Here is a 162881-nt window from a genome sequence, read left to right as displayed (position 1 = left end):
CCGGACCGCCCGCGTCGCCCGGGCGCCCGGGCCGGCCGGACCGCCCGCGTCGCCCGGACCGCATCGGCCCGGGGAGCAGGTCAGTCCAGGCGGCGCGGGCCGCCGAGGAGACCGGCCTCGATGTCGGTCGGCTGCATCTTGACCAGCTTCCGGTACTGGGGCGTGCACCACAGGACCATGTCGTCGCCGAGCTGGGACAGCGCCTCCGCGTTCGCCCGGGGCAGGCGCAGGATGCGGCCCAGGACCGCCGCCTCCTCCGGGGAGACCCGCTGGATGCCGACCAGCCCCGCGTGCTCCACCAGCTTCGGCGCCGCCGGGCCCAGGAACGGCAGCAGCGTCAGCACGGACTGCCAGGGGCCGGGCGCCAGCCGGCTGCGCGGGGGCCGCATGCCGCAGTCCCGGACCACCAGGACCGGGCTGGTGACCGAGGCGCCCTGCGGCCCCACCTGCTTGACGTCGTGCACCGTCATGCACTGCTGGCCGCCGCCCGCGGCCTGCGCGAGCCCCGCCCACGCCTGCGGCCGGGCCGTCTCGACGGCGACCCGCGCCCCGGTGCCGGCCGTGCGCAGCGCCAGGACCTGCGCCGTCCACACGCTGCCGATGACCACGACGTCGAGCTGGACGGGGCGGAAGAGGCCGAGCACCGCGGGCTGCCCCTTCGCGTCGGTGCCCGCCACGACCCCGTCGTCCCCGAGCGGCAGTTGCAGGGCGGCGAGCTGTTCCACGGGCAGCGCGTGCCGTTCGCGGCGCGGGCCGAGCAGCCCGCGCCCGGCCCGGGCCCGGCCGGCCGCCGGCGGGGCGGAAGCAGCGGGGCCGGTGGCGCCGGCCGGGCTCGTACGGTGGATGCTCAACGGGTACCTCCGAGCGGCAGGGTGGCGAGCACACCGGGCAGTTGTTCGCGGTCCAGCCGCACCAGGCCGACCTTCACTCCGCGTGCGGCACGCTCCAACTGCCGCCGCACCCCGACCAGTTCGTCGGCCCCGCGGGCGGTGAGGCGGACGTGCCCGCTGACGGCCGGCGTACCGCCCGTGCCGCGCGACACCGTCAGGCTGAAGGTGCTGACCGGAGCCGGCATCGACGTCAGCAGCGCCACCACCTGGGAGGACGCCGCCGCCCCCGCGCCCAGGTGCGGCCAGCGGCCGACCCAGTACGTCGTGTGCCAGCGGTCGTCGCAGCGCCAGGTGCGGGTGGACTCCGCGGTGCGCCGCTCCGGGGTGTCCGACCGCACCGCCAGTGCGCTGGCCTGCGGGTTGACCCCGGCGGACGTCGCGAGGGCGGACGTCACCTGCGCCTCGGTCAGGATCGAGGCGTCGAACCCGGCCGCCGTCAGCCGGCTCGCCAGCTGGTCCGCGGCCCGCAGCAGCGCGCGCTGCGCCCCGCCGAGCCCGCCGCCGCGCGCCTGCACCGCCTCCGGGCACAGCTTCGGGTCGAGCTTCAGGGCGATCCACGTCAGCCGGATCGCGGGGGTGCCGGCCTGCGCCTGGAGCGGCGCGTACGAGCGGGCGGCGGCGGCCTGCTCCGGCAGGTGCGGGCCGGGCGCGGGCTGCGTGTGCTGCACGACCTGCACCGACTCCAGCCGGATGCCGTCCACCTCCAGGGCGTCGTGCAGCAGACCGAGCTCCAGCGGCCGCGCCTCACGGGCCGTGCGCAGCGGTTCGTCCCGGGGCTGCACGAGGAGCAGGGCCGTCAGGAACGTACCGTCGCCCACCATCCCGACACCGCGCTCGCGCTGCCGGTCGGTGTAGGTGTACGTGCGCAGCGCCCCCTCGCACTCCAGGACCGGTGCCAGTGCGGGGTCGACGCCGTCGGCGGACCACGGCCGCCGCGCGGCCCTCAGCCGTCCGCGCAGCGCCAGGAACGCCTTGAGCCACTCCAGTACAGGCCGGCCCCGCCACCGCAGGGCCGCCAGCACCACCAGCACCGCCGCGACCAGGCCCATCGGCACCAGCAGGACCCTGTTCGTCACCCACGCGATCAGCACCAGCGCGCCGGCGACCTCCAGCAGCACCACCTGGTGCAGCCGCACTCCACCGATCCGTCCAGGCCGCGGATGCAGCCTCGTCACTGCGGTCGTCGTGCTGCTCATCCCCCGGTATGTCCCTCCGTGTCACGGCACTGCGGCGTGTGCGAGCCGGACCCACGCTATCGGCACACCGACCCGCGACCGCCCACTGTCCCACGCCCGGCGGCGAACGCTTCGAAGGGGGCCGGGCCCCGTCCCGCCCCCGAAGCCCGCACCCGGACAGCGGCGGACGAGAACAGGCGGGCATAGTGGAGGCGGTTCGCGAGGCGTCCACAATCACGGGGAGAAGTCGGGCAGATGGCATCACGGCGTGACGAACTCAATGCCTACACCTTCGCGAAGAAGAGACTGGTCGCCGCCTTCCTGCAACCCTCGGCGGCCGGTACGGACGAGGCGGCGCCGCGCCCGCTGCGCGCCGTGGTGCCGGGTGTGGTGGTGGGCGCCCTGCTGCTGGCGGGCTTCGGGGCCTGGGGCATCTTCAAGCCCAAGGTCCCCGAGGGATGGGCCGACCCCGGCGCCCACGTCATCGTCGGGAGCGAGTCGACCACCCGATACGTGGTGCTGGAGACCAAGGGCGTCAAGCGCCTGCACCCGGTGCTGAACTTCGCCTCGGCCAAACTGCTCCTGGACCCGGCCAACTCCTCGGTGATGCAGGTGCCGGAGTCCGAACTCGACAGCGGCAAGCTGCAGCGCGGCCCGATGCTCGGCATACCGTACGCACCCGACCGGCTGCCCGGCGCGGACGAGGCGGGCCGCAGCAAGCTCTGGGCGGTCTGCGAGCAGCCGGGCGCCGGCTCCGGCGACACCGTGCAGAAGGCGGTCTTCCTCCTCGCCGACCGGGAGGCGGACAAGGTCGGCGGCAAGCGGCGGCTGCACGACGGGCAGGCCCTGTACGTCGAGGCGGACGGCGGGGACGGCACCCGGTACCTGGTGGACGCGGACGGTACGCGGCACGCCATCGGGACCACCGGCGGCGACAAGCCCTCGGCCCGCGACGAGGTGCTGCGCCGGTCCCTGTTCAGCGAGGGCGCCCGGCCGCAGAAGGTCACCAAGGACTGGCTCGGCACCCTGCACGCCGGTTCGGCCGTCGACTTCCCGAAGCTGCCCGGCAAGGTCGGCGACCCGGCCGGCGTGGACGGCCTGGACCCGAACCTGAACAAGGTGGGCACGGTGCTCAAGGCCGTCGCCGGCACCGGGATGCAGCACTACGTCGTGCTGCCGGGGGCGGTCTCGCCCGTCTCCGACCTCGTCGCCCGGCTGCTCCTGACGAGCCCGGAGGCGGAGGCGCTGGGCCAGAAGGCGCAGGCCGCCGAGGTCGCACCGCAGTCCTTCACCTCCTCCCCGGATGAGTTCTACGCGGCGAAGGGCTGGCCGAAGAGCGTCCCCACCCAGGCCAACGACACGTCCGCCGGGACCGGGACCGTCTGCAACGTGCTGCACGGCGTCGACTCCAAGGGCGTGCCCGAGCTGACGACCTGGGCCGGGACCCGCTACCCGGTGAGCTTCCTGGACGGCGCCACCAGCGCGTACGTCACACCGGGCAGCGGTGTGCTGTACCGGCAGTTCAGCGGGGCGTCACCGAGCACCGGGTCGATCTTCCTGGTGACGGACACCGGGCTGCGGTACGCCGTGCAGACCAACAACGACAGCAGCGCCGACCCCTCGAAGATCGGTGAGACGGCCAAGCCCGAGTCGCCCGAGGAGCAGGTCGCCGAGGTCAACCAGGCGCAGATCAGGCTCGGCTACAAGGACGTGAAGCCGCTGCCGGTGCCGGAGAACTGGTCGAGCCTGCTGCCCAAGGGGCCCCGGCTCGACACCAACAGCGCCAAACAGCCGCAGAGTTCCTGACGACGGAAGAGGGGGAAGCGCGAAATGATCACCCGTAATGCATTCCGTTCTTCGGCTCGTTCTTCGGCTCGTGCTTCGGTTCGTGCTTCGGTTCGTTCTTCGGCTCGTTCCTCGGTTCGTTCCTCGGTTCGTTCCTCGGCCGTCGTACTGCTCCTGACATGTGCGGCAGGCATCGGACTTCCGGCGTTCTCGGCGGTGCCTGCGGCAGCAGAGGATTCCGTTCCGCAAACGGGTTCCGAAGGCAGCGGCGAGTGCACCTTTCCGATGCCGAAGCAGATCCAGGGCCGCCCCTGGTCGCTCCAGCGGCTGGTCTACGACCAGCTGTGGCAGGACACCAAGGGCGAGGGCATCCGGGTCGCGGTGATCGACACCGGGGTGGACGACACCAACCCGCAGCTGAAGACCGCCGTCGACCGGAGCGCCGGCACCGATCTGCTCCCGGCCGGCAAGACCTCGGGCGGTTCGAAGGCCAAGGTCAAGGGGGGCGGTGACGGCACGACGGACGTCGTCGGCCACGGCACCAAGGTCGCCGGCATCATCGCGGCCCGCCCGCGCACGGGCACGGGGTTCGTCGGTCTCGCCCCGGAAGCGACGATCATCCCCATCCGGCAGAACGACGACAAGGGCACCGGCACCGCCGCGACGATGGCCGCGGCCATCCGCCACGCCATCAAGAAGCACGCCCGGGTCATCAACATCTCGCAGGACACCGCCCAGCCCCTGCGTGCCGACTCCGACCTGGCGCTCGCGGTGCGCGAGGCACTGAAGAACGACATCGTGGTGGTGGCCTCCGCGGGCAACGACGGGTTGGCCGCGCAGGTCAAGGAGACCTACCCGGCGGCCTATCCGGGCGTCCTGGCGGTGGCCGCGTCGGACCGCAACGACGAGCGGGCGCCGTTCTCCCAGACCGGCGACTTCGTCGGGGTCGCGGCGCCGGGCGTCGACATGGTGTCCACCGTCCCCAAGGGCGGCCAGTGCGTCGACAACGGCACCAGCTTCTCGGCGCCGTACGTCGCCGGGGTGGCCGCCCTCATCCGGGCCAAGCACCCGCGCTGGACGCAGGCCCAGGTGGTGGCCCAGATCGAGCAGACCGCCGAGCGCGCGGTGAACGGGCGGGACGAGTTCATCGGGTGGGGGGTGGTGGACCCGGTGCGCGCCCTCAACGACGACGAGCACCCGGTGAACGCTCCCACCCCGGACCGCGCGGTCTCGAACGGGCCCGTGGGACCGGAACCGGTGGCGCTCCAGCTGCGTGAAACCAGGCAGGAGCGGATGACCCGGATCTCGACCTACGTACTGGCCACGACGGGCCTCCTCGTCGCGGTGATCGCGGGGATCGCGGTCATGGTGCGGGGCCGGAGTCACCCGTGAATAGGTGAATGAAAAACAACTTGCTGCAAACGAAAGTGAGTTGGAATCGTTGGCCATCACAGTTAAAGTGACAGTCGCAAAAATGCGGTCCGATCTGGACGTGCTAGCCGGCGGCCCGACAGCCCGCAACATCCAATTCATGGGGGAAGGTGCGCTATGGGAGACAAGCTCAAGGTTTCAGCCGGAGAGATCAACCAGCTGATCAAGGATCTCGGCCACATGCAGGACACGCTGGAGAGCAGGATCACCGCGCTCAACGCGGTCATCGACTCCGTCGAAGGCCACTGGAAGGGTGTCGCGGCCAACGCGTACAACGGCCTCCAGTCGCAGGTGAACCTCGATGTGCGCAACCTGAAGGACCTCCTGGCCTTCACCCACGAAGCCGTCCAGATGAGCCGCGACGGCTTCGACGCCGAGGAGGTCGAGCGGCTGAACAGCTTCAAGGGCATCGACGGCGCCGACCACACGGGCAGCAACGGCATCCTGGACCGGTTCCAGGTCTCGTAACAGCCGCCCGCCCCGCCCTCATTCCGCACCTTCGCGTCAGGAGACCGTTCCATGGAGATCACGTACTCCGGGGTCGTCGAGGCCTCTAACCAGGTCAAGACCACCGCCAACACCATCAAGGGCCAGCTGGACGACCTGAACAAGCGGGTCAAGGCCGTCGTCGCCACCTGGGACGGTGAGACCCAGCGGGCCTTCTACGACCGCCACAGCGGCTGGGACGTCAAGGTCAACCACATGCACGCGACGCTGCTGCAGATCTCGACCAAGCTCATGGAAGCGACCGAGGGCTACCACGCCAACGACCTGGCGCAGTCCCGCCGCTTCCACGGCTGATCCAGGCCCAGATGAATCACGTCGGAACCGGCACGCCGTGGGTGCGGGACGCGGACACCGCGCCCCGCACCCACGCCCGCGGGCCCACGGCACTCTAGGGAGGCGCTTCCATGGGATCCCATCTTCCGGACGACCCGCCGCTGCCCAGCAACAACGGCAAGGGCTCACCGGACCTGGACACGCCGAGCGAGTCCCTGAAGAGCTTTAAGACGCGCGTGGACAAGCTCCTCACGGCGCTCGACGGGTCACCGGCCGCGCACAGCCGCATCACCGAGCAGAAGGTCACCGCCGACGCGTACGGCACGGGCTTCCCGGAGGCACTCGTGCTCTCCGCCTCCTACGACGTCGTCCACTTGCGCCTGACCCAGCTCTCCAAGACGCTCGGCGAGCAGTTGGAAGCGATGGGCATCACGGTCGACTTCGCCGACCGCGGGTACCAGAACGTCGACCAGGAGTACGCGGAGCGCCTGCAGGCCATCCAGAAGCGCGTCGAGGCGGACCACCAGAAGCCGGAAGTCGACCCGCAGACCGGGCTGTTGCCGAGGCCCGACAAGTCCACCGGTGCGGGCTCTGCCATCGATCAACACGACTGGTAGGAACGGGAAGTGAACGGGGGAGAGGGATAACCATGGGGGACAAGGGCAAGCTGCCGCCGCTCGACGCCAAGTACGCCACGACCGACTTCGAGAACATGTCGTACGAGGACATGCTCGCGATGGTGCGCAGCGTGGACCCCACGGCGATCATGGGCCGGGGCACCGCGCTGATCGACGCGCAGACCGAGATCGAGAAGATCGGTACCGAGCTCAAGGAGCACGTCAGCCGCACCACGTGGAAGGGCAAGGGCGGCGACGCCTTCCGCGAGTGGGGCGACGACTTCGCCAAGCAGACCATCAAGCTGGCCGACTACGCCGGCGCCGCGGGCACCTCGCTGCAGACGGCCGGCCAGGCGCTCAGCGAGGTCAGCAAGGTCATCCAGGGCCACTCCGACGCCACGTCCATGTGCTACGCGGACGAGGAGAAGGAGAAGGCCCGGCTGAAGGCCGTCGACAAGGCGCGGAACGAAGCGATTCCGCAGATGAACAAGCTCGCCTCGTACTACATGATGGCGCAGCAGACGATCTCGTCGCAGGAGGAGCCGGTCTTCAAGCCGCTGCCGGCGGCGGCGCTTCCTGCCACGGACTACGACAACTCGAAGTCCGGCTACGGCCCTTCATCCGGTAGCAACCCCGCCACGCACTCGGTGTCCGCAGTGCCGAGCACCGGCGGCTCGTCGGGCACGTACCACCACGTCACCGCGCAGCCCGACGGCAGTTCGTCCTCCATCACCAACGTCTCCACCCCTACGGCGCATCACGTCGGCGCGGTGCCCGTGACGCCCGGCGTCCCGGACACCACGGGCACCAACATCGACACGGTCACGATGCCGGACGCCCCACCGATCACGTCGACACCGCCCACGGGCGGCCCTCCGGTCACTCCGGTCGGCGGCGGCGGGCAGAACAACATCCCGCCCGTGGTCCTGCCCACGCAGTCGCTTCCGAACGGTCCCGGGGGCGGTGGAAACCGGCGGACGATTCCGGTTGCCCCCGGTACAGACGGCGGCCCCCGGGCGAACCCTGTCGGCCCCGTTGCCGCGGGGGACCGGCGCACGATGCCGGTCGGCCCGATGGGCAGGGGCGGCGGCGAGAGCGTGCGTGCTCCCGGCATCCACGGCGGTACGCCGGGCCGGCCCATGACCGGCCCCGTGGCGGGCGGACAGCGCGGAACGGTCATCGGCAACGAGCGCCCCGGGGTCGGCCGCTCGATGATGGGTGGTCACGGCATGGGCGCCGTCGGTTCGCCCATGGGGCGTGGCGGAGTCGGCGGAGCCGCCGGTTCGCGGCGCCTGGTCACGCAGCCCGGCGGCACGGTGGGGGAAGCGCGCGGTGGCGGCGCGGGACGGGAGTTCACGCCCGGCGGCAGCGGCCTCGTCCGCGAGACCGCGCGCCCGGGTGCCACGGGTCCGATGGGCGGTGCGATGGGCGGGTCCCAAAGCGCTCGCAGGCGCCCCAAGCGGCGCGACGGCGAGAACCCGGACTACCTCGAAGAGGACGAGGAGACCTGGGCCACGGGGGACGACGTGGTCCCGCCCGTGATCGATTAGCAGCCGGTATCCGAGCACCGACGCCGGTGGGGCGGACAGAACACGAGTGGGTGGCATGAGGTCAACGGTCTGGCGACGGCGCGGTCGGACGTCGGCGGTGGTGTCCGCGCTGGGCGCCCTGCTCCTCCTGGGCGGCGCCGTCGCCCCGGCCGCGACCGCGGACACCATGCGCGATCGCCAGTGGTACTTGGACCGCATGCAGGCCCCGGCCATGTGGAAGGTCAGCACCGGCAAGGGGATCACCGTCGCCCTGCTCGACACCGGGGTGATCCCCTCCGTCCCCGAGCTGACGGGCAAGGTGCTCAAGGGCAAGAACTTCGTGGAGCCCGAGCGGGGTGCGCACAAGGACAAGGACGGTCACGGCACCGCGATGGCGATGCTGATCGCCGGCAACGGGGTCAACGACCAGGGCGTGAAGGGCCTCGCCCCCGACGCGCGCATCCTCCCGCTGACTGTCTTCGGCTCCTCCAAGGAGTCGGGAACCAACAGCGTTCCGGCGGTGATCGAGGCCATCCGGTACGCCGCCGACAGCGACGCCCAGATCATCAACCTGTCGTTGGGTTTCGAGGATTACATGCTTGAAACCGGCGAACGGGAAGAGATTCAGCAGGCGGTGGATTACGCCATTGACCGCGGGAAGCTGCTTCTGGCGGCCACCGGCAATAGTGGCGACAAGGACAATGATCCCTCGTACCCGGCGGCAAGCGTTGGTGTCGCCGGGGTCGGAGCGATCGACAAGACGCTCAATGTGACGAAGTTCTCCGTGTGGGGTTCGGAAGTGGCGCTCGCCGCGCCCGGGGACGAAATCCCGATTCTCTGTGGCGGCGGGGTGTCCGGGTACTGCAAGAGCAACGGCACCAGCCAGGCAACCGCCATCGCCTCCGCGTCCGCCGCCCTCATCTGGTCCATGCACCCGGACTGGACCGGCAACCAGGTCCTGCGCGTCCTCATGAACACCGCGGGCAAGCCGTCCGAGGGCAAGATCCCCAGCCGCTACCTCGGCTACGGCGCGGTCCGCCCCAGGTTCGCCGTCCTCGGCGGCAAGGTCGACCCCGGCCCCCCCGACGTGAACCCTCTGGTAGCGGCCCGCGCAACCGCGTCCCCGTCGCCCAGCGCCTCCGCTTCCGCGTCCCCCTCGAAGAAGCCCGAACCCTCCGCCACCCCCGCGGCGAAGGACGACGACGGACAGGGCGGCGGCACGGACACGGCCGTCTGGATCGTCGTCGGAGCGTTCGCGGCCGTGATCGTCGTCGGCGGTGCGGTGCTCCTGGTGCGCCGGAGGAGTACCGGCCCCGGGTACTAGCCCCGTCCGAACTCACCCATGTGCGAACCGGCAGGAGAAAACGTGAGCGGCGACATGTTCCAGGATCTGCAGCAGTTCCAGGAATACATGAACAAGATGCAGGAACTGATGTCCGAAGTGCGCGAACAAATGCCGCAGAGTGCCGAGGGTGAGGACGCGCAGGGAGCCGTCAAGGTCCGGTTGATGGCGGGCGGGATTCCGGATTCGATCACGGTCGCATCGGACTGGCAGCGCAGGCAGCCTCCCGAGAGTCTCGGTGCGGCCGTTGTCGAGGCGTACGGCTCCGCGCTCAGCGAGTGGATGGAGCGTTGGTCGGGTGGCCTCGCGCAGTCGAACTGGGAGGCCCGGGCCCAGGAGATCGAGGGCAGTCTTGACCGGCCCGCGCCGGCAGAAGCTGCCTCGGCACACCCAGAAGCCTTCGAGCGGGACGTGAGGCACGTCGTTTCGCGCCCGATCGAGGAAGTGGCCGAGGACGTGCTGACGGCCTTCGACGTGGTCGAGCGGCAGGGCCCCGAGGCGTACGCGCAGCCCGAGGTGAGCGGGGACTCCGCCGCACGACGGGTCGTGATCACCCTCGGTCCGCAGGGGGTCACCTCGTGCGCGGTAGAGCCGGAATGGGCCGCACGGCAGTCGGTCGTTCGACTGAATCAAGCGTTTGCCGAGGCGTTGGCCGACGCGCGCGCCAAGCTCAGCAGTGCTGAGACCAGTGGCCCGGACGCTGTCGCCGACCTGAACCTGGGGGGCCTGCTGGACGAGGCCATGGCAATCATGAAAAATCCGCGTCACTTCATGTAGGACGAACCCTGAGGGGCTGATAGCCATGGGAAAAGATCTTAAAGTCATTACCGACGCGATACGCACTGATGTGGGCATGTGGGACGAGCAGGCAAAATCGATCGGTGAGGTGTCCGCCTCCATCAAAGGTATGCATCGGAGTCCGACCCAACTCGGACTCTTCGCTCCGCTTTTTACTGCCTATAACGGCGTCATTGACCATCTCTCGAGTCGATGCAGTGAAGGGCAGGTCGAGATGTCGAAAATCGCCGATGAGTTGATCAGGAATGCGAAGGCTTACGACGATCACGAGGTGGAAACTACCGAATCCGTTAAGGGTGCTTACTAGGTAGGCATTCAGGAAGGAGGGCTTCGCATGGCATTCAATCCCGAGCAATTTCAGGCCATCATCGATAAGTTGAACGCCGGCCTGGAGACGATATCGAAGTTTGTGACCGAGATCGGCCCAAAGGTCGAGTCCGCGGTGAATCATTGGTACATTCCTGACGCTGTCGCGCAGGCGTGCGTCTGGGTAGTGGACAAAATCATCAAGGCCGTGAACTGGGTCATTGCCAAGCTTGTGGACATTATGATGGGGTCTTACGCTCCCGCCATTGTGTTCTATAACTCTGTGACGTGGCAGGGTGAGGAGATCCGGGGGAAGGCGTCCGGTGTGGCGTCCTCCACGCAGAAGTTCAACCTCACAGCTCCGAAATACTGGGAGGGAGAAGGGGCGACTGCGTATACAAACGCTGTCTTCCCCCAGTCTGCCGCTTCTGCTCAAGTGGCGTCCAGTGCGGGCACCGTGGCGGACTGCCTCGCCGCCTGTGGGATTGCGGGATTTGCCTTCTATGCTGCCGTGGGGATCTTTTTGGCTCAACTGATCCCGGCCCTTGCTGCTTCGGCCGCCGTGGTTCCTACCGTAGTGGGCATCCCCGCCGCCGGGACTGTTGCTGCGGGGGAAGCGGCTCTCGGACCCGCGGTCATCGGAGGTGCGGCGGTCGCCGTGCTGGCCATCATCACTGCCGAGAGCAAGACGTTTTCCGAACTCACGGGTGAGAGCACCGACAAGAGCGCCTTCCCGAACGGGGGTCACTGGCCGGTCGGAACGGTCTGAGAGATCAGCTCCGTCACGGGCCGCCCCGATTCTGAAAGAGTGACCGGTGTTGCTTCTTTCGTGCTCTGGAGGATGTGGATGTGAAAAAGACTCGCGTAGTCCTCTGGGGTGGTGCACTGGCGTCGTACGTGTGGCTGTTGCTGCCCTTGCTCACGTCCGACATGGACAATCTTCCTCCCAAGGGTGCGATCGGCATCCTTTGCCTTCTGGCGGTCTGCTGCCCTGTGCTCGCAGAGGTCCTTGAAGTGCGTCGGAAGACACGCCTCGGGGAGAGGGGGACATCGGAGCCGAGCCGGCCCCGGGCGGCGGCGGACAGCCCGACATGGCGACCTGAGGGGCCAGTTGGACAGCGCGTTTTCTCCAGCCGAGGAGCAGACACCGTGCCCGCAGCCCATGGTGCGTACTCCGAAGAGCTGTTCATCCCCGCCGAGGGGGCGCGCCGAGGTGGGGTCTACCTGCTGGTGACGCTCGCGTGTGTGCTCGGCCTGGTGGTTCTCGAAGCGCTCACCATATTCGTGCTGATCGGGAGTGAAGGCGTAGGGCGGATGGGCCTGATCGGTGTCGTTGTGTGCCTCGGCCCGCCCTTGTTCTTCGCAGGGGCGTTCCTGCTGCCGATGGCGGTGCTCATGCGGCTGCTCCCGGGCATGCGCATCGACGCGACCGGCGTGACCAGGGTGTGGCGCAAGCGTAGTCAGACCATTGGCTGGGCCGACATCGACCAGGTCCGGTTCAACAGTCGGCGGAGCTACCTGATGATCGTGCTGAAGCCGGGTGTGAACCCCGGGAAGCCGAACGACGGCGGTGGACCGCGCGCGGTTCTCCACTCGCTCGGGCACGCCGTCTGGCGCCGCCGCAGGCCCGGCCGGGCCGAGCTGATCATCGAGGCTGTCGAGCGCTTCGCCCCGGGTACGTACATCCCCGGCCAGTGGCCCGTGGGCAACCAGGGCCGCGCGCGGGACGGGCGCTTCGGCGTAGCGGAGCGGACGCGCAGGGCGCCGTGACCGCACGGCCGGCACCGGATGGGCTGCCGGAGTCCATCACGGCCGCTACGGACTGGCAGCGCAGGCAGGGCCCGGAAGCCATCGGAGGCGCCGTGGTCGATGCCTACGGAGTGGCCATGAGCGAACAGATGTCGGGATGGGTCCTAGCCTTGGAGCGGAGCGACTGGCAGGCCAAGGCCGACCGTCTCGACGGACCGATCGGTCAGCTCGGCCCTTCGTCTGTTCCCGCGACCGACAACAGCGCCTTCCCGGGAGGTAAGTGGCCGTCCGCGACTGTTTGATGCGGGTGCGGCGCTGTCGAATTGGTTTCGCAAGCTCGGCAGTGCTTGATGATGCCGGGAGGCAGGTTCTCTGAAAGACAGGTGATGGTTTCGCATGTACTGGATTCGAGTACCGCTTTGGTGTGCCTCCCTGGCCTGCTTGTATGTGGTGTTCGCTGTTCGGCCTCATAGTCTGCCGCTGACGATCCTTCTTTACGCCCTTTTCGTTCTCCTTCCGAGCTTGGGCGAGGGATACGCGCAGCGGCGGCGCCAGAAGGACTGGTACGGAAAATTCGGGTCCATCGACGCATTGCGGTCGATCGTGACGGACGAGGCGGAACTTCGTCGGATCCGTGATGAAAAGGGGTTGCTGGTGGCTGCCCGCCGGTTCAGGCGCCAATTTCCTCGGTGTCCCTTGCCCGAGGCCCTGAAGCTGGTTCAGTCGCTGTGACCACTCCCGCCCACCCCCTCGGCGTCGCGATCGTGACGTTGGGTTGTGCCCATCTCGGAACTGGGCGCGTGGACTTCTCGGATCAACAGGCAGGTGGGCCTCATGTACGTGTGGCGGATGGCTCTCTGGACCGCTGCGAGCGCAGCCGCCGGAGCGGCGATGCTTCTCTTCCACGGAGCGGACACCGGTTCGTCGGTGCTGCCGTTCCTGCTCTGTCTCGTGCTGGCCTTCGTGTTCGTGCTAGCCGCTGAGCTCTATGCGACTGGCCGCAAGCGACGCGAAGCGAGGAAGAACTTTATCCAGAAGTTCGGATCGGTCGACGAGTTGAGGCAGGCCGTCGATGGACCGGGGCTCCGGCGTATGCGTGATGAGGATGGGCTGCTGAGCGCCGTGCGCGAGATCAGGCGCCAGTATCCAGGGATACCGATCGACATGGCCACGACCCTGGTCAGGGAGTCGTGAGCCCGCGAGCTGTGGGTACGCACACCGTAGAACGGCCCTGTCCGATGTGGCCCACGCCGAGCGACGGGTGGCGTTGCTTTACATGCCCAAGCACGCTCCGTTCGCCGCGAGTTGTGCGATCTGTGCGCGCCGCACGATGCTCGATGAAGGGAACACCCTACCTGTTGCTCGTGCTGAAACCGGGTGTGAACCCCGGGAAGCCGAACGACGGCGGTGGGCCGCGCGCGGTTCTCCACTCGCTCGGGCACGCCGTCTGGCGCCGCTGGAGGCCAGGTCAGGCCGACCTGATCATCGAGGCGGTCGAGCGCTATGCCCCGGGTACGTACGTCGCCGGGCCCTGGCCCGTGGGCAACAAGGGCCGCGCGCGCGGGACGGGCGCTCCGGCGTAACGGAGCGGCCGCCCGGGCGCGGCCCGCGCGTCACCCCTCCTCCGGCTCCAGCCACCCCGTCTGGATCAGCGCCGGGTTGCCCCGGCGGGCGACGAACATGCCCCGGCCGGGCGGCAGCGGGCGGCCCTTCACGGTGCCGAGGAGTTCGCCCTCGTTGGGGTGGCCGGACAGGACCACGCCCTGCGCGCCCAGCTCCTTGAAGCGCTGCATGAACGGTTCGTACGAGGAGCGGCCGGCGCCCGCGCTGCTGCGGGCGATGATGAAGTTGACGCCGGTGTCCCGGGCGAACGGCAGGTTGTCCACCAGCTGGGCCAGCGGGTTGGCGGAGGACGTGGCGACCAGGTCGTAGTCGTCCACGATGATGAACGCCCGGGGACCGCGCCACCAACTGCGGTTGCGCAGCTGCTGCGGGGTCACGTCCGGCCCCGGGGTGCGGCTGCTGATGAGGGTGTTCATGTCGCCCAGGTACGACTCGAACGCGTTCTGCGTCGTCGCGTAGCCGACCAGGTACGGTTCGGGCACGACCTCCAGCAGGCTGCGCCGGTAGTCACCGACGCAGATCAGGGCCTCCTGCGGGGTGTAGCGGGCGGTGATCTGCTTGATGAGCAGCCGCAGCAGGGCCGTCTTCCCGGACTCCGACTCGCCGAACACCGCGAACAGCGGGTCGGTGTCGAAGTCGACGTACACCGGCGCGAGGTTCATCTCGTCGATGCCGATCGCGATGCCGCCGCGCGTGGCGTCGGGCCCGCTCGGCAGCTCCCGCGCCGACAGCATCCTGGGCAGCATCCGGACGGCCGGGGCGTGCGGGCCCGGCCAGTTGTCGGTCGTGGCCTTGACGAAGGCGGCGGTGGCCTCGGACAGGTCGTCGCCGCCCCCGCCCGCCGAGTCGTCGATGCGCGGCAGGGCGCCCATGAAGTGCAGCCTCTCCGCCGTCAGACCGCGGCCCGGGGTGCCGACGGGGACGTTCTTGGCGACCTTGCGGTCCAGCTCGGAGTCGGCCGGGTCGCCGAGGCGCAGCTCCAGGCGGTTGAGCAGTTGGTCCTTGAGCGCGGCGCGCATCTCCATGTACCGGGAGACGGTGGCGACCAGGTGGACGCCGAGGCCGAGGCCGCGGGCGGCGATGTCGGCGACGACGGGCTCCAGGAACTCGTAGTCCGTCTTGAAGGACTGCCAGCCGTCGATGACCAGGAAGACGTCGCCCCACGGCTCGCCCGGCAGCCGGCCGGCCGCGCGCAGCCGGCGGTAGGTGGCGATCGAGTCGATGTTGTTGTCCCGGAAGAACGCCTCGCGCCGGTTGAGGATGCCGGCGACCTCGGCGACCGTACGGCGGATCTTCTCCGGGTCGAGCCGGGAGGCGACCCCGCCGACGTGCGGCAGGCCGTCGATGGCTGACATGCCGCCGCCGCCGAAGTCCATTGCGTAGAACTGCACTTCGTGCGGGGTGTGGGTGAGGGCGAAGGAGCCGATGAGGGCCCGCAGGAGGGTGGACTTTCCGGAGCGCGGGCCGCCCACGATCAGCATGTGGCCGGCGGCGCCGGAGAAGTCCCGGACCAGGGTGTCGCGGCGCTGCTCGAACGGCTTGTCCACCAGGCCGAAGGGGACGACGAGCGCGCCGTTGCGCTGGTACTCGGGCGCGTGCAGGCCGCGTTCGGGCGTGACCGCGAGCGGCGGCAGCATCTGGTCGAGCGAGGGCGCTTCGGTGAGCGGCGGCAGCCAGACCTGGTGGGCGAGGGGCCCCTGGCCCTCCAGACGGCGGGCGATGACGTCGAGGACGGTGTCCGCGAGCGCGTCGGGCGTGGCCTGGCCTGGCACGAAGGGGACGTTCGGCTCGGGCTCGGGGTAGTGGACCGCGACCGGGGCGGCGGTGAACAGGACGGGGCGGCGGTCGATGGCCGGTTCGCCGTTGCCGGAGACCGGCGCCACCCCGGGCCGGTAGGTCCCGGACACGTAGGCGGCCTTGAAGCGGGTCATCCCCTCGGTGCCGAACTTCAGGAACCCGGAGCCGGGCACCGACGGCAGGTGGTAGGCGTCGGGCACGCCCAGGGCGGTACGGGACTCGGCGGCGGAGAAGGTCCGCAGACCGATCCGGTAGGAGAGGTAGGTGTCCAGGCCGCGCAGGCGGCCCTCCTCCAGGCGCTGCGAGGCCAGCAGCAGGTGCACGCCCAGGGACCGGCCGATGCGGCCGATCTGGATGAACATGTCGATGAAGTCGGGCTTGGCGGAGAGGAGTTCGCTGAACTCGTCGATCACCAGGACCAGCGAGGCCAGCGGCTCCAGCGGGGCCCCGGCGGCGCGCGCCTTCTCGTAGTCGGTGAGGTTGGCGTAGTTGCCCGCCGACCGCAGCAGCTCCTGGCGGCGCTGGAGCTCACCGGTGATGGAGTCCCGCATGCGGTCGACCAGGGTGAGGTCGTCCGCCAGGTTGGTGATGACCGCGGCGACGTGCGGGAGCTCGGACATCCCGGCGAAGGTGGCGCCGCCCTTGAAGTCGGCCAGGACGAAGTTGAGGGTTTCGGAGGAGTGCGTGACGGCGAGGCCCAGCACCAGGGTGCGCAGCAGTTCCGACTTGCCGGAACCGGTCGCCCCCACGCACAGCCCGTGCGGGCCCATGCCCTCCTGCGCGGCCTCCTTGAGGTCGAGCATGACGGGGGCGCCGTCCTCGCCGACGCCGATCGGGACCCGCAGCCGGTCGGCCGTCGAACGCGGCCGCCACACGGTGCTGGTGTCGACCGCGGCGGGGTCGCCGATGCCCAGCAGGTCCGTGAAGTCCAGGTTGGCGAGCAGCGGTTCGTCGTCCTCCGCGCCGCTGCCCATCCGGAACGGGGCGAGCTGGCGGCCCAGGGCCTCCGCGTTCTCGACCGGCAGGAGGTCGGGCGTGCCGTGGTAGGAGACGCCGGCCGACTCCAGCCGCAGCCGGCCCGGCCGCACGGCGATGTGCAGCCCGCCGCGCGGCTCGTCCAGCTCCTCCGGGACGACCTCCACGACGGTGACGCCCTGCAGCCCCTCCGCGGAGGCGAACAGCGAGTCCTGGGGCACGACACCGCCGTCCAGCACGAGGACCACGTGCGGCTGGTCCAGGAGCGGTGTGCCCCCGCGGTTGAAGCGGGAGCGGCCGTCCAGGGTGCTGTGGAGCAGCGCCTCGACCTCGGTCAGGTCGTCGCTGAACAGCCGTTTGGTGCCGGCCCCGTCGGACGAGCCGGGGACCTGGGTGTGCGGGAGCCACTTCGTCCAGTCCCACTGGTCCGTCACGTCCGTGGACGCCACGACCGCGACCACCAGGTCCTCGGGGGAGTGCAGCGCGACCAGTCCGGCGACCAGCGCGCGTGCGGAGCCGCGTACGGACACCGGGTCGCCGGAGACCACGACGTGGTAGAAGGCGCGAAGGGACACCGCCATCGGGAGCCGTTCCAGCGAACCGTGGATCGCCAGGAACCGGTGCATGGCACCGGCCGACAGCGGTTCCAGCTCCTCCACGGGTGCGGTGGTCGGCGCGACCAGCGGGGTCCACAGCTGCTGCGGGCCCAGGCCGACGCGGACCTGCCCGAAGTCGTCGTCGGCGATCCGCCGCTCCCACAGCCGCTCGCCCTCGGCGACCAGCGACCACAGCTGGTCCGGGTCCGGGTGCAGGTAGAACTGCGCGTCCCGCTGGGCGCGCGCGGTGCGGCGCACCTTGCGCCGGGTCTGCGCGAGGTACTTCAGGTAGTCGCGGCGCCCCTCCGCGGCCTCGCCCTGGGTGCCCTTGCGGTACCGCATCATCTGGGCCACGGCCATCGCGACCGTGGACAGCAGCATCATGACGCCCATGATCTTCATGAACGGCTGGGAGCCGGGCATGAAGAAGAACACCACCGAGGAGCCCATGCCGAGCATCGGCAGGAGCTGCATGGCCATGCCCTCCTGCTGTCCGCGCGGCAGTTCAGGAGGCGATTCGAGGCGCAGCTCCGTCGCGGACGTCTCGGGCGGCAGCGCGCGGGGCGGGCGCTTGACGACGATCTGGGTCACCGGCGAATCAGTCCCTCGATGCGGCCCGGAGAGTTGTGGGCCGGCACCCCCGTGGCAGCGACCTACCTCCGCGCGCCGATCATCCTAATGTAGGCACGGAAGGGGTCCCCGATAGGGTGACGCCCTGCGGCCGTAGGACGGGACTATGCCGACACGGCCGGACCCAGGAGCGCGGCGTGCAGCGAACGAGGGGACCCCACAGGTGAGTTCGACCCTGACAACCACCGGCTTTTGCCGCATAACGGTCGTGGCGCCGGACAGCCGCATCGACGTCGCCCTGCCGGACGACGTCGCCGTCGCCGATCTCCTCCCGGAGATCCTGCGGCTGACCGGCCAGGAAACACCCCCGGGAGCACCCCCCGGCTACCACCTGACCCGCCGCGACAACACCGTCCTGGACGCCACCCACACACTCGGCGTCCAGCGCGTCCTGGACGGTGACGTGCTGCGGCTGCGGCCCTTCACCGAATCGCTCCCGCCGGCCGTCTTCGACGACGTCGCCGACGCGGTCGCCTCCGCCGTCCGCCGCGACCGCGCCCTGTGGAGCGACCAGCTGCTCGGCGTCGCCGGCCTCTTCGGCGGGGCGCTCCTGCTCGTCCTCATGGGCTTCGTGGTCTGGTTCGCCGACCCGGTCCGGCACGACATGCACGGACTGCCGGGCATCGTCGCCGCCGCCGCAGGCATCCTGCTCGCCGCGCTCTGCGGTGTCCGCGCACGGCGCTACGCCGACCGGGCCTCCGCCGTCGCGCTCGGCCTCGCGGCCCTGCCGCACGTGATGATCGCCGGATCCGGCGTCCTCGCCCTCGACCCGGGCACCGGGATCGGACGCCTCCAGTTCATGCTGGGCTGCGCCGCGGTGCTCCTCGTCTCCGCCGGGCTCGTCGTCGCGATGCCGACCGGCGACGCCCCGTTCGTCGCCGTCGTCTTCGCCTCGGCGGTCGGCACCCTCGCCACGTTCCTGTCGATCGTCACCGAGGCCCGCCCCCGCGACACGGCCGCCGTCTGCGCGGTCGTCGCCATCGCCGCCATCGCCTTCCTGCCCGGGCTCTCCGCACGGGTGGCCCAGCTGCCGATCGGCTACGCCGCCCCGCGCCCCACGACGGACGCCGACCTCGACCGCGATCCCGGCCTCGGCGACCCCGACCCCGTCGACACCGAACGCATCGCGGCCCAGGCCCGGCGCGGGCACGAACTGCTGCTCGGCCTCGTCGGAGGCTGCTGCGTCGTGGTCGTCGCCTCGGCCGCCGTCCTGGGCTTCTCCTCCGACGTCTGGGGCCAGACCCTCGCCCTGGTCGCCGGACTGGCCATGCTGCTGCGCGCCCGGCTCTTCCGCTACACCTCCCAGGTCGCCGCCGTGCTGAGCGCGGGCATCGCCGCCCTGGGCCTGCTGGTGCTCGGGCTGGCCCTCAACCCGCCGGCCGACGCCGTCGTCAAGCTCCTCACCGAGCACGACCGGGGACCGCTCGACATCCGTACGCTGTGGCTCGCCGCTGCCGTCACGGCCGGCGCCGCCCTGCTCACCGGCATCGCGCTGATCGTCCCCAAGAAGGGCCTCTCCCCCTTCTGGGGCCGGCTCTCCGACCTGGCCGAGGTGCTGCTCCTGCTCGCCCTCGTCCCGCTCTGCCTGGCCGTCCTCGACGTGTACTCCAAGGCACGCGGCATGACCAGCTGAGCGGCCGCCCTCAGCGGAAGGCGTCGTGGTCGGCCAGGACCGCGTCGATCACGCGCCTTTCGCGCGCCGCCCGCACCGGGTCCGACCCGGCGTCCCCCGTCAGGTTCAGCAGCGCCTTCCACAGCGCCCAGCCCCGGGCCCGCGCCCAGGTCCCGGCGTCCTGGCCGACCGCGCCCCAAAACGCCTCCCGGCTCGCGCCGTCGAACATGCCCCAGGCGATCACCAGATCACAGGCCGGGTCGCCGACCCCCGAGGTGCCGAAGTCGATGACGGCCGACAGCTCGCCGCCGTCGACCAGCAGGTTGCCGGGGGCGATGTCCCCGTGGAACCACACCGGCGCCCCGCGCCACTCGGAGGCGAGCGCCGCCTCCCAGACCGCCCGCGCCCGGCCCGTGTCGACAAGCCCCTCCAGCGCGGCCAGGCAGCGCCGGGTCTCCTCGTCGTAGTAAGCGGGCGAGGCACCCCGGTACCAGCTGTGCGCACCGGCCGCCGGACCGCCGGCCGCATCGCAGCGCTGGAGGGCGCGGACGAACTCCGCCACCGAGACCGCGAACCGGGACAGGTCCCCGATCCGGCCGCGCGCCGCCGTCTCGCCCGGGAGCCAGCGCCGGACCGACCAGGGGAACGGGTAGCCCTCACCCGGTTCGCCCAGGGCCAGCACCGGGGGCACCGGCACGGGCAGCGAGGGGGCCAGCCTCGGCAGCCAGTGGTGCTCCTTCTCCACGGCGGGCACGTACCCGGCGGCGGTGGGCAGCCGGACCGTCATGGCGTCGCCGAGGCGGTAGGTCCGGTTGTCCCAGCCGTCGATCTCGACCGGGACCACGGGCAGGCGGCTCCACTGCGGGAACTGAGCGGCGAGCAGACGCTTCACCAGGGCGGCGTCGATACCGGCGCGGCCGTCGGGGCGGGGTGAGGGCATCGGGCGATCATCGTGCCGATGACCGGCCGCCGCAACGGAATTCGAAGCCCGCTCGGAGCCGTACAAACCGTTCATGCCGCTCGGCCGACGCACCCGTTCGATTACAGTGCTGCGCAGTTACCGCGCAGTCGCACAGAGGAACGAGTCACGGCGGACGGGGAGGTGCGCGTGAGCACAGGAGCCACAGCCGTCTGGGGCCGTGCCGAGCAACAGGACTTCCGCAGCCGGGTACGCGGTGCCCTGCTCGGCGGCGCCCTCGGTGACGCACTCGGGGCCGGCGTCAGCACCCTCTCGCTGGAGGAGATCCGCGCCGCCCACGGGCCCGACGCCGTCACCGGCTTCGTCCCCGCCCACGGCGCACGCGGCACCGTCACCGCCGCCACCCAGCTCACCCTGTTCACCGTCGACGGACTCATCCGCGCCCAGGTCCGACGCGACACCGGTGCCTGGCACCCGCCCACCGACGTGCACCGCGCCCACCTGCGCTGGGCCGCCACCCAGCACGACTGGGGGCCCGACGAACGCCGCAAGGACAACGGCTGGCTCGCCGCACAGGAATGGCTCTACGCCCGCCGCGCCCCGACCCGGGAATGCCTGGGCGGCCTCGGCGACGACATCATGGGCACCCTGGACCGCCCCAAGAACCCCGCCGCGCACGACGCGGCCGCCGCCACCCGCTCCGCGCCCTTCGGACTGCTCGTCGGCTGGGAACCGCACCTCGTGCTCCAGCTCGCCGTCGAGTGCGCCGCGCACACCCACGGCCACCCCACCGCCCTGCTCTCCGCCGGCGCCTTCGCCGTCCTCGTGCACGGGCTGGCCCGCGGCGAGACCCTGGACGGCTCCGTGCAGCACGCGCTCGGGCTGCTCGCCGAACGCCCGGGCCACGAACCCGTCACCGAGGCGCTGCGCCAGGCCCTCGGCACCGTACGCCAGGGCATTCCCGGCCCCGCGCTGGTGGAGTCCCTGGGCGCGACCGGGTCGGCCGACGAGGTGTTGGCGGCGGCGGTCTACTGCGCCCTGGTCGGGGAGGACGTGCGGCACGGGCTGCGGCTGGCCGTGAACCACGGGGGCCCGTCCTCGGCCACGGGGGCGCTGTGCGGGGCGCTGCTCGGCGCGATGCACGGCGAGACCGCGCTGCCGCCGGGCTGGGTCGCCGAGCTGGAGGGGCGGGCCACCCTCCTCGAACTCGCCGACGACTTCGCCATGGAGACGACCCAGGGGCCCGCCCTGCACAGCCCGGCCACCGCGGCCCCGGGCTGGCTGGCCCGCTACCCGCGCGGCTGAGGGGACCTACTCCTTGGCGCCCTCCGTCACCGCCGCCTCCCCGCGGCCGCCCTGGGCCGGTACGGCCGCACCGGCCTCCGGGCCGCCGCCGTCCGAGTTGATCCGCTCGATGAGCGCGTCCCGCTCCGGGGTGTCCTCGGGTTTGACGAAGCCGATGACGATGTAGAGCACCAGCGAGATCGCCAGCGGCAGCGCCACCTGGTACTGGAGCGCGACACCGTTCTTGACCGAACCGTCCAGGTCGTAGTTGGTGAAGTAGAACGCCAGCAGCCCCGCCGCCCAGCTGATGAGCGCAGCCGTCGGCCCCGACCTGCGGAAGCGCCGCAGCAGACCCAGCATGAACGGGATCGCGATCGGGCCCATGAGACCCGCGACCCACTTGATGACGACGGAGATGATGTCCTTGAACGCCGGCGAGTTGATCTGGGTCGCCAGCGCCATGGACAGGGCGAGGAAGCCCAGCGTGGACAGGCGCGCGGCCAGCAGCCCGGCCCGGCTGCTCCAGTCGCGGGCGGCCTTGGAGAACACCGGGACGATGTCCCGGGTGAAGACGGCCGAGATGGCGTTGGCGTCCGATGAGCACATGGCCATCGTGTGCGAGAAGAAGCCGACGACGACCAGGCCCAGCAGGCCGTGCGGCAGCAGCTGTTCGGTCATCAGCGCGTAGCTGTCCGAGGCGTCCGGCTTCTGCGCGTCGACGAGCAGCGGGGCGCACCACATCGGGAAGAACAGGACCGTTGGCCACACCAGCCACAGGATGGCGGAGAGCCGCGCCGAACGGGTCGCGGATGCGGCGGAGTCCGTGGCCATGTAGCGCTGGGCCTGGTTCCACATGCCGCCGTTGTACTCGAAGGTCTTGATGAACAGGTACGCCAGCAGGAAGGTCACGGTGTACGGGCCGGCCGTCGGGTCCGCGTGGCCCTCGGGCAGCTTGTCCCAGACCGTCCACAGGGTGCTGAAGCCGTCCAGTTCGTGCATGGCGGTGATGAGCATCGCGAGGCCGGCGAACAGCTGGATGACGAACTGCCCCAGCTCGGTGAGCGCGTCCGCCCACAGCCCGCCGACCGTGCAGTAGACGGCCGTGATGATCCCGGTGATGAAGATGCCCTGGGTGAGGGTGATACCGGTGAAGACGGAGAGCAGGGTGGCGATGGCCGCCCACTTGGCGCCGACGTCCACGATCTTCAGCAGCAGCCCGGACCAGGCGAGCGCCTGCTGGGCCGGGATGTTGTAGCGGTTCTTCAGGTATTCGAGCGGTGAGGCGACGTACAGCCGTGAGCGCAGCCGGTTGAGCCGGGGCGCGAAGAGCTTGGCGCCGATCCCGATGCCGATGGCGATCGGCAGCGACCAGGTCACGAAGGACGTGACGCCGTACTGGTAGGCGATGCCCGCGTAGCCGGTGAACATCACCGCGCTGTAGCCCGACATGTGGTGCGAGATGCCGGACAGCCACCACGGCATCCGGCCGCCGGCCGTGAAGAAGTCGCTGACGTCGTCCACACGCTTGTGGGACCAGAGCCCGATCGCGATCATCACGCCGAAGTAGCCGATGAGCACGACCCAGTCGAGACTGTTCATGTGTCCCCTCCCGGGGTCCGCCTTGTGAACGGGTGCGCACTTCGTCGGTACGGCCGCGCTCAGCGGTGTCCCCGTGCGGGAGCGGGGACTTGGGGATTGAACCGTCTGCCCGGTGCCCCGGTCAAGGACTCCATCGGTCAGAGATGTGAACGCAGGTCAGCAAGACGAACGATTTTGCCGGTTCTTGACGCACGGAAGCGTTGTCGTGAACGTGACGGCGGCCACACGATGAGCGGGCACTTCGTCAGGGCGTGCGTTCAGCCTGCGCGTACGGAGGAGACGCGAAAAGACCGCACGGGATGCGGGTCCCGTGCGGCCGGTGAGGAGGGGGACCGCCGAAGGGGCGGTGGGCCGGCGGTACGTCGGTCAGCGGCGCTGACCGGGGGCCGGCGGGGGTGGTGCGGTGAGCCCCCTCGGCCAGGACGGCGAGCCGGACGAGAGGGCTACCGAGGGCACCTGGAACGGTGCGGTGATGCGGCGTGAAGGAGGCATCGGTCAGGCGTTGACGGCACCCTCGGCCACATCGCGCACGAACGCGTTCCAGGCGCCGGGGATGAAGGTGATCGAGGGGCCCTCGGGCGCCTTCGAGTCACGCACGTCGATTGCCTGGACGAGAGGGGACTTGACTTCGACGCAGGCGCCGTTGCCCCCGGAATACGAAGACTTCGTCCAGCTTTCCGTAGCACCCTGACGAATGGCCATGTTCACTCCGGTTCAGAGAGTTGTGTGAGGCGCCAACGACGTTCCCGCTGGCGTGATCGACGCTACTCGCCAACTTCCTCCAGTGAAGGGGCCGTTCACTCGTCCGGGTGATGTGTACCGCGTAGACCTTCCGTGCGATGGCGGCGGCGGTGTACCGTGCCGCCGCCCCGCCCGTAACATCACTCATTTCTCGCATAACGGGCCTCGTCGCCCCGAGGGTTCAGGCGCCTCTGCGGCCGGATCTCATTCCGGGTTCAGCCGGGTGTACTCCTTTGCGATCCTCTCGATGAAATTGCGGGTCTGCTCCACGTTCAGCGCCTGTGCGCGCAGGTGTTCGTACATGACGCTGTACCGCTGGACGTCATTCGCCTTCTCCAGATAGAGATCGCTGGTGACGCCCTCGATGTAGACCACGCTCGAATCCGCCGCGTCCGGGAATTCCAGAATGGCGTACTGCCCGTTGATGCCCGGGTGCGCGCCCATCTCGAACGGCAGCACCTGCACGGTCACGTGCGGCAGGTGGGACAGCTCCACCAGGTGTTCCAGCTGCTCGACCATCACCTGCTTGCCGCCGACCAGCCGGCGCAGCGCGGACTCGTCGATCACCACCCAGAGCCGCAGCGGGTGTTCCGGGTCGGTGATCCGCTCCTGGCGCCGCGAGCGGACGCTCACCCGCTTGTCGATGTCGGACTGCGGCGCCTCCGGCAGGGCCCCGCTGATCACCGCCTCGGCGTAACTCCGGGTCTGCAGCAGGCCGGGGACCACCTGCGGCTCGTACACCCGGAGGGATTCCGCGTCGGTCTCCAGACCGATGTAGACGCTGTACGGGATGTCGCCGAAGGCGTGCCACCAGCCCTGCTGGCGGGAGTCCTTGGCCATCTGCATCAGCGAGTCCACGACGCGGTGGTCCGCGACCTCGTACACCCCGCAGAGGTCGCGCACATCGCGCTGGCTGATGGAGCGGCGGCCGTTCTCCAGGCGGCTGATCTTCGACTGCGAGACCAGCAGCCGCTCCGCCACCTCCTCGGCCGTCATGCCCTTGACCTCGCGCAGTCGGCGCAATTCCTGACCCAACCGGCGTCGCCTGACGGTGGGATTGACGTTGGACGGCACGGAAACGGCACCTCCGGCTATGTAGCTGTGCGTATCTACTGCTGAGCAGATTGCCACCCCTGCCCCCGGCCGCGCTGGGAAATGGCCACACGCAGCGGCGCGGGGCAGCCGGTGGTATCCGACTGCCCCGCGCCTGGTGCGGCTCCCGAACCGGGTCCCGAGGACGGCGGTGCGGCGGTATTCGGTTGTTGACGCGGCGGTGCGAGAACGGTGCGTCGTGATGCGAGCGGCGCGTGTGCGCGGTCCCTAATGGACCGCGGTCTGCGCCATGCTGCCGCGGCGTGACTGCGACTGCGCTTGCGGTTGCAACGGAACGCCGGCCGCCTGATTGCGGCGCGGCTGCGCGACCGCCCCGTTCTGGACGTCCATCACGGCGTGCGCCACGAGACCGCCCATCGGGTCGTGCCTGATCAGGTCCCGGAGCCGGGAGCGCGATGAACGCCCTTCGTTCCCGGGGTACAGGTGCTTGCCGAGTCCGACCGCGTGGGCCAGCGCGGCGAGCGCCGCGGTCCGCGGGTCCGGCGGTACGCCGGTGCGGATCGCACTGTCCAGCCTGGCTCTGATGTCCCGGCTGATCGCCGTGTCCGTCGCCTGGTAGCGAGTCGTCGGCAGCACTCCGCACATCTGGCCCGCCACGGCATGCACCATGCCGCACCGCTCCAGATGAGCGAGGTAAATCTGGCGGAGTCCCAGCCGGGGTCCGCCGATCCAGTGGACGGCCCGGACCGGGCTGCCGCGCCTGCGCAGCAGTTCCAGTGCGGAGTCCAGGGTCGGATCTCCTGTCGGCCGTGGCATCACCACGGCGATACGATCCCCGTCAGGGGCTATCCGTCCTGCCAGGGCCAGCTCTACTAGCTGGGCTCCGGCGAGGCCGAGGTCGAGCGACTGCGGCTGCGCTGTGGTACCCGTGGTCGGGTCCAGAGCGAGCAGCAGAAGCTCCTCCGGAATTGTTCTGCGGCTCCTGCCCATCCATGCCTCCCCGCGTGGATGAATGACAGGGTGACCCCTCTCACATCCGTCTGTCGAGGGTGCCTGGGGGCTTTGTACGGGAACCAGTAGGTATGTCGTTCTCGTCTAGCAGCCCGGCCAAGGGTTCACACGGGACACTGGTAGACGGTTCGGACAGCGCGGGGGTTCCCCGCGCCGCATGGAGGAGGCATCGGTGGCGGGCGAGTCCCCCGACAGGTCGAAGCAGCAGAAGTCGTCGGGAACGACTCGGACCGAGCGCGATCCGCGGCTCGACGTCTTCCGCGAACCCGCTACCGGGGGTGCCGAGGCCGCTGAGAGCGCTCCGAGCCCCGCTGAGGACGCGCAGGAGGCTCCGGAGACGGCTCAGGCCGCCCCGGACAGCTCTGAGGCCCCGGAGGCGGCAGGAGAGGCCGCGGAGCCCGCCGAGCCCGAGGAGGGCGACGCGCGACTCCGTGCGGCGGTGGCCGCGTGGGTGTCGAAGCCGGACGCCGACGGCGACGACGACGACGGTGACGAGGCCGACGGCGACGACACGGCGTCCGAGGAGCCTGTCGCCCGGGTGCCCCGGTCCCGCGAGGAAGCGGTTGCGGAGCCGGAGGCCGGGTCGGAGACCGAGTCGGAGGCCGACGCCCCGGCGAGGGCCGCGTCCGACGAGGACGACCAGGGCTCCGAGTCCGAGGGCGCGTCCGCCGATACGGCGACGCCGGTGGTGGCCCAGAGCGCGCCGGAGAGGACCGCTCCGGAGAAGGCCGCTCCGGAGAAGGCCGCTCCGGAGAAGACCGCTCCGGGGAAGCCGGCGGTCGACGAGGAGGAGCCGGAGAAGGCGGAGCCCGAGCCGGACGCGACCGCCGAGGAAGAGCCGGACGCCGCCGCGGAGGAGCCCGCCGCCGATTCCGGCGAGAAGGCCCCCGGGCCCGCCGCCGAAAAGCCGGAGGCGGCGGCCGACGAGCCTGAGGCCGACGAGCCGGACGCCGAAAAGCCGGAGACCGAGCGAGAGGCCCCCGAGCCCGCCGCCGCAAAGCCGGAGCCGGACGCCCCCAAGCCCGCCGCCCCCGAGCCCGCCGCCGAAAAGCCCGACGCCCCCGACCCCGGCGCCGCCCCCGACAAGGCACCCGTGGTCGATCAGCCGACCGCCGTCTTCAAGGCGCCCCGGCTGCCCCAGGTCGATCAGCCGACCACCGCGCTGAAGATCACCCGGTCACCCTCGGGCAAGCCCGAGCTCGCCTCCGAGCCGGAGTCCCTCACCGAGCGGACCAGCAGGTTCGTACCGCTGCGCACCGACGACGTACGGCCCGCGCCGCGCAAGCCCGATGGCCCCGCGCCGGAGCCCGGCGTACGGCCCGCCCCCGGGCGCCCCGCGCCCGCCTCGCTCAGTGGAGCCGAGCGGACCCGGCAGCAGCCGATGCCGCCCAAGCCGCCGCTCGACCTGCTCGCCGAGCTGACGAACACCCCGCCGCCGCCGGAGACCCCGGTCCGCACCGCGGTGCGCCGGGTCAAGATCTGGACGCCGCTGGTCCTGCTCCTGCTGATCGTGTTTGCGATCGTGCAGATGGTGCGCCCGCTGCCGGACCCGTCGCTCACGATGACGGCGAAGTCGACGTACAGCTTCCGGGGCGACACCCCGAAGCTGCCGTGGCCCGACCAGGGGCAGGGCTACATGGCGGCCACCGGCCTCGGCAAGGTCGACTCGTTCGGCGAGCAGAAGCCGGTGCCGATCGCGAGCGTCGCCAAGGCGATGACCGCCTACCTCGTGCTCAAGAGCCACCCGCTCAAGCGCGGCGAGGACGGCCCGGACATCAAGATCGACGCCAAGGCGGAGTCGGACGGCAAGCTCTACACCGAGGGCGAGTCCACGCTCAGCACGGTGAAGGAGGGCGACGTCCTCTCCGAGCGCGAGGCGCTGACCGCGATCATGATCCCCTCGGCGAACAACATCGCCCGGCTGCTCGCGCGCTGGGAGGCCGGCTCGGAGAAGGCGTTCGTCGCGAAGATGAACGCCACCGCCGACGAGCTGGGCATGAAGAACACCACGTACACCGACCCCTCCGGGCTCACCGCCTCCACGGTCAGCACGGCCGAGGACCTGGTGAAGCTCGGCGAGAAGCTCGTCGAGTTCCCGGCACTGATGGACATCACCAAGCTGCCGGAGTGGAAGGACCCCTCGGGCCACGTGTGGCGGAACTACAACACCCTCGTGCCGTTCGACGGCGCCCTGGGCATCAAGACCGGCTCCACCACCAAGGCGGGCGGCAACCTGCTCTTCGCCGCGCACAAGATGATCGACGGCACGGACCAGCTGATCGTCGGCGCGGTGCTGGGGCAGTACGACAAGGACTCGATCATCGACGAGGTGAACCGGGTCAGCAAGAAGGTGATGCTGGCCACGCAGGACCTGCTGGAGGGGTCCGGGATCGTCAAGAAGGGCGACGTGGTCGGCGTGGTGGACGACGGCATGGGCCACACCACGCCCGTCGTCGCGACGAAGGACGTGAAGGCGATCGGCTGGCCCGGCCTCACGGTCAAGCTGGAGCTGACCGACGACGGCAGGACCATCCCGCACGAGGCGGTGACCGGCACCCACGTGGGCACGCTCACCGTGGGCGAGGGCGCCAGCCAGGTCAAGGTGGCGGTCGCGCTCCAGAGCGACCTGGAGAAGCCGTCGACCGGGTCCAGGCTGACCCGCCTGGGCTGAGGGAACGGGGCGCCCCGCGGGCCTCACCGGCCCCGCGCGGGCGCCCCGGCACACCCCCCGACCGCCCCCGCACATCTCCCGACCGCCCCCGCTTCCGGCCCTGGCCGGGACCGCTTCCGGCCCCGGCCGGGACCGCCTTCCCGTACGCCGGAAGGCGCCGCGTGTTAGCGTCCCGGGGGCAACGCGTGGACCCTGGAACGCGTCTTCCGGCCCATGAGACCCGAGCAGGAAAGCCGGCGGAAACCACGCGTCCGGGGAGGGACGGGGAGAGACGCAGTGACCACTGCCGAGCCGACACGGGCGGACGACGAAGCCCCCGGCGCGGGCTCCGCCGTCGCCGGAGCCGAGGCGGGCGCAGGTGCCGGAGCGGCGTCCCGGTCCGCCGGTGGGAGCACCCCGGGCTCGCCGGGGGCCGGCCGGTTCAGCCGTCTCAAGGAGCAGTGCCTGCTCCACCCGGTCCTGCTGACGACCGCGGTCGCGGCCGCCGTCCACATCCTGTGGGTCTTCTTCTTCGCGAACAGCGGCGGCGACATCGCGGCCCAGGACGCCTGGGCCGAATTCGTCGGCCGGCACCCGGGCACCGCGTACAACCTCGCCTGGTACGGGGGCATGCACCCCGTCTCGTACAGCGTCGTCTCGCCGTATCTGATGTCGCTGCTCGGTGTGCGGACGACGATGATGATCGCCGGCACGGTCTCGGCCGGACTGACCTCGCTGATCCTGTACCGGGTGAAGGCGGTCCGCAATCCGCTGGCCTGCTCGATGGCGGGCGTCTTCGCGTACCTGTGCAACGCGCTGTCGGGCCGGGTGACGTTCGGGCTCGGCATGATGTTCGCGATCGGCGCGGCGGCGGCGGTGTTCTGCTGGCCCCACCGCTGGCGGTACAAGCGCTGGGCGAAGGCGGTCGTCGCCGCCCCCCTCGCCGGCCTCGCCACGGCCGGCAGCCCGGTGGCGGGCCTCTTCCTCGGAGTGGTCGCGGCCGCGCTCTTCCTGAACAAGCGGCGCCCGGGCGCGTACGCCCTGGGGCTCGCACCGGTCGTGGTGGTCGCGCTGTCCGCGTGGCTGTTCCCGTTCTCCGGCACGCAGCCGATGTCCGTCGCCACGCTGTCGGGGCCGTTCATCTTCGCGTGGCTCGTCTTCTTCCTCGTACCGCGCGACTGGAAGACGGTACGCACGGCGTCGGCCGTCTACGGCACCGGGACGCTGCTCACGTACGTCATCGACTCGCAGATCGGCTCGAACGTGTCGCGGATGGCGATGCTGTTCGCGGGCGTCGTGCTGCTGGCCGCGCTGCCGTACACCGCGCCCCGCACCCGCCGCTGGTACGCGCTGGTCCTCTCCTTCGCCGCGCTGAACTTCTGGATCGGCTTCAAGGGCGTGGACGACATCGTCAGGACCGCCCCCACCGCCTCCTGGACGCGCTCGCTGGCGCCCCTGGTCAACCAGCTCCAGAAGGTCGGTGCCGAGCGCGGCCGGGTCGAGGTGGTTCCCCCCAGCAGCCACCGCGAGGCGTCCGCGCTGCCGGCTTCGGTCAACCTGGCCAGGGGCTGGAACCGCCAGGCCGACATGAAGCGCAACCCGCTCTTCTACGACGACACCCTGGACGCCGTCAACTACCGCCAGTGGCTCGACCGCTGGGCCGTGCACTACGTGGTGCTCCCGCAGGGCGCCCCCGACTCCAGCGGTGCCCGGCGGGAGGCCGAACTGGTCGGCAAGGGGCTGCCGTACCTGAAGGCGATCTGGTCCAACGCCGACTGGCGGCTCTTCGCCGTCGACAGCCCGGTCCCGCTGGCCGATCCGCCGGCGACGGTGGAACGCGCGGACGAGGGGGAGCTGACCATCCACGTCAAGAAGGCGGGCCGGGTGCTGATCCGCATCCCCTATTCGCCCTGGCTCGCCGTCGTCGACGAGGAGGGCCACGGCCTGGAACGCCCGCAGGAGACCGAGGCGTCCAAGCAACGCGCGGACAAGGACACCGCGAAGAGCTTCGCCAACACCAACGGCTGCCTGATCAAGGTGGACGAGAACGAGAACGGCGACGAGTGGACGGAACTCCTGGCGCCCCGCCCCGGCACCTACCGCCTGGGCGCGCCGTACCAGCTCCCACCCGGCACCCCGTGCCCGGACGAACTGCGGTGACGGGCCCCGGCGGGTCGGTCGGCGGGACCGGGGCGACGGACTTGGGCGGCCCTCCGTACGCCGTGCGGGCCGCCTGGCGCAACACCACCCACGACTGCGCCGCCACGGTGGACCACGCCCACCTGGAGCTCATCCGCCGGGCCCCGGCACGTACGCCCCCGGCGGCGTCCGGCACCTGATCCTGGAGGCCCTCGCCTACGCGGCGGACGAGGCGGAGTGCACCGGCGGGGGCCGCGCCGTCGTCACGCCGCACACGGACGGCTCGGTCTCCGTCACGGACGACGGCCGGGGCACCGACACCCGCCTCACGCGGCACGGCCGCCCGGTGAAGAAGCCGGTCATGGCCACGAAGGACCTCCGCTTCTCCGACACCCCGGGAGCCGAGGCCCCCCGACGGCCGCCCGCGCCGGGGCGTGTCCGTGGCCGCCGCGCACCTGCTCCAACGCCCCGCCCCCTACTCCACTTCGATGCCGTAGTCCTGGACCAGTTCCTCCAGGCCGCCCGGGTATCCCTTGCCGCCGGTGACGAACTCCCAGTCGCCATTGGCGCGGCGGCGGAAGGAGCCCAGGACGAGAGCGGTCTCGCCGGGCCGGCCGTCGGAGACGTCCAACTGGTCGAGGGGGTCCCGCTCGGCGTCCAGCAGCCGGATACCGGCATCGGCGAAGCCGGACAGGTCGGCGTCCGGGTTGGCGACGGGATCGACGGCGGCGATGATGACGAGCCGGTCGGCGCGGGCCGGGAGGGCGTCGAAGTCGACCTGGATGGCGGCCTTGTCGGGGGCGACGGGGATGAGCTCGCGGACCGTGCCGTCGGGGGTGCGCGGGTTGTTGTAGAAGACGAAGTGGTCGTCGTCCAGGACCCGGTTGCCGTGGCAGACGAGGGCGCAGACGTCCAGGGCGACACCGCCCGACCAGTACATGCCCAGCACGTTGTGGTCGCCGCCGCGGCTCTCGCTCTCCGGTGCCGTCCGCTGGGCCGGTACCGGCTGCTGCTCGCCACTGCCCAGCCGCCCGCGCAACCCGTGCCGGTGCAGCAGATCGACGAGTTCCCCGCCCGCCACCAGCTCCAGCGGCTTGCCGTTGGCGAAGGTGTGCGAACCGGGACCGAACTTGGACGTGGTGACCAGGACGCCCTTGTTGGCGCCGGCGTCCTGGACCGTGCCGTACAGGTCGCGGACGGCCGTGGGCGGCACGGTGTTGCGGTAGCGCTTCACCTGGACGACGATCTTGCCGCCGCGGATCGGGGCCGGGTCCAGCGCGTCGACGTCGACGCCCCCGTCGTTCGAACGCTGCGTGGTCACGGCCTGCATGCCCATGGCCCGGAAGAGTTCGGCGACGAGCGCCTCGAAGGCCAGCGGGTCCATCGCGTACAGGTCCGGCTCCTCGTCGCCCCCGTGGGTGACGACGCCGTTGCCGACCTCCTCGGGCACCCGGCCGGGCCGCACCGGCGCGTACTGGTCGGGGCGCGCGGACAACTGCCCGCGCAACCCGTCCACCAGGCAGTTGACCGCGTTCACCTGCTCCAGGTGCAGTTCGGCGAAGGCCGCGCGCGAGGCCATGACCGTGCCGAGGAACATGGGCGCCCGCCGCCCGGTCGCCGGATCGTGGTCGTCCACGAACCCGTTCAGCGCGACCGACTCCAGCGCCCCGAACTCGTCGGCCGCGAAGAGGTCCCGCAGAACGAGAAGCAGACACTGGGCGAGGACGTCCCGGTACAGGGCCCGGCGCTGCGTGACCGGCCGCGGCGACTCCTTCTCCTCATCCGCGTTGATCATGTACCGCACGGACTTCGCCTCCGGCACGACGTCGTACTTCGGCAGCTCCCAGTTCAGCACCAGCTGCCGCGCCCCCGAGTCGTACGCCGCGGACACCTGGCGCGGCAGCTCGTCGGGCCAGCCGGTGGAGGCGTAGAGCGCGGCCGAGAAATACTCCACCGCCGCCTCGGCGTCCCCGTTGCGCAGCCCGGCCGTCATCTCCGCGATGCCCGCGTTGTGCCGCCGGATCTCGCCCAGCTGCGCGTCGGCCCACTGCTGGTACTGCCGCTGGTACGTGGCGAACTGCGCCTGCCGCTGCGCCTCCGCGGCCTGCGCCGCCTGCCAGTCCCGCTCGAACCTGGCCCGCGCCTCCGCCTCCGCCTGAGCCCGCCGCCCAGCGGTCCACCCGCCACCCTGCGCCCGGTACTGCTCCGGGTCCGGCATCCGCACGGGATGCGCCAGCGTCCCCGGCGCGAACGCCTCGACCCGCTCGGCCCGCATCAGCGCGGACGCCCGGAACGCCGGTGCCCGGCACCCGGCCGCGAGCAACCCCTGCAACGCCTCGACCCGCGCATCCAGCTCCCGCGTACGCCGCCGCGCCTCCGCCTCCCGCTGCTCCCGGTACGCCGCCTTCCGCTCCCGCTGACTCCGCGCAAGCTCCCGCTGATACGCCCGCTGGTCCCGCTCCTGATCCCGCTGATACCTGGCTTGCGCCTCACGTTGACGTTGCTGTTGGCGCTGCGCCTCGGCCCAGACCCCGACCAACCCATTGGAGCGACGACTCATCCCTCGCAGGCCCTCCCCACCAGGACGTCAGGTGCGCGTACGCACGGCGAGCCCCGGCCCCATAACCAGCAGTGATGGGACAACTTTAGTGCGCAACGAACGCGGGGCCCATCCACTTGACGGTTCTGTCCCGTAGTCGGTGGTGACGCCGAGTAGCCGTCCTTGATCATGGCCGTTTGAAGGATGTCAATTCCCTTGTGGCGAGCGTTTTCTGGTCTGTCCGCGCTGGTCATCGACGATGTGACGGATGGCGGTGACATAGTGGTGGTCACGGCCCGCACCGGGGAGGATGCGGTGCCGTGTCCGGTATGCGAAACGCCGACGGCGAAGGTGCACGGGTATCACGGCCGGACCGTGACGAACGTGCCGGTCGACGCCCCTCAGGTCGTCGTGCGCCTGTGCGTACGACGGCTGGTCTGCCCTGTCCTGGAATGTGGGCGGCAGACTTTCCGCGAACAGATCCCCGGGCTGCTGGAGCGTCATCAGCGCCGCACCATACGGCTGGCGGGCCAGATGTCGCAGGTGGCACGGGAGCTGTGCGGCCGGGCTGACGCCCGCCTCACCGGCCTGCTGGCCGTGCCAGTCTCCTGCGGCACCGCACTGCGCCATCTACGCTGCCTGCCGTTGCCGAAGGCACCGGTCCCGCGGGTGACAGGCGTGGACGATTTCGCCCTGCGGCGTCGCCACTGCTACGCCACGATCATCACGGATGCCGAGACCGGCAGGCGCCTCGCGGTGTAGATCATAGCGGTGGTGCCGATCGGCAGAGTTGTTGTAATTCGCGGCTGTACTGCACACGATTTTGGAGGGGCCTTGTATTTTCCGCAGCTTGCATGCTCATAGCTGCGGAAGAGGGTAGCCAAGACTGCGTGTCCACAAATAAGCCGCCTGAGGAGGTCACCTCAGGGATTACCGGGAAATCAGGTCTGGAATATTTTACCGCCTCGGCTGGCGGAGCTGCGCCCCCCTTGCAGGATACTCGCTTACCGGGATGTCCTGGAATCGTCAATTTCGATGTGGCGCAGTGGTGGTCTCATTAATACAATGCGCAGCTTGGGGTCAATGCGGAGCGATTGCGTGCGAAGGTATTACTGCATTCGATGCTTAAGACTTGTTCGGGACGGTGTAGAATACGGGATGGCGCGTCGGTGCATCTCCGGGGTTGCCGCTAAAAGTGCGGAAAATGAAAAAGTGGGGAGTAGCTTCCAAACCATGGGTGCACCAAATTGCGTGTCGGTCTTCTCGGGCGGGATGGGGCTGGATCTCGGACTGGAGCAAGCCGGGTTCGATATCCGTTTTGCCGCGGATAGCATGTCCGCTGCCGTCGCCACGGCTCGGGCCAACCGTCCGCTCCTTCCCTACTATGACAGTGATATCAGGGCACTCTCGGCAGATCATATCTGGAAGTTGACTGGATTGCCCGAAGGGGGAGTAGACCTACTGGCCGGCGGCCCACCTTGTCAGAGTTTCAGCACTGCAGGCAAGCGGCTCGGTCTCGACGACTCAGAAAAAGGGCCACTCGTATTTGAATTCGTTCGCCTAGTGAAGGAATTGCAGCCCAAGGCGTTTCTTATGGAGAACGTCAAGGGTTTGCTGTCTGCTTCTGTTAGATGGCGACAGCTTCCATACAACAACAATGGTAAGATTATCGATGAGCTGCATGGGTCGCTCCTCCGTGAGCTCTGCTCTCAGCTAGAGAAGCTTGGTTACAGCATCAAGTATCGCGAATTTAATTCGGCTGATTATGGAGTACCTCAAGCTAGGCAGCGGGTGTTCTTGCTTGGATATAGGGATGGTGCGTCTGTGACCTTTCCTGAACCCACGCACGCGAAGGAACCAAGCCTTTTCTTGGAGCCTTGGCGCACCATCGGCGATGCCCTTGAGGGCCTGGTTGATGATGATTCGTACTGCGCAAAATTCAGTGAGCGTAAGTTGAAATATCTGCGAATGGTTCCTGAAGGCGGTAACTGGAGGCATCTCCCTGAGGAAATTCAGAAGGAGTCCATGGGGCGCGCCTTCTACGCCAAGGGGGGACGTTCGGGTTACTGGCGGCGTCTATCTTTCAAGTCTCCCTCTCCGACCATTCTCACCGAGCCGCAGAATGCGAGTACCGCCCTTTGCCACCCCGTAGAAGATAGGCCACTCACTGTTCGGGAGTGCGCCCGGATTCAGACCTTCCCTGACGATTGGAAATTTCACGGCTTGGGCCGGGAGCAATACAAGCTTGTAGGGAATGCGGTCCCTGTGCTACTTGCTCGGGCCATCGGTGAGCACGTGAAGTCGACGCTAGATGCGGGCGCAGCCGTAACTTCCGCTTAGACTGACGGCAGGAGCGCCATTCCAGCATGGATAGGAATAGGCGATACTCGCACTCAGTTGGTTACTTGTTCACTCTGCGAAAAAGTTTTGCATAGTCGATCTGGCCTTCCCGATCCCCAATCTCCGGTTGTGCCGCATGGGTAAGTCTCTCCAGCAGGTTAGGAACCAAGGTGTCGAGCACTTCGGACCGAAACTCTGAGCACAGCAGAGCGCAAACCTCTCCCACTCTCACATCGTAGTCGGGTTCCCCGTCTCCGACCTGACGCCAAAATTCTTTACTGGCAAGCGTAATGTATTCCTGGCCAGGTGGTTTTGTGGTTTTAGCCCTTCCGTAGCAGGGGGCGAAATATCCCACGAAGGATTTTCCTTGGCTTCGGTACTGCTCTTTCACTCTGACGATGGTGTTTGACAGGTTCTTTCGTGAGCTCATAGGCATGCAGTCCCAGCTCATCTTGACCTGGTATCCATGAATCACATCGCTTGATTCGATGCTTTCGAAGTCGAAATCGTCGGGAAGTGCAGGTTCCGTCGCCCCCGGAAAGCAAGTCTTAATAATAGATTCGAGGAGATGCCCGACGGCTTCCTCCTCCGAAGCATACAAGGCGCTCTGCACTTGAAGCGTTGCCCAGTCGAGGACTGTTTCTGCGCCACGAATTCGCAAAAGAAACGGATTGGTTCTCTTGAGGCGTTCGGAAACCTTGAGCTTAGAGAACCTTTCACGCATGCGATTCACATAGAGACGCTCAGATTCGGCAACTATGAATTCTGCTCGCTCTCGATCCACCCGGAGGATGGTTGAGACCTGCTCGGCCAGTTCCTCGTTCGACGTATGACGCTTACGTTCGTCGTCGAAAGTGAGGGGTTCCTGTGCTGCCGAGGCTAGCTCTTGGGTTGTGGTAGGCGCTGTGATGTCTGGGCACATGCGGCTCTTAATATCATGATACTGATCTGTGCGAGACCACGTTCCAGGATGGGCCATGGTGACCTGACGCCGCCTCGGGCCGACTGGGAGCGGAGGGGCTTTGGCCGGTGGCCTTCCCGGTCTCGGGCCGAGCATGACCAGGGGAGGGCCGTAAGTTGCCGAACAGATGCCAAACGTGGTTGGAGCGCCTCGGGCTTTCGCGAGGTGGGTTGTCCGATGCTTGATCAAATAAGCGGAGAGTGCTCCTGACCTGCAACGATGGGGCTTGTTTAGGGTCCAGTCAGCCGCAGGAAAGAAGCACTCTCCAGGTGAGTGAGCGTATCGGGTTGCACCCGCGTGTCCACGTGGAGGGCGAGGGCAGCGGGACGGTCTCGCAGGCCGGAGCGGTGCTGCTGGTCGAGACGGTCCGCAGGTGTGGTCTCGACACCGCGATGGTGGCGGCACTGGAGCCGTGGCGTAAGCCGCGTGCGGTGCATGATCCGGGCAAGGTTCTGCTGGATGTTGCACTCGCGGTGGCTCTGGGCGGGGACTCAGGGTCTTTGAGAAGTTATCTTGTGTCCGGGTTCGTCATGCCAGGCCGAGGGTGGTGAGGGGCCGCAGGTGGTCGCGGGCGGTTCGGCGGAGGGCGGCGGCGATGTTGGTGTGGCCGTCTTGGCGGTGGACGCCGATGGCGAGGTTGCGCGGGCCGGCCATGACGCGGGGTAGGTGGCGGGTGCGGATGTGTGAGGCGTCCGCGTGGAAGGTGCGGTCGCGGACGTGGTCGAGCTGGTTCTCGATGCGCCAGTGGCCGCGGATCCAGGCTGCGAGTTCGCTGCCGTCGGCCGCGCCGGGCGGCAGACTCGTGACCAGGTAGATCCGCTCGATCGTCAGCTTGCCCGTTCCCAGATCGCGTCTCCAGCGCACGACTTGGAGGGCCTGGCGGGCGTGCGGGTAGTCGATGTGGGCGGAGGCGGCGGTCTTCAGGCGGCGGATCTCGTTGCGGTGATGGGCCCGGGCGCGCTCGGCGTGGTCCAGGCGGATCTCGCGCCAGGGATGGCGGCGGATGCGCTCATGCAGTCCGGGATGGTTCCGCTTCACGACGGCCAGGCAGTGAGCCCCGCGTTCGTGCAGGTAGGCCGCGTGGTCGTGCTGGGTGTGCAGGGCATCCGCCGTGATGAGGGCATCGGTCAGGTCGATGCCGTTCAGGAGCGGGACGAAGGCCGGGATCTCGTTGCTTTTCCCGTCGATCTGTCGTTGGGCGAGGACCTCGCCGCTGTGGGTCATCGCGGCGATCAAAGCGGTGGCGGGCCGGTTGGCGGTCCGGGTGCCGCGGAGTGTCTTGCCGTCGACAGCGATGACCTTCCGTCCCGAGGATGGGGCCGGGGCCTTGCGTTCCTGGAGGAAGTCACCGATGGCGCGGTCGAGGGCGTCACCGTCCGCAGAGGCGAGGACGAGGCGGACGGTGGTGGCATGGGGCGGGTGAACCAGGCCGGTCAGCGGGTCGGGGCGGAACCCGAGCAGGGCAAGGATGCGCTGCGGAGCGTCGGCAACCCACTCGCCGATCGCCGTGACCGAGGCGGCGCCGGCCAGAACGGCGGCGGCCGCAGCGGTGAGCAGGGCCGCCCAGGGATAGCGGATGCCACGACGGGCCCGCGGATCAGGCACCGCGGCCAGATAACTCCGCAGGTCAGCGACTGTCTCCAACGGGGCTGGGACGGAGGCGTCCCCCAGTTGCCGGAGGCACGACGGCATGCGGGAAAATGGGTGCGCAGGCATGGACTCGCTCGGTGCTCATACGGACTCGACACCCACATGATCACCAGCGGCCATGCCTGTTCCGCGTCCAGGGTCGCCGCCGACAGAAGTCGACAAGCCGTCACACCCAGGGCTCAGCAGGCAAACTGCCCCACCTCTCCACTTCTCAAAGACCCTGACCACCGTCCACACCGAGATCAACGCATTGCCAAGCCCACCAGATGGCTAACCGAACGGCATTGCGACTAGCTCTGCAAGACCGTCGCATTCAGGATCAGCTGAATGTGGTAGCCCTCGGACTGCGGCTTCAGAGCCGCCCGCATGATCGATTCGAGTCGGCCGATCTGCTTATCTTACCGCCGCCGGGCCAGCTCATCCTTGACGGCATCCTGCTCAGCTCCCCACCATTCGTGCGCGCACGGCAGGTTGTGCCATATGTGTGCTGCGAGCGCGGGAGTCCTCCCGGCCGCTGGACGAAAGGGCTCCTGACCTGGTGTTTCTCTGTGCCCCCGGCAGGATTCGAACCTGCGACACCCGCTTTAGGAGAGCGGTGCTCTATCCCCTGAGCTACGAAGGCTGGGATCTGTCCAAAGTGTGTCGAGTGGGCCCCGTGCGCGGAGCCGGTTCTTGACGTGTCTGGGCAGGTTGGCGATCGACCTGCGAGGGTCTGCTCGCCGCCCGCCAGTGTAGCGGGTGGCGTTCTCGGCGCACGGGGGGTTCGGATGGCTGGGGATCTTGTCACGCCCGGGCCCGGCTCGAACCGTCCGACGACGACCCGTACCTCTATACGACTGTACGGTCACCGCAGTCGAGGCGCCCGTTCGGCAGCTGCCTCGGGCGACCGTGACAAGGGACCCGGAGGGTAGGCGCCGCCGGGGATTGTCGGGTGCCTCCGCGGGGCCCGCCACGGTCGGCTGGTGGTGGTATCGCCGGCCGGAGCCCATCCCTTGGGGCAGTGGCCCCGGCCCTCAAGGCCGCGTCACCTGCACCCGGTAGTCGCCCTTCGCGTCCTTCTCCAGCACCGAGATCCGTATCCCGTTGGCCCGGTCCGTGAAGGTCTGCCCCGGCTGGAACGCGGCGTCGGAGAGTTCGGCGTGGACGTTGGGGAGGCGGGTGCAGCCGGGGCTGTCCTTGGTGCTGTCGGCCACCGAGACCGGGCCCTGGCCCGTGTCCACGTTGGAGTTCACCTTGTAGATGAGGACGCCGGGGCGGCAGATCGCCTGGTCGTTGCCCGCCTGGGTGCGGACCTCCACGGCGTAGCCGGATTCGGCGGTCAGGGGGACGAAGGCCAGTTTCAGGCCGCCGCGGGTGGCCAGGGGTTCCAGGACGTGGTCCGTGGTGCCGGGGCGGGCGGCGCAGCTGACCTGGTCGTTGTCGAGCCAGCCGAGCTTCCACTTGTGCCAGCCCAGCAGGTCGTTGTTGGCGCCCCAGTCCTCGGACATGATGTCCCAGTGCCCGACGGAGCCGCCGCCCTCCATCGTGTAGAGGTCGGGCAGGCCGAAGACGTGGCCGTTCTCGTGGGGCAGCACGCGGTAGCCGGTCTGGGCGTACGAGCCGGAGCCGTCGTCCTGGCGGCTGTAGACGAAGGACGTGTTGGCGAGTGGCACCCCGTCCGCGAGCGGGGCGTCGTCGTTGCCGGAGAAGGTCACCGACAGCACGGTGTCCAGGGCCGAGGGGCCGGCATTCGGGGTGACCAGGATGTTGATCAGGTCGTACTCACCGAAGTCCACCTTCGGGTCGGCGGCGGCCACGATGTCCCTGACCAGGTGGCGGTAGCCCGGTTCGTACGGGGAGCCGCGCTCGATTCCGTACTCCGCGAAGGGGAGCGGCATCCGCAGCCACGAGGTGATCGGGGCCTCGGGTATGTAGGTGAGCCGGCCGTAGGAGCTCGTGCGGAACCAGTCCGTGGTCTGCGGGAAGAACTCGGCGAGGCGGTCCATCGCCGGCTCCGGCCCCGGCGCGTCCGGGAAGTCGATCATCAGGTTCAACGCGTGGATCCGGCCGGTGGAGCGTGAGTAGCCGGGCTGGGTCGGCATGCCCTCCGACATCTGCACGCCCATGGCCGACGCGATCCGGCAGGGGCCGAGTCCGGTCGCCAGGGGGGCCGTCGCGGCGGGGCCGGCCGACGCGGGGCTCTGCAGGGGCAGCGTGCTGCTCGCCGTCGCCAGGGCCGCGATGACCAGGGCAGTTGCAGCGCCGAGAGCGACCGGGCGGCGGTGCTTGCGTATCCGGTGGCGGGGCTGCTGCATAGAGGCGCCTTCCGGTCCGCGGCAGTCGGCCGACCCTGACTGCGCTCTGCCGTCAGCCTCTGCCGGGTGATCGCCGGGCGCGCGTTGGGTGCGCCGATCGGTTGGTTTTTGTCATCCCTGGTGTGAGGTGACGCAGGTCACGAAGCGGGGAGGAAATAAGTGGGGACGCCCTCCCCGTTTGTACTCGTGTCCCCGCGAAACGGGGAGGCGGTCCCCGGTTCTCTTCCGGTCGCGGCTGCCCCGGAAGAGAAGGAGCGCCGCTGTGGTCACCGCCGCCCGTAACGCCACCGCATCCGCGCAGCCGCGTACGCCCAAGCCGAGGGCCGACGCGCTGCGCAACCGGGAGCGGATCGTGACGGCCGCGCGCGAGATCTTCGTCGAGTTCGGGCCGGACGCGCCGCTCGACGAGGTCGCCCGCCGCGCGGGCGTCGGCAACGCCACCCTCTACCGGAACTTCCCCGACCGGGACGCACTGATCCACGAAGTCGTGCTCTCGGTCACCTCACGCACCACCGATCGCGCCGAGGAGGCCGCCGCCGAGGAGGCGGACCCGTTCGCCGCCCTCAGTCGCTTCGTCCACGCGGCGGCCGACGAACGCATCGGGGCCCTGTGCCCCATGCTGTCCGGCGGCTTCGACAAGGACCACCCCGAACTGCTCGCCGAGCGCCGGCGCCTCGAAGAGGCCGTCGAGGGGCTCGTCGCGCGCGCCATGTCCGCGGGGCGCCTGCGTACCGACATCGCCGTCGGAGACGTACTGGTCGCCCTCTCTCAGCTCACCCGGCCGCTGCCGGGCATCGCCTGCCCGAACATCGACCGGTTCACCCACCGCCACATCCAGCTGTTCCTGGACGGACTGGAGGCCCCGGCCCGGTCCGTACTCCCCGGAACAGCGGCGACCTTGGAGGACCTGCGGCGCCGGATGTGACGTGATCCGCGCCTGCCTTTCTCCCTTTTCCCTCACCTGAAGCCCGACGACACTCCGCCTGACCTTCCCGCCTGACCTTCCCGCCAGACCTGCCCTCAGCCGTGCCCGTGACCGGCGGCACGCACGGTTCGCGATCTCTTGCGCCCTCGCGCGCCCCTAGGTGGCTACTCCCATGTCAAAAACAGCTGATCTCCGACTCCCCGACCCCAGCCGCTGGAAAGCGCTGGCGTTCATCGCGCTCGCGCAGTTGATGGTCGTGCTCGACGCCACGATCGTGAACATCGCCCTGCCGCACGCGCAGACCGACCTCGGCATCACCGACGCCGACAAGCAGTGGGTCATCACCGCCTACGCCCTCGCCTTCGGCGGGCTGCTGCTCTTCGGCGGGCGCATCGCCGACCTCTGGGGCCGCAAGCGCACCTTCGTCGTCGGACTCGTCGGCTTCGCGCTGGCCTCCGCGCTCGGCGGCGCGGCGCAGAACCAGGGCATGCTGTTCGGCTCCCGCGCGCTCCAGGGCGTGTTCGGCGCGCTGCTCGCGCCGGCCGCGCTCTCGCTGCTCGCGGTGATGTTCACCGACGCCAAGGAGCGCGCCAAGGCGTTCGGCATCTACGGGGCGATCGCCGGTGGCGGTGGCGCCGTGGGCCTGATCCTCGGCGGTCTGCTCACCCAGACCCTGAACTGGCGTTGGACGTTCTTCGTCAACATCCCGTTCGCGGTCGTCGCCGCCGCCGGTGCGTACTTCGTCATCCGCGAGCCCTCCGGCAGCCGCAACCGCTCCTCGCTCGACATCCCGGGCGTCGTACTGTCCGCGCTGGGCCTGGTCTCGCTGGTCTACGGGTTCACCCGTGCCGAGTCCGCGGGCTGGTCGGACGGGCTGACCATCGGCACGTTCGTCGCCTCCGGCGTCCTGCTGCTGGCCTTCGTCCTGATTGAGTCCAAGGTCAAGTCCCCGCTGCTCCCGCTCCGCGTCGTGATGGACCGCAACCGCGGCGGCGTCTACCTCTCGCTGGGCCTGGCCGTCATCGCGATGTTCGGCCTGTTCCTCTTCCTCACGTACTACCTCCAGGTCGTCAAGGGCTACTCGCCGATCAAGACCGGCTTCGCCTTCATGCCCATGATCGCGGGCATGATCACCGGGTCCACGCAGATCGGCGCCCGGCTGATGACACGGGTCCCGGCCCGCAAGCTGATGGGCCCCGGCTTCCTGACCGCCGCCGTCGGCATGCTGCTGCTCACGCGTCTGGGCATCGACTCCTCGTACGCTGCGGTCATCCTGCCGGGTCAGCTCCTGCTGGGTCTGGGCATGGGTACGGCGTTCATGCCGGCCATGTCGCTGGCCACGCACGGCATCGAGCCGCGTGACGCGGGTGTCGCCTCCGCGATGGTCAACACCTCGCAGCAGGTCGGCGGTGCGATCGGTACGGCCCTGCTGAACACGATCGCCGCCTCGGCCGCCACGGCGTACGCCACCTCGCACGCCGCGCTCGGCGCCAGCGACCCGGAGCTGCTGAAGCTCCAGTCGATGGTGCACGGCTTCACCGGTGCCATCTGGTGGGCCGTCGGCATCCTGGTGGTGGCCGCCGGGATCGCGCTGACCTTCATCAACGCCGGCCGTCCGGCCGCGACCGGTACGTCTGCGGGCTCCGGTTCCGCTTCCGGTTCCGGTGACGCGGACGGTGTCGAGGACGAGGTCAGGATTCCGGTCGTCGCCCACTGACCCACTCGTCGCCCACTGATCCACCACTGATCCACGCCTGCGCGGATATGTTTCTGCCCCGGTTCCGTCCTGCGACACGACGGAACCGGGGCAGAAGTGCGCCGGGGCGGGCCGGGGTCAGCGCAGCCAGGGCAGATCGGCGTCCGCGCCCTCCGGCTGCAGGCCGGCGGCCAGGACCTGCATGATCTCGCCCAGCGAGCGCACCTGCTCCGGGGTCAGGCGGTCGAACATCGCCTGGCGGACGGCCTTCACATGGCCGGGCGCGGAGCGGCGGAGCATCTCGTGGCCCTCGTCGGTGAGGACCGCGTTCTGGCCGCGCTTGTCGGAGGGGCAGTCCTCGCGGCGCACCCAGCCGTTCTTCTCCAGCCGGGCGACGGCGTGCGAGAGCCGGGAGCGGGTGATCTTGGCGTCCTTGGCCAGCTCGGTCATCCGCTTCCGGCGGCGGGGCGCCTGGGAGAGCTGGACGAGCAGGCCGTAGTAGATGTGCGGCATGCCGGCATCGCCCTGCAACTGGCGGTCGAGGTGATCCTCCAGAAGCGTGGTGGCGTGCAGGTACGCCCGCCAGACGCATTGTTCTTCGTCGGTGAGCCAGTGCGGCGCACCGGTTGATGCCGTGGTCATGTACTCCACTGTACGACCTTTTCTTGAAAGTTGAACAAGATAGAGCTAAGGTCTCTGAAGGTAGGAGCTTGAAAATTAAAGCATCCTTCTTTCTGAAGCCTTCAGTAGAAGACTTACCTTGAGTAGCAGCGGATGGGGAGTGCCATGACTGTCACCGCGGAGCGCATGCCCGCCCTCTATCTCTCCCACGGCGCCCCGCCCCTGGCCGACGACCCCGTCTGGCCCGGCGAGCTGGCCGCCTGGTCGGCGGAGCTGCCGCGCCCCACCGCCGTCCTCATGGTCTCCGCGCACTGGGAGGAGGTCCCGCTCGCCCTCGGTGCGACCGAGACGCTTCCGCTGGTGTACGACTTCTGGGGGTTCCCCGAGCACTACTACCAGGTGCGTTACGCGGCCCCGGGCGCCCCGCGCCTGGCCGAGAGCGTGCGCAAACTGCTGCGCGGCGCCGGTACGCCGGTCCAGGACATCCCGGACCGCGGCCTCGACCACGGGGCGTACGTGCCGCTGGTCGAGATGTTCCCGGAGGCCGACGTTCCGGTGCTCCAGATCTCCCTGCCGACGCTCGACCCGCAGAAGCTGATGGACATCGGGCGCAAGCTCGCGCCGCTGCGCGACGAGGGCGTCCTGATCATCGGCAGCGGCTTCTTCACCCACAACCTGGCCGCCCTGCGGCACACGGGCGGCGGCACCCCCGGCTGGTCGGCGGAGTTCGACGACTGGGGGCACCGCGCGCTCCAGGAGCAGGACATCGACGCGCTCCTGGACTTCGAGCACAAGTCCCCGGCGGGCCGGCTCGCCCACCCGCGCACCGAGCACTTCGCCCCGCTCTTCGTCACCCTCGGCGCCGCCGAGCAGGAGCTGGACCGGGGGCGCAGCGTGATCGACGGCTTCTGGATGGGGTTGGCGAAGCGCTCGCTGCAGTACGGGTGAGCGGCGCCTCCGGGGCGCGGGGCCGGTTCAGGGCACCGGCCGGTTCAGGGCACCGACCGGTTCAGAACGCCAGCCGGTTCAGAACACCGGCCGGCTCGGCTCCGCCGAGCGCAGCGCGGTCGTCAGCGCCGTCGCGTCGCCCACGTCCAGCGCGGTGTCCGTGAACTTGACGGTGTGGTCGTCCCCGTGCGCCGACGCGGGGCAGAGCAACCGGGGGCCGATACCGGGCGTCTTGCTGGGTACTAGCGCAGCACCAGCGCAGTACTAGCGCAACGGAGCAACCACAGAGCACCGCCAAGAGCGCAGCCGAGGCCCGGGAGCGCCCCGGATATCCGCTCTGACCTGCACGTTCGTGCCCAGTCGCACCAGGTGGCCGCCTCGGTGGTGGGACAGGGTACTGCATGATCGCGAAATTGAATGCCGGTCATGGGAATTCTGTCCCGATTCCAGTCGTTGTTTCCAACGGATGCAGGGCACCCGAGAGGGTGTCGCGACCTACTCAGCAAGGGAGCACGCATGGCAACCCGTGCCGTCGCCCGCCGTTCGTCCGCCACCGGCGGGACCAACCGGGCGAGCAGTGTTCGCGCCGTGGGCGGAGAGATCGCCGATCGCGACCTGGTCGGCATGTACCTGGACGAGATAGCGCGTACGCCGCTGCTCGACGCCGCCAAGGAGGTCGAGCTCTCGCAGTCCGTGGAGGCCGGCGTGTACGCGCGCCAGATCCTCGACGGCGAGGTGGAGAGCGAAGCCGGCGGCGCCTCGCGCGAGGAGCTGGAGGCGCTGGTCGCCGAGGGCGAGCGCGCCAAGGACGTATTCATCCGTTCCAACCTCCGGCTCGTCGTCGCAGTCGCCCGCCGCTACCCGCGGGCCGGGCTCCCCCTGCTCGACCTGATCCAGGAGGGCAACGCGGGCCTGGTCCGCGCGGTCGAGAAGTTCGACTACGCCAAGGGCTTCAAGTTCTCCACGTACGCCACGTGGTGGATCCGCCAGGCCATCACCCGCTCGATAGCCGACCAGTCGCGCACGATCCGGCTGCCCGTCCACCTGGTGGAGGAGCTGGGCCGTATCCGCCGCGTGCAGCGCGAGTTCAACCGCGAGCACGGGCGCGACCCGGAGCACGCGGAGATCGCCGCCGAGCTGGACTCCACGCCGGGGCGCGTCGGCGACGTCCTGGACTGGGCCCGTGACCCGGTCAGCCTCAACATGTCCGTGGACGACCAGGGCGACACGCAGTTCGGCGACCTCCTGGAGGACACCTCCGCCGTCTCGCCCGAGCAGTCGGTGCTCACGCTGCTGCGCAGCGAGGAGCTGGAGGAGCTGATCGGCAAGCTCGACAACCGGACCGCGTCGATCATCCGCATGCGGTACGGCATCGAGGACGGTCGCGAGCGGACCCTGACCGAAGTGGGCAAGCAGCACGGCCTCACCCGGGAGCGCATCCGCCAGATCGAGAAGCACGCGCTGCTCGAATTGAAGCGAATGGCTCACGACACGGGCTTTGACGCTGCGGCGTGAGCCTGAGTCCAGTAACCTCCGAATTGGGCCGCTTCACCCGGCCCCCCTGAGCTGAGTCCCGGCGCCCACCCCCCCTGGCGCCGGGGCTCATCCTTTTGCGCCCCGCCGGGCCCGGAGACGTCAGGAGTCCGCAGCGCGGATGAGCCGGGCGCCCAGGTCCTGCAAGTACGCCACCAGCTGCGGCGGCTCGTGCACGGTGAACTCGCAGTCCACCAGCGCCAGGCGCAGCGCCACCCACTCCACCGAATCCCGCAGCACACCCCGCAGCCGGCAGCCGTCCTCACCCTCCGGCTCCAGCGGACCGATCCTGCCGGGCAGTCGCGGGGAGACGAACTCCGCCGGAGCCGCGAAACTCACATCCACCGCCAGCTCCGGCTGCCGGCGCGCCATCGAAGCGCTCAGGAACTCCGCCGCGTCACCCGCCGGCAGTTCCCTCGGCGTGAACCGCGCCCCCGTCGCGAACGGCTCGCTCACCCGGTCCACCCGGAACGTCCGCCACGCCTCCCGCTCCAGGTCGTACGCCACCAGATACCAGCGCCACCCGGTGCTCACCAGCCGGTACGGCTCGACCTGCCGCCTCGTCTCGGCGCCGTCCCCCGCCCGGTACGCGAACCGCAGCCGCTCCCGGCCGGTGACCGCGGACGCCATCACCGTCAGCGTCTGCGGATCGATCGTCGAGCCGTCGCCCCTGGCCAGCGGCACCGTCGCGTTCTGGAGGGTGGAGACGCGGTGGCGCAGCCGGGAGGGCAGCACCTGCTCCAGCTTGGCCAGCGCGCGTACGGAAGCTTCGTCCACGCCCTCGATGGCGTGCCCGGCGCCGGCCCGCAGCCCCACCGCGATGGCCACCGCCTCCTCGTCGTCCAGCAGCAGCGGGGGCATGGCGGTGCCCGCCACGAGCCGGTATCCGCCGACCGAGCCGCGCGAAGCCTCGACCGGATAGCCCAGGTCACGCAGGCGGTCGATGTCGCGGCGGATGGTGCGCGGGCTGACGGCGAGCCGGTCGGCCAGCTCGCTGCCCGGCCACTCGCGCGGTGTCTGGAGCAGTGACAGGAGGTTCAGCAGTCGTGCCGGGGTATCGGTCATGTCACTCAGGATGCGCGCCCATTGGGTCATGAACTGACCTAGTGGCCGTTTAAGTTCTTTCCATGACTTCCTCCGCACCTCTGCCGTCGCCGGCGGCCGCCGCCGGGGCTGCCCCGGCCCCGTCGGACCGCCGCCGGTGGTTCGCCCTGGCCATCGTGATGACCGCGGCCTTCATGGACCTCGTCGACGTCACGATCGTCAACATCGCCATCCCCAGCATCGAGCGGGACACCGGCGCCTCGTTCAGCTCGATCCAGTGGATCGTCGCCGGTTACGCCCTCGCCTTCGCCGCCGGGCTGATCACCGGCGGCCGGCTCGGCGACATCTACGGCCGAAAGCGGCTCTTCCTCATCGGGATAGGCGGCTTCACCCTCGCCTCCGCGCTCTGCGGATTCGCCGCCAACCCGGAGATGCTGGTCGCCTCCCGCTTCCTCCAGGGAGCGACGGCGGCGCTGATGGTGCCCCAGGTGCTGTCGATCGTGCACGCCACCTTCCCCGCCCACGAGCGCGGCAAGGTCTTCGGCCTCTTCGGCGCGATCGTCGGCCTCGGCGCGGTCTCCGGACCGCTGCTGGGCGCCCTGCTGACCGAGTGGAACATCGCCGGCCTGGAATGGCGCCCGATCTTCCTGATCAACCTGCCCGTCGGCATCCTCGGCCTGGTCCTGGGCAGCAAATTCATCACCGAGTCCAAGTCGCCCAAGGCGCTGCGCCTCGACCTGCCCGGCGTGGTGCTGGTGACGCTCGGCATGCTGATGCTGATCTACCCGCTGACCCGGGGCCGCGAGCTGGGCTGGCCGCTGTGGGGCTACCTGTCGATGGCCGGAAGCGTCCTCGTCTTCCTCGTCCTCGTGCTGTTCGAACGCGCCAAGGGCAGCCGGGACGGCTCGCCGCTGGTCGAGCTCTCGCTCTTCCGGGTCCGCAGCTTCGCCGCGGGCATCGCCGTCCAGCTGACCTTCGGCGTCGGGCTCGGGATCTTCTTCCTGGTCTGGACGCTGTACATGCAGCAGGGCCTCGGCTGGAGCGCGCTGAAGGCCGGTACGACCGGCATCCCGTTCTCCGTGTCGGTCTCCGTCGCCGCTGGCCTGTCCGTGCAGAAGCTGGTGCCCCGCTTCGGCCGAAAGGTCCTCCAGGCGGGGGCGCTGCTCATGGCCGCCGGCCTGCTGCTCTACATCTGGGAGTCCGGCCACTACGGCATGGGGATCACGCCCTGGCAGATGGCGCTGCCGCTCGTGGTCATGGGCGTCGGCATGGGGCTGATCGTGGCCCCGCTGGCCGACGCGGTGCTCTCCGAGGTGCCCAAGGAGCACTCCGGTTCCGCTTCCGGTCTCTTCAACACCGTCCAGCAGATGGGCAACGCGCTCGGGCTCGGGCTGGTCTCCGTCGTCTTCTTCGGAGCGATCAGTGACCGGCTGACCCCGGCGCAGGTGGGCCCGGCGTTCGCCGACGCCTTCGAGCAGTCGCTGTGGTGGGTGGCCGGGGTGCTGCTCCTGATCTTCCTGGTGATGTTCGCGCTGCCGGCCAAGCCGAAGCAGCACGTGGAGGGCGCCGACGAGGAGGCTGCCGAGGGCCCGGCCGGTGAGCCCGTGGGCGGCCCCGTGGAGAACGACGCCGCCGGGGAGCCCGCGCTGACGCACTGAACCACCGCGTTACGAGGCAGAGGCGCCGGTGCCCGCATCCCCTCGGGGGACGCGGGCACCGGCACGCGCGGCCCGGGGCGGGGGCGGTCCGGGCGGTGAGCGGGTGCGCGGGCGGCGGTCGGCCGATCCTGCGGGCGCCGGTCAGCAGATGCGCGTACGGCTCTCCATCGCGCCGCGCGCCGACGCCTCGTCGCCGTACACCTCGCACATGTGGCGGCCGTCCGGTGTCGCCGTGTGCTCGACCTCCCACAGGCTCGTCTCGCTCCCGTCGAGCAGCAGGAACGCGTGCTCGTAGAGCGTGAAGCCCGCGTTCCGGCCGTCGACCTGGTACTGGCGGCCGAAGATCTGCGTGATGTGGTGGGCGAAGGCGGACCGGAGCAGACGGGCGGTCTTCTCGCCCGGCACGTCGCCGTTCTCCGCGCGGCGCAGGACCCGGCGGGCGTGGTCCGCGGAGTTGTCCGGGGCGTACATGCGGGGGATCGGGGCCGGGGGCGCGGCCATCAGGGCGGACAGGATCTCCAGATCGGCCTGCGCGCCGGCGTCCCCGAAGCCGGTGGCCTCCCAGAGCCCGCCGGACAGCCGGGCGGCGGCGATGTGCGCGTCGGCCTCGTCGTCGTACAGCTCGTGCTGCCGGGTGTCGGGATGCCCGGCCCCGCGCGGACCGCCCCGCACCAGCTCCCACAACGTGAGCGCCGAGCCGTCGCTCAGCAGATACGTGTGCCGGTAGGTCTCGCGGTGCAGAGTGGCACTGTGGTGCGAGGAGTGCAGGGAACTGCTGTGGGCCAGCGCGGTGCCCAGCCGTTCCACCGTGCTGTCGGGCAGGTCGAACGAGTTGAGAGCCCGTCGCAGGATTCGCTCGAGGTGCTGCTCGGTTGTCTCGTACGGATCGCTCAAGGTGCTGTCTCCAGGCCGTCGCCGCGTGTGACTTGATGCGTGCATAACGTAGCCCCTGGGACTGACATCGGGACCGGGGTTCAGAAAAACGTACGGCGCACACCGAAGGTTCCGCGTGTCCACCCGAACTTCCTTACGCGGACGGCGACTCGGTTCCCCCGCCGCAGCCGCCCGCCGCGTGCTCCGTGCGCGGGCGTGCCCCGTAGAGGTCGCTGTACGCCGGGTAGGCGCCCCCGCCGTCCCCGCCATCGGTGCCCGTGGCCGCCCGGACCGCCTTCACGATGGCCCGTGCCACGGCCTCCGCACCCGCCGCGAGCAGCGGATTGAGCGCGACCGGGCTCTCCGCGTCCAGCGCCTGCCGGCCGGTGGCCAGCGCGAAAACGGTGTCCCCGTCGGTCAGCAGGTGCACGGGCCGGATGGCGCGCGCCAGCCCGTCGTGGGCCGTGCCCGCGAGCTTCTGGGCCTGCGCACGGCTGAGATCGGCGTCGGTGGCGACGACGGCGAGCGTGGTGTTGAGCGGGGGGCGCGTGTCCGCGTCGCGCGCCTGCGGCAGGCGCCGTTGCGCCGCCTCGTGGACCTCGGCCGGCGGGGCGACGGCCGGCTCGGCGGCGCCGTACTCCCCGTACAGCACCCCGGTACGGGGATCGAGCACCGAACCCGCCGCGTTCACCACGACCAGCGCGCCCACGGTGCGCCCGGACGGCAGCAGCACGCTCGCCGTGCCCACCCCGCCCTTCAACTGCCCCGCGACCGCCCTCCCGGCGACCCGCAGACCTCCGGCTCCCGGACCCCCGGCCCGCGCTACTCCGGGTACCACCCACGGCAGCGCGCGGGCCGAGCTCAACCGGCCCGTCCACGAGCGATACCCGCAGATCCGGCCCACCAGCGGTTACGGAGACCCCCGCGTCCGCCACACCGGGCCCGGGCCCGGAGCAGGCACGGACCAGGAACCGGAGCGGTCCGCCAAGCTCACGGCCCGGCTCGTCCTGGCCATGAGCGTCGTCATCGGGCAGCTGCGGGGTCTGACGGTGATCACCGACGAGTGGATGGAGGGCCACTCCGGCACCGCGTGGTGGGGTGCCGGTTTCCTCTGCCTCTCGTTCCTCGTCGTCCCGGGGCTCTGGCTGCTCGACCCCGAGGACCGCTGACCGTCCGCTGGGCCCGGGGCGCGGTCGCACCCCGGCCGGCAGTCGTACCCTGGATATATGAGTACCGCCCCCGCCCCCGGCCCGCGCGATGCGGAGCCGACCGCGCCGGACCGGCCCCGGCCCAAGCCGGCGCTGATCTTCGACGATCCGCTGGACCAGCAGTCCGCGGACGACACGGACCAGGGGTGGGGCGAGCGGGCTCCCTCGGGCGGCAGCGCCGCCGACCTCGCGCGCTTCCTGGACGAGAAGCCGCCGCACCACATCTGAGCCCCCGCACCCCGGGGCGGCAGCGGCAGCCGGACCGGCCGGCCGTCAGCGCGCCTCATGCCTGGTGGCTGCCGCCGCGCTGGGCAACCAGGGTGTCGCGGATCTCCTTCAGCACCTCCAGCTCGCTCACCTCGATCGTCTCCTGCACGCCTTCCTTCGCCGCCTGCGCCGCAGCCCGCCTGGCGAGGTACTTCGCCATCGGCAGGACCATCAGGAAGTAGACGACGGCAGCGGTGATCAGGAAGCTGAGCGTCGCGCTGAGGACCGAACCCCACAGGATCCGGATGCCCTCCGTCGCCTCGCCCGTCGCAGGGTCCACCCTGCACGGGGCCTTCAGGCAGGAGCTGTAGTTCTCCAGGTCCTTGGTGCCGAACGCACCGACGAGCGGGTTGATGATCCCCTTGACGATCGCGTTCACGATGTTCGTGAACGCCGCGCCGATGACGACGGCAACCGCCAGATCGATCACGTTGCCACGCATCAGGAACGCCTTGAAGCCGTCCAGCAGGCTGACCTTCTTCGTCTCGCTCACGGGTGCGCCGTCCTCCGTATGTGCCGCAAGGGGAGTGAACTGCCTTGCAACCTACGGCAGTACATGGGGTGAACGCCCCATCCAGGCTTGTCGTCAGGTGACGTGATGGGCCGTCAGTACGAATCAACACAGGATCACCGCGAATCCACCCGAGATTCCGGCCCCCGCCAGATCGGCCGCCGTCGCCCTCGGCACGGCCAGCACGATCAGCGCCCCCTCGCGCGACGCCCCCTCGGCGGACACCGACGGCACCTCCTCCACTCGCGCCCCCTTGGCCAGCACCCGGGCCCGCGCCCCGGCGCCCTCGGACGCCACCACGTCCACCCGGTCGCCCGGCCGCAGCAGCCGGACCGTCGCCGCGTCCGCGATCCGCACCGGCGCCGACACCAGCCGCACCGGCGGCGACGCCCGCCCCGGGGCCGGCCCGTGCGCCGCGCCACCGCTCTCCGGGCCCCCGCCTCCGCCGAACCCGGAAACGGCCAGCGCGGCCGCCGTCAGCGCCAGCCCCGCCGCCATGGCCCGACGCTGCCGCCACACCGCCCGGCGCAGCCGGTGGCCGGAGCCCCCGCGCACCCGCAGCGGCAAAAACGCCGGCACCCCGCACGGCGGCGGAGCTGGCAGCGGCCCCGGGCCCGCTGAGGGGGCGGCGGAACCGGGCAGGGGAGAGAAGGGGGAACCGGGCGTGAGCATCGCTAACACCGCCTGCGTCAGGGAGTCGGTCGGGTGGGTGGATCTCCTGGGTCATGCCGTGCCGCGGCCGGAATGCCGACATCCCGGCCGCCGCACAGACCTCACGATCCACCAACCGGCTCGTCCCCGCCGGGCCCTGTGGACCGTCCACCCGATGTGGAAAACTCCTTCACCCGCAGGACGACAGAACAACCCCCTGGGCGGATCACCCCCCGGGCGGAACAACCCCCAGGGCAACAACCCCCAGAGCGGAACAACCCCCAGGACAGAACAACCCCCGGGACAGAACAACCCCCAGAGCGGAACAACCCCCTGGGCAGAACAACCCCCCTACGGCAGCGCGATCCCCAGAGCGGAACAACCCCCTACGGCAGCGCGATCCCCGTGTCGATCCCGTCCAGCGCGTGCCCGCACGGGCAGTCCCGGCCCGCCTGGGCCGGCAACGCGGCCACCGCGTCGAAGAGGACCGTGCGCAGCCGGTCCACATTGGCGGCGAACACCTTCAGCACCTCCTCGTGGGAGACGCCCTCGCCGGCCTCCGCCCCCGCGTCCAGGTCCGTCACCAGGGTCATCGTCGTGTAGCAGAGGCCCAGTTCGCGGGCGAGCACCGCTTCGGGGTGGCCCGTCATGCCGACCACCGACCAGCCCATCGCGGCGTGCCAGCGCGACTCGGCGCGGGTCGAGAAGCGCGGCCCCTCGACGACCACCAGCGTGCCGCCGTCCACCGCCTCCCAGCCGCGCCCCCGCGCCGCGGCCAGCGCGGTCTTGCGGCCCTCGGGGCAGTACGGGTCGGCGAAGCCCAGGTGCACCACGTTCGGCACCGCCCCGTCCACCCGGGTCTCACCGTCGTAATAGGTCTGGACGCGGGTCTTCGTACGGTCCACCAGCTGGTCCGGCACGAGCAGCGTCCCCGGCCCGTACTCCGGGCGCAGCCCGCCCACCGCGCACGGGCCGAGCACCTGGCGTACGCCGACCGAGCGCAGCGCCCACAGGTTGGCGCGGTAGTTGATGCGGTGCGGGGGCACGTGGTGGCCGCGGCCGTGCCGGGGGAGGAAGGCGACCCGGCGGCCGCCGATCTCGCCGAGGAAGACGGAGTCGCTGGGCGCTCCGTAAGGGGTCTCCACGCGGACCTCGGTGACGTCCTCCAGGAAGGAGTAGAGCCCCGAGCCGCCGATCACGCCGATCTCTGCGTTTGCCATGCGGTCACAGTAGGCGTTGGTCCTCGGCCCCCGGCAGAGCGGTCGGGGAGCACCGGCCATCCCCCGGCGAAGCGGTCGGCGAGCACCGATCGACCCCCGGCGAAGCGGTCGGCGAGCACCGATCGACCCCCGGCGAAGCGGTCGGGGAACGCCGACGACCCCGCCGAGCGGATCGGCGGGGTCGTGGAAAAAGCCTGGTGGGCGGCCGGTCAGGCGGCCGAGGAACCGCTCGTCGAAGAGGACGAGGCGGTGGACGACGAGGACGTCGAAGCCGTCGAGGACTTCGTGTCCGACGACGTCGGGGACGAGGAGCCGGCGGAGGACGACGATCCCGAACCGGAGGTCTTCGCGGCGGCGGGCGCCGGCGTGCTGCTCGACGAGGAGCCGCGGCTGTCGTTCCGGTAGAAACCGGAACCCTTGAAGACGATGCCGACCGCCGAGAACACCTTCTTCAGGCGTCCGTCGCAGTTCGGGCACACCGTGAGGGCGTCATCGGTGAACTTCTGCACCGCTTCGAGGCCCTCGCCACACTCGGTGCACTGGTACTGGTAGGTCGGCACTTTGTTCCTCCTGGCACTCTGACTCGATGAGTGCTAACGACGCTCCATAGTGACGTATTCCGCTGGATCAGTCCACCGTGACCGGCCCGCGGTGACCGATACCACGCGCCACGGTGCGGCCCACGCCGGCCGGCAGGAGCCGCGAACGCAGCGCCACCAGGGTGATCAGCGCCAGCACCGTACCCACCAGCGGCACCAGGAATCCCGCGCTCGCCCCGTGTGCGTCCGCGAGCCGGCCGGCGACCGTCACCGCGCCCGCCTGGCCGAGCGCGACCGCGCCCGTCAGCCAGGTGAACGCCTCGGTCCGCGCGGACGGAGGCACCAGCGCCTCGACCAGCGTGTAGCCGCTGATCAGGGCGGGGGCGATGCACAGGCCCACCAATAGACCGAGCCCGGCGAGCAGCGGCACCGAGTGCACCGCCCACAGGCCCGAGGCGGTCAGCGCGAGGGCCGTGTACCCGGCGATCAGGCGGCGGCGGGGGCCGGACTTCCAGGCGATGGCCCCGCAGGCGATCCCGGCCAGCATGTTGCCGGCCGCGAACACCCCGTACAGCACACCGTTCGCGCCCGGGTTGCCGATCTCCTCGGCGAACGCGGTGATCGAGACCTGCATGCCGCCGAAGACCGCGCCGATCCCGAGGAAGGCGACCGCGAGAACGCGTACTCCGGGTATGGAGAGGGCGGAGGCGTGGCGCGGGGCGCCGGGGAGGGCCGTGGCGCGTACGGGCGGCTGGGTGGCGCGCTGCGCGGCGAAGAGCAGGCCGCCCACCAGGGTGAGCGCGGCCTCGGCGATCAGGCCCGCGGCCGGGTGCACGCCCGTGCACAGCGCGGTGGCGAGTACGGGGCCGATGACGAAGGTGAACTCGTCGGTCACCGACTCGAACGCGGTGGCCGTCGCCATCAGCGGCGAGGCATCGCGTCCCGGGGCCGCGCCCAGCACGGCGGCCCAGCGGGCCCGCACCATGGGGCCGACCTGCGGGACGGAGGCGCCCGTGGGGACGGCCGCCGCGAACAGCGCCCACAGGGGGGCGTCCGCGAGGGCGAGCGTCACCAGGAGCGAGCCGGCGGCGGCGTGCACCAGGACGCCGGGCAGCAGCACGGAGCGCTGGCCGAACCGGTCGGCGAGTTTGCCGGTCTGCGGGGCGAACAGGGCCATGGAGACCCCGGTGACGGCGGCGACGGCGCCCGCGCTGCCGTACGAGCCGGTGGTGTGCTGGACGAGCAGGACGATGCCGATGGTCAGCATCGCGAAGGGCTGCCGTGCGGCGAAGCCCGGGAGGAGGAAGGTCCACGCACCGGGGGTGCGCAGCAACTGCCCGTATCCGGGGCGGTCGGAGACCGTGGACGCCACGGTCCTTGCCTTTCTGCCGCCTGGTGGCCGTGCTCCCGGGGGCGGCCCCGCAGGTGTGTGCGGGGCCGGGCCGGAGCTGCCGAGAGCTGTCCTCTTCGCGCGGGACTGCGGTAGATGCCGGGCGCTCGCCACCGGCGCGCTGCCGGTCCGCGGGACGCCACGACCGCCATACGGTCGCGCCAGCTCTGCGTCAGGCAGAGTTGGTCGTCGATCGGTTGATCAACTGGTCGATCGAAAAACGGTGGAGCTGGGTTTCCTTCATGCTACAGGCAGAAGGCGCGGCGTACCTGTGATTGTGTGCACGCTGCCTTTCGTCGCCTGTGAACACCGCGTGTTGTCAGTGATGTGCCTTCGCGTTGCGCTTATGGGTCCCGTTCTTGTCGGTTTCGCGCTTCTTCGCGTCGTCCGTCCTGCCGAGCTTCTTGACCGCCTTGAGCGCACCGGTGACGTGGGGCCCCGTCAGGTCCTCCTCGCCTCCGCCGTGCCCGCCCGTGCCCAGCCAGCCGGCCAGCTTGCCGCCCTCGCCGACCGCGCGCAGCCGTGCCTCGGCCGAGTCGCGCACCGGGTCGGTCGCCACGACCAGGAGTTCGTCGCCGCGCCGCAGCACGGTGGACGGGGTGGGGACGAAGCTCTTGTCGTCGCGGACGACGAGGGTGACGGCGGCGCCCGAGGGCATGCGCAGTTCCCCGACCTCGACGCCGTGCATCTTGGACTTCGCGGGAATGGCCACCGACAGCAGGTGTCCGCGCAGCCGTTCCAGGGGCGCCGATTCGATGCCCAGGTCCGCCGCCTCGGAGGGGTCGTCGGCGATGTTCAGAGCCTTGGCGAGCCAGGGCAGGGTGGGGCCCTGGATGAGGGTGTAGACGACGACCAGGACGAAGACGATGTTGAAGACCCGGGTGGAGCCGTCAATTCCGGACACCATCGGAATGGTCGCCAGAATGATGGGTACGGCGCCGCGCAGCCCGGCCCAGGACATGAGGGACTTCTCCTGCCAGGGCAATCGGAAGGGCGCCAGCGAGATGAAGACCTCCAGTGGCCGTGCCACCACGGTCAGCACCAGGCCGACGACGACGGCGGGCCAGAAGTCGTCCAGCAGATCGTGCGGGGTGACCAGCAGGCCGAGCAGGACGAACATGCCGATCTGGGCCAGCCAGCCCAGCCCGTCGGCGAAGCCGCGGGTCGCCGGCCAGTGCGGCAGCTTGGCGTTGCCGAGGATCATCGCGGCGAGGTAGACGGCGAGGAAGCCACTGCCGTGCAGCATGGCACCGGCCGCGTACGCGGAGACCGCGATGGCCATGACCGCGATGGGGTAGAGGCCGGACGCGGGCAGGGCCACATGGCGCAGCCCGTACGAGCCGAGCCAGCCCACCGCGAGGCCGACGGCTACGCCGATGGCCAGCTCCAGGGCTATCTCGCCGATCAGCACGTACCAGCTGTCGACCTCGCCGACGGTCGAGAAGGCGACCACGAGGATCACCACGGGGGCGTCGTTGAAGCCGGACTCGGCCTCCAGGACACCGGTGACGCGGGCGGGCAGCGGCACCTTGCGCAGCACGGAGAAGACCGCGGCGGCGTCCGTGGACGAGACGACGGCGCCGATGATGAGCGCCTGCCGCCATTCCAGGCCGACCAGGTAGTGCGCGCCGGCGGCGGTCACGCCCACGCTCACGCCGACGCCGACGAGGGACAGCATCACGGCCGCGGGCAGCGCGGGTCTGATCTCTTTCCACTTCGTGCCGAGGCCGCCCTCGGCGAGGATCACGACGAGCGCCGCGTAGCCGATGACCTGCGTCAGTTCCGCGTTGTCGAACTTGACGTCGAAGAAGCCGTCCTGACCCATGGCGATACCGATGCCGAGGTACAGGAGCAGGCTGGGGAGCCCGCTGCGGGACGAGATGCGTACCGCCGCGACGGCGACGAGCAGGACGAGTGAGCAGACGAGCAGGAGTTCGTTGAGCGTGTGGACAGTCAGTGGCCGGTCCTTCCCTGCGTACGCCTGCCGGATCCTCTTCCGGTGGCCGGTACTTCGTTACCTTACCTAATCTTTAACGTTTTCTTGATGCGTTCGAGTATTCGTACGATCGCTACGCAATTCGAGCCATCCTGATACCGCGTCCGAGTGGCTTACGCGCTGCGCCTATGGTTGCTCCTGCACTCCCAGGACCGCCCTGCCCTCGAAGGACAGCGATGCCCGCCACAACAACCGCCTCTTCCGGATCCACCGGTACCGCCGGTGGCGGGCCGCGCAAGAAGAAGAAGGGGCGCCGCGCCCGCCTGATCGTGATCGTCCTGGTGCTGGCGCTCGTCGCGGGTATCGGTTACGGAACGTACTGGTCCGTATCCACCGTGCGCGCCTCGTACCCGCAGACCAACGGGACCATCCACCTCGACGGCCTCTCCGGCAACGTCGAGGTCAAGCGCGACGGCTACGGGATCCCGCAGATCTACGCGGACTCCGACGCCGACCTGTTCCGCGCGCAGGGCTTCGTCCAGGCGCAGGACCGCTTCTGGGAGATGGACGTCCGCCGCCACCTGACGGCCGGCCGGCTCTCCGAGATGTTCGGCTCCGGCCAGGTCGAGACGGACTCCTTCCTGCGCACGCTCGGCTGGCGCAAGGTCGCGCAGGAGGAGTACGACACCGTCCTGTCCGCGGAGACCAAGAAGAACCTCCAGGCGTACGCGGACGGCGTGAACTCCTACCTCAAGGGGCGCGACGGCAAGGACATCTCCGTCGAGTACGCCGCCCTCGGCTTCACCAACGACTACAAGCCGTCGAAGTGGACCCCGGTCGACTCGGTCGCCTGGCTGAAGGCGATGGCCTGGGACCTGCGCGGCAACATGCAGGACGAGATCGACCGCTCGCTGATGACGAGCCGGCTCGACGGCAAGCAGATCAAGGACCTGTACCCGGACTACCCGTACGACAAGCACGAGCCGATCGTCACCGGGGGCGCCATCTCCTCGCTCACCGGCAAGTTCGACCCGAAGGCGACGGACTCCGAGGGCAGCGACGCGGCCACCGTGGAGGGCGCCACCCAGGGCCTGACCACGCAGCTCGGCGCGCTCTCCGACACCCTGGACGAGATCCCCGCGCTGCTCGGCCCCAACGGCACCGGGATCGGCTCGAACTCCTGGGTGGTCTCCGGCAAGTACACGACCACCGACAAGCCGCTGCTCGCCAACGACCCGCACCTCGCGCCGATGCTGCCGTCCCTCTGGTACCAGATGGGCCTTCACTGCCGGCAGGTCTCCGAAACCTGCAAGTACGACACGGCCGGCTACACCTTCTCCGGGATGCCCGGTGTGATCATCGGCCACAACCAGGACATCGCCTGGGGCTTCACCAACCTCGGCGCCGACGTCACCGACCTCTTCCTGGAGAAGATCTCCGCCGACGGCTACCTGTACGACGGCAAGACGAAGCCGTTCACCACCCGCGAGGAGACCATCAAGGTCGCCGGCGGCAAGGACCGGCACATCACCGTCCGCGAGACCAACAACGGCCCGCTGGTCTCCGACCGCAGCAGCGAGCTGGAGAAGGTCGGCCAGAAGGCACCCGTCGCCAACTCCGCGCCGGACCGCGCGGACGGTTACGCCGTCGCCCTGAAGTGGACCGCGCTGGACCCCGGCCACTCCATGGACGCCGTCTTCGAGCTCAACCGCGCCAAGGACTTCACGACCTTCCGCGCGGCGGCCCAGCACTTCGAGGTTCCCTCGCAGAACCTCATCTACGCCGACACCAAGGGCAACATCGGCTACCAGGCCCCGGGGAAGATCCCGGTCCGCAAGCAGGGCGACGGCACCACGCCCAGCCCCGGCTGGTCCTCGTCGTACGGGTGGAAGAAGGACCCGATCGCCTTCGACGAGCTGCCCTACGAGTACAACCCGAAGCGCGGCTACATCGTCACCGCCAACCAGGCCGTGATCGACGAGGACAAGTACCCGTACCTGCTCACCAAGGACTGGGGCTACGGCAGCCGCAGCCAGCGGATCAACGACCTCATCCAGTCGAAGATCAAGGGCGGCGGCAAGATCTCGACCGAAGACATGCAGAAGATGCAGATGGACAACACCAGCGAGATCGCCGCGCTGCTGGTGCCCGAACTGCTGAAGATCAACGTCTCCGACAAGGACGTCCGCCAGGCGCAGAAGCTGCTGGAGGGCTGGGACTACACCCAGGAGGCCGACTCGGCCGCCGCCGCGTACTTCAACGGCGTCTGGCGCAACATCCTGAAGCTGGCCTTTGGCGACAAGCTGCCCAAGGAGATGCGCGTCGAGGGCGAGTGCCTGAACGTGCGCCCTGCCAACAGCTCGGGCCCGGTCGACGAGCAGGACCGCCTCGTACGCGAGTGCGGCCAGCGCTCCCCGGACTCGGCGCAGCCGGACGGCGGCGACCGCTGGTACCAGGTCGTCGCCAACATCATGGACAAGCCGGACAGCGACTGGTGGAAGTCGCCCAAGAGCCGCAAGGACAAGGCGACCGAGACCCGTGACGAGCTGTTCGCCCGCGCCATGGAGGACGCCCGCTGGGAGCTGACGGCCAAGCTCGGCAAGGACATCACCACCTGGAACTGGGGCCGGCTGCACCAGCTGACCCTGAAGAACCAGACCCTCGGTACGGAAGGCCCCGGCTTCCTCCAGCGGGTCCTCAACCGCGGCCCGTGGAACCTCGGCGGCGGCGAGGCCGCGGTGGACGCCACCGGCTGGAACGCGGCCGGCGGCTACGAGGTCGTCTGGGTGCCGTCGATGCGGATGGTCGTCAACGTGGGGGACTGGGACAAGTCCCGCTGGATCAACCTCACCGGCGCCTCCGGGCACGCCTTCAGCGCGCACTACACCGACCAGACCGACAAGTGGGTCAACGGTGAACTGCTGCCCTGGGCCTACGGCACGAACGCCGTGGCCGGGGCGACGAAGGACACGCTGACCCTGAAGCCGTAGAAGGTGCTCCGGCGTTTCAGCCCGCGCTGAAGCGCCGGGGGCCCTCCGGCGTCACCACCGCGTCCACGGGGTGGTCGTGCGGTTCCTCCGGGACCCGGGCGGCCACCTCGTTCGCGTACAGCAGGACGACCAGCGCGGGCGTGGCGCCGGCGGCCGTCAGGCGGGCCAGTACCCGGTCGTAGCTGCCGCCGCCACGCCCGAGGCGCATCCCGCGCGCGTCCACCGCCAGGCCGGGCAGCAGCACCGCGTCCGCCTCCAGGACGGCGTCGGGGCCCAGCCGCCCGCCGACGGGTTCGAGCAGCCCGCGGCCCGCCTTCGCGAGACCGCCCGGCCCCTCGTAGGGCGCCCAGTCCAGGTCGTTGTCGGCCAGGAGCACCGGCAGCAGCACCCGTACGCCCCGCGCGCGCAGCGCGTCCAGCAGCGCGCGGGTGCCCGGCTCGCGCCCCACCGAGACGTACGCGGCGACGGTACGGGCCTCGCGGAGCTCGGGGAGGCCGAGGGCGTGCCGGGCGAGAACCGCGGCGGCCCGTGCGACGTCCTGATCCGTCAGGAGGCGGCGCGCGGCGAGCAGTTCACTGCGCAAGAGTGCCTTTGCGGACAACTCGGTGTTCACGGGGCAGCTACCGGCCTCTCGTACACGGCTATATGAGGACAAAGTTAACCGGAGGCTCATCTTCCGCCCATGTGTCCCGGTTAAGGTTCAGGCCATGACCCAGTCGCACCCCAGGATCAGCAAGGCCGTCATCCCGGCGGCGGGCCTCGGCACCCGCTTCCTGCCGGCCACCAAGGCCACTCCCAAGGAGATGCTGCCTGTCGTCGACAAGCCTGCCATCCAGTACGTCGTCGAGGAAGCGGTGGCCGCCGGGCTGCACGACGTCCTGATGATCACCGGCCGCAACAAGCGTCCCCTGGAGGACCACTTCGACCGGAACTACGAGCTGGAGGGGGCGCTGACCCGCAAGGGCGACGCCGACCGGCTGCGCAAGGTCCGGGAGTCCAGCGACCTCGCCACCATGCACTACGTGCGCCAGGGCGACCCCCGGGGCCTCGGCCACGCCGTGCTGTGCGCCGCGCCGCACGTGGGCGACCAGCCGTTCGCGGTGCTGCTCGGCGACGACCTGATCGACCCGCGCGACCCGCTGCTGTCCCGCATGACCGAGGTCCAGGAGCGGGAGGGCGGCAGCGTCATCGCGCTCATGGAGGTCCCGCCCGCGATGATCCACCAGTACGGCTGCGCGGCCGTGGAGGCCACCGCCGAGGCGGACGTGGTGCGCGTCACCGGCCTGGTCGAGAAGCCGGATCCCGCCGACGCGCCCAGCAACCTCGCCGTCATCGGCCGCTACGTCCTGGACCCGGCCGTCTTCGGGATACTGCGCCGGACCGAGCCGGGCCGGGGCAACGAGATCCAGCTCACCGACGCGCTCCAGCTGCTCGCCGAGGACGAGAAGGCCGGCGGCCCGGTGCACGGCGTCGTCTTCAAGGGCCGGCGCTACGACACCGGCGACCGCAGCGACTATCTGCGTGCCATTGTCAGACTCGCGTGCGAACGTGAAGACCTGGGGCCGGAGTTCCGCAGCTGGCTCCGCAGTTACGTCACCGAGGAGATGTAGCACGTTGAGCAGCACGATCTGGTCGGTGGACGAGCACCTGGAAGACATCCTCGCCGCGGTGAAGCCGCTCGAACCCATCGAGCTGCAACTGCCCGAGGCCCAGGGCTGCGTCCTGGTCGAGGACGTCGTGGTGGAGATCGCCCTGCCGCCCTTCGACAACAGCTCGATGGACGGTTACGCGGTCCGCGTCGCCGACGTCGAGGGCGCCACCGAGGAGTTCCCCGCCGTCCTCACCGTCATCGGGGACGTCGCCGCCGGCGACGACGGCCTCGGCGCCGGCAAGCGCGTCGGCCCCGGCGAGGCCGCCCGCATCATGACCGGCGCCCCGCTCCCGGAGGGCGCCGAGGCCGTCGTCCCCGTCGAGTGGACCGACGGCGGTACGGGCGAGGGCCCCGCCGCCACGATGCGCGCCCACAGCGACGCCCCCGAGGGCGCGGGCGGCGAGGTCCGCGTCCACCGCCCGGCCGAGGCCCGCGCCCACGTCCGGGCCCGGGGCAGCGACGTGCGCCCCGGCGACCTGGCGCTCAAGGCGGGCACGGTCATCGGCCCGCCGCAGATCGGCCTGCTCGCCGCGATCGGCCGCTCCACCATCAAGGTGCGGCCCCGCCCCCGCGTCGTCGTCCTGTCCACCGGCAGCGAGCTCGTACAGCCCGGCGGCGAGCTGACCGGCGGCCAGATCTACGACTCCAACAGCTTCGCCCTCACCGCGGCCGCCCGGGACGCCGGAGCCATCGCCTACCGCGTCGGTGCCGTCGCCGACGACGCCGAGACCCTGCGCGCCACGATCGAGGACCAGCTGATCCGCGCCGACCTCGTCGTCACCACGGGGGGCGTCAGTGTCGGCGCCTACGACGTGGTCAAGGAGGCCCTGTCCTCGGTGGGCGACGAGGACGAGCCGGGCGGCGGTGTCGACTTCCGCAAGCTCGCCATGCAGCCCGGCAAACCGCAGGGTTTCGGCTCCATCGGCCCCGACCACACCCCGCTGCTCGCGCTGCCCGGCAACCCGGTCTCCAGCTACGTCTCCTTCGAGCTGTTCGTCCGGCCCGCGATCCGCACCCTGATGGGCCTGCCCGAGGTCACCCGCCCCACGGCCAGGGCCACGCTGGCCGTCGACAAGGCCCTGACCTCACCGGCCGGCCGCCGCCAGTTCCTGCGCGGGACGTACGACGCCGAGGCCGGCACCGTGACGCCCGTCGGCGGTTCCGGATCGCATCTGATCGCCGCCCTCGCCCAGGCGGACGCGCTGATCGTGCTGCCCGAGGACGTCACCTCCGCCGAGCCCGGCACCGACACCGAGGTGATCCTGCTCCGCTGACCGCGGGCCGGTGGCGGTACGGTATCTGCCGCTGCGCCATCGGGGGACGCCCCCCGGACCCCGGTCCCGCACCCCGGTGCGGCACCGGGGAATCGGCGCCCTACCGCTAGGCGGAGTGAGTTGAGTACGCAGAACAGGCTGACGCACATCGACGAGGTGGGGGCCGCCCGCATGGTCGACGTCTCCGGGAAGGACGTCACCGCGCGCGTCGCCCGCGCCAGCGGCCGGGTCCTCGTCTCGCCGCGTGTCGTCGAACTGCTCCGGGGCGAGGGGGTCCCCAAGGGCGACGCCCTCGCCACCGCCCGGATCGCCGGGATCATGGGCGCCAAGCGCACCCCGGACCTCATCCCCCTCTGCCACCCGCTGGCCGTCTCCGGCGTGGGCGTCGAGCTGAGCGTGGCCGACGACGCCGTGGAGATCACCGCCACGGTGAAGACCACCGACCGTACGGGCGTCGAGATGGAGGCCCTGACCGCGGTGTCGGTCGCCGCGCTCACCGTCATCGACATGGTCAAGGCCGTCGACAAGTCCGCGGTCATCACCGACGTCCGCGTCGAGGCGAAGTCGGGCGGCAAGTCCGGCGACTACGTCCGCACTCAGCCGTCCGGAGCCGACGCGTGAGCGCCGCCGGGCCCCCGTACCGCGCCCTCGTCGTGACCGCGTCGAACCGCGCGTCCGCCGGGGTCTACGCCGACAAGGGCGGACCGCTGATCGCCGAGGCGCTGACCGGACTCGGCTTCACGGTCGACGGCCCCGAGGTCGTGCCGGACGGCGACCCGGTCGAGCAGGCCCTGCGCGCCGCGGTGGCCGCCGCGTACGACGTCGTCGTCACCACCGGTGGTACGGGCATCTCGCCCACCGACCGCACCCCCGAGGCCACCCGCCGCGTCCTGGACCACGAGATCCCCGGCATCCCCGAGGCCATCCGGGCCGAGGGCCGCGACAAGGTCCCCACCGCCGCGCTCTCGCGGGGCCTCGCGGGCGTCGCCGGCCGCACCCTGATCGTCAACCTGCCCGGCTCGACCGGCGGGGTGCGCGACGGGCTCGCCGTCCTGGAGGGGCTGCTGGTGCACGCCGTCGACCAGCTGCGCGGCGGCGACCACCCCCGACCCGGGAGCCCGAGCTGAACGTCGCGACCTGGCCGGTGATCCTGGCGGACGGCGATGTCGCCCTCCGGCCCATCAAGCTGCGCGACCAGCGCGAGTGGCGCGAGGTCAACCGGCGAAACCGGGACTGGCTGCGCCCCTGGGAGGCGACCGTCCCGCCGCCCGCCCCCGGCGGCCCGGTCGCCCAGCGGCCCACGTACCGCCAGATGATCCGCCACCTGCGCGCCGAGGCCAACGCGGGCCGGATGCTGCCGTTCGCCATCGAGTACCAGGGCCGGCTGGTCGGTCAGCTGACCGTCGCCGGGATCACCTGGGGCTCCATGTGCTCGGGGCACGTCGGCTACTGGGTGGACCAGGAGGTGGCCGGGCGCGGTGTGATGCCCACGGCTGTCGCCCTCGCCGTCGACCACTGTTTCCGCGTGGTCGGACTCCACCGCATCGAGGTCTGCATTCGCCCGGAGAACGGTCCGAGCCGCCGCGTCGTCGAGAAACTCGGATTCCGCGAGGAAGGGCTGCGACCCCGTTATCTGCACATCGACGGGGCCTGGCGGGACCACCTGATCTACGCGCTCACGACGGAGGAGGTGCCGGACGGGCTGCTGCGCAGATGGCACCGGGCCCGGCCGGACCGGCCGGAGCACCCCGCGAAATAAAACGCATGTTCGAATTAGATCGGGATTGTCCGCGCCGAAGGCGAAGCGTGACCGCTAACGAACACGCAAAGACCCACTGTTGATCTGAACAATCACAAAAAAAGGCCGCGATATCAGCCGGATCGTGCGACACACCGCGCCAATTGGCGGATGCCCCCGCGCAAACCCCTCTACGGTGTGAGATGTGAGCAGCAGCGGCCTCATCTACGCAGTCATCGTCGGGGCCTGGGCCGCCTACTTGGTGCCGATGTGGCTCCGCAGGCAGGACGAACTCAACGAAGCGCGTCCGACGGAACGCTTCAGCACCGCCATCCGGCTGCTGTCCGGCCGGGCGGCGATGGAGCGCCGGTATGCCAAGGGGCTGCAGGAGCGCACCGACGACGAGGCGGCGCCCGACGCCGACCCGGACGTGAGCACGGACCGAATGGAATCCGTCGACGTCCGGGCCTTCGCCGCGCCCCCGGCGCACACCGAGATCCGGATGCACGACCCGGCCGGTACGCCGGAGCGCGCCCCGCGCAGACGACGCGACCGGGACGCCGTGCCCGCCGAGTCCGCCGCCCCCGGCCCCGCCCGGCGGCGCGTGCGCCCCGGCGGGATCGACGCGGAGCGCGCCCGGCGCGCACAGCGCCTCCAGGTCCTCGCGCGCCGTCGGCGCACCACCGTCGTCCTCTTCCTCGCCTTCACGCTCGGCGCGATCGTCGCGGCGGTCGGCGGCCTCCGCTTCCTGTGGGCCCCCGCCGTCCCGGCCGTCCTGCTCAGCGCGTACATCGCGCATCTGCGGGCGCACGAGCGGCGCAGGTTCGCCTTCACCATGGACCAGCGCCGCGCCGAGGTGGCCGCCCAGCGGCTGCGCGAGAACCGCCCGCGCCGCCACCAGCCCGCCGCGCCGGCCCCCGCCGACGCCGACGAGGACTCCGAGGCGCGCCACCCGGCCCCCGAGCCCACCCCCACGGTCTCCCCCCAGGAGGCCGGCCGCCGCGCCCTGGTCGAGCAGACGGACCACGCGGAGTGGGTGGACCAGCAGCGCGAGCGCGGCCGGGTCCAGGGCGACAGCTGGGAGCCCGTCCCGGTCCCGCTGCCCACCTACGTCACCGCCCCGGTCGCCCCGCGCGCCACGGGCGGCGTCGAGGTCGGCAACCCGGAGACGTGGAGCGCGGCCCGCTCCAGCACCGCCGAGCCCGCCCAGGACGCCGAGACGCCCCCGGTCGACCCGGCCCCGCGCCAGCGCTCGGCCCAGTCCCGCCGCTCCCGCGACCGGGGCCGCACCCCGCTCTTCGACCAGTACGAGGACGGCGACCGCCCCCGCGCCGCCAACGAGTGATCCGCTCGCCGGATCCGCCGCGACACCGCCACGGCTGACCAGCGCGGAACGGATTTCCGAGCACCCCGTCGAGGGTGCTAGAGTTTCACTCGTTGCAAGGGCCTGTGGCGCAGTCTGGTAGCGCACCTCGTTCGCATCGAGGGGGTCTGGGGTTCAAATCCCCACAGGTCCACCGCACAGCGAAGGTCCCGTCCGATCGGAAGATCGGACGGGACCTTCGCTGTTTCCGCGATGTCAGAGGGCCAGGGCCCCGACCAGCTCGCCCACCTCCGCCTGCCAGACCCGAACCTGTTCGTGTGTGGGGCCGATCTCGTATTGGTGGTAGTGGCACCCCAGGCACAGGTGTGACCAGACTGCGGTGGTGCGGCGAGCGGTCTCAGAAGGGGCGTAACAGCGAAGGCACAGCATCTTGGCCCGCATCGTGGTGCCGGCGAGTCCCGGAACCGCGGCGTCGAGCGCGGCGTCGACGGAAATCTCCAGGGCGGTTCGCAGCGCGAGTGAGGCTCCTCGGTGGCAGCCGGCGGACGTGGCGCCCAGACCGGCGGCAAGCAACCGGTCAGCGGTCAGGAGGAGTTCCTCGACAGAGGGAGGGGGAGTGCTCATCACGCGGCCGCCCCCGGCGTGCGTACCTTCTGCGTCATGGTCTCGATGTCGTCGACGAATCGGTGGGGGTCGATGATTTGAGCCCCGCCGGCGTGGGCGCCGTTCTGGCACTGCTTGATGAGTGCCACCGCACGAGGCCCGCAAAGGGCGCGCAGTTCCCCGTACACATCACCGGTCCGCCCGGCATCGCCGAACAGGGCCAGCGCCGCCACCTTCAGGAGCTTGTCCGCTTCGCCGACGGCTTCCTGCAGCGCGTGCTCGGGCGCCCCGGAGCGGTGGTGCCGGATCCAGGCGGCCTCCAGGAAAGCGTTCTCCAAGGCGATACGGCACAGGCTGGGCAGCACGTGGGTTCGTGCGGCGGTCGGCAGGTCACCGGTACTGGCGAGGGCCCGCGCGTCGTCGAGGGCCTGCCTTACCGGGTCGGTCACCGGCTTGACCTTCACCTTGGACGCCTTCGCCCGCTCGACCTCGAACACCGTCACAGGAAGATCCTGGCTGGTGAACGCCCGCTGGAGCCGGGTGTCGTGGGTGAACACAACGACCTGTCGGTGCTCGCCGAGCTCGTGCAGGACCTGGGCGAGTCCGTTCACCTTGGCCGGGTCCATGGACTGTACGGGGTCGTCGATGACAACGAAGCCGAACGGGCTGTCGGCGGTGGCGGCCCGGGGCAGGAACAGCGAGAGTGCGAGGGAGTGCTGCTCGCCCTGGCTCATGACACTGAGAGCCGAGGCATCCTGGCCGTCTACGGAGACGTCCATGACGAGCTTGCGGACAGTGGCCTTCTCACTGCCCTTCAGGCTGACAGCCTTGAGATCGATGTTGCTCTCCTGGCGGAGCCGCTCCCAGATCCGCTGAGACTGTTCCGCGAAACCCTCCATACGCCGGCCCCGCAATTCGGCGGTCAGCGCCTTGATCCAGGTACTCGCCTTCCTGATGTCCCTCAACTGCGACTTGTTCGCTTCCACGGCCCGGGCCTTCTCGGTCCAGCCCGCCAGGCGGAGAACGAGGCTGCGCCAGCGTTCGTCCCGCTTCTCCAACTCCCTGACGGCACGCTCCTTGACCGCGGCACAGGCATCGGCCAGCGGGAGGACGACGTCAAGGGCGCGCCGAGCGAGCTCGTCCGGATCGCCGATCGACCGGCACGCGGTCCAGGCGCGCCACGGGACGGTGAGGGAGGCGGGGATCCGCAGAGGCGTGTGAACGAGATCCTGCACGGCTCGCGTGGCCGACCGGAGTTCGCTGCGCGCGCCTGCGGCTGCCTCCGCTTCCTGCCGCAGGGCGGCGATCTGGACGGTGGCGTCCGCAGCCCATGCCGCGTCCAGCACCCCGGCGGTCCCGCACACGGAGCAGGAGGCATCGTCGGGGTGCCGGTCGTGGTGCGCGACAGCCCGTTCGAGGAGTTCCGCACGCTGCAGAGCTTCCTCCGCACCCGTGCCGTGCAGGTCCTCGATGCCGGCGAGAGCCTTTCGCAGGCGACCCACGGCGATGCGAACCTGTGCCACATCGGGTGCCTGTACATCGGCCTCGGCACGCAGCCCGGCGATCAGGTTGGCGTCCGCGCCGCCGGGCAGACCGGTGACCAGGGCATCCAGGGCTTGGAAGTCGGGGGCTCCGACTGTGTCGATGGCCACGAGCGCCTGGATCGCGCGATCGTCGTCCTCCAGCTCGTACAAGGCATTTTTGAGGCCCGGCAACTCCGCCTTCACCACCTTCTCCGCGTCCTCAAGCGCCTTGGCCTCCGCACGGAGTCGGCTGTCGGCGGTGCTGAGCTGCCCCAGACCGAGGATGGTGGCGATGGCGTCGTACATCTCCGAGGGCTTGCCGCTGATCATGCGATCGAGATCGACGTACGACAGGAAGGGGCGGAAGTCCCGCAAGTCCTGCTGCCAGTCCAGCTGGTCGAGGCTTGCGCGGCCGTGTCCCGGGCGCCTCAGTTCCGCCTGGGAGTCTCCGAACCCGTCGCCTTCCCAGGTGCGTGTGAGGGTGCTGCGGCCGGCGTCCCCCTCAATGGCCAGCTTGACCTCGATCTCCGGCCTGCCGCCAGTGTCGTGGAGGTTGCGCCAGTTGCTGCTACGCGTCGCGTGCTGCCCCTGCCAGCGCATGTTCACGCCAGTGAAGGCAGTCTCGATGCCCTCGGCAATGCTGGACTTGCCGGACCCGTTGCGGCCCACGACCAGGTTCACGCCGGGCCGGGGGCTCAGCTTGAGCCAGGCACGCGGTCCGACGCCGCGGAAGCGGGTGACGGCGACTGATTCGAGGTAGACCCGGCCGATCGTGGAGACTCCTCGGACCTCGCCGGCGCCCAGCGCCTCCTCCAGAAGCAGCCTCACGGACTCGCTGAGAGGCGACTCGGCGAGGCGCCTGCGCGTGAGGGCTTCCACGGTTACGGGCTGGTGCTCCTGGTCCGACCGGGTGGCTTCTTCGGAGGAGTGCGCGTTCCGCTCGGGCTGTTCCGTCATGAGGTGCCTCCCGGGGGCATTGAGTCTGTGGATGACGCGAGCGGGGCGCTGCCTGCGACTTCTGCCGCGCTGCTCGTCAACGGAACATTAGGGAGACGGAGATGGGTTTTGGCCGACGGATACTGATAACCGGGGTTATCAAGTTTCGGAATCATGGGTGATTCGCGTCGTCGTCGCGAAAGCAGCACAAGCGGGCCCGCAGCGAGCCGATGCGCAGCAAACCGGCCGGCTCTACTCTCCTGCCCGGTCAGGCGCCGATGCGACGGGCCCCGATCACCGAGATGTGACTTGCCGGCCGCAGCGCTCGAAGTACTCTGCGCGGCGAGGGCTGTTCGGACCCGGTTGGAGGCTGACGGGATTGTCTGCGCCATGTACTGGATGGATAGGCGAACTCCGAGGACACACCCTCATGTTCACCGGAAGGACCCTGGTGGACGGTGAATGGCTCGTCCGTAGGGACTGCTTCTCTCGTTCGCAGACCTCTTCTGTTCGGAGCTCCGGCTCGCTGCCGGGACCTCAAGGCGCAGGGCGATCACGTGATGGTGGTGCCTGAGGTCGGAGACGGTTTCCTCGGTGGACCGTTCGACAGGCTTCATCTGCGCACCCGGGGGCTTGGTCGGTTCGAGGCAGGTGTTCTTGGGCGCGGCACGCCGCGACACGAAAAGTCGTCGTCGCGTCTGGTCGAGCAGATCAGTGCTCGGACGGCACTCGACGTCCGCGGCGCGACGCGCCGCGGTCCGCACTTCGACCTCGGCTGGATCGGCGAACAGGCGGCGTACGGCGCGTGGGTCGCGGTTCCCCGGCAACCTGCGGACGAAGGGGGCCATCCGCCTGGCGGAGGTCGTCGAGTACGTCAGCAGGCCGGTCCGTTCTGTTCCGAGTCACGGCACGGCCCGGCCCGTAGTGGTGCTTGAGGACTCGGGCCCGCCGAGGCCGCAACGTGGACCCGATGCCGTCCCTACGTGGCGTCGGTCCGGGGGTCGTCGTCCCGGTCGGTCGTCAGTGCTGCCGGCAGCGGCAGCCCGTACTTGTCACAGAGAAATCGGGTCTGGCAGTACCGTTGGGCGTCGGCGGCCACCCTGCCGAGGATCGCGGAATTCATGCCGGCACCGATGAGGACGCCCACGACCGGCACGACCTTGGCGACGTTTTGAACCGGCACCCTGGTGCCGGCCGGGCCCAGCTGCTGCATCAACTTCTCAAGGGCAGCCAGAAGGTGGTGGTCCTGGCGGAGCTTGTTCGACCACTTCATGCGTCCCTTGACCGCGTTCGCCGCACGGGCGGCGTCACTCAACGGCTTGGCCTTGGCCGCCTGTGCCATGAAGGACCGCTGCACCAGGCGTTGGATGAAGATCTGCTCGTCGGGGTCTTTGGCGTCGTAGCCGTAGGAGTACGCGATGCGCGACGCGATCGACGTGCTCAGCACCTGGATGACGAGGATGTCCGCTGTCATCGCGGCGGGAATACCGGCGACGGGGACCATGGCAAGCAGGCCCATTGCGCCACCTTCGAACGCACCGGCCGTGCGCCACCTGAGGGTATTGCGGGACAGCAGCCGGTCGCAGACCTTGAGGTCCTGCTGCCGTAGGTCGGTGAAGCTGTCGAGTCCGACACCTTGCTTGCGGACGAGCTTTTCGACGTTCTTCGGGTCGTTGAGCTCCAGGGCCCAGTCGTTGACCAGCTCGAGCAACGCCGCCGCGGCTCCGAGCGCCGGTCGCATGGCCTTGTCGGCGACAGCGCCGCCTGCACGGCGGATCGGTTCCGCGACCGCGTCCGGCACAGCGTCCGTAACCCGTCTCATGGCGTTTCCCGCGACCTCGCCGGTGCGGCCGAGCGCGGCGTTCGCCCAGTTCGGCAGAGCACGGCGGTTGTTTCGGCGCTGCCAGTGTGCGTTGAGCGTGTCCCATACCTGCCCCTCGTACGCGCTCATCGGGGTTGCACCGTCGACGAGTGGGTCGGCGTACGTGCTCATTGAGGTTCTCTCCTCCGGAACTGGTGGGCTGAGCCCTTACCCGGGCTGGGACGCATCACAGTGCACTTCTGCGACATGGATGAGGCGGGGAACAGTGATAACCCCGGTTATCAGACCGATGTGTCGACGAATCAAGCCCCCGCTGTAGGGTTCTGCCACCTGCCGCCGAACCGAGATCCAGGGGATCCGACCGGCTCGATGCCAGGAGAAGGAGAAGGAGAACGTCCGTATTCAAAGGGGGCAGGGCTCATGACCAGTGCGCGCGAAGCGACAGCGCCCATCGTGCCCGAAACGCCGACCTGGCGGATCACATACGCCGAAATCGCCGGCCTCGCCCAGGTGAAGCGGCCCGTTCCCACCACCTGGAGCCGCCGGCACCCGGACTTTCCGGCGCCGATCGCCCACGAGGGCGGCCGTCCCCTGTTCGACGCCCACGCCGTCGTCGACTGGCTGACGGAAACGGGCCGGGGCAATGCGGACCCCCGCCGCCTCCGCGCCGAGCTCGCCCTGCACACCCTCGCCGCCTGGCGGACCCCCACTCTTGCGGCGTCCGTCCTGGTGGGCGCGCTGACGGCGCTGATCTGTCTGCGACAGCAGTACGACGCTCCGGTCGCCGGCCAGGACTGGGACACCCTGTTGGCCAAGGCAGCCGAACTGGACTCCGAGGACCAGTTCATCCTGGCGGAGCTGCACGCCGTGCCCACCCCGGACCCCACCGGCCCGGCCCTCGCCGCGCTCGCGGACGAGCTGACCGAGGCCGCGTTCACCCCGGCGGAAGCCTTCGACTGGGTGCTGGAGGCACGGCGGCGTCTCGGCTCCCACGATCTGGCCGTCGACGAGCCGGCCCCGGCGGTCGTCCGCGCCCTCGCCGCCGTGTCCGGCATGGACACCCTCCGTGAGGAGTCCGTCGTCGCCACCCCGCACGCTCGCGCCGGTGACCTCCTCGCCGCCCTGCACGACCAGGCCACCGAAGACTCCGGCCACACCTACCTCGCCGCCGACCCCGACCCGGCCCGCGTCCGCCTCGTGCGCCGCCGGATGCTCGTACGGGGGGTGTACGAGTTCCACCTCGACGTCATGGAGGGGGCGGACCTGTCGGCCTCCGTCGACGAGTGGGGGTATCCGGACTTGCTGGTGTGTGCCCTCCCGTACGAGGCCGCGGAGACCCGTCGGCCGGAGGCCGTCCTCGAACAGGTGCAGGCGCTCACCGACTACCTCGAAGCCGGCTCCACCGCCATCGTCCTCGGACCGGCCGACGTCCTCGTACGTCCGCTGCCCCGGCACGGCGAGGCCGACCGGCTGCGTCGCTCCTTCCTCGACACGGGCCTGCTGAAGGCCGTGATCAGCCTGCCCGACGGCGCCATGCCGTACCGCCCCGGCTACCGCACCGCGGTGTGGGTCCTTTCCCGCACCCCCCAGGAGGAGCGCGCCGGCCGGATCCTGCTCGCCGACCTGTCCGCGCGGCCGCTCACCGAGCCGGCGCTCGACACGCTCGCCGAGGACATCGCCATCTGGCGCGCGTCCGGCTGGCGCGGGGACCGGCGGCACGAGCCCCGCCACGGCGTGGTCGTCCCCGCGAAGGAACTCGACGACAGGCCGGGCACCGCTTTCTCCCCGAGCCGGCGGCCCGTCGAGGCCCGCTATGGCCGTGCCGTCGTCGAACGCCCGGCCCGCATCAGCGCTCTTGAGCAGCGCTTGACGGATCTCCAGCAGCAGTCCCGCCTGCACGCCGACCTGCGCGCGGCGATGCGCATCCGGGCGGAGCTGCGGCCGGAGGACCAGCCGGTGCGGCGTACCACGGTCCGACGCCTCCTTGAGGAGCGCCGCTTGCGCCGCCGTCCCGGTCACCGCATCGCGCCCGGGCACCTCACGACCGGCGGGCACTACGTGGTGCTCGGTCCGGACGAGATCCTCGGCACCGCCCGGCTCGGCAGCCGCACGATCGACCGCGGCCTGCTCCTCACGGCGTACGAGCATGCCCAGTTCACCGAGCCCGGTGACGTCGTCGTCACCACCAGCCCACGCTTCGGCGTCCACGTCGACACCGGCGGCCTGTCGGTGGTCGCGGCCCCGGCCCGCATCCTGCGCGTCCACCCCGATGCTGATCCGCCCGTCCGGCCGCGGGTGCTGGCCGCGCTGCTGGGAGCGGCGGCCGCCGAGTACACGCGCACCAGCGGCGCTGTACGGGCCTCCCGCAGCATCGAGGACCTCGACATCCCCGACCTGGGGCGCGAGGAGGCGGAGCGGTACGACGCCGCGCTCGCCGAGATCGAGCTCCGGGCGGCGCTGCTGCGGGAGCAGGCCGCCGCCCTCGACGATCTGACCCGCATCACGGCCGCCGGCCTCACCGACGGCACCCTGACCATCCAGGACCTGCCCGGGCTTCCGGGAACCGACGACTGAAGGAGACGGTCTGCCCGATGGCTACCGCTGCGAAGAGGCCCACCGACCAGGCGGAGCTGTTCAGCGCCTCCACCGCCAAGGAGATCCAGGCGATCCTGTGGAAGGCCGCGGACAAGCTGCGCGGCTCCATCGACGCCGCCCAGTACAAGGAGTTCGTTCTCGGCCTGATCTTCCTGAAGTACGTCTCCGACGCTTTCGACGAGCGCCGGAGCGAGCTGGCCGCGGAGCTTGCCGACGACGGCATCACCGAGGAGAGGATGGACGACTTCCTGGAGGACCGCGACGAGTACACCGGCGCGCACGTCTTCTGGGTCCCGGAGACCGCTCGCTGGTCGTGGATCGCGGCGAACGCCAAGAGCCAGGGCGTCGGCAAGCTGCTCGACGAGGCGATGGACGCCGTGATGGCGGAAAACGCCTCGCTGAAGGGTGTCCTGCCGAAGATCTTCAACCGCGACAGCGTCGACCAGAAGCGTTTGGCCGAGCTGGTCGACCTCATCAGCGACGCGCGTTTCGGCGGCAGCGAGGACAAGCCGGCGCAAGACGTGCTGGGTGAGGTGTACGAGTACTTCCTCGGCAACTTCGCCCGTGCGGAGGGCAAGCGGGGCGGCGAGTTCTACACGCCCCGGTCCGTAGTCCAGCTGATCGTGGAGATCCTGGAGCCGTATGAGGGGCGCGTGTACGACCCGGCGTGCGGCTCGGGCGGCATGTTCGTCCAGGCGGCCAAGTTCATCGAGGCCCATCGGGGGCGCGGCCACAAGGCCGACCTCTCGATCTACGGACAGGAGCTGAACGAACGCACCTGGCGCTTGGCCAAGATGAACCTGGCCATCCACGGCATCGACGGCAACCTCGGCCCCCGCTGGGGCGACACCTTCGCCGAGGACAAGCACGCCGACCTCAAGGCCGACTTCGTCATGGCCAATCCGCCGTTCAACATCAAGGACTGGGCGCGGGACGAGGGCGACCTCCGGTGGAAGTTCGGCGTCCCGCCGAAGAACAACGCCAACTACGCCTGGCTCCAGCACATGGTCTCGAAGCTGGGCGTGCGGGGCACGGCCGGCATCGTTCTGGCCAACGGCTCCATGAGCTCCCAGTCGAGCGGTGAAGGCGACATCCGCCAGGCGATGGTCGAGGCGGATCTGGTGGCCTGCATGGTGGCGCTGCCATCCCAGCTCTTCCGTACGACGCAGATCCCGGCGTGTCTGTGGTTCCTGACCAAGGACAAGAGCCCGCAGGGCGCGAAGGGCCTGGAGGACCGGCGTAACCAGATCCTCTTCATCGACGCCCGAAGGATGGGCGAGATGGTCGACCGGACGGAGCGCACTCTGACGCAGGCCGACCTGGTGAAGATCGCTGCCGCGTATCACGCGTGGCGAGGCACGGCATCCGCGCGCGCAGAGGGACTGGCGTACGAGGACGAGCCCGGGTTCTGCTTCTCGGCCGACCTGGAAACGGTCAGGGAACACGGGTACGTACTGACGCCGGGGCGGTACGTGGGGTCCGTTGCGGCGGAAGAAGAGGGCGCGGAGGCGGTGGCGGAGAGGATCACCAAGCTGACGGAAGAGCTGTACGAGTTGTTCGAGGAGTCGGCGTCGCTGGAGAAGACGGTCCGTGACCAGATGAGGAACATTGATGTCTGACTGGATCCAGGTTCGGCTTCGCGATATTTGCTCATCGGTCGACTACGGTCTCACCGCCAGTGCGACGGAAGCTCCTGTCGGGCCGCGATTTCTCCGCATCACGGACATCGTGCATGGATCACTCTCCTGGAACCGGGTTCCGTTCGTTCAGGCAAGTGCGGAACAGGCGGAGAAGTACCGGCTCCACCCGGGAGACGTCGTCATCGCCCGCACCGGTGCCACAACAGGGGCCAGCAAGTGGATCGAGAGCCCCCCGGACGCTGTGTTCGCGTCCTACTTGGTTCGCCTGAAAATTTCGAACGCGGTGGATTCCCGCTTCGTCGGGTACCTGTTGAAAGACAGCCAGTTCACCGAATACGTGCGAGCGGTGACCGGCGACAAGTCGGCGCAGCCCAACGCCAGCGCCACCACGCTGGCCAACGCCCGGTTGCGCGTTCCTTCGGCGAAGGCGGCCCAGCAGGCGATCTCCGCTGTGCTTGGAGCGCTGGACGACAAGATCGTCGTCAATGAACGACTTGCTGCCACAGCCGAAGACCTGTCCCTGGCCCTCGCATCCGGAGAACGCTGGGAGGCGCGCGTCCGCCTCGAAGAGGTCTGTTCGTTGCGAAGGGAGCAGGTTTCTCCGCAGGGGATCACCGATGACGCTGTCGACCTCTACAGCCTCCCGGCGTTCGACGCGGGGAAATCGCCTGAGCGCACAGCCCCGGAATTGATCAAGAGCGGTAAATTCTCTGTCGCTGAACCGGCTGTGCTGCTGTCGAAGCTGAATCCTGATATCCCTCGTGTGTGGAACGTGGCGCCGAAGCCCGGCACTACTTCGCTGGCCTCGACCGAATTCCTTGTCCTGACCCCCCGCGGTACCGTGACCTCCCACGAATTGTGGGCGGTCACGGCTCAGCAAGCGTTCTTGGACGAGCTCGCCTCGAAGGTGACAGGAACCTCGAAGAGCCATCAGCGAGTGCGCCCGGCAGAGGTACTGGCGACCCAGGTGGTCGATCCCCGCCGGTTCGGGGAGACGGGCCGGCAGATTCAGAGCCTGGGCAGCCGTGCGGCGCTCGCGCGGCGGGAATCGCAGACCCTCGCCACCCTCCGCGACACCCTCCTCCCCCAGCTCATGTCCGGCCGCCTCCGCGTCAAGGACGCCGAGAAGATTGTCGAGGACAACACATGACGCACCCCGACGACGATGGCCAGAACCACCGCCCCCACGAGTCCGATTGGGAACTGCTCGCCCTCGAAGAGCTCGGCGAGCTCGCCTGGGAACACACCCCCGGCAACCAGCTCGCCCCCGGTTCCGGCCACCGCAAGTCGTGGGACGACCTCATCCTGTACCCGGACCTCACCGAGGCCGTCGAGCGGCTCAACCCCGCCCTCCCCCCGGACGCCGTCCGGGACGCCGTCGCCGCCGCCGCGACCCCGGCGTCGCAGGACACGTACGAGGAGAACCGCACCGCCCACGGCTACCTCACCGCCGGCATCCGCTCCGTCACGTACACCGACGCCTTCGGCGCCGAGCACAACCCGACCATCCGCCTCGTCGATCTGGACGACCCCGAGGCGAACGTCTACCGCGCCGTCAACCAGGTCACCGTCATCGACGGCGAGAAGAACCGCCGCTTCGACGTCGTCCTCTACGTCAACGGCCTGCCCCTCGCCGTCCTGGAGCTGAAGCGCGCCGGAGACGAGGACGCCACCCTCCAGACGGCGCACTCGCAGATCACCCGGTACGTGGAGGAGTTCCCTACAGCCTTCCGCCACAACTCGGTGGTCCTGCTCTCCGACGGCATCACGGCGAAGTACGGCACACCCTTCACCCCGTACGAGCACTTCGCACCGTGGAACACGGACGAGTTCGGCGCGCGCGTCGACCCGTTCGACGCCGAGGGGATAGCGGACTCGGGCCAGAACCTGGCCGTGCACGGCCTGTTCACCCAGCCGCGCTTCCTCTCCCTCATCCGGTCCTTCATCAACTTCGTCCCATCGAAGCGGACGAAGCGCATCGCCAAGCCCCACCAGTTCCACGCGGTGACCCGAGCCGCGGAGGCCGTCCGCGAGGCATCCGCGAGCGACGGGAAGGCCGGCGTCGTCTGGCACACCCAGGGGTCGGGCAAGTCCGAGGAGATGGTCCTGACCACCACCATGGTGATGAAGGACCCGGCACTACTGAACCCGACGGTCGTCGTCATCACCGACCGCACGGACCTCGACGACCAGCTGTACTCGACGTTCCTCGAGAGCGAGATCCTCCCGGAAGCGCCCAAGCAGGTCCTCACCCGGGCCGAGCTGCGCGAGGCGCTCGCTGCCAAGCGCGTCGGCGGCATCCTCTTCACCACGCTGCAGAAGTTCGGCCGTACCAAGGAGGAGAAGGACGCCGGCGCGGACCACCCGCTGCTCTCCGACCGCCGCAACATCGTGGTCGTCGTCGACGAGGCGCACCGCAGCCACTACGACTCCCTCGACGGCTACGCCCGCCACCTGCGCGACGCGCTCCCGCACGCCACGCTCCTGGCCTTCACCGGCACCCCGATCTCCGAGGCCGACCGCAACACCCGCGAAGTGTTCGGCGACTACATCGACGTCTACGACCTCAAGCGGGCCGCCGACGACGGCGCGACCGTCAAGGTGTTCCACGAGAGCCGCGTCATCCAGCTCGTACTGGACGAGGACGTCGACCCGACGACGATCGACGAGGAGGCCGACCGCATCACCGACGGCCTCGACGACACCGAGCGCCGCCGGGTCGAGCAGGCCGTCGCGACGATGAACGCCATGTACGGCGCGCCCGCCCGTGTGAGGGACCTCGCCGCCGACCTCGTCGAGCACTGGGAGGCACGGCGGGAGCGGATGCAGCCGTTCGTCGGTGCCTCCGAGACGGGTGGCGCGGCCGGCAAGGCGATGGTCGTGTGCGCGACCCGGGAGATCTGCGTCCGCGTCTACGACGCCCTGCGCGAGCTGCGGCCCGAGTGGCACAGCGACGAGGTCGACAAGGGCGCCATGAAGATCGTCTTCTCCTCGAACTCGCGCAAGGACCCTGCCCACCTCCTGGCCCACGCCCTGAGCGACAGCAGGCGCAAGGCGGTCGTCAACCGCGCCAAGGACCCCGACGACGAGCTCGAGCTGCTCATCGTCAACAACATGCTGCTGACCGGCTTCGACGCCCCGCCGGTCCACACGATGTACCTGGACCGGCCGCTGAAGGGCGCCAACCTGATGCAGGCCCTGGCCCGCGTCAACCGACGCTTCCGCGCGAAGGAGGACGGCCTCCTCGTCGGGTACGCACCGCTGACCGAGAACCTCCAGCGTGCCATCGCGGAGTACACCGAGGCGGACCAGCAGGACCGCACCCTCGGCCAGGACGTCGACCGGGCCCTGGACGAGCTGCGCAACGAGTACGACATCCTCGCCGACATCCTGCGCGGCTTCGAGTGGCGCAAGCGGCTGGAGACGCCGTCGAAGACGGCGTTCATCGACGCCGCGATCAAGGCCGCGAACTACCTGCGGGACCCGCGCACAGCCGGCAACAACCCGGACGGGCTCGACGACCCCCGCCGGACGCTCGGCCGTCGCTTCCGCGAGCACGCCCACCGCCTGGAGCGCTTCTACGCGCTGTCCGCCAGCGCCAAGAACATCGGCGAGCGCTTCCCGGACCACCTGGCCTGGCGGCGGGACGTCCAGTTCTTCGTCGAGGTCCGCGCCTATATGGCGAAGTACGACGCGATGGACCGTGAGGCCCGCGGCCTGCCCGTCGCCCGCGACATCGAGCTGTACCTCTCGCAGCTGACGTCCTCGGTCGTCGAGACCAGCGGCGTGACGGACCTGTTCGCCGAGGCCGGCCTGGAGACCGCCGACCTGACGCACCTGAACGGCGCCCTCGCCGCACAGCTGCAGAACAGCGAAACCCCGCACCTGGCCGCAGAGGCGCTGCGGCGGCTCATCGAGCGGAAGATGCGTGAGGTGACGCGGCACAACGTCGTCCGGCGCACCACGTTCTCCGAGCGGCTGCAGGACCTGATGGTCCGCTACATGCGGCAGCAGTACACGAGCGCCGAGCTCATCGCCAAGCTCGTCGAGATGGCGAAGGAGGTCATGGACGACGCCCGGCGCGGCGAGAAGTTCGAGCCGCCGCTGGACTGGCGCGAGCTCGCCTTCTACGACGCTCTGGCCGACCATGGTACGGCGCAATCGGTGATGGGCGACGACGTACTGGCCGGGGTGGCCCGCGAGCTGGTCGCGGAGGTCCGCAGCAAGCTGAAGCCGGACTGGATCGCCCGCGAGCCGGTACGCGCCCGCCTGCGCAGCGCCATCAAGCGCCTCCTGGCCCGCCGCAACTACCCGCCGGACCAGGCGCCGGAGGCCATCAACCTGGTCCTCAAGCAGATGGAACACTTCGCCAACGAGTGGTCCACGAAGGAAATGAAGGAGGACTGAGCCGCAGTCCCACTCGCACGTGTGCGAAGTGCCGCAACTTTGTCCAGGCCGACCAGGCAGCGGCTGCCGGTCCTCTCGGATCTCGAAGTCCATGCCACCCCTTGAGCTGGGGTGTTGCGACGACGCCTAGCACCCGACAACCCGGCGGACTCACGTCGGGCCATCCCGTCGCCTCCTTCGCTCAGCGGTCCGTCGGGAGGTTCGCGCCGCCCGTGCAGTCGAGTACGACGCCGGTGACGAAGCCGTTCGTCGCGAGGGAGTGGATGGCCTGGGCGACGTACGCGGCGTGGCCCACCCGGCCCGCCGGGGTCGTCTTGGCGAGGCCGTCGAAGAGTTCCGTGACCGGGCGCCGGCGCAACGAGGCGGCGCGACGTGCCATCCTCCGCCGCGTTGCGCCTGCCCGGGGAGGCGGAGGGCGACTCGGTGAGCGTCGAGACCACCGCGCGGGAGGCCGGGGTCGGGAAGCAGGCGCTCTACCGGTGGTGGCCCTCCAAGGGGGCCGTCCTGCTGGAGGCGCTCGGCGAACGCGCCCAGCAGGCGGTGCCCGCGCCGGACCACGGGGACCTGCGGGACGATCTGCGGGCGGTCGTCGCGGCCACGTTCGCCGGGGCCCAGCGGCCCCCCGTGGGGCCGGCGCCGCGGACCCTGGCCCGGGGAGCGGCCCGCGACCCCCAGGTGGCCGTGCCCATGCGGGAGTCCACCGAGACCCGCCGCGCGGCCCTGCGCGAAGTGCTGGAGCGCGGCCGGGAACGCGGCGAGCTGGAGCCGGTACGCGACCTCGACCTGATGGTGGACCAGGTCTACGGGGTCTTCTGGTACAGGTTCCTGCTCGGCCACGCGCCCCTGGACGAGGCCACCGCGACGGCGCTCGCGGACTCGCTGCTGCCGTGAGGGCCGTTACGGATTGTTCAGGTAGGCCAGCACGGCGAGCACGCGGCGGTTGCCGGTGCCGTCGTCCGTGATGCCGAGCTTGCCGAACAGCGAGGTCGTGTACTTGCTGATCGCGCTGTCGCTGAGGAACAGGCGTTGCGCGATGGCCTGGTTGGACAGGCCCTCCGCCATCAGGGCAAGCACGGAGTGCTCGCGCTCGGTGAGCCCGCCGAGGCGGCGGTGGGACGAGCCGCTGGAGAGCAGCTTCGCGATGACCGCCGGGTCCATGGCCGTACCCCCGGCCGCGACCCGCTCCAGCGCGTCGATGAACTGGTCGGCGTCGAACACGCTCTCCTTCAGGAAGTAGCCGACCCCGCCCGACCCGTCGGCCAGCAACTCGCGGGCGTACAGCTGCTCCACGTACTGGGACAGGATCAGCACGGGCAGTCCGGGGAGCTCGGTGCGGGCGATGAGGGCGGCTCGCAGGCCCTCGTCCGTCTGCGTCGGGGGCATGCGGACATCGACCACGGCGAGGTCCGGCCGCCACTCGCGCAGGGCGGCCAGCGTCTCGGGACCGGTGGCGGCCGTCGCCACCACCTCGTGGCCGTACGCCTCGATGAGGCGGACCATGCCGTCACGCAGGAGATACAGGTCCTCGGCTACAACGATGCGCATGGCACCATGATCCTCGCCCGGGTCGGGCCGCCGGCCGGGCTCGTGATGTCCAGGGTGCCGTCGAAGACCGCCAGGCGCCGCCGCAGCCCGGCGAGTCCGCCGCCGTCCCGGACGACGGCCCCGCCGCGCCCGTCGTCCTCCGTCTCGGCCACCAGGCCGGCCCGGTCCTGGACGAGGGAGATCCGCAGCCGGGTCGCGTGGGCGTGCTTGACCGCGTTGGTGAGCAGTTCGGCGATGCCGAAGTACACGGCCGACTCGACGGGCGCGTCCAGTCGCCCCGGCACGTCGGCGCTCACCTCCGTTTCGAGCGGGCTGTCCAGGGCCAGGGCCCGTACGGCGTCGACCAGGCCCCGGTCGTTGAGCACGGGCGGGTTGATGCCGTGGACCAGGTCGCGCAGCTCGGCCAGTGAGGCGGTGGCGCCGGCCCGCGCCTCGCGCATCAGCGCCCTGGCCCGGTCCGGGTCCGTCTCCATCAGCTTCTCCACCGTGGCCAGCGAGAGCCCGAGCGCGACGAGCCGGGCCTGCGCCCCGTCGTGCAGGTCGCGCTCGATGCGGCGGATCTCGGCGGCCTGCGCGATCGTCGCGTCCGCGCGCTGGCCGGTCAGTTCGTCCACCCGGTCCGCCAGCGCCATCCGCGCGGACGGCCGCAGGAAGCGAACCGCGGCCGGGGTGAGGGGCCGCCAGGCGTACGGGGCGGAGGCGACGGCCACGGCGAGGCCGATGACCCGGCCGGCGGCCCCCGTGCCGAACCCGGCGGCTGCCAGCACCACCCCCGCCGGCGGGACGCACGCCACGAGCCCCGCAGCGAACGGGGCGATCACCGTGAACCGCAAGTCACGCCAGTTGGCCGGGTCCTTCCAGCGCAGCCGCCACCGCTGGTCCATGAGGGCGTCGCGGCGGGTGCGGTGGTAGTCGAAGCCGTTCCACCAGTGGCCGGTGGCCATCCGCGTCACCGGCGGGGCCTCGCGGTAACCGGACGCGATCCCGGTGCCCGACCAGCGGGCGGCCAGGAAGCGGACGGCCCGGCAGACCGGCCGCGACAGGAGGAGCGAACCCTTGCCCACCAGCAGAACGGGAGCCACCCACGACCACGGGTTCGCCGGCCCCCACCACACCCCCAGCGCCACCGCCCCCGCCCACACGGCCGGGACCAGCAGCGTGACGGCGGCGACGGCGCACGCCCGTACGAAACCCACGCCCGCCCGGGCCGGCCACGAACCCAGCACTCTCATCGTCCATCCCTCCGCGTTCTCTCCGGTGCCCCCACTCTGCACCGCACGGAACGCCCCGAGGCCCTGCTCGGCGCAGGAGTGGGTCCAGCCCCACCCCCTTGTGCGCCCAGACGCATACCGAGCCGGACCAGCGGTTCATAGCGTCGTCGGCATGGACTTCCAGACGAACACCCGGCCCGCAGAGAATCCCGCCGCCCGACGGGCCCTCGAATCGGCGCGGAGCAGTGTCAGGCTCTACGGGGTACTCGGCGCCGCCGCTCTCGTCGCGGTCGTCGTGGTGGCGGCCACCGGCCACACGGTGAACACCTTCATGTGGGTCCGCGCGGCCTTGCTGCCGGTGATCGCCTACGTGATCCTCCGGATCACCGCATCCGCCGCCCAGGGCTCCCGCCGTGCCTTCGAGCGTGTGAGCACCCTCGCGGTGATCGTGCCGGTCGCGATCATCGGCGTCGACCTGATCCCGGGCGTGTGCCCGCCCTGGTACGCGGTGGTGCAGACGCTGTGCGTGCTGCCCGTGATCCGCGTCGCGTTCCTCACCCGGGGGGCGGCCCTGAAGGCGGCGTTCCCCAAGAGCCCCAAGAGCCCCAAGAGCCCCAAGAGCCCCAAGGCGCCCGAGGCGGGCTGAGAGGCCCGCACGGCCCCCTGGGACGCACCGGCCAGGGGGAGGTCACCGCCGTTCGGTGGCCGTGGCAGGGAGTGTGGCCGTTGGAGTGCGCTTCAACGCAAGCGGACGCCCCGGTCAGGCCGGCCCGCTCTCCCGCAGGGGCTTCGCGTAGCAGCGGCTGCTGTCGTACGTGCGGTAGTGGCCGAACTTCTCGCACGGGGTGTAGCCGCTGGAGAGGTACAGGGCGATCGCCTCCGGCTGACGGTCGCCGGTCTCCAGGACCATGCGGGTGCGGCCGGCGGCGCGGGCGTCCGCCTCCAGGGCGGCCAGGATGCGGCGGGCGAGGCCCTGGCCGCGGCCTTCCGGTATGACGTACATCCGCTTCAGCTCGGCGTCGCCGTCCGAGTAGCCCTCCTCATTGCGCTCCTGGGAGCGCCAGCCACCCGTGGCCACCGGCTGCTCCCACGCGTCGTACGCGATCAGGTACAGACCGTGAGGCGGGTCGAACATCGTCGCGTCCAGCGGTGTGATGTCGCCCTCGTCGCCGTAGCGCTCGGCGTATTCGAGCTGCACGCGATCGTTGAGTTTGACGGCATCGGGATGGTCGAAGGCCCGGACCTGGATATTCATGCGGGGTATCGTACATGTATGCGGCATCGTTCGTCGGTATCGTGCCGGAATGCTCACTGTGACCTCCGACAGTGTGCTGCGCACTCTCTGAACGCCTGTGAACCTTAGGAGCATGTTTTGCTCACCGTGACCTCCGTGAATGTAAACGGTCTCCGCGCCGCGGCCAAGAAGGGCTTCGTCGAGTGGCTGGCGCAGACCGACGCCGACGTGATCTGCCTCCAGGAGGTGCGCGCCGAGCCCGAGCAGCTGCCGGCGGAGGTCCGTGAGCCCGAGGGCTGGCACACCGTCCACGCACCGGCCGCCGCCAAGGGCCGGGCCGGGGTCTCGGTCTACTCGCGGCGCGCCCCGGAGCGGGTGCAGATCGGTTTCGGCGGTCACGGGCACGCCGGGTGCGAGGAGTTCGACACGAGCGGGCGGTACGTCGAGATCGACTTGCCCGGCGTCACGGTCGCGAGCCTCTACCTGCCCTCGGGCGAGGTCGGCACCGAGCGGCAGGACGAGAAGGAGCGCTTTATGGCGGCCTTCCTGCTCTACCTCGTCGGGCTCAAGGCGCGCGCCGCCGCCGAGGGACGCGAGGTCGTCGTCTGCGGCGACTGGAACATCGCCCACCAGGAGGCGGACCTCAAGAACTGGCGGGCCAACCGCAAGAACTCCGGCTTCCTGCCCGAGGAGCGGGAGTGGCTGACCCGGGTCTTCGCGGAGGCCGCGTACGTCGACGTCGTACGCGCCCTGCACCCGGACGTGGAAGGCCCGTACTCGTGGTGGTCCTACCGCGGGCGCGCCTTCGACAACGACACCGGCTGGCGCATCGACTACCAGGTGGCCACCCCCGGACTCGCCGCCCGCGCCGTGAAGGCATGGGTCGAGCGGGCCGCCACGCACGGCGAGCGGTGGAGCGACCACGCGCCCGTGACGGTGGTGTACGGGCAGTAGGGGCGGGGTACGGCGAGGGCGGTGTGCCCCTACCAGTTGCTTACCCGGACGAGGGCCGGGTCACCCGCGCACCGCCCGCCTGCCCTTCCCCCGGCTCCGGCTACGGTTTCCCCGGCCCCGCCTACGCTTCCCCCGGCTCCGGCTACGGTTTCCCCGGCCCCGGTACGGCTTCCTCCGGTGCCGGCTTCGGCCCCCGCACGGCTTCCTCCGGTCCCGGCCCCGGCTCCGGCACGGCTTCCTCCGGTCTCGGTTCCGGCGCAGAGTCCTCCGACCCCGACCCCGACCCCGACCCCGCCTCCTCCGACCTCTCCCGCCGCAGCCTCCGGTCCAGGGCCATCGACAGTTCCGCGTCCATCACCGCGCGGGCCAGGGGGCGCAGTTGGGGTGGTTCGGTCTCCGGCTCCGTGCTGTACTCGCGCAGCACCGAGACGAACAGGTCGGCCAGCGCCTCCGCGTGCTCGCGGACGCGGCGGCCGGTGGCGAGGACCGTGGCGAGCGGGACGCCTTCCCGTACCAGCTCGGCCGACACCTCCAGCAGGCGGCGGCTGATGTGGACGATCTCCTCGCCGTCCGTGCCGAGGTAGCCCAGCTCCAGGGCGGTCGCCAGGTTCTCCGGGGTGGACTGGTCCTCGAAGTAGTCCGCCAGCTGCTCGGGCGTGAGCCGGACCGGGACCTCCTCGGTCGGCTCGCCCAGGCCCAGCACCTCCGCCACATCGCGCCCGCTCTCGAACGTGCGGGCCAGGTCGGCGATGCCGGTCAGGGTGTGGCCGCGCTCCAGGAGCCCGGTGATCGTGCGCAGGCGGGCCAGGTGGTGGTCGTCGTACCAGGCGATGCGGCCCTCGCGGCGGGGCGGCGAGATCAGGCCGCGTTCCCGGTAGAAACGCAGGGTCCGTACGGGGATGCCGGCCTCCTCGGCCAGCTCCTCCATGCGGTACTCGCGGTGCTCGCTTCCTTCTGCCACCCCCGCACCCTATCCGCCTCCCCGGTGCGGAAGCCGCATGTTGTACCGCCGGTAACTTTCCCGCGTCCGCCCCCTACCCATCGGTACGAAGCTGCTCTAGTCTCCCAACAATGCCAGTGATTGCTGGCAGAGTCGTGTGACGTACCGCGGGAGGCGGCAGCATGGCCCAGCACGAGCATGTACGCGTGGCGGTGATCGGATCCGGATTCGGGGGCCTCGGAGCGGCAGTCCGGCTGCGCCGCGAAGGCATCACCGATTTCGTGGTCCTGGAGCGGGCCGGTTCCGTCGGCGGCACCTGGCGCGACAACAGCTATCCCGGCTGCGCCTGCGACGTACCGTCCCACCTCTACTCCTTCTCGTTCGCCCCCAACCCCGACTGGCCGCGCACCTTCTCCGGGCAGGAGCACATCCGCGCCTACCTGGAGCACGTCGCCGACACCTTCGGGCTGCGCCCGCACATCCGCCTCGACCACGAGGTGACGCAGATGCGCTGGGACAACGACGAGCTGCACTGGGTCATCGAATCCGCCAACGGCACCACCGTCGTCGCGGACGTCGTCGTCTCCGCGACCGGCCCGCTCTCCGACCCGAAGATGCCCGACATCCCCGGTCTCGCCGACTTCCCCGGCAAGGTCTTCCACTCCGCCCGCTGGGACCACGACGCCGACCTCACCGGCAAGCGCGTGGCGATGATCGGCACCGGCGCCTCCGCCATCCAGATCGTGCCCGCGATCCAGCCGAAGGCCGGAAAGCTCACCCTCTTCCAGCGCACCCCGCCCTGGGTCATGCCCCGCATGGACCGGAAGATCAGCGGCTTCGAGCGCCGGCTGCACCGCGCCCTCCCCGCCACCGGCACCGCCCGCCGCGGACTGCTCTGGGGCATCCGGGAACTCCAGGTCAGCGCCTTCACCAAGCACCCCGACCAGCTCGGCCTGGTCGAGCGGATAGCCAAGTCCAACATGGCCCGCGCCATCAAGGACCCCGCCCTGCGCGCCAAGCTCACCCCCTCCTACCGCATCGGCTGCAAGCGCATCCTGCTGTCCAGCACGTACTACCCCGCCCTCGCCCAGCCCAATGTCGACGTCGTCGCCTCCGGCCTCGCCGAGGTCCGCGGCTCGACGGTCGTCGCCTCCGACGGTACGGAGGCCGAGGTCGACGCGATCATCTTCGGCACCGGCTTCCACGTCACCGACATGCCGATCGCCGAGCGCGTGACCGGCGCCGACGGCATGACGCTCACCGAGTCCTGGAAGGACGGCATGCAGGCGCTGCGCGGCGCGAGCGCGGCCGGCTTCCCGAACTGGATGACGATCATCGGCCCCAACACCGGCCTCGGGAACTCCTCGATGATCCTCATGATCGAGTCCCAGCTGAACTACATGGCCGACTACCTGCGCCAGCTGAACGTCCTCGGCGGCAAGGTCGCCCTCGACGCCCGCCCCTCCGCCGTCAGCGCCTGGAACCGCCGCGTCCAGGACCGCATGAAGCGCACCGTCTGGAACACCGGCGGCTGCAACAGCTGGTACCTGGACGCCAACGGCCGCAACACCACCGTCTGGCCCGGCACCACCGCCGAGTTCCGCAAGGCGACCCGGACCGTGGACGTCTCCGAGTACCAGGTCCTGCGCCCGGCCCTCCCGGCCCAGCGCACCGCGGGCGAGGCCGTCGCCGAGGAGGTGGCCCGATGAGCCGCCCCCTGCCCGTCGCCGGCCGCCGGCCCGTGCCCGCCCGCGAACTCCTCGCCGTCTCCGCAGACGGCTCCCGCATACACATAGAGGTGCACGGCCAGGAGGGCGCCCCCGCCGTCGTCCTCTCCCACGGCTGGACCTGCAACACCCACTTCTGGGACGCCCAGACAAGGGACCTGGCCGTCGACCACCGCGTCATCGCCTACGACCAGCGCGGCCACGGCACCTCGCCCGCCGCCGCCCGCGACGGCTACAGCACCGACGCCCTCGCCGACGACCTCGAAGCGGTCCTCGCCGCCACCCTCGCCCCCGGCGAGAAGGCGGTACTCGCCGGACACTCCATGGGCGGCATGACCATCATGTCCGCCTCGCGCCGCCCCGAGCTGCGCGAGCACGCCGCCGCCGTCCTGCTGTGCAGCACCGGCAGCTCCCGGCTCCTCGCCGAATCGCTCGTCGTCCCGATGCGGGCCGGTGCCGTACGCACCCGGCTCACCCGCGCGATCCTCGGCGCCCGCGCCCCCCTCGGACCGGTGACACCGATGTCCCGCCGGATACTCAAGTACGGGACGATGGGAGCGGGTTCGGCCCCCGACCGGGTCGACACCTGTGCCCGTATCGTGCACGCCTGCCCCCGCATACCCCGGGTGGCCTGGGGCCACGTCCTCGCCGACCTCGATCTCGACGCGGGCGTACGGGAGTTGCGCGTACCCACCGCCGTCATCGCGGGTACGGAGGACCGGCTCACCCCGCCCGTCCACGCCCGCGCGCTCGCGGCGGCGCTGCCCGACTGCCTGGGGCTGACCGAGCTCACGGGCATGGGCCATATGACTCCGGTGGAGGCGCCGGAGGTGGTCACCGCGAAGATACGGGAACTGGTGACCACGTACCTCCCGGTCCTCCCGGAACGGGACACCACTGACGTCGAGGGCAAGGAGGAGGTCGCATGAGCGGCAGGGGAAATCTCGAAGGACAGGTCGTCGTCGTCACCGGCGCGGCCCGCGGCGTCGGCGAACTGCTCGCCCGCAAACTCTCCGCCCGCGGCGCCACCCTCGCCCTCGTCGGCCTGGAACCGGACGAGCTGAAGAAGGTCTCCGAACGCCTCCACGGCGACAGCGACCACTGGCACGCCGACGTCACCGACCACGAGGCCATGGCCCGCGTCGCCCAGGAGGTCAAAGCCCGCTTCGGCAAGGTCGACATCGTCGTCGCCAACGCCGGCGTCGCCACCGGCGGCCCCCTCATCGACTCCGACCCCGTCGCCTGGCGCCGGGTCATCGAGGTCAACCTCATCGGCGGCGCCGTCACCGCCCGCGCCTTCCTGCCCGTCCTCATGGAGAGCCGCGGCTACTTCCTCCAGATCGCCTCCCTCGCCGCGATAACCCCGGCCCCGATGATGAGCGCCTACTGCGCCTCCAAGTCGGGCGTCGAAGCCTTCGCGCACAGTCTGCGCGCCGAGGTCGGCTACCGGGGCGTGAAGGTCGGCGTCGGCTACCTCTCCTGGACCGACACCGACATGGTCCGCGGCGCCGACGAGGACGACGTCATGCGCGACCTGCGCCAGCGCCTCCCGTGGCCCGCCAACCGCACGTACCCGCTCGGCCCCGCCGTCGACCGCATCGTCGCCGGCATCGAGCGCCGCTCCGCCCACGTCTACGCCCAGTGGTGGCTGCGCGGCATGCAGTCCGTACGCGGCTACCTGCCGACGCTCATCGGCGTCGTCGGCCAGCGTGAGATGCGCCGCTTCGGCCCCCGCCTGGAGGGCATCAGCAAGGGCCTCGTCGGTGCGGGCGGCGCTGCTGACCAGGACGAACGCTCGGCGCGTACGCAGCGTAACTGATCGACATGCGGGGCGTGTCGGGCCGTGTGAATCTGGTCGAGGCCCCACCGGGGCCGTCCCCCACGCACCACATAGGAGTGAACAGCATGGGCATCGCCGACCAGTTCAAGGACAAGGCCAAGGACCTCGCCGACCAGGCGAAGAGCACGGCGCAGGACCAGGGCCAGAAGCAGTCGAAGGACCGCAAGGGCGGCGAGGGCCGCGACAAGGCCCGGAACACGGCCGAGCAGGGCCGCGACCGTGCGCAGGGCACCGCGGACGACATGCGGGAGCGCTTCGACCGTTGACCGGTCGACGGTTGCCTTACGCGCCGAGGGGCGCGCCCGGATCACCTCCGGGCGCGCCCCTCCTGCTGCCTGACGTTCCGTGCTGCGGGGCGGTCAGGCGGCACTCCAGTGCTGGTTGTCACGGCCGTTGCACTCCCAGAGCACGATCTGGGAGCCGCTCGCCCCTCCGAAGAGATCCAGGCACTTGCCGGTGGACGCGGACACCAGCGCCGTACCCGAAAGGCTGATGCGCTGCACGGAAGACCCGGTGCAGCCGCTCAGGACGACCGGAGTACGGTCCTCGGTTCCGGTGAGCGTTGCGCAGAGGGCTCCCAGCCGCAGACTGCCGTCGCGATCGAGAACCCAGGACTGGCCGGACGAACCGTCGCAGACGGACGCCACGAGCTGCGATCCCGAGCCCGCGCCGGTCAGGCACTTGCCCGACGCCTCGACGGCCAGAGGGAAGCCGCGGACCTCGGTCGAACCGCCGCCCTTGCCGCTGCCCGGTTTGGGGGCGCCGTCCGTTCCGGAGCCGTCCGCGTCCGACGACGCTCCGGATCCGGCGGAGGCGGTGCTCCTGCCCGGACCGGGCGTGCTCCGGGGCTCCGTGCCCGATGACGAGGAGGCGGTGGCGGACGGGGTGACGGCAGGGGACGCCGACTGCTCCGCCGTCGAAGCCCCCGGCAGCGGCGACCGGTCCCCGGCTTCCTCGGCCTCGCTGTCGGGCCGTACGGGACCTTCGGCAGGCGCGTCGGCCCGAGGGCTGGAGCTGTCGGAGCCCCCGCCGGCCGTAACAGCCACACCCGCGACGACAGCAACGGCCACCACTCCGACGACCGCGGCCAGGATCCGCGTCCGTCGCGAGAACGCCCGGCGACGAGGGGCGGCGGCCGGCGATATCTCATGAGCCGACTCCGCGGGCGGCTGCGTGGTGCCGGGGTCCGCGGGGTCTGCGGGGCCCTGCGCCGGTGCGCTCCGGCCCGCCTCGTTCTCGGCGTTCTCGGCACGCTGCGCCGCCATGGCGCGAGCCAGTGCGGCACGGGCGGAATCGAGGTTCGCCGCATCGTTGTTTCGAAGGGGCTTGGCCGGCCGCGAGCTGACGGGCCTGGTGACGTTTCGTTTCGGCAGCTCTGGCATTCGGCTGTACTCCTTGAATATGAGGTCGAGCCCCGAGTCGTGCCCTGGAACGAAGGGGCGTCCCGTACCAGTGGACGGCGGGCTTCGGGACGAGTTGAGGCGGGGCGCAGTGGATCAATCCTCATCCAATCGCCGCATGACCTGATAAAGGAAGGCGAACACGCCGGGGGCCGCCGTGTGTTGGCGGGAGCGCTTTGCGATGGGGCCAGGAACAAGAAGAGCGCGCCCGGTCGTTCCGGGCGCGCTCTTGCTGCGTGGGTGTTGCCTCAGGCGGCCTTGACGGCCTCGATGAACGGCGTCCAGGCGGCTGCATCGAGGATGAGGGCAGGCCCGTCGGGCCGCTTGGAGTCCCGGACGGGGACGAGTCCGGGGTGACCGTCGGCTACTTCGAGGCAGTTGCCGCCGCTGGTGTTGCTGTAGCTGCTCTTGCGCCAGCTGGCGAAGTCCTGGGCCACTTCGAGGCAGTTCCCGCCAGAGCCGTTGCTAAAGCTGCTCTTGCGCCAGCGCGCGGCGCTGAGATCAAGGGTGGTGCTGGCCATGCCGGAACTCCTCAGCCGCCTTCTCTAGCAGGGCGAGGGACACCTCTGGCGGCAGCGCGGCGGCCCTGAGGCGATCGTATGTCTTGCGGTACTGCTTAACGAGCCCCGGATCGTCGATGGTCTGCCCGTGGTAGGGGCCCTCGGTGTAGAGCAGCGGCGGTTCGTCGTCGAAGTCCATGAGTAGCAGCGGCAGCTCGCTGATGGGGCGGGTGGCCGCATTCCACGGAAGGATCTGCACAACGACCCGGCGGCTTCGCACCATGGCGGCGATGTGGTCCAACTGTTCGGCCATATCCGCCGGTTCGAGCAGCGGATGGCGGATCAGTGACTCGTGCAGTACCACCCAGTACTCGGGCTTCTTGGGGTCGCCGAACAGCTTGCCTCGCTCGTGCCGGGCATCGATCTTGGCCTGCACCTCCTCCGGCGTGTCCAGGGGGTGCGTCGCCTGGATGACGGCTCGCGCGTAGGCCGGGGTCTGGAGGAGCCCCGGGATTAGAGTGCCCGACCACTCGTTGATGGCCCGGGCACGGAGCTCCGCTTCCGCGACCCCAGCGAAGAACGGGGCATGGCCCTTGCGGCGAGCTTCCCGCACGTCTTCACAACGCCTCGTGAAAAAGTCCGTGCCCAGCACGCGGTCCACGTGCTGCGCGAGCTCCGGCGGCATGCGGCGGTTGCCGTGTTCGACCTCGCTGAGCATGCCGATACCGAAGAAGCTGCCCTCTGCCAGCTTCTCCAGCGTCAGGCCCGCTTCCTCCCTCTGGTACCGGAGCTCCTTCCCGTAGAACTGCGGGACCCCCGCCGAACCATCGATGTCCTTGGCCACCGCCGACCGCCTTTCACACTTCGCTCTGTGGAGCGGAATCCCCTTTCAAGGTAGAGGTCGATGCGGCAGCGTGTGAGGTGTTCGTCACAGCAAGCAACCGAAAGGTGGACCGGCCCTCATGGATCACGCCCCGTACGACATCGGCCCCGACATCGACGCACTGCGGGCGGCGCTCAAGGCGCACGAAATCACGCTGCCGTCACTCGGAGTTGACCCGCTGACACTCGCCGGCTGGACGACCAGGCCGCCGCTCGTCGCGCTCGGTAACTGCAACACGGAGACCGCGCGCCGGCTGGCCGAGGTGCTGCGCGAGGCGGCGGGGGGATGAGCGGGCTGCCGCTGACGTGGGAGTTCCTGGCGGTCCCGCAGGCGGTGCCGAAGGTGCGGCGGATACTGCGGGCACGGTTCGAGGGCGACGACGCGGGCGATCTCGTGTTGTGCGTCAGCGAGTTGCTGGCGAACGTGATCACGCATGTGGGGGAGCGCACGCCGGTGACGTTACGGGTGAGCGCGACGCACACCGGGCGGGTACGGGTGTCGGTGAGCGACCCCGCGCCGACGGTGTGGCCGGTGCTCCGCGAGAGCGGGGCCGAGGGCACGTCGGGGCGGGGGCTCCAACTGGTGGACGCGGTGGCGCTGCGGTGGGGCGTGGAGCAGGCCCCGTACCGCAAGACGGTGTGGTGCGAGCTGCGGGCGCCGGGGGTCAGGCGGTGGGCGCTGGCGGGATCGGGGACTCACCGCGGCGCTTCGTAGACATCCTCCTCCATCTCCATCTTGTGGCGGTGGACGCGCTCGATGTCGGTGAGGCCGAGGAGGAGCCCGCCGCCGGAGAGGACGCCCGGGCGCCCCAGGGCGACGAGGGGCGCGTGGTCGTCGGGGTGGCGGCCGGCGTCGGGGTCGTTTGCCAGGAGCCACCGGCGCAGGTCCGCCGGCAGCTCGACGCCCATCCGCGCTTCGGCCGCGCTGATCGCCGCGTGGCGCCCCCGGCCGCCGAGAGCGGCGAAGACGTCGGGGGCGTGCTGTTCGAGCCAGGCGGTGACCCGGCCTCATTCCTGCTGAACGTCAGCCATGCGCAGACCGTATGCGCCTCCCCTGGGCGGCCCTCAGCGGACGACGTCGAAGACGTTCTTCTGGATGCCGTTGGCGTACGCCTCGTGCTCGACCAGCTTCAGGTGCTGGGTGTCCTTGTCGCTCGCGCTGAACAGCCGCTTGCCGGCGCCGAGGAGGAGCGGGAAGACGAGGAGGTGGTAGCGGTCGATGAGGCCGGCGTCCGAGAGGGCGCGGTTGAGGGTGGCGCTGCCGTGGACGATGACCGGGCCGCCCTCGGTCTCCTTGAGGGCGGCGACGTCATCGAGGGATCGCAGGATGTGGGTCTCGCCCCAGTTCGTGGCGAGCTCGCTCTCGGTGAGGGTGGAGGACGCGACGTACTTGGGCATCGCCTTGTACCCGGCGAAGTCCGCCATGTCCGGCCACACGGCGCTGAACGCCTCGTAACTGACCCGGCCCATCAGGAGCGCGGTCGCTTCCTCCTGCTCGCGGCCCTTGATCTCGAACGCCTCGGGGAGGAAGTCGATGCCCTTGAAGGTCCAGCCGGAGTTGCGGTAGCCGGGCTCGCCGCCGGGGGCCTCGACAACGCCGTCGAGGGAGATGAAGGCGGTGCTGATCAGGGTGCGCATGGTGAGGTCCTTGGGGTGTGTCCGGGGTGGGGTGGCCGGTGCGGCTTCTGAGTCTTCTGCGTCTTCTGACTGCCGGGCGCGGGAAAGGTCATCGGCCGGCCGCCACCTGCCAGGTCTTCGACTCACCGCACGGGAAAGCCGAAAGAGTACCCCTGCTCCCTCAGCCAGGGCAGGACTTGGTGCAGCGCGGCCAGGGTCTGGGAGCGTTCCCCGCCCGCGTCGTGGAAGAGGACGGTCGGTCCGTTGGATATCTCGCTCTTGACGGTGGCGACGATGGTGTCGACGCCGGGGTGCTCGAAGTCCTTGGTGTCGACGTTCCAGCCCAGCGGCCGCATCCCGTGCGAGGCGGCGAGCTTGCGGCTGAACGGGGTGAACGCGCCGCCGGGGGCGCGGTAGTACTGCGGCCGGACGCCGCCCGACGCCTTGGTGATCATCCGTTCGGCGTCCAGGATCTCCTTGGACTGGTACGCCTCGGACTTGGTGTCCATGGTGACGTCGTGCGAGACGGTGTGGTTGCAGAGGCGGTGCCCGGCCGCCACGACGTCCTTGACCAGGTCGGGGTACGCCCGGGCCTGCGTGCCCACCATGCAGAACGTGGCCTTGACCCCGTTGTCCTTGAGCAGTTGCAGTACCTGGGGCGTCCAGGTGGGGTCCGGGCCGTCGTCGATGGTGATGTTGACACCCTTGGCGCCCTGGTCCGAGGCGTGGGCGATGTCCTCCGCGACCTTTTCGGTCGCGGGACGGTCGTCGTGGTGGGAGGCGGACGGCGACGACACGGGCGCCGGCGACTGCTGCCCGTCGGCGGTGCCGGCCTGGGCGGTCCATACCGAGGTGGCCGCGGCCAACGCCGTGACCCCGAGAGCCGCCGCGAGAAGCCGGCTGTGCCAGGCCCTCCCCTTGTGCTTCGCCATGTCCGCCCGCCCCTTTTTTTACTTCGCCGTCGCTGCCGATGCCGTGCCTGCCCTGCCTTGCCCCCACGAGGACATACGAAGTCGGCCCGGAGGATGCCTCTGTTACCGATCGCGGACAAATCTGCGGGAGACCGGCGACAAACGCGGCCGGAACCCGGCTGCGTGTGGGGGTACGGGTGCCGCTGCGCCTCCCGTGCTGGCAGAGTCGGCTCACATGACTGACGACTACGCGAAAGAGCGCCTCCACTACAACCTGCGGAAGGCGCGCGAGGCAGTCCTCTGGAAGCTCGACGGGCTCGGCGAGTACGACATCCGGCGGCCCCTGACGTGGACCGGGACCAACCTGCTGGGTCTGGTGAAGCACCTGTCGCTCTGGGAGGCCCGGTACTTCGGCGACGTCTTCGACCGGCCGTTCCCCGAGCCCCTGCCCCGGTGGGACGACGACGACGCACGCGGCGCGGACATGTGGGCGACCGAGCAGGAGACCCGGAGCGAGATCATCGACCACTACCGCCGGGTCTGGGCGCACACGGACGCGACGATCGCCGCCCTCGCGCTCGACGCTCCCGGCCACGTGCCCTGGTGGTCCAGCCCCGACGTGCAGCTGTTCGACATCATGGTCCACATGCTCGGCGAGACCGCCCGGCACGCGGGGCACGCCGACATCCTGCGCGAAGGACTCGACCACGCGACGGGGACGACGGCCGCGTCCGCGCTACCGCAGCCGGACGCGGCGGCCATGGACGCGTACCGGGCGGAGATCGAGGCGGCGGCGAAGGCGGCGGCCGGGGACGCGTAGGGGCGGGGCGGCGGCGCGGTGGGGTCACCGCGTCCGTACGCGTACGCTTCTCTGCTTACTGCGTTCCGCAAGACCAAGATGCGCGTAGAGCGCGTTGCCGTCCATGAACCCAGCTTGGCGGCTCCCCCTTACGGGAGGCTCAAGCCGGTCGGGCCGGAGCCCGTCCCCCTACCTCGGCGGCAACACCGGCCGCCGACGATTCGGCGCAGTCTCATACGTCGGGGGCGTGGCCGGCGGGTGCGCCGCCAGTAGGTCCAGGGCGATGCGGACCGCGTCGTCCAGCACCGCGTGGCGGCCCTCCGCCCAGTCGAGGGGGGTGCGCAGGGCCTCCTCGTCCGGTTCGACGCCGTGGTTCTCCACCGACCAGCCGTACGTGTCGAACCAGGCCGCGTTCATCGGGACCGTGATCACCGTGCCGTCGCCCAGGCGGTGGCGGCCGGTCATGCCGACGACGCCGCCCCAGGTGCGCTGGCCGACGACCGGGCCCAGGTTCAGCAGGCGGAACGCGGCGGTGATCATGTCGCCGTCGGAGGAGGTCGCCTCGTCGGCGAGGGCGACCACCGGGCCCCGGGGGGCGTTGGAGGCGTAGCTCACCGGCTGGGCGTTGCGGGTCAGGTCCCAGCCGAGGATCGTGCGGGTGAGCTTTTCGACCACCAGTTCGCTGATGTGGCCGCCCGCGTTGCCGCGTACGTCCACGATCAGGGCGGGGCGGGAGACCTCCATGCGCAGGTCGCGGTTGAACTGGGCCCAGCCGGAGCCGCCCATGTCCGGGATGTGGAGGTAGCCGCACCGGCCGCCGCTCAGGCCGCGTACGACCTCGCGGCGCTTGGCGACCCAGTCCTGGTAGCGCAGCGGGCGCTCGTCGATGAGGGGGACCACCGCCACGCGGCGGGAGCGGCCCTGACCCTCGGCTGGGCGGAAGGTCAGCTCGACCGTGGTGCCGCCCGCCGCCGCGAGCAGGGGGTAGGGGCCGGTGACCGGGTCGACCGGGCGGCCGTCCACGTGGGTGAGGACCGCGCCCTCGCGGATGCCCGTACCGGCGAGCGGGGAGCGGGCCTTGGAGTCGGAGGAGTCGCCGGGGAGGATGCGCAGGAGGGTCCAGTCGCCGTCCCGGCAGGCGAAGTTGGCGCCGAGCAGGCCGATCGCGCGCTGGTAGTGCGGCGGGCCCTCGTTGCGGCGGGCGGGGGAGACGTATGCGTGGGAGGTGCCCAGCTCGCCGAGGACTTCGCGCAGGAGGTCCGCGAACTCGTCGGGTGTGGCGACGCGTTCGACCAGGGGGCGGTACTGGTCCAGGACCGCCGGCCAGTCGATGCCGCACATGTCCGGCTCCCAGAAGTAGGAGCGGATGATGCGGCCCGCCTCGCCGTACGCCTGGCGCCACTCCGCCGCCGGGTCCACCTCGTGCAGGATGCGGCGCAGGTCCAGGTAGACGGTCGAGTCGAGGTCGCCGGGCTCGGTCGCGGGGACCGCGCGCAGTTCGCCGTCGTCCATGACGACCAGGCGGGAGGCGTCGCCGCTGACGGCGAACCAGTCGAGATGGCTGACCAGTTCCGTCTTCTTCGCCTTGGCGATGCTGAAGTGCTCCAGGGTCGGCCGGCCCGACATGTCCGCCGGGTTGGCGAACGTCTCCCCGAGCGCGCCGGAGATCGGCCAGCGCAGCCACACCAGCCCGCCGCCGCTGACCGGGTACAGCGCCGAGTACTTGGACGCGGCGACCGGGAACGGCGTGACCCGGCTCTCCAGGCCCTCGAACTCGACGGTGACCGTCGAGCCCTCCGCCGCCCCGGCCTCGGCGGTGTCGATGGGGTCCAGGCCGCCCGCCGCGGGCCGGCCGTCGGGGAGCAGGGCGAAGGGGGACGGGGTCGCCGAGGAGAGCGGGACCAGGTAGGGGCGGCAGCCGAGCGGGAAGGACAGGTCGCCGGTGTGCACGTCGTACACCGGGTCGAAGCCGCGCCAGGACAGGAAGGCGAGGTAGCGGCCGTCGCCCGTGAAGACCGGGTTCTCGTCCTCGAAGCGGCCGTTGGTGACGTCCACGACCGCGGGGTCGCCGGGGCCCATGATCCGGGCCAGCTTGATCTTGCGCAGCGAGCGGCCGATGCCGGGGTGCGACCAGGTCAGCCAGGCGCCGTCCGGGGAGAAGGCGAGGTCGCGGACCGGGCCGTTGACGGAACGGATCAGCTCGGTCGGCTCGCCGGTAGACGTCTCCTCGTCGGTGTCCAGGAGGAGCAGGCGGCCGTCGTGCGAGGCGATGGCGAGGCGTTCGCCGTCCGGATCGGCGACCAGTTCCTGGACCCGGCCGATCAGGCCGGAGGCGAGCCGGCGGGGCGGGCGGTCGCCGCTGGCGCGCGGCAGCTGGGCGATCTCGATCGCATCCTCGCCCTCCGCGTCGGTGACGTACGCGACCTGGCCGCCGCTGCCCAGCATCTCCGGCAGCCGCACCCGGACGCCGGGGGTGTCGGAGATGGTGCGGGCGGGCCCGTCGCGGTGGGTGAGCCAGTACAGGCTGCCGCGTACCGACACGGCGCTCGCCCGGCCCGTCTCGTCCACGGACAGCGCGTCCACGTTGCTCGCGGCCGGCACCTGGTACGTACGCCGCCCCGCGCGCGGGCCGCCGAGGCGGACCTCCAGCCTGCGGGGCACGGCGTCGGGGGACTCCAGGTCGTCCACGAGCCACAGCTCGCCCGCGCACTGGTAGACCACGCGCCGCCCGTCGCTCGCCGCGTGCCGGGCGTAGAACGCGTCGTGGTCGGTGTGCCGGCGCAGGCCGGTGCCGTCGGGGCGGCAGGAGTAGAGGTTGCCGACGCCCTCGTGGTCGGAGAGGAACGCGATCCGGCCGCCGACGAACATGGGGGAGTCCAGGTGCCCGCCGATGTCCGGGAGCAGCCGCTCGCCGTGCAGCCACAGCCGGCCCGTGGCCCCGCCCCGGTAGCGCTTCCAGGCGGCCGGTTCGTGCGGCGGGGTGCCGGTGAGCAGCAGGGTGCGGCGCTCGCCGTCGATGTCGGCGACCGCGATGTCCGAGACCGGGCCCCAGGGCAGCTTGCCGCCGGGGCCGCCGTCGGTGGGGACGCTGTAGGCCCAGGAGAAGTACGAGAACGGCTGGTTGTGCGAGGAGACGGCGAGGATCTGCGAGGCGTCGCCGGGGTCGGGCGTCCAGCCGCGCACCCGGGCGTCGGTCGAGCCCCAGTAGGTGAGCCGGCGGGACGGGCCGCCGCAGACCGGGGCGAGGTGGATCTCGGGGTCGAAGCTGCGCCACGTCGTGTAGGCGATCCGGGTCCCGTCGGGGGAGAAGCGCGGATGGCTGACCCGGGTGCGGTCGACGGTCACCCGCCAGGCCCGTCCTGGGCGCTCCCCCTCGGCGGCGAGCGGGGCGACCCAGAGATCGTCCTCGGCCGCGAAGCAGAGCAGATCCTCGTGGAGGTGCGGGAACCGGAGATACGAGACGTCGTCACTCACCCCACCCATGCTTTCCGCGCGCGGGGGCGGCGGCAACTCAGGGAGACCCCGCGCAGGTGGACCCCGCGGCAGGGAGACCCCGCGCAGAGGGACCCCGCGGCAGGGAGACCTCTGTGGTGCGGGCCACAAACGAAACTGTCCCGTTTCGCTGGGGCGGTGCAGTACCGTTCTCGTGTACGAAACAGTTTCGTTCGATTTGCTTATACGCAGCTTACGCCCCGCCCGCCGGTCCCACGGGAACAGGAGGTCGACCCATGGCACGCACACGGCTCACGCCCGAGCGTGAGAGCGAGCTGTACGCCGCCGTGCTCGACCTGCTCCGCGAGGTCGGCTACGACGCCCTCACGATGGACGCCGTCGCCGCGCGTACGCATTCCAGCAAGGCCACCCTCTACCGCCAGTGGGGGAACAAACCGGCGCTCGTCGTCACGGCCCTGCGGCACAACAAACCCGGCACCCTCGGCGACGTCGACACCGGCTCGCTGCGCGGTGACTTCCATGCCGTCCTCAGCCGCAGTGACGACTGTCAGATGGAGAAGGACGCCGCGCTGATGCGGGGTCTGAGCCATGCCGTCCACAACAACCCCGACCTCCTCCAGGCCCTGCGCGAACTGCTGGTCGAGCCCGAGATGACGGGTCTCGACACGCTGCTGCGCCGAGCCGTGGACCGGGGAGAGGTGAGCCCGGACAACCCGGCGCTCAGATACGTACCGCACATGCTGATCGGCGCCTTCGCCACTCGGCAGCTGGTCGAGGACCGCCCCGTCGACCAGGCGTTCCTCCTCGACTACGTCGACTCCGTGATCCTCCCCGCTCTCGGAGCCTGACCGCATCGGTCCCCGCGCGCTTTCCCGTACGGCCCCTCCCCAAGCCCCACCTGACACGCCGCTCTCGTCGTCGGGCTGGTTCCCCACGCCCCCTTTCCACTCAACGACCTGACCGGGAGTACGCCCCCGTGGCCACATTCCTCTACAAGCTCGGACGGCTCGTCTTCCGGCGCCGCCGCTATGTCGCCCTGATCTGGGTGGCACTGCTGGCGCTCGCCGGATTCGGCGCGGCCTCCGCGTCGACCGCCACCTCCAGCTCCTTCTCCATCCCCGGTACGGAGGCCCAGAAAGCCTTCGACCTGCTGGAACAGCGCTTCCCGGCCGCCAGCGCGGACGGCGCCACCGCGCGCATCGTCTTCAAGGCCCCCGAGCACGAGAAGATGACGGACCGGGCCAACAAGGCCGAGGTCAACAAGATCACCCGCGAGCTGAAGGACGGTTCCGACCAGATCGCCTCGGTCGTCGACCCGTACTCCGGCAACGCCGTCTCCAAGAACGGCTCGACCGCGTACATCTCCGTCACCTACAAGGTCAACTCGATGGAGCTGACCGACGCGACCCGCGACGCCCTGGAGGACGCGGGCGAGGCGGCGCAGAAGAGCGGGATGACCGTGGAGATCGGCGGTGACGCGCTCCAGGTGATGCCGGAGACCGGCGCCACCGAGGTCATCGGCGTGGCCATCGCCGCGGTCGTGCTCGTCGTCACCTTCGGCTCGCTCATCGCGGCCGGGCTGCCGCTGCTCACCGCGCTGATCGGCGTCGGCATCGGCGTCTCCACGATCACCGCCCTGGCCAACGTGCTCGACCTGGGCAGCACCACCTCCACGCTCGCGATGATGATCGGCCTCGCGGTCGGCATCGACTACGCGCTGTTCATCGTCTCCCGCTACCGCGCCGAACTGGCCGAGGGCCGGGAGCGCGAGGAGGCGGCGGGCCGGGCGGTCGGCACGGCCGGGTCCGCGGTCGTCTTCGCCGGGCTCACCGTGGTCATCGCCCTGGTCGGCCTGGCCGTCGTCAACATCCCGATGCTGTCCAAGATGGGCTTCGCCGCGGCCGGGACGGTCGCGATCGCCGTCCTCATCGCGCTCACCCTCGTCCCGGCCCTGCTGGGCTTCGCGGGCAAGCGGGTCATGGGGCGCAAGGCGCGCAAGGCCGCCGAGGCGGAGAACAGGCCCGAGGCGAAGCCGAACATGGGCACCCGCTGGGCCCGGTTCGTGCTGCGCAAGCCGGTGTGGGTGCTGCTCGTCGGCGTCCTGGGCCTCGGTGCCATCGCCGTACCGGCCGCCTCGCTGGAGATGGGCCTGCCGGACGACGGCTCCCAGCCCACCAGCACCACCCAGCGCCGCGCCTACGACCTGCTTTCCGACGGCTTCGGCCCCGGCTTCAACGGCCCGCTGCTGGTCGTCGTGGACACGGCGGACAGCTCCGACGGCAAGGCCGCGGCCAAGCAGGTCGGCGACGAGATCGCCGGCATGAAGGGCGTCGTCGCCGTCACCCCGGCCACCTTCAACAAGGCCGGCGACGCGGCGATGATCACCGTCGTACCCAAGGACCGGCCCAGCTCCGTCGAGACGGAGAACGTGGTCCACGCGATCCGCGACGCGGGCAAGGACATCAAGTCCGACACCGGCGCCGAGGTGCTCGTCACCGGCTCCACCGCGATGAACATCGACTTCTCGCAGAAGATGAACGACGCACTGCTGCCCTACCTGGCGCTCGTCGTCGGCCTCGCCTTCCTGCTGCTGATGATCGTCTTCCGGTCCATCCTGGTGCCGCTCAAGGCGGCGCTCGGCTTCCTGCTCTCGGTCGTCGCGGCCCTGGGCGCGGTCGTCGCGGTCTTCCAGTGGGGCTGGCTCGCCTCGCTCTTCGGGGTCGAGCAGACCGGCCCGATCATGTCGATGATGCCGATCTTCATGGTGGGCGTGGTCTTCGGCCTCGCGATGGACTACGAGGTCTTCCTCGTCACCCGTATGCGTGAGGCGTACGTCCACGGCGAGAAGCCCGGCCAGGCCATCGTCACCGGCTTCAAGCACGGGGCGCGGGTCGTCACGGCCGCGGCCGTGATCATGATGGCGGTCTTCTCCGGCTTCATCGGCTCCAGCGAGTCGATGATCAAGATGATCGGCTTCTCGCTGGCCATCGCCGTCTTCTTCGACGCGTTCGTCGTCCGCATGGCCATCGTGCCCGCCGTCCTGGCGCTGCTCGGCAAGCGCGCCTGGTGGCTGCCGCGCTGGCTGGACCGGGCCCTGCCCAACGTGGACGTCGAGGGCGAGGGGCTGCGCAAGGAGCTGGACGAGCCGTCGACCGGCGACTCGGGCCCGGACGGCGGGGGCGAGCGCGAGCTGGTCCGCGTGTGAGTCCCACCGGCTCCGGGAGCCGCTGAGCTCCGAAAGCCGCTGAGCTCCGAAAGCCGCTGGACTCCGGGGCCGCGTCTGAGCGGTGCGCGGCCCCGGGAGCCCGGGTTACCTGTGGGGACGGGGGGCCGGGGCGACGAGAGCCCCCGTGCATGAGTGCACGGGGGCTCTCGCCATGGCCGCGCTCAGGCGCGGGCGGTCTCGGGCGCCGTGGCCTCGTGGTGCGTACGCCGTATGAAGCGGACCATCGGGGCGCAGTCGAACTGCACCACGTCGACACCGGCCGCGTCGTGCCGTTCCACGACCACCTGCACCCGGCCGCACGGCCATATCCGCCAGCCGTCCTGCTCGACCGGGTAGCGCAGCCCGCGCTCCAGCAGCTCGCGCTCTACGGCCCACTCCGTACCGCCGGGGAAGGCGACACGGACGGCGGCGGGGGTGTCGGAGCTGTCGTACCGCAGCTCGACGGGTACGACGGGCAGGTCGCGGGCGTCGGTGACGAGCCGGGCTCGGGCATGTTCATGGATCACGGGGGACATGGGCCGGCTCTCCTCCTGTGCGTACATCTGCGTACACCTTTGTCCTCTAATGTCCCATATTTTACGTAAAGGGCATTGCGGAAGTCCTGTGCAGTTGTGGCCCACGCGCTCTTGCGAACGCTTTGCAACAAGGCCCTATCATTGAGAGGTTCATGACCCCGCGCACCCGGCGCAGCTATGCAGGAACGCAGGAAGCGGAGCCTCCCCCATGCATGTACCCGACGGATTCATCAATCCACCTGTCTCCGCTGTGGCGGGCGTCATCGCCGCCGGTGCCGTCGCCGTCAGCCTGAAGGGGGCACGCCGCGAGCTGGACGAGCGCACCGCGCCGCTCGCCGGGCTCGTCGCCGCCTTCATCTTCGCCGTGCAGATGCTGAACTTCCCCGTCGCGGCCGGCACCAGCGGCCATCTCCTCGGGGGAGCACTGGCCGCGATCCTCGTCGGGCCCTACACCGGCGTGCTCTGCATATCCGTCGTCCTGCTGATGCAGGGCATCCTCTTCGCCGACGGCGGGCTCACCGCGCTCGGGGTCAACGTCCTCGACATGGGCATCGTGACGACCGTCGTCGCCTACGCCCTCTTCCGCGGCCTGGTCGGCGTGCTGCCGCGCACCCGCCGCTCCATGACCGTCGCCTCCTTCGTCGCCGCGCTGGTCTCCGTACCGGCCGCCGCCTGCGCCTTCACGCTGATGTACTGGATCGGCGGCACCACGGACATCCCGATCGGCAAGGTCTTCACCGCCATGGTCGGCGTGCACGTCCTCATCGGCATCGGCGAGGCCCTGATCACCGCGCTGACCGTCGGCGCCGTCATCGCCGTCCGCCCCGACCTGGTGCACGGCGCCCGCGGCCTCGCCGCCCCGCTCAAGCTCCGTATCGACGGCGAACTGGTCGACGCCCCCGCGCCCACGCCCGAGCCCGCCCCCGCCCACCGCTCGACCCGTGGCCTGTGGGCCACCGGCCTGATCACCGCCCTCGTGCTGGCCGGAGTCGTCTCCTTCTACGCCTCCGCCAACCCGGACGGCCTGGAGAAGGTCGCCACCGACCAGGGCATCGACAAGGAGGCCAAGGAGCACGCGGCCAAGGACTCCCCGCTCGCCGACTACGGCGTCAAGGACGTCCCCAACGCCCGGCTGTCCGGCGGACTCGCCGGCGTGATCGGCGTCGGCGCCACCCTCGTCGCCGGCAGCGGCGCCTTCTACGTCGTCTCCCGCCGCCGCCGCACGAAGGACGAGACCGGCGCCGGCACCCGCACCGACGAGAAGGTCTGACATGGGTGCGGGCCACGCCCACAAGCTCTACCGGCACGGGCACTCACCGGTCCACGACCTGCCACCGCACTGCAAGCTCGCCGCCGTCTTCTGCTTCGTCGTGGTCGTCGTCTCCACCCCGCGCGAGGCCGTCTGGGCCTTCGGGCTCTACGCGCTGCTCATCGCAGGGGTCACCGCGCTCGCCCGCATCCCGGCCGGCTTCCTGCTGAAACGGCTGCTCATCGAGGTGCCGTTCGTCGCGTTCGCCGTGCTCATGCCGTTCGTCGTGCCCGGCGAGCAGACCCACGTCCTCGGCCTCTCCGTCAGCGTCCCCGGCCTCTGGGGCGCCTGGAACGTCCTGGCCAAGGGCACCCTCGGCGTCGCCGCCTCCGTGCTGCTGGCCTCCACCACCGAACTGCGCTCCCTGCTGCTCGGCCTCCAGCGCCTGAAGCTGCCGCCGCTCCTCGTCCAGATCGCCTCCTTCATGATCCGCTACGGCGACGTCATCACCGGCGAGATGCGCCGCATGTCCATCGCCCGCCGCTCCCGCGGCTTCGAGGCGCACGGCGTACGGCAGTGGGGCGTCCTCGCCAAATCGGCCGGTGCCCTGTTCATCCGCTCCTACGAGCGCGGCGAACGCGTCCACCTCGCCATGGTCAGCCGGGGCTACACCGGCTCCATGCCGGTCATCGACGAGGTGACCGCCTCGCGCACCCAGTGGGCGTACGCATCGGCCCTCCCGCTGCTCGCCCTCGCCGTGTGTCTGGTGGGATGGACCGCATGAGCCCCGACCCCGCCCCCGTACCGCCCTCCCTGGAGGTCAGCGGCCTCGCCTACGCCTACCCCGACGGCCACCAGGCGCTCTTCGGCGTCGACCTGACCGTCGAGCGCGGCGAACGCGTCGCACTGCTCGGCCCGAACGGCGCCGGCAAGACCACCCTGGTCCTCCACCTCAACGGCATCCTGGAAGCGGGCGCCGGATCGGTGCGCGTCGCCGGACTGCCGGTCGGCAAGCGCGACATGGCCGAGATCCGCCGCCGCGTCGGCATCGTCTTCCAGGACCCCGACGACCAGCTCTTCATGCCCACCGTCCGCGAGGACGTCGCCTTCGGCCCCGCCGCCGGCGGGCTGCGCGGCGCCGAGCTGGAGGAGCGGGTCACGGAAGCGCTGAAGCAGGTCGGCATGGAGGAGTACGCGGCCCGCCCGCCGCACCACCTCTCCTTCGGCCAACGCCGCCGCGTCGCCGTCGCCACGGTCCTCGCCATGCGGCCGGAGATCCTCGTCCTGGACGAACCCTCCTCCAACCTGGACCCGGCCTCCCGCCGCGAACTCGCCGACATCCTGCGCTCCTTGGACGTCACCGTCCTGATGGTCACGCACGACCTGCCGTACGCGCTGGAGCTGTGCGGCCGCGCGGTCATCCTCAGCGACGGGGTCATCGCCGCCGACGACCGCACCCAGGACCTCCTGTGCGACGAGGCCCTGATGCGCGCCCACCGCCTGGAACTCCCCTTCGGCTTCGACCCGCGCTCGGTGACGGTCCAGGCACCGTGAGGTCCGGGCAGGCTCGCTCGGTGGCGGTCCGGCCTCCGCGACGACGTACGGACCGCCCGTGCCATTTGTTCCGTGACGGTGAACTTGCGGTGACCCGGCCCACCTTCCACCTGCGGTGCCGTGCACCATGGGGGGATGAGCGGGAGCGGAGCAGGGGTGGACGTACGGGGTACGGCGGCGCCCGGATTCGAAGCGGTCCGGGACGCCTTCGTCCGCAACTTCGAGCAGCGCGGTGACCGCGGGGCCGCGGTCACCGTGTACCGGCACGGGCGCAAGGTCGTCGACCTGTGGGCCGGCACCAGAGACGTCGACGGCACCGAACCCTGGGCCGTCGACACCGTCCAGGTCGTCCGCTCCGCCGGCAAGGGCATCGCCGCCGCCGTACCGCTGCTGCTGCACCAGCGCGGCCAGATCGACCTGCACGCCCCGGTCTCCACGTACTGGCCCGAGTTCAAGGCGAACGGCAAGGAACGCGTCCTCGTCCGCCACCTCCTCGCCCACCGGGCCGGAGTCCCCGCCCTGGACCGGCCGCTGACCCCCGAGGAGGCCGCCGACGGGGTGAGCGGGGCGCGGGCCGTCGCCGCCCAGCGCCCCGCCTGGGAGCCCGGCACCGCCCACGGCTACCACGCGCAGACCTACAGCTGGCTCGTCGGCGAACTCGTGCGGCGCGTCACCGGGCGGACCGTCGGCCGCTGGGTCGCCGAGGAGATCGCCCGCCCGCTCGGCCTGGACTTCTGGTTCGGCATCCCGGACGACGAGGCCCACCGGATCGGCCGGATCGGCCCGGTCGATGCGCCGGCCGACGCGAACACGGGCGCCCTGCGGATGCGCCCCAAGCGCTCGGTCGTGGACGCCTACCGCGACCCGGAATCGCTGACCCGGCGGGCGTTCGGCGCCATCGACCCGTTCCCCGACGAGAACGACCCCGCCTACCGGGCCGCCGAACTCCCCGGCTCCAACGGCGTCGCCACCGCCCGCGGCCTGGCCCGCTGCTACGCGGCGATGATCGGCCCGGTCGACGGCCACCGGCTGTTCGCCCCCGCCACCCTCACCCTCGCCCGCACCGAGGAGTCGGCGGGCCCGGACCGGGTCCTCGTCGTCTCCACCCGCTTCGGCCTCGGCTACATGCTGCACGGCCCCGCCGCCCCGCTGCTCGCCCCCGGCTCCTTCGGACACCCCGGCCGCGGCGGCTCGCTGGGCTTCGCCGACCCCGAGTCCGGCATCGCCTTCGGCTACGTGACCAACGGCCTCCAGAAGGGAGTCACCGCCGACCCCCGGGCCCAGGCCCTGGTACGCGCGGTACGGTCGGCGCTATGACTCCTGCTGCCCCCGCCGCCCGCGCGCGCTTCGACGGATACGCCGTCCTGATCACCGGCGCGGGCCGGGGCATCGGCGCCGCCACCGCCCGCCTGCTGGCCGCCGAGGGCGCCCGCGTCCTCGTCACCGACCTGGACGGCGACCGGGCCGAGGCCGTGGCCGCCGAGATCCGGGACAGCGGCGGCACGGCCGAGGCGCTGGCCTGCGACGTGGCGGACCGGGGCGCGGTCGAGGCGGCCGTCGCACGCACCGTCGAGGCGTTCGGCCGGCTCGACGTCCTCGTCAACAACGCGTACGCCTGCACCGTCGACAGCACGCTCTTCGAGGACGAGCCGGACGAGACCTGGCACCGCGACCTGGACATCACCCTCGGCGGCGCCTACCGCTGCTCGCGGGCCGCGATGCCGCACCTCGCCGCGTCCGGGCGGGGCGCGATCGTCTCCATCGGCTCGGTCAACGGCACGCAGGACTTCGGCAACCACGCCTACAGCGCCGCCAAGGCGGGCCTGGCGAGCCTCACCCGTACGCTCGCCGGGCACGCCGGGCCGCGTGGCGTGCGGGCCAACATCGTCGTACCCGGCACCATCCGCACCGACGCCTGGGCGGGCCGCGAGGCCGAGCTCGACCGGGTCAGCTCCCTCTACCCCCTCGGCCGGGTCGGCGAACCGGAGGACATCGCGGCCGCCGTCGCCTTCCTCGCCTCCTCCGACGCGGCCTGGATCACCGGCACCTCCCTGTGCGTGGACGGCGGGCTGACCGCGGTGAACACCGGCTTCCGGGCGGCCGTCACCGGGTAGCCGGGCGGGCTGGACGCCGAACCGCGGGCGGGCTGGACGCCGGGCCGCGTACCCCGCCCGGCCCGTGGGCGCGGGGTGCTGCCGCGCCCACCCGGGCCCGCCCGCGAACGCTCACCCCGCCGATGTGCAAGTACGGGGTGAGACCGCCGCCCGGCGGGCTCGGACAGGAGACTCCATGGACCCGGACGAGGATCTGCTGGCTCGCTCCGCACGCGAGCCAACGGCCTTCGAGCCGCTGGTCGCCCGGCACTCCCAGGCCCTGCACGGCTACCTCGTACGCCGCGCGCCGGGAGCCGCCGACGACCTGCTCTCCGAGGTGTGGCTCCAGGCATACGCCCACCGCAAGACGTTCGACGCCGCGCGCGGCTCCGCCCGGGGCTGGCTGTTCGGCGTCGCCGGCAACGTACTGTCCCGGCACCGGCAGGCCGTGGCACGCGCCGCCGCCCGCGAGCAGCAGCCGCACCCCGACGCCACGACGGCCGACCCCTGGCAGGCCGTCGACCAGCGCCTCGACGCGGCCGCCGTCGGCCCGGAGCTGCGCAAGAAACTCGCCGAACTCCCCGAGAACGAGCGCGAACTGCTGCTGCTCGTGGCCTGGGAGCAGCTGACCCCCGCCGAGGCCGCCGCCGCCGTCGGCGTGCCCGCGGGCACCGCACGTTCCCGTCTGCACCGGGCCCGTACCCGGCTGCGCGACGGACTTTCCAGAACCACCCGTACGACCCTGACGGGAGACTTCGCATGACGCACGAGGACCAGCACAAGGACCTTCTCGACTTCCCCGGCGCCGCCGCCCTGGAGCGCGCCGGCCGGACCGAACCGCTCGACCCGGCCGTCCAGGCCCGGGCCCACTCCCTGGTCCTGGGGGCCATCGCGGCGGACGCCGCGGACGCCCAGGACATCGTCCCGGCCAAGGTCGTCAAGCCCCGCTTCGGCCGTAACCGGGTGTTCGCCCTCGCCGCCGCGGTCGCGGCCGTCGCGGTGGGCGCCGCGATCCTCCCGGTCACCGACATCGGCGGCGACGGCCCGGCGGCCAGCGCGTCGGCGTCCGAGGTGTTCACCACCATGGCCGATCACATCAGCACCGAGACGGTGGCCGAGCACGTCTCCAACGAGGACGTGACCGCCCCGTACTGGAAGACCGTGGTGACGGGGTGGGTGGAGGGCAACCGGGCCTCCACCGACACCATCTACCTGAGCCGTGACTCGATGACCATCAAGAGCGAGGACGGGACGACCGCCGTCAAGCAGTTCGACTCGGAACGCGAGTGGGCCGTCGGCAAGGGCTGGGTGGACTGGGACCACCTCAAGAACCTGCCCGCCGAGCCGGACGCACTGCGCCGCGCACTTTCCGCCGGAACCAAGGGGAGCGACGCCGCCGCGGAGCAGACCGTCCGGCAGGCCGGTGAGCTGCTGATCAGCGCGCCCATCACCAACAAGGTGCGAGCCGCGGTCTTCCGCGTCCTGGCGAAGACTCCCGGCGCCACGGTGAAGGAGGGCGTGAAGGACGCGGTCGGCCGCTCCGGCACCCGGATCACCTGGAAGTGGGACAAGCGCTTCACCGAGCAGAACCCGAAGGACTGGGGCTTCAGCCCGGCCACGGAAGGGAAAAACCCCAAGGGCTACAAGCTGGAACCCGGCCCGATCCTCCGCCAGCACTGGATCGTCTCCCCGTCCGACGGCCGCATCCTGGAGGTCGACCACGACGAGCACGACAGGCCCGGCCACGTCGTCCGCCGCTCGACCTACCTGAGCGTGGGCCCGGCGAAGACCACGGGCTGACACCCGGCCCGGCACACGGCCTCCCGGGGGCGGACAGCCCCCGGGAGGCCGTTTGTTCCCCCTTCAGATCCGCCCGGTGGGCACGACCTGCCCCGGCTCATCGAGCCAGAAGCCCTGTCCCTCCGGCGTCACCGTCACCCCGAACCGCTCACGCTCCGGAGACCCGTGCGCGGCGAACCACGAGTGAGCGTGCTCCACCGAGTCCCAGAGGGCGCGGGGTCCGCCCTGGCGCACGAGCCCGTCCTGTACGTGCGCCCACGAGCCGTCCCGGCTCCACACGCGGTAGCCGTTCGGCCGGCCCAGGGCGTCCAGTTCGGTCGCCTCGCCGATCGCGCCCAGCACGAGAGACTGCACGAAGCCGAACCCGTCCGACCGCGACGCGGACAGGTCGATTGCCACGGCCCGCTCGCTGACGGCCTCCGGCTCACCGGGGTACGGGACAGCGCCCGTAGCGCCCTCCTCGCGCACCTTCATGAAGTACGAGCCCCCCGCCAGGAAGTGACCCTCCAGCCTTCCGTCCGCCTCAGCGGTCAGCCGGGCGTTGCCCCACCCGAGCGGACAGACGATGACACCACCCGGCCGGACGTTGCGGGCCAGCGCGTACGGGAAGGTGTCGAAGCCGCATGTGACGATCACGCGGTCGAACAGATGCTCCCCAGGGAACCCGGCCCTCGCGTCGCCCGTGAGCACGGTCGGGGCATGGCCCACCTCCCCGAGACGGGCCCTCGCGAGACGGGCGAGCCCCGCGTCGACCTCCATCGTGGAGAAGTTTTCGTCCCCGACCCGATGGCAGATCAGCGCGCCGTTGTACCCGGTCCCGGTGGCGACCTCCGCCACCTTGTCCCCGTCCTCGACGCCGAGCGCTTCGAGCATCTGCACCATGAGGCCCGGCATGCTCGACGACGACGTGGCGGCCCCGTCCGTCACCTGGGTGGTGAGCGCGGTGTTGCCGTAGACGGCGTCGAAGTAGCCGGCGTCACCGGCGCCCACGGCCTCCCAACCGCCCTGCGCCTGACGGTAGAAGACCGGCACGAAGACGTGTCTGGGCGTGTCCTCCACAGCGTTGCGCCACTCCGGGGAACGGAGGTCCCCCTCGTCGGCCAGTTGCTGCGCGAGCGCGGAACGCAAAGCCTTCGTCACCTCGGTGTCCGGGTAGCTCAAGAGACCGCTCCTTGCAGCAGGGAGGCGTGCGCCTCGGCGATGGGAAGGTCCGTGGCCTTGGCGATGAACTGCCATTGGCCGGCCGGGTTGCACTCGAAGAAGACCCACTGACCGTCCGGTCTGACGGCGAAGTCGAACGCCCCATAGTTGAGCCGGTGAGCCGCCATGAAGCGGCGCACCCCGCAGGCCACTTCCTCCGGGATCGACACGGGCTCGTACTCCAAGGCGTCGTAGTCACTCCGCCAGTCCGTCCTCGCCCGCTCGGAGCGGGCATGGATGGCCACGGGGAACATCCGCTGACCCACGACAGTCAAGCGGACCTCGAAGTCCTTCGGGACACACTCCTGAAGATAGTGAGCGGTCAACTCCAAGGACTCGTCCAGCTCCGATACGTCGAGCTGCCGCGTAGGCAGCATGCTCGGCGGTGCATCCGGCAGGTTGATCGAAGCCGCGGCGATCGGCTTGCAGACCAGCGACCCGCCGATCCTCTCGCCCCACGCCCGGGCGGCGGCCAGGCTGTTTCCCACGAAGGACCGGGGCACTCGCAGGCCGGCCGTTGTGGCCGTGACGAGCTGCCCCGGCTTGTGCGCGCTGGCACGGTACACGTCCGGATGGTGCATCCATACGACGGGAAGGGACGAGAGGATCTGCACCATCCCTACGACTGCCTGGGACAGCGCCCAGTTCTTGTAGGCGTCGAGGATCTGCGGCGACACCACCGGCAGGCCGGGCCGCCTGTAGTAGATGGCCCGGACCTCCTTGAGCTGCGCCGCGCGCCGACCGCTCGACAACTCGCCGCTCCATCCGGGAGCCTCGTCCCGGTGCTCTGCGGAGAGGACGATCGACTGAGGGAACTCGGCCAAGTCGAACCGCAGCACGGGCACCTTGAGAGCAGCGAGCGCCTGAACCACGAGATCGGCTGTCGGGTCGAGCTGTTCGGCGACAACCAGCACCTGCCCGCGCGGCGAGATCACGGTTTACGCCGCGGACCCGGCAGGCGCGAGCAGGTGGTTGCTCGGGGCCGTGCCGGGATCGATGTCCGGAAACGCGTAGGGGTCTTGCTGCTCGTCGGGCGGATTGCCCGGCTGGGTGTCGTTGTTCGTCGCCGTGGACGACGCCGCGATCGGCTCATCCGCCCATAGGCGGCCGTCCGGCAGAATGTTCAGCTGCCGGTCTTCGTCGTAGACGAACGTGCTCGGATCGATGGTCACCACGAACGTGGGAGACGGTGCCTGGGCACCGAAGGGGACGCGCGACGCAGTCACGGGGAACTACCTCCGATTTCGAGTGGCAGGGATCGTGCTGACGAATACGTAACCGCACGGACACCCGCAGCGATACGTTGAGTGCTGCGTCAGGACTCAAGAGCCTTAAGAACGGTCGCGGACCGGGGGGTGGCAGGCATGGTTGCGATGGACCGGGCCGGGGGACTGGCCAGACTGCTTACCGAGAGTCAGTGGACTTACAGCCAACTAGCCATGGCCATCAACCGCGCGGGTACCGAGGCCGGCATGCGCCTCAAGTACACCGAGGCGTCGGTGCATCAGTGGCTTACCGGAAGCAAGCCGCGCAAGAACGTACGGCCCTTGATCCGCGAAGCCTTTGCCCGCAGACTCGCTCGACCGGTGACCGTGGCGGAAGTCGGCTTCGCCGAGAGCGACGAGCCTTCAAGCACCACGGATACGGTGGAAGACCTGGTCGATCTCGGGAGGCTCGACATGGACCCGTCTCGGAGGAGTGTCCTCGGCGCGTCACTGTTCTCCGTCGCCCTGACGATCCCCGGCTGGCCGGACCTAGTGGGCAGGGCCGAGGCGATCCAGACCGGGCACGGCTCCCGCATCGGCTGGGGAGAGGTGGACATGGTCATGGCGATGACCGAGCGGGTGAGTGAGCTGGACGACCAGTTCGGCGGTCGGCACGCACGGCCCATGGCGGCGTCCTTCATCGTCAACACGGTCGCCGCTTACCTCAAGGCCGATGCCCCGGAGGATGTGCGGAAGGGCATGCTCTCAGCGGCTGCCGACCTCTGCTACCTCGCGGGGTACATGGCCGTGGACGAGGGTTATCACGGCTTGGCCCAGCGGTACTACCTCCAGGCGCTCGAACTGGCGGGCCACGCCGACGACCACCTGACGTACTGCACCACCCTTCGGGGCATGAGCCTGCAAGCGGTGGACCTCGGCCATGGCGCACGAGCGGTCCGGCTCGCCGATGCCGCAGCAGCGGCCTCCCCGCAGGCCGGTCCTCGCATGAGAGCCTTCCTCGCCGGGCAGCAGGCGCATTCGTACGCCCAGACCGGCGAGAAGGCGGCTGCCCTCCGATTTGTGAAGGAGGCAGAGGCAGCCATGGAGAAGGCGGAGTCCGGCGAGAGGGCCTTTGGCTCGTACGATCCATCCGCGCTCACCTACCACGTGAGTCAGGTCAGGTACGAGCTGGGCGATACAGCCGGATCTGTCGCATCCATGGCGGAGTCCAACGCCCTGCGGAATTCGGTCTACCGGCGGAGCCGGGTGCGTCATCACGCCGTACTCGCCGAACGGCAGTTGAGGCTCGGACACCTCGAAGAGGCTTGCGCGACGTGGAATACGGCCCTGGACGACTACCCGATGGTCCAATCGGGCCGGTGCGATGAACGAATCGATGAAATGCAGGCCCTGATCAGGCCGTACCAGGGCAACGTGGCGGCACGAGACCTCTTGGAGCGGTCCCGAGCCATGGGCAAAGGGGCGCACGGCTCGGGAGGGCTCGGGCGGAGCTACTTCACGTCGACGTAGTCCACCGCTGAGGAGACCGCCGGCGTGGTGCCGTGCCGGCGGAGGGGTAGCGGAAGCAGCCGGGTTCCGGAATCCGGCACCTGCCGCTGATGGGGGTGGGGTCGCGAGGCCGGGGGTGTCCCCCGAATGGCCTCCCGGGGGCAGTCCCGGGAGGCCGTCGGTGGCGTGTCCGTTCCCTCAAACGGGCACGCCCGGGTGCTGCTCCTGCCGTGTCCCCGTGTCCTCCCGGGTGGCTCCGCGGGAGGTGGTGAGGAGCCGGTCCGCGGACAGGGCGCCCGGGCCGGTGAAGGCCAGGAGCAGGAGGGCCCAGCAGAAGAGGGCCGCGGATTCGCCGCCGTTCTCGATCGGGAGGAGGGCCGCCCGCTGGTGGACGTCGAAGTACGCGAACGCCATGGAGCCGGAGCCCAGGAACGCGGCCGTACGGGTACCGAGGCCGAGTGCCACCAGGAGGCCGGCGGCCAGTTGGATGACGGCCGCGTACCAGCCGGGCCAGGCGCCCGCCGGTTCGGGCGCGCGGCCCAGGGTGCCGAAGACCGAGGCGATCCCGTGGCAGGTGAACAGCAGCCCGATGACGATGCGGAACAGACCGAGCACGTAGGGCCGGGCGCGGTCCAGGCGAGTGATCATCATCATTGGTGCCGTCCTCCGGTCAGCTGTAGACGCCGAACTCGTAGAGCGAGTAGCCGTAGCCCGAGCCGCGTTCGGTGCCGTTGACGCGGACGTAGCGGCCGGTGCCGGTGACGTCGAGGTCGTCGATGTCACCGTTGCCGTCCGTCACGGACTTCACGGTCGTCCAGTTCTGGCCGTCCTCGGACGTCTGGATCTCGTAGGACCTGGCGTACGCCGGGTCCCAGGCGAGCTGCACGTGCTTGATGGCCGTGGAGGCGCCCAGGTCGACCTGGAGCCACTGCGGGTCGCTCCAGTCGCCGGCCCAGCGGGTGTCGAACCTGCCGTCCACCGCGTTCTCCGCGCCGCACGGGCAGCCGCCCGTGGGGTCCGTCTGGAAGGAGGAGGCCGTGGCGGGCTTGCCCTGGGCGACGTTGGTGCCGTCCACCTTCGGCGGGACCACCTTGAGGGACTTGGTCTCGATGCCCACGTTGCCGTGGCCGTCCGTGGCCTTCACGTACACCTTGTAGACGCCGGTCCTGCCCGGGGCCTTCGCGGTCAGGGAGCCGTCGCCGTTGTCCGTGGTCTCGGCGGGGACGAGCGCCTTGTTCTCGTCGATGTAGTTGCTGCTGAAGAGGACCTGGTAGGTGATCGCGTCACCGTCCGGGTCGGTGGTGCGGGTGGTGACGTGTACGTCGCTGCCGGTCGGGACGCCCTCGGTGGCGTTGTCCACGGCCATGTCCGTGATCACCGGCGGGGTGTTGTCGCCCGAGGTGTCGGCGCCGTACGCCTTCTTCACCGCGTAGTACGAGAGCCGCTTCTCGCCGCCCGGCAGCAGGTTGAACCAGACGCCGCCGAAGTCGTCCTCTACGCCGTAGTGGAACAGCGTGGCGCCGAGTGCCACTCCGGTGTGGCCCGTGACGCAGCCCCACGCCTTGGTGTAACCCTCGGCCTTGGCGGTGTCGGTGGGCTCGTCCGGTACGCCGTTGGCGTCGTCGTCCACCTCCCACTCACCGGCCGGTCCCGTCTCCGTGACGATGTAGGGCTTGTCGTACCCGCCCTGCTCCCAGTCGGATTTCACGTTGCACACCGCGTCGTAGGCGTTCACGGCGTACAGGTCGAGGTCGGGGGCGTTCTTCTTGTAGTACGGCCAGGCGCCGGTCCAGGCGTCCGTGGAGGTGACCGGGTGGTTCGGGTCCACCTCGTGGATCTTCTTGGCGATGTCGTTGACGAAAGAGGTGTACGCGTCGCGCTGGGCCTCCAACTCGTCGCCGCCGTAGCAGTTCTGGAGGCCGAGCGTGGACTCGTTGCCGACGTTCCACATGAGGACGCCGGGGTTGTCCTTGTAGGTGTCGGCCCACTTGGGGAACTCGGCGAGCATGTCGTTCTTGTACTGCGTGTCCGTCAGGTAGTTGACGCAGCCGCCGCTGCCGGGGCCGCCGCCGGGCTGGAGCCAGAAGCCGGCTATCACCTTGACGCCGTTGGCCGCCGCCGTGTCGAAGAGCGGCTTGCTGGTGGCGTCCGTGCCCCAGGTGCGGATGGTGTTGACGCCCATCGACGCCACATCGGGCAGGTACTTCTCGGCGTCGGCGACCGAGGGGCCCCAGGTGAGGCCCTTGACCGTATACGGCGAACCGTCCACCGTCAGCTGCCAGTCGCCCTGCGAACCGGTGACCTTCACGACGTTGCCGGCCGCCTGGGCCGCGGGCGCCTGGAGGGCGAGCAGTCCGCCGCCGAGCAGGGCGGCCGCCGCCACCGGTGCCACGAGGCGCCGGGCGGTACGGGTGGGGGGATGGTGCATGTGACGCTCCTTGCGGGTGGGGGGAGTTGGGGGGAGTTGGGGGGAATCGGAGGATCGGAGGATCGGAGGGCTGGGGGGATGGTGAGCGGGTCAGGTCGCGCGTGGTCCGGGGCCGATCTTGGAGAGCGCTCTCCGGCGCGGGCCGAAAAAAGGCCCCGGACGTGGGGGTGCGCGAGGTGCCCGCTACGGCAGCCGGTAGTTCCCGTCGAGCACCGCGCCCTTGTCGGGGTGGTTCTCGTCGTATCCGTGCGGGTCGCACTGGAGGCCGCCCTTGACGCAGTGGGTGACCATCGCGTCGAGCGTGGCGGTGTCCCAGCCGTTCATGAAGTCGTAGTGGAACGAGTAGCCCGCTCCGCTCGCCAGCCTCACCTGTGACATGTCGCCGTTGACCGGCCAGGCCATCTTGAACTCGATCATCGGCAGCGCGACCGGGTGGTCGGCCGGGCAGGAGTTGTAGTTGTTGCCCGAAGCCACCGGGTAGGCCATGTGGCTCGTGTGGTCCGGCGTGTCCAGGTGGATGCCGTCCCAGCAACTCGGCGCCTGGAGGCGCAGGTTGAGCTGCACGTCCCGGCGGTCGGGGCAAGTGGCGGGGAAGTTGTAGTTCTTGAAGGAGTCACCGCACTCCCAGCCTTCGACGGTGCCCTTGAGGTTCTTGAACTCCTCCTGGCTCTGCATCGGGCTGCCGACGACGTACCGCAGGCCCTTGGGGAAGGGGCGGACGCTGGTGTAGTCGGTGACACCCGACTTGTAGTAGATGGTCTGGACGCCGTCCGGGAGGATCTTCGTGTCCCCCTTGAACAAGCTCGGCATCCAGTAGCCCGACTTGTCACCGGGCGCCAGGCACGTGGTGTTCCCGGACTCCAGCGAGGCGGCGGTGGTGTAGGCGTCGGTCGTGGTGTTGCCCATGAACGTGTGGTCGTGCGACTTGCCCGGCCGGCCCGGGTAGACGATCGGGTCGTCCGGCGCGGTGTGCGTGGGGGCGCACTTGGCCTGGAACTCGTGGAAGTACGCCTGCGGCGGGACCGCCGTCGAGGGCACGACCCCGGCGACCGGCGGGTCGGCCATGATGTAGCCGTCCCCGTCCGGGTCGTCGCCCGACGCCTGGGTGGACGCCGGCATCCCGGGCATCCCCGGCATGGAGTACGCGGCGTGCTCCGCGTGCGCGGAGGCGGCCGATGCGGCCGTTTCGGTGGATGCGTTCGCCGTCGCCGCGATCCCGGCGATGCCCGCCGTGGTCAGGCTGAGCGAGGTGAACAAGAGCAGTCCGGTGAGGGTTCTGGACCTCCGTGGCATGGAGAGACCTCCTGCTGCGTCGTGGGGGAGTGTGGGGTGGGAGAGCGTGGGATCGGGGAACTGCGGGAGAACTCCGAGGTTCTGGGAGAGCGCTCTCCCGCAGTGGAGTGTTCCGCTCCTGACAAGAGCGTGTCAATACTTCGCGTCATCACTTCATGAGTCCTCCGCGTCCGTTACGGGGATGCCGAGCGCCTCCAGGAAGGCCGTCGCGGCGGGCGTGCGGCCGGACCGGCTCCAGACGACGTGCTGGACGCGGACCGGTGCGTCGGAGACCTCGATCGCGATGACACCGGTCAGCCGCACGGCGTACGCGGGCGGCAGCATCGCCACCGCGAGGCCGGGGCCGACCAGGCCGGCGATGTAGTCGGCGGTGCTGACCTCGAAGGCGACGTCCCGGACGAGCCCGGCGGCCGTGAACGCCAGGTCCGTCTGGGCGCGGCCGGCCGTGCCCGCCGGGAAGTCCACGAACACCTCCGAGGCGAGGCGGCGCAGGTCTACCGAGGGCGCCCCGGCCAGCGGATGGTCCGGCGCGACCACGGCGACGAGCCGGTCGCGGGCGAGTTCGTGGCGGCCGACGCCCCGGGGCTCGGCGGTCGCGGGCAGCCCGAGGAAGGCCACGTCGAGCGCCCCCTCGCGGACCTGCTCGGTGAGTTCGTCGCTGGCGCCCACCCGGAGGCCGACGCGCACCTGGGGATGGCGGAGGCGGAAGTCGCGCAGGGCGGCCGGGATGTCGACGGCGGTGACCGTCGGGATCAGGCCGACCGCGAGCCGCCCGCGCACCTCGCCGACCGCCGCCGCGACCTCGGCGGCGGCGCGTTCGGCGGCCTCCAGGCACTGGCGGGCGGCTGGCAGGAACGCCTCGCCGGCCGGAGTGAGCCGCACCCGGCGGGTGGTGCGCTCGAAGAGGCGGGCGCCCAACTCCCTTTCCAGTCGGGCGATCTGGTGGCTGAGGGCGGACTGCACGACCAGGCACCGCTCGGCGGCCCGGGTGAAGCTGTTGGTTTCGGCCACGGCAATCACGTAACGCATCTGCTGGAGCTCCATGGCTGCATCGTTCATCCATCGCGGTTCGAGATCAATGACGTGACAAGCATGTGTTGGACTCATCAATGGGTCCGGCACAAGACTTCGGTCCATGACAAGCCGACCCACGCGGGGGGCTGCCGGGGCGTTGCCCCGTACCGCCCTGACCGCGCTCGCCCCGGCGGTGTGGGGCACCACGTACATCGTCACGACGGAGTTCCTGCCGGCCGGGCACCCGCTGTTCGCCGGCTTCCTGCGCGCCCTGCCCGCCGGGCTGATCGCCCTCGCCGTCACCCGCACGCTGCCGCGCGGGGCCTGGTGGGGGAAGGCGGCGGTGCTCGGCGTGCTCAACATCGGGCTCTTCCTGCCGTTGCTGTTCATCGCGGCGGAACGGCTGCCGGGCGGTGTCGCCGCCACGCTGGGCGCCGCGCAACCGCTCGTCGTCGCCGTCCTCGCGGTGGCCGTCCTGCGCCAACCACTGGCCGCGAGGCCCCTGCTGTGGGGCGCTACGGGGGTGCTCGGCGTCGGCCTGGTGGTGATCGGGCCCGGGGCGCAGCTCGACGGGGCCGGGGTGGCGGCCGGGCTCGCCGGGGCGGCCACGATGGGCCTCGGCGTGACGCTCACCAAGCGGTGGGGCCGCCCCGAAGGGGTCAGCCCCCTCGCCTTCACCGGCTGGCAGCTCACCGCCGGGGGCCTCTTCCTGGCGCCGCTGACCTTCCTCGGGGAGGGCGCGCCACCCGCGATCGACGGGCGGGCCGCGCTCGGCTACCTCTGGCTGGGGCTGATCGGCGGGCTGCTCACCTACGCCCTGTGGTTCCGGGGGATCGGCGCGCTGCCGGTGACCTCGGTCGCCGTCCTCGGACTGCTCTCGCCGCTCGTCGCGGCGAGCCTGGGCGCGCTCCTCCTCGGCCAGACGCTCGGCCCGGTCCAGCTCGTCGGGTTCGCGCTCGCCCTCGCCTCGATCGTCGTGGGCCAGCTCCCCGCCCCCTCCCGTACCCCCTCAGCCCCTCCAACTCCCGTACCGGAAAGGACTTCTCGATGAGGATCGCCGTCATCGGAGCCGCAGGCATGGCCGGCTCCCGCGTGGTCACCGAAGCCGCGAACCGGGGCCACGCGGTCCTCGCGGTGTATCGCCGCAACCGGCCGGACGCCCTGTCGCCCGGCGTCACCGCGACCGAGGGTGACGCGGACGACCCCGACGCCATGGCCGCCCTGTTCGACGGCGTGGACGCGGTCGTGGCGGCGACCCGGCCCACCGCCGGGCACGAGCACACGATCGCGGCGACCACGACGTCCCTGCTCGACGCGGCGGCCAGGACCGGGACGCGCATCCTCGTCGTCGGCGGCGCCGGCCCCCTGACGGCCCCCGGCCACCCCGCACGCCTCGTGCTCGACAGCCCGGAGTACGTACCGCCGCAGTGGCGCGCGGTCGCCGCCGCCAGCTCCGCGCAACTGGACGCCTGCCGCGCGCACCCGGCCGACTGGGTCTACCTCAGCCCGCCCGCCGTACTGGAACCGGGCACCCGCACCGGCACGTACCGCCGCGGCACCACCACCCTCCTCACCGCACCCGACGGCACCTCCCGGATATCGGCGGAGGACCTCGCGGTGGCGGTGGCCGACGAGCTCGAAGTGCCGTATGGGGGTCGGCACTTCACGGTCGGCTACTGAGGGCCCGGGGCCCGCAGTGCGGCGGCGATCATGTCGTGGACCAGGAAGTCCCCCGAGGCACAGTTCTCCTTGAACCGGGCCAGGTCCTCCGGCCCGAACCAGTCGTACGCGGTGTTCTCGGACCACTCTTCTGTGCGAAGGCGCGGCCCCGCCGGTCGCGGATCACCGCGCCGACGGCCCAGGTCTCGCCGTCGGCGGGCCGCGGTACGCCGACGCCGGGGTCGACGTGGAGGCCCGGACGGGGCTCAGGTGCCGTCACGGCCGCACTCCCGGAACGCGGCTTCGCCGCCCCGTCACGGGCCCGCGCGCAGGACCTCCGCGACGACCGGGCCCGCCGCGTCGCCGCCGTGGCCGCCGGACTGGACCAGCGCGGCGGCCGCCAGGTCGTTGCTGAAGCCGGTGAACCAGCTGTCGGACGTGGCGTGCCCGTCGACCTCCGCCGAGCCCGTCTTGGCGCCCTTGTCACCGCCCACGCCCGCCATGGCCTGGGTGGCGGTGCCCTCGCCGCTGGTCGCGGTGTAGCGCAGCATGTCCTTCAGCTGGGACGAGACCCCGGGCGGCAGCGGGCTCGCGGTGGCGAAGGTGCGGTTGTCGAGGTCCTTCGGGACGATGTAGGGCTGAAGGAACTGGCCCCTGACCGCGGTCGCGGTGACGGAGGCCATGTTCAGCGGGTTCATCTGGACCTTGCCCTGGCCGATGTACGAGGCGGCGGTCTCGGCGCCGGCGGACTCCGGCACCTTGCCGTCGACCGTCACCATGCCCGTCTGCCAGTTGAGGCCGATCCCGAAGTACTGCTTGGCCTCGATGCCGAGGGCGGTGTCCCGCTTGCCCTTCAGGGGCAGCACCGGCTTGATGAACGCGGTGTTGCAGGACCTGGCGAACGCCCGCTTCAGCGTGGGGTTGTCCATCATCGAGAAGTCGTCCAGGTTGTGGAAGACGACCCCCTCCCAGGGGACGGTGGACGGGCACTCGACGGGCGCGTTCGCGCTGCCGAGACCGTTCTGGATGATCATCGCGGCGGTGATGATCTTCATCGTCGAGCCGGGGGCCACCGCGCCGCTGCGGGCCGTTTCGAAGCCGGTCGGCGGGTTGTTGGCAATGGCCCGGATCGCACCGGTCGACGGCTCGACGGCCGCGACCGAAGCCTTCTCGAACTTCTTCACGCCCCGCTCGGCCGCCGCCTGGATCTTCCCGTCCAGCGTGGTCTGCACCCGGCCCGGCTTGCCCTTGACCAGCGTCAGCAGCGTCTTGTCCGCGCCGTCGGCGTTCGCGCTGTTGATCCAGGTCTCGATGCCGGCGGTGCCGCCGGCCTTCTCACCGTACTTCTGGCGCAGCTCCGCCAGGATGCCGCCCAGCGACGGGTACTTCTCGGTGGTGAGCACCTGGCCGTTGCGGTCGACGGCCTCGATCGCCGCGGACGACGCCTGGCCCGTCTCCAGCGACTCGCCCTTGGCGAGTTCCGGATGGATGACCGAGGGCTCCCAGTCGACCAGCGCGTGCCCGGTCGTCAGCCCGCGTACGACGGTCAGTTTCGAGGCGTACGACCAGGGCTTGGACGTGCCCCGGTACGAGACGGTCGCCTTCACGGTGTACGGGACGGTCGAGCCGGTCGCCGCCCCCGGAGTGATCACGGCCTTCGTGACGTGGGCCGATTCACTGAAGCCGGTCAGCGCGGGCTCGGCGTCGCCCTTGTTGTTGGTGAGTGCCGCCGCGACCGTCGCGTCGCCCTTCGCCCACGCGGCGAGGAACTTCTTCGACGTCTCGGCTATCTCCTTCTCGGTGACCGGGCCCGTCCTCACCTCGGACGAGTCGGCGGCGGTGCTCGTAGCGTCACCCGTGCCGTTCCCGAGCCCGTCCAGGACGTTGTACGCCCCGTACCCCACCCCGCCCAGCACGAGCGCGAACGCCCCGCCGACGATGCCTATCTTCGCTCCACTTCGCATTCCCTGCTGTCCCCATCCCCCGGAGCCTCCCTCTTGAACGCGTTCAAGAAGGCTGTGCCAGGCACCCTACGGCAGGGTAGTGACAAGGAACTCGGTTGTTATCGGAATGCGATACGGAGAGCGCGAAAGGGCGGGAACGGGCCGCTCAGATCCAGGTATCCAGCCACATCCGATCCCGCCAGGAATCCTCCGGAATGGGAGTTCCGGTGTACAGCGGCCAGAAATAGATGAAATTCCAGATGATGAGCAGAACCAGTACACCGGCCGCCACCGCCCCCAGTGTCCGGCGCCGTTCGCCCGAGGGATCGGGTTTTGCCAGGCCGAGTTCATAACGCGTCCCGGAGTTCGCCGCCGGGCCCAGCATCGCGCCGATCATCATCGTCACCGCGAGACACAGGAACGGCACGAAGACGACCGCGTAGAAAAGGAAGATGGTGCGTTCCTGGTACAGGAACCACGGCACCCAGCCCGCGGCCACCCCGCAGGCGATCGCGCCCGCCCGCCAGTCGCGGCGGAAGAACCAGCGCCACAGCACGTACGCCAGGGCGAAGCAGGCGGCCCACCACAGCAGCGGGGTGCCGATGGCCAGCACCTCGCGGGAGCACTTGCCGGTCGCCGACGCCGTGCAGCCGTTCTGCTCCTCGTAGAAGTACGAGACGGGCCGGCCCAGCACGATCCAGCTCCACGGATTGGACTGGTACGTGTGACCCGAGGTCAGGTTCACGTGGAAGTCGTAGACCTGGTTCTCGTAGTGCCACAGGCTGCGCAGCCAGTCCGGCAGCCAGGTCCAGCTGCCGCCCCTGCCGTCGGTCGCCGCCCAGTCCCGGTAATAGCCGTGCCGGTCCGGGTCGTCGCGGACGATCCAGCCCGTCCACGACGCGAGGTACGTGACGATCGCGACCGGCACCGTCGAGACGAACGCCGGGACCAGATCCCGCCGCAGCACCGCCGTGTACGGGCGCATGGCGCCGGCCGTGCGGCGCGCGCCCGCGTCCCACAACACCGTCATCAGGCCGAACGCCACCAGGATGTACAGCCCGTTCCACTTCGTGCCGAAGGCCAGGCCGAGCGAGATCCCGGCCGCGATCCGCCAGGGGCGCCAGCCGAGGCGCAGGTTCTCCGCGACCCCGGCGTCCGGGCGCAGCACGCCCTCCTCGTCCACCGGCAGCGCGGCCGCGAGCCGCCGCCTCGCCCAGTCGCGGTCGATCAGCAGGCAGCCGAACGCGGCCAGCACGAAGAACATCAGCACCAGGTCGAGCAGCGCGGTGCGGCTCATCACGAAGTGCAGCCCGTCCACCGCGAGCAGCGCGCCCGCCAGGCAGCCCAGGAACGTCGAGCGGAACAGCCGGCGGCCGATCCGGCACAGCATCAGCACCGACAGCGTGCCGAGCACCGCCACCATGAACCGCCAGCCGAACGGCGTGAACCCGAACATCTGCTCACCGAGGCCGATGATCCACTTGCCGACCGGCGGGTGCACCACATAGCCCGGGTCCGTCGGCACGGACACCTGCGAGGGGTCGTTCAGGATGAGCTTGTCGACGTCCTTGGGCCACGCGCCCTCGTACCCCTGGTTGATCAGCGCCCAGGAGTCCTTCGCGTAGTACGTCTCGTCGAATATCACCGCGTGCGGGCTGCCCAGCTTCCAGAAGCGCAGCACCCCCGCGACCGCCGCCACCAGGAGCGGGCCGCCCCACCCCGACCAGCGCACCAGCCGGTCCGCGAGCAGCGGCGGCACGCCGAGCACCGCCCACAGCTGGTTCCCGGGCCGCGTGTACGGCGGAATCAACCGCTCCCGCAGCCCGATTCCGGGGCGCGGGTAATGGCCGAAGCGGCGCAGTCGCTGCTGCCAGGAAGTCGGCTCCGGGCCGTGCTGCTCCCCGGCGTCTTGGCCCTGCCGGGCTTCGGGCGCTGTACTCGTCACCGCGCCATCGTAGGGAACACGGCTGTGGGAGGGATGCCGCCCGTGCTGGGAGGATGGGCGTTGTGACTGGAACGACTGGAACGCTCGTGCTCGCAGGGACCCCCATCGGCGACCTGGCGGACGCCCCGCCACGCCTCGCCGCCGAACTGGAGGCGGCCGACGTCATCGCCGCCGAGGACACCCGCAGGCTGCGCCGGCTGACCCAGGGGCTCGGCGTCCACACCACGGGGCGCGTCGTCTCCTACTTCGAGGGCAACGAGACCGCCCGTACGCCCGAACTGGTCGAGGCGCTGGCCGGCGGCGCCCGGGTCCTGCTGGTCACGGACGCCGGCATGCCGTCCGTCTCCGACCCCGGCTACCGGCTCGTCGCCGCCGCCGTCGAGCAGGACATCAAGGTCACCGCCGTGCCCGGCCCCTCCGCCGTGCTCACCGCGCTCGCCCTGTCCGCGCTGCCGGTCGACCGGTTCTGCTTCGAGGGCTTCCTGCCGCGCAAGGGCGGCGAACGCCTCTCCAAGCTCCGCGAGGTCGCCCGCGAGCCCCGCACGATGGTCTTCTTCGAGGCCCCGCACCGCCTGGACGACACCCTCGCCGCGATGGCCGAGGTCTTCGGCCCCGACCGGCGGGCCGCCGTCTGCCGCGAGCTGACCAAGACCTACGAGGAGGTCAAGCGCGGCCCCCTGGCCGACCTCGCCGCCTGGTCGGCCGCCGAGCAGGTGCGCGGCGAGATCACCGTCGTCGTCGAGGGCGCGGCCTCGGGCGGCGAGCAGCTGGACGCCGAGGAGCTGGTACGCAGGGTGCGGGTGCGCGAGGAGGCGGGGGAGCGGCGCAAGGAGGCCATCGCCGCCGTCGCCGCCGAGGCGGGGCTGCCCAAGCGCGAGGTGTTCGACGCCGTCGTCACGGCAAAGAATGCTGCTCGGACCGGCCACGCGGACGGCAAAGGACTATCGTGAAAAGCAAAGCGAGAGCCGCGTACCGGGCCGTTTCGCCACGACAAGGCCAAAACCGCTCCAACACTCGACAGGGCCCGGTGCGCTCCCGCCGGTAAAGGCGTCCACTGGATCCAGGGCGCATTCTCCGGAGTGCTTGTCCGGCGGACAAGAGGAGCAGGCATGAGCGACATCGCAGAAACCACCGTGCACGAGGCATATGCCTTCGCCTGCATGAGGTGCGGACACGGCTGGGAGCAGGCGTACGAGATAGAGCACCACGTCGACGCCTCCCAGCACGCCTACGTGGTCTACAAGGCGGACGGTGAGCGGGTGCCCTCCCCCCTCTCCACCCCCACCTGCGCCAACTGCGGCGGGCACGTCGTGCGGATCATGCGGGCCGGCCGGGTGTCGACCGTCCAGCAGCTCCTGCGCGACCGGAACCCCACCCAGGCGCCGGCGGGGCCGCTGCCCGCCGAGGAGCCGCGCGAGGAGCCCGTGGCCGCGACCGCCGTCCCGGCCTCCGGCCACCACTGGCACTTCTCCGACCTCCTGCACCCCTTCCGCAAGTGACCTCGTAGGGCGGCCCGCCGCGATCCTCGTACGATCGTGGCCATGAGCCGCACCGAAGCCCCGCCGCTGCCCGAACCCCTCCGGGTGCCGGTCGCCGATTCGCACACCCACCTGGACATGCAGGACGGCACCGTGGAGGAGGGCCTGGCCAGGGCCGCCGCGGTGAACGTGACGACCGTGGTCCAGGTGGGCTGCGACGTGAAGGGCTCCCGCTGGGCCGCAAAGACGGCCGCCGCCCATCCGAACGTGCACGCGGCGGTGGCCCTGCACCCCAACGAGGCGCCGCGCATCGTGCACGGCGACCCGGAGGGCTGGTCACGGCAGGGGGCCCGGGAGGCCGGCGGCAGCGCCGCGCTCCACGACGCCCTCGCCGAGATCGACGCGCTCGCCGCGCTGGACCACGTACGCGGGGTCGGCGAGACCGGCCTCGACTACTTCCGGACCGGGCCCGAGGGCATGGCCGCCCAGGAGGAGTCCTTCCGGGCCCACATCGAGATCGCCAAACGCCACGGCAAGGCGCTCGTCATCCACGACCGCGAGGCCCACGCCGACGTCCTGCGCGTCCTCGCGGAGGCGGGGGCGCCGGAGCGGACCGTCTTCCACTGCTACTCCGGCGACGCGGAGATGGCGCGGGTCTGCGCGCGGGCCGGGTACTTCATGTCGTTCGCCGGCAACGTGACCTTCAAGAACGCCCAGCCGTTGCGCGACGCGCTGGCGGTGGCGCCGGTGGAGCTCGTCCTCGTCGAGACCGACGCGCCCTTCCTGACCCCGGCACCGTTCCGGGGCCGCCCCAACGCCCCGTACCTGATCCCGGTCACGCTGCGGGCGATGGCGGCGGTGAAGGGGCTGGAGGAGGACGTGCTGGCGGCTGCGATCGCGGACAACACGGCGCGGGCGTTCGACTACTGAGTTACCCCGGTCCGGGGCAAGCAACGGCAGGCCCCCCGCCCCAAGGGCCGTACGCTGAGTACGTGAGCACCACAGAGCCCGACGCCCTTCTGGGCCCCGCAGACATCCGCGAGCTGGCCGCGACCCTGGGCGTACGTCCCACCAAGCAGCGCGGCCAGAACTTCGTCATCGACGCCAACACGGTCCGCCGGATCGTGCGGACGGCGGGGGTCCGGCCGGACGACGTGGTGGTCGAGGTCGGGCCGGGGCTCGGCTCGCTGACCCTCGCACTGCTGGAGGCGGCCGACCGCGTCGTCGCCGTCGAGATCGACGACGTGCTCGCCGCCGCCCTGCCCGCCACCGTCGCCGCCCGGATGCCCGACCGCGCCGACCGGTTCGCGCTGGTGCACTCGGACGCCATGCTCGTACGCGAACTGCCGGGCCCGCCGCCCACCGCGCTCGTCGCCAACCTGCCGTACAACGTCGCCGTGCCCGTCCTGCTCACCGTGCTGGACCGCTTCCCGAGCATCGAGCGGACCCTCGTCATGGTGCAGGCCGAGGTCGCCGACCGGCTGGCCGCCCGGCCGGGCAACAAGGTGTACGGCGTGCCATCCGTGAAGGCGAGCTGGTACACCGACGTCAAGCGCGCCGGGTCCATCGGCCGCAAGGTGTTCTGGCCGGCGCCGAACGTCGACTCCGGGCTCGTCTCGCTGGTGCGGCGCACCGAACCCGTCGCGACGACGGCGAGCAAGCAAGAGGTCTTCGCGGTCGTGGACGCGGCGTTCGCGCAGCGCCGCAAGACGCTGCGCGCGGCCCTGGCCGGCTGGGCCGGCTCCGCACCGGCCGCCGAGGCCGCCCTGCTCGCGGCGGGCGTCTCGCCGCAGGCGCGCGGCGAGTCGCTGACGGTCGAGGAGTTCGCCGCCGTCGCCGAGAACAAGCCCGCCCAGAACACGTCCGGGAGCGCGGAATGAGTGTCACCGTACGGGTCCCCGCCAAGGTCAACGTCCAACTCGCGGTCGGTGCCGCGCGCCCCGACGGCTTCCACGACCTGGCGAACGTCTTCCTCGCCGTCGGCCTGTACGACGAGGTCACCGTGACGCCCGCCGAAACGCTGCGGATCACCTGCGCGGGGCCGGACGCGGGGCAGGTTCCGCTGGACGCGTCCAACCTGGCGGCGCGGGCCGCGACCGCCCTCGCCGCGCGGTACGGCATCGCGCCGGACGTGCACATCCACATCGACAAGGACATCCCCGTCGCGGGCGGCATGGCGGGCGGCAGCGCGGACGGGGCCGGCGCCCTGCTGGCCTGCGACGCGCTGTGGTCGACGGGCGCGAGCCGCGATGAGCTGCTCGGGATCTGCGCCGAGCTGGGCAGCGACGTGCCGTTCAGCCTGACCGGCGGCGCGGCGCTCGGCACCGGGCGCGGGGAGCGGCTGACCCCGGTCGAGGTGGGCGGCGCGTTCCACTGGGTGTTCGCGGTCGCCGACGGCGGGCTGTCCACGCCCGCGGTCTACCGCGAGTTCGACCGGCTGACGGCCGGGACCCGGGTCCCCGAGCCCGTCGCGTCGGACGCGCTCCTGGACGCGCTGCGCACCGGCGACGCGAAGGCCCTGGCCGGTGCGGTGAGCAACGACCTCCAGGCCCCCGCCCTCTCGCTGCGCCCGTCGCTGGCGGACACCCTGGCGGCGGGCACCGGGGCGGGCGCCCTGGCCGCGCTGGTCTCCGGCTCGGGGCCGACCACCGCGTTCCTCACCGAGGACGAGGCGACGGCCCGCGAGGTCGCCGCCGCGCTGACCGCGTCGGGCACCTGCCGCACCGCCCGCACGGCGGCCTCCCCGGCACCGGGCGCGACGGTCCTGTAGGCGGTCAGCCCACCCGTACCGTCCGCTTCGCCAGTTCGTACGCCGGCAGCATGTCCTTGTGCTCGGCCGAGTCCAGGCCGCCCAGGTGGACCACGACCGGGCCCTCGGGCGTCGAAAGGGCGAAGGCGTGGGTGAGGCGCGGACCCTCCATGAGCACGCTGTGGAACGTGTAGGTCACCTCGGTCATGGCCTGCTTGCCCGTCGTGACCTGCGCGTACGTGACCTTGGACGTGTTCTCTTCGTCCTTGACGAAGCCCTCCAGCGTCTCGCGCGGCGAGGCGTCCTTGTCCTTCCCCTGCCACACCCGCAGGAACCCGATGTGCCCGGCCGGCTTGGCGTCGATCTCGCAGATCACGGTGACCGGGCCCTGCGTGGTGAAGTCGCCCAGTTCCGAGTCCGGGTCGACCGGCAAGACGGCTGCCGGCTTCCAGTCCTTCGCCAGCTCGAACGTCACCGGCAGCTCGCAGCCGGAACCGGAGGCCCCGACCGTGGCGCCCTCGGCCGCGGTCTTCGCGGCCGGCGCCCCGGCGGACTTCTCCGCCTTCGCTCCGCCGTCGGTGTCCGGCCCGGACGAGCAGCCGGTCAGCGCGGCCGCGGCCAGCAGTGCGGGCACCAGCCCGCGAACGGTACGACGCGTCATGAACATCCCCACCCCTTGATCGTTTGCGCGCAACGTACACCGGGCCGGGCGGGCGCTCGTACCGAGGCCCGCGCGGCGGCGACTACGCTGAAGGTCTGAGTCTTCCTTCGAGCTGGAGCGTTCGTGGCCGTCAATCTCGTCAATGTCGAGCAGGTCAGCAAGGTGTACGGCACCCGTGCCCTGCTCGACGGTGTGTCCCTCGGCGTCTCCGAGGGCGACCGGATCGGTGTCGTCGGCCGCAACGGCGACGGCAAGACGACCCTGATCCGGATGCTGGCCCGGTTGGAGGAGGCGGACACCGGCCGCGTCACGCACAGCGGCGGACTGCGCCTGGGCGTGCTGACCCAGCACGACTCCCTCGACCCGCAGGCCACGGTCCGCCACGAGGTCATCGGAGACCTCGCCGACCACGAGTGGGCGGGCAGCGCCAAGATCCGCGACGTGCTCACCGGCCTCTTCGGCGGGCTGGACCTGCCCGGCTTCGAGCACGGCCTGGACACCGTCATCGCCCCGCTCTCCGGCGGTGAGCGCCGCCGGATCGCCCTGGCCAAGCTCCTGATCGCCGAGCAGGACCTGATCGTCCTCGACGAGCCGACCAACCACCTGGACGTCGAGGGCATCTCCTGGCTCGCCGGCCATCTGCGGGCCCGCCGCTCGGCGCTGGTCTGCGTCACGCACGACCGCTGGTTCCTGGACCAGGTCTGCACCCGCATGTGGGACGTCCAGCGGGGCACGGTCCACGAGTACGAGGGCGGCTACAGCGACTACGTGTTCGCCCGGGCCGAGCGGGAGCGGATCGCCGCGACCGAGGAGACCAAGCGGCAGAACCTGATGCGCAAGGAGCTGGCCTGGCTGCGGCGCGGCGCCCCCGCCCGCACCTCCAAGCCGCGCTACCGCATCGAGGCGGCCAACGAGCTGATCGCCGACGTGCCGCCGCCGCGCGACACCAGCGAGCTGATGAAGTTCGCCAACGCCCGGCTCGGCAAGACGGTCTTCGAGCTGGAGGACGTGACCGTCCAGGCGGGCCCCAAGACCCTGCTCACGCACCTCACCTGGCAGCTCGGCCCCGGCGACCGGATCGGCCTCGTCGGGGTGAACGGCGCGGGCAAGACCTCGCTGCTGCGGGCGCTCGCGGAGGCGGCCCGTACCCAGGGCGACGAGCAGCCGGCCGCCGGGAAGATCGTCGTCGGCAAGACGGTCAGGCTCGCCTACCTCTCCCAGGAGGTCCACGAGCTGAACCCGAACCTGCGGGTGCTGGAAGCCGTCCAGCAGGTCCGCGACCGGGTGGACCTCGGCAAGGGGCGGGAGATGACCGCCGGGCAGCTCTGCGAGAAGTTCGGCTTCACCAAGGAGAAGCAGTGGACGCCGGTCGGTGACCTCTCCGGTGGTGAGCGGCGCCGGCTCCAGATCCTGCGCCTGCTGATGGACGAGCCCAACGTCCTGTTCCTCGACGAGCCGACCAACGACCTCGACATCGAGACCCTGACCCAGCTGGAGGACCTGCTCGACGGCTGGCCCGGCTCCATGATCGTGATCTCCCACGACCGGTTCTTCATCGAGCGCACCACGGACCGCGTGATGGCCCTGCTCGGCGACAAGTCGCTGCGGATGCTGCCGCGCGGCATCGACGAGTACCTGGAGCGCAGGCAGCGCCAGGCCGAGACGGCGGTGCCCGCCGCGCCTGCCGCGCCCCGCGCGCAGACGGCCCAGGCCCCGGCTCCGGCGGTCTCCGCGCAGGCGTCCCGCGCGGCCAAGAAGGAGCTGCAGAAGGTCGAGCGGCAGCTCGACAAGATGTCGACCCGCGAGACGACCCTGCACGCCCAGATCGCCGAGCACGCCACCGACTTCGAGAAGGTCGCGAAGCTCGACGCCGAACTGCGTGAACTGGTCGCGGAGCGCGATGTGTTGGAGATGCGCTGGCTCGAACTGGCCGAGGACGCCTGAGCGCTGAACCATTCGCCGTCGCAACTGTGCTGTGACGGGTGTGACTGCTGGGGCCTGTGAGGCGGGTGGTAGAAAGAAGCCTTGCCCGGTGCGGCGTACGACCACGCCGCTTCACAGGTGACAACGGAACAGGGGGACGGGCCGATGAGCCAGCCGCCCGGACAGCAGCCGCCGCCGCAGGGCGGGTTCGGAGCACCGTACGACCCGCAGGCCGGCCCGGGGGCCGGCACCGGAGGGCCCGGTCCCTCCCCGCAGCCGGCCGGCCCGTACGACGCCCCCGCCCAGCCGGCCGGCCCGTACGGACAGCCCCCGCAGCCGGCCGGCCCGTACGGACAGCCCCCGCAGCCGGCAGGCCCGTACGGACAGCCCCCGCAGCCGCAGCCGGGTTACGGCTACCCGCCCCAGCCGGGCCCGTACGGGCAGCAGCCCCCGCAGCCGCCCACCCAGCCCGGCTACGGCCACCCGCCCCAGGGCTACGGCTACCCGCCCCAGGGCTACGGCCACCCGCAGCCGGGGGCCGGGCAGCTTCCCCCGCACCAGACGCCGACCCAGCAGTACGGCGCGCCGCCGGGCGGGCCGCAGGGCGGGGGCGGTCGGTTCCGGAGCGGGACCGCGAAGATCGTCGGTGCCGTGCTCGCCGTGGCGCTCGTGGCCGGCGTCGGAATATGGTTCGCCGTCGGCGGGGACGGCGGCGGCAAGGAGCCCGTGGCGGCCCCGACCCACTCCGGCAAGCCCACGGCCTCGCCGTCGCCGACCGGGAGCAAGGCCATCGGGAAGCCGGTGGTCAGCCCCGAGGAGGAGACGCGCACCATCAACGCCGGTGCCAAGCCCGGCGAGGCGAAGGTCCTCTGGCTGCAGAAGGGCGGCGTGGACCTGCCGCCCAACGGCGCCGACGTGTTCGGGCCCTGGTTCGCCGGGGACACCGTCGTGAAGGCCATGTTCTACACCGTCTCCGGCTACTCGGTCTCCGACGGCACCCTCCGGTGGAGCTTCCGGCTCCCCGCCCAGGTGTGCGCGGCGCCCTCGCAGCCCACCGCCGACGGCAAGATGGTCCTGGCGATCAAGCACGACACCGCGAACGACGCCTCCTGCGACACGTTGCAGATGATCGACCTCAGGACGGGCAAGCCGGGCTGGCGCAAGGCGTTCGTGCGCAAGGGCGTCTGGGACGAGCTGTCCAACCTCTCGATGTCCATCAACGCCGGCACCGTGACCGTGGGCCGCGCCAGCAGGTCCGAGGGGTTCCGGGTCAGCGACGGCAAGCAGATCTTCCGCGGGCAGCCCGGCAAGTGCCAGCCGTACGGCTTCGCCAGCGGGCCCGTGGCCATCGCCGCGACGAGCTGCCTGAACGACGAGTACGACTACAAGGACCAGCAGGTGCAGCGGATCGACCCCGCCACCGGCAAGGTCCTGTGGACGTACAAGCTCAAGAAGAACTGGGAGGTCTCGCAGTTCTACTCGATCAGCCCGCTCGTCGTCTCGCTGAAGCAGCCGGACAAGTGGGGCATCCTGGTGCTCAACGACGACGGCACCTACCGCAGCCAGCTCTCCGGCGGGCCCGGCGACTACGAGCCCAAGTGCGACGCGGAACTGCTGTCGGTCAGCAAGAATCTGGACAACTGCATGGGCGTGGCCGCCGACGCGAACACCTTCTACATGGGCACCAAGACCGGCATGGGGACCGAACACAGCAACAAGATCGTCGCCTTCGACCTGACGACCGGGAAGTACCGCTGGTCGGCCGACTCGCCTCAGGGGCAGACGGCCATCCCGCTGCGCGTCGAGAACGGCAAGCTGCTGATGTACGTCAACCCGACCCTGAAGAAGGGCGGCGGCATCGCCTCCCTCCCGCTCACCGGCGGCACCTCGCAGATCGTCCTGCGGCACCCCGCGTCGGGCGCCGAAATGGAGCTCGGCCTGATCGGGCCGCGCATCGCGTACGTGGGCGGACGCACCGTCCTGATGCAGGCGAGGCTCAGCGGCATCACCGGGGACGAAGAGGTGGACGCGCGGTCCATGGTGGTCTTCGGGAACTGACGGTCCGGAGCATCACGGCTCCATCACGGCCCGGTCCTCCCTTGGGAACAGGGGCGGACCGAACCGGGAGCGGGCCTGGGGCGGGTGGTACAAAGAAGTCCCGCTCGACTGACGTAACACTGCGGGATCCATGCCCGATTCGCTCCATTTCGCCGTGGTCCAGGGGGTCTTGACCGACTCGTGGAGCGCCGGCGGGATCGCGGGGGAGTCCGGAACGGGCACCGGACCGCACGAAGGGGGACGCGCTGATGACCCAGCCGCCCGGACAGCAACCGCCGCAGGGAGGCTTCGGCGCTCCGCAGGAGCCGCCGCACGGGGTACCGCAGCCGCCCCAGGGCCCGCCGCAGACGCCTCCGCCGCCCGCCCAGCCGCCCCAGGCCCCGGCCGCTCCGCCGACCCCGCCGCCCGCGCAGCCGGGCTACGGCTACCCGCAGCAGCCCGGCCCGTACGACAAGCCGCAGCAGCCGGGGCCGTACGGTCAGCAGCCCGGGCCCTACGGCCAGCCGCAGCAGCCCGGTCCTTACGGACAGCCGCAGCCCGGCCCGTACGGGCAGCAGCCGGGTCCGTACGGCCAGCAGCCGCAGCCCGGTTACGGCTTCCCGCCGCAGCAGTACCCCGGCGCCCCCGTGCCCCCCGGCCCGGGCGGTTCGGGCGGCGGCCCGTTCAAGGGCAAGCCCGCCGCGATCATCGCCGCCGCGGTCGCCGCGCTCCTGGTCATCGGCGGCGGCGTCTACTTCGCGACGAGCGGGGGCGACGACGACGACAACAAGCCCGTCGCGAAGAAGAGCGAAGAGGTCCAGAAGCCGTCCGGCTCGCCCTCCGTGGACGAGGGCGACGGCAACGGCACCGGGCGGGAGGACGACGACCTCAACAGCGGCCGCAAGGACGGCGAGGCGAAGGTCCTCTGGCTGCAGAAGAACGACGTCGACCTGCCGCGCAACGGCGCGGACGTGTACGGGCCGTGGATCGTCGGCGACACCATCGTCAAGGGCATGTACCGCACGGTGTCCGGTTACTCGGTGGCCGACGGCACGCAGAAGTGGACGCTGAAGCTGTCCACGGACATCTGCTCCGCACCCGAGCAGACGACCTCGGACGGCAAGATCGTCATAGCGGTCAAGAACGGCACCACCGAGAAGGCCGACTGCTCGGACCTCCAGCTGATCGACCTCAACACGGGGAAGGCGGGGTGGAAGAAGGAGGTCAAGAAGAGCGGGCTCTTCGACATGATGTCGGACCTCTCGATGGCCATCAGCGGCGACACCGTGACGGCCGGCCGCACCGGCGCCTCCAACGCCTACCGGGTCAGCGACGGCAAGGAGCTGTTCGGCAAGCGGAGCGGCACCTGCCAGCCGTTCGCCTTCGCCGGCGGCGCCAAGCTCATCGCCGCGACCAACTGCCGCACCGGCGATGCCGACAACCCGCAGCACGAGATCGAGGAGATCGATCCCACCACCGGCAAGCCCAAGTGGACCTACAAGCCGGCCCGCGGCTGGGAGGTCGACAAGGTCTACTCGGTGAGCCCGCTCATCGTCTCGCTCACCAAGGGCAGCAGCAGCGACGACAAGAAGTGGAGCATCCTCGCCCTGCGCGAGAACGGCACGCTCCGCTCCCAGCTGGTCGGTGACAAGGACGACAAGTTCGCCCCCGAGTGCGGTGGCCGCTTCACCATCTTCGGCCAGCGGCTCGACGGCTGCACCGGCGTCGCGGCCGACGCCAACACCTTCTACATGGCCACCCAGGACGACACCAGCGGCTCCGCCCGCACCAACCAGGTCGTCGCCTTCAACCTGAACACCGGCAAGCCGAAGTGGAAGGCGAAGGCCCCGGCCGAGCACACCATGAAGCCGCTGCGCATGGAGGGCGGCGACGTCCTGCTCTACGTGGAAGGGGGCTACGGCAAGGGCGGTGGCATCGCCACCCTCTCCCCGGCCGGCGGCAGCCCGAAGGCGGTGCTCCAGCACCCGGACTCCACCTCGTCGATCGAGAGCTCGTTCTACAACCCGAAGATCGTCTACGCGGGCGGCCGTTCGTTCATCGCGAGCGGGCGGGTCAGCGCGAGCAACGACAAGGAAGAGCTGGAGACGAAGACCATGATGGCCTTCGGCAACTGACGGCTCACCGCGGCATCCGCACCCGGCCGGCCGCGGGCGGCAGCACCCCGCCCGCGGCCGGCTCCGGCCCACCGACCGACCCCCTCCCGTTTCCCCGAGGTACGCAACGCCATGACACAGCCGCCCCAGCAGCCGCCCAACGATCCGCCCCAGGGCCCGCCCCCGGGCGGCTTCGGCGCCCCGCAGGACCCCCCGCCGGGCGGCTTCGGCGCCCCGCAGGACCCCCCGCCCGGCGGTTTCGGGGCCCCGACCCCGCCGCCCGCCGACCCGTTCGGCAAGCAGCCGGCCACCCCGCCGCCCCCGGCGACCCCGCCCCCCGGCGGCTACGGCTCCCCGCCGCCCCCCGGCCCGCCCCAGCAGCAGCCGGGCTACGGCTACCCGCAGGCGCCGCCGCCCCAGCAGCCGGGTTACGGCTTCCCGCCGGGCCCGCCGCAGGGCCACGGCTACCCGACGCAGGCGGCGTACGGCTACCCGGGCCAGCAGGCCCACGGCTACCCGACCGCCCCGATGCAGCCGGCCCACCCCTCACCGCAGCCGGGCGGCAACGGGCCGAAGAAGTTCTCCACGCAGGCGCAGATCATCGTCGCCGCCGTGGTCGCCGTGGCCCTCATCGTCGGCGCCGGCGTCTGGTACGCCTCCAGCGGCGGCGGCGGCGACGGCGACAAGAAGGACGAGGCGGGCTCCTCCTCCGGCACCACGGGCGAGGGCAAGGGCGGCAAGGACGAGAAGGGCGCCACCGGCGGCAGCGGCAAGGAGAAGGCCCCGGCGAACGTCACGTCCACCGTCGGCTTCCAGCTGCCGCACCCCAAGGTCACCGACGTCACCACCGTCGCCGGCTCCTGGATGACCGACAAGGCGTACGTGAAGACGGGCGTCAACGAGATCGTCGGCTACGACCGGGACCAGGGCACCAAGCTCTGGACGATCCCGCTCGACGGCCAGGTGTGCGCCGCCACCGCGCACATGACCAAGGACTTCAAGACGGCCATCGCCTTCGAGGAGACCAAGCGCACCAAGACCACCAAGTACGCCAAGTGCACCCAGGTCGGCGCCCTGGACCTGGCCGCCGGCAAGCTCACGTGGAGCAAGTCGGTGACCGCGGCCACCAGCGGTGACCGCCCGGTCCAGTTCGACGAGGTCACCCTCAGCGGCACCACCGTCGCGGCCGGCGGTCTGGAGGGCGGCGCCGCCTTCGACCTGAACACCGGCGCCGAGCGCTGGAAGCCCAAGGTCAGCACCGACGGCTGCTACGACAAGGGGTACGGCGGCGGCGATGCCCTCGCCGTGGTCCGCAAGTGCGGTACGTACGACGACCCGCAGCTCATCATCCAGGCGCTGAACCCGACCACGGGGGCCCCGCTCTCCTCGTACAAGATGCCGGCCGGCGTCGACTACGCGAGCATCGTCTCCACCAAACCCCTCGTGGTCGCCGCCGACGTCGGCGACACCGCCGGTGACGGCAGCGGCATCTCGGACTTCTTCTCGATCGACGCGGCCACCGGGAAGCTGATCATCCGTATCCCCGCCGACGCGGAGAAGTACGCGGCCAGCTGCCGGTCCACCAAGGTCGAGAGCTGCCAGCACCTCGCCGTCGGCAACAACCGGATCTACCTGCCCACCGAGGAGCACGACGGCGCGGGCGAGGACTACAACCGGACCAACGAGATCGTCTCCTTCGACCTCACCACCGGCAAGCAGACCGGCGACCGGGCCGACGCGGGCGACCGCTACACGCTCTTCCCGCTGCGCATGGACGGCGACGACATCATCGCGTACAAGAAGCCCCCGTACGACAAGGGCGGCGAGGTCGTCTCGATCGACGGCAGCAGCTTCAAGGAGACCGTCCTGATGCGGAACCCGGGCGACGAGGCCATCCGGGACGCGGAGACGAGCTTCTCCTCCAACTACGCCGAGTACCGCTACGCGGAGGGCCGGCTGTACATCTCCGAGACGATGGTCAGCGCGCCCCGCAAGAGCTCGCTGGACGACAAGGAGTACCTGGTGGTGTCCTTCCGCACCAGCTGAGCCCGATTCGCGGATGTGGGGGTGGAACCGGCCGGTTCCACCCCCACACGCGTACCCGGCCGTGTAACTTGCAGGCCCTGGAGGGCCGGGGGGCCTGGTGCCGTTGTACGGGGGGACAGTTCGATGAGTGTCCGGCTCATGGTGGTCGACGACCACCGCCTGCTCGCCGAGGCGCTCGCCTCGGCGCTGAAGCTGCGCGGCCACCGGGTGCTGGCCGCCGCCGCCCCCACCTCAGGCGCGGCGGACCTGGTGGTCGGCCGGGCCCCCGAGGTCTGCCTGTTCGGCACCGCCGCCCCCGCCGTGCCCGGCACCTTCGACCCCGTCGTCCGCATCAGGCGCGAGCGCCCGCAGACCGCGGTGGTGGTCCTCGGCCCGGTGCCCAGCCCGCGCGGGATCGCCGCAGCGTTCGCGGCCGGCGCCGCCGGTTACGTCCGGCACGACGAGCGCATCGAGGGCGTCGAGCGCGCCATGGTCAAGGCCCGCGCCGGTGAGGCGGCCATCGCGCCCCAGCTCCTCCAGGGCGCCTTCGCGGAACTGCTCGACCCGGTGAGCCAGCCCGACGACGAGGGCCGGCGGCTGCTGCGGCTGCTCACCCCGCGCGAGGTCGAGGTGCTGGTCCGGGTCGCCGAGGGCGAGGACACCCGGCTGATCGCGGCCGGCATGCGGATCGCGCCGAGCACCGCCCGTACGCATGTGCAGCGCGTCCTGATGAAGCTCGGCGTCGGCTCCCGGCTGGAGGCCGCCGCCCTCGCCGCCCGCACCGGGCTGCTGGAGCGGGCGGCGGTCACGCGGCAGGGGCCGGACCCCGTCGGGTGACGGTGTCCGGCCCCTGCGGCGCGGCGGCGTTTCAGCCCTCCGGTGTGTCCTCCGGTGCGGGGGCCGGGGCCTGGGCCGGGCGCAGTTTCAGCCAGACCAGGAAGAATAGGCCGAGCGCCAGCATGGCGAGGCCGGTCCAGAGGTTGATGTGGACGCCCTCGGCCTTCTTCAGGTCGGCGTCGGACGGGTTGATCCCGGCGATCGTCACGATGATCCCGTAGACCACGAAGAGGCCGCCGATGATCCGCCGGATGTCGAAGAGGCGGGCCGCCGTGGCGGACTTCTGCTCCAGGTCGGAGACTTCCTTGTGCAGGTCGGACATGGTGGGTGACTCCGATCAGAACGAGTAGGGGACGTAGCACAGGGCGGCGAGCACGATGGCTCCCCAGCCCAGGAGTGCGGGCCTGCGGTACCAGGCGCTGTCGCCCTCCTCGGGCACCTCGGCGGCGTCCGGGGACTCGGTTCCGTAGACGAGGCCGGCGAGTTCGGCCTCGGGCTTGGGAGCGGTGAAGAGCGTGACCGCGATCATGACGACCGCGCCGGCGACGAAGCCGACGATCGCGGAGACGAAGTTGGCGCCCTGGTCGCTGGGGATGTCGATGACGCCCTGCTTGTAGATGACGAAGTAGTTGACCATCGCGGCGGTGGTGCCCGCGACCAGGCCCCAGACACCGGACTTCATCGAGGCGCGCTTCCAGAACATGCCGATGATGAAGACCACGAACATCGGGACGTTGAAGAACGAGAAGAGCGTCTGGAGGTAGCTCATGATGTTGGAGAAGCTGGCCGCGATGAACGCCGTGCCGATGGAGGCCAGCACACCGATCGCCGTGATGAGCCGCCCGAAGCGCAGGTAGTACGCGTCCGGCTGGTCCTTCTTCACGTACCGCGCCCAGATGTCCGTGGTGAACACGGTGTTGAACGAGGAGACGTTGGCGGCCATGCCGGCCATGAACGCGGCCAGCAGACCGGTCACCGCGATGCCGAGCACACCGTTGGGCAGCAGCTCCTGCATGAGCAGCGGGATCGCGTCGTTGTACGTCAGGTCCGAGCCGCCGGTGCCGATCTTCGGGACGAGGACGGCGGCGACCAGGCCGGGGATCATCACGAGGAAGACGATGAACATCTTCGGGAACGCGGCGATCAGCGGGGTGCGCTGGGCGGCCGAGAGGTTCTTCGCGGACAGGGCGCGCTGCACCTCGGCGAAGTTCGTCGTCCAGTAGCCGAAGGAGAGCACGAAGCCGAGGCCGAGGATGATCGTCAGCCAGTTGGCGCCGAGCGGGTTGGCGTCACCGATGCCGGTGCCGCCCCAGGCGGACATGAAGTCGTGGCCATGGCTCTTCTCCAGCGAGCCGGTCAGCCCGTCCCAGCCGCCGACGCGCTTGAGGCCCAGCAGGGTCAGCGGGATCAGCGCGGCGAGGATGACGAAGAACTGAAGCACCTCGTTGTAGATCGCGGAGGAGAGGCCGCCGATGGTGATGTAGACCAGCACGAAGAGGCCCGCGACCACGATCGCGACCCACTGCGGCCAGCCGAGCAGCGCCTCCACGACGATCGACAGGGCGTACAGGTTGACGCCCGCGATCAGGATCGCCGCGAAGGCGAAGAGTATGGAGCTCAGCAGGTGCGCGGACTTGTCGAAGCGCTGGAGCAGGAACTCCGGCACCGAGCGCACCTTGGAGCGGTAGTAGAACGGCATCATCACGAGGCCGAGGAAGACCATGGCCGGGATGGCGCCGATCCAGTACCAGTGCACCACCGCGACGCCGTACTGGGCGCCCGTCGCCGCCATGCCGAGGATCTCGGTGGCGCCGAGGTTCGCCGCGACGAAGGCCAGACCGGTCACCCACGCGGGCAGTGACCGTCCGGAGAGGAAGAAGTCGAGGCTGGTCTTGACACTCGCCCGGGCGGCGAAGCCGATGCCGAGCACCACGACGAAGTAGATCGCCAGGATCGTGTAGTCGAGCCCGTTCGTGGGGAGCCGGAGCCCTGCTGCCAGATATTGCATGTGGGGGATCTCGCTTCGTTGCGCGAACTGAACCCGAAGGAAACTACGCTCTTGTGTTCGGAAAGTGAACAGTCCCCAAGAGGTTCTTTGTTTGTTTGTGATCGTATTGCCCGGAATCCTGAGCGCCACGCCCCGAGGCCCTGGCTCTCACCGCCCCTCTGCCCGTCGGCGTCGGCTCATTGACGCATCTGTTGACTTGTGGTTCATTGTGTTTGCTTATGTTCGGTGGGAGGAGTCTGGTGAAGAAGACGGTTACGACGCTCGCCGACGGCCGGGAGCTGCTCTACTACGACAGCCGTGACGACGTCGTGCGCGAGGCGGCCGACCCGCGCCCCCTCGACGCCGTCTCGACCGCGTCCGAGATCCGGCGCGACCCGCTGCTCGGCGACAGCGTCGCCATCGCCTCGCACCGCCAGGGCCGCATCTACCACCCGCCGGCCGACGAGTGCCCCCTGTGCCCCTCGCGCGACGGCCGGCAGAGCGAGATCCCGGAGGCGGACTACGACGTCGCCGTCTTCGAGAACCGCTTCCCCTCCCTCGCCGGCGACTCCGGCCGCTGCGAGGTCGTCTGCTTCACCTCCGACCACGACGCGTCCTTCGCCGACCTCACCGAGGAGCAGGCCGGGCTCGTCCTGGACGCCTGGACCGACCGCACCGCGGCCCTCGCCCAGCTCCCGCAGGTCGAGCAGGTGTTCTGCTTCGAGAACCGGGGCGCCGAGATCGGCGTCACGCTCGGCCACCCGCACGGCCAGATCTACGGCTACCCCTTCGTCACCCCGCGCACCGAGCTGATGCTGCGCTCCGTGGCCGCCCACCACGCGAAGACCGGCGGCAACCTCTTCGACGACGTGGTGGCCCGCGAGGAGGCGGACGGCTCCCGGATCGTGCTCGCCGCCGAGCACTGGATCGCCTTCGTGCCGTACGCGGCGCACTGGCCGTACGAGGTGCATCTGCACCCCCGCCGCCGCGTCGCCGACCTGCGGGAGCTGGACAAGGCGGCGCGCACGGAGTTCCCACAGGTCTATCTGGAACTGTTGAGGCGATTCGACCGGATCTTCGGACCCGGGGAGCCGCCGACCCCGTACATCTCCGCCTGGCACCAGGCGCCGTTCTCAATCCCGGGGCGTGAGGACTTCGGGCTGCATCTGGAGCTTTTCACCATCCGACGGACCTCCGGCAAGCTGAAGTTCCTCGCGGGTTCCGAGTCGGGCATGAGCGTGTTCATCAACGACGTGCCGCCGGAGACCGCGGCCCAGCGACTGCGAGAGGTAGCGAGCCAGTGAGCGAGTCCCCGAAGAAGTACCTGGTGACCGGTGGTGCCGGCTACGTCGGCGGCGTCGTGGCCCAGCACCTGCTGGAGGCCGGCCACACCGTCACCGTCCTGGACGACCTCTCCACGGGCTTCCGCGAGGGCGTCCCGGCCGGCGCCGACTTCATCGAGGGCCGCATCCAGGACGCCGCGAAGTGGCTCGACGCCTCCTACGACGGGGTGCTGCACTTCGCCGCGTACTCCCAGGTCGGCGAGTCCGTCACCGACCCCGAGAAGTACTGGGTCAACAACGTCGGCGGCTCCACCGCCCTGCTCGCCGCGATGCGCGACGCCGGGGTGCGCACCCTGGTCTTCTCCTCCACCGCCGCGACCTACGGCGAGCCGGTCTCCAGCCCCATCACGGAGACCGACCCCACCGCCCCGACCAGCCCCTACGGCGCCACCAAGCTCGCCGTCGACCACATGATCACCGGGGAGGCCGCCGCGCACGGCCTGGCCGCGGTCTCGCTGCGCTACTTCAACGTGGCGGGGGCCTACGGCGCCTGCGGCGAGCGGCACAGCCCCGAGTCCCACCTCATCCCTCTGGTCCTCCAGGTCGCCCTCGGGCAGCGCGCGTCGATCTCCGTCTACGGCGACGACTACCCGACCCCGGACGGCACCTGCGTCCGCGACTACATCCACGTGGCGGACCTGGCCGAGGCGCACCTCCTCGCCCTGGAGGCCGCCACCCCCGGCGAGCACCTGATCTGCAACCTCGGCAACGGCAACGGCTTCTCGGTCCGCGAGGTCATCGAGACGGTCCGCGAGGTCACCGGCCACCCCGTCCCCGAGACCGCGGCCCCGCGCCGCGGCGGCGACCCGGCCGTCCTCGTCGCCTCCGCCGCCACCGCCAGGGAGCGCCTCGGCTGGCAGCCGTCCCGCTCCGACCTGGCCGGAATCGTCTCCGACGCCTGGACGTTCGCCCGCCGAGAGGAGCCCACCGCACCATGACCGACGACCACGCTGAGCTGACCGCCTCCTTCACCGAGCTGTACGGGAGCGCGCCCGAGGGGATCTGGGCCGCACCCGGCCGGGTCAACCTGATCGGCGAGTACACCGACTTCAACGACGGCTTCGTCATGCCGCTCGCCCTCCCGCACACCGCCCGCGCCGCCGTCTCCCGCCGCACCGACGGCGAGCTGCGGCTGCACTCCACCGACGTGCCCGGCGGCGTCGTCCGGCTCCGCGTGGACGAGCTGGACCCCCACGAGGGCCACGGCTGGGCGGCCTACCCGGCCGGTGTCGTCTGGGCGCTGCGCGAGGCCGGCCACCAGGTCACCGGCGCCGACATCCAGCTCACCTCCACCGTCCCCACCGGCGCCGGGCTCTCCTCGTCCGCCGCCCTCGAAGTGGTCACCGGCCTCGCCCTGAACGACCTCTTCGGGCTCGGGCTCAGCCACGCCGACCTCGCGGTGCTCGCCCAGCGCGCGGAGAACGCCTTCGTCGGCGTCCCCTGCGGGGTCATGGACCAGATGGCGTCCGCCTGCTGCACCGAGGGCCACGCCCTGCACCTGGACACCCGCGACCTCGGCCGGCGCCAGGTCCCCTTCGACCTGGCCGCGCACGGGCTGCGGCTCCTGGTCGTCGACACCCGCGTCAAGCACGCGCTCGGCGACGGGGCGTACGCCGAGCGCAGGGCCGGCTGCGAGGAGGGCGCGCGCCTGCTCGGCATACGCACCCTGCGCGAGCTGCCGTACGAGGAGCTGGGCGCCGCGCTCGACCGGCTGGCCGGGGCGGGCGCGGACGAGTCCGTCGTGCGCTACGTGCGCCATGTGGTCGGTGACAACCAGCGCGTCGAGCAGGTCATCGCGCTGCTCGACGCCGGTGACGTGCGGGCGGCCGGGCCGGTCCTCACGGCGGGGCACGTCTCGCTCCGGGACGATCTGCGGGTGTCCTGCCCGGAGCTGGACCTCGTGGTCGAGACGGCGAACGCCGCCGGGGCGCTCGGCGCGCGGATGACCGGGGGCGGCTTCGGCGGCTCGGCGATCGTGCTGGTCGAGGAGGCGCAGGCGGACACGGTCACCAAGTCCGTGCTGGAGGCGTTCACTTCGGCCGGGTACGGGACGCCGGGCGTCTTCCCCGCGGTGCCGTCGGCGGGCGCCCGCCGGCTCGTCTGAACGGCCGGGCGGCCGTCAGGCGAGTTCCTTCGTGAGGGTGAACTCCGTGACGCCCGGCGGGTAGTCGTCCACCTGCCCGCGCACCTCGTAGCCCCGCTTCCGGTAGAAGCCGGGGGCCTGGAAGTCCCAGGTCTCCACCCGGGAGCGGGTGCACGAGCGGTCCGCGCGCGCCACCCGTTCCGCCTCGGCGAGCAGCCGCGAGCCGAGGCCGGAGCCCCGGTGCCGGGCGTCGACCCAGAGCAGGTCCACATGGAGCCAGTGCGCCCAGGTCCGCCCGGTCAGCCCCGCCGCGACCCGGCCCTCGGCGTCCAACGCCCAGACCTCCAGCGGAACTTCGTGCGCGTCGGGCGTCTCGCGCAGGGCGCTGATCTGCGGTGAGCGCGCGGTGTTGTCGTCCCGCAGCAGCCTGTTCAGCAGCGCACGCCGCTCCTTGTCCACTTCTGTCTCAAGATGGAACATGCACCACAGACTAGGCCGCACTCCGCCCCGACTTCGGTCAATACCCTCCCACCCCGGCCCGCCGCCCGTACGCTGATGCGGAGCGCCGGTGGGGGCCTGCGCCGCATTCAGGGGTTACGAGACAGCCGGGCCGCCGCACCCGCGCCGGTCCGGCCCCGTCGGGGGGACGCACGCTTCGGGGCGCCCCAGAAACACAGCATGGGGGTGCCTGTGGGCCGTATCCGGGTTCTCGTGGTGGACGACCACCGGATCTTCGCCGAATCGCTCGCCGCCGCGCTCGCGGCCGAGCCGGATGTCGAGGTGGCGGCGGCGGGCAGCGGCCCGGCCGCGCTGCGCTGTCTGGAGCGTGCGGTGGCGGAGGGCCGCGGTTACGACGTGCTGCTGGTCGACGCCGAGCTGGGCAACCCGGTCCCGCAGGCGCGCGCCGGCGCCGTCCCGGTGCCCGCCCCGCGCACCGGGCAGCCGGGCCCGGTGGACGGGATCTCCCTGGTCGGCGCGGTCCGCACGGCCCGTCCCTCGGTCCGTACGGTGGTGCTCGCCGAGAAGGACGACCCGGGCCGGGCCGCGCTCGCCCTCCAGGCCGGGGCCTGCGGCTGGGTCGCCAAGGACAGCTCGCTGCAACGGCTGCTCGCGGTGATCAGGGGGGTGCTGCGCGACGAGACGCATCTGCCCGCCGCCCTGCTGACCGGGGTGCTGCGCGAGCTGCTGGCCGACCGCAAGCACCGCACGGAGAGCGAGGAGCTGGTCGAGTCGCTGACCCCGCGCGAGCGCGAGGTGCTGCGGTGCATGGTGGCGGGCCTGGGCCGCAAGGCCGTCGCGGAACGGCTCTTCCTCTCCCCGCACACCGTGCGCACGCACATGCAGAACGTGCTGGGCAAGCTCGGCGTGCACTCGACGCTGGCGGCCGTGGCCCTGGCCCGGCGCGCGGGCGTCGGCCCGGTCGATCTGGAGGACCCGCGGCTAGCCGGGGATGTTGTCGAACGGGGCGGTCAACTGGCGTAGCAGCCCGGCCAGTTCGGCGCGCTGCTGACGGGAGAGCTCGCCCAGGATGGCGCGCTCCTGGGCCAGCAGCCCGGCCAGCGACTGGTCGGCCTTGTCGCGGCCCTCGGCGGTGAGCCGGACCAGGACCCCGCGCCGGTCGCTGGGGTCGGGGAGCCGCTCGACCAGGTTCTTCTTGGTGAGGCGGTCGATGCGGTTGGTCATCGTGCCCGAGGTGACCAGCGTCTGGGTGAGCAGCTGGCCGGGGGAGAGCTGGTAGGGGGCGCCGGCGCGGCGCAGCGACGTGAGGACGTCGAATTCCCACGGCTCCAGCTGGTGCTCGGCGAAGGCGATTCTGCGGGCCCGGTCGAGGTGGCGGGCCAGGCGGGAGACGCGACTGAGGACCTCGAGTGGTTCCACGTCGAGGTCGGGGCGCTCGCGGCGCCATGCAGCGACCAGTCGGTCGACCTCGTCCTCCATGTGGATCAGTGTAGAGGGTCTGTCGACATGAAGTCTCTTGAATTCAAGTGTCTTGACATCAAGATAGTTGCGGATGATCCTGGGAACCATGACCGCACCCGTCTGGGATCCGCAGCAGTACCTGCGCCACGCGGACCACCGCACCCGCCCCTTCCACGACCTGCTGGCCCACGTCCCCGACCCGCCCGGCGCCCCCGCCCCCCGCGTCGCCGACCTCGGCTGCGGCGCCGGCAACGTCACCGCGCTGCTCGCCGAGCGCTGGCCCGACGCCCGGATCACCGGCTACGACAACTCCCCGCAGATGCTGGAACGGGCCCGCGCCCACGCCACGGACCTGCTGGACTTCGCCGAGGCCGACGCCGCCACCTGGACGCCGTCCGAGCCGTACGGCCTGATCATCTCCAACGCCCTGCTCCAGTGGGTCCCCGGCCACGCCGACCGCCTCCGGGACTGGCTGGACGCCCTCCTCCCCGGCGGCACCCTCGCCCTCCAGGTCCCCGGCAACTTCGACCAGCCCAGCCACGCCCTGATGCGCGAACTCGCCGAGTCCCCGCGCTGGCGCCCCCGCCTGGGCGGCCGGCTGCGCCACGCCGACGCCGTGCTGAGCCCCGCCGGTTACCTGGACCGGCTGGCCGGCCCCGGCGTCGCCGCCGACGTCTGGGAGACCGCCTACCTCCACCTCCTGCCGGGCGAGGACCCCGTACTGGACTGGGTGAAGGGCACCGGGCTGCGGCCCGTCCTGACCGCCCTCGCCGACGACGAGGAGGCCCGGGACGCCTTCCTCGCCGAGTACCGCGACCTGCTGCGCACGGCCTACCCGCAGGGCCCGCACGGCACGGTTTTCCCCTTCCGCCGCATCTTCGCCGTCGCCCACCGGGAGAAGTGATGATCACCGCCCTCGACCACATGCAGCTCGCCGCCCCCGAGGGCAGTGAGGAAGTGCTGCGTACGTACTACACCGATGTCCTCGGCATGACGGAGATCCCCAAGCCGCCCGTGCTCGCCGCCCGGGGCGGCTGCTGGTTCGCGGCGGGGCCGGTCCAGCTGCACCTGGGCGTCGAGGCCGACTTCCGCCCGGCCCGCAAGGCCCACCCGGGCCTAAGCGTCACGGACATCGAGGCGTACGCGGCCCGGCTCGTGGCGCGCGGCACCGAGGTGGTCTGGGACGGGAACCTGCCGGGCCACCGCCGCTTCTACAGCCACGACCCGGTGGGCAACCGGCTGGAGTTCCTGGAGCCGGTGGCCGGCTGAGCCGCCGGGACCGGCAGCGCCCCGCCCCCGCGAGTGCGGGGACGGGGCGCCGTGGATACGCGGGCTGCTCAGTACAGGCCGTTGTAGGTGTCCCAGCCGTAGCCGATCTTGACGCGCTTGGTGAGCTGACCGGTGCCGGTGGACGTGTAGCGGTACACGTCGCCCTTGCCGTCGACGCCGATCAGGTCGGCCCTGCCGTCGCCGTCGATGTCGCCCGGCGCGGCGAACTGCTTGTAGATGTTGTAGCCGGTGCCGATCTTGGTGCGGGCCGAGAGCGGCTTGGCGGCGTCGCCCGTGCCCTTGTACAGGTAGAGCGTGCCGTCCGTGGCGCGGGCCACGACGTCCGCGATGCCGTCGCCGCTGAGGTCGCCGGCTCCGACGATCTTGTTGTACGTGTTGTAGCCGTAGCCGACCTTGACCTTGGCGGCGAACTTGGTGCCCAGGCCGTTGCCCTTGTACAGGTACAGGTCGCCCTTGGTGTCGCGGGCCAGCAGGTCGCCCTTGCCGTCGCCGCTCAGGTCGCCCGGACCGGTGAGGCTGTTGTAGGCCTGCCAGCCGGACCCGATGTACTCCGCGCCGACGTAGAGCTGGCCCTGGTACTGCTGGACGAGGTCGCCCCAGCCGTCATTGTCGAGCGAGGAGGCGAGCGACAGGCTCACCTGGTTCCAGCCGGTGTCGGAGCTGTCCAGCTGGCGGGGGAAGAACTGCCCGTTGTTCCGGGCCTGGTACCAGTAGAGGCTGCCGCCCTTGGTGCGGCCCTCCACCTCGTGCTTGCCGAAGTCCGGGTTGCCGCCCGCGCCGACGAACAGCGCGGCCGCGTTCCACCCGCTGCCGGCGGCGACGCGCGGCTCGAAGGTGCCGTACCCGGTGGACAGGTAGGTGTAGACGTCGCCGCCGGGCTTGCGGGCGAGGATGTCGCCGAGCCCGTCGCCGTCGATGTCGTCGACACCGATGAGCTGGTTGTAGATGTCGTAGCCGTAGCCGGCCTTGACCCGCGCCTTGAACGGCTTCGCCGGGTCGCCGGTGCCCGCGTAGAAGTACAGGTCACCGGCGGTGGTACGGGCGATGACGTCGCCGAGCCCGTCGCCGTTGACGTCGTTGGCGCCCACGATCTGGTCGTAGGTGTTCCAGCCGTAGCCCACCTTGACACCGGCCTTGAAGGGCGCGCTGTCGACCTTGCCGGTGGCGATGTAGGCGTAGATGTCGCCGGAGGGCGTACGCGCGATCAGGTCGCCGAGCCCGTCGCCGTTCAGGTCGCCGGGGGAGACGACCTTGTTGTACTTCTGCCAGCCGGTGCCCGACCAGGTGACGTAGCCGGTGCCGTCCGCGCCCCAGCTCTGGTAGAGCGAGAGCGTGCCCGACGCCGAGAGCGTCAGGACCTCGGCCATGCCGCCGCCGTCGAGGTCGCCCGGCGTGATGATGTCCTTGGGCGTCTCGAACTGGTCGTCGCTGTTGATCGTGTACGGGTGCGAGCCCGACGCGTCCGTGATGGTGTACAGGTTGCCGTCCAGCGCCCGGTACAGCGTGTCGCTGTAGCCGTCGCCGTCGACGTCCATGCGCGGGTTGGCCGGAATGGCGGCGGCGGTGGTGGTGCCGGCGCCCGGCGCGCGTGAGGCGCCGGACTTCTTCTTCGCGGTGCGCTTGGGCAGCGTGAGCGTCGGCTGACCGCCGGACTCCGGGGTGAACTGCGGGGTGGCGCCGCGCGGGGCGGGCGCCGAGTCATCGGCCGAGGCCGGGGCCGCCAGCAGCATGCCGGCGGAGAGAACGAGTGCGGTGCAGGCCGCGAGCCGCCGCGCGCGCTTGGAGCGCGGAACAGAGCGGCTGGGTTCCACAGAAGACAAAGCCCCCCCAGGGGTAAGTGGTGGAACCGGGAGAATCGCCTTCACGGGTGCACGTCATGCAGCGGTGAAGCATTCCCGGGATGTTCACAGACTCTACAACTGGGCACAGCGGTACTGAAGTGGTTTAGCAATTGATCAAGGTTGCGGCTTGGCCACACCGGCCCCGGCCGGCCCCCCCAGGCCCCCGGTCCGGCTCAGCTCTTGCGGTGGCCGATCAGCCGCGGCTTCGACTCCAGGTTCTCCAGCCCGTGCCAGGCCAGGTTGACCAGATGGGCGGCGACCTCCGCCTTCTTCGGCTTGCGCGCGTTCACCCACCACTGCCCCGTCAGCGCCACCATGCCCACCAGCGCCTGCGCGTACAGCGGGGCCAGCTTCGCGTCGAAGCCCCGGGCCTTGAACTCCAGCCCGAGGATGTCCTCCACCTGGGTGGCGATGTCGCTGATCAGCGAGGCGAACGTGCCCGTGGACTGGGCGACCGGGGAGTCCCGGACCAGGATGCGGAAGCCGTCGGTGTACGTCTCGATGTAGTCCAGCAGCGCGAACGCCGCCTGCTCCAGCAGCTCCCGCGGATGGCCCGCGGTCAGCGCACCGGTCACCATGTCCAGGAGCTGACGCATCTCCCGGTCCACCACGACCGCGTACAGCCCCTCCTTGCCGCCGAAGTGCTCGTAGACGACCGGCTTCGAGACCCCCGCGCGGGCGGCGATCTCCTCGACCGACGTGCCCTCGTAGCCCTTGTCGGCGAACAGGGTGCGACCGATGTCCAGCAGTTGCTCGCGGCGTTCCTTCCCGGTCATCCGCACGCGGCGGGCCCGCCGGGCGGAAGGTGCACGGATGTTCTCGCTGCTTGCGCTGGAGTCGGTCGCCACGTCGTCCATCATGCCGGGTCGGCCGCCGCGCGGTTGCGCCGGGACTCGATACGGGCGGAGTCGGGCCAGCGCACGTCGTACGCCCAGCCGGCCTGCTCGAACCACCGGATCAGCCGGGCGCTCGAATCGATCTGACCCCGCATCACCCCGTGCCGCGCGCTGGTCGGGTCCGCGTGGTGCAGGTTGTGCCAGGACTCGCCGCACGACAGGACCGCCAGCCACCACACGTTCCCGGACTTGTCGCGGGACTTGAAGGGGCGCTTGCCGACCGCGTGGCAGATCGAGTTGATCGACCACGTCACGTGGTGCAGCAGGGCCACCCGTACCAGGGAGCCCCAGAAGAACGCCGTCGCCGCACCCCACCACGACATCGTCACCAGGCCGCCGACCAGCGGGGGGATCGCCAGCGAGACGATCGTGAAGGTCAGGAAGTGGCGCGAGATGCCGCGGAGTGCCGGGTCCTTGATGAGGTCCGGCGCGTACTTCTGCTGCGGCGTCCGCTCCTCGTCGAACATCCATGCGATGTGGGCCCACCACAGGCCCTTCAGCAGCGCCGGCAGCGTCTCACCGAAACGCCACGGCGAGTGCGGATCGCCCTCCGCGTCCGAGAAGCGGTGGTGCTTGCGGTGATCGGCCACCCAGCGCACCAGGGGACCTTCGACGGCCAGCGAACCGGCCACGGCCAGGGCGATGCGGAGCGGACGCTTCGCCTTGAACGAGCCGTGCGTGAAGTAGCGGTGGAAGCCGATCGTGATGCCGTGGCAGCCGATGAAGTACATCGCCACCAGCAGGCCCAGGTCGAGCCAGCTCACACCGCGGCCCCAGGCCAGCGGCACCGCCGCGACCAGCGCCACGAACGGCACGACGATGAACAGCAGGAGCGCGATCTGCTCGATGGACCGCTTGTTGTCCCCGCCGAGCGTGGCGGAGGGAAGAGGCTGATCACCGGCCGCCGGGGCGGCCTCGATCACTTCGGGGCTGGTCTTCATGGGGAGTCCCCTGAGGGTGAGAACGGGTCGGACAGCCGGGGTTACGCATCCGTAACCTACGGCTTCGTAAGTATGTCAGCGCGAAGGCCCGCCCACGAGAGGACGAAACACCGCGCACAGACGGACGAATACCGGGTAGACACAGACCGCGTACCCCGCCTGGACACGTCACGAACCGAAGACACCTTCCGGGGCGCGAACAGCACCGAGAGCACGGACACCTATCCTGGAGAGGTCGGACAGCGCGGTCCGCACCCTGCTTTCCGGGGTGGCGTCGGCATCCGCCGACCGCGGTCCCGGGTCCCGTGCACAACCACTGCAAGGAGCCGCACACTGTGAGCAGTGCCGACCAGACCCCCGCCGCCAGCCCCGAGCTGCGCGCCGACATCCGCCGCCTCGGCGACCTGCTGGGCGAAACCCTGGTACGCCAGGAGGGGCAAGAACTCCTCGACCTCGTCGAGCGCGTCCGCGCCCTGACCCGCACCGACGGCGAGGCCGCGGCCGAACTCCTCGGCGACACGGACCTGGAGACCGCGGCCCAGCTCGTCCGCGCCTTCTCCACCTACTTCCACCTCGCCAACGTCACCGAGCAGGTCCACCGCGCCCACGAGATGCGCGACCGCCGCGCGGCCGAGGGCGGACTCCTCGCCCGCACCGCCGACCGGCTCAAGGACGCCGACCCGGAGCACCTGCGCGCCACCGTCAAGAACCTCAACGTGCGCCCCGTCTTCACCGCGCACCCCACCGAGGCCGCCCGGCGCTCCGTCCTCAACAAGCTCCGCCGCATCGCGGCCCTCCTCGACACGCCCGTCATCGAGGCCGACCGCCGCCGCCAGGACCTCAGACTCGCCGAGAACATCGACCTCATCTGGCAGACCGACGAGCTGCGCGTCGTGCGCCCCGAGCCCGCCGACGAGGCCCGCAACGCGATCTACTACCTGGACGAGCTGCACGCCAACGCCGTCGGCGACGTCCTGGAGGACCTGGCCGCCGAACTCGAGCGCGTCGGCGTCGCACTGCCCGCCGGCACCCGCCCCCTCACCTTCGGCACCTGGATCGGCGGCGACCGCGACGGCAACCCCAACGTGACCCCCGAGGTCACCTGGGACGTGCTGATCCTCCAGCACGAGCACGGCATCACCGACGCCCTCGAACTCGTGGACCAGCTGCGCGGACTGCTCTCCAACTCCATCCGCTACACCGGCGCCACCGATGAACTCCTCGCCTCCCTCCAGACCGACCTGGAACTCCTCCCCGAGATCAGCCCCCGCTACAAGCGGCTGAACGCCGAGGAGCCCTACCGCCTCAAGGCCACCTGCGTCCGCCAGAAGCTCGTCAACACCCGCGAGCGCCTGGCCACCGGCCGCCCCCACCGCCCCGGCTGCGACTACCTCGGCACCGCCGAACTCGTCGCGGACCTCGCCCTCATCCAGGACTCCCTGCGCCGGCACAAGGGCGGCATCGTCGCCGACGGCCGCATGGACCGCACCATCCGCACGCTCGCCGCCTTCGGCCTCCAGCTCGCCACCATGGACGTCCGCGAACACGCCGACGCCCACCACCACACCCTCGGCCAGCTCTTCGACCGGCTCGGCGAGGAGTCCTGGCGCTACGCCGACATGCCCCGCGACTACCGGCAGAAGCTCCTCGCCAAGGAACTGCGCTCCCGCCGCCCGCTCGCGCCCACCCCGGCCCCGCTGGACGCCGCCGGCGAGAAGACCCTCGGCGTCTTCCACACCATCAGCCAAGCCTTCGAGCGCTTCGGCCCCGAGGTCATCGAGTCCTACATCATCTCGATGTGCCAGGGCGCCGACGACGTCTTCGCCGCCGCAGTCCTCGCCCGCGAGGCCGGCCTCATCGACCTCCACGCCGGCTGGGCCAGGATCGGCATCGTCCCGCTCCTGGAGACCACCGACGAGCTGCGCGCCGCCGACGTCATCCTCGACGAGATGCTCGCCGACCCCTCCTACCGCCGCCTCGTCTCCCTGCGCGGCGACGTCCAGGAGGTCATGCTCGGCTACTCCGACTCCTCCAAGTTCGGCGGCATCACCACCTCCCAGTGGGAGATCCACCGCGCCCAGCGCCGCCTGCGCGACGTCGCCCACCGCTACGGCGTACGGCTGCGCCTCTTCCACGGCCGCGGCGGCACCGTCGGCCGCGGCGGCGGCCCCTCGCACGACGCGATCCTCGCCCAGCCCTGGGGCACCCTGGAGGGCGAGATCAAGGTCACCGAGCAGGGCGAGGTCATCTCCGACAAGTACCTCATCCCCGCCCTCGCCCGCGAGAACCTCGAACTGACCGTCGCGGCCACCCTGCAGGCATCCGCCCTGCACACCGCGCCCCGCCAGTCCGACGAGGCCCTCGCCCGCTGGGACGCGGCCATGGACACCGTCTCCGACGCCGCCCACGCCGCCTACCGCAAGCTCGTCGAGGACCCGGACCTGCCCGCGTACTTCCTCGCCTCCACCCCGGTGGACCAGCTCGCCGACCTGCACCTGGGCTCGCGGCCCTCCCGCCGCCCCGGCTCGGGCGTCTCGCTCGACGGCCTGCGCGCCATCCCGTGGGTCTTCGGCTGGACCCAGTCACGCCAGATCGTCCCCGGCTGGTTCGGCGTCGGCTCCGGCCTCAAGGCCCTGCGCGAGGCCGGCCTCGACACGGTCCTGGAAGAGATGCACGAGCAGTGGCACTTCTTCCGCAACTTCCTCTCCAACGTGGAGATGACCCTCGCCAAGACCGACCTGCGCATCGCCCGGCACTACGTGGACACCCTCGTCCCCGACGAGCTGAAGCACGTCTTCGACGCCATCGAGGCCGAACACGCGCTCACCGTGCAGGAAGTCCTCAAGGTCACCGGCGCCACCGAACTGCTCGGCACCAGCCCGGTGCTCCAGCAGACCTTCGCCATCCGTGACGCCTACCTGGACCCGATCTCCTACCTCCAGGTGTCCCTGCTGGCCCGCCAGCGCCAGGCCGCCGAACGCGGCGAGGAACCCGACCCGCTGCTCTCCCGCGCCCTGCTGCTCACCGTCAACGGTGTCGCCGCGGGCCTGCGCAACACCGGCTGACCCGCACGGATCGCGGGCGGGGCGCGCTCAGCGCCTCACAGGGCGATGAACGCCGCCATCAGCAGCGCCCCGCCCGCGATCCCGGCGCCCCACGCCGTCCGGGTCAGCCGCAGACCCCCGCCGATCACCAGCGCCGCCAGCACGAGTGCCCCGCCCAGCGGCACCCACGCATGGAAGAACCCGGCCGCCCCGGTGCGCACCACCTCGGCCGTGCCCGGCTTCACCACGACGGGGAAACGGTCCCCCTTGCGGGCCGCCACCGACTTCTCCACCGACACCCGGGACCGCGCCCCGGCCCCCTCCGACGGCGCGAACGGGCCCGTGCAGACCTCGCTGCCGCACCCCGTCACCGTCATCGTCCCGTGCTCGCGCCCCTTGGCCAGCACGATGTGGTGCGCCGCGTCCCACGACGACAGCACACCCGCCACCAGCAGCACCAGCACGACGCAGCCGAGCGCCGCGCCGCGGCCGTAACCCAGGGCACGGCGGGCGGAGCTCCGCTTCGCGCCGCTCACGTGTTGTACGCGGACTGCGCGCGCTCCAGGCCCTCCGCCAGCAGGCATTCCACGGCGTCGGCCGCCCGGTCCACCTCGTAGGCCAGCTCCTTGCGCTCGGTGGACGAGAAGTCCTTCAGCACGAAATCGGCCACCTGCATCCGCCCCGGCGGCCGGCCGATCCCGAACCGGACGCGGTGGTAGTCCGGGCCCATGGCCTTCGTCATCGACTTCAGCCCGTTGTGCCCGTTGTCACCGCCGCCCAGCTTCAGCCGCAGCGTCCCGTAGTCGATGTCCAGCTCGTCGTGGACCGCCACCACGTGGTCCAGGGGCACCTTGTAGAAGTCCCGCAGCGCCGCGACCGGCCCCCCGGACAGATTCATGTACGACATCGGCTTCGCGAGCACCACCCGCCGGCTCAGCGGTCCCGGCGGACCGATCCGCCCCTCCAGCACCTGCGCCTGCGCCTTCGGGGCACGCTTGAACTTGCCCCCGATCCGTTCGGCGAGCAGGTCGGCGACCATGAAACCGACGTTGTGCCGGTTCGCCGCGTACTCGGGGCCGGGATTGCCCAGCCCCACGATCAGCCAGGGGTCGGTGGCGTCGGACATCGCGCGAAGTCTCCTCGTTCGTACACGTACGGCGGGCGTGGACAGGAAAACGGGGCGGCGGCTCCCGGAAGGGAGGCCACCGCCCCGTCAGTCAAGCAGGCGGGCAGGCTCAGCCCTCGGCGCCCTCGCCCTCGGCGCCCTCGGCGGACGGCTCCTCGGCCTGCGCGGCGACGACCTGGAGCACGACCGCGTCCGCGTCGGCCTCGGCCAGCACCGAACCGGACGGCAGCGGGATGTCCTTGGCGAGGATCGACGCACCGGCGTCCAGGCCCTGCACGGAGACCGTGACGGACTCGGGGATGTGGGTGGCCTCGGCCTCGACGAGCAGCGTGTTCATCACGTACTCCAGCAGGTTGCCGCCCGGGGCCAGGTCGCCCTCGGCGTGCACCGCGACCTCGACGTTGACCTTCTCGCCGCGCTTCACGGTCAGCAGGTCGACGTGCTCGATGTCGCCCTTGAGCGGGTTGCGCTGCACGGCCTTGGGGATGACCAGGGCGTCCTTGCCGTCGATCTCCAGACCGATCAGGACGTTGGCGGTGCGGAGCGCGAGCTGCAGCTCGTGGGCCGGCAGCGTGATGTGGACGGACTCGGCGCCGTGGCCGTAGACGACCGCGGGGACGAGGTTGGCGCGACGCGCACGACGGGCGGCGCCCTTGCCGAACTCGTTACGGACCTCGGCGTTGAGCTTGATCTCGGCCATGACGGCACTCCTCGTAAGGTGACGGAACTGCGGATGGTCACCCGGCCCACGACAGACCTGCTACGAAGAGCGCGCCGATAACGGACCGCCGTACCTATGAGTACGGCCTCCCTCGCCGAGCAACTCGTTGAGTCTACCCGGCGGGGAGGCCGCACCCCAAAGTGGATCAGTGGCGACGCCGTCGCCCGCTTCCTACTGCTCCTCGAACAGGCTCGTGACCGAGCCGTCCTCGAAGACCTCGCGCACCGCGCGCGCGATGGTCGGCGCGATCGACAGCACCTTGATCTTGTCGAGCTCCAGCTCACCCGGCGTCGGCAGGGTGTCGGTGAACACGAACTCGCTGACCTTCGAGTTCTTCAGCCGGTCGGCGGCGGGACCCGAGAGGACACCGTGCGTCGCCGTCACTATGACGTCCTCGGCGCCGTGCGCGAACAGGGCGTCGGCGGCGGCGCAGATCGTGCCGCCGGTGTCGATCATGTCGTCGACCAGGACGCAGACCCGGCCCTTCACATTGCCGACGACCTCGTGGACGGTCACCTGGTTGGCGACGTCCTTGTCCCGGCGCTTGTGCACGATCGCCAGCGGGGCGTCCAGCCGGTCGCACCAGCGGTCGGCGACCCGTACCCGGCCGGCGTCCGGCGAGACGATCGTCAGCTTGGAACGGTCCACCTTCGCGCCCACGTAGTCCGCCAGGATCGGCAGCGCGAACAGGTGGTCGACCGGGCCGTCGAAGAAGCCCTGGATCTGGTCGGTGTGCAGGTCGACGGTGAGGATGCGGTCGGCACCCGCCGTCTTCATCAGGTCCGCGATCAGACGGGCCGAGATCGGCTCGCGGCCGCGGTGCTTCTTGTCCTGGCGGGCGTAGCCGTAGAACGGCACGATCACCGTGATCGAACGGGCCGAAGCGCGCTTCAGCGCGTCCAGCATGATCAGCTGCTCCATGATCCACTTGTTGATCGGAGCCGTGTGGCTCTGTATCAGGAAGCAGTCCGCGCCACGTGCCGACTCCTGGAAGCGGACGTAGATCTCACCGTTGGCGAAATCGAAAGCCTTCGTCGGCACGAGGCCCACACCCAGCTGGTGCGCGACCTCCTCGGCCAGCTCGGGGTGGGCGCGGCCGGAGAAGAGCATCAGTTTCTTCTCGCCGGTCGTCTTGATCCCGGTCACAGCACAGTCTCCTCAGACGTGTTCCTGGCGCTGCACGCAGATGTCCCGATGTGCAACGAGCCAGCCGAAATGGGGTGAGCATCTATCACGGTACGCGGTGCGCGGCGCACCTGTTTCCGGTCAGCTTTCGCCGGCCGAGTCCTCCGCCGCCGCCTGAGCCGCCTGTGCGGCGGCGCTTCCCGGACGCTTGCGCGCCACCCAGCCCTCGATATTCCTTTGCTGGCCCCGGGCCACGGCCAGCGAACCGGACGGCACGTCCTTGGTGATGACCGAGCCTGCGGCGGTGTACACGCCGTCCCCGACCGTGACGGGCGCCACAAACATATTGTCCGACCCGGTGCGGCAGTGGGAGCCGATCGTGGTGTGGTGCTTGGCCACCCCGTCGTAGTTCACGAAGACGCTCGCCGCACCGATGTTGGTGTGGTCGCCGATGGTCGCGTCCCCCACGTACGACAGGTGCGGGACCTTCGTCCCCTCCCCGATCGTGGCGTTCTTCATCTCCACGTACGTACCGGCCTTGGCCTTCGGCCCGAGCTTCGTGCCCGGCCGCAGATAGGCGTACGGACCCACCAGCGCGCCCGGGCCCACCTCGGCCCCGTCCGCGACCGTGTTGTCCACCCGCGCGCCCGCGTGCACCACGGTGTCCGTGAGGCGCGAGTTCGGGCCCACCTCGGCGTCCTCCGCGAGGTGCGTGCTCCCCAGGAGCTGTGTCCCCGGGTGCACGACGGCGTCCCGCTCGTACGTCACCGTCACGTCGATCAGCGTGGACGCCGGGTCGATCACGGTCACCCCGGCGGTCATCGCCCGCTCCAGCAGGCGCTGGTTCAGCAGCCGGCGGGCCTCCGCGAGCTGCACCCGGTTGTTGATGCCCAGGATCTCCCGGTGGTCGCCCGCCACCGACGCGCCGACCCGGTGCCCGGCCTCGCGCAGGATCGACAGCACGTCGGTGAGGTACTCCTCGCCCTGGCTGTTGTCCGTCCGCACCTGGCCGAGCGCGTCCGCGAGGAGCTTCCCGTCGAACGCGAACACCCCGGAGTTGATCTCCCGGATCGCCCGCTGCCCGTCGCTCGCGTCCTTGTGCTCCACGATCTCGGTCACCGCACCGCTCGCCGGGTCGCGCACGATCCGCCCGTACCCGGTGGCGTCGGGGACCTCGGCGCTGAGCACGGTGACGGCGTTGCCGTCGGCGGTGTGCGTCGCGGCGAGTGCGGCCAGCGTCCCGCCGGAGAGCAGCGGGGTGTCCCCGCACACGACGATCACGGTGCCCTCGACGGTCCCGCCCAGCTCGTCGAGCCCGACCCGCACCGCGTTGCCGGTGCCCTTCTGCTCGGCCTGGTGGGCGGTGCGCACCTGGGCGTCCGCGGCGGTGAGGTGCGCGGTGACCTGCTCGCTGGCGTGGCCCACGACCACGACGAGGTGGAGCGGGTCCAGTTCGCGGGAGGCGGCGACGACATGACCGACGAGCGAGCGCCCGGAGATCTCGTGCAGAACCTTGGGGGTCTTCGACTTCATGCGGGTGCCCTCACCCGCTGCGAGGACGACGACGGCTGCCGGGCGTACGGAGCTCACGGATAGGCCCTTCGGCTTCGGGTGGTGGACATCCGCAGGATACCGGGGGCGTATGAGCCGGACATGGGCGCGGGCCCCGACCGGTTGGGTCGGGGCCCGCGTGACTGAGCTCCCCCGCCAGGACTCGAACCCGGACAGATGGCACCAAAAGCCACAGTGCTGCCAATTACACCACGGGGGAACAACTCCGACTGAAACGGACATTGGTCCGGCTCGCCGGATCGGCACCCAACACTATGCCGTACCAAGCCCCTTGTACGCGACGAGGATGCGGTTGCCCCCGGTCGAACGTACGACGTGCTGCGCAGGTCCCCCGAAAATGAGATGCGGCCGCCCGTACGCTGGATGCCATGACCGCAACGGGGGAAGACCGGGAAGCGGCGGGACCGACCACCCGCGGCTACTGGTGGTGGGAACGGCGACGGAGCGTCGCGCTGGACGTGGGGCTCGCGCTGGTCTCGGCGCTGGAATGCGGGCTGGAAGGGGTGGACTTCGCGGGGGACACCGGGCTGCCGGTGGCCTTCGGGGTGGTGTTCGGGCTCATCGCGGGGGCCGTGCTGCTGGTGCGCCGGCGGTGGCCGATCGCGGTGGTGCTGGTGTCGATCGCGACGACGCCGGCCGAGATGGGCTTCCTGATGGGGCTGATCGGCCTGTACACGCTGGCCGCCTCCGAGGTGCCCCGGCGGATCACCGCGGTGCTGATGAGCATGTCCCTGGTGGGGACGTTCATCGTGACGTACGTACGGCTGCGGCAGGGCGTCGACGAGAACGCCGACTTCGGGCCCGGCGACTGGTACGTCCCCATGCTGTCCCTCTTCATGGCCGTCGGGCTGGCCGCGCCGCCGGTGCTGTTCGGCCTCTACATAGGGGCGCGGCGGCGGCTGATGGAGAGCCTGCGGGAGCGGGCGGACTCGCTGGAGCGGGAGCTGTCGCTGCTCGCCGAGCGGGCCGAGGAGCGGGCCGAGTGGGCGCGTACGGAGGAGCGGACCCGGATCGCCCGCGAGATGCACGACGTGGTGGCCCACCGGGTGAGCCTGATGGTGGTGCACGCGGCGGCCCTCCAGGCGGTGGCGCCGAAGGACCCGGCGAAGGCGGTCCGCAACGCCGCCCTGGTCGGGGACATGGGGCGCCAGGCGCTGACGGAGCTGCGCGAGATGCTGGGCGTGCTGCGGGCGGGCGAGCCGATGACGGCCCGGGTCGCCCAGGTGCCGCTGGCCTCGGTGGGCCGGGGCGCGCCGGCCGCGGCGGAGGACGGGCCGCGGCTGGACGAGGTCGAGGCGCTGGTCGGTCAGTCGCGGGCCGCGGGCATGACGGTGGAGCTGTCGGTGGAGGGCTCCACCCGGGCGTACGCGCCCGAGGTCGAGCAGACCGCGTACCGCGTGGTGCAGGAGGCCCTGACGAACGTGCACAAGCACGCGGCGGGCGCCAAGACGTGGGTGCGGCTGGCGCACCGGGGCGCCGAGGTCGCCATGCAGGTGGAGAACGGCCCGTCGGACGCGGCGACGGCGGACGCGGGGCTGCCCAGCGGCGGCAACGGCCTGGTGGGGATGCGCGAGCGGGTGCTCGGCCTGGGCGGCGTCTTCGTGTCGGGGCCGACGGACGCGGGCGGCTTCCGGGTGTCGGCGGTGCTGCCGGACGGCGGGGGCGCTTCCGGCCCGTGAGGCGGGGCATTTCCAGCCCGTCCGGCGTTTGAGGACGGAAGCGTGGCGGTGGTGACCGGGCAAGGTTGCCGTGGGCCCGGGTGTGTCCGGCCCGTCCGGCGTTTGAGGACGGAAGCGTGGCGGTGGCGTCCGGGCAAGGTTGCCGTGGGCCCGGGTGTGTCCAGCCCGTCCGGCGTTTGAGGACGCAACCCTCGCGGTGGTGACCGGGCACCCGGCGTGAGCCGGTCACCGGTCACCGGAAGACCCGGCGCCTCCGGCGCCCCCTCAGCCCGAGACGAGGCGTTCCGGCTGGATGCCGGTGACCAGGGTGGCGAGGGCCGCGTCGATGTCCTGGCCGAGATACCAGTCGCCGGTGTGGTCGATGCTGTAGACCCGGCCGGTCAGGTCGATCGCGAGGACCGCCTGGTTCTCCCCCTCCTCGCCCAGCGGCGCGACCTCGGTGTCCAGGGCGCGGCCGAGGTCTCCGAGGGTGCGGGCCAGGTGGAGTCCGCTCAGCGGGTCGATGCGGACGGCCGGGGGCGCGATCTGGCGGCCCGGGGCGGTGGCGGTGATGTGCAGGCCGCCGAATTCGGCCCACGCCTCGACGGCGGCCGGGAAGACGGCGTGCTGGTGGCCGGCCGGCGAGGCGTGCGAGCGCAGGGCGTCGGCCCACTCCTCGGCCTGGCGGATGACCCAGCGGCCGGGCTGCCAGCCGGCGGCGCGCAGGGCGGCGTCGACGGCGACCGGGAAGCGGGTGGCGGACTGGCGGTCGCGGGTCGCGGGCCCGGCCTGCGCGGGAAGGTCGGTGCGGTCGTGCATGGGCGCGGTCAGCTCTTCTCTGCGGTGGTGGCCGCGCCGGTCGCGTTGAGGTCGACGGGCCGGACGCCGAAGTGGGCGAGCATGACGGCGCAGGACCGGCAGGGGGCGGCGTAGCTGCCGTGCAGGGGGTCGCCGTCCTCGCGGATGCGGCGGGCGGTGAGGCGGGCGTGCTTGAGGGCGCGACGCGCCTCGCCGTTGGTGAGGGGCTTGCGCTGGGCGCGCTTGGAGCGTCCGCTCTCGGCGGCGGTGAGGTGCCGGGAGAGCAGTATGGCCTCGGGGCAGCGGCCGGTGAACCGTTCGCGCCGGTCGGTGGGAAGCGTGTCGAGGAAGTCCTGCACGAGGTGGTGCAGGACGGGCGGCTGGTCGCCCTTGCCCGCGGTGCAGGTGAGCGTCTCGCCGCGTACGGACAGGGCGGCGGCCACGGCCGGCAGGATGCCGTCGCGGCGCTGGGCGAGGCGGGGCGCTGCGCCCGTCTCGGTGCTGCTCCAGCTGAGTCGCGGGTCCCCGGTCGTGACGGTGTGTGCAGAGTGTGCGGTGTGCATGGTGCTGTGTCCCTCCCGTGCCCGCAGCGGCCGCTGCTTTCTGTGCACGCCCCCGTGTATGCGGGTGACAGCCTGCCAAACGTGTCGGGTCCTGTGAAAGCTGGGTCGGTGAAACGTGTCTGCGTGTCGCGCGTCGGTGGCCCGCTCGTCGCTCGTCCGTCACGCGGTTGTGACGGTTGGTGACGGATGGGGCCCGGCGGCGGCGGGGCCGGTCCCCGTTCGGGTGTCACCGCTTAGGCTGTGCCTGGACCACCCCTGGGTCGGTCCTCATCAGCCAGACGCAGCAGGGGGCAACCGCCATGACGACAGGTCGGCTCGGGCAGCAAGCCGCGCCACCGAACGCGGCCTATGCCGGGCAGCTCGTGCACTTCCCGGACCCGGTCCGGGCGTCCCGCCACCCCAGAGGGGTGCGTATGGACGGGAACGGCTGTCCGGACTTCGCGCCGTACGCGCGCGCCGCCGCGGAGATCGCGGAGCCCCCGCAGGGTTTCGGTGTGGACGAGTTGCGGCTCACGGACTACGTGTCGGCGAACGCGGCGATGGCGGCGGCGGGCCACGAACTGTGGGACACCATCCCGCCGGTGGCGACGCCGCACGGCTGGACCTGGCACCACGTGCCGGGGGGCCGCCGGATGGAGCTGGTCCCGGTCGAGGTGAAGGCGCTGCTGCGCCACCACGGCGGTCTCGCGACGACGGAGGTCGACCACGGCAAGCGGGGGACGCGCCCGCTGCAGGAGACGCGGCCCGCCCACTTCCGGCTGCCCAAGGGGGCCGTGGCGGTCAGCGAGCAGCAGATCCTGGGCGTCGAGGAGGACCTCGGCTACCGGCTGCCGGGTGCCTACCGTTCGTTCCTGAAGGCGGCCGGCGGTTCGGCCCCGGTGGGCGCGGCGCTCGACGCGGAGCTGGGACTCCTGATCGACCAGCCGTTCTTCACGGTGCGCGAGGAGGCCGCCGTGAACGATCTGGTGTACGTCAACAAGTGCCTGCGCGACCACCTGACGAAGGATTACCTGGGCGTCGTGTTCGTCCAGGGCGGTCTGCTCGCGGTGAAGGTGCGGGGCGAGAACATCGGCTCGGTGTGGTTCTGCGCGTACGACGACGCCCGGGACCGGGACGGCTGGACGGTGCAGGAGCGGGTGGAGCGGCTGCTGCTGCCGTGCGGCGACGACTTCGACGCTTTCCTGCAGCGTCTCGCGGGTAATCCGCCGGAGCTGGAGACGGTGGCGAACCTGATGGTGGACGGCGGCTTCGCGCAGGCCGTCCCGGTGGAGGGCTGAGCGCGATGGTGACCTTTGCACAGGCGCAGGAGCGCGCGGACGAGTGGGTCAACGGTGACGTTCCGGCGTACCAGCACCGCGAGGTGCGGGTACGTGAGTTCGAGCTGGGCTTCGTGGTGTGGGCCGAGGACCGGGTGGACGGTCCGGTCTCGGACGGGGGCCGGCAGCGGCTGGTGATCGCGCGGGACAGCGGTGAGGCGACGCTGTGGCCGGGGCTGCCGGTCGGCGAGGTGATCCGGCGGTACGAGGAGGAGTACGGGGCGCAGGAGGCGGCTCCGGCCGCCCCGGCGCCGCCGGAGCGGGTGGATCTGAATCAGACGTCGTTCCTGTTGAGCCCGCCGGAGTGGCTCCAGGAGGCGGCGGACAAGCTGGGCATCCCGGACCGGCGCGCGGAGCGTGCGGAGGCCGGGGACCGCGCGGACCGTGTGGAGGACACCCCGCCGCCCGCGCCCTCCCCGATCCCCGCCCCGTCTCCGATCCCGGCCCCGCCGTCGCCGTCGCAGGGCGGTTCCGTCGCGTACGAGCCGACCGCGTCGGACGGCGTTCCGGCGTCGTCGCTCCAGCCGCCGGTGGGGGCCACGCCGTGGGCGGGCACCGACACGAACGCGGGCACGGACGACGCGGAGGTGGCGCTGCCGGCGACGGTGTTCGCGCCGCCGCTGTCGGGCGCAGACGACGAGGAGGAGCCGCCGCCGGTGGTGCCGGCGGACGCCCCGACGGCGCTGATGTCGGGCGGCAGCCAGCTGCCGAGGACGGCGATCGCCCCGAGCTTCGACGCGCGGCGCCCGGCCGACCCGGCGCCGCCCGTGCCCGGTCCGCCGGTTCCGGGGACGGGTGTGTCCGGCCCGCCGCCGGTGCCGAACGCGGGGCCGCCGAGTCCGCCCGCGC

The 162881-nt window shown here is 70.9% G+C and carries 142 protein-coding genes, 3 tRNA genes and 4 pseudogenes; 83 read left to right on the top strand and 66 right to left on the bottom strand.

The features are described 5' to 3' along the window. Positions 1-80: 80 nt before the first annotated feature. Both E6R18_RS09665 and eccE read right to left on the bottom strand, forming a co-directional pair. The gene (locus E6R18_RS09665; protein ID WP_136316437.1) at positions 81-851 is read right to left on the bottom strand and encodes a hypothetical protein; all 771 of its coding nucleotides are present in this window, start codon (positions 849-851) and stop codon (positions 81-83) included. Continuing rightward, positions 848-2026, bottom strand: coding sequence for a type VII secretion protein EccE (gene eccE, locus E6R18_RS09660; protein ID WP_136316436.1), 1179 nt, complete (start codon positions 2024-2026; stop codon positions 848-850). The genes E6R18_RS09665 and eccE overlap by 4 nt, the downstream gene beginning before the upstream one ends. 294 nt (positions 2027-2320) lie before the next feature. Between eccE and eccB the strand changes: the two genes are divergently transcribed. The 14 genes from eccB (at position 2321) to E6R18_RS09580 (ending at position 13985) form a co-directional block, all read left to right on the top strand. Beyond that, positions 2321-3871 (top strand): type VII secretion protein EccB, encoded by a 1551-nt coding sequence (gene eccB, locus E6R18_RS09655; RefSeq protein WP_136316435.1) that lies wholly within the window; start codon positions 2321-2323, stop codon positions 3869-3871. A gap of 264 nt (positions 3872-4135) precedes the next feature. Continuing rightward, entirely contained in the window at positions 4136-5242 is a 1107-nt protein-coding gene (gene mycP, locus E6R18_RS09645; RefSeq protein WP_136316434.1) for a type VII secretion-associated serine protease mycosin, read from the top strand. A 156-nt stretch (positions 5243-5398) separates the two neighbouring features. Beyond that, the gene (locus tag E6R18_RS09640; protein WP_136316433.1) at positions 5399-5749 is read left to right on the top strand and encodes a WXG100 family type VII secretion target; all 351 of its coding nucleotides are present in this window, start codon (positions 5399-5401) and stop codon (positions 5747-5749) included. 51 nt (positions 5750-5800) lie between these two features. Beyond that, entirely contained in the window at positions 5801-6082 is a 282-nt protein-coding gene (locus E6R18_RS09635) for a WXG100 family type VII secretion target (RefSeq protein WP_136316432.1), read from the top strand. A gap of 110 nt (positions 6083-6192) precedes the next feature. Further along, complete coding sequence (locus E6R18_RS09630; RefSeq protein ID WP_136316431.1) at positions 6193-6678, top strand: hypothetical protein; 486 nt, start codon at positions 6193-6195, stop codon at positions 6676-6678. Positions 6679-6710: 32 nt separating this feature from the next. Beyond that, the gene (locus tag E6R18_RS09625) at positions 6711-8228 is read left to right on the top strand and encodes a hypothetical protein (RefSeq protein WP_136316430.1); all 1518 of its coding nucleotides are present in this window, start codon (positions 6711-6713) and stop codon (positions 8226-8228) included. A 97-nt stretch (positions 8229-8325) separates the two neighbouring features. Further along, positions 8326-9531 carry a S8 family serine peptidase gene (locus tag E6R18_RS09620; protein ID WP_136316429.1) on the top strand — a complete coding sequence of 402 codons (1206 nt, stop codon included), beginning with the start codon at positions 8326-8328 and terminating at the stop codon, positions 9529-9531. Between the two features lie 42 nt (positions 9532-9573). Beyond that, positions 9574-10326, top strand: a complete 753-nt coding sequence (locus tag E6R18_RS09615) for a YbaB/EbfC family nucleoid-associated protein (protein ID WP_168712313.1) — start codon at positions 9574-9576, stop codon at positions 10324-10326. Positions 10327-10351: 25 nt separating this feature from the next. Next, on the top strand, positions 10352-10654 hold the full coding sequence (locus E6R18_RS09610; RefSeq protein WP_136316427.1) for a hypothetical protein: 303 nt from the start codon (positions 10352-10354) through the stop codon (positions 10652-10654). Positions 10655-10681: 27 nt separating this feature from the next. Further along, positions 10682-11422, top strand: coding sequence for a hypothetical protein (locus tag E6R18_RS33985; RefSeq protein WP_168712312.1), 741 nt, complete (start codon positions 10682-10684; stop codon positions 11420-11422). 380 nt (positions 11423-11802) lie between these two features. After that, entirely contained in the window at positions 11803-12423 is a 621-nt protein-coding gene (locus tag E6R18_RS09600) for a PH domain-containing protein (RefSeq protein WP_136316425.1), read from the top strand. Positions 12424-12924: 501 nt separating this feature from the next. After that, entirely contained in the window at positions 12925-13134 is a 210-nt protein-coding gene (locus E6R18_RS09590) for a hypothetical protein (protein WP_240799674.1), read from the top strand. A gap of 102 nt (positions 13135-13236) precedes the next feature. After that, positions 13237-13596 carry a hypothetical protein gene (locus E6R18_RS09585; RefSeq protein ID WP_136316424.1) on the top strand — a complete coding sequence of 120 codons (360 nt, stop codon included), beginning with the start codon at positions 13237-13239 and terminating at the stop codon, positions 13594-13596. Between the two features lie 143 nt (positions 13597-13739). Further along, positions 13740-13985 carry a hypothetical protein gene (locus E6R18_RS09580; RefSeq protein WP_136316423.1) on the top strand — a complete coding sequence of 82 codons (246 nt, stop codon included), beginning with the start codon at positions 13740-13742 and terminating at the stop codon, positions 13983-13985. Between the two features lie 30 nt (positions 13986-14015). Here E6R18_RS09580 and eccCa read toward each other — a convergent pair whose 3' ends face one another. Continuing rightward, the gene (eccCa, locus tag E6R18_RS09575; RefSeq protein WP_136316422.1) at positions 14016-17984 is read right to left on the bottom strand and encodes a type VII secretion protein EccCa; all 3969 of its coding nucleotides are present in this window, start codon (positions 17982-17984) and stop codon (positions 14016-14018) included. 202 nt (positions 17985-18186) lie between these two features. On the opposite strand from eccCa, the gene eccD reads away from it, so the two are divergent. Further along, positions 18187-19656 carry a type VII secretion integral membrane protein EccD gene (gene eccD / locus E6R18_RS09570; RefSeq protein WP_136316421.1) on the top strand — a complete coding sequence of 490 codons (1470 nt, stop codon included), beginning with the start codon at positions 18187-18189 and terminating at the stop codon, positions 19654-19656. Positions 19657-19666: 10 nt separating this feature from the next. Here the strand turns inward: eccD and E6R18_RS09565 are convergent, their stop codons facing one another. Beyond that, positions 19667-20575 (bottom strand): aminoglycoside phosphotransferase family protein, encoded by a 909-nt coding sequence (locus E6R18_RS09565; RefSeq protein WP_136316420.1) that lies wholly within the window; start codon positions 20573-20575, stop codon positions 19667-19669. Between the two features lie 168 nt (positions 20576-20743). Here E6R18_RS09565 and E6R18_RS09560 point away from each other — a divergent pair, with 168 nt between their 5' ends. Further along, a complete protein-coding gene (locus E6R18_RS09560; protein WP_136316419.1) occupies positions 20744-21859 on the top strand; it encodes an ADP-ribosylglycohydrolase family protein in 1116 nt (371 codons plus the stop codon). 6 nt (positions 21860-21865) lie between these two features. Here the strand turns inward: E6R18_RS09560 and E6R18_RS09555 are convergent, their stop codons facing one another. The 4 genes from E6R18_RS09555 to E6R18_RS09540 all read right to left on the bottom strand — a co-directional run bounded on the left by E6R18_RS09555 (position 21866) and on the right by E6R18_RS09540 (position 26221). Further along, positions 21866-23437, bottom strand: a complete 1572-nt coding sequence (locus E6R18_RS09555) for a sodium:solute symporter family protein (protein WP_136316418.1) — start codon at positions 23435-23437, stop codon at positions 21866-21868. Between the two features lie 495 nt (positions 23438-23932). Next, positions 23933-24139 (bottom strand): DUF397 domain-containing protein, encoded by a 207-nt coding sequence (locus tag E6R18_RS09550; protein WP_136316417.1) that lies wholly within the window; start codon positions 24137-24139, stop codon positions 23933-23935. 243 nt (positions 24140-24382) lie between these two features. Then, positions 24383-25252: a helix-turn-helix transcriptional regulator gene (locus tag E6R18_RS09545; protein WP_136316416.1), complete on the bottom strand. Its 870-nt coding sequence runs from the start codon at positions 25250-25252 to the stop codon at positions 24383-24385. A 246-nt stretch (positions 25253-25498) separates the two neighbouring features. Then, complete coding sequence (locus E6R18_RS09540) at positions 25499-26221, bottom strand: GPP34 family phosphoprotein (protein WP_136316415.1); 723 nt, start codon at positions 26219-26221, stop codon at positions 25499-25501. A 178-nt stretch (positions 26222-26399) separates the two neighbouring features. Here E6R18_RS09540 and E6R18_RS09535 point away from each other — a divergent pair, with 178 nt between their 5' ends. From E6R18_RS09535 to E6R18_RS34785, 3 genes are all read left to right on the top strand, one after another. Continuing rightward, a complete protein-coding gene (locus E6R18_RS09535) occupies positions 26400-28913 on the top strand; it encodes a serine hydrolase (protein WP_240799673.1) in 2514 nt (837 codons plus the stop codon). Positions 28914-29189: 276 nt separating this feature from the next. Then, positions 29190-31052: an MFS transporter gene (locus E6R18_RS09530; RefSeq protein ID WP_240799672.1), complete on the top strand. Its 1863-nt coding sequence runs from the start codon at positions 29190-29192 to the stop codon at positions 31050-31052. Further along, positions 31031-31231: a hypothetical protein gene (locus E6R18_RS34785; protein ID WP_240799671.1), complete on the top strand. Its 201-nt coding sequence runs from the start codon at positions 31031-31033 to the stop codon at positions 31229-31231. The genes E6R18_RS09530 and E6R18_RS34785 overlap by 22 nt, the downstream gene beginning before the upstream one ends. A 275-nt stretch (positions 31232-31506) precedes the next feature. Here E6R18_RS34785 and E6R18_RS09520 read toward each other — a convergent pair whose 3' ends face one another. Next, positions 31507-33591 (bottom strand): restriction endonuclease, encoded by a 2085-nt coding sequence (locus E6R18_RS09520; protein WP_206308250.1) that lies wholly within the window; start codon positions 33589-33591, stop codon positions 31507-31509. A 183-nt stretch (positions 33592-33774) separates the two neighbouring features. On the opposite strand from E6R18_RS09520, the pseudogene E6R18_RS09515 reads away from it, so the two are divergent. After that, positions 33775-34320 (top strand): annotated as a pseudogene (locus E6R18_RS09515) (ISL3 family transposase); the annotation flags it as partial. A gap of 408 nt (positions 34321-34728) precedes the next feature. Then, positions 34729-35910, top strand: a complete 1182-nt coding sequence (locus tag E6R18_RS09510) for a DNA cytosine methyltransferase (RefSeq protein ID WP_206308248.1) — start codon at positions 34729-34731, stop codon at positions 35908-35910. A gap of 61 nt (positions 35911-35971) precedes the next feature. Here the strand turns inward: E6R18_RS09510 and E6R18_RS09505 are convergent, their stop codons facing one another. Then, positions 35972-36832, bottom strand: coding sequence for a PmeII family type II restriction endonuclease (locus E6R18_RS09505; protein ID WP_168712311.1), 861 nt, complete (start codon positions 36830-36832; stop codon positions 35972-35974). 308 nt (positions 36833-37140) lie between these two features. Between E6R18_RS09505 and E6R18_RS09500 the strand changes: the two are divergent. Continuing rightward, a pseudogene (locus E6R18_RS09500) lies at positions 37141-37362 on the top strand (transposase); the annotation flags it as partial. A gap of 37 nt (positions 37363-37399) precedes the next feature. On the opposite strand, the gene E6R18_RS09495 reads toward E6R18_RS09500, so the two are convergent. The 3 genes from E6R18_RS09495 to E6R18_RS09485 all read right to left on the bottom strand — a co-directional run bounded on the left by E6R18_RS09495 (position 37400) and on the right by E6R18_RS09485 (position 40815). Then, entirely contained in the window at positions 37400-38476 is a 1077-nt protein-coding gene (locus E6R18_RS09495) for an ISAs1 family transposase (RefSeq protein ID WP_136316413.1), read from the bottom strand. Positions 38477-39070: 594 nt separating this feature from the next. Next, a tRNA-Arg gene (locus tag E6R18_RS09490) sits at positions 39071-39143 on the bottom strand. Between the two features lie 391 nt (positions 39144-39534). Next, complete coding sequence (locus tag E6R18_RS09485; protein WP_136316412.1) at positions 39535-40815, bottom strand: M6 family metalloprotease domain-containing protein; 1281 nt, start codon at positions 40813-40815, stop codon at positions 39535-39537. Between the two features lie 262 nt (positions 40816-41077). Between E6R18_RS09485 and E6R18_RS09480 the strand changes: the two genes are divergently transcribed. Then, the gene (locus E6R18_RS09480) at positions 41078-41740 is read left to right on the top strand and encodes a TetR/AcrR family transcriptional regulator (protein WP_136316411.1); all 663 of its coding nucleotides are present in this window, start codon (positions 41078-41080) and stop codon (positions 41738-41740) included. Positions 41741-41912: 172 nt separating this feature from the next. Further along, positions 41913-43457 (top strand): MFS transporter, encoded by a 1545-nt coding sequence (locus E6R18_RS09475; RefSeq protein WP_136316410.1) that lies wholly within the window; start codon positions 41913-41915, stop codon positions 43455-43457. 117 nt (positions 43458-43574) lie between these two features. Here E6R18_RS09475 and E6R18_RS09470 read toward each other — a convergent pair whose 3' ends face one another. Continuing rightward, positions 43575-44087: a MarR family transcriptional regulator gene (locus E6R18_RS09470; protein WP_136316409.1), complete on the bottom strand. Its 513-nt coding sequence runs from the start codon at positions 44085-44087 to the stop codon at positions 43575-43577. Between the two features lie 135 nt (positions 44088-44222). Between E6R18_RS09470 and E6R18_RS09465 the strand changes: the two genes are divergently transcribed. After that, positions 44223-45005, top strand: a complete 783-nt coding sequence (locus E6R18_RS09465) for a class III extradiol ring-cleavage dioxygenase (protein ID WP_136316408.1) — start codon at positions 44223-44225, stop codon at positions 45003-45005. A 78-nt stretch (positions 45006-45083) separates the two neighbouring features. On the opposite strand, the gene E6R18_RS35230 is transcribed toward E6R18_RS09465, so the two are convergent. Beyond that, the gene (locus E6R18_RS35230; protein WP_276607258.1) at positions 45084-45215 is read right to left on the bottom strand and encodes a hypothetical protein; all 132 of its coding nucleotides are present in this window, start codon (positions 45213-45215) and stop codon (positions 45084-45086) included. A gap of 306 nt (positions 45216-45521) precedes the next feature. Between E6R18_RS35230 and E6R18_RS09460 the strand changes: the two genes are divergently transcribed. Next, entirely contained in the window at positions 45522-46520 is a 999-nt protein-coding gene (locus E6R18_RS09460; RefSeq protein ID WP_136316407.1) for a sigma-70 family RNA polymerase sigma factor, read from the top strand. Positions 46521-46640: 120 nt separating this feature from the next. Here E6R18_RS09460 and E6R18_RS09455 read toward each other — a convergent pair whose 3' ends face one another. Next, complete coding sequence (locus E6R18_RS09455) at positions 46641-47603, bottom strand: YafY family protein (RefSeq protein WP_136316406.1); 963 nt, start codon at positions 47601-47603, stop codon at positions 46641-46643. Positions 47604-47665: 62 nt separating this feature from the next. Between E6R18_RS09455 and E6R18_RS09450 the strand changes: the two genes are divergently transcribed. Then, a complete protein-coding gene (locus E6R18_RS09450; protein ID WP_136316405.1) occupies positions 47666-49240 on the top strand; it encodes an MFS transporter in 1575 nt (524 codons plus the stop codon). Between the two features lie 141 nt (positions 49241-49381). Here E6R18_RS09450 and E6R18_RS09445 read toward each other — a convergent pair whose 3' ends face one another. Next, on the bottom strand, positions 49382-50134 hold the full coding sequence (locus E6R18_RS09445) for a DUF6227 family protein (protein ID WP_136316404.1): 753 nt from the start codon (positions 50132-50134) through the stop codon (positions 49382-49384). Between the two features lie 133 nt (positions 50135-50267). Next, positions 50268-50888, bottom strand: a pseudogene (locus E6R18_RS09440) (P1 family peptidase); the annotation flags it as partial. Between E6R18_RS09440 and E6R18_RS09435 the strand changes: the two are divergent. Beyond that, positions 50854-51282 (top strand): hypothetical protein, encoded by a 429-nt coding sequence (locus E6R18_RS09435; RefSeq protein ID WP_346764981.1) that lies wholly within the window; start codon positions 50854-50856, stop codon positions 51280-51282. The pseudogene E6R18_RS09440 and the gene E6R18_RS09435 sit on opposite strands and share 35 nt — an antisense overlap. Positions 51283-51339: 57 nt before the next feature. After that, on the top strand, positions 51340-51549 hold the full coding sequence (locus E6R18_RS09430) for a hypothetical protein (protein WP_136202995.1): 210 nt from the start codon (positions 51340-51342) through the stop codon (positions 51547-51549). 55 nt (positions 51550-51604) lie between these two features. On the opposite strand, the gene mscL is transcribed toward E6R18_RS09430, so the two are convergent. The 6 genes from mscL to E6R18_RS09400 form a co-directional block, all read right to left on the bottom strand. Next, positions 51605-52081: a large conductance mechanosensitive channel protein MscL gene (gene mscL, locus E6R18_RS09425; RefSeq protein WP_136316403.1), complete on the bottom strand. Its 477-nt coding sequence runs from the start codon at positions 52079-52081 to the stop codon at positions 51605-51607. A 123-nt stretch (positions 52082-52204) separates the two neighbouring features. Further along, positions 52205-52597 (bottom strand): hypothetical protein, encoded by a 393-nt coding sequence (locus E6R18_RS09420; protein ID WP_346764980.1) that lies wholly within the window; start codon positions 52595-52597, stop codon positions 52205-52207. 539 nt (positions 52598-53136) lie between these two features. After that, a complete protein-coding gene (locus tag E6R18_RS09415; RefSeq protein ID WP_136316402.1) occupies positions 53137-53970 on the bottom strand; it encodes an S-methyl-5'-thioadenosine phosphorylase in 834 nt (277 codons plus the stop codon). 209 nt (positions 53971-54179) lie between these two features. Beyond that, positions 54180-54530 carry an FmdB family zinc ribbon protein gene (locus E6R18_RS09410; protein WP_136316401.1) on the bottom strand — a complete coding sequence of 117 codons (351 nt, stop codon included), beginning with the start codon at positions 54528-54530 and terminating at the stop codon, positions 54180-54182. A gap of 67 nt (positions 54531-54597) precedes the next feature. Next, a complete protein-coding gene (locus E6R18_RS09405) occupies positions 54598-55881 on the bottom strand; it encodes an MFS transporter (RefSeq protein WP_136316400.1) in 1284 nt (427 codons plus the stop codon). Positions 55882-56218: 337 nt separating this feature from the next. Next, positions 56219-57829: a potassium/proton antiporter gene (locus E6R18_RS09400; protein ID WP_136316399.1), complete on the bottom strand. Its 1611-nt coding sequence runs from the start codon at positions 57827-57829 to the stop codon at positions 56219-56221. 242 nt (positions 57830-58071) lie between these two features. Here E6R18_RS09400 and E6R18_RS09395 point away from each other — a divergent pair, with 242 nt between their 5' ends. Continuing rightward, the gene (locus tag E6R18_RS09395; protein ID WP_136316398.1) at positions 58072-60825 is read left to right on the top strand and encodes a penicillin acylase family protein; all 2754 of its coding nucleotides are present in this window, start codon (positions 58072-58074) and stop codon (positions 60823-60825) included. Positions 60826-60841: 16 nt separating this feature from the next. On the opposite strand, the gene E6R18_RS09390 is transcribed toward E6R18_RS09395, so the two are convergent. Next, on the bottom strand, positions 60842-61438 hold the full coding sequence (locus tag E6R18_RS09390; protein ID WP_136316397.1) for a 5-formyltetrahydrofolate cyclo-ligase: 597 nt from the start codon (positions 61436-61438) through the stop codon (positions 60842-60844). A 94-nt stretch (positions 61439-61532) separates the two neighbouring features. On the opposite strand from E6R18_RS09390, the gene galU reads away from it, so the two are divergent. The 7 genes from galU to E6R18_RS09355 all read left to right on the top strand — a co-directional run bounded on the left by galU (position 61533) and on the right by E6R18_RS09355 (position 67005). Further along, positions 61533-62435: a UTP--glucose-1-phosphate uridylyltransferase GalU gene (galU, locus tag E6R18_RS09385; protein ID WP_136316396.1), complete on the top strand. Its 903-nt coding sequence runs from the start codon at positions 61533-61535 to the stop codon at positions 62433-62435. Between the two features lie 4 nt (positions 62436-62439). Next, positions 62440-63750: a gephyrin-like molybdotransferase Glp gene (gene glp, locus E6R18_RS09380; protein ID WP_136316395.1), complete on the top strand. Its 1311-nt coding sequence runs from the start codon at positions 62440-62442 to the stop codon at positions 63748-63750. Between the two features lie 120 nt (positions 63751-63870). Beyond that, a complete protein-coding gene (gene moaC, locus E6R18_RS09375; protein ID WP_136316394.1) occupies positions 63871-64371 on the top strand; it encodes a cyclic pyranopterin monophosphate synthase MoaC in 501 nt (166 codons plus the stop codon). Further along, positions 64368-64877 (top strand): MogA/MoaB family molybdenum cofactor biosynthesis protein, encoded by a 510-nt coding sequence (locus E6R18_RS09370; protein ID WP_136316393.1) that lies wholly within the window; start codon positions 64368-64370, stop codon positions 64875-64877. Before moaC ends, E6R18_RS09370 begins: the two co-directional genes overlap by 4 nt. A 17-nt stretch (positions 64878-64894) precedes the next feature. Continuing rightward, the gene (locus tag E6R18_RS09365) at positions 64895-65509 is read left to right on the top strand and encodes a GNAT family protein (protein ID WP_136316392.1); all 615 of its coding nucleotides are present in this window, start codon (positions 64895-64897) and stop codon (positions 65507-65509) included. Between the two features lie 184 nt (positions 65510-65693). Beyond that, positions 65694-66833, top strand: coding sequence for a gephyrin-like molybdotransferase receptor GlpR (gene glpR, locus E6R18_RS09360; protein ID WP_136316391.1), 1140 nt, complete (start codon positions 65694-65696; stop codon positions 66831-66833). A 98-nt stretch (positions 66834-66931) separates the two neighbouring features. Continuing rightward, positions 66932-67005 (top strand) — tRNA-Ala (locus E6R18_RS09355). Between the two features lie 62 nt (positions 67006-67067). Here E6R18_RS09355 and E6R18_RS09350 read toward each other — a convergent pair. From E6R18_RS09350 to E6R18_RS09340, 3 genes are all read right to left on the bottom strand, one after another. Beyond that, positions 67068-67436 carry a hypothetical protein gene (locus tag E6R18_RS09350; protein WP_136316390.1) on the bottom strand — a complete coding sequence of 123 codons (369 nt, stop codon included), beginning with the start codon at positions 67434-67436 and terminating at the stop codon, positions 67068-67070. After that, positions 67436-69619: an AAA family ATPase gene (locus E6R18_RS09345; protein ID WP_240799669.1), complete on the bottom strand. Its 2184-nt coding sequence runs from the start codon at positions 69617-69619 to the stop codon at positions 67436-67438. The genes E6R18_RS09350 and E6R18_RS09345 overlap by 1 nt, the downstream gene beginning before the upstream one ends. Positions 69620-70853: 1234 nt before the next feature. After that, complete coding sequence (locus E6R18_RS09340; RefSeq protein WP_136316388.1) at positions 70854-71867, bottom strand: EcsC family protein; 1014 nt, start codon at positions 71865-71867, stop codon at positions 70854-70856. Between the two features lie 249 nt (positions 71868-72116). Between E6R18_RS09340 and E6R18_RS09335 the strand changes: the two genes are divergently transcribed. Genes E6R18_RS09335 through E6R18_RS09320 form a run of 4 tightly spaced genes read left to right on the top strand, consistent with a single transcriptional unit; the run spans position 72117 to position 80338 of the window. Continuing rightward, positions 72117-74270, top strand: coding sequence for a hypothetical protein (locus E6R18_RS09335; protein ID WP_136316387.1), 2154 nt, complete (start codon positions 72117-72119; stop codon positions 74268-74270). Positions 74271-74287: 17 nt separating this feature from the next. Further along, on the top strand, positions 74288-75910 hold the full coding sequence (locus tag E6R18_RS09330) for a class I SAM-dependent DNA methyltransferase (RefSeq protein ID WP_136316386.1): 1623 nt from the start codon (positions 74288-74290) through the stop codon (positions 75908-75910). After that, complete coding sequence (locus E6R18_RS09325; RefSeq protein ID WP_136316385.1) at positions 75903-77081, top strand: restriction endonuclease subunit S; 1179 nt, start codon at positions 75903-75905, stop codon at positions 77079-77081. Before E6R18_RS09330 ends, E6R18_RS09325 begins: the two co-directional genes overlap by 8 nt. Continuing rightward, complete coding sequence (locus E6R18_RS09320; RefSeq protein WP_136316384.1) at positions 77078-80338, top strand: type I restriction endonuclease subunit R; 3261 nt, start codon at positions 77078-77080, stop codon at positions 80336-80338. Before E6R18_RS09325 ends, E6R18_RS09320 begins: the two co-directional genes overlap by 4 nt. Positions 80339-80519: 181 nt before the next feature. Here E6R18_RS09320 and E6R18_RS34780 read toward each other — a convergent pair whose 3' ends face one another. Continuing rightward, the gene (locus E6R18_RS34780; protein WP_240799668.1) at positions 80520-80717 is read right to left on the bottom strand and encodes a hypothetical protein; all 198 of its coding nucleotides are present in this window, start codon (positions 80715-80717) and stop codon (positions 80520-80522) included. On the opposite strand from E6R18_RS34780, the gene E6R18_RS09315 reads away from it, so the two are divergent. Further along, positions 80711-81229, top strand: coding sequence for a TetR/AcrR family transcriptional regulator (locus tag E6R18_RS09315; protein WP_240799667.1), 519 nt, complete (start codon positions 80711-80713; stop codon positions 81227-81229). The two genes, E6R18_RS34780 and E6R18_RS09315, sit on opposite strands and share 7 nt — an antisense overlap. 6 nt (positions 81230-81235) lie before the next feature. Here the strand turns inward: E6R18_RS09315 and E6R18_RS09310 are convergent, their stop codons facing one another. Both E6R18_RS09310 and E6R18_RS09305 read right to left on the bottom strand, forming a co-directional pair. Next, on the bottom strand, positions 81236-81883 hold the full coding sequence (locus E6R18_RS09310; RefSeq protein ID WP_136316383.1) for a response regulator transcription factor: 648 nt from the start codon (positions 81881-81883) through the stop codon (positions 81236-81238). Continuing rightward, positions 81868-83115: a histidine kinase gene (locus tag E6R18_RS09305; protein WP_136316382.1), complete on the bottom strand. Its 1248-nt coding sequence runs from the start codon at positions 83113-83115 to the stop codon at positions 81868-81870. Before E6R18_RS09305 ends, E6R18_RS09310 begins: the two co-directional genes overlap by 16 nt. A gap of 151 nt (positions 83116-83266) precedes the next feature. Between E6R18_RS09305 and E6R18_RS09300 the strand changes: the two genes are divergently transcribed. Further along, a complete protein-coding gene (locus E6R18_RS09300) occupies positions 83267-83740 on the top strand; it encodes a hypothetical protein (protein ID WP_136316381.1) in 474 nt (157 codons plus the stop codon). Positions 83741-83854: 114 nt separating this feature from the next. Here the strand turns inward: E6R18_RS09300 and E6R18_RS09295 are convergent, their stop codons facing one another. Beyond that, positions 83855-84349, bottom strand: coding sequence for a GNAT family N-acetyltransferase (locus E6R18_RS09295; protein ID WP_136316380.1), 495 nt, complete (start codon positions 84347-84349; stop codon positions 83855-83857). A gap of 117 nt (positions 84350-84466) precedes the next feature. Here E6R18_RS09295 and E6R18_RS09290 point away from each other — a divergent pair, with 117 nt between their 5' ends. Continuing rightward, a complete protein-coding gene (locus E6R18_RS09290) occupies positions 84467-85282 on the top strand; it encodes an exodeoxyribonuclease III (RefSeq protein ID WP_136316379.1) in 816 nt (271 codons plus the stop codon). Between the two features lie 142 nt (positions 85283-85424). Here the strand turns inward: E6R18_RS09290 and E6R18_RS09285 are convergent, their stop codons facing one another. Then, a complete protein-coding gene (locus E6R18_RS09285; RefSeq protein WP_240799676.1) occupies positions 85425-86210 on the bottom strand; it encodes a MerR family transcriptional regulator in 786 nt (261 codons plus the stop codon). A 194-nt stretch (positions 86211-86404) separates the two neighbouring features. On the opposite strand from E6R18_RS09285, the gene E6R18_RS09280 reads away from it, so the two are divergent. The 4 genes from E6R18_RS09280 (at position 86405) to E6R18_RS09265 (ending at position 90055) form a co-directional block, all read left to right on the top strand. Beyond that, on the top strand, positions 86405-87931 hold the full coding sequence (locus E6R18_RS09280; protein WP_136316378.1) for an NAD(P)/FAD-dependent oxidoreductase: 1527 nt from the start codon (positions 86405-86407) through the stop codon (positions 87929-87931). Beyond that, the gene (locus tag E6R18_RS09275) at positions 87928-88878 is read left to right on the top strand and encodes an alpha/beta fold hydrolase (RefSeq protein WP_136316377.1); all 951 of its coding nucleotides are present in this window, start codon (positions 87928-87930) and stop codon (positions 88876-88878) included. The genes E6R18_RS09280 and E6R18_RS09275 overlap by 4 nt, the downstream gene beginning before the upstream one ends. Continuing rightward, complete coding sequence (locus tag E6R18_RS09270; RefSeq protein ID WP_136316376.1) at positions 88875-89768, top strand: SDR family oxidoreductase; 894 nt, start codon at positions 88875-88877, stop codon at positions 89766-89768. Before E6R18_RS09275 ends, E6R18_RS09270 begins: the two co-directional genes overlap by 4 nt. An 86-nt stretch (positions 89769-89854) precedes the next feature. Continuing rightward, positions 89855-90055 carry a hypothetical protein gene (locus E6R18_RS09265; RefSeq protein ID WP_136316375.1) on the top strand — a complete coding sequence of 67 codons (201 nt, stop codon included), beginning with the start codon at positions 89855-89857 and terminating at the stop codon, positions 90053-90055. A 93-nt stretch (positions 90056-90148) separates the two neighbouring features. Here E6R18_RS09265 and E6R18_RS09260 read toward each other — a convergent pair whose 3' ends face one another. The 3 genes from E6R18_RS09260 to E6R18_RS09250 all read right to left on the bottom strand — a co-directional run bounded on the left by E6R18_RS09260 (position 90149) and on the right by E6R18_RS09250 (position 92533). Further along, the gene (locus tag E6R18_RS09260; protein WP_136316374.1) at positions 90149-91054 is read right to left on the bottom strand and encodes an RICIN domain-containing protein; all 906 of its coding nucleotides are present in this window, start codon (positions 91052-91054) and stop codon (positions 90149-90151) included. Between the two features lie 383 nt (positions 91055-91437). Next, positions 91438-91710 carry a DUF397 domain-containing protein gene (locus E6R18_RS09255; protein ID WP_136316373.1) on the bottom strand — a complete coding sequence of 91 codons (273 nt, stop codon included), beginning with the start codon at positions 91708-91710 and terminating at the stop codon, positions 91438-91440. Then, positions 91691-92533, bottom strand: coding sequence for a helix-turn-helix transcriptional regulator (locus tag E6R18_RS09250; RefSeq protein ID WP_136316372.1), 843 nt, complete (start codon positions 92531-92533; stop codon positions 91691-91693). Before E6R18_RS09250 ends, E6R18_RS09255 begins: the two co-directional genes overlap by 20 nt. A 118-nt stretch (positions 92534-92651) precedes the next feature. Between E6R18_RS09250 and E6R18_RS09245 the strand changes: the two genes are divergently transcribed. After that, positions 92652-92861 carry a hypothetical protein gene (locus E6R18_RS09245; RefSeq protein ID WP_136316371.1) on the top strand — a complete coding sequence of 70 codons (210 nt, stop codon included), beginning with the start codon at positions 92652-92654 and terminating at the stop codon, positions 92859-92861. After that, entirely contained in the window at positions 92858-93286 is a 429-nt protein-coding gene (locus E6R18_RS09240; protein ID WP_136316370.1) for an ATP-binding protein, read from the top strand. Before E6R18_RS09245 ends, E6R18_RS09240 begins: the two co-directional genes overlap by 4 nt. On the opposite strand, the gene E6R18_RS09235 is transcribed toward E6R18_RS09240, so the two are convergent. From E6R18_RS09235 to E6R18_RS09225, 3 genes are all read right to left on the bottom strand, one after another. Next, entirely contained in the window at positions 93268-93480 is a 213-nt protein-coding gene (locus tag E6R18_RS09235) for a hypothetical protein (RefSeq protein ID WP_136316369.1), read from the bottom strand. The two genes, E6R18_RS09240 and E6R18_RS09235, sit on opposite strands and share 19 nt — an antisense overlap. A 156-nt stretch (positions 93481-93636) precedes the next feature. Continuing rightward, positions 93637-94209 (bottom strand): dihydrofolate reductase family protein, encoded by a 573-nt coding sequence (locus tag E6R18_RS09230; RefSeq protein WP_136316368.1) that lies wholly within the window; start codon positions 94207-94209, stop codon positions 93637-93639. A 122-nt stretch (positions 94210-94331) separates the two neighbouring features. After that, positions 94332-95120: a polysaccharide deacetylase family protein gene (locus E6R18_RS09225; RefSeq protein WP_136316367.1), complete on the bottom strand. Its 789-nt coding sequence runs from the start codon at positions 95118-95120 to the stop codon at positions 94332-94334. A gap of 214 nt (positions 95121-95334) precedes the next feature. Between E6R18_RS09225 and E6R18_RS09220 the strand changes: the two genes are divergently transcribed. Continuing rightward, positions 95335-95919, top strand: coding sequence for a DinB family protein (locus tag E6R18_RS09220; protein WP_136316366.1), 585 nt, complete (start codon positions 95335-95337; stop codon positions 95917-95919). Positions 95920-96087: 168 nt separating this feature from the next. Here E6R18_RS09220 and E6R18_RS09215 read toward each other — a convergent pair whose 3' ends face one another. Continuing rightward, complete coding sequence (locus E6R18_RS09215; protein WP_136316365.1) at positions 96088-99372, bottom strand: S41 family peptidase; 3285 nt, start codon at positions 99370-99372, stop codon at positions 96088-96090. Positions 99373-99626: 254 nt separating this feature from the next. On the opposite strand from E6R18_RS09215, the gene E6R18_RS09210 reads away from it, so the two are divergent. Then, positions 99627-100199: a TetR/AcrR family transcriptional regulator gene (locus E6R18_RS09210; RefSeq protein ID WP_136316364.1), complete on the top strand. Its 573-nt coding sequence runs from the start codon at positions 99627-99629 to the stop codon at positions 100197-100199. A 128-nt stretch (positions 100200-100327) separates the two neighbouring features. Beyond that, positions 100328-102556 carry an MMPL family transporter gene (locus tag E6R18_RS09205; RefSeq protein WP_136316363.1) on the top strand — a complete coding sequence of 743 codons (2229 nt, stop codon included), beginning with the start codon at positions 100328-100330 and terminating at the stop codon, positions 102554-102556. Positions 102557-102738: 182 nt separating this feature from the next. Here the strand turns inward: E6R18_RS09205 and E6R18_RS09200 are convergent, their stop codons facing one another. Beyond that, positions 102739-103092: an SsgA family sporulation/cell division regulator gene (locus E6R18_RS09200; RefSeq protein ID WP_136316362.1), complete on the bottom strand. Its 354-nt coding sequence runs from the start codon at positions 103090-103092 to the stop codon at positions 102739-102741. 208 nt (positions 103093-103300) lie between these two features. Between E6R18_RS09200 and E6R18_RS09195 the strand changes: the two genes are divergently transcribed. The 7 genes from E6R18_RS09195 to E6R18_RS09165 all read left to right on the top strand — a co-directional run bounded on the left by E6R18_RS09195 (position 103301) and on the right by E6R18_RS09165 (position 109788). Then, entirely contained in the window at positions 103301-104362 is a 1062-nt protein-coding gene (locus E6R18_RS09195; RefSeq protein WP_136316361.1) for an energy-coupling factor ABC transporter permease, read from the top strand. A gap of 1 nt (position 104363) precedes the next feature. Continuing rightward, entirely contained in the window at positions 104364-105125 is a 762-nt protein-coding gene (cbiQ, locus tag E6R18_RS09190; protein ID WP_136316360.1) for a cobalt ECF transporter T component CbiQ, read from the top strand. Beyond that, on the top strand, positions 105122-105895 hold the full coding sequence (locus E6R18_RS09185) for an ABC transporter ATP-binding protein (RefSeq protein WP_136316359.1): 774 nt from the start codon (positions 105122-105124) through the stop codon (positions 105893-105895). The genes cbiQ and E6R18_RS09185 overlap by 4 nt, the downstream gene beginning before the upstream one ends. 156 nt (positions 105896-106051) lie before the next feature. After that, complete coding sequence (locus E6R18_RS09180; RefSeq protein ID WP_136316444.1) at positions 106052-107212, top strand: serine hydrolase domain-containing protein; 1161 nt, start codon at positions 106052-106054, stop codon at positions 107210-107212. Continuing rightward, positions 107209-108009 (top strand): SDR family NAD(P)-dependent oxidoreductase, encoded by an 801-nt coding sequence (locus E6R18_RS09175; protein WP_136316358.1) that lies wholly within the window; start codon positions 107209-107211, stop codon positions 108007-108009. The genes E6R18_RS09180 and E6R18_RS09175 overlap by 4 nt, the downstream gene beginning before the upstream one ends. A 175-nt stretch (positions 108010-108184) precedes the next feature. Next, on the top strand, positions 108185-108751 hold the full coding sequence (locus E6R18_RS09170; protein WP_136316357.1) for a sigma-70 family RNA polymerase sigma factor: 567 nt from the start codon (positions 108185-108187) through the stop codon (positions 108749-108751). Then, positions 108748-109788: a hypothetical protein gene (locus E6R18_RS09165; RefSeq protein WP_136316356.1), complete on the top strand. Its 1041-nt coding sequence runs from the start codon at positions 108748-108750 to the stop codon at positions 109786-109788. The genes E6R18_RS09170 and E6R18_RS09165 overlap by 4 nt, the downstream gene beginning before the upstream one ends. Positions 109789-109851: 63 nt before the next feature. Here E6R18_RS09165 and E6R18_RS09160 read toward each other — a convergent pair whose 3' ends face one another. The 3 genes from E6R18_RS09160 to tgmA are packed head-to-tail and all read right to left on the bottom strand — an operon-like array spanning position 109852 to position 112214. Next, positions 109852-110949, bottom strand: coding sequence for a protein-L-isoaspartate(D-aspartate) O-methyltransferase (locus E6R18_RS09160; protein WP_168712309.1), 1098 nt, complete (start codon positions 110947-110949; stop codon positions 109852-109854). Beyond that, positions 110946-111923 carry an MvdC/MvdD family ATP grasp protein gene (locus E6R18_RS09155; protein ID WP_240799666.1) on the bottom strand — a complete coding sequence of 326 codons (978 nt, stop codon included), beginning with the start codon at positions 111921-111923 and terminating at the stop codon, positions 110946-110948. The genes E6R18_RS09160 and E6R18_RS09155 overlap by 4 nt, the downstream gene beginning before the upstream one ends. Before the next feature lie 3 nt (positions 111924-111926). Then, entirely contained in the window at positions 111927-112214 is a 288-nt protein-coding gene (gene tgmA / locus E6R18_RS09150; RefSeq protein WP_136316354.1) for a putative ATP-grasp-modified RiPP, read from the bottom strand. Positions 112215-112427: 213 nt separating this feature from the next. On the opposite strand from tgmA, the gene E6R18_RS09145 reads away from it, so the two are divergent. Continuing rightward, the gene (locus E6R18_RS09145) at positions 112428-113723 is read left to right on the top strand and encodes a tetratricopeptide repeat protein (RefSeq protein ID WP_240799665.1); all 1296 of its coding nucleotides are present in this window, start codon (positions 112428-112430) and stop codon (positions 113721-113723) included. A 177-nt stretch (positions 113724-113900) separates the two neighbouring features. Here E6R18_RS09145 and E6R18_RS09140 read toward each other — a convergent pair whose 3' ends face one another. The 4 genes from E6R18_RS09140 to E6R18_RS09125 all read right to left on the bottom strand — a co-directional run bounded on the left by E6R18_RS09140 (position 113901) and on the right by E6R18_RS09125 (position 118467). After that, complete coding sequence (locus tag E6R18_RS09140; RefSeq protein ID WP_136316441.1) at positions 113901-114350, bottom strand: DoxX family protein; 450 nt, start codon at positions 114348-114350, stop codon at positions 113901-113903. Between the two features lie 22 nt (positions 114351-114372). Beyond that, positions 114373-116130 (bottom strand): discoidin domain-containing protein, encoded by a 1758-nt coding sequence (locus E6R18_RS09135; protein ID WP_136316353.1) that lies wholly within the window; start codon positions 116128-116130, stop codon positions 114373-114375. Positions 116131-116313: 183 nt separating this feature from the next. Continuing rightward, positions 116314-117423 carry a DUF1996 domain-containing protein gene (locus E6R18_RS09130; RefSeq protein ID WP_168712307.1) on the bottom strand — a complete coding sequence of 370 codons (1110 nt, stop codon included), beginning with the start codon at positions 117421-117423 and terminating at the stop codon, positions 116314-116316. A gap of 153 nt (positions 117424-117576) precedes the next feature. Beyond that, on the bottom strand, positions 117577-118467 hold the full coding sequence (locus E6R18_RS09125; RefSeq protein WP_136316352.1) for a LysR family transcriptional regulator: 891 nt from the start codon (positions 118465-118467) through the stop codon (positions 117577-117579). A gap of 91 nt (positions 118468-118558) precedes the next feature. Between E6R18_RS09125 and E6R18_RS09120 the strand changes: the two genes are divergently transcribed. Both E6R18_RS09120 and E6R18_RS09115 read left to right on the top strand, forming a co-directional pair. Then, positions 118559-119488 carry an EamA family transporter gene (locus tag E6R18_RS09120; protein ID WP_136316351.1) on the top strand — a complete coding sequence of 310 codons (930 nt, stop codon included), beginning with the start codon at positions 118559-118561 and terminating at the stop codon, positions 119486-119488. Continuing rightward, positions 119485-120117 (top strand): NAD(P)H-binding protein, encoded by a 633-nt coding sequence (locus E6R18_RS09115; RefSeq protein ID WP_136316350.1) that lies wholly within the window; start codon positions 119485-119487, stop codon positions 120115-120117. The genes E6R18_RS09120 and E6R18_RS09115 overlap by 4 nt, the downstream gene beginning before the upstream one ends. Positions 120118-120410: 293 nt before the next feature. Here the strand turns inward: E6R18_RS09115 and E6R18_RS09105 are convergent, their stop codons facing one another. Both E6R18_RS09105 and E6R18_RS09100 read right to left on the bottom strand, forming a co-directional pair. Beyond that, positions 120411-122060, bottom strand: a complete 1650-nt coding sequence (locus E6R18_RS09105; protein WP_136316349.1) for a penicillin-binding transpeptidase domain-containing protein — start codon at positions 122058-122060, stop codon at positions 120411-120413. A gap of 145 nt (positions 122061-122205) precedes the next feature. Next, positions 122206-123984 carry a phospholipid carrier-dependent glycosyltransferase gene (locus E6R18_RS09100; RefSeq protein WP_136316348.1) on the bottom strand — a complete coding sequence of 593 codons (1779 nt, stop codon included), beginning with the start codon at positions 123982-123984 and terminating at the stop codon, positions 122206-122208. 53 nt (positions 123985-124037) lie between these two features. On the opposite strand from E6R18_RS09100, the gene rsmI reads away from it, so the two are divergent. From rsmI to E6R18_RS09075, 5 genes are all read left to right on the top strand, one after another. Continuing rightward, positions 124038-124934 (top strand): 16S rRNA (cytidine(1402)-2'-O)-methyltransferase, encoded by an 897-nt coding sequence (gene rsmI / locus E6R18_RS09095; RefSeq protein ID WP_136316347.1) that lies wholly within the window; start codon positions 124038-124040, stop codon positions 124932-124934. A 159-nt stretch (positions 124935-125093) separates the two neighbouring features. Further along, a complete protein-coding gene (locus E6R18_RS09090) occupies positions 125094-125483 on the top strand; it encodes a hypothetical protein (RefSeq protein WP_136316346.1) in 390 nt (129 codons plus the stop codon). Between the two features lie 42 nt (positions 125484-125525). Beyond that, complete coding sequence (locus E6R18_RS09085) at positions 125526-126392, top strand: TatD family hydrolase (RefSeq protein WP_136316345.1); 867 nt, start codon at positions 125526-125528, stop codon at positions 126390-126392. 62 nt (positions 126393-126454) lie between these two features. Beyond that, the gene (gene rsmA / locus E6R18_RS09080) at positions 126455-127342 is read left to right on the top strand and encodes a 16S rRNA (adenine(1518)-N(6)/adenine(1519)-N(6))-dimethyltransferase RsmA (protein WP_136316344.1); all 888 of its coding nucleotides are present in this window, start codon (positions 126455-126457) and stop codon (positions 127340-127342) included. After that, positions 127339-128232, top strand: coding sequence for a 4-(cytidine 5'-diphospho)-2-C-methyl-D-erythritol kinase (locus E6R18_RS09075; protein WP_136316343.1), 894 nt, complete (start codon positions 127339-127341; stop codon positions 128230-128232). Before rsmA ends, E6R18_RS09075 begins: the two co-directional genes overlap by 4 nt. Before the next feature lie 4 nt (positions 128233-128236). Here the strand turns inward: E6R18_RS09075 and E6R18_RS09070 are convergent, their stop codons facing one another. After that, the gene (locus E6R18_RS09070) at positions 128237-128872 is read right to left on the bottom strand and encodes a lipoprotein (RefSeq protein WP_346764979.1); all 636 of its coding nucleotides are present in this window, start codon (positions 128870-128872) and stop codon (positions 128237-128239) included. Between the two features lie 123 nt (positions 128873-128995). Between E6R18_RS09070 and E6R18_RS09065 the strand changes: the two genes are divergently transcribed. The 5 genes from E6R18_RS09065 to E6R18_RS09045 all read left to right on the top strand — a co-directional run bounded on the left by E6R18_RS09065 (position 128996) and on the right by E6R18_RS09045 (position 137808). After that, positions 128996-130816 (top strand): ABC-F family ATP-binding cassette domain-containing protein, encoded by a 1821-nt coding sequence (locus tag E6R18_RS09065; RefSeq protein ID WP_136316341.1) that lies wholly within the window; start codon positions 128996-128998, stop codon positions 130814-130816. A gap of 144 nt (positions 130817-130960) precedes the next feature. Continuing rightward, positions 130961-132853 carry a PQQ-binding-like beta-propeller repeat protein gene (locus E6R18_RS09060; RefSeq protein WP_136316340.1) on the top strand — a complete coding sequence of 631 codons (1893 nt, stop codon included), beginning with the start codon at positions 130961-130963 and terminating at the stop codon, positions 132851-132853. A 248-nt stretch (positions 132854-133101) separates the two neighbouring features. Continuing rightward, positions 133102-134967, top strand: coding sequence for a PQQ-binding-like beta-propeller repeat protein (locus E6R18_RS09055; RefSeq protein WP_136316339.1), 1866 nt, complete (start codon positions 133102-133104; stop codon positions 134965-134967). Between the two features lie 111 nt (positions 134968-135078). Beyond that, positions 135079-136992, top strand: coding sequence for a PQQ-binding-like beta-propeller repeat protein (locus tag E6R18_RS09050; RefSeq protein WP_136316338.1), 1914 nt, complete (start codon positions 135079-135081; stop codon positions 136990-136992). A gap of 123 nt (positions 136993-137115) precedes the next feature. Beyond that, positions 137116-137808 carry a LuxR C-terminal-related transcriptional regulator gene (locus E6R18_RS09045; protein ID WP_136316337.1) on the top strand — a complete coding sequence of 231 codons (693 nt, stop codon included), beginning with the start codon at positions 137116-137118 and terminating at the stop codon, positions 137806-137808. Positions 137809-137839: 31 nt separating this feature from the next. On the opposite strand, the gene E6R18_RS09040 is transcribed toward E6R18_RS09045, so the two are convergent. Together E6R18_RS09040 and E6R18_RS09035 are read right to left on the bottom strand one after the other, a co-directional pair. After that, positions 137840-138130: a hypothetical protein gene (locus E6R18_RS09040; RefSeq protein WP_136316336.1), complete on the bottom strand. Its 291-nt coding sequence runs from the start codon at positions 138128-138130 to the stop codon at positions 137840-137842. Between the two features lie 15 nt (positions 138131-138145). Further along, positions 138146-139816 (bottom strand): sodium:solute symporter family protein, encoded by a 1671-nt coding sequence (locus E6R18_RS09035; RefSeq protein ID WP_136316335.1) that lies wholly within the window; start codon positions 139814-139816, stop codon positions 138146-138148. A gap of 239 nt (positions 139817-140055) precedes the next feature. On the opposite strand from E6R18_RS09035, the gene galT reads away from it, so the two are divergent. From galT to galK, 3 genes are read left to right on the top strand one after another with little or no spacing between them, the layout of a single operon-like run. Then, the gene (gene galT / locus E6R18_RS09030; protein ID WP_136316334.1) at positions 140056-141099 is read left to right on the top strand and encodes a galactose-1-phosphate uridylyltransferase; all 1044 of its coding nucleotides are present in this window, start codon (positions 140056-140058) and stop codon (positions 141097-141099) included. Continuing rightward, positions 141096-142076, top strand: coding sequence for a UDP-glucose 4-epimerase GalE (galE, locus tag E6R18_RS09025; protein ID WP_136316333.1), 981 nt, complete (start codon positions 141096-141098; stop codon positions 142074-142076). Before galT ends, galE begins: the two co-directional genes overlap by 4 nt. Continuing rightward, positions 142073-143242 carry a galactokinase gene (gene galK, locus E6R18_RS09020; protein ID WP_136316332.1) on the top strand — a complete coding sequence of 390 codons (1170 nt, stop codon included), beginning with the start codon at positions 142073-142075 and terminating at the stop codon, positions 143240-143242. Before galE ends, galK begins: the two co-directional genes overlap by 4 nt. A gap of 15 nt (positions 143243-143257) precedes the next feature. On the opposite strand, the gene E6R18_RS09015 is transcribed toward galK, so the two are convergent. After that, the gene (locus E6R18_RS09015) at positions 143258-143701 is read right to left on the bottom strand and encodes a GNAT family N-acetyltransferase (RefSeq protein ID WP_136316331.1); all 444 of its coding nucleotides are present in this window, start codon (positions 143699-143701) and stop codon (positions 143258-143260) included. Positions 143702-143899: 198 nt separating this feature from the next. Between E6R18_RS09015 and E6R18_RS09010 the strand changes: the two genes are divergently transcribed. Further along, positions 143900-144703 carry a response regulator transcription factor gene (locus E6R18_RS09010; RefSeq protein ID WP_240799664.1) on the top strand — a complete coding sequence of 268 codons (804 nt, stop codon included), beginning with the start codon at positions 143900-143902 and terminating at the stop codon, positions 144701-144703. Here the strand turns inward: E6R18_RS09010 and E6R18_RS09005 are convergent. Further along, on the bottom strand, positions 144662-145159 hold the full coding sequence (locus E6R18_RS09005) for a MarR family transcriptional regulator (protein ID WP_073864884.1): 498 nt from the start codon (positions 145157-145159) through the stop codon (positions 144662-144664). The two genes, E6R18_RS09010 and E6R18_RS09005, sit on opposite strands and share 42 nt — an antisense overlap. An 88-nt stretch (positions 145160-145247) precedes the next feature. On the opposite strand from E6R18_RS09005, the gene E6R18_RS09000 reads away from it, so the two are divergent. Then, positions 145248-146045: a trans-aconitate 2-methyltransferase gene (locus tag E6R18_RS09000; protein ID WP_136316330.1), complete on the top strand. Its 798-nt coding sequence runs from the start codon at positions 145248-145250 to the stop codon at positions 146043-146045. Then, a complete protein-coding gene (locus E6R18_RS08995; RefSeq protein ID WP_136316329.1) occupies positions 146045-146410 on the top strand; it encodes a VOC family protein in 366 nt (121 codons plus the stop codon). The genes E6R18_RS09000 and E6R18_RS08995 overlap by 1 nt, the downstream gene beginning before the upstream one ends. Positions 146411-146478: 68 nt before the next feature. Here the strand turns inward: E6R18_RS08995 and E6R18_RS08990 are convergent, their stop codons facing one another. From E6R18_RS08990 to E6R18_RS08980, 3 genes are all read right to left on the bottom strand, one after another. Continuing rightward, complete coding sequence (locus tag E6R18_RS08990) at positions 146479-148242, bottom strand: VCBS repeat-containing protein (protein WP_136316328.1); 1764 nt, start codon at positions 148240-148242, stop codon at positions 146479-146481. Between the two features lie 203 nt (positions 148243-148445). Further along, positions 148446-149132 (bottom strand): TetR/AcrR family transcriptional regulator, encoded by a 687-nt coding sequence (locus tag E6R18_RS08985; protein WP_136316327.1) that lies wholly within the window; start codon positions 149130-149132, stop codon positions 148446-148448. Beyond that, the gene (locus E6R18_RS08980; protein WP_136316326.1) at positions 149129-150109 is read right to left on the bottom strand and encodes a fatty acid desaturase; all 981 of its coding nucleotides are present in this window, start codon (positions 150107-150109) and stop codon (positions 149129-149131) included. The genes E6R18_RS08985 and E6R18_RS08980 overlap by 4 nt, the downstream gene beginning before the upstream one ends. A 335-nt stretch (positions 150110-150444) precedes the next feature. On the opposite strand from E6R18_RS08980, the gene ppc reads away from it, so the two are divergent. Then, complete coding sequence (gene ppc / locus E6R18_RS08975) at positions 150445-153174, top strand: phosphoenolpyruvate carboxylase (RefSeq protein WP_136316325.1); 2730 nt, start codon at positions 150445-150447, stop codon at positions 153172-153174. Positions 153175-153209: 35 nt separating this feature from the next. Here the strand turns inward: ppc and E6R18_RS08970 are convergent, their stop codons facing one another. From E6R18_RS08970 to E6R18_RS08945, 6 genes are all read right to left on the bottom strand, one after another. After that, entirely contained in the window at positions 153210-153737 is a 528-nt protein-coding gene (locus E6R18_RS08970) for a hypothetical protein (protein ID WP_136316324.1), read from the bottom strand. Further along, entirely contained in the window at positions 153686-154279 is a 594-nt protein-coding gene (pth, locus tag E6R18_RS08965) for an aminoacyl-tRNA hydrolase (protein WP_136316323.1), read from the bottom strand. The genes E6R18_RS08970 and pth overlap by 52 nt, the downstream gene beginning before the upstream one ends. Positions 154280-154388: 109 nt before the next feature. Then, positions 154389-154979 carry a 50S ribosomal protein L25/general stress protein Ctc gene (locus E6R18_RS08960; RefSeq protein ID WP_136316322.1) on the bottom strand — a complete coding sequence of 197 codons (591 nt, stop codon included), beginning with the start codon at positions 154977-154979 and terminating at the stop codon, positions 154389-154391. Positions 154980-155171: 192 nt separating this feature from the next. After that, positions 155172-156146 carry a ribose-phosphate diphosphokinase gene (locus E6R18_RS08955; RefSeq protein WP_018524797.1) on the bottom strand — a complete coding sequence of 325 codons (975 nt, stop codon included), beginning with the start codon at positions 156144-156146 and terminating at the stop codon, positions 155172-155174. Positions 156147-156266: 120 nt separating this feature from the next. Next, positions 156267-157715, bottom strand: coding sequence for a bifunctional UDP-N-acetylglucosamine diphosphorylase/glucosamine-1-phosphate N-acetyltransferase GlmU (gene glmU, locus E6R18_RS08950; protein WP_136316321.1), 1449 nt, complete (start codon positions 157713-157715; stop codon positions 156267-156269). Positions 157716-157824: 109 nt separating this feature from the next. Then, positions 157825-157896 (bottom strand) — tRNA-Gln (locus tag E6R18_RS08945). A 169-nt stretch (positions 157897-158065) separates the two neighbouring features. On the opposite strand from E6R18_RS08945, the gene E6R18_RS08935 reads away from it, so the two are divergent. After that, positions 158066-159376, top strand: coding sequence for a histidine kinase (locus tag E6R18_RS08935; RefSeq protein ID WP_168712306.1), 1311 nt, complete (start codon positions 158066-158068; stop codon positions 159374-159376). A gap of 264 nt (positions 159377-159640) precedes the next feature. Here E6R18_RS08935 and E6R18_RS08930 read toward each other — a convergent pair whose 3' ends face one another. Together E6R18_RS08930 and E6R18_RS08925 are read right to left on the bottom strand one after the other, a co-directional pair. Then, complete coding sequence (locus E6R18_RS08930) at positions 159641-160174, bottom strand: SUKH-3 domain-containing protein (RefSeq protein ID WP_136316319.1); 534 nt, start codon at positions 160172-160174, stop codon at positions 159641-159643. 8 nt (positions 160175-160182) lie between these two features. Next, a complete protein-coding gene (locus E6R18_RS08925; protein ID WP_136316318.1) occupies positions 160183-160716 on the bottom strand; it encodes a YwqJ-related putative deaminase in 534 nt (177 codons plus the stop codon). A gap of 299 nt (positions 160717-161015) precedes the next feature. On the opposite strand from E6R18_RS08925, the gene E6R18_RS08920 reads away from it, so the two are divergent. Beyond that, the gene (locus E6R18_RS08920) at positions 161016-161993 is read left to right on the top strand and encodes an SMI1/KNR4 family protein (protein WP_136316317.1); all 978 of its coding nucleotides are present in this window, start codon (positions 161016-161018) and stop codon (positions 161991-161993) included. A 5-nt stretch (positions 161994-161998) separates the two neighbouring features. Then, positions 161999-162881 (top strand): annotated as a pseudogene (locus tag E6R18_RS08915) (hypothetical protein); the annotation flags it as partial.

Origin of the sequence: Streptomyces sp. A1277 (assembly GCF_004795015.1) — a bacterium.
GTDB lineage: Bacteria > Actinomycetota > Actinomycetes > Streptomycetales > Streptomycetaceae > Streptomyces.
Note: the sequence above shows the minus strand (reverse complement) of the source record. Positions and strands in the feature narration are given on the sequence as shown.

What these genes read in the sequence shown, in the direction of transcription:
- E6R18_RS09085 (WP_136316345.1), top strand. Translation starts at nt 125,526, where the DNA reads ATGAGCCGCACCGAAGCCCCGCCGCTGCCCGAACCCCTCCGGGTGCCG.
- E6R18_RS09430 (WP_136202995.1), top strand. Translation starts at nt 51,340, where the DNA reads ATGAGTACCGCCCCCGCCCCCGGCCCGCGCGATGCGGAGCCGACCGCG.
- E6R18_RS09565 (WP_136316420.1), bottom strand. Translation starts at nt 20,575, where the DNA reads ATGCCCTCACCCCGCCCCGACGGCCGCGCCGGTATCGACGCCGCCCTG.
- E6R18_RS08960 (WP_136316322.1), bottom strand. Translation starts at nt 154,979, where the DNA reads ATGGCCGAGATCAAGCTCAACGCCGAGGTCCGTAACGAGTTCGGCAAG.
- E6R18_RS08930 (WP_136316319.1), bottom strand. Translation starts at nt 160,174, where the DNA reads ATGCACGACCGCACCGACCTTCCCGCGCAGGCCGGGCCCGCGACCCGC.
- E6R18_RS09220 (WP_136316366.1), top strand. Translation starts at nt 95,335, where the DNA reads ATGACTGACGACTACGCGAAAGAGCGCCTCCACTACAACCTGCGGAAG.
- E6R18_RS09475 (WP_136316410.1), top strand. Translation starts at nt 41,913, where the DNA reads ATGTCAAAAACAGCTGATCTCCGACTCCCCGACCCCAGCCGCTGGAAA.
- E6R18_RS08995 (WP_136316329.1), top strand. Translation starts at nt 146,045, where the DNA reads ATGATCACCGCCCTCGACCACATGCAGCTCGCCGCCCCCGAGGGCAGT.
- E6R18_RS09635 (WP_136316432.1), top strand. Translation starts at nt 5,801, where the DNA reads ATGGAGATCACGTACTCCGGGGTCGTCGAGGCCTCTAACCAGGTCAAG.
- E6R18_RS09395 (WP_136316398.1), top strand. Translation starts at nt 58,072, where the DNA reads ATGCCCGCCACAACAACCGCCTCTTCCGGATCCACCGGTACCGCCGGT.
- E6R18_RS08935 (WP_168712306.1), top strand. Translation starts at nt 158,066, where the DNA reads ATGACCGCAACGGGGGAAGACCGGGAAGCGGCGGGACCGACCACCCGC.
- E6R18_RS09240 (WP_136316370.1), top strand. Translation starts at nt 92,858, where the DNA reads ATGAGCGGGCTGCCGCTGACGTGGGAGTTCCTGGCGGTCCCGCAGGCG.
- E6R18_RS08985 (WP_136316327.1), bottom strand. Translation starts at nt 149,132, where the DNA reads ATGATGGACGACGTGGCGACCGACTCCAGCGCAAGCAGCGAGAACATC.
- E6R18_RS08970 (WP_136316324.1), bottom strand. Translation starts at nt 153,737, where the DNA reads ATGCCTGCTGGCGGAGGGCCTGGAGCGCGCGCAGTCCGCGTACAACAC.
- E6R18_RS09300 (WP_136316381.1), top strand. Translation starts at nt 83,267, where the DNA reads ATGGACTTCCAGACGAACACCCGGCCCGCAGAGAATCCCGCCGCCCGA.
- E6R18_RS09335 (WP_136316387.1), top strand. Translation starts at nt 72,117, where the DNA reads ATGACCAGTGCGCGCGAAGCGACAGCGCCCATCGTGCCCGAAACGCCG.
- E6R18_RS09330 (WP_136316386.1), top strand. Translation starts at nt 74,288, where the DNA reads ATGGCTACCGCTGCGAAGAGGCCCACCGACCAGGCGGAGCTGTTCAGC.
- galK (WP_136316332.1), top strand. Translation starts at nt 142,073, where the DNA reads ATGACCGACGACCACGCTGAGCTGACCGCCTCCTTCACCGAGCTGTAC.
- E6R18_RS09075 (WP_136316343.1), top strand. Translation starts at nt 127,339, where the DNA reads ATGAGTGTCACCGTACGGGTCCCCGCCAAGGTCAACGTCCAACTCGCG.
- E6R18_RS09455 (WP_136316406.1), bottom strand. Translation starts at nt 47,603, where the DNA reads ATGACCGATACCCCGGCACGACTGCTGAACCTCCTGTCACTGCTCCAG.
- E6R18_RS09055 (WP_136316339.1), top strand. Translation starts at nt 133,102, where the DNA reads ATGACCCAGCCGCCCGGACAGCAACCGCCGCAGGGAGGCTTCGGCGCT.
- E6R18_RS09505 (WP_168712311.1), bottom strand. Translation starts at nt 36,832, where the DNA reads ATGTGCCCAGACATCACAGCGCCTACCACAACCCAAGAGCTAGCCTCG.
- E6R18_RS08980 (WP_136316326.1), bottom strand. Translation starts at nt 150,109, where the DNA reads ATGAAGACCAGCCCCGAAGTGATCGAGGCCGCCCCGGCGGCCGGTGAT.
- E6R18_RS09115 (WP_136316350.1), top strand. Translation starts at nt 119,485, where the DNA reads ATGAGGATCGCCGTCATCGGAGCCGCAGGCATGGCCGGCTCCCGCGTG.
- E6R18_RS09625 (WP_136316430.1), top strand. Translation starts at nt 6,711, where the DNA reads ATGGGGGACAAGGGCAAGCTGCCGCCGCTCGACGCCAAGTACGCCACG.
- E6R18_RS09060 (WP_136316340.1), top strand. Translation starts at nt 130,961, where the DNA reads ATGAGCCAGCCGCCCGGACAGCAGCCGCCGCCGCAGGGCGGGTTCGGA.
- E6R18_RS09285 (WP_240799676.1), bottom strand. Translation starts at nt 86,210, where the DNA reads ATGGAGGAGCTGGCCGAGGAGGCCGGCATCCCCGTACGGACCCTGCGT.
- E6R18_RS09305 (WP_136316382.1), bottom strand. Translation starts at nt 83,115, where the DNA reads ATGAGAGTGCTGGGTTCGTGGCCGGCCCGGGCGGGCGTGGGTTTCGTA.
- E6R18_RS09610 (WP_136316427.1), top strand. Translation starts at nt 10,352, where the DNA reads ATGGGAAAAGATCTTAAAGTCATTACCGACGCGATACGCACTGATGTG.
- E6R18_RS09340 (WP_136316388.1), bottom strand. Translation starts at nt 71,867, where the DNA reads ATGAGCACGTACGCCGACCCACTCGTCGACGGTGCAACCCCGATGAGC.
- E6R18_RS09070 (WP_346764979.1), bottom strand. Translation starts at nt 128,872, where the DNA reads ATGACGCGTCGTACCGTTCGCGGGCTGGTGCCCGCACTGCTGGCCGCG.
- E6R18_RS09265 (WP_136316375.1), top strand. Translation starts at nt 89,855, where the DNA reads ATGGGCATCGCCGACCAGTTCAAGGACAAGGCCAAGGACCTCGCCGAC.
- E6R18_RS09210 (WP_136316364.1), top strand. Translation starts at nt 99,627, where the DNA reads ATGGCACGCACACGGCTCACGCCCGAGCGTGAGAGCGAGCTGTACGCC.
- E6R18_RS09015 (WP_136316331.1), bottom strand. Translation starts at nt 143,701, where the DNA reads ATGTTCCATCTTGAGACAGAAGTGGACAAGGAGCGGCGTGCGCTGCTG.
- E6R18_RS09120 (WP_136316351.1), top strand. Translation starts at nt 118,559, where the DNA reads ATGACAAGCCGACCCACGCGGGGGGCTGCCGGGGCGTTGCCCCGTACC.
- E6R18_RS09145 (WP_240799665.1), top strand. Translation starts at nt 112,428, where the DNA reads ATGGCCATCAACCGCGCGGGTACCGAGGCCGGCATGCGCCTCAAGTAC.
- E6R18_RS09420 (WP_346764980.1), bottom strand. Translation starts at nt 52,597, where the DNA reads ATGGCGGCGGGGCTGGCGCTGACGGCGGCCGCGCTGGCCGTTTCCGGG.
- E6R18_RS08925 (WP_136316318.1), bottom strand. Translation starts at nt 160,716, where the DNA reads ATGCACACCGCACACTCTGCACACACCGTCACGACCGGGGACCCGCGA.
- E6R18_RS09195 (WP_136316361.1), top strand. Translation starts at nt 103,301, where the DNA reads ATGCATGTACCCGACGGATTCATCAATCCACCTGTCTCCGCTGTGGCG.
- E6R18_RS09255 (WP_136316373.1), bottom strand. Translation starts at nt 91,710, where the DNA reads ATGGCCAGCACCACCCTTGATCTCAGCGCCGCGCGCTGGCGCAAGAGC.
- E6R18_RS09235 (WP_136316369.1), bottom strand. Translation starts at nt 93,480, where the DNA reads ATGGGCGTCGAGCTGCCGGCGGACCTGCGCCGGTGGCTCCTGGCAAAC.
- E6R18_RS09510 (WP_206308248.1), top strand. Translation starts at nt 34,729, where the DNA reads ATGGCGCGTCGGTGCATCTCCGGGGTTGCCGCTAAAAGTGCGGAAAAT.
- E6R18_RS09275 (WP_136316377.1), top strand. Translation starts at nt 87,928, where the DNA reads ATGAGCCGCCCCCTGCCCGTCGCCGGCCGCCGGCCCGTGCCCGCCCGC.
- E6R18_RS09320 (WP_136316384.1), top strand. Translation starts at nt 77,078, where the DNA reads ATGACGCACCCCGACGACGATGGCCAGAACCACCGCCCCCACGAGTCC.
- E6R18_RS09185 (WP_136316359.1), top strand. Translation starts at nt 105,122, where the DNA reads ATGAGCCCCGACCCCGCCCCCGTACCGCCCTCCCTGGAGGTCAGCGGC.
- galU (WP_136316396.1), top strand. Translation starts at nt 61,533, where the DNA reads ATGACCCAGTCGCACCCCAGGATCAGCAAGGCCGTCATCCCGGCGGCG.
- E6R18_RS09035 (WP_136316335.1), bottom strand. Translation starts at nt 139,816, where the DNA reads ATGCAATATCTGGCAGCAGGGCTCCGGCTCCCCACGAACGGGCTCGAC.
- E6R18_RS09415 (WP_136316402.1), bottom strand. Translation starts at nt 53,970, where the DNA reads ATGGCAAACGCAGAGATCGGCGTGATCGGCGGCTCGGGGCTCTACTCC.
- E6R18_RS09280 (WP_136316378.1), top strand. Translation starts at nt 86,405, where the DNA reads ATGGCCCAGCACGAGCATGTACGCGTGGCGGTGATCGGATCCGGATTC.
- E6R18_RS09460 (WP_136316407.1), top strand. Translation starts at nt 45,522, where the DNA reads ATGGCAACCCGTGCCGTCGCCCGCCGTTCGTCCGCCACCGGCGGGACC.
- E6R18_RS09130 (WP_168712307.1), bottom strand. Translation starts at nt 117,423, where the DNA reads ATGCCACGGAGGTCCAGAACCCTCACCGGACTGCTCTTGTTCACCTCG.
- E6R18_RS09555 (WP_136316418.1), bottom strand. Translation starts at nt 23,437, where the DNA reads ATGAACAGTCTCGACTGGGTCGTGCTCATCGGCTACTTCGGCGTGATG.
- E6R18_RS09270 (WP_136316376.1), top strand. Translation starts at nt 88,875, where the DNA reads ATGAGCGGCAGGGGAAATCTCGAAGGACAGGTCGTCGTCGTCACCGGC.
- E6R18_RS09535 (WP_240799673.1), top strand. Translation starts at nt 26,400, where the DNA reads ATGGAGGAGGCATCGGTGGCGGGCGAGTCCCCCGACAGGTCGAAGCAG.
- E6R18_RS09200 (WP_136316362.1), bottom strand. Translation starts at nt 103,092, where the DNA reads ATGTCCCCCGTGATCCATGAACATGCCCGAGCCCGGCTCGTCACCGAC.
- E6R18_RS09165 (WP_136316356.1), top strand. Translation starts at nt 108,748, where the DNA reads ATGACGCACGAGGACCAGCACAAGGACCTTCTCGACTTCCCCGGCGCC.
- rsmI (WP_136316347.1), top strand. Translation starts at nt 124,038, where the DNA reads ATGGGCGTTGTGACTGGAACGACTGGAACGCTCGTGCTCGCAGGGACC.
- E6R18_RS09450 (WP_136316405.1), top strand. Translation starts at nt 47,666, where the DNA reads ATGACTTCCTCCGCACCTCTGCCGTCGCCGGCGGCCGCCGCCGGGGCT.
- E6R18_RS09105 (WP_136316349.1), bottom strand. Translation starts at nt 122,060, where the DNA reads ATGCGAAGTGGAGCGAAGATAGGCATCGTCGGCGGGGCGTTCGCGCTC.
- E6R18_RS09580 (WP_136316423.1), top strand. Translation starts at nt 13,740, where the DNA reads ATGAAGGGAACACCCTACCTGTTGCTCGTGCTGAAACCGGGTGTGAAC.
- E6R18_RS09045 (WP_136316337.1), top strand. Translation starts at nt 137,116, where the DNA reads ATGAGTGTCCGGCTCATGGTGGTCGACGACCACCGCCTGCTCGCCGAG.
- E6R18_RS08920 (WP_136316317.1), top strand. Translation starts at nt 161,016, where the DNA reads ATGACGACAGGTCGGCTCGGGCAGCAAGCCGCGCCACCGAACGCGGCC.
- E6R18_RS09350 (WP_136316390.1), bottom strand. Translation starts at nt 67,436, where the DNA reads ATGAGCACTCCCCCTCCCTCTGTCGAGGAACTCCTCCTGACCGCTGAC.
- E6R18_RS09090 (WP_136316346.1), top strand. Translation starts at nt 125,094, where the DNA reads ATGAGCGACATCGCAGAAACCACCGTGCACGAGGCATATGCCTTCGCC.
- E6R18_RS09175 (WP_136316358.1), top strand. Translation starts at nt 107,209, where the DNA reads ATGACTCCTGCTGCCCCCGCCGCCCGCGCGCGCTTCGACGGATACGCC.
- E6R18_RS09465 (WP_136316408.1), top strand. Translation starts at nt 44,223, where the DNA reads ATGACTGTCACCGCGGAGCGCATGCCCGCCCTCTATCTCTCCCACGGC.
- E6R18_RS09140 (WP_136316441.1), bottom strand. Translation starts at nt 114,350, where the DNA reads ATGATCACTCGCCTGGACCGCGCCCGGCCCTACGTGCTCGGTCTGTTC.
- E6R18_RS33985 (WP_168712312.1), top strand. Translation starts at nt 10,682, where the DNA reads ATGGCATTCAATCCCGAGCAATTTCAGGCCATCATCGATAAGTTGAAC.
- E6R18_RS09005 (WP_073864884.1), bottom strand. Translation starts at nt 145,159, where the DNA reads ATGGAGGACGAGGTCGACCGACTGGTCGCTGCATGGCGCCGCGAGCGC.
- E6R18_RS09050 (WP_136316338.1), top strand. Translation starts at nt 135,079, where the DNA reads ATGACACAGCCGCCCCAGCAGCCGCCCAACGATCCGCCCCAGGGCCCG.
- E6R18_RS34780 (WP_240799668.1), bottom strand. Translation starts at nt 80,717, where the DNA reads ATGGCACGTCGCGCCGCCTCGTTGCGCCGGCGCCCGGTCACGGAACTC.
- E6R18_RS09630 (WP_136316431.1), top strand. Translation starts at nt 6,193, where the DNA reads ATGGGATCCCATCTTCCGGACGACCCGCCGCTGCCCAGCAACAACGGC.
- pth (WP_136316323.1), bottom strand. Translation starts at nt 154,279, where the DNA reads ATGTCCGACGCCACCGACCCCTGGCTGATCGTGGGGCTGGGCAATCCC.
- E6R18_RS09520 (WP_206308250.1), bottom strand. Translation starts at nt 33,591, where the DNA reads ATGAGTCGTCGCTCCAATGGGTTGGTCGGGGTCTGGGCCGAGGCGCAG.
- E6R18_RS09260 (WP_136316374.1), bottom strand. Translation starts at nt 91,054, where the DNA reads ATGGCGGCGCAGCGTGCCGAGAACGCCGAGAACGAGGCGGGCCGGAGC.
- E6R18_RS09550 (WP_136316417.1), bottom strand. Translation starts at nt 24,139, where the DNA reads ATGGCCATTCGTCAGGGTGCTACGGAAAGCTGGACGAAGTCTTCGTAT.
- mycP (WP_136316434.1), top strand. Translation starts at nt 4,136, where the DNA reads ATGCCGAAGCAGATCCAGGGCCGCCCCTGGTCGCTCCAGCGGCTGGTC.
- E6R18_RS09000 (WP_136316330.1), top strand. Translation starts at nt 145,248, where the DNA reads ATGACCGCACCCGTCTGGGATCCGCAGCAGTACCTGCGCCACGCGGAC.
- E6R18_RS09640 (WP_136316433.1), top strand. Translation starts at nt 5,399, where the DNA reads ATGGGAGACAAGCTCAAGGTTTCAGCCGGAGAGATCAACCAGCTGATC.
- E6R18_RS09040 (WP_136316336.1), bottom strand. Translation starts at nt 138,130, where the DNA reads ATGTCCGACCTGCACAAGGAAGTCTCCGACCTGGAGCAGAAGTCCGCC.
- E6R18_RS09225 (WP_136316367.1), bottom strand. Translation starts at nt 95,120, where the DNA reads ATGGCGAAGCACAAGGGGAGGGCCTGGCACAGCCGGCTTCTCGCGGCG.
- E6R18_RS09325 (WP_136316385.1), top strand. Translation starts at nt 75,903, where the DNA reads ATGTCTGACTGGATCCAGGTTCGGCTTCGCGATATTTGCTCATCGGTC.
- eccB (WP_136316435.1), top strand. Translation starts at nt 2,321, where the DNA reads ATGGCATCACGGCGTGACGAACTCAATGCCTACACCTTCGCGAAGAAG.
- E6R18_RS09230 (WP_136316368.1), bottom strand. Translation starts at nt 94,209, where the DNA reads ATGCGCACCCTGATCAGCACCGCCTTCATCTCCCTCGACGGCGTTGTC.
- E6R18_RS09010 (WP_240799664.1), top strand. Translation starts at nt 143,900, where the DNA reads ATGGGGGTGCCTGTGGGCCGTATCCGGGTTCTCGTGGTGGACGACCAC.
- E6R18_RS09485 (WP_136316412.1), bottom strand. Translation starts at nt 40,815, where the DNA reads ATGCAGCAGCCCCGCCACCGGATACGCAAGCACCGCCGCCCGGTCGCT.
- E6R18_RS09245 (WP_136316371.1), top strand. Translation starts at nt 92,652, where the DNA reads ATGGATCACGCCCCGTACGACATCGGCCCCGACATCGACGCACTGCGG.
- E6R18_RS09540 (WP_136316415.1), bottom strand. Translation starts at nt 26,221, where the DNA reads ATGGGCAGGAGCCGCAGAACAATTCCGGAGGAGCTTCTGCTGCTCGCT.
- E6R18_RS09170 (WP_136316357.1), top strand. Translation starts at nt 108,185, where the DNA reads ATGGACCCGGACGAGGATCTGCTGGCTCGCTCCGCACGCGAGCCAACG.
- E6R18_RS09135 (WP_136316353.1), bottom strand. Translation starts at nt 116,130, where the DNA reads ATGCACCATCCCCCCACCCGTACCGCCCGGCGCCTCGTGGCACCGGTG.
- E6R18_RS09295 (WP_136316380.1), bottom strand. Translation starts at nt 84,349, where the DNA reads ATGAATATCCAGGTCCGGGCCTTCGACCATCCCGATGCCGTCAAACTC.
- E6R18_RS09125 (WP_136316352.1), bottom strand. Translation starts at nt 118,467, where the DNA reads ATGGAGCTCCAGCAGATGCGTTACGTGATTGCCGTGGCCGAAACCAAC.
- E6R18_RS09310 (WP_136316383.1), bottom strand. Translation starts at nt 81,883, where the DNA reads ATGCGCATCGTTGTAGCCGAGGACCTGTATCTCCTGCGTGACGGCATG.
- cbiQ (WP_136316360.1), top strand. Translation starts at nt 104,364, where the DNA reads ATGGGTGCGGGCCACGCCCACAAGCTCTACCGGCACGGGCACTCACCG.
- E6R18_RS09585 (WP_136316424.1), top strand. Translation starts at nt 13,237, where the DNA reads ATGTACGTGTGGCGGATGGCTCTCTGGACCGCTGCGAGCGCAGCCGCC.